Here is a 226408-nt window from a genome sequence, read left to right on the forward strand (position 1 = left end):
GCGCCGGCCCCTGATTGGCCATCAGAAGGAAGGACGGAGCCCTGTGACGACGCATGGCGGTGATCGGCCTGCATCCCCGACGGTCAGAACGCGCAAGCCGCGTTCCTCGCGCACCGGGCGGGCGACGATGGCGGACGTGGCGGAACGGGTGGGCGTCAGTGCCATCACCGTGTCGCGCGCCTTCAAGCGGCCGGAGCTGGTCGGGCCGGATCTTCGCCAGCGCATCCTCGACACCGCCCAGTCGATGGGCTACGTGCCGAACCAGGCGGCCAGTGCGCTGGCCTCGGCGCGGTCGATGACGGTGGCCGTGCTGATCCCGTCGATGACCAACATGGTGTTTGTGGAGACGCTGGCCGGCATCCACGACATGCTGCTGCCGCGCGGCTACCGCGCCCTGATCGGCGTCACCCACTATTCGCCGGAGGAGGAGGAGCGGTTGATCCGCACCTACCTGCAGTTCCAGCCCGACGGCATCCTGCTGACCGGCACCGACCATACCCAGGTTGCCCGCACCTATCTGTCGGCGCTGAGCAGCCCGACCGTGCACATGATGGAACTGCTGGACGATCCCGACAGCCTCAGCGTCGGCTGTTCGCAGGAGGAGGGCGGCCGGCTGATGACCACCCACCTGCTGGAGCGCGGCTACCGCCGGATCGGCTTCGTCGCGGTTCAGCTCGACCCCCGCACGCTGTCCCGCCTGGACGGCTACCGCCACGCGCTGGAGGAGGCCGGGCTGTATGACGAGAAGCGGGTGTGGCGCCTGCCCGACCCGTCCTCCATCCATCTGGGTGCTGCGATGATCGACCGGCTGATGGCCGAGAACAGCGATTGCGACGCCGTCTTCTTCTGCAACGACGATCTGGCGCAGGGCGCGCTGTTCCAGTGCCAGCGCCGCGGCATCCGGGTGCCGGACCAGCTCGCCATCGCCGGCTTCAACGACCTTCCGGCGTCGGCCTGGACCACCCCGACCCTGACCACCATCGCCACGCCCCGCTATGCCATCGGCCGCCACGCCGCCGCCATGCTGCTGGACCTGATGGACGGCAAGGAGCCGCCGCGGCGCCGCGTCGACCTGGGCCTGACCTTCATCGCGCGGGAGAGCACCTGAGCAGGGGCCGCGCGCGGGCCCCTGCCCCGGTGGCGGCCTACGCCGCCCGCACCGTGGCGATGAAGGTCCCGACCTCCCGGCGCAGCCGCTCGGCCTCGCTGGCCAGTTCCTGCGAGGTGCCGCGGACGCGGCCGGCGGCGTCGCCGGTCTCGTGAACGGCGGTGCTGACACCGGCGATGTTGCTCGACACCTCTTCGGTGCCCTGGGCGGCCTGGGTGACGCTGCTGGCGATCTCCCGGGTGGCGGCGGCCTGCTCCTCGATGGCGGCGGCGATGGCGGTGGTGATCTCGCTCATGCGGCCGATGGTCCGGCCGATGCCGCCGATCGCCTTCTGGGCGCCGCCGGTCGTCTGCTGGATCTCCTGCACCTTGGCCTGGATCTCGTCGGTCGCCCGCGCGGTCTGGGTGGCCAGCGCCTTCACCTCGCTCGCCACGACCGCGAAACCCTTGCCGGCCTCGCCGGCCCGCGCCGCCTCGATGGTGGCGTTGAGCGCCAGCAGGTTGGTCTGGGCGGCGATGCCGCTGATCAGTTCCACCACCGCGCCGATCTGCTCGGCGGCGGTCACCAGTTCGCGCATGGTGCGGTCGGCGCCGTCGGCGTCGGCCACCGCCTGGGTGGCGATGCGGGTGGAGTTCTCCACCTGCTGGCCGATCTCGGCGATGGAGGCCGACAGCTCCTCCGTCGCGGTGGCGACGGTCTGCACGTTGGCCGACGCCTGTTCCGACGCGCTGGCGACCAGCAGCGAGCGCTCGCTCGCCTCCTGCGCGGTGGCGGTCAGCGCGGTGGCGGCGTCGCGCATGCCGGTTGCGGCGTTGGCGACGGTGTCGACGATGCCCTTCACCGTGCTTTCGAAGGTATCGGCCATCTGCAGCATGGTCTGGCGGCGGTGTTCGGCGGCCTTGCGCTCGCTCTCCTCCTGCGCCTTGCGCATCCGCTCCATCTCCAGCGCGTTGGTCTTGAAGACATCGAGCGAGCGGGCGAGCGCGCCGATCTCGTCCCGGCGGCCGGCGTCGGTGACGGCGACGCTCAGGTCGCCCTGGGCCAGCCGCCCCATCGCCTTGGTGATGGCGCCCAGCGGCCGGGTGATGGCGCGCGAGATCGCCCAGGCCAGCAGCAGGCCCAGCAGAACCGCCACGACCGTCACCGCGGTGCCGCGCGACTCGGCCGCCGCGACCTCGGTGGCGGCGGTGCGTTCCAACTGCGTCAGGAAGCTGGCGGATTGCTCGCGGATCAGGCCGATCTTGTCGTTGATCTGCTTGCCGGCCTTCCCCAGAGTTTCGCTGTTCAGCGACTGCAGCTGCTCGCTCAGCGCCGCAATGCGTTCGATCCCGGCGCCATAGGCCGGAAGCTTGGAGAGGGCCTGGGACAGCTTGGTCTTCACCGCTCCCTCGGCCATCCCGCTGCGCAGCGCCTCGGCCTTCGCCGTCACCTCGGCCAGATCCTTGCGGATGCGGACCAGATCCTCTGCCTTGGTCTCCGACACGAAGCGGGCGACCAGCACACGGACCAGCAGGAACTGCTCGCTGACCTCGGCGGCCTTCACCGTGCGGTCCAGGTCGCCGCCATCCCTTTCCGCCTTGACGGTGTCGCTCAGCGTGCGACGGATGTCGGCGCCCATCGTGTTAACCACCGACGCCACGATGGAATCGCGCTCCGTCCGCGCGGCGACCAGCTTTTCGAAGCCGCCGGCCAGAGCCTGCTGCAGGGTGGCGATCTCCTGCGCCGCTTGTCGGTCGGCGTCCTTGGTCATCCGCGTGGTGGCGGCCTCCACCTTCTTTCGGAACTTCTCCAAATCCGAGCGGAAGCGGTCGGCCACCGCGGCTGACCCGGTGGAGAGGAACTCCTCGGCCCCGCCCAGGGCGTCGGAAATGTGCGTGTCGGCCTCCGCCACCGTCATGGCGACATGCGACTGGGCGGCATAGCGGCGGAGCGCATCGTCGCTCGACTGCAGGCCGGTCCAGGACACCGCCCCGAGCCCGACCAGAAGAGCCAGCGTGACGCCGAACCCGGTGTAGATCTTGGTCGCCGTATGCAGGTTGGCAAAGGCTCCGGCTTTGGTGGGCTGGCTCTGGCTGGTGGCGTTCATGATGGTGACCCCGGCTTCCACTGGCGATGGAGCGGTCTTTGGTTAGGCCGCTGATTGGTCAGTCACGTTACAAGAACAATGCCAAAGGACCATTAACGGCCGGGTTGCTTTTCTACCCTACGAAATCCCCCTAAGCGCCGGCTCTGCCGTCTGCGACCTTCGCAGTTTGCGAAAACTCCTGATATTGCTTTGCAATTTGCATGTCTCATCGCTTCGCGACTGCGAAGTTCATGCCTTTAGTTATAGAACTGCCCTCCATTCACTTCGATCACCTGCCCGGTGATGTAGCCGGCCAACCGGTTGGAGGCCAGGAACAGGTAGGCGCCGACGCAATCCTGCGCCGTGCCCAGCCGTTTCAGCGGGATGCGCGCCGCCGTCTGGGTCAATTTGTCCGGGGTCGAGTAGCGCTGGTGGAAGTCGGTGTCGATGGTGCCGGGGGACACGGCGTTGACGCGGATGCCGTACGGCGCCAGCTCCGTCGCCAGCGAGCGGGCGAGGCCGGCCTGGAAGGCCTTGGCCGCGCTGTAGAGCGACGACCCCGCGCTGCCCCCGGTCCGTCCGGAGATGGAGCCGGTGTTGACGATGGCGCCCTTCGACGCGATCAGCGCCGGCAGCGCCGTCCGGCTGGCGACGACGGCGGAGGCGGCGTTCAGGTCGAACTGCCGCTGCAGGAAGTCGTCGTCGATCTCGCCCAGCGCCACCCGGCCCAGCATGGTGCCGGCATTGTTCACCAGCACGTCCAGCCCGCCAAGCCGGTCCACCGCGCTTTCCACCACCCGGCGGACCTCCGCCTTGTCGGCGAAGTCGCCGGCCAGCGGGATCACCCCCGCCTCCATCCCCGCCGCCGCAGCCTCCAGCGCCGCCCCGTCGCGGCCATGGATGGCGACGCGGGCGCCGAGCTGGGCGAACGCCGCCGCCACCGCAGCACCGATGCCGCGGCTGCTGCCGGTCACCAGAACCCGCTTGCCGCGGAATTCCTGCGCCAGCAGGTCGGCGGGCCAATCGGCAAAATCGGTCGCGGTCATGAACGCGTGCTCCCCTGGTGGCAGGCCGCCCCGTCCCATGTTCGGAATCGAAAGACGGCCTGATTGTTCGTGTTCCAATCCGATCATAGGGGGCGGCGCTTCCCCCGTCAATCCGGGGTCCGGCGGCTGGTCCAGCGATAGGGGGGCGATTGTTGTTTCCAGGCGAATAGTGTTGTCGGAACTGCTGGATTTATCCGGCGGCGGCAGACGGTTAACTCTGTGTTCACGGCCGACGCTCCCCGGCGCCGACCGGACATCAACCTCCAGCCCCGCCCCGCGCCCGGTGACGAATCCCCCGTCGCCGGGCGCATCCCCCGGCAGGGCAGTCTTCGCATAAGGACATCGTCATGTTCACGCAGAAGTTCGCCACCGTTGCCGTCGCCGCCACTCTATCGCTGTCGGCCCTGACCTTTGCCGCCGGTTCGGCGAATGCCGCGCAGGATGCCGGTTTCGATAGCCTGCTGGCCTCCACCTCCGCCGCCGTCGCCCAGGCCGATGCCCTGACCGCCGAGCGCACCGAGCGCGACGCCGCCCGCACCGCCCTGTCGGTCGCCCGTTCGCTCGCCGCCCAGGGCGACGCCAAGGGTGCCAGCGCCTACCTGAACTTCGCCCGCGCCAAGCTCGGCCTCGGCAGCACGGTTCAGGACAGCGTCGTCGGCCTGTCCGCCTCGGGCGACTCCGCCGTCCGCAGCGATGCCGTCCGCGGCAACGCCATCGCCTCGCACAGCTCCTACCGGTAACCCTTTACCGGTAACGCGTACCTGACTTTCCGAATCTGCCGCGGACGTCCGCCGCACAGCCTCAGCGGCGGCGCCGCGCGGCGATCGGGCCCCTCATCCGCTCTTCCGCCCTTTCGCTAGAATCCTGTCGAAGACGGCCGGCCTTCGGGCTATGTAGGCGGGATGAACACCGATCCAGACCACACCGGCCAAGACCACGCCGGCCAAGAGTTCGAGATTTTCCTGGTGGCCGCCCCCGGCCTGGAATCCGTGCTGTGCGCGGAGGCCGCCGACCGCGGCTTCGCGAACCCCAGCGCGGTGAAGGGCGGCGTGACGGTCACCGGCGGCTGGCCGGAGGTCTGGCGGGCCAACCTGGAACTGCGCGGCGCCACCCGCGTGCTGGCACGCATCGCCTCCTTCCGCGCCTTCCATCTGGCGCAGCTGGACAAGCGGGCACGCCGCGTCCCCTGGGCGCAAATCCTGCGCGCCGACGTGCCGGTGCGGGTCGAGGCCTCCTGCAAGGGCTCGCGCATCTACCACGCCGGCGCCGCCGCCCAGCGCATCGAACGCGCCATCGCCGAGGAGCTGGGCGCCCCCATCGTCAAGGCCGCCCCCAAGCCGACCGGCAAGAAGGCCGCCAAGGATATGGAGGCAGAGGCGGAGGACACCCGCCCCCTGGAGATCGCCGTCCAGATCAAGGCGCGCATCGACGACGACCTCTGCACCATCAGCGTCGACAGTTCCGGCGAGTCGCTGCACAAGCGCGGCCACAAGGAGGCGGTCAACAAGGCGCCGATGCGCGAGACGCTGGCCGCCCTGTTCCTGCGCCAGTGCGGCTTTGACGGGCGCGAGCCTGTCCCCGTGGTGGATCCCATGTGCGGCTCCGGCACCTTCGTGATCGAGGCGGCCGAGATCGCCGCCGGCCTGAAGCCCGGCCGCTCCCGCAGCTTCGCCTTCGAACAGCTCGCCAACTTCGATCCCGCCGTCTGGCGGAGCCTGCGCGGCGACGGCACGGCCACCGCGCCCGCCGTCCGCTTTTACGGCAGCGACCGCGACGCCGGCGCCGTCGCCATGAGCCGCGCCAACGCCGAGCGCGCCGGCGTCTCCGCCTGGACCGACTTCGCCCACCACGCCATCAGCGACCTGACTCCGCCGGAGGGTCCCCCCGGCCTCGTCATCGTCAACCCGCCCTACGGCGCCCGCATCGGCGAGGGCAAGTCCCTGATCCCGCTCTACCACGCCATGGGCCAGACCCTGAAGACGCGCTTCGCCGGCTGGCGGGTGGGCATCGTCACCAACGAAGCCGCTTTGGCGAAGGCGACGGAGCTTCCCTTTATGGAAGGTGGGGTGTCGGTGTCGAACGGGGGGATCAGGGTGACGCTGTATCGGACGGGGGTGTTGGGATAGCCTCCCCCTCTCGGTTTCATCCCGGCGAAGGCGCCCAGGCAGGCACGCCCATGACCACCCCGAATACGCCCTTCAAATATCAACAGCCGTACGGACAAAAGCAAAAAGCCTCGCGAATCTGCGAGACTACAGCTTTCCGAAGTAAATCTGGTGAAAATGGCGTCCCCGACGGGAGTCGAACCCGTGTCGCCGCCGTGAAAGGGCGGTGTCCTAGGCCTCTAGACGACGGGGACGTTGACTTTCAAACACGCTCCAAAAAACGCATCCAACCGGTGGATGGCGTCCCCTAGGGGATTCGAACCCCTGTTACCGCCGTGAGAGGGCGGTGTCCTAGGCCTCTAGACGAAGGGGACGTCTGGTCCCGATGTATGCAGCGGCGGTGGAGGCTGCCACCGGCCGCTCGACCCAACCTTGGAAGGTTGGCGTCCCCTAGGGGATTCGAACCCCTGTTACCGCCGTGAGAGGGCGGTGTCCTAGGCCTCTAGACGAAGGGGACGTCATCGGCGTGGGCGGCTTTCTATCGAAGGCCGGACCGCCGATCAAGCCTTTTCTTGGAGTTGGCGCAAAATACCCAGCAACCCGTCAACCGCCGCCGCCGGCGTGTCGAACGCCGTCACGAAGCGCGCCGTGCCGTCGTCCCAACGATAGAAGCCGTAGCCGGCCGCTTCCAGCGCCTCGGCATACGCCGCCGGCAGGCGGACGAACAGCTCGTTGGCCTCCACCGGGTGGGCCAGCTCGACGCCGGGAAGCGACGTCAGGCCGGCGGCCAGACGGTCGGCCATGGCGTTGGCGTGGGCGGCGAGGGTCAGCCACAGATCGTCCGTCAGCCAGGCGTCGAGCTGCGCCGACAGGAAGCGCATCTTCGACACCAGATGGCCGCCGCGCTTGCGGCCGAAGCCGAAATCCTCGGCCATCGCCGGGTTGAAGAACACCACCGCCTCGGCGGCGAGGCAGCCGCCCTTGGTGCCGCCCAGCGTCAGCACGTCGACCCCGGCCCGCCACGTCACGTCGGCGGGGGCGCAGCCCAGCCGGGCGATGGCGTTGGCGAAGCGGGCGCCGTCCATATGCACGGCCATGCCGTTGGAATGGGCGGCCTCGACCAGCGCCTCGACCTCCGCCGGGGTATAGACGGTGCCGGCCTCCGTCGCCTGGGTCAGGCTGAGGGCGGCGGGCTGGACGCGGTGGACGACGCCGACGCCGGCCCGGGCGATGTGGCGCGACACCGCATCGGGCGTCAGCTTGCCATGCTCGCCGGCCAGCGGGACCAGCTTGGCGCCGCTGGTGAAGAATTCCGGCGCGCCGCACTCGTCGATGGCGATGTGCGCCTCGTCATGGCACAGCACGGCGCCATAGGGCGGCACCAGCGCCGACAGCGCCAGCGAGTTGGCCGCCGTGCCGGTGGCGACGGGGAAGACCGCGACCTCGGTCTCGAAGATCGCGCACAGCCGCTCGGTCACCCGCGCGGTCCAGGGATCGTTGCCGTAGGGCGACGCGGTGCCGGACGACGATGCTGCCAGCGCCGTCATCACCTGCGGGGCGGCGCCGGCGACGTTGTCGCTGCGGAAGTCATACATGATCGGGACCCTTGTTCTTCAGGGAGCAGCTTTACCGGCGGTGATGGTGGCGGTGACGGCGCCGTTGCGCGGGTCCATCAGATAGAGGCGGTCCGGCCCCTGCGGCAGGGTCACCTTGAACAGGACGCGGTTGCCCACCACCACGATCTCGCCGATGCGGGAACCGGCCGGGACGTCCAGCGTCACCTCGGCGGCGGTCTCGGCCGGAACGGGCGCGGGCGCGATGGCGGTCAGGGAGGCGCGGTTGGGGTCCGACATCCGCTTGTACAGCTCCACCCCCAGAAAGGTGAAGCCGGCGACGATCAGAACGCCCATGATGACGACGAGTGCCTTGAGGATCTGCACGGTTTGGGGTCCACTCCCGGACGATTGAAACAGGACGCGACACGCACGCCCGATGGCCGCCAAAACACCCGCCGAAATGCCAGACGACATGTCCGACGAGTTCTTCGATCCGGAGGACGGCGGTTCGCCCGCCGGAACCGCCGGGCCGCTGGCCTACACGGTTCCCGACGAGGCGGCCGGCCAACGGCTGGACAAGGCGCTGGCCGCCGGTCTGCCGGACCTGTCGCGGTCGCGCGTGCAGGCCCTGCTGGAGCAGGGCTGCGTGCGCGGCGACGGGCGGACGATAACGGACCCGTCCCTGAGGGTCAAACCCGGCCAGACCTTCGAGGTGGAGGTGCCGGGGGCGGAGGCCGCCGAACCGGTGGCGCAGGACATCCCGCTCGACGTGGTGTACGAGGACGCCGACGTGCTGGTGATCGACAAGCCGGCCGGCCTCGTCGTGCATCCCGCCGCCGGCAACCCCGACGGCACGCTGGTCAACGCCCTGCTCGCCCATTGCGGCGACAGCCTGTCCGGCATCGGCGGGGTGCGGCGGCCGGGCATCGTCCACCGGCTGGACAAGGACACCAGCGGCCTGATGGTGGTCGCCAAGAACGACCGCGCCCATCACGGCCTGTCCGAGCAATTCTCCGACCGCACGCTCAGCCGCACCTATCTGGCGCTGGTCTGGGGCGTGCCCAACCCGACGCAGGGACGGATCGAGGGCAACATCGGCCGCAGCAGCGCCGACCGAAAGAAGATGGCGGTGGTGACCGGCGGCGGGAAGCACGCCGCCACCAAGTACCGCGTGGTGAAGAGCTTCGGCATGGCGGCCTCGCTGGTGGAATGCGTGCTGGAGACCGGGCGCACCCACCAGATCCGCGTCCACCTGACCCACATCGGCCACCCGCTGGTCGGCGACCCGCTCTATGGCCGCGGGCGGTCGGGACGGCCGGGGGCAAATTCGCCTCGCTGCTGCCGGAACCGGTGCGGGGCAGTCTTGTTGGATTTCCGCGTCAGGCGCTGCATGCCGCGGCCCTGACCTTCCGTCATCCGGTCAATGGCGAGATTGTGACGTTCCGCTCCCCAATCCCGGCGGATATTCATGAACTAATTGTCACCTTGGAGACGGTTTAAAACGGTACACCGGGAAATCTTTCTTGGTTAGACTCCCGGTCAATGGCGAGGTTCCGCCGCCCGCTCATTGTGAGGGGCCTTTGGAACCCGCGCTGAAGAACGGCAGTGTGCGCATGAATTCATGTCTGCGCCCACCGGCCGTCAAAGAGGGGTTTAGAACCATGGCGACGGCGTCCAACCTTCCGGCGATCGGGTCCGAAAGCAATCTGTCCCGCTATCTCCAGGAGATCCGCAAGTTCCCGATGCTGGAGCCGGAGCGGGAATACATGCTGGCCAAGCGGTGGCAGCAGCATGAGGATTCCGGCGCCGCCCACCAGCTCGTCACCAGCCACCTGCGGCTGGTCGCCAAGATCGCCATGGGCTACCGCGGCTACGGCCTGCCTCTGTCGGAACTGATCTCCGAAGGCAATGTCGGCATGATGCAGGCGGTCAAGCGCTTCGATCCCGACCGCGGTTTCCGGCTGGCGACCTACGCCATGTGGTGGATTCGCGCGGCGATCCAGGAATACATCCTGCACAGCTGGTCGCTGGTGAAGATGGGCACCACCGCCGCCCAGAAGAAGCTGTTCTTCAACCTGCGCCGGCTGAAGGGCCAGATGCAGGCCATCGAGGAGGGCGACCTGTCGCCCGAGCAGGTCCACGCCATCGCCACCAAGCTGGACGTGCCGGAACAGGACGTCGTCAACATGAACCGGCGCCTCGCCAGCCCCGACCATTCGCTGAACGCGCCCCTGCGGGCGGAGAGCGAGGGCGAATGGCAGGATTTCTTGGTCGACGAGACCGCCAGCCAGGAAATCACGCTGGCCGATCGCGAGGAGCTGGGCAAGCGCCGCAAGCTGCTGGCCAATGCCATGACCGCGCTGAACGAGCGCGAACGCGACATCCTGACCGAACGCCGCCTGCGCGAGACGCCGACGACGCTGGAGGACCTGTCGCAGAAATACGGCATCAGCCGCGAGCGCGTCCGCCAGATCGAGGTCCGCGCCTTCGAAAAGCTGCAGAAGGCGATCAAGACCGCCGCGGTGGAACAGAAGATGGAGACGGAGGCGTAAGGGGAAAGCCCCTTACGCCTTCACATACACCCAGGCTTCCGCCCCCGATTTCAGCCGGACCATGACGCGCCGGTAATCGGCGACCTCGTAGGAATCGGCGGCCGCCAGCTCCGCCGCGGTGATCTCGAACAGGGTGCCGGCGACCTCGTCGGCCGGATCGCCGCTTTCGCTGACCACGGGGTGGAAGCGCTTGCCGCTGGTGCGGATCACCTCCGGGTCGGTGATCTCCAGCATATCGCAACGGTATCCCGGCATGGCGTCCGCCCGCCCGGCAAGCAACCGGCCGAAGGACGCCAGCTGCACATTCTCCTGCTGCAGGGTGCCGTAGGAGAACAGAAGGACCTTATCGTCAGCCATCGACATCCCTCCTTGCCTCGGCACCGACCCGCAGCAGGTTGCCGTCCGGGTCGATGTGGGCGAACTCGCGCAGGCCATAGGGCGTCTCGGACACCGCCGTCAGCCGGCCGCCCACCCCGGCGGCCTGCCACGCCGCATGCAGCGCGTCGGCATCGCTGACATAGAGATAGCAGGCGACGACCGAGCGTTCCGGGTCCAGGTCGGGAACCCGCGCCAGATGCAGGCTCACCCCACCCCAATCGAGGAACCCATAGACGGGATCCTCGGCGGCCTCATCGTAAGCCGTCACCTTGAAGCCGAGGCTCCAGTAGTGGGCGAGTGCCGCCCGCACATCCCGCACCGGCAGGATCGGCGCCACCCGCTCGAACCGAACGGTCATTGCATCCTCACAACCGGATCGAGCCTTCGAGATACAGCACCGCCTGCCCGCCGATCTTCACCCGGTCGCCGGCCAGCTCGCACAGCAGGTCGCCGCCGCGGGCCGAGACCTGACGCGCCGTCAGCACGGTCTTGCCCAGCCGCTCCGCCCAATAGGGGGTCAGCATGCAGTGGGTAGAGCCGGTGACCGGATCCTCCGGAATCCCCTGGGCCGGGGCGAACAGGCGCGACACGAAATCGACGCCGCCCTCTCCCGGCGCCGTGACGCAGACGGCGAACAGATCCAGCTTCGACAGCAGCGCCATGTCCGGCGCCAGCGCCCGCACCGCCTCGGCCGACTCGTACACCACCAGATAGTCGCGCCCGCTCAACACCGCCGCCGGAGCCGGGCCGCCCAGCGCCGCCAGCAGGTTGGGGTCGGGGCGCTCCGCCGGACTGGCCGGGCGGCAGGGGAAATCCAGCGTGTAGCGGTCGCCGTCGCGGGTGACCGTCAGCGTGCCGGCCTGCCGGGTGGCGAAATCCATATGGGCGCGGCCGGGCTCCAGGATCGTGGAGATGACGAAGGCGGTCGCCAGCGTGGCATGGCCGCACAGGTCGACCTCCACCGCCGGGGTGAACCAGCGCAGCTCGAAGCCATCTCCTGCACGGATGAAGAAGGCGGTTTCCGCCAGGTTGTTCTCCGCCGCGATGGCCTGCAGCTGCGCGTCGGGCAGCCAGGACTCCAGCGGCACGACCGCCGCCGGATTGCCGGCGAAGACGCGGTCGGTGAAGGCATCGACCTGATAGATGGGCAGGCGCATGGCTTTCCCGGTCATGGTAGGGATTCCTTACGTCTTGGGGGAATTCGATTCGGAGAAAACGGGCGGTCAGCCCGCCTGCACCAGCGAGGCGAAGCGGGCGAGGTCGACGTTGCCGCCGGTGACGACGATGCCGACGCGCTTGCCGCGCACATCCAGCTTGCCGGACAGCACCGCGGCGGCGGCAAGGCAGCCGGTCGGCTCCACCAGCATCTTCATGCGGCTGGCGAAGAAACGCATGGCGTCGACCAGCTGGTCGTCGGTGACGGTGTCGATGTCGTCGACCAGCCGCTGCATCACCGGGAAGGTCAGCTGGCCGACCGCGCGGCTCTGGGCGCCGTCGGCGATGGTCTTCGGCGGTTCGATGCGGACGATGTTGCCGCTGCGCAGGCTCTGCTGGGCGTCGTTGCCGGCCTCCGGCTCGATGCCGATGACGCGGCAGCCGGGGTTCAGCGTCTTCGCCGCCACCGCACAGCCGGCCAGCAGCCCGCCGCCGCTGGTCGGCACGACCAGCAGGTCCAGCGGCGCGCCGCCCCCGGCCAGAACCTCCTCAATCAGTTCCTTGGCGACGGTGCCCTGGCCGGCCATCACATGCGGGTGGTCGAAGGGCGGGACATAGGTACCGCCCCGCTCCTCCAGCACGCGGGCGACGGCGGCGTCGGGCGGCTCGGCATAGCGATCGTACAGCACCACGTCGGCGCCATAGCCGCGGGTCGCCGCCAGCTTGGCCGCCGGGGCGTCCTGCGGCATGACGATGGTCGCCTTCACCCGCAGCATCGACGCCGCCAGCGCGATGGCCTGGGCATGGTTGCCGGACGAATAGGCGACGACCCCGACCGCGCGCTGCAGCGGCGTGAAGCGGGCGATGGCGTTGTAGGCGCCACGGATCTTGAAGGCGCCGGTGCGCTGGAAATTCTCGCACTTGAACAGCAGCTCGCCGCCGGTCAGCGCGTCGGCGGTGCGGCTGGTCAGCACCGGCGTGCGGTGGGCGACGCCGGCGATCCGCTCCGCCGCACCCGCCACGTCGGCGTAGGAGATGGCGAGGCCCGCAGTGTCGATCCTGCTGTCGTCCCCGGTGCTTGTCATCATGTCGGGCATGGCGGCGATACTCCCCCTTGTCCTATTCCTGGGGCTTATTCCAGATCGGTGAACAGAAAGGCCTGATCGTGCCGCTTCAGCCCGGCCTGCTCGTAGAAGCTGACGGCCTTGGGTGCGGACAGCAGCAGGCACATGGTGCCCGGCCCCATCGCGTCGCGGGTGCGGCGCATCAGCTCCTTGCCGATGCCGCGCCCCTGCAGAGCGCGGTCGACGGCGAGATCGGACAGGTAGCAGCAATAGACGAAGTCGGTGATCGACCGGGCGACGCCGACCAGCCGGCCGTCGGCCCTTGCGGTGACGATCAGGCCGGCGTTGCGCAGCATCGCCTCCACCCGCGGGCGGTCGCCCACGGGCCGGCGTTCGGCCAGCCCGGAGCGTTCCAGGACGTCGATGAAATCGTCCGCGGTCAGGTCCGGTTCGACCGCGTACTGGATTTGAACGGATCGCTCCTGAACGGATTGGTCGGCCATCGTCTCATCCCCGCCAGAACGGCTTCGACACTTCCTGCTCCACCTCGGACCGACTGACGCCGATGTCCTTCAGCAGATGGTCGTCGAGCCCCATCAGTGCACGACGTTGTTTGCGCCGTTCCATCGCGGAAAACAACACGTCGAGCAACCGCCAGAGGGGGCGCGAGGCGACACGGGTGACGCGGTCGGCGGCCGGGACGGCGCCCGGGGCTGCCGTGAAAGTGCCGGAACTGCGGGTCACGTCGGTGTGGCGCATCGGATCCTCCATAATCTGGCGCACATCGCTCGAACAATCGAGACAATCAGGATTATGGAGACGTAATCGGCGGGGTCAAATGGAACATTGTCACCATTACATTTCCGATGTCGGATGTATCTTTTCGGCCACAGGCGGGAACGCCTCCCGCCTCGGGCTGGAAAAACCTTGGGATACGAAGGAGTCCACCGCTCCGCTGCGGAATGGTTCGCTCCTTCGGATCGTCTGCATGACAAGCCAGGGCCGGCGTGCTGGATTGTCACGGTCACATTGTCCCATTCGCCGACCACCCGAACAGGCGCCTACCGCTTTGCCGCCATCCGGACGGCGAGGAGGAGCGCCACGGCGATCAGCCCGGCCGCGGCGGCGAAGCTGGTCCGCGTTCCCGCCGCGATGGCATCCGGCGCGGCGGCGGCGACCTCCGCCCCCACTCCCAGCGCGAACACCGCCCCCATCACCGAGGCGCCGGTGACAAGCCCCAGATTGCGCGACAGGTTCAGCACCCCCGACACCACGCCGCGCCGGTCCTTCTCCACATCGGCCATCACCGCCGTGTTGTTGGCGGTCTGGAACAGGGCATAGCCGGCGGTGAGAACGACCAGCGGACCGACATACCCGGCCGCGCCAAGCGCCGCCGGCAGCAGCGCCAGCAGCACGCATCCGACCGCCGCCGCCGCCAGCCCCAGGATCGTCATGCGCGGTGCGCCGAACCGGTCGACGAACCGGCCGGCCGGCACGCCGGTCATCGCCGACACCAGCGGTCCGGCCGACATGGCGATCCCGACCGCCGAGCTTTCCAGCCCCAGGGCGCGGGCGAGGTGGAACGGCCCCACCACCAGCGTCGCCATCAGCACGGTCGCGACCAGCATGCTCATCAGCAGCCGGCCGCACAGCGCCCGGTCGCGCAGCATCCCGATCCGCAGCAGCGGCGCTCCCGTCGCCGTCTCCACGGCCCTTTCCACCGCCAGGAAAAGCGCCATCCCGCCCGCCGCCACCAGCAGCAGCGCCATGTCGACCCAGCCCCGTCCGCCCGTCATCGCCAGCGCGTAAGCCCCCAGCGTCAGGGCGAGGATCGCCATGCCGGGCAGGTCGAATCTCTCCCGCCCGGCCCCATGCGCCGCCTTCACCCTGTCCGCCGGCAGGCAACACCGCACCAGCAGGAAGGCGGCGATTCCCGGCGGCACGGTGACGAGGAAGATCGCCGGCCAGCCGAACGCCCCGATCAGCACACCGCCCAGCGCCGGGCCGAGCGCGGTGCCGACCGCTGACATCGTTCCCATCAGCCCCATGGCCCGGCCGATGCGCGCCCTGGGCACCGTGTCGCCGACGAAGGCGGTGGCGAGCGCCATCATCACCGCCGCCCCCAGTCCCTGCACCGCCCTGGCGGCGACCAGCATCCACAGGCCGGACGCCGCACCCGCCACGGCCGACGCCGCCGTGAACAGGGCGATGCCCGCCAGCAGCAGGCGCCGCCGTCCGACCAGATCCCCCAGCCGCCCCACCCCGACGATCAGCGTGGTGATCGACAGCAGATAGGCCAGCACCACCCATTGCACCTCGCGGAACGGCAGCTCGAAAGCCTGGGCCAGTGCCGGCAGCCCGACATTGGCGATGCTGATGCCCAGCGACGACAGCAGCATCGCCAGCGCCAGCCCGGCCAAGCCCCACCGGGCCGTCCCGCCCGCTGCTTCCGCAGTTTCATCCCCCTGCGCGACCGCCTGCCTCATGACACCCCTCCGTTTCTTCAGGACAGGTGCCAAGCTAGGGCGCGGGCGGACATGGCGGAACGCGCAGCGGTCGCACTGTATTCGTGCATAGGACGCCATATCCCGGCAGCACCGGCCGGCAAAAGCCGTGGTACGATCCGGGGCATGACCGCACCCGACCTGAACATGCTCATCACCCTGGACGCCCTTCTGGCGGAGGGCAGCGTCGCCGGTGCCGCGCGCCGGCTGCGCCTCAGCCCGTCGGCGATGAGCCGGGCGCTGGCGCGGCTGCGGGAGGCGACCGGCGACCCGCTGCTGGTGCGGGCCGGGCGCGGCCTCGTCCCCACGCCGCGCGCGCTCGACCTGCGCGACCGCGTGCGCCATCTGGTGCAGGAGGCGGAGGCGGCGCTGCGCCCGGCCGACACCCTGGACGTCGGCCAGCTAACCCGGACCTTCACCCTGCGGACCAGCGACGGCTTCGTGGAAAGCTACGGCGCCGCCCTGCTGACCCGCGTCGCCGGCGAGGCTCCCAACGTCCGCATCCGCTTCCTGGCGAAGCCGGACAAGGACAGCGGCCCCTTGCGCGACGGCTCGGTCGATCTGGAAACCGGGGTCGTCGTCAAGGACAGCGGCCCCGAACTGCGCACCCAATCCCTGTTCCACGACCGCTTCATCGGCGTCGTCCGCCCCGGCCACCCGCTGACCACGGGCGAGATCACCCCCGCCCGCTTCGCCGCCGGACGGCATGTGCTGGTGTCGCGGCGCGGCGACGACCGCGGGCTGGTGGACGAGGCGCTGGAGCGGCTGGGCCTGCGGCGCAGCGTGGTCGCCACGGTCGGCGGCTTCGGCGCGGCGCTGGCGCTGGTGCGCGGCACCGACCTGATCGTCAGCGTGCCCGAACGGCACAGCGAGGGCCTGCGCGCCGGTCTCCACGGCTTCGCCCTGCCCTTCCCGGCCCCGGAAGTCACCGTCTCGCTGATCTGGCACCCGCGGCTGGACGCCGACCCGGCCCACCGCTGGCTGCGCGACTGCGTCAGGGACGTAACCGCCCTCTCCCGCGGCGGGAACGGGAAGCAACCGCGATAAGCGCATATGACCGGCCGCGCCATTGCGCAGCGTCCCACCGGCGCCCTATGCTGATATATCACTTGGATTCATATCGGGAGAACGCCATGCAGCCGCCCTACCTTGCCGCCGAGAAGCGTTACGAGGGCATGAGCTATCGCCGCACCGGCCGCAGCGGGCTCGACCTGCCGGCCATTTCGCTGGGGCTCTGGCAGAATTTCGGCGGCACGGATGTGTTCGCCACTGGGCGCGCCGTGCTGCGGCGGGCCTTCGACCGCGGCGTCACCCATTTCGACCTCGCCAACAATTACGGCCCGCCGCCGGGCTCGGCGGAGGAGAATTTCGGCCGCATCCTCGCCACCGATTTCCGGCCCTACCGCGACCAGATGGTCATCTCTACCAAGGCCGGCTACGAGATGTGGCCCGGCCCCTACGGCAACTGGGGCTCCCGCAAGTATCTGGTCTCCAGCCTGGACCAGAGCCTGAAGCGGATGGGCCTCGATTACGTCGACATCTTCTATTCGCACCGCGTCGATCCGCGCACCCCGCTGGAGGAGACGATGGGCGCGCTCGACCACATCGTCCGCCAGGGCAAGGCGCTGTATGTCGGCATCTCCTCCTACTCGCCGGAGATGACGCGGCGGGCGGCGGGGATCCTGAAGCAGCTGGGCACTCCCTGCCTGATCCACCAGCCCTCCTACTCCATGCTGAACCGCTGGATCGAGGGCGGGTTGCTGGAGGCGCTGGACGATCTCGGCATGGGCTGCATCGCCTTCTCGCCGATGGCCCAGGGCATGCTGACCAACAAGTATCTGGGCGGGCAGTCGAAAGGTGAAATGCCGTCCGACGCCCGCGCCGCCAAGGGCGGCACCCTGCGGGCGCATTTCCTGTCGCCGGAAAACCTCGAGCGCATCCGCGCGCTGGACGCCATCGCCCAGCGGCGCGGCCAGACGCTGGCACAGATGGCCGTCGCCTGGGTCCTGCGCGACCCGCGCGTGACCTCCGCCCTGATCGGCGCCCGCAACGTGGAGCAGCTCGACAACTCGCTCGACGCGCTGAACAACCTGTCCTTCTCGCCGGAGGAACTGGCGGAGATCGACACCCACGCCGTCGCCGACGCCGGCATCAACCTGTGGAGCGCCTCCTCCTCCGCCGAGGCGGGATGATCCCTGCGAAGGAAAACGGCCTGCGGTATTCCCGCAGGCCGTCCCGTTCACCGCATTCGGCTCACTCTGCCTTATCAGTGGCCCGGTACCGCTCCAGCCAGTGGGCGTAGGGCGCCGGCAGAACCCAGGACGGGCGCTCCACCCCCAGCTCCTTGGCGGCGCGGTAGGGATAATGCGGGTCGGCCAGATGGGCGCGGCCGATCATCACCAGATCCAGCTGCCCGTCGGCAACGGTGCGGTTGGCGATCTTCGGCGCGTCGATGCCCCAGGCCGCCGCCACCGGCAGCTCCGCCTCGCGCCGCACCCGCTCGGCGACCGGGGCCAGGAACGGCGAGCCCCAGGGGATGTTGGCGTCGGGGGTGGAAAAGCCGACGCTGACGTTCAGCAGGTCGAGCCCGCCGGCGCGGAAGTTGCGGGCGAGTTCGATCGACTCGGCCAGCGTCTCCTCGTCGCGCCCGTCATACTCGATCACGCCGAAGCGTGCGGTCAGCGGCAGGTTCTCCGGCCACACCTCGCGCACCGCTGCCAGCGTTTCCAGCAGGAAGCGGCTGCGGCCGGCAAGGTCGCCGCCATACCGGTCGGTGCGCTTGTTGGCGTGGACGGAGAAGAAGCTCTGGCCGAGATAGCCGTGGGCGAAATGCAGCTCCAGCCACTTGAAGCCGGCATCGCGGGCGCGCACGGCGGCGGCCACGAAATCGGCGCGGACGCGGGCGATGTCGTCCAGCGTCATCGCCTTCGGCACCTTCGGCAGATAGGCGCCGAACGGCACGGCCGACGGAGAAATCGTCTCCCAGCCGCGCGGGTCCCCGTCGGCGATGTGGTCGTCGCCTTCCCAGGGGCGGTTGGCGCTGGCCTTGCGGCCGGCATGGCCGATCTGGATGCCGGGAACGGCACCGGCCGCGGCGATGGAGGCGGCGATGCGCGCCATCCCCTCCGCCTGGGTGTCGTTCCACAGGCCGGTGCAGCCCGGCGTGATGCGGCCTTCCGGCGACACCGCCGTCGCCTCGACGATCACCAGACCGGCGCCGCCGCGGGCAAGGCCGGGATAATGGACGAGGTGCCAGTCGTTGATGACGCCGTCGACGGCGCTGTACTGGCACATCGGCGGAACCGCGATGCGGTTGCGCAGGGTGACGTCCTTCAGCGTGAAGGGCGTGAACAGGGCGGACATGCGAATTCCCGTCTCGATCTTGTCGAAGGCGGCAGGGAATCGGCCCTTGGCCTCCCCTGCCGCCGGTCCGGGTGATTTATGTCCCGCCCTGGCTTCAGCCAACCCGCCCGGCCGCCAAACGCCCCAATATTGCCGCATGGCTGCGGATACCGTTGCGCAGGCATTTCAGCTCGAACTTCTCGTTCGGCGAATGGATGCGGTCGTCGTCCAGCCCGAAGCCGACCAGAATGGTGTCCAGCCCCAGATGCTCGCGGAACCAGCCGACGATGGGGATCGACCCGCCGCCGCCGATCAGCACGCCGTCGCGGCCCGTCGCCTCCTTCAGCCCGCCGCGCACCGCCTGCATCCACGGCGTGTCCGTCGGCACCTCGATGCCCGGCGACGAGCTGAAGCGGCGGAAGCTGACCGTGCAGTCGGCCGGCAGCCGTTCCTCGAAGAAGCGTTGGACCGATGCCTCGATGGCCGCCGGGTCCTGGCCGGGCACCAGACGGCAGCTCAGCTTGCAGGACGCCTTGGCCGGGATGACCGTCTTCGATCCCTCGCCGGTGTAGCCGCCCCAGACGCCGTTGATGTCGCAGGTCGGCCGGGTCCAGATGCGTTCCAGCAGGGTCCGCCCCGCCTCGCCATGGCTGCGGGTCAGGCCGAGCGCGCCCAGGAACTGCGCCTCGTCCAGCGGCAGGCCGCGGATCTGCGCCAGCAGCTCGTCCGGCAGCTCGCGCACGCCGTCATAGAAGCCGTCGAAGCGCACCCGCCCGTCGGCGTCGTGGATCTGGCCCAGGATGCCGGCCAGCACATTCAGCGGGTTGGGCACGGCGCCGCCGAACAGGCCGGAATGCAGGTCGTGGCTCGGGCCGGTGACGGTGGCTTCCAGATAGAGCAGGCCGCGCAGCCGCGTGGTGATCGCCGGGGTGTCGACGTCCCAGGCGTTGGTGTCGGTGACGAGGCAGAAGTCGGCCTGCAGTTCCGCCGCATGCTCCTTCAGGAAGCGCGGCAGCGACGGGCTGCCGGTCTCCTCCTCGCCCTCCAGCAGCACGGTGGCGCGGATGGGGATGGAGCCGTGGACGGCATGCCAGGCCTCGAAGGCTTCCATGAAGGTCATGGTCTGGCCCTTGTCGTCGGCGGCCCCGCGGGCGACGACGCGGCGCCCCCGCTCGGCCTCGACGATCACCGGGTCGAAGGGCGGGCTGTTCCACAGCTCCATCGGATCGGCGGGCTGCACGTCGTAATGGCCGTAATAGAGCACATGCGGCGTCTCCACCCCCTCCGGCCCCGGCCCTGGTCCCGGATGATGGGCGACCAGGATGGGATGGCCGGGAGTGTCGTGGATGGTGACGGCGAAGCCCATCGCCGCCAGCCTGTCGGAGCACCATCGCGCGGCGCGGCGGACCTCGCCGGCATAGGCGGGATCGGTGCTGACCGAGGGAATGCGCAGCAGCTCGCAGAGCCGGCCGACCGACTCCTCGAAGGACTCGTCCACCTTGCGCAGAACGGCATCGACAGGAAGCATGATGGTCTCTTGTTGTTGATTGTAGACGCGTGCGAGTGCCCTCTCCCGCCCCGGGAGAGGGAAAATCCTACCCCCCAAGACCCGCCAGCAGCTTGCCCAAAACCGGCTGCCCCACGACCGCGCCGAGCGCGAAGCCGGCGATCAGGCCGATCACCAGCCCGATGACCCCGGCCCCCATCCCGCCGCGCCCGGACTGCGCGCGCTCCGCCTGCCGGGCGCCGTTGCCGCCGCCGCTCGGCTCGTCCGCCTCGTCGATGGAGGACGCCCGGCGCGCGCTGTAGGAGGTGTCGGTCGCCTCGTGCCAGGAACGGATGCGCTCCAGCGCCGGCTTCAGCTGCGCGTCGTCGGGTGCTTTGCCGCGGCCGTGGATAATCTCCCAGCCCAGTGCCGCGAAGCGGGCGGTGGTCCGCCCCTCCGGCGTGAAGATCGCCGCCGGCATGCGGCGGTAGGTGGCCTTCACCACATCCACGTCATAGGGGAAGGCGGTGCGGAACATCAGGTCGGGGAACTCGCTGCGAAGCTGGTTCAGCGATTCGCGCCCGACCTCGTCGTTGGTGATCGACAGCATCAGGATGCCGGCCAGCGTCAGGTTGGGGTTCAGCCCGTTCTGGATATGCTCAACCACCTGCAGGGTGCGCCGCAGCCCGTCCAGGGCGTAGCGGCCGGGGAACACCGGCACCACCAGCCGGTCGGACGCCGCCAGCGCCCCGGCGGCCAGATGGCCGAGAGCCGGCGGGCAGTCGATGACGACATAGTCCGGCGGGTTGCGCGAGAAATGCAGCGCCTTGCGCAGGCCGCGCTGCGAGCCGCCGCGGCTGTCCAGCGCATGTTCCAGCGAATAGAGCTTGCGCGCGCCGACGATCATCGACAGCCCGTCGAAGGCGGTCGGGGTGATGGCGTCCTCGACGAAGGTCTCCTGCCGCAGCAGGTCGTTGATGCCGACCTTGGCCTTGTCGCGCAGCAGGAAGTTGCTGGTGGCGCTGCTCTGCGGATCGAAATCGATCAGGACGACGCTCTTGCCCAGGGCCGCCAGCGCAAGCGCGAGGTTCACCGACGTGGTCGTCTTACCGACGCCGCCCTTCTGGTTGTACACCGACAAAATGGTCGGCTGACGGGTCTCCGGCGTGTCGAAGACGTCTTCGTGACTGGTCATGTCCATTCCGCTTCGCCGTTTCTGCGGCAATCTTCCCCCGGCCCGGCTTCCCGGCCCCGGACGCGCGGGCGCACTATAAGCGGTGGGGTCGCAACTCTCCACACACCTTTGGGGACAGGCGCGGCAGGCGCCAGACCGGCGCAGGCGCCCCCTTGCCGCATTCCTGCACAACCGATGCGCAAAGTTTCGGGTCGCCCCGAGAGGCCGCTCAGGTCCACATGGTGACAAACAATCCCGTGGGAGGACAATAGGATGACCACCGAACTTCAGCACCTGATCGGCGGCAAGCTGGTTTCCGGAACGTCGGGGCGGTTCGCCGACGTCTACTCCCCGATGACCGGCGAGGTGCGCGCCCGCGTGCCGCTGGCGAGCGTGGAGGAGATGCGCGCCGCGGTGGAGAACGCCAAGGAGGCGCAGCGCGGCTGGGCCGCCACCAACCCGCAGCGCCGCGCCCGCGTGCTGATGCGCTTCCTCGACCTCGTCCAGCGCGACTATGACGAGCTGGCGCTGCTGCTGTCGCTGGAGCATGGCAAGACCATCGTCGACGCCAAGGGCGACATCCAGCGCGGTCTTGAGGTGGTGGAGTTCGCCTGCGGCATCCCGCACCTGCTGAAGGGCGAGTTCACCGACGGCGCCGGTCCCGGCATCGACATCTATTCGATGCGCCAGCCTCTGGGCGTCGTCGCCGGCATCACGCCGTTCAACTTCCCCGCCATGATCCCGATGTGGAAGTTCGCCCCGGCCATCGCCTGCGGCAACGCCTTCATCCTGAAGCCGTCGGAGCGCACGCCGGGCGTGCCGGTCAAGCTGGCCGAGCTGATGCTGGAGGCCGGCCTGCCGGCGGGCGTCCTCAACGTCGTCCACGGCGACAAGGTGGCGGTGGACGCCATCCTGGACGACCGCGACATCAAGGCGGTGGGCTTCGTCGGCTCCACCCCGATCGCCGAATACATCTACAACCGCGGCTGTGCTGCCGGTAAGCGCGTGCAGTGCTTCGGCGGCGCCAAGAACCATGCGCTGGTGATGCCCGACGCCGACCTCGACCAGGCGACCGACGCGCTGATCGGCGCCGGCTATGGTGCCGCGGGCGAGCGCTGCATGGCGATCTCCGTCGTCGTGCCGGTGGGGAAGAAGACCGCCGACGCCCTGATGGAGCGGCTGATCCCGCGGGTGGAAAGCCTGAAGGTCGGCCCGTCCACCGACAGCAGCGCCGATTTCGGCCCGCTGGTGACGCGCGAGCATCTGGAGCGCGTGAAGTCCTACGTCGATATCGGCGTCAAGGAAGGCGCGAAGCTGGCGGTCGACGGCCGCGAGTTCAAGATGCAGGGCTACGAGAACGGCTTCTACATGGGCGGCTGCCTGTTCGACGAGGTGAAGCCGGACATGCGCATCTACAAGGAGGAGATCTTCGGCCCGGTCCTCTCCGTCGTCCGTGCCGACTCCTATGAGGAGGCGCTGGCCCTGCCGAACGACCATGAGTACGGCAACGGTGTGGCCATCTTCACCCGCGACGGCGACGCCGCCCGCGACTTCGCGTCCCGCGTCGATGTCGGCATGGTCGGCATCAACGTTCCGATCCCGGTTCCGCTCGCCTACTACACCTTCGGCGGCTGGAAGCGCTCGGGCTTCGGCGACCTGAACCAGCACGGCCCCGACGCGGTGCGCTTCTACACCAAGACCAAGACCGTCACCTCCCGCTGGCCCTCGGGCGTCAAGGAAGGCGCCAGCTTCGTCATTCCGACCATGGAGTGATGGGTTAACATATCCCCCATCCCCGGGCGCGAGCTTCGCTCGCGCCCGGGGATGGGGGTGATTTGGAGGAAGGTGACGCATGTCCTTTGATCTGACCGAAGACCAGGTCGCCATCCGCGACATGGCGCTGTCCTTCGCCCGCGACGAGTTGGCGCCGAACGCCGTCGAGTGGGACCAGAAGAAGCATTTCCCCGTCGACACGCTGCGCGCCGCCGGCGAACTCGGCATGGGCGGCATCTATGTGTCGGAGGACCATGGCGGCTCGGCCTTGAGCCGCTTCGATGCCGTGGTGATCTTCGAGGCGCTGAGCCAGGGCTGCCCGACCATCGCCTCCTACATCTCCATCCACAACATGGTGGCGGGGATGGTGGACAATTTCGGCAATGCCGAGCAGAAGGCCCATTGGCTGCCCAAGCTCTGCACCATGGAATGGCTCGCCAGCTATTGCCTGACCGAGGCCAACGCCGGTTCCGACGCCGCGGCCTTGCGTACCAGGGCGGTGCGCGACGGCGACAGCTACATCCTGAACGGCGCCAAGCAGTTCATTTCCGGCGCCGGCAGCTCCGACCTCTACCTCGTCATGGCCCGCACCGGCGAGGACGGCCCCGGCGGCATCAGCGCCTTCCTGGTGCCCAAGGACACCCCCGGCCTGTCCTTCGGCGCCAACGAGCACAAGATGGGCTGGAACGCCCAGCCGACCCGCGCCGTCATCATGGAGGACGCCCGCATCCCCGCATCCGCCCTGCTGGGCCAGGAGGGGATGGGCTTCAAGTTCGCCATGAAGGGTCTGGACGGCGGCCGCATCAACATCGCCGCCTGCTCCATCGGCGGCGCCCAGGCGGCGCTCGACAAGGCGCTGACCTACATGAGCGAGCGCAAGGCCTTCGGCCAGTCGCTCGACCGCTTCCAGGCGCTGCAGTTCCGCATCGCCGACATGGCGACGGAGCTTGAGGCCGCCCGCACCTTCGTCCACCGCGCCGCCTCGGCGCTCGATGCGAAGAGCAAGGATGCGACGCGCCTCTGCGCCATGGCGAAGCGCTTTGCCACCGACACCGGCTTCGAGGTGGCGAACAACGCGCTCCAGCTGTTCGGCGGCTACGGCTATCTGGCGGACTATGGCGTGGAGAAGATCGTCCGCGACCTGCGGGTGCACCAGATCCTGGAAGGCACCAACGAGATCATGCGCCTGATCGTCTCGCGCAGCGAGATCGGGCGGATGGCGTAACGACGCTTGTTTCCCTCTCCCGCCCCGGGAGAGGGAAGGGGCCCATGCGGAGCATGGGAAGGGTGAGGGGCAGCGCGAGAATCCTGAACCGCATGGTTTCTTGTGCTCCCCCTCACCCTCCCCGCCTCCGGCGGGTCCCCTCCCTCCCGGGGCGGGAGAGGGCGATATAAAAACCAAAGCAACGGGAGACGCGACGATGGCGGTGATCGGTTTCATCGGATTGGGCAACATGGGCGGCCCGATGGCCGCGAACCTCGTGAAGGCGGGGCATCAGGTGGTGGGCTACGACCTGTCCACCGCCGCGATCGACGCGGCCAAGGCGGCCGGCGTCACCATCGGCGAGTCCCCGGCGGCAATCGCCGCCGCGGCGGAAGTGGTCATCACCATGCTGCCGGGCAGCAAGCATGTTCTGGGCGTCTATGACGGCGACAAGGGCATCGTCGCGGTGGCCCGGCCGGGCACGCTGCTGATCGACTGCTCTACCATCGACGTCGACTCCGCCCGCAAGGCGCATGCGCTGGCCGCGGCCAAGGGTGCGGCCTCGCTCGACGCGCCGGTTTCGGGTGGCGTCGGCGGTGCGGCGGCCGGCACGCTCACCTTCATGGCCGGCGGCGAGGCCGACGCCTTCGAGCGCGCCCGCCCGATCCTGGAGGCCATGGGCAAGAAGATCGTCCATTGCGGCGGGGCCGGGGCCGGTCAGGCGGCGAAGATCTGCAACAACATGCTCCTCGGCATCTCGATGATCGGCGTCTGCGAAGCCTTCGTCCTGGCGGAGAAGCTCGGCCTGTCGCATCAGGCGCTGTTCGACGTGTCCTCCACCTCGTCGGGCCAGTGCTGGTCGCTGACCAGCTATTGCCCGGTCCCCGGCCCGGTCCCGACCAGCCCGGCCAACCGCGATTACCAGCCCGGTTTCGCGGCGGCGCTGATGCTGAAGGACCTGAAGCTGGCCCAGGAAGCGGCGCAGAGCGCCGGCGCCCCCACCCCGCTGGGTGCGGCGGCCGCACAGCTCTACGCCATGATGAACGCGCAAGGCGAAGGCGGCACCGACTTCTCCGGCATCATCCGCATGCTGCGCGGCGAAGGGTAAATCAACCGGCTGGCGGCGGGGGCAGGAAGAGCGCCTGCTCCCGCCGGACCAGATCGGCGATGTAGTCGGCGGTCATGGATATCCGCGCCAGCGACCGCAGATCCTCGTGCACGATCAGCCAGAAGGACCGGGTGATCGTCAGCTCTTCCGGCAGGACCGGCACCAGATCCGGTTCGCCCTGGGCGATGAAGGCCGGCAGCATGCACAGGCCGGCCCCGGCCTGCGTCGCCTTCAGCTGGGCGACGAGGCTGCTGCTCTTGATGCGCGGCGCCACCTCCCCGATGGTCTCGACATAGTCCAGTTCGGGGGCGAAGATCAGGTCGTCGATGTAGCCGATGAAGGACTGGCCGCGCAGGTCGGCGCGGCTGCGGATCGGTGGCCGGGCGTCCAGATAGGCGGCGGTTCCGTACAGGCCCAGCCGGTAATCGGTCAGCTTGCGGGCGTAAAGCCGCCCTTCCTGCGGGCGCGACAGGCTGATGGCGATGTCGGCTTCGCGCTTGGACAGGCTGAAGACGCGCGGCATGGCGACCAGCTGCACCTCCAGCTCCGGGTGCCGCTCGCACAGGCTCCCGATGCGCGGCGCCAGGAAACAGCTGCCGAAGCCGTCCGGCGCCCCGATCCGCACCGCGCCGGCAAGCGCCAGATCGCCGTCGGCCACCATGCCCTGGGCGAGGAAGGCCGCACTCTCCATCACCTCGGCGGTCTGTTTCAGCCGCTCGCCCTGGGCGGTAAGGGTAAAGCCGCTGGGGCGCCGTTCGAACAGGGTGACGCGCAGCGCATCCTCCAGCGCCGAGATGCGGCGGCTGACCGTGGTGTGGTCGGCGCGCAGCCGCTGAGCCGCCGTGGTCAGCGTGCCGGCGCGGGCAACCGCCAGGAAGAATCGCAGGTCGTTCCAGTTGAAGTCGGCCATGTCCCCCGGCGCCGCCGTCCGTTCTCTCTGGTGAAGCAGGGGCCGAACTGTCCCATCAACCCGCCCGCCTGACAAGGGCGCCAACCCTCCCCTGCGACAACGCCGCACCCCGGCGGATGGGAAATGCCGAAAGAGCCTGCCCCGAAGAGGTACCGCATCTACCGGGGACCGCCCCCATTTCGCGTGGACGAAGCGCCCGCCTGTTGCGTTTATCTGTTGGGGGATGCGGCGTTCCTGACGACTGCGAAGAACGAAAGGACGGGCGATGCCGGGTGAGGGCCGGACGGTGAAACGAAGCGGATCGGCGATGGAAAGGATCGCGGCGGCGGCGCTCGCCGTCCTTGTCGCGGCTGCGGCACATCCGGCCGCCGCGGAACCGCTGCTATCCGCGCCGGAGGCCGAGGCCCCCATCTCCTCCCCCTGCCCTCCCCCGCCCCATCCGCGCCCGGTCCGGCGGCAGTCCCGGTGACGGTTCAGGCCCCGGCCACGCCCCAGACCGACGCCTTCGACTGCTGGCTTCTGGACCCGGACCGGCTGGAACAGGCGGCCGACCGCGGACTGTGCGGCGATGCCTTCGCCCGCGCGCCGGAGATCGCCGCCCTGCCCGACGCGCCTCCCCTGCCCGCCCTGACGCCGCCGCGCAAGCCCAAGGCCCCGGACCGGCGGGTCCGGGCGTCCAGCCGCGGCTCCAGCCACAGCGAAACCCATGCGATGGGGACATCGGCCGCGCGGGCTTCCCGCACCGGCGGCGGTGGTAACGGAAACGGTGACTTCTTCACCAGCTTCCAGCGCGATTTCCGCGCGCTGACCGACCTGCTGGGCGGCGGTTCGTCACCGCGCCGCGGTGGCGACGGCGGCCCCGGTTCCCACACGTCGCACCGGAACTGAGGCCGCTTTACGACGCGTCGCCGTCCGGCTCCGTACCGATATCTTCCGCCTCAACGTCGATGGTGACGCCGGTGCGGCCCGGCCGGCCATGCTCATGGTCCGGATCGATGCCGTGGTCGCGCCGCAGCTCGTCCCGGACCTCCGCCATGCGGGCGCGCAGCCGGGCATATTCGGCCAGAAGCTGGCGCCGCCGGTCGTTCGGCGTCACGTCCTTCGGCGGGCGCAGCGAACGCTTGAAGTCGATCAGCTGGCGACGGGTGACGTCGGGACGAACCAGCCCCTGCGCCTTCGCGCGCTCCAGCTCGTCCGGGGTCATGGTGACGATCTGGTAGGCGACGCTTTCCGCCCCCGGCAGCACGTCCAGCGACAGCCGGCCGGTGTCCACCGCCTCCGCCACCGCACGGAAGCGGAAGGCGGTCTCGACCGAGAAGGGCATGTCGCTCTCGATCATCGCCTCGAACTCGCCATGGGGCAAAATCTCCTTGGCGCGGTTCAGATAGCGGCCGATCGACAGGAACTCCTTGCGGCTGCGGTTCCAGTGGTACCGGATTTCCTGGGCGAATTCCTGCCGGGTGTGGCAGGGCACGATGGCGTCGCTGATGTCGGACGCCCGCCGGTCGGCCTTGGACGGTGCCACCGCCGTGCTCCGGGCCGGCGCCGAGGGCGCCGCCGCGGGTTGGGCGGCGGGCGGGGAGCGGACTTGCCCTGCTCCGCCACCTTCTTCATGAAGGATTTCACGTTGGCCATATTCACATCCCCCGGGTTCAGATCCCCAGCTCGTGCCGGATGAAGTACCAGGCACCCAGGCATTCGTCGGCGCCGTTCACGGCCCCCACATCGACGATGGAGCAGCCGATGTCGTCGACCCGGTGCATGTCCTCAATGTCCGGCACCTCGTGCGGAACCAGCCGGCCGACACGGCCCAACTCCAGCTTGGCCTCCCGCAGGCTGACGGACCGGCGCTTGACCCGGTTCAGCAGGAAGGCGGCGGGACGGCCGTAATCGCGCAGGAACTCCATCCAGGGGATGACGCTCATCTTGTCGAAACGCCCGACGCCGGTCGGCACCAGCACGAGGTCGGCGCGGCGCAGCAGGATCTTGGTCGCTTCGGGATAGAGTTCCACCGACGGGGGCGTGTCGATGAAGACCACGTCGTAGCGGCCGGGGTCGATCTGGGCGAGCGCCGAGTCGATCTCCTCCAGCGTGCCTTCGTAATGGTCGATGGCGGCGACGTCGTGCGGACGGCGCAGCTCATGCCACTGGCCCAGCGTGCGCTGCGGATCGAAATCCAGCGTCGCCACCCGCATGCCGTCCTTGGCCGCCGCCACCGCGGTGTTCTTGCAGCTGGTGGTCTTTCCGGTGCCGCCCTTGGGCGCGCTGTAGACCACCCAGCGGGCGGGCTTCTGCGCAGCCATCTGTACCGGCTCGGTGGCGCTTTGGCCTGCCTGCCTGCCGGTTGATTTACCTGCCTGTTTGCCTGCAGATTTCCGTGTGGCGACGGCGGTCGGATCGGCCATCTGTTCCCCCTGCAACGCGTGATGGCCTTCTTATTAGCGGATCGTCCGCCGGGTCGAAAGGGCAAAGGCGGCACCTGGACCATGGAAATAGAGGGATTTCTGTACCGCAAATCCATTACCGGTAACGCTTTCCGGACCGGATCCGTTACCGGTAACGCTTCCGCCGCGAAACGCACGCCCTCCCGCATTGCGCCGGCGAAATATTCTGTCACCACTTTCGGCGTTTCCGCATCGCCCCGGCGTCGCTAAAATGTTTCGCACTCCACGAAATCGGACAGGGTATCGCCTTTGCGCGAGCGTCGGGGGCATGGGCTGGGGATCGGATCGGTGATGCGGGGATCGGGTGTGAAGAACGAAACGGCGGGCCAGGCTGCGGACCGTCGGAATGGACGTGTCCAGAGCGGGCTGAGGCAAGCTTTGCGTCGCACCACCGCATTGGCGGGGGCCGCGCGCCTGACCGTCCTCACCGCCATGCTCGCGTTCGCCCTGCCCCTGCCCGCCCTCGCCAATCCCGAAGGCGGCGTGGTCACCGACGGCAGCGCCACCATCCAGTCCACCGGCCCCGGCCGGCTCGACATCATCCAGTCCAGCTCGAAGGCGGTCATCGACTGGCAGCGCTTCGGCATCGGCGAGCACGAGCACACCAACTTCCAGCAGCCCGACGCCAACGCCATCACGCTGAACCGCGTCACCGGCCCCGACCCGTCCGCCATCCTGGGCCGGCTGACCGCCAACGGGCAGGTCTGGCTCGTCAACCCCAACGGCATCCTGTTCGGGCCGAACGCCCGCGTCGATGTCGGCGGGCTGATCGCCACCACCCACGACATCCGCAACGACGACTTCATGGCCGGCCGCCACAGTTTCGAAGGCCGCGCCGGCTCCACCGCCACGGTGGAGAATGAAGGCACCATCACGGTCGCCCAGGCCGGGCTGGCGGCGCTGGTCGCCCCCGGCGTCGCCAACCGCGGCACCATCCAGGCCCGCATGGGCGAGGTGACGCTGGCGTCCGGCCGCCGCTTCGTCGTCGACCTGTTCGGCGACCAGAAGATCAACATCGCCCTCGACTCCCAATCCGACGCCAAGACCGACGCGCGCCCCGTGGGGGCCGACGGCAAGCCGGTGGACGCGCTGGTCAGCAACAGCGGCACGATCTTCGCCGACGGCGGCCGGGTGCAGATGACCGCATCCGCCGCCAAGGGGCTGGTCGACCGCGTCGTCAACATGTCCGGCACCGTCCAGGCCCGGCGGGTGGAACAGCAGGGCGGCGACATCGTCCTGCTTGGCGACGGCGGCGAGGTGGAGGTGTCGGGCACGCTGGATGCCAGCGGCAGCGGCGCCGGCCAGACCGGCGGCTCCGTCACCGTGTCCGGCAACCGCACGGCGCTGGCGGCATCGGCGCGCGTCACCGCCTCCGGTCCCGCCGGGGGAGGGGAGGTGATGATCGGCGGCGACGTGCAGGGCGGCAAGGCATCCGCCGCCACGCTGGCCGGCTACAACATCCGCCCGGCGCGCAAGCCGGTTCCGCCCTCCAGCGAAACAGTGGTGGCGCAGGGGGCGACCATCGCCGCCGACGCCACCCAGAGCGGGAAGGGCGGCAAGGTCGTGGTGTGGGCCGACGGCAGCACCCGCTTCGACGGCACCGCCTCCGCCCGCGGCGGCGCAGCGAGCGGCGACGGCGGCTTCGTCGAGACGTCCGGCAAGCTGTCCCTGCAGGTGCGCGGCCGGGTCGATGCCGGGGCGGCGGCAGGGAGGGGCGGGTCCTGGCTGCTCGACCCGACCAACATCACGGTGGCGTCGAGCGGCGGGACCATCAGCGCCGGCACGATCGAGGCATCGCTGGATACCGGCACCGCCGTCACGCTGCAGACCGAGAGTGCCGGCAGCGAGGACGGCGACATCATCGTTGCCCAGGCCATCACCAAATCGTCCGGCGGCGACGCCTCCCTGACGCTGCAGGCCCACCGCAACATCGTCGTCACCGAGAACATCACATCCACCAGCGGCGCCCTGAACCTGACGCTGAATGCCGCGACCGGCGCAGGCAACGGCGTGGTGTGGGTGACCGGGCAGGACCAGACGAAGACCGTCAGCATCGCCACGAACGGCGGCAGTTTCATCGTCGGCGGCGGTTCCGACCCGACGACGAAGCCGGCCACCGGCCTTTCCGGCGTCTATACTCCGGTTAGTGAGCAGGTTGGCGTCCAGTTCACTTATGCCACAGTCACCACCGGGGCCGGCTCGATCCTGGTCAACGGTGCCGGCGGTGAAAACGACAAGGAGGGGAACCACGGCATCGCCCTCTACAACAGCCGCCTGGAAACGACGACCGGCTCGCTTACGTTGAGCGGGAAGGGCGGCAATGGCATGTACCACGGCAACAACAACGGCGTGCTGATCTCCAACTCCACGCTGGCGACGGCGGGTGGCGCGGTCAACGTTACCGGTGTGGAAGGTGGTGGCGAAAGTTCCGTCGGAAGCGACGCGGTGCGCATCGAAGGCACATCGCGCATCGCCGTGCTCGGCAACGGACCGATCAGCATCACGGCCGGCCAGTATTCCGACGGCGACATCGTGCTGAGCGGCGCGCAGATCACCACCGACGCCGCCGCCATCACCCTGAATTCCGGCGGCAACCTGCTGCTGAGCGAGGGCACGGGCCTCTATTCCGATGGCGCCGTGACCCTCAAATCGGCGAGCGGAACCTATCTGACGGACAGCACCATCGTGACCGGCGGTTCGCCCGTGACGATCAGCAGCAACAGCTCCGGCTCCGGGGGAGCGATCAATCTGACCACCAGCCGCATCGCCACGTCCGGCGGCGCCATCACGCTGGGGGGCGGCACCGATCCTGCCCAATATGCAGCCAAAGGCGGTTCGGAGAACTACGCCGGCGTGACGATCGCCGGCAGCACGGTCGACTCCAACGGCGGCAACATTTCCATCCGTGGCGAAGGTGCCAACTCCGACAGCGAAGGCCATGGCGTGTCGATCACCGGCGATTCGACGATCGACTCCGGCACGGGGACCATCGCCATTCACGGCAAGGCGGTTTCCTACTCCGGCTGGAACGCCGGCGTATTGATCGCGTCCGATCCCAACGCCAGTTCCCCCAGCAGCGGCCCGACCATTCGGTCGACCTCGTCCGCCGCCGACGCCATTTCGATCAGCGGCGACGCCAGCGAGGTCGATGCCGAAGAAGCCTGGGGTGTCAAGATCCAGGGTACGGCGACACTCACCTCGTCCGGCGGCGTCGCCATCACCGGCAAGGGCGGGACATCGGCCGTCACATATGATGTCGCCGGGATCGGCCTGGATGCCGAAACGGACGGCGAGATCCGGATCGTGGCCGCCGCCGGGGAGGTCTCCCTGCAGGGCACCGCCGGGACCGCCGGGACCGGCGGGATGGCGCTGGACCTGTACCGCAACGGCAACGTGGTGATCAGCAGCACGCCGGCACCGCCGCCGCCGCCCCCACCACCACCTCCTCCTCCGCCGCCTCCGCCGCCGCCGGTGATTCCGCCGGTGACGCCCACGGAGCCGGAGGTCCCGACCACGCCCACCACCCCTCCGACCCCGACAACGCCGACCGTTCCCACCACGCCCGGAACCGGCGATGGGAGCGGCGGCACCGGCACACCGTCCACCGGCACGGATAGCTCCGGAACGGGCACGGGCAGCACCGGGACCGGATCGACGGGCGGTACGACGGACACCGCCTCTTCGAACACGCCGTCGACCACCACACCCTCGTCGGACGCTCAGTCCGCCGCGGCCGGGAACGGGTCCGTGCAGACGGTGCTGCAGACGGTGGCGCAGATCGCCGCGAACCCGACGACCACGGCCAGCACCACCACGACGTCCGCGACGCCCCGAAGCACCACGACAACGACGGCCGGCAACTCGGCGACCGGATCGGCGATCGAATCGGCGGCCAACGCCTCGGCCGGCGCGGCCGCCCCGCAGACCTTCCTGTCGACGCTGGAACAGGGCACGGCCAATCAGGGCACGGACACCCAAGACGGGGCGGGGCAGGGCACCCAATCCTCCGGGGCCGCCCAGCCGGGCGGAAGCGGCCCGACCTCTCCGCCGCCCCCGCCGCCCGCTCCGGCGACGGTGGTCCTGGCGTCCGGACGGTCCGTAACCTTCACGGCGGAGGCAACGCAGGCCTACTCCTCCGGCGCCACCCTGTCGCAGCCGGGGCCCCAGCTGCTCGCCTCGCCCCAGGTCCAGGCGGCGGCCGGCACCATCATCCAGGCGGCCGGCGGTGGCGGCAGCGGCATGGTGCAGGCGGTGACGGCGTTGGCGACCGGCGGCATGTCGCTGCCGGAACAGCGGGCCGTGCTGGCCAGCGTCCCGGTCCCCACCCTGATCGGCGGCTTGGCCGCCAGCGGCGACCCGGTGGCGGCGCGCGTCGGCGGCATCCTGCAGAACAGCGCGGCCGGCCAGTCCGGCGGCTATGCCCAGGTCCGCGCCGCGGTGACCCAGGCGAACCTGCCGCCGGAGGTCGCCCGCACCTATCTCGCCATGGTGCAGCGGGTGGAGCGCGAACAGCGCACCCAGGCCTTCTCCGGCGCGCTCCGTCAGCTGGTGGCGAACCCGGCGGCGGCGGACATGTTCGGCCGGCCGACCGCCGCCTCCGCGGCGCCCAGCCTGCAGCAGGCGCGTGGCGGCCGCACCCGCGGCGGCACCATGACCCTGCGCGGCATCGTCGCCGACAGCGCCAATCTGGCCGAGGCGCGGGTGAACGGCCGCTGGGTCTTCATCGACGAGCAGGGGCAGTTCCGCACCAGCATCCCGGTGGAGCCGGGGGCGACCGAAGCCACGCTGACCATGACCGACGAAGCGGGCAAGACGACCGAGCAGCGCATCGCCATCGAGGCCGCCGCCGCGTCCCCCGATCCGGCCGCCCCGCCCAAGCCGCGCAAGATCGCCCTGATGATTGCGGTCGACAGCTACCGCGACACCGGCATCCCGGCGCTGTCCACGCCCGACGCCGACATCAAGGCGGTGGGCAAGGCGCTGAACGACCATCTCGGCTACGAGACGCGGGTGCTGCGCAACCCGACCAAGGCGCAGATCGGCGAAGCCCTGCGCAAGCTCGGCCGCGAGGTGGGCGAGCAGGATCAGGTGATGGTCTATTACGCCGGCCACGGCTATGAGCTGGCGGAGACCGGTGCCGGCTATTGGCTGCCGGCCGACGCGGAGACGACCAGCGCCCGCAACTGGGTGTCGAACAACGACATCGGCCGCTTCCTCAGCCGCATGCCGGCCAAGCATGTGATGCTGGTGTCGGACAGCTGCTATTCCGGCGCCTTCACCAAGGAACAGAAGGTCGATGCCGCCCGCATCGCCAACGAGCAGGAGATCCGCCAGCGCCGGTCGGTGATGGCGCTGTCGTCGGGCGGCGACGAACCGGTGGCCGACGGCGAGGTGAACTCCCCCTTCGCCGCCGCGCTGAAGAAGCGGGTGCTGGCGCTGCCGAAGGACAGCAACGGCTTCGCGCTGTACCAGCAGGTCCGCCAGGACGTGACCAGCGAGGCGCCGCAGACCCCGCAATACGGCGTGATCCGCACCGCCGGCTACGACGAAGGCGGCGACTTCCTGCTGGACCTGCCCGACCGCGCGATGAACTGAGGCGGGGAGGGGAGGTGTTGCTGCGGATGCCCCCTCCCCATCCCTCCCCCACCTTCGGTGGGAGAGGGGGTTAGAACGCTTGTCGGCGTAAATCAGTCGCGAAGCGGCGGAGTTCCCTCTCCCGCGAGAGCGGGGAGGGTTAGGGAGGGGGCACCCGCAACCACTCCCCCAATTTCCACTGGCGCATAGTTTCAAAAGAAACTATATGAGCGACAAATGGTCGCGCCCGGCTCCACGCCGGCCGCATCCCCCGGATAAGGGAGCAGCCCGCATGACGCCCTCCGCCTTCACCTACCGGTCCGGCTTCGGCAACGAGTTCGCGACGGAGGCGCTGCCCGGCGCGCTGCCCGTCGGCCGCAACTCGCCGCAGCGCCCGCCCTACGGCCTCTATGCCGAACAGATCAGCGGAACCGCCTTCACCGCTCCCCGCGCGCACAACCGCCGCTCCTGGCTCTACCGCATCCGTCCGGCGGTGGTGCACGAGCCGTTCCGGCCACTGGAGTCCGGCCGCCTGACCAGCCGCTTCGACGATGTGCCGGCCCCGCCGACGCAGCTGCGCTGGAATCCGCCGCCGATGCCGGAGGCGCCGACCGATTTCGTCGCCGGGCTCGTCACCATGGGCGGCAACGGCGGGCCGCAGGCGCAGACCGGCTGCGGCATCCATCTCTACGCCGCCAACCGGTCGATGGAGGGGCGCTTCTTCTACGATGCCGACGGCGAGCTGCTGATCGTGCCGCAGCAGGGCCGCCTGCGCCTGTTCACCGAACTGGGCGTGCTGGAGGTCGAACCGCAGGAGATCGCGCTGATCCCCCGCGGCCTGCGCTTCCGCGTCGAGCTGCCGGACGGCACGGCGCGCGGCTATGTCTGCGAGAATTTCGGCGCGCCGTTCCGCCTGCCGGACCTCGGCCCCATCGGCTCCAACGGGCTGGCCAACCCGCGCGACTTCCTGACGCCCGATGCCTGGTACGAGGATGTCGAGGGCGCCTTCGAACTGGTGGCGAAGTTCGACGGCGCCCTGTGGAGCGCGCCCATCGGCCACTCGCCGCTGGACGTGGTGGCGTGGCACGGCAACCATGCGCCCTGCAAATACGACCTGCGCCGCTTCAACACCATCGGCTCGATCAGCTTCGACCATCCGGACCCGTCGATCTTCCTGGTGCTGCAATCGCCCAGCGACACGCCCGGCGTCGACAGCATCGACTTCGTCATCTTTCCGCCGCGCTGGCTGGTGCAGGAGGACACCTTCCGTCCGCCCTGGTTCCACCGTAACGTCGCCAGCGAGTTCATGGGCCTGATCCATGGCGTCTACGACGCCAAGGAGGAGGGGTTCCTGCCCGGCGGGGCGAGCCTGCACAACTGCATGAGCGGCCACGGGCCGGATGCGGAGACCTTCGCCAAGGCCACCGCCGCCGACACGACCCGGCCGCAGCGGGTCGGCGACACCATGGCCTTCATGTTCGAAACGCGCGCCGTCATCCGTCCGACGCGGCACGCACTGGAAACTGCGCAGCTTCAGCACGATTATTACCGCTGCTGGCAGGGGCTGGCGAAGCGCTTCGACCCGAGCCGCCCGTAAGCGGGCAGGGCGGGGGCACCCGCCGGCCCCGACCACGCGACATTTTGTCTCGACGGCACGCGCGCGGCCTTTCACACTGCACGCGTGCCGATCCGCGAAGCGCAGGGGAGGGGCCGATGGGGGCCGCTATGGGCAAAGAGATGGAATCCCGGTCGCTGCTCGACCGCATGATCGACCGGCTGACCGTGCAGCGCAACGCGCTGGCCTGGGCCGAGCGCGCCGTCGCCGGCCGCGACGGCATGGTGCTGGAGGTGGGGCTGGGCAAGGGCCGCACCTTCGACCATCTGCGCCACCTGTTCCCGCCGCGCGACATCCTGGTCTTCGACATGTGGGTCCGCGTGCCGCCGGACCTGACGCCCGACGAGGACCGCCTGTTCGTCGGCGATTTCCAGGAAACCATGCCGGCGGCGGCCGAACGGTTCGGCCGCTGCGCCCGGCTGGCCCATGCCGATTTCGGCAGCACCGACCGCAGCCACGACGCCCGCCAGGCGGCATGGCTGGCGCCGCTGATCGACGGGCTGATGCTGCCGGGCGGCGTCGTGCTGTCCGACCGGCCGCTGGAGCGCCCCAACTGGACCCCGCTTCCCCTGCCGGCGGACGAACGCTGGTCCTACCATGCATGGCGGGTGGAAGGCTGAGCGGAGCGGCGCCCATGAAGGGGGCGGGCATGCCGGGGGAAGGCGCGGGGCCGGCAGTGGAAAACGGCCCGGCCGACGCCAATCTTCTGTCCCTTCCGCCCCAGCGGACCCCGGCACCGGTGCCGGGCTCCGTTCGGGCGGACGACGGTCGCGACGCTGAAGGCCATTGATGGACCGCAATATTTTTCAGTTCATTTGGAAGCACAGCGGCCGACAGCAGATCCTGCTCGCCCTGTTGACCATCGCATCCTTCCCGGTGCTCTACGCATCGCTGGAACTGCCGAAGATCATCATCAACCGGGCCTTGTCCGATCCCCAGCCGGAACGCGAGATCCTGGGCGTCACGATGGGGCCGGTGACCTACCTGCTGGTGCTGTGCTTCACCTTCCTGGCGCTGGTGCTGGCCAACGGCGCCTTCAAGATGCGCATCAACACCTTCAAGGGGGTGGTCGGCGAACGGCAGGTGCGGCGCCTGCGCTTCATGCTGCTCGACCGCATGCTGCGCTTCCCGCTGCCGCATTTCTCCAAGGTCAGCCAGGGAGAGCTGATCTCCACCGTCGCCTCGGAAACCGAACCGCTGGCGGGATTCATCGGCGATTCCTTCGCCCAGCCGCTCTACCAGGGCGGCACGATGCTGACGATCCTGCTGTTCCTGTTCATCCAGCAGCCGACCATCGGGCTGGTGTCGATCGCGCTGATCCCGGTGCAGGCCTACATCATCCCCAAGCTGCAGATCAAAGTGAAGATGCTGGGGAAGGAGCGGGTGCGCAAGGTCCGGCAGCTGTCCGAGCGCATCGGCGAAAGCGTGGAGAATGTCCGCGAGGTCCGCGTCAACGGCACCATCCGCTACGTCCTGGCCGAATTCTCCCAATATCTCGGCAGCATCTACTGGATCAGGCTGGAGATCTACAAGCGCAAGTATTTCGTCAAGTTCCTGAACAACTTCATCAACCAGATCACGCCCTTCTTCCTGTTCTCCATCGGCGGTTATCTGGTCCTGCAGGGCGACCTGACCATCGGCGCGCTGGTGGCGGCGCTGTCGGCCTTCAAGGACCTGACCGCCCCCTGGAAGGAACTGCTCGACTATTACCAGAACATGATCGACGCCCAGATCAAGTACGAGCAGATCGCCGACCAGTTCTCCCCGCCCTTCCTGTTCGAATGGGCCGCGCCGACGCCCGCCACGCCCACCGACCTGAAGGCGCCGCTGCGGCTGGAGGCGGTGACCTGGGCCAACGAGTACGGCGACCGCATGCTGCAACGGCTGTCGCTGGAGGTGCCGCCGGGCGCGCTGGTCGGCATCGCCGGCACCAACGCGCTGGCGCTTCGCCGTCTGGCCGAGGTGCTGGTGCGCCTGTCGCCGCCGACCTCCGGCCGGATCACCATCGGCGACCAGACGCTGGACCAGCTGCCGCTCGACCTGCTGGGGCGCCGCATGGCCTATGCCAGCCCGGAACCGCGCATGTTCACCGGCAGCATGATGCAGAACATCACCTACGGCCTGCGCCATCGCCCGCCGCCCGACGATCCGGAGACGATGAGCCCCGCCCGCCGCCGCGAGATCGTGGAGGCGGAGGCGTCCGGCAACTCCGCCGACAGCATGGAGGGCATCTGGACCGACTTCGCCATGATCGGCGCCACCGACTGGGCCAGCCTGCGCCCCTGGTTCATGCAGTGTCTGGCGGCGACCGGCGGCGAGAGTGCGGTCTACCAGCGCGGCCTGCGCGAGGTGTTCGATCCCGACGACTATCCCTTCGTCGCCCAGCCGCTGCTGCGCGCCCGCCACTGGCTGCGCGACGCCATCACCGAGCGCGGCATGGACACGCTGCTGGCCCGCTTCGACCGCGACCGCTTCAACCCCTATGCCAGCCTGGCGGAGAACATGCTGTTCGGCCTGCCGGACGGCAAGCGGCTGACCGTCGCCCGCATGGTCTGCGACCCCACCATCCGTGCCCTGATGGAGGCGCACGGGCTGTGGGACTCCGCGGTTCGCATCGGCCGGCGCTTCGCCATGCGGGTGGTGAGCGTCTATCGCGACAGCGCCGACGGCGACGTCATGATCATGCGCTACCCGCACATCGACGACTCCCTGTTCGAGGAGCTGGTGGAGGCGGTCACCCGCCTGAAGCGCCGGTCGGAGCGGCCCCAACGCCGCCACCAGGAGGCGGACACGCTGCTGTTCGCCACCATGTTCCTGATGATCGTGCCCAAGCGCGACGGCATGGACTTCGCCCCGCCGCCGGAGCGCGAGGCGATCATGGCGATCCGCCGCCGCCTGCTGGACGACATGCCGCATGAGCTGCGCGACAAGGTCGCGGTCTTCGACCCGGATCTCTACCACCCGCGCCTGAACGTGATGGACAATCTGCTGTTCGGCCGCATCACCACCGAGGATCCCCGCGCCATCACCCAGCTGCGGTCCCTGGTGGACGAGGCGCTGGAGCGGACCGACGCGCGCGCCTTCGTGCTGATCCTGGTGGCGCTGGGCGAGGTCGGCATCGGCGGCTCGCTGCTGCCGATCAGCGTGCGCCAGCGGGTGCAGCTGATCCGCGGCCTGATGAAGAAGCCCGACATCTTCGTCATCTATCAGGCGCTGAACAGCTACGACCCGGAGGAACGGCTGCGCATCTTCCTGCGCATGAAGGAACTGCTGCCGACCATGACGATGATCGTGCTGGAGGAGCGGATCACCGACAACCCGGCCTTCGACGCGCTCTACGACCTGGAGGACGGCCGGCTGGTCCGGCGCGGCCAGAACGGCGGCGACGCCGACGACGACACCATGCCCGGCGATGCAGAGGGTACCGACGAGCCGGCGCTTCGCCTGCTGTCCCGCTCCCCCGTCTTCTCCGACCTGCCGGAAACGGTGCTGCGCCGCATGCTGGCGGCATCGGAATGGCGGGCGGTATCGGCCGGCGACTTCATCTACCGCAGCGGCGAGCAGTCGGAATACGTCTTCGTCCTGGCGGAGGGCGAGGCGGAGCTGGTGCGGCTGATGCCCGACAACCAGCCGCCGCTGCACATCGCCTACATCAAGCCGCCGGAGGTGATCGGCGAGGTGGAGCTTCTGGCCGGCGTCCGCCGCTTCTCCACCATCCGGGCGCGCACCGACCTGCGTCTGCTGCGGCTGGACGGTGCGGCGATGCTGCGGCTTCTGCCCTCGGTCCCGGACCTGCCGATGCGGGTGATCCAGCAGATCGGCAAACGCCTGACCAGCGAGGGACCGGCCGGTTCGACGCCGACGCCCTCGGATGCTCAAGTCCCTCTCCCGCCCCGGGAGAGGGAAGGGACCCATGCGGAGCATGGGAAGGGTGAGGGTGAGGCAAAAGGCGATGATCCATGTCCACATTGCCCCTCACCCTCCCCACGCCTTCGGCGTGGGTTCCCTCCCTCTCCCGGGGCGGGAGAGGGCATTCCTCCTGGAGAGCTGAACGATGCTGAAGGTGGAGGGCCTGACGATCCGCTTCCGCAATGCGCCGGTCGACCGTCCGGTCGTCGACGGCGTCGGCTTCTCGGTCGGGGCGGGGCAGAGCGTCGCGCTGGTCGGCGAATCCGGATCCGGCAAGACGCTGACCTGCCGCAGCATCCTGAGCATCCTGCCGCGCGGGGCGGAGGTGACCGGCGGCTCCATCCTGTTCGGCCGGGGGCCGGAGGCGGTCGACCTGCTGCGCCTGTCGCGGTCGGGCCTGCGCGACATCCGCGGCAGCCGCATCTCGATGATCTTCCAGGAACCGATGAGCGCGCTGTCGCCGCTCCACAGCATCGGCGACCAGACGATGGAGGTGCTGCGGCTGCACGGCCACTGCAACCGCCGGAGCGCCCGCGACCAGTGCCTCGCCATGTTCGACCGGGTCGGCTTCCCCGATCCGCTGCGCGCCTTCCGCTCCTTCCCGTTCCAGCTGTCGGGCGGCCTGCGCCAGCGGGCGATGATCGCCATGGCGATGGTGGCGCGCCCGCAGCTGCTGATCGCCGACGAACCCACCACGGCGCTGGACGTCACGCTGCAGGCCCAGGTGCTGGCGCTCATCAAGGAACTGCAGGCCGAGACCGGCATGGCGGTGCTGCTGGTCACCCATGACCTGGGGGTGGTCGCCAACATGGCCGACGCCGTGGTGGTGATGCGCGCCGGCCGGGTGATGGAGTCCGGGTGCTGTGCCGACGTGCTGGGCCGGCCGCTGCACGGCTACACCCGCAAGCTGATGGCCGCCGCCCCCTCCATCCCCGAGATGACCTGCGCGCTTCCCGCCACGGGCGCGGAGGACGCCATCCTGGAGTTCCACGGCGTCGCCAAGACCTACGAGCGCGGCTCCACCCGGGTGAGGGCGCTGGACGGCATCGACCTGTCCGTGCGGCGGGGGGAGACGCTGGCCATCGTCGGCGAGTCAGGATCAGGCAAGACGACGATGGCGCGCCTTGCCATGTTGGCGGAGCGGCCGGACCCCGGCGGCCGCCTGCTGTTCCGGCCGTCCGCCGGGGAACCGCCGCTCGATCTCCTATCCGCCGCGGGGCCGGAGCTGACCGCCTACCGCCGCCGTGCCCAGATGGTGTTCCAGGATCCCTATGCCTCCCTCAGCCCCCGCATGAGCGTCGGCGAGATCATCGCGGAGCCGCTGGCGATCCACGGCGTCTGCGGCCGCGGCGAGGGGCGCGAGCGGGTGCGGGCGCTGATGGCGCAGGTCGGGCTCGATCCCGCCTGGGCCAGCCGCTATCCCCACGCCTTCTCCGGCGGCCAGCGCCAGCGCATCGGCATCGCCCGCGCGCTCGCCCTCGATCCCCAACTGCTGATCTGCGACGAACCGACCTCGGCGCTCGACGTGTCAGTGCAGGCGCAGGTTCTCGACCTCTTGGAATCGATCAAGCGGCGGCTCGGCCTCAGCCTGATGTTCATCTCGCACGATCTGGCGGTGGTGGCGCGGCTGGCCGACCGGGTGGCGGTGATGCGCGCCGGCCGGGTGATGGAGCAGGCGCCGCCCGCCGTCCTGTTCTCCGCCCCGCTGCACCCCTACACCCGCGCGCTGATCGCCGCCTCGCCCGAACCGGACGTCAGCCGCCCGATCGACGTCGCCACCGTGGCGCTGGGTGCCGGCGCCCCCGACCTGTGGCCCGAACCCTTCCGCCCCACCCCCGACGGCGCCCCGCCCCCGCTGGTGGAAGCCGCACCCGGCCATTTCGTGAGGGGCCATTTCGCGAGGCGGGCGGCATGATCAAGCGCTTTCCCATCACCGGAGACTCTCATCCTCTCCCCCCGGGGAGAGGGGGGCCCCGCCGCTTTGCGGCGGGGTGGGTGAGGGGACGCGCGGCGGTCCTTTCACAAAATTCCTGCAATGCATCCCCCTCACCCTGACCCTCTCCCCGGGGGGAGAGGGAAAAAGCCCGCGGGATTACGAGCACTCATTCTCCCCCTTCTCCTCCTCCTCACCACCCCCGCCGCCGCCTTCACCCCGCAGGAACCGGCGCTCCTGCGCGACGAGGTCACCTACGGCCTGCTGCCCCCCGTCCGCCAGCGCATGCCGGAGGAGCCGCTGATCGTCGATCCGACGGCGAAGGGCCGCGACCTCGGACGGTCCGGCGGCTGGATCCGCACCTTCATCACCCAGCGGCGCAACAGCCGCATCGCCGTGCTCTACGGCTATGCCCGGCTGGTCGGCTACAACGAGAAGCGCGAGCTGGTCCCCGACATCCTGAAGGACGTGACCGTCGTCGACGGCCGCGACTTCACCCTGACCCTGCGGGCCGGCCACCGCTGGTCCGACGGCGCCCCCTTCACCAGCGACGACATCCGCTACTGGTGGGAGGACATCGCCAACAATCCCATGCTGTCGCCGTCCGGCCCGCCGCGCTTCATGCTGGTGGACGGCAAGCCGCCGGAGGTCAGCTTCCCCGACGCGGTCACCGTCCGCTTCCGCTGGGAGGAGCCGAACCCCTATTTCCTTCCCACGCTGGCCGCCGCCCGGCCGCCCTTCATCTACCGGCCGGCCCATTACCTGAAGCGCTTCCACGCCCGCTACACCACCGAGGCGGAGCTGGCGCCGCTGATCGCCAAGTACAAGGTCCGCAACTGGGCGGCCCTGCACAACGCCCGTGACGACATGTTCCGGATGGAAAACCCGGACGAACCGACCCTCCAGCCCTGGATGGCGATGTCGAAGGGCACCGGCAGCCATCTGCTGTTCCAGCGCAACCCCTATTACCACCGCTTCGACACGCGCGGCATGCAGCTCCCCTACACCGACGGGCTGGACGTGACGGTGATGGCCGGCGGGCTGATCCCGGCGCAGGTCGCCACCGGCAAGGCCGACCTGCAGGCCGAAGGGCTGACCTTCTCCCAGGTGCCGGTGCTGGTGGCGGGGGAGGCGGCCGGCAACTACCGCACCCTGCTGTGGCCGGAGGGCAAGGCGGCGGAGATCGCGCTCTATCCCAACCTGAACTACAACGACCCGGTCTGGCGCCCCCTGCTGCGCGATCCCCGCTTCCGCCGCGCCCTGTCGATGGGGATCGACCGGCGGATCATCAACCGCTCTCTCTTCTTCGGGCTGGCGCGGGAAAGCGGCGTGGACGTGCTGCCGGGAAGCCCGCTCTACAAGCCGGAACGCACCGGCGTCTGGACCGGCTACGACCCCCGCCAGGCCGCGGCGCTGCTCGACGGGATCGGGCTGAAGCGCAAGCGCGGCGAGCTGTACCGCGAGCTGCCCGACGGCCGCCCGCTGGAGGTCATCGTCGAATCGGCGGGCGAGAAGCCGGAGGTGGCCGACGCGCTGCAGATCATCGCGGAGACCTGGCGCGACATCGGCGTCCGGCTGCTGGTGCGCACGGTGGACCGCGACGTGCTGCGCAACCGCGTCTATGCCGGCCAGACGATGATGGCGGTGTGGGGCGGCTGGGACAACGGCGTCCCCGATCCCGACAGCAGTCCGGAGGAGCTGGCCCCGATGACCCAGGAGAATTTCAGCTGGCCGAAATGGGGGCAGCATTACCAGACCTCCGGCAGCGCCGGCGAACCCATCGACATGCCGGTCGCGCAGGAGCTGATGGACTTCGCCCGCCGCTGGCGCCACACCACCGACGAGACCGAACGGCGCGCCCTGTGGTCGGCGATGCTCGACATCCATGCCGACCAGATCTTCGCCATCGGCGTGGTGTCGAAGACGCCGCAGCCCATCGCCGTCGCCAACCGTCTGCGCAACGTCCCGGACAAGGGGCTGTGGCTGTGGGATCCCGGCGCCTATCTCGGCATCTACCGGCCCGACGAGTTCTATTTCGCCGACGCCCGCCCGGCCGATCCGGAGCCGGCCGGCATCCACCGCAGGGGGAATGACCGCCCATGCTGCGTTTCATCCTGCACCGGCTGCTGGTGATGATCCCGACGCTGTTCGTGGTGTCGATGCTGATCTTCATCGTCATCAACCTGCCGCCCGGCGACTATCTGTCCAACCAGATCGCGGAGCTGCGCGCCACCGGCCAGGAGGCCGGGCTGGCGAAGGCGGAGTTCCTGCGGCGCGAATATGCGCTCGACCGCCCGCTGCCCGAGCAATATCTGGTCTGGATCGGCGTCTGGCCGGGACCGAACGGCTTCAACGGCCTGCTGCAGGGCGACCTCGGCTGGTCGTTCGAGTTCAACAAGCCGGTGGCGGAGGTGGTGGGCGAGACCCTGTGGTTCACCGTCATCCTCAACGTCGCCGCGGTGCTGTTCGTCTATCTGGTCTCCTTTCCGCTGGGGGCGCTGGCGGCGATCCGCGCCAACAGCTGGGTCGATTACCTCGCCGCCACCATCGGCTATATCGGGCTGGCGACGCCCAACTTCCTGCTGGCGCTGATCCTGCTTTATTACGGCCAGAAATGGCTGGGCCTGCCCATCGGCGGGCTGGTGGACGCCCAGTACGAGAACCAGCCGATGAGCTGGGCCAAGGCCGGCTCGATCCTGCAGCACCTGATCGTCCCCACCATCGTCATCGGCCTGGCCGGCACCGCCGCCATGGTGCGTCGCCTGCGCGCCAATTTGCTGGACGAGTTGGGCAAGCCCTATGTCGTCACCGCCAAGGCCAAGGGCGTGCCGCCGCTGCGCCGGCTGACACGCTATCCGCTGCGCATGGCGCTGAACCCCTTCGTCTCCGACATCGGCTCGCTGCTGCCCTCGCTGGTTTCGGGTTCGGTGCTGATCTCCGTCGTGCTGAGCCTGCCCACCATCGGGCCGGCCCTGCTGGAGGCGCTGCGGGCGCAGGACATCTTCCTGTCGGGCTTCATCCTGATGTTCATCTCGCTGCTGGTGCTGGTCGGCATGCTGATCTCCGACATCGCGCTGGCGCTGCTCGATCCCCGCATCCGGCTGGGCAAGGGAAGGAAGGCCCAGTCATGAAAGAGCCGAGCATTGAAGGCGGCGGCAGGGAAGGCGGGGCTGTGAAAGGCGGCTGGGACCATTACGTCGACAGCCGGCCCTATCCCGATCCGGCCGCACCGGACGGGCCGGCGACCCGCTTCGATCCGGGCGCCTCGACCGGGCGGCTGATGCTGCGGCGCTTCCTGCGCCACCGGCTGGCGGTGCTGGGGGCGCTGTTCCTGGGGCTGTCCTATCTCAGCCTGCCCTTCGTCGATTTCCTGGTTCCCTACGGCGCCAACGAACGCGACGTGGAGCATCTCTACGCCCCGCCGCAGGGCATCCACCTGTTCCACGAGGGGCAGTTCATCGGCCCCTTCGTCTACCCGACCACCGGACAGCCCGACCTGAAGGACTATCGCTGGCGCTACGAGGCGGACGAGAGCCGGCCGATGCCGCTGGAGTTCTTCTGCCCCGGCAAGCCCTACCGCTTCCTGGGGCTGGTGGAGATGCGGATGCGGCTGGTCTGCCCGCCGCCGGGGGCGACGCTGCATCTGCTCGGCACCGACCGGCTAGGCCGGGACATGCTGTCGCGGCTCGCCATCGGGGCGCAGCTGTCGCTGACCGTCGGGCTGCTGGGCATCGCCGTGTCCTTCGTCATCGGCATCACGCTGGGTGGCATGGCCGGCTATTTCGGCGGCTGGATCGACGCCGGGGTGCAGCGCCTGTCGGAGATCCTGAAATCCCTGCCGGAGCTGCCGCTGTGGCTGGCGCTGTCCGCCGCCGTGCCGGCGCAATGGAGCCCGGTGACGGTGTTCCTGTGCATCTCCGTCATCCTCGGCCTGCTGGACTGGCCGTCGCTGGCCCGCGCCGTGCGCTCCCGCTTCCTGGCGCTGCGCGAGGAGGATTTCGTCATGGCGGCGGAGCTGATGGGCGCCAGCCCGGCCCGCATCATCCGCCGCCACCTGCTGCCCAACTTCGCCAGCCACCTGCTGGCCAGCGCCACCCTGTCGATCCCGGCGATGATCCTGGGCGAGACGGCGCTGTCCTTCCTGGGGCTGGGGCTGCGCCCGCCGGCGACCAGCTGGGGGTGATGCTGAACGACGCCCAGAACTTGATGGCCGTGGAAACCTATCCATGGGTGTCATTGCCGATGCTGCCGGTGATCCTGGTAGTCTTGTCCTTCAACTTCTTCGGCGACGGACTCCGCGACGCCCTGGATCCCTATCATGGCGATTGAACGCTTTTCCCGGCAGGCTCTACCAAACGTGAGCTTGGCTGTAATTCATATATCACAGCGCATAGGTGGGTTGTCGTCCCTCGGCCGGAAGTCGGCTTGATGCGCGGCACAATCCATGTGAGGGGTTCTATCCAGGCTGGAGCGCCGCTGCCGGCACCTGGACCAGACGCGCAACCACCGGGGCCAAGCCGGTCCTCAGACGAGCATAGTGAATTGTTCTGCTACGGCTTTTCGGTTCCGACTCCTTGCTGAAGCGGAGTGTCCGAGCATGCACCAGCCCCTGGCCCCCTTTCGGTCCCTCCATCCCGACCGGACACCGCCGCGCATCCTGCTGTACAGCCACGACACCTTCGGGCTCGGGCATCTGCGGCGGTCGCGGACGATTGCCCAAGCCCTGGTATCGGCCTTTCCCGACGCCTCGGCGCTGATCCTCACCGGCTCGCCGGTCGCCGGCCGCTTCGATTTCCCGGAGCGGGTCGACCATGTGCGCCTGCCGGGCGTGGTGAAGCAGCCGGACGGCGGCTACACCGCCCGCAACCTCGGCCTGCCGATCGAGGAGACCACCGCCATCCGGGCGGAGATCATCCGCGCCACCGCCCGCGCCTTCCGCCCGACGCTCGCCATCGTCGACAAGGAGCCGACCGGCCTGCACGGCGAATTCCTGCCGGCGCTGGAGGAGATGCGGGCCACCGGCAACACCCGCGTGGTGCTGGGCCTGCGCGACGTGCTGGACGCGCCCGAGGCGCTGCAGCCGGAATGGGAGCGCAAGGAGGCGGTCGCCGCCATCGAGCGCTATTACGACCAGCTCTGGGTCTACGGGCTGCCGCAGGTCTACCGCCCGCTCGATGGGCTCGACCTGCCGGCGGAGATCGCCGCGCGGGTGCGCTACACCGGCTATCTGCGGCGGGAGCCGTCGGAGGGCGGCGGCGCCGTCCAGGCCGCGGACAGCCTGATGGCGGCGCCCTATGTGCTGGTGACCCCCGGCGGCGGCGGAGACGGGGCCGCCCTGGTCGACTGGACCATCGCCGCCTATGAGAGCGATCCGGACCTCGCCCCCAATGCCCTGATCGTCTACGGCCCCTTCCTGGAGGATTCCCGCCGCCAGGAATTCGCCGCCCGCATCCGCCGGCTGAAGGGCAGGGTGGAGACCATCAATTTCCATTCCCGCATGGAGGATCTCTATGCCGGCGCGGTCGGCGTGGTGGCGATGGGCGGCTACAACACCTTCTGCGAGATCCTGTCCTTCGACAAGCCGTCGGTGCTGGCCCCGCGCACCCGCCCGCGGCTGGAACAGCGCATCCGGGCGGAGGCGGCGGAGGCGTTGGGCCTGCTGCGCATGCTGGACAGTGACCGCGACGGCAGCGACCCGCGGGCGATGGCTGACGCCATCCGCGCGCTGCCCGCCCAGCCGCCGCCCTCGGCCAGCCCGCTGCCCGGCCTGCTCGGCGGGCTGGACCGCATCGTCGAGCTGACGCGCGAGGTGCTGGAGGCCGAAAAGGCGTCCGACCGGTCAGCCGCCGTCACCCCGATCCGCCGGGCGGCGCAACGTCTGTCCCGCGCGGCGATGGGCAAGCGCGCATGACGTCTGACTTGGTGAAGGACGGCCCTGTGCCGTCCCCCATGGTTTCGAGAGCCGTGCCGTTGAAAATCGCGGTGGTGGTGAAGGGATACCCCCGCCTGTCGGAGACCTTCATCGCGCAGGAGATCCTGGCCCTGCAGGAGCGCGGCGTCGATCTGGCGATCTGGTCGCTGCGCCATCCCACCGATGGCCGCCGCCATGCCCTGCATGACCGCATCACCGCACCGGTCCATTACCTGCCGGAATATCTGCGCGACGAGCCGGGGCGGGTGCTGCGCGCGCTCGGCCGGCTGATCCTCCGCCATCCGGCCGGGCTGGCCAGCACGGCGCTGGGCTGGCTGCGCGACCTGTGGCGCGACCGCACCGCCAACCGGGGCCGCCGCTTCGGGCAGGCGCTGGTGCTGGCGGCGGAGCTGCCGGCGGATGTCCCCTTCGTCTACGTCCATTTCCTGCACACCCCGGCCTCGGTCGGGCGCTATGCCGCGGCGATCCGCGGCATCGGCTGGGGCTTTTCCGCCCATGCCAAGGACATCTGGACCACCCCGGAGTGGGAGAAGCGCGAGAAGCTGGCCGACGCCCGCTTCGGCGTCACCTGCACCGCGGTGGGGGCGGCGCATCTGCGCGGGCTGGCGGCCGATCCAGCGTGCATCGACCTCGTCTATCACGGGCTGGATCTCGGCCGCTTTCCCGCCCCGCCGGACCGCGCGGGCGCCCTGCCGCGCGACGGCTCCGCCCCCGACCGCACTGTGGAGTTCCTGTCGGTCGGCCGGCTGGTGGAGAAGAAGGGATACGACCGGCTGCTCGACGCCCTGGCGACTCTGCCTGACGGCCTGCACTGGCGGCTGGTCCATATCGGCTCCGGCGAGCTGAAGCAGGCCCTGCGTGCCCAGGCCGAGCGGCTCGGCCTGTCCGACCGCATCGAGTGGCGCGGCGCGCAGGACCAGGCGGCGGTGATCGGGGCGCTGCGCCGCGCCGACCTGTTCGTGCTGACCAGCGTGGTGGCCGGCGACGGCGACCGCGACGGCCTGCCCAACGTGCTGATGGAGGCGGCGAGCCAGCGCCTCGCCATCCTGTCCACCGCCGTGTCGGCCATCCCCGAATTCATCGCCGACGGCACCCACGGCCTGCTGACCGACGGCACCCCGCCCGCCATCGCCGCCGCGTTGCAGCGGCTCGCCACCGACCCGGCGCTGCGCCTGCGGCTGGGCGAAGCGGCGCATGACCGCCTGCGCGCCGAGTTCGGCATGACCGCCGGCATCGACCGCCTCGTCCGCCGTCTGGAGGAGGCCGCGGCGTGAGCGCCCCATCCCCGCCGCGCCCATCCCCTCTGCGCATCGCCTTCTACGCCCCGCTGAAGCCGGTCGACCACCCGGTTCCGTCCGGCGACCGCCAGATGGCGCGGCTGATCCTGCGCGCGCTGGAGGCGACCGGCCCGGTGGAGGTGGCGAGCAGCCTGCGCGTCTATGACGGCAGCGGCGACGCCGCCGTCCAGGCCCGTCTGACGGCAGCGGCCGAAGCGGAGTGCGACCGCCTGCTGTCCCTCTACGCCGCTGAACCGGACCGGCGCCCGTCGCTATGGCTGAGCTACCATGTCTATTACAAGGCGCCCGACCTGATCGGACCCGTCATCGCCCGCCGCCTGCGCATCCCCTATGTCGTGGTGGAGGCGACCCGCGCCCGCAAGCGCCTGACCGGCCCCTGGTCAGCCTTCGCCGCCGCCGCCGAAGCGGCCATCGAGGCGGCCGACCTCGTGCTCTGCGTCAGCGCCCGCGACCGGCAGGCGGTGGAAGCCTACGGCCCGCCCGGCCAGCGCGTGGCGATGCTGCCCCCTTCCTCGACCTGCCGCCCTCGGTTGAACGCAGCGGCCCTGCCTCTTCCCCCGCCTGCTGACCGTCGCCATGATGCGGCCGGGTGACAAGCTCGCCTCCTACCGCCTGCTGGCCGAGTCCCTCCACCTTCTGGCCGCCCAGCCCTGGACGCTCGACATCGTCGGCGACGGTCCTGCGGCGGCGGAGGTGTCGTCCCTGTTCGCCCCCTTCGGCCCGCGCGTGACGCTCCACGGCGCCTGCGCGCCTACGGACCTCGCCGCCCATTACCGTGCCGCCGACCTGCTGGTCTGGCCCGGCCTGAACGAGGCCTTCGGCATGGTCTATCTGGAGGCGCAGGCCCACGGCGTCCCGGTGGTCGCCGTCGACAATGCCGGCACCGGAACCGTCATCCGCGACGGCGGCCGCCTGACCGGCCCGGCGCCGCAGGACTTCGCCGCCGCGCTGGCCCGGCTGCTGGCCGATCCGGCAGCCCCGCGCTCCCTCGGCCGGACCGCCCGCGCTTACGTCGAGGCGCATCACGGCCTTCCCGCCGCCGCGGAGCGCCTGCGCGGCCTGCTGACGGCGCTGACCGGGCAGGTGCCGGCATGATCCGTCTGGCCTTCCTGCGCCACGGCATCACCGCCTGGAACCGCGAGGGGCGCATCCAGGGCCGCACCGACATTCCGCTGGACCCGGAGGGCCGCGAGCGCCTGTCCCGCCTGACGCTGCCGGAGGCATGGCGCGACGCCACCCTGCACGCCAGCCCGCTGTCCCGCGCCGTGGAGACCGCGCGCCTGCTGGGCAACGGCCGCCCCGTCCACACCGACCCTCGCCTGATCGAGATGGACTGGGGCGCCTGGGAGGGGCTGCGCGGCCTCGACCTGCGCGCCGACCCCGCCAGCGGCTACCGCGACATCGAGGAGTGGGGCTGGGACTTCCGCCCCCCGGCGGCGAAAGCCCCGCCGACCTCCGCGACCGCCTGACCGACTGGCTGAAATCCCCTCTCCCCCCGGGGAGAGGGTTAGGGTGAGGGGACGCACGGCGAGGATTCTCGTGACAGCCACGCACTGCATCCCCCTCACCCCGACCCTCTCCCCGGGGGGAGAGGGAGAGCCACCTCATCGTCACCCACATCGGCGTGATGCGCGTCGCCCTGGCACTCGCCTGGGGCTGGGACTTCCGCGGTCCGCCGCCGGTTCCCGTGAAGCGCGACCGCCTCTACACCATGACGCTCACCGCAGACGGCACCCTCCGCCCCGCCGGCAACCGCGAGGGGGAGCGCCTGTCGTGAAGCTCATGATCGTCGTCACCCACCTGCTGGGCACCGGCCATCTCAGCCGCGCGCTCGCCCTGGCCGAGGCGTTCTCCGCCCGCGGCTGGAGCGTCGATGTCGTCAGCGGCGGGCGTCCGGCCCCCCATCTCGGCAGCGGCGGCGCCACCCTGCACCAGCTGCCGCCGCTGGCGAGCGACGGCGCCGATTTCGCCACCCTGCTGACCGCCGACGGGCGCCCCGCCGATGCCGAAACCTTCGCCGCGCGGCGGGCGATGCTGACCGGCCTGCTCGACGCGCTGCGCCCCGACATCCTGGTGACCGAACTCTTCCCCTTCGGCCGCCGCGCGCTGGCCGCGGAGTTCGACGCCCTGCTGCAGCATGCCCGCGGCCTGCCGGCCCCGCCGCTGACGCTCGCCTCCGTCCGCGACATCCTGGCCCCGCCCTCCAAGCCGGCGCGGGTGGCGGAGACGGAACGCCGGCTGCTCGGCTTCTACGACGGCGTGCTGGTCCATTCCGACCCGGCCGTGGTGCCGCTGGAGGACAGCTGGCCGCTGACCCCGGCGATGCGTCCGCTGCTGCGCTACACCGGCTTCGTCGTCCCGCCGCCGGCCACCGACGACAACGGTACGGAGGGGCAGGGTGAAATCCTGGTCACCGCCGGCGGCGGCCCGGTCGGGCGTCCCGTCTTCGAGGCCGCCGCCCTTTGCGCCGCCTCCGCCGCCCTGCCGCAGCGCTGGCGCCTGCTGGTGGCGAAGGGCGACGCGGCGCTGGCCGACCGGCTGCGCGCCATGGCCCCGCCCGACCGCCTGCTGGTGGAGCCGGTCCGTCCCGACTTCCGCGCCCTGCTGGGCCGCGCCGCCGTCAGCGTCGGCCGCTGCGGCTACAACACGGCACTCGACTGCCTGACGGTGGGGGTGCCCAGCGTCTTCTGCCCGTTCGAGGACGGCAAGGAGGTCGAGCAGACCATCCGCGCCGCCATCCTGGCCCGCCGCCCCGGCATCGCCCTGCTGCGCGAGGCAGACCTCACCCCCGACAGCCTTGCCGGCGCGCTGCAGTCCGTGCTGGGCGTGCGCATCCCGCCGCTCGACCCGGCATCGCTGGCCGGGGCGGCACGCAGCGTGGACATCGTCGAGGCCATGCTGGCGGAGAAGAGATCATGAGCGATTGGAGCGCGGTTGAAGAGGAGTTGGCCCGCTGGACGGATCTCGGCCGGCGCTGCGCCGTCTGGCTGCGCGACGACGACGCGGTGGCGGCCGGCCCCCAGCTCGACCGGCTGCTGAACCGCTGCGCGCGGTCCGGCATCCCGCTCGGCCTTGCGGTCATCCCGGCCGATGCCGAGCGCTCGCTCGCCGAGGCGCTGTCGGACCAGCCGCATGCTACCGTTCTGGTCCATGGCTGGGCCCACGCCGACCACGCCGCCCCCGGGGCCAAGAAATGCGAATTCGGGCCGGAGCGCCCCGCCGATGTCCGGCAGGCGGAGGCCGAACGCGGCCTGTCCGTCCTGCGCGGCCTGTTCGGCGACCGGCTTTTCCCGCTGTTCGTCCCGCCCTGGAACCGGATGGCCGCCGACATGCCCGACCGGCTGGCCGCCGCCGGCTACCGCGCCGTCTCCGCCTTCGGCACCCCGCCGCGGGAACGGGGCGGCATCGCCTGGGTCAACACCCACCTCGACCTGATCGACTGGCGCGGCAGCCGCTCCGCCGTGCCGCTCGACGCCCTGCTCGACACGCTGTGCCGCGAACTGCGCGAGCGGCGGGAGGGCCGGCGCGACCCGCATGAGCCCATCGGCCTGCTGACGCACCACCGGGTCCATGACGAAGCCATCTGGGGCCTGCTGGACCGCCTGCTCGACCGGCTGGCCGGCCATCCGGCACTGGACTGGCCGGCTGTCGGCAGCCTTGCCATGACCACAGGACGGTGAACGGGTCCTTCACGCCGCGGGCAGGTAGGGCGGCTTGGTGAACTGCGCCGGTGAGAGCGTGAAGATCTCATAGCCGGTTTCGGTGACGCCGACGCTGTGCTCGAACTGTGCGGAGAGGCTTCGGTCCCGGCTGACGGCCGTCCACCCGTCGCTGAGGATCTTCACATCCGGCCGGCCTGCATTGACCATCGGTTCGACCGTCAGGAACATCCCCGGCCGCAGTTCCGCTCCCTCCCCAGGCCGGCCGTAATTCAGCACGTCCGGCGCGTCGTGGTAGATGCGGCCCAAGCCATGCCCGCAGAAATCCCGAACGACGGTGAAGCGCTCCGCCTCCACGCAGCGCTGCATGGCGAAGCCGATGTCTCCCACCGTCGCACCGGGTCGGATGGCCTCGATGCCGCGCATCATCGCTTCGTACGTCACGTCGATGAGGCGCTTGGCGCGCAGGCCGAGCGTGCCGACCCCATACATGCGGCTGCTGTCGCCATGCCAGCCGTCGACGATCACCGCCAGGTCGATGTTGAGGATATCGCCCTCCGCCAACCTGCGGTCGCCGGGTATGCCGTGGCAGACGACATGGTTGACCGAGATGCAGGTCGCATGGGAATAGCCGCGATAGCCCAGCGAGGCAGGCGTCCCCCCGTGGTCGACGATGTACTCGTGGCAGAGGCGGTCAAGCTCCGCCGTGGTGATCCCTACCCTGACATGCCCGGTGATCATGTCCAACGTCGATGCGGCCAGCCGACCGGCGGCACGCATCCCGGCGAAATCCTCCGGAGCGTGGAGCTTTATGCTTCTGTGTTCGGTCGCTTCGGTCATTGGCTGTCCTGGATCACGGGGGAGGGGGCATCGGCGTCCTGCGGCGACCGCCTGACGGCCTTCGGCATGCCGGCGATCGGCATCCCGGCATGAAGGTCGGCGATCATCTGCCCGACGAAGGACGGCAGGGGAGCCCCCTGGAGAGGTGAGGGCGGAGAATGGCGATCGGCGCGTCGAAGATCAGGAACTTGGCCCGTGCCAGCGGCTCATCGCCGACCGTCCCGTCTCCGCAGGCCGCGACGCAGGCCTGGAAGGCGCTGTCGAACTCGTCCTCCAGATCCTGCAGCATCTTCCGCAGCGGTTCCGGGGGCGGACTGTCCTCGAACAGGGCGACCGGCTCATTCAGGAGAAGGAAGCGGGCGCGATGTTCGTTCTCCCTGCACCAGGGAACGATGGCCATGGCCGCCTCGCATGGACGGCCATCGCGCAGCAGAGGGGCCAGGGTCCCGACGAAAGATGCGTAGGCCGTATTCCAGGCCGTGCCGAGGACGGCCGACCGGGATTCGAAGCGATGATAGATCGACCCGGTCGGCGCTCCCACCCGTCGGGCGATCGCCTGCATCGTTGCGGCGGCGGGGCCGCCTTCCGCGACCAGAACCATCGCTGCGTCGATGAAGTCGTTCTCGAAAAACGTGCCGTTCTGACCATGCCAATTAGAATACACGTTTTAGAATGAGCTGTCTATTTGATTTCGCGCCGTCCGCCCGAAGGAGGCCCGAAAACGCAATGGGGCCGACCCGCGCCCTTGGCGACGCGGATCGGCCCCATACTGCAGTGCTGTCCTCGCGGGAGAGCTTACGCCGCGTGCTCGGTGATGTAGCCCATGGCGCTGCCGATGCTGGTGTTGCCGTGGGTCAGGTTCAGCAGGAAGTTCTCCGTTCCTTCGTTGCCGGAATTGTCGCCGTGGATCTGGACGGTGACGGTCTTGGTGGTCTCGCCCGGCTGGAAGGTCAGGCTGCCGCTGGCGGCGGTGTAGTCGGACCCGGCCTTGGCCGTACCGTCCCCGGTCGAATAGTCGATGGTGGTCGGGGCGGTGACCGCGTTGGCCAGCTGCACGGTGAAGACCGCCTCGTCGCTACCCGCCACGGTGGCGGAGCTGCCGGAGGCCGGGGCCAGACCCGCCTTGATGATGTTCATCTTGGTCGAGTCGACGGTCTTGTAGTCGTCCTTCAGCAGGCCGCCCACGTCATGCGATTCCGGCGTCCAGGCCCAGTAGGTCCAGCTCATGCCCTTGTCGCCGGCGGCGATTTCGCTCTTGCCGTCCAGGTTCCAGTCGCCGTTCAGGTACTTGACGAAGGCGTTGGCCCAGGTCTGCTCGGCGCCGCTGGTCATCAGGCCGCCGAACTCGCCGATCAGCACCGGCGCGATGTTGTTCTTGTAGATGTAGCCCCACATGCTGTCGTACTGAGCCGGCAGATTGTTGGGGAAGTTGGAGTCCTGCAGCCAGCTGAAGTTGCCGACGCTGTGGCCGTAGGCGTGCGGCGAATAGACCAGCTTGTTCGGAACGTCGAACTCGATCGGACGGTCCTTCACGCCGGCCAGCGTGCTGCTCCACTCGGTGCCCTCGACCAGCATCAGCCAGTCCTTGTTCACGGACTGGATGGCGTTGCCGATGCGCTCGGCGGCAGAGGCCCAGTCGGTGGCGGGGTCGCCGCCCCAGGTCGCGGACACGCTCGGCTCGTTGTGCAGGTCGGCGCCGATCACCGCCTCGTTGCCGGCATAATGCTTGGCCAGCATCTTCCAGTTCTCGATCACCTTCGATTCCGGGTTCCGGTCGGTGTACCACAGCCCGTGTTCGTTGGTGCCGGCGCCGCCGTCGTTGCGGTGGTGGTCGAGGATCACCTTCATGCCGACCTTGCCGGCATAATCGATGACCTTGTCATAGACCTCCAGCCGGGTCAGGCCCTTCAGGTCCGGGTTCTTCGAATAGTCGATGCCGTTGGTGACGGCGTCGCTGGAGAACATGTCGTCGGCCCAGGTCAGGCGGATGACGTTGAAGCCCAGGCCCTTCATGCTGTCGATGTGGCCCTGATAGCTGTCGGCCCACAGACCCGAGGGAACGTAGTTGTAGCCCTCGCCGCCGAACCAGTTGACGCCGGTCAGGCGGACGGTGTTGCCGCTTTCGTCGACGATCTGGTTGCCCTTGGTGCTGAGGAAGCCGTCGATCGAACCGCTGCTCTGCACCATGCCCGGATCGGCGACGGTGACGTTGCCGACCTTGACCGACGGCGTGCCGCCGGTGGAGCCGCCCGTGTTGCCGCCGGCGCTGCCGCCCTTGCCGCTGTCGGTGCCGCTGTCGGTGCCGCCGCCGGAGTTGCCGGCATCGCCGCCGGCGTCGCCGGTGGTGCCGCCGAAGTGGCTGGCGTCGAGCTTCGCAGTCAGGGTGGCATTCCAGTAGAGGTCGCTGGTGGCGCCGAGATCGGCACCGTCGGCCTCACGCTGGACCGACACCACGTCGTCGGTCGCCGCGACGGCCTTGCCGTCGACGCTGACGCTGTGGACGTACAGGTTACGGTCGGCACCGTCGACGATGCCGTCATTCTCGTACTTCACCTGCACCGCATGGGCCGCGCCCTGGGCCAGATCGGCGGTGAACTTGAATTCCTTGGCCTCGGCGCTGTCGGCGATGCCCTTGCCGATCTCCTTGCCGTCGACCATCACGGTGAAATGGGCGCCTTCGCCGCCGGCGGCGCTGCCGGCCGCAGTCACGGCGATGACGTTCTGCGCGGTGCCGGCGGCCGGACCGGTGACGGGGGCGGCCGGGGCGGCGCTCTGCGGCGCGGCGTAGTAGCTGGCGGGGGTGCTGAAGGTCAGCGCGCCGTCCCACCACATGGCTTCCTGGCCGGCCTGGGTCGGCGCCGGGGCGGCGTCGTCATGACGCTCATAGATGGCGTCGGTCGGCTGCAGCGTGTGGCCGTTCACCTCGATCGACTGAACGTAGAGATCGCGATCGGCGCCGGTCGCGGTGTCGTTGTCGTAAACGACCTGGATCTTGTGCGCCGTGTTGGCCGCAAGGTTGGCGGAGAAGCTGTAGGCCTTCGACGAGGCGGTCGCCGCACTGGCCGACCCGACCTCCTGACCATCCACCAGCAGCTTGAAATTCGGCGCGACGCTGTCCGCGGACTGGCCGTAGGCGTTGACGACGATCTTGCTCGGCGTGGTGGTCGTGCTCATGACTTCGATCCTATGTCCGTTGCGTTGAAGCCATGCTGGCGTTCCAATGGTTAACGAAACCTTTCCAAATCCGGTTAAGTTTTCTCGAACCTTGTGGCAAATTTGGCTCAGCCGGTCACAGGGTCGTTCAAGGGGGAAGTGCTATGTTCATCAACTATATCCCATCATGGTCACAGGCGTCGCCGGATCATCAATAGTCTTCCTTTTGCTGACTTAATAATGACTTTGAAGGCCAAAATCACGGTGAGAAAATCTCGAAAGACATAGATCCGGCTACTCGGAAGATCAAGCCGAATTCGGCATCATAGTTTCGCTAACCCACTCTCATGAGAACGATAATTACAAAATATACTTTCCTAGCTGGGCGCATGACCGATCATTTTTCAATCCGCGGAACTACAGCCTTAGAGGTACCCCAGAGTCGAGACAGACCCTTTTCGCACGCAAAAAGGTTAAAGTTCGTGATCGCACGACAGCGCTCATCGCCATCGTTAAGAGTTTCTTTAATGGATTACAGTCCTATCAGCGCTCGTAGCCGGGCAGTGACGATCATCACTCCGCCGTCGCCGGCCATGCTCTATGATGCAGGGGATCGACCACCCCCGTAAGGAACTCCACCATGGCGACCGGCGCGCATGCAGCCTTCCTGAAAAGCGTCAAGGATGCCGCCCAGTCGCGGATCAGGACCGGCGTCTTCGCCGACGCGGCGGCCTCGAAGACGGAGATCGAGCAGGTCGGCCAGACCATCGCCGCCAAGTATCGCGGCGTCATCTCCGCCGCGCCGATCAAGAGCGAGGAGCGGGCAACCCAGAAGGTGGGCATGGATTATGACGGCGACTGGCACTCCATCAAGGATCTGGCCCGGATGACCATCGTCGTGCCGACGCTGTCCGACTGCCGCGGGGTGCTGGCCGACCTGAAGCGCGCCTTCACCGCTTCACAGGGGCGCGGCCTGATCCAGGTGAAGGAGGTTGGCGCCGACGCCGATCCCTGCGGCTATTCCTCCACCACCGTCTTCGTGCGCACCTCCAACGGCCGCCCGGCGGAAATCCAGATCAACGTGCCGGAGATCATCTACGCCAAACAGTCGGAGGACAGCGTGCGCCGCATCCTCGGGCCGCAATGGTTCATGAACATCAAGATGAAGTACCAGCTTGACGGCGGGCTGGGGCACGCCCTGTACGAAATCTACCGCGTCGCCCCGGGCTCCAGCCGCGGCCTGGCCGCCGCGGCGCTCAGCAAGAGCTATTACGCCTTCTTCCGCCAGCGCATCCCCAGCCCCGGCGGCGCCTCCGGCCTGCGCAAGGCGCTGCTGGACCTCTGCGTGCACAAGCATTGAGGGGGCAGGGCAGGGGGAGTCGGTCAGCGCGCCTCGACCATGCCGATGAACTGGGCAAGCTCCGGGGTGGAGGGCCGGTCGAACAGCTCGGCCGGCGGTCCCTGTTCGATGATGCGGCCGCCATGCATGAAGACCAGCCGGTCGCAGACCTCGCGGGCGAAGCGCATCTCGTGCGTCACCAGGATCAGCGTCATGCCCTCTTCCGCCAGCTGGCGGACGACAGACAGAACCTCCTGCACCAGTTCGGGGTCGAGCGCCGAGGTGATCTCGTCGCACAGCAGCACCTTGGGCGCCATCGCCAGCGACCGCGCGATGGCGACGCGCTGCTGCTGGCCGCCCGACAGCTGGGACGGGTAGGCGTCGAACTTGTTGCCCAGCCCGACCTTCGCCAGCGCCGCTTCGGCCGCGGCGCGGGTGGCGGCCTTGTCCTGCTTCTTCACCACCTTCAGCGCCAGCATGACGTTCTGGCCGGCGGTCAGGTGGGGGAACAGGTTGAACTGCTGGAACACCATGCCGACCTTCAGGCGCAGCGCCCGCAGGTCGATCTGGCCGGGATCGACGCATTCGCCGTCCACCTCGATAACGCCGCCGTCGATGCGCTCCAGCCCGTTGATGCTGCGCAGCAGGGTGCTCTTGCCCGAACCGCTGCGGCCGATCATGGCGACGACCTGCCCCTCCTGCACCGCCATGTCGACGCCCTTCAGCACCTCCACCGGGCCGAAGGATTTGCGGATGCCGGACAGCTTCACGAGAGGCCGGCCGGTGGCGGGCCCACCGGCGGGGGATGCCTTAACGGGCGACATTCAGCTTCCTTTCCAGCGCCTTGGCCGACAGCGACAGCGGGTAGCACAGGGCGAAATAGATCAGCCCGACCAGCCCATAGACCAGGAAGGGCTGGAAGGTGGCGTTGGTGATCATGGTTCCGGCCTTCGTCACCTCGACGAAGCCGATGATGGAGGTCACCGCCGTGCCCTTCACCACCTGCACCGAGAATCCGACGGTCGGCGGCACGGCGATGCGCAGCGCCTGGGGCAGGATGACGTGGCGCATCTGCTCCCCGAAATTCATGGCGAGGCTGGCGGATGCCTCCCACTGGCCCTTCGGCACCGCCTCGACGCAGCCGCGCCAGATCTCGGCGAGATAGGCGGCGGTGAACAGCGTCAGCCCGACCGCCGCGGCGGTCCAGGCCGAGGTCTCGATGCCGATCAGCGGCAGGGCGAAGAAGACGATGAACAGCTGCATCAGCAGCGGCGTGCCCTGGAAGACCTCGATGAACAGCCGGGCCGCGATGCGCAGCGGCGGCAGCGGCGACACGCGGGCGACCAGCAGCAGCAGCCCGGCCACCCCGCCGGAAACGAAGGCGATCAGCGACAGCAGCACCGTCCAGCGCGCCGCCAGCAGCAGGTTGGACAGGATGTCCCACAGGGTGAAGTTAAGCACGCGACACCCCCTTGGCGAACATCCGCTGCCCCATCAGGGCGAAGACCCAGCGCAACCCCACCGCCAGCGCCAGATACAGCGCGGTCGCCAGGAAATAGACCTCGAAGGGCCGGAAATTGCGGGACTGGATGAAGTTGGCGGCGAAGCTCAGCTCCTCCGCCGCGATCTGCGAGCAGACCGACGATCCCAGCATGACGATGACGATCTGGCTGGTCAGCGCCGGCCAGATCTTCGCCATCGCCGGGCCGAGCACGACATAGCGGAAGATCTGCGGCCCGGTCATGCCCAGGCTGGCCCCGGCCTCGATCTGGCCCTTGGGCGTCGCCTCGATGCCGGCGCGGATGATCTCGGTCGAATAGGCGCCGAGATTGATGACCATCGCCAGCACCGCCGCCTGCCATTCCGCCAGCCGGATGCCCAGCGACGGCAGCCCGAAGAAGATGAAGAACAGCTGCACCAGGAAGGGCGTGTTGCGGATCAGCTCGACATAGGCGCCGACGACGAGCGCCAGCGGCTTGACGGTCGATGTCCGCGCCGCCGCCCCGCCGATGCCGAGCGCCACCCCCAGCACCGTGCTGACCGCGGTCAGCCCGACGGTCGTCACCACCCCGTCCACCAGCACGGGCGTGTAGTCCAACAGGGACGAGAAATCGAAACTGTAGGCCATGGAAGATGTCCCGTGCCGCTGACTCCCTCTCCCGCCCCGGGAGAGGGAAGGGGCCCAAGCGCAGCTTGGGAAGGGTGAGGGGTAATCCAAGGATAAGGGGATCCATGTCCGGATCGCCCCTCACCCTCCCCGCCTTCGGCGGGTCCCCTCCCTCTCCCGGGGCGGGAGAGGGCGAACTACCTCACAGATCCTTCGGCAGCGGCGCGTGCAGCCACTTCTTGGCGATGTCGTTCAGCGAGCCGTCGTCCTTCGCCTTGGCGATGATGGCGTTGACCTTCTCCAGCAGCGGCCCCTCGTTCTTGTTCAGCCCGACGAAGCAGGGGGAGTTCTTGATCAGGAATTTCAGGATCGGCTGGCGCGGCGGGTTGCGCTCGAAGATGGCGGCGGCCACCACGTTGCCGGTGGCGACCAGCTGCACCTGACCCGACAGGAAGGCGGAGATGGTGCCGTTGTTGTCCTCGTAACGGCGGACGGTGACCTTGTCGGTGACGATCTTCGACAGCTCGATGTCCTCGACCGAGCCGCGGGTGACGCCGACGGTCTTGCCTTCCAGATCCTCCGGCTTCTCGGCCTTGATGTCGTCGGGGCCGAAGATGCCGTTGTAGAAGGGGGCGTAGGCGGTGGAGAAGTCGATGACCTTCTCGCGCTCCGCATTCTTGCCCAGGCTGGAGATCACCAGATCGACCTTGCCGGTGGTCAGGTAGGGGATGCGGTTGGTGCTGGTCACCGGCACCAGCTCCACCTTGGCGCCCATCTCCTTGGCGATCAGGGTGGCGGTGTCGATGTCGTAGCCGACCGGCTTCAGGTCGGTGCCGACCGAACCGAAGGGCGGGAAGTCCTGCGGGACGGCGACGCGCAGCACCTTTTCCTTGGCGATGCGCTCCAGCGCGTCGGCTTTTGCATGGGTCGGGGCGAGACCGCCGGCCAGAACCGCCGTGGCAAGGCCGAGAGCACCCAGAATCTTCGCGAACCGCATGGCACCTGATCTCCAAACCGAAGGACGATGGGACTTCCCATTTCAAACCATGTGCCACTTTCGCCATACGAATTCGGGTGTGGGCCAAAGGGCGGCAATGTTACGGTTATACCGCCTCCGGCGGTTTCCGTTACAATCGTAACGTCGCTCAGGTTGCAGACCCCCTGCTCATTTTTTCCGCACATACTGACTTTGCGAGGCGTTCAGCCCATGAAACAGGCAAGCCAGTCCACAGCCGCCGCCACTGCCGCCACCGCTGCCGCCACCGAGCCGTCGCTGACCGCCCGCATCCGCGACCGCTACGGCGACCTCAGCCCGCTGGAGCGGCAGCTCGCCGACGTGATCCTCGCCTGTCCGGGCGAGCTGTCGGGCTATTCGGCGACCGAGCTGGCGGGACGGGCGGGCGTGTCGAAGATGACGGTGTCGCGGCTGGTCCGCCGGCTCGGCTATGCCGGCTTCGAGGAGGCGCGGCTTGCCGCCCGGCGCGGCGGCGACTGGGGCTCGCCGCTGTTCCTGCTGCCCCCCGGCGGCCCGGCGCCGGCATCGGCCCCACCCTCCGACGGCGATCCGGCGCCGCTGGATGCGCATTTCCGGCGCAGCGCGGAGGCACTCGCCGCCACCGCCCGCCAGACCGACCCGGCGATGCTGGCGCAGGCGGCGCGGGCGCTTGCCGACGCGCGGCGGATCTGGGTCTGCGGCGCCCGCAACAGCGCCTTCCTGGCCGGCTATGCCCGCTGGCAGTTCATCCAGGTGCGGGCAGAGGTGCATCAGATGGTCGCGGCCGGCGAGACGATGGCGGAAACGCTGGCCGACCTCGGCCCGGACGATCTGCTGTTCCTGGTCGGCATCCGCCGCCGCCCGCCCGCCATCGTCCGGCTGCTGCGCGCCTTGCGGGAGCGCGGTATCCCCACCATCCTGATCGCCGACAGCCACTCCGCCCTGGAGGCCCCGCCGCCGCCGCTGACCTTCCGTTGCGAGACGCGCAGCCTCGCCGCACTGGACACCCATGTCGCGGCGATGGCGGTGATCCACGCGCTCGCCGCCGAACTGATCCCCCTGACCGGCGAGGCCGGCCGCGCCCGCATCGGCGCCATCGAGGATTTGCACGAGCGGCTGGGGGAGCTGTGAGGGAGAGGAGCCCCCGGCAGTATCGGAACCGGTCGAACGCCGCACGTGCGTCACCACGCCGTCACACCGCTCGTCTACGCATCCGAACATCCAAGACAAGCAAGTCCTGTGGTCTCGCGGTCACCGGGGACGGTATCGATGCGGCGCATCCATCATCCTAAACCCGGCTTCTCCTCCTGAAGATAAGAAACAGAAGAAACACCTGACCAGAGAATGAAGCGGCAAAAACTATAATATTAACAATTGGGTAGACATATGGGAAATTTTTGTAAGGATCCTCCCTGAGGAAATGCGCGAGAAAATCCTTAATATTCTCTGACTTTTTTATTATATCGAGAAGACTCACAGCTTCCGCTTTAGAATATCCACCTTCAATTTCAGGACTTTCTTTGCCATCCACGCACTTGTACCGGCCAAGCTCGGCGGCTTTCTGGGTGAATTCCGATCCTGGCAGCACCGCCTGGAAGCCGGGCAGCCCCTGCACCGGTTTGATGCACCAGTCGGCGATGTGCGGCCGAAACCATCCAAGCCGGTTTTCGTCGGCCCCCGGCCAAGGCAGAGCCCAGTGGCTGTCATGTTTGCAGACCGCTGAACGCGCCTCATTGACACATAGGAACTGGCTTTCGGGGGCACGCAGGTCGAAAAATCGCAGGGTTGCCGTGGCCGTCGATCCGAGCAATGCCACGGCGGCGAGCAGGTAACCGATGGTCACCCGCGATTGACGCCTTATGCGGGCGGTCGGTACGGCGGCGAGCATGGGATGGTCCGCAAGCACACTCAGGGCATCCGCGAGACGGCATTCTCGCTGCCACCAGACGATGACGAGCAGCGTCATGATCGGCGGTCCCGCCAGAATGCCGTAACCGATGTTGATGTAATCCGCCGCGTTGACCACCATCGGGTTGGCGAAGCCGAAAATCCCGTAGCCCAGAAAGCCGATGATCGACAGCACGGCGCGGATTGCAGCCGGCAGCAGATTGAAACTGGGAGCTCGCAACCATAACCAGAGCAGCCCACCGAAGACAATCGTGGCGACGCACCAGGTCGTCGCCGACTTCCGCCCCTGTTCGACACGGTTCAGCACATGTTCGACCGGCAGGTGGAGAAGGGCATACTGCACAACGTCGCGACGGGCAGGCTTGGGCATGATCCTCTCTCGGTTCCTGGGCGGGTTGTCAATCGAACCGCCGGTCACCCTGCGGTCATTCACGGGGAAGGACGAAATTGCGGGAAAGCGGTAGTCGGCATGCTGACGATCCGATGTGGAATAGAGGGATGTGCGAGGTCTACCCACAACCCTACACGCCAGAGCATACACACTATCTTTTTTTGGGATCCTCCCTCCAAAGGTGATATGCCGCATCTTCTTGCTCTCATTGGCTGATGAAGATTGACAGACACCAATTATCACAGGAAAGATCGTTCGGTGGTATAGTTATGAGTGGAGAAGATCATGCCTCCTTCACCAAACCACCTACTCAACGACGCCCGTTTGATTTCGGCTTACGCAGCCACGCATGGGCTTCTGAGACAAACAAAGCTGCTGGATGCCATCACTGCGGCCAATGATGCGCTTTCACGCAGTACCTGGAGCATTGATATCGAGAACAGGTTGCTCACAGCGATCGACGAGGTTTCTCATTCCATGAAGCCGATGTCCATCGAGGCTCTCGAATCCAAGCAACCTGGAAGGACAGTGTTTATCGGAAAAATAGGTGCTTTCTTTATTATAACATTTACAATCTACATACTAGTGACAGTTATAACTTTGACATCGACATTCAATCAGATGAGGAATTCATATGATTATTTAGACAATTTCTTCAAAACGGATATATTCAAATCATTTGAAGAATACGATACATACATGAAGAAAATTGTGAATGGAAAAGCGACTGACCGATCCATTGAAGCCGACAAAAATCCTTCAAGAAAGTACAAGGAATTAGAGGCATCGTTGCTTGTCGAGCTCCCAATCGCATCGTACCACCTGAAAAACTATGATGGTTCTGTGTTTGGGTCGCTCATCTCCCCATTAAAAAAGGCTGAGGAATTTTTCCGATTTAATTCGGATAATTTCCCTAAAAGCCAATCGGTTGCCATGGCATCACAGGCAAATCCAGACAGTCCCGCTTCTCCAATTATTCCGGCGGTTGTTGAGAAACCGACACCCAGCCCACCTGATTCATCCGATGCGATGGAAAATGCGAGTGCCTTTTATCAATCCACTCTCCAGATTCGCCGAACTCTACAAGAAAAAATCTCCATACTTGGCAGCTCTATTTTGCCAATGCTTTACGGATTGTTGGGAGCCTCTGTGTTCCTGATGAGATCTTTTCTGGGGGACAATTATGTTGATGCATGGCGTCAAGCATCGACTGCGGCCTTGATTCTTCGAATTGGCCTCGGCGGAATTTCGGGGCTTGCAATTGGGTGGTTCACGCTGACTCCGGATGCAAGCAAGCTCTCGACCACCCCCTTCGCCGTCGCATTCATCGCCGGTTTCAGCATCGAGCTTCTGTTTTCCCTGCTTGACCGGTTCATCATTGCGTTGGGGCCGCAAAAGCCGGGTTGATAATTCCGAGTGTATCGTCAGCCGTCCTAAGTAGCCGGTAACACTTCAGCAATATGAAGAGCAACAGGAAGCCATCATGATAAAGAATAGGATGCTTGGGTTCGCTCTTGCGTTGGCGATTGCCGTCGGAACCGACGTCGCCCGAGCCGAGCAGGGCGGCTTTCCCATCGGCCCGTTCAACGTCCCGCATACCGTGCAGGGCATTCCGGTCATCTTCCCGGCATCCGGCGTCCTCTTCTTCCAGAACACACCGGACGGGCTGACGATTCAAGCAAAGGTGAAGATCAGCCTGGAAGACCTACAGAGCAAATTTGGTGCGATCATCGACACGATTCCTTTGCCGAAAGACAACTGCGCGCGTTTCGCGGGTGACAACATGGTCGCGCGCATCTGGGGCAAGACGATGGCTGCCGAGGGCAATTCGATTGTTCTGACCGCCAAGGGAGATGTCGATATCTGGGATTGCCGCGAAAATCCGGTTCCAAATAGCAAGATGGAGTGGGTTGTCGAAGACGTCGGGTTCGGCATCAAGACCAAGGTACCGAAAGTCGTCGTTTGGCCCGGCAACCCGATCAAAAACAAGTTGGCGACGCAACCGGTAACCATTCGGCAAACCGCAAAGATCGACGTGATTTCTGCGACCAGTTTGCGGCTGGTTCCGGCAAAGCCGGAAGTTATGCTTGGAGGGCAATATGCTTTCATCACCAGGTGGCTTCTCGACGTGTTCGGCATCAATCTCAACGACAAAGCCAAGCAGATGCTCGACAAGGCGATTTCCCCGGATACGCTGACCGCCGCCATTCCCGAAAACATCCGCAAGTTCAATCCGACCATCGACCAAGCGTCCTTTGGGACGGACAATGGGCATGCGGCCGTGTTCGCCCAGATGACCGTCAGGGTGAAGGCCGCCCAGGCGATGGACATCCTCAAGCAGTTTCCGGGTGCTGCTCCATGATCTCCGGTCCAGATGAGGCGCACGAGCACGAGTTGCGGGAATCGCGTCGAGCGAATCCGATCTCCGCAGCAAGGCACCGGCATGCTCTGCTCACGCGGAGTTCGACCGTCCTCTGGTGGCTTGACTGACGACCGGCCACGGTGCCGGCGCCTTCTCTCGCCGCCTGTAGGCGCAGCTGACGATGGAACACCATGCCGCCCGGTGTTTCACCCTGTTTCATCCGCCGCCCCCTGCCGAGCCGCCTTGCTTTCCGGCTGTGATGGCGACACCTTGGTATGGCACGCGAACGGTCGTCAGGCGCCACCCGAACGGTTGCCCGCCCCGGCTGTTTCCTTGCTGACCAGTCACCCCGCCGTCCTCCCAAGGTGGCAGCCGCTTGTGCCGGCGCACCGGACGGCCCAGCCAAAGAGGACGGCCCCCGCGGCCGGAACCATATGCGCCGTCATCGCCGCGCCAAGATCGTCGCCACCGTTGGACCGGCCAGCAATTCGCCCGAGATGCTGAAGACCCTGTTCCTGGCCGGTGTCGACACCTTCCGGCTGAATTTCAGCCACGGCACCCACGACGACCACGCCAAGGTCCACCGCGCCATCCGCGAGCTGGAGGCGGAGGTCGGCCGCCCCATCGGCATCCTGCAGGACCTGCAGGGGCCGAAGATCCGCGTCGGCACCATCCGCGACGGCAAGATCGCCGTCACCGCCGGCGAATCGATCCGCTTCGTCCTGCAGGGCAGCGACGGCGACAAGCGCGCCATCCCGCTGCCGCACCCGGAGATCTTCGCCGCCATCATGCCGGGCCACCACCTGCTGATCGACGACGGCCGCGTCCGCGTGCAGGTGACCGAACTGGGCGACGACTGGATCGAGGCCCAGGTGATCGTCGGCGGCACCATCTCCAACCGCAAGGGCGTCAACCTGCCGGGCACCATCCTGGACCTGTCGCCCCTCACATCCAAGGACCGCGCCGACCTCGCCTTCGGGCTGGAGCTGGGGGTCGATTGGGTCGCCATGTCCTTCGTGCAGAAGCCGGGCGACATCATCGAGGGCCGCAGCCTGATCGGCGACCGCGCCGGCATCATGGCCAAGATCGAGAAGCCGCAGGCGCTGGAGCGGATCGACGACATCATCCGCCTGTCCGATGCGGTGATGGTGGCGCGCGGCGACCTCGGCGTCGAAATCCCGCACGAGGACGTCCCCGGCCGCCAGAAGGAGCTGGTGCGCGCCTGCCGTCTGGCGGTGAAGCCGGTGATCGTCGCCACGCAGATGCTCGATTCCATGGTCTCCGCCCCCACCCCGACGCGGGCGGAGGCGTCGGACGTGGCGACCGCCATCTATGACGGCGCCGACGCGGTGATGCTGTCGGCCGAATCGGCGTCGGGCCAGTATCCGGTCGAAGCGGTGACGATGATGGACCGCATCATCCGCTCCACCGAGCAGCACAAGCTCTACCATTCGCTGATCCAGGCGACCCATCCGGGCGAGGAGCACAGCCCGCCCCACGCGGTGGCCGCCGCCGCCGCCGATCTGGCCGACACCCTGCGCTCCTCGGCCATCGTCGCCTTCACCTCCAGCGGCACCACCGCGGCGCGCATCGCCCGCAAGCGGCCGGAGGTGCCGATCCTGGCGATCACCCCGGACACCGCGGTGTCGCGCCGCCTCTGCCTGCTGTGGGGTGCGCACAGCGTGCTGTCCGACGACATCCGCACCTACGAAGAGATGGTCGACCGCGCCATCGCCACCGCGCGGGCGGAGGAGTTCGCCGGCAGGACCGGCACCATGGTGGTCGTCGCCGGCATCCCCTTCGCCCAGGCCGGCACCACCAACAACCTGCGCGTCATCCAGATGGACGCCAAGCCCTGAGGACGAACAGGCCCTGAGGACGAAGCGGAGCGGTGGCCTCGCCGCCGCTCCGCTCCCTTCTACCGGTCCATCTTGGTCGACAGCACGATGGACGACATCGTCCGCTCGACCCCCGGCAGCCGGCCGATGGCGTCGAGCGCCGCGTCCATCGCGTCATGGGTTTCGGTGCCGACGGTGGCGCACAGGTCGTACTGGCCGCTGATGCTGTGCAGCCGGATCACCTCCGGCATCTTGCGCAGGGCATGCACGGCGCGGTCGGCCAGCTTGGCGTTCACGCTGATCATCACCAGGGCCGACACGCCGCGCCGCGGCGCCGGATCGCCCAGCTTCACGGTATAGCCGGCGATCACCCCCTGCCGCTCCAGCCGGGCGATGCGGTCCTGCACGGTGGACCGCGACAGCCCCAGCGCCCGGCCCAGCGCCGCCGTGCTGGTGCGGGCGTTCACCGTCAACAGGTCGATCAGCCGGCGGTCGATGTCGTCCATGGAAGTCCGTCACAGGGGGCAGGGCGCTTGTAAAGCCCTCTCCCGCCCCGGGAGAGGGAGGGGACCCACGAAGTGGGGAGGGTGAGGGGTAGGGCAAGGAACCCGAAGCGCATGGCTTCGTGCCTCCCCCTCACCCTTCCCATCGCTTCGCGACGGGCCCCTTCCCTCTCCCGGGGCGGGAGAGGGAGTTAACTGCAACCGCCCCCCTTACCCCTCGCAGCCCGCCTGATAGCGCTCCATCGCCGCGCGGATGTCGTCGGGGATCGGCACCGCGGCGAAATCGTCAAGCGAGGTGGTGACCAGCGTCAGGCTGCCCGACAGCCGGACCTGCCCCTCATGCTCGCCGTTGATGCGCAGCTTGACGGAGCTGCGGCCGAGCCGCTCCAGCAGGACGCCCAGCGTCAGGGTGTCGCCCATGCGGCTGGGAATCACGAAATCGCATTCGGCATGCACGATCGGCAGCCCCAGCCGCCGCTGCAGGATCATCGTTGCGTAATCGATGTCCAGGCCCTGGGTGAACCAGTCCTCCACCGTCCCGTTGAACATGTCGAAATAGACCGGGAAATAGACGATCCCGGCGGGGTCGCAGTGGGAAAAGCGAATGGGCCGCTGCATCCGGAAGCAGCCCGGCGGCAGAGGCCGGGGGCCGGGGTTCTCGTCTGGGCGGCGCGACCGCTCGCGGTACTCGTGCATCTCTCGATCAATCCTTGTTCCGCACAGGCTCCGGACATATGGGGTGGCCGGGCCGTTGCGGTAGCCGCGTCTCTTCCGGCGGCAAACAGTTGTGTCTATCCCAAACAATCCGGGAAAAGTACCTTTCGTTCAACGGCTTCCTGCAGGAATAAGGGAAAGCCGCAATAATCGCTCCGTTCGCTGTTGCGGAAATGCTGCAGTGCAATCGCTGCGATGACGGAATTCGGCGGCTGCTCCCTCCGCCCGAAATTTGTCCCTGATACCGCGGTTTTTAGGGCAAACATCACACAAAGATCCCGCGCTTCCTCGCCATCCTCCGCGCACATCCGGGTTCAGGCCCAAAACGGACATCAGGCCCGACAGGTCCGCAAGGAGCCATCGGGCACATCAGGCGAGGACACCGAACCGATGGCCACATCCGCTTCCAAGATCGTCGTGAACGCCCAGGGCAAGGCCGCCGCCGGCGTGAACGCCCATTTCACCCTGCTGGTCGACGGCCAGAAAGTGGGCGAGGGCACCGTGGGCACGACGGCGAAGGATTTCGTCTTCACGCCCGTGCTGACCAGCGACGTCGCGCACAAGGTGCAGATCAAGTACGACAACGACGCCGTCATCAACGGCCAGGACCGCAGCCTGACCGTCAACAGCATCAGCATCGGCGGCAAGACGATCGCCCCGACCGCCGGCATCGTCAGCTACGACAAGGGCGCGCTCGACGGCAAGGACGTCGTCGCCGGCCAGTCGAACATGTGGTGGAACGGCACGCTGGTCGTCAATGCCGACAAGAGCTATTTCCCCGCCGCTCCGGCCTCCACCCCTGCCGCAGGCACCGGGGCCAAGGACACCATCGTGGTGAACGCATCCGGCACCCCGGCCGGCGGCGTGAACGCCCATTTCAAGGTGCTGGTCGACGGCAAGCAGATCGGCGAGGGCACCGCCGGCACCACCGCCAGGGATTTCACCTTCACCACCGACGCCGCCGACCGCGTGGCGCACAAGGTGCAGATCCAGTACGACAACGATGCGATGGTCAACGGTCAGGACCGCAGCCTGTTCGTCAACAGCATCTCCATCAACGGCCACAGCTATGCCCCGACCGGCAGCGCCGTCACCTATGACAGGGGCGCGCTGGACGGCAAGGACGTGATCGCCGGCCAGAAGGGGATGTGGTGGAACGGCACGCTGGTGGTGAACGCCCCGGCCTCCGACTTCCCGGGCACGACCACCAACCCGACGCCCACGCCGACGCCCACGCCGACTCCCACGCCGACCCCGACGCCCACCCCCACGGTGCCGTCGCCGACAGAACCCGGCTTCTACGTGGCGAAGAACGGCAACGACAGCTGGTCGGGCAAGCTGGCCGCTCCGAATGCCGCCGGCACCGACGGCCCCTTCGCCAGCCTGGCGAAAGCACAGGCCGCGATGCGCGCCGATCCCAACATCGACACCACCTATGTGCGCGGCGGCGACTATTACCTGCAGAATGTCGTCTGGCTGGACTCCAAGGATTCCGGCGTGACCTTCTCCGGCTACGGCAATGAGAAGGCGGTGATCCACGGCAGTGCCCAGGCCTCCGTATCGTTCGGGCTCGGCGGCGCCAAGAACGTGACCATCGAAGGGCTGACCTTCACCGACGGCGTGGCGAGCGGCCACTATGTCTACGCCGACAACGCCGCCGGCCTGACGTTCGCCAACAACACCGTCACCGGCGGCGGCTATGGCATCACGGTGCAGAACAGCGCCAACAGCAAGGTCGTCGGCAACCAGTTCGACCGCACCGGCGCCGAGGCGATCTTCGTCAAGGCCGGCTCCAACGCCACCCTGGTCTCCGACAACCTGATCAGGAACCCGAACGCCGCCGACCGCGGCGACGCCGGCATCTGGGTCAACGGCAGCTCCGACGTCAAGATCACCCACAACCAGATCGAAAACTCGCCGGAGAAGGCCATCGCCGTCGGCTCGGTGCAGACGGACGGCAGCGACGCGACCTACCGCGCGACCATCGCCTTCAACAAGGTCATCAACGCCAACCTGGAATCGAACGACGGCGGCGGCATCTACCTGATCAACCGCCAGCAGGACCTGACCAGCCACAGCATCGTCAACAACGACGTGTCCGGCACCACCGCGACCAACCCGTCGGGCGACGTGGCGAGCTGGGGCATCTATCTCGACGACTGGACCAGCGGCGCCACGGTGAAGGGCAACGTCGTCCACGACAACATCGGCGGCGTGTTCCTGCATGGCGGCTGGAACAACACGGTCACCGAGAACGTGATCGCCGGCAACAGCGGCGCCCAGATCGGCCTGCAGCAGCCGGTCGCCTGGGGCGGCTGGAAGGGCAAGGAGATGAGCGGCAACGACATTTCCGGCAACGTCGTGGACGTCAACGAGGGCATGGCCGTCCACATCTACGGCCCGGCCGGGGTCGGCAACATCCACGACAACTTCTACAGCAACCTGGATGCGTCCAAGGATCTGTTCGACGTCTGGCCGCAGGTGATGGCCGGCGGCGGCAAGGGCAATCTGGCGGAGTGGCATGCCGCCGGCTACGACAAGGGCTCGGTGATCCTGAATCCGGGCTTCGTCAATCCGGGCGCGGACGATTTCACCCTGTCGGCGAACTCGCCGGTCTATGGGCTGGGCTTCGACCACATCGCCTACGGCGATATCGGCCTGCTGGGCTGATCCTCTCCTCTTCCCCGCCGCGGGTCCTAGAACCGGCGGCGGGGGGACGGATCCGGCCGGAACCTTGGGGTAGGCAGGACGTTAAAGCTCTTGAAAAGTCACCCGGCCTGAAGCCGGAGGGATCTTGAAGTCAAGACTCCGCACCCCAACCTGTCACTTCGTCATGCCGCACCCACCTTGAAGTAAGGGAAACGGGAGCCGTCCTGTGAAACACATCGGATGTCTCGTCACCGAACCGTCTTCGACACGGTCGGCATGCCGCAGGCTTGCTCGGCGCTCCGCCGAGGTTCGGCCAATTCAAGAGGAAACCATGGAACGTCGTGAATTCTGGATGCAGGACCCGGATCTGAAGGCCGCCTACGAGGCGCTCGGCCCGAATTTCCGCCGCGAGGTGGAGATGGCGCAGCAGCGCCGCAACCAGCGCCCCGTGCAGGGCGCCGCCATCGCCGCCCGCACCGGCCGCTCCGCTCCCAAAAGCCATTCGGTCAGCGTCGTCCGCCGCTGACGGTCTCCCCCCACGGGAATTTTCGCTCCGCGCCCGGCCCCGCCCGGCCGGCCCGCGCTACCACGCGCTTGCGCGGTCCAGCCGTCCGATGTCCTCGGCATCCAGGCGCAGTTTCGCCGCGGCGATCAGGTCGCCCATCTGTTCGGGCTTCGTCGCGCTCGCGATGGGCGCGGTCAGGCCGGGACGCGCGATCAGCCAGGCAATCGCCACCTGCGACGGCGTCGCCCCATGGCGGCCGGCGACCTCGTCCAGCGCCGCCAGGATGGCCCGGCCGCGGTCGTTCAGGTACTTCGACACCACGCCGTTGCCGCGGGCGCTCTTGCCGGCATCCCCGGCCGACCGGTATTTGCCGGTCAGGAAACCGGCGGCCAGCGAATAGTAGTTGATGACGCCCAGCCCGTTCTCCCGGCAAATCCCCTCCAGCTCCGCCTCGTAGCCCTCGCGGCTGTAGAGGTTGTATTCCGGCTGCAGGGTCTCGTAGCGGGGCAGGCCGGTGCGGGCGCTGACCTCCAGCGCCTCGCGCAGGCGGGATGCCGTCAGGTTGGAGGCGCCGATGGCGCGGACCTTGCCCTGGTCGATCAGCTCCTTGTAGGCGCCCAGCGTGTCCTCGAACGGGGTCGCGGGATCGTCCCAGTGGGACTGGTAGAGGTCGATGCGGTCGGTCTGCAGCCGGCGCAGCGAATCCTCCACCGCCGTGCGGATCCAGGCGGGGGACAGCCCCTTCTTGCCCGGCCCCATCTCCGACCCGACCTTGGTCGCCAGCACGATGCGGTCGCGGTTGCCGCGGCTCTTCATCCAGTTGCCGATGATGGTCTCGGACTCGCCGCCCGTGTTGCCGGGCGCCCAGGCCGAATAGACGTCGGCGGTGTCGACGAAGTTGAAGCCGGCATCGACGAAGGCGTCGAGCAGCCGGAAGGAGGTCGCCTCGTCGGCGGTCCAGCCGAACACGTTGCCGCCGAAGCAGAGCGGGGACACCGTCAGGCCGCTTTGCCCAAGTTGACATCGATCCATTGCATCGTCTCCTTTGAAGATCGCCGGTCAGGCGGCAGGCCGCCCACGGAATTCGGTCAGGTAGAACAGCAGGCCCAGCGCCGGAAAGGCGAAGCCGATCCAGGTCACCGGCTCCCACCCGCCGACGGCGAAGGCGTAGCCGGCCAGCGCCGATCCCGCCGCCCCGCCCAGGAAGAAGATCGCCATATAGATGGCATTCATCCGGCTGCGAGTCTCCGCCCCCAGCGAATAGATGGCGCGCTGCCCCAGCACCATGTTCATCTGCACGCCCATGTCGAGCAGCAGCCCGGCCAGCACCAGCAGCGCGATGGAGCCCTCTCCCGCTCTCGCCACGAAGAAGGACAGCGCCGCCATCGCCAGCGCGACGCCGGTGGCCGGCCGGGTCCAGCCGCGGTCGGCGATCCGCCCGGCGATGGGCGCCACCAGGGCGCCCGCCGCCCCCGACAGGGCGAACAGCGCAATCCCACGCTGGCTGAGATGGAAGGGCGCCCCTGCCAGCAGCAGCGGCACGGCGGTCCAATAGAGGCTGAAGGCGGCGAACATCATGGTCTGGTAGACGGTCCGCCGCTGCAGCACCGGCGTGCGCACCAGCAGCCGCCCGAGCGAGCCGATCAGCGCGCCATAGCCCGACCGGCTCGTCGGCCGCCGTTGCGGCAGCACCCGCCACAGCAGGACGGCGAACCCCACCATCACAACCGCCGACAGGCCGAACACCGCCCGCCAGCCGAAACTGTCGGCGATCAGGCTCGACACCGGGCGGGCCAGCAGGATGCCCAGCAGCAGGCCGCTCATCACATTGCCCACCACCTGCCCGCGCGAGGCCTCCGGCGCCATGTGGGCGGCGAGCGGCACCAGCATCTGCACGGCGACGGAGGTGACGCCGATCAGGAAGGCCGCCGCCAGGAACAGCGAGGCGGTGGGGGCGACCGCCGCCACCAGCAGCGCCGCCACCGTGCTGGACAGCGTCACCACCACCAGCCGGCGGTTCTCCAGCAGGTCGCCCAGCGGCACCAGCAGCAGCAGCCCGGCGCCATAGCCGACCTGGGTCAGGGTGACGACGAGGCTGGCGGTCTCCGGCGACAGCCCGACCGCCGGGCCGATCAGCCCGACCAGCGGCTGGGCATAATAGATGTTGGCGACCACCACCCCGCAGGCCAGCGCCATCAGCACAACGAGCGAGCGGGACAGGGCCGGATGGGCGGCGTCCATGGAAGAGGCGCCGGGGGAAGCGGTGGGCGGCATCGCGCGGTCCTGTAGGGTCATGACTGCTGGGGAGCGAAACGGAAACAGCGGCCACCCTATGTCGGCACCCGCAGCCGGCGCATCCGCGAATTGCGCATCGGCGACCTGCGCCGCCCTACTCACTCCATCTCGGCGCACAGCGCGAAGAGCCAGTCGCGGAAAGGCGCCAGCCCGGGATCGTCGCGGCGGAAGGCGCGATGGACCAGATACCAGGAATGGACCATCGGCACCGCCAGCCCGAAGGGCGCGGCGAGGCGCCCGGCGGCGATGTCGTCCAGGATATAGAGCCGCGGCGCCAGCGCCACCCCGACGCCGTCGATGGCCGCCTGCAGCGTCATGGCATAGCTGCCGAAGGACAGCCCTTTCGAAGATGGGCCCTTCGACGTCCCCTCCGCCACCCCGGCGGCGGCGAGCCAGCGCGGCCAGTCCTCCGCCCAGTGGGAGACGTGCAGCAGGGTGGCGGCGGCCAGATCCGCCGGCTTGCGCAACTCCGCCGCCAGCCGCGGCGCGCAGACCGGCTGCAGGCTGGAGGAGAACAGCCGCTCCGCCTCGTAGCCCGGCCATTGGCCGTCGCCCAGCAGGACGGCGCAGGTCCAATCGTCGTTCATCGGCGCGCCGGCCCCGCCGGTGGCGATCCGCACCTCGATCTTCGGATGAGCGAGGTGGAAGCTGGACAGGCGCGGGATCAGCCAGCGCACCGCCACCGTCGCTCCCATGCCCACCGTCAGCACCGGCCCGGCCCGCATCGCCGACACCTGCTCCACTCGTCGTGCAATGCCGTCGAACGCCTCCGTCAATGCCGGCTGCAGCGCCCGGCCGCGTTCGGTCAGCACCAGCGCGTTCGCCCTTCGGTCGAACAGGGCGAAGCCCAGCCGCTCCTCCAGCAGCTTGACCATCCGGCTGATCGCCGCCTGGGAGACATGCAGTTCCGCCGCCGCGGCGGTGAAGCTGCCATGGCGGGCCGCCGCCTCGAAGGCGCGCAGGCCGTTCAGCGAAGGCAGGCGACGCATCGGTCCATCCTTACTTGACCCCAACTTTTCCTGGGGCTGAGCATCGAACAATGCCGTTTGCCGCGCAACCGCGCGCGTGCGAAATTTTCAGCCTGATCTCCGACATTTGGGCTGATTCATGCTGACGCTTCCGCTGATGGTGGGGCTTGGCCTTACCGTTCTCGTGACCTCGTTTCTGTCGGGCCTGTTCGGCATGGCCGGCGGTATGGTGCTGATGGGCCTGCTGCTGATTCTGCTGCCGGTGCCCTCGGCCATGCTGCTGCACGGCGTGACACAGTTCGCATCCAACGGCTGGCGGGCATGGCTGTGGCGGCACCATGTGGTCTGGCCGGTCATCCTGCGATTCGCGCTGGGCGGATCCGGGGCCGGCCTGCTGTTCGCCCTGGTCGGCGCCGTTCCCGACCGGGCGGTGTCGCTGCTGATTCTGGGGCTGACGCCCTTCCTTGCGCTGGCGGTGCCCGTGCGCTGGGCCCTGAACGCCCAGAAGCCGCTGCATGGCGTGCTGGGCGGCTTCCTGTGCATGGGGGTGCAGCTGGTCGCCGGCATCTCCGGCCCGCTGCTGGACGTCTTCTTCATCCGCAGCGCCATGACCCGGCAGAGTGTGGTCGCCACCAAGGCGGCGATCCAGTCGGTCGGCCATCTGGTGAAGATCGCTTACTTCGCTCCGCTGGTCGCCGGTGGTGCGGATGGGACGGTGGAATCGACGGTGATCCTGATGTCGGTCGCCATGGCGCTGCTGGGCACGAATCTCTCCCGCCGCGTGCTGGACCGCATGAGCGACGCGCAATTCCGCCTGTGGAGCCGCTATCTGGTGATGGGCACCGCCAGTGTCTATCTGGGGCAGGGGCTGTTCCTGCTGGCCGCTCACTGACGAAAAGCCATTTCAAATCATAATTTTAGCCTTCACCCCATTCGCTATCCTTACCGCCTGGGGGCTGGATCCGGCCCTCCCGAATCCGACCGGCCCGCTTCCCGATCCTTACGGCTTGGGGGCGGGCTTCCTTACATCCTGGGGGCTCCCGAACCGTTGGAAATCCTTACATGTCCCTGGGGACGACTCCGAAGATCCGCAGAATCGGCTGATCCTTACCTTTCGGGGGCCTGGATCCGGCTTTGAGTGCCCCCAAGCCGTAAGGATGGCGCTTGCCTACAGACCCCCGGACAGCAAAAATGGCCGAACGCCCCCAGGGAGTAAGGATGGAGAGGATCCCCACCCGGCAGTTTCGGGACTCGAGTCGGACCGATTCGGGCGATGTAAGGATGCAGGAAGGGGCGTCGGGTCGAGATTCGCACTCCGGAAGCCACGGCAGATCCGGCACTTAGCGGGCGCTTGGCTCTCCCTTTCCCTTTTAAGAGGATTCGTCGGCGCGAAAAGCCAAGGGAGTCCGCGAGTCGCATCGAATCTTCCTTACAGGGTGGGGGAAACAGCCTTACCGGGTGGGGGCGAGTCGCACACCCCCCGGGGCGTAAGGGTTCCGCCCCCAGGATGTAAGGATGAACGGGATTCTGCGGCGCGACCCTTTCCTTACTTGTTTTTCGGGTAAGGATTGATTTAGCCTCGCTCGATTTCGGCGGAGGACGGCGATGGCGGGGACGGGGCGCAGGAAGGCGCGCGGCGCGGTGGCGGAGGAGTCCGTCCCGTCGGACGCGGCTGCGCCCGTCACGGCCGGATCCGCCAGGGACTCGGCCAAGGCCGCCCCCGGCCTCGTCGTGCTGGGGCCGGAGGATCTGGCCGGCGGTGCGGTGATCGACGGCGACGGTGCGGCGGCCACCCTGCCGGCGGTTGGGCCGGAATCGGCCGCGCCGGTCGCCGGACTGACCGCCCGTGTCGCCAGCGCCACCTTCGAGCGCGACGGCTACAAGCATCTGATCAAGGCGGCGGAGGCGGTCTACAGCTATCCGGCCAACGGCACGCGCCTGTCGCTGCCGGCGCAGAAGATGCTGAACTTCATGATCCATCTCGCCGGCAGCCAGAATTTCGCCAACAAGCTCTACCGCCTGCCCAAGCGCGTGGTGCGCGGCAACCACAAGGGCAACGAGCGGATCTTCGACGCGCTGAAGGAAATCTTCGATTCCAGCCTGGTGGTCATCGGCCCCTTCCGCGGCCGCCGGTCGCGCGCCGAGCTGCGCATCCTCTCCAGCTATGTTCGGCCGGAGGAGGAGGAGGACAGCGACGCCGCCGACATCCATTTCCAGTTCACCGACGCCTTCCTGGAAATCCAGCGCTCGTCCCAGCTCTGGGCCAAGCTGTCCGGCCCGGCGATGGTCAAGGTCACCAGCACCTACGCGCTGAAGCTGTACGAGATCGGTATGCAGCGCTACCAGATGGACTATCCGTCGCTGGAACTGGACATCGACACGCTGCGCAAGCTGATGAATGTGCCGGAGGGCGCCTACAAGGATTTCGGCATCCTGCGCACCCGCACCATCGACCGCGCGATTGCCGAGGTGAACCAGCTCGCCCCCTTCCGCGTCAGCATGCCGGAAGACAAGATGAAGCGGAAAGGCCGCAAGATCGAGGCGGTGACGCTCGATTTTCACGCCAAGGACGAGGAGGAGGCGGCCGAGACCTACCTGGAGCGCGAACGCCACAGCGCCGGCCGCCGCGCCCGCCGCATCGGCAAGGTCGACACCGTCGCCCCCGCCGATCCGGTGGAGGCCGGCCTCGCCGATCTCGGCCCGCTGCCTGACGCCGACGACGTGACGGCGCTGTGGGCCGCCGTCCTGCACGCCCTGAAGGGCAAGGTCCCCGCCCCGCTGCTGGCCGAACTGGAGCCGGACCGGGTGGAGGAAGCCCCCCAGGGCGGCCGCCGCCTCGTCCTGAAGGCCAGGAACGCCGCCGTCGCCGACACCGCCCGCATGAACCACTGGCCGAGCCTGAAGTCGGCCCTGTCCTCGCTCACCGCCGGGATGATCGAGGACGTGGCCTTCGAGGTGGCGGCCCGCAAGGCGAAGGCGGCGAAGGTGGCCTCCCCGAGACGTAAGGATTGGGGGCTTTTCCATCGGATCTCATCACGCACCTCTCTCAGTCGGCATTCCGCCTCGCTATTCCCCTGACAGGAACGACCCGCAATGCCCGTTCGCTACTACCCCATCATTCTGGAGCGAGGCTCCGAAGGTCTCCACGCGACCTTCCCCGACCTTCCCGGCCTGATCGCCTTCGGTGAAACCAAGGTAGCCGTTACCGCCAACGCCGAGGCCGGCCTTGCCCTGCACATCGCCGGCATGATCGAGGACGGCGCCGACATCCCGGAGCCCTCCGACATCGATCAACTCCCCGCGGATCCCGAGGTCGAGGAGGCCGGCCGGCTGTTGGTGCGCGGCGAACTGCCCGGCCGCTCCGTGCGCGTCAACGTGACGTTCGACGAGTCCCTGCTCGCCGCCATCGACGCCGAGGCCAAGCGCCGCGACACATCCCGCGCCGGCTTTCTCGCCGCCGCCGCCCGCCGGGAGATTGCCCAGCAGGCGGGCGACCGCTAAGCCCTCGCTCTCCGTGAGGGGCGGATGATTGATTCGCGGACAGCCGTGACGCCGGCTCGCCGATAGCCTCTGCTATTCAGCCGCCGCCGGTGGACGGCCGGGCCGGCGGGGGCGGTACCGGGCGGCGAACAGCAGCGGGTCGCGGCTGAAGGCACGGCAGACGATGCCGAGCATCGCCGGCACGGCAGTGGCGCCGGTGCGCCAGTTCGACCAGGTGTTGACGTGCACCCCCACCAGATCGGCCGCCTCCTGATTGGACAAGTCGTGGCGATCCTGCCAAGCGATCAGTTCGGGCTGGCCGAAAGGGCGTTGCTGTTCGGCCAGCAGGGCCAAATGCATGCTGTCGATGGCCAGATCCTCGTCACCGTTCCACTCCACCGTGGTGGCGTCGATCAGGCGGGCGGAGGCGAAGACGGTGGGGTCGCGCAGCTGGTGGAAATAGGGGTGTCCGGACTCCAGCCAGCCGGTCAGGTCGACGCGGTCGGCGCGGCCGTCGTCCCAGGTCAGCGCCAGGACGGCGCCCGCGCCCGGCGCCACCGCGGCGAGCCGCGGGATTGGGCGGGGGCCTTGCGGCAGGACGGGCGGGATCATGGGCGCGCCTCCTTTCAGGCGAAGGGGATGTTGGGGTTCCAGGCGTTCCATTCGCTCACCAGCCGGTCCTTGTTTGTGGCGGCCCAGGTCTGGACATCCTTGCGGATGGCGGTGGGCAGGTCGCCGGCGATGACTTCGAAGGTCTCGATTGAGACCAGGGCTTCGAAATCGGTGCCCTTGACGTGGAAATGCGGGGGAAGGTGGTCGTTGCCGAAGACCCGGATGGTCGCCTTTCCGATTGTCGCCAGCTTCCCCATCGTGCCCCCATCGGTGACGGCTAAATCTGCCCCAATTATTGGATGCAGGAAACACAAAATTTGTGTGAGATCGCGTGACGAGATGCCACCGTGACCAGTTGGTGGGCGGATCGGGGATCTGGCGGGGGAGGTGGGAAGCAACCGAGCGAGCGACGCGGAACTGGGCGTTCCAAGCGGTTGCCGCGGCCAGTGATGCAAACGCGTGGAGAGATGAACAGGCAAATGTCTTGAAAGCGGTTTTGCAAACGCGTGCAACGGCGTGTAGGCACGTTTCCTGAATGTGACTGGCAAGCACGTGCAAAGACGAATAGGCAAATATCCTGAAAACGATGATGCAAACGCACGGAACGGGGTGCAGGCAAATTTCCTGAAAGTGACTTTCAAACGTCCGCAACGACGCACAGGCAAATTTGCCGAAAACGATGATGCAAACCCACGGAATGACGTATAGGCAAATCACACAGTTGTTATCGACGTTATCCGCGTTAATAACGGAGACAAACATAGGAAATCATAGGAACTGTGCGCCGACTGGCGCCGGAATGAAACCGCTGAACCGTCGGCGGACAATAGGTTTCATAGGAAATAGGAAAATCCATTACGTCTACCCGAGGTAATCGGCGCAAAATATTACGCCTTCCCTTCACTATCATCTTGTCAGATGGCTGGCGACCGCGCAATGATGAGGGCATGCACCGCATGGGACCGTGGGGGGAAGGTTAGGGCCAACCCCCACGGCCTCCATGAAGCGCATCGTTAATTACTGAAAGGCACTCCTATGAAGAGCACCTCCCGCCTGCCGATCTTGGACCGCGAGCGTCTGGAAATCTGGACGCTCTGGGTCCGCCTGATCGGAGGCATCCTGGTCATCATCCGCGCGCTGCGCGGCTGATGATCACTCTGGCGATCGGGTGGTGACACACCTGATCGCCAGCACGATCACTATGCGGCGAACGGCCGGATCCCGCAAGGGATCCGGCCGTCGTCGTTTCAGAATCACCGCGGCGATTGGAGCCGGGTACAACCGGCATCTGGCCGCAATCCAGGGCACTCGACACAAGATGTTGGGTAGCCGCCCTGTCAGGATTTCGCATAGCTTCCACCGGCACGCGAAGGCGTAATGGAACAGGGACTTACTCCCAATACAACCCGAACAGGCTGGACGTCATGGAAAGCTAGGAGTTTAACCAGCTGCGCGCAGTGACCAGCCCCAGCGCAACGACCCAACGCATCGCAGGCAGCGGATTTTGCATAAAATCCCCCAGGAAAGGACAATCATCCTATACCCTCTCCGTATCCGTCCAACCATCCTGCGGAGCCAGGCCATGCCCCTCGACAGCCGTACCCTCGCCGACGACCATTTCCCCCTCTGGGCCGAAGAACCGCCGGTGCCCGCCGACGGCTCTCTGGTTCCCGGTTCGCAATTTCATGAAGAACAATGGATCATGGCCGCCGGCATGCTGGCGCGCGGCAGCAGCTTCCTCTATGTCGCCCGCGCCATGGGATGCAGCCGCACCACCCTGTGGCGGGCCTATTACGGATCCAGGGATTTCCGTCACAGGGTCTGGTGGGAACGGCAGGCCCTGAAGCGGGAGGCCGATTTGCGCCTCTCCTCGCTGCGCATCCTGGTCGTCGAGCAGATCGAACGGCTGGTCTCCTCCGGCGATCCGTCGACCGTGCGCTGGCTGGCCGACCGGCTCGGCTTTCTCGACGGACTCGGAGACGAGCCGGTCCAGCGGCCGGTCGAGCGGCCGGCCCGGCAATCGGAAACCCGGCAATCGGAACCCCGGCAGCCGGCGGACTCCGCGACCCCCCAGCCGCCCCCGTTCGCGGACGCTTCCGCCGTCATCGTCCCCGAACTGGACGACGACATCCCCGGCGCCTTGCGCGAGCGCAGGCCGCCAGAACCGGAAGCCATCGCCGCCATCCTCGCCCGTCCGGAATCGGAGGGACCGAAAGGCGTCTATCCCTGGACCTTCAATCCCGACGACCCCTATCCCAACCTCGGCTCCGCGCTGGAACGGCAGGGCGGAAAGGCCGCCTTCGGTCGCCTGTGAGGGGGCCTTGAGGACGGAATGGAACAGCAGCCGGAAAACGTTCCATGCTGTTCCATCCCCCAGGAGGTAAGGATCGGCGGAGTTTCCCCACCGATCCCCCCTGATCGTCAGCCCTGCTTGGCCTTCAGCGCCGCCAGACGGTCCGACAGGCTGCTGGCGGTGGCCTTGCCCGACGCGGCGGCCAGTGCTGCGGCGATGTTGGGGTCTTCCTTCTCGGGGGCCGACGGGCGCAGCAGCTTGGCCTTGGCGTTCGCCGCCTCGGCGGCGGCCAGATCCTTGGCGGCCGTGTCCTGCATCGCCTTCAGCGCGACCGACAGGCCGCTGGTGGCGCCGGCAAGGCCGGCGGCCTGGCGGGCGGCTTCGGCCTGACGCTCGGCCATGGCGCGCTGCTGGTCGGCGCGGCCCATATCGCGCTGGGCGCGGGTCAGCTCGGCGCGGGCGGCCTTCAGCTTGGCGCCGGCCTCGGCATAGTTCTTTTCCAGCATCTCCAGGAACTCGCGGGCCTCCACCGCGTCGCGGACCTCGCGGTCGATCTCCGGGGCCATCTCCTCCAGCATGGCGACGATGGTCTCCAGGCTCTTTTCCAGGCCGGCCTTGCGGGCGGGGTCGGTCTCGGCGTCGATCTGGCGCTGCAGATGCTCGGCCGCCGCCATGCGCTGGGTCGACAGGGCCTTGATCTCGTCGGCCTCGCGCTGCTCGCGGTCATAGATGGCGCGGGCTTCCGCCACCTGCCGGCCCAGCCCGTCCAGATGCTGCTCCATGGTCCGCAGCTCCGCCTCGGTCGCGGACTTCGGATCCCAGCGCACCAGCGCCTCCATGGCGCCCTGGACGGCCTGGTCGGTCTTGACACCCATAAGGTTGCGGATGAAGGCAAGCATGGCGTGAATCCTGTCGATGAGGGTTGTTGGAGGCGCCCCGGAAGGCGTCTCGCTTGCACAGATGGGGAGGGGACGATCCCGCGACCAGACCCCTTATCCTTACCGCTCGGGGGCCTGCCTATCCGGCCATGGCGGCGGCGTTGATCAGCGCCACCCCCAGCTGGACCCCGACCAGGGCCGCCGCCGACGCGACGTTGCCGGATTCGATCTGGCCGCGCAGGTCGCGGATCAGCAGGGTCGCGACGGCGAAGGCGACCAGCTGGAGGATCACCGCCACCACGCCCCACAGAACGATGTCGAGCACGACGCTGCTGGTCGCCAGCGTCGCCGCCAGCGGAATGGCGATCGCCACGATGGAGCCGGCCAGCGTCAGGCCGCCGGCGGCATTCCCTTCCGCCACCAGCCGGCGTTCGTTGAAGGGGGTGATGCGGGTGTAGACGGCGACGCCGACCGCCAGCAGCGCCAGCGTGACGGCGAGCTGGACCAGCAGCACCGGAAGCCCGGTGCCGAGCGCGGTCAGGATGGAACCGAAGGTGCTTTCCATGGGGCCGGCACTCTTGTCGTGTGGGTTAGGACAGGGAAAGGGAGGCGGGGTTCACGTCGATGCCGGCAGCGATCTCGACCGAGGCGCGGCCGGACAGCTCCACCGCCTCCACCAGGATGTATTCCATGGTGGGGGCGGGGGCCGCGGCGCCGGTGGGGGCGCCGTACAGCATGGACTGGCTGACCACCGTCTCGGTCCCGCGCACGGTCTGGCGCGACTCGCTGAGGGTGAAGGGCTGGATGCGGCTGGCGCCCGGCTGCCAGACGCGGGAATAGAGCTTGCCGTCCTTGGTCTGGAACTCCGGCCAGCCGATCATCCCCTCCGCATCGTCCAGCCAGAAGCCCCACTCGCCCTCGTCCGACGGGGTGACGCTGTCGATGGGGGTGAAGTAGCGGCACTCGTCCGGCTGCCCGTCGGGGCCGAGATGGATCTGGAAGAACCCCCCGGTCTTTCCGGGACCGCCCGGCAGATGCAGCCGGTAGACGGTCGCCGGACCGGAGGTGACGGTGCCGACCGCCTCGATCGACACCAGCCGGTCGCTGCCGGTGTCCGGCGCCTTCACCTTGGTGGCACTCTCCGCCAGCAGGAAGGGGGTGGGGTCGATGGTGACCGCCATGCCCAGCCGGAACAGCGACGGGCTGTAGGCCTTGCCGCCGAGCTTCTGGTTCACGTAGTTGCCGAGCGTTCCGAACAGGGGCACGTCCGATCCTCCCTTGGAGACTGGGCCATTGGAGACAGGGCTGGGTTTCGGGGCATCCATCCGGCGCCGGGCCCGCCACAGCAGGAACAGCACCGCCACGCCGAGCAGCAGGATGCCCCACCACCAGAATCCGCGGCCGGAGCCCTGGGACGGTTGTGTCGCCTGTGCGGCGCTGCTGCTGTCCACCGAACTGGCGGAATCGGCTCGGGCCAGTTCCGCCGGCACGTCGGGCGGCAGCTGTCCCGCCTCGCGCGGGGTGCCGGCCTGGGCGGCCACCGACTGGTCGAGCTGGTCCAGCTTGCCGCGCAGCTCCGCATTGTCGCGGGCCAGCCGGTCGGCCTCCTGCCGCCATTCGCGATAGCCGGGGTCGTCGGCGTTGTTGTGGAAGAAGGCGGCATGGCCCGGCCGGGTCAGCGTGTCGAGCATGAACCACAGGAACAGCCCGTCCCAGATGCCGAAGCGGCGCGGCGCGCTGTAGGCATAGGGCGGCGGGTTCCAGCCATATTGGCCATAGGGATTGGCCGGCGCCGGGCGCGTGGACGGGGTGCGGTAGGACGATCCCCCCGATCCCCAGCCCCACCCCCAGCCCGATCCGCCGGAACTGCTGGAGTTGCCGGTGCGCCCCTGGGTGGAGGCGGCGGGCGGCGGTGCGGCCGGCGGCGTGCGGTCGGCCTCCTGGCGGGCGCGGTAGCGGTTCAGCGCGTCGGCCGAACCCTGCTGGCTGAAGGTCCTGTCACCGGCCGATGTCGGCGGGGCGGCGACCGAGGGGGCGCTGTTCCCCGGCCGGGCATAGCCGCCGCTGGAACTGGAGGAGCCGCCGGAGAACCAGCCGCCGCCGCTGCTTCCGGTCGAGGGCGTGCGCGGGGCGGACGGGCGGGAATAACCGCTGCTGCTGCCGACGGACGGGGTGCGCGACGGCCGGGAGTAGCCGCCCGAAGACGAGGACCGGCTGCTGCGGGAGCCGGCACGGGCCTGGGCCTCGTCCGGAACGAAGGCCACGGAGACCGCCGCGGTGGCGGCGATGGCGAGCGGAGCAGGGGCCGCCGGGACGGTCAGGACGGCGCCGACGGGGACCGCCAGCGGCTGCACCGTCATCAGAAGGGCGACGGCGGCGGCGCGCCATCGCTGTTTCCAGAGGTCCGGCGGCCGGCTGGGACACCGGGGCTTCGCGGTCTGCGTCATCCATCCTCTCGCGCGTCATCTGGAGCCGGTTCAACCGGCCCTCCCGGCGATTCGTCGCGCGAGCGTAGGCAGATACGCGACGGCGCTCAAGGGGCTAACGGTCGTAACCTTTCGGCCAGGGCCGAAGCGTCACGAGACGGCGGTCGCCGCCTGCTTGTCCCGTTCCGGCTCGGCCTGCGGCGGACGGACGGTGGGCGGACCGCCGGCGGCGGTGACGAGGCGGTCGCTGGCGGCCTCCAGCCGGTCCTCCAGATCGCGCATCGCCTCGGCGCGCGGACGGCCGGGAAGGATCGGCGGCAGGAACTCCACCACCACGGTGCCGGGGCGCTTCAGGAAGCTGTGGCGCGGCCAATAGAGGCCGGCGTTCAGCGCCATCGGCACGATGGGGATCCCCAGGCTCTCATAGAGCACGCCCACGCCGATCCGGTAGGGGCGGTAGGTGCCGGGAGCGACGCGGGTTCCCTGCGGGAAGATCACGATGGGCCGGCCTTCGTCGCGCACCGGGCGGGAATTGCGGATCAGCGACTTGATCGCCGCCCCGCCGGCGCCGCGGTCGACCGGGATCATCTTCGCCTTGGCGGCGTACCAGCCCCAGATCGGGATCCACATCAGCTCGCGCTTCAGGATGATCGCCGGATCCTTCACCAGAAGGTGGAGCTTCATCGTCTCCCAGGCCGACTGGTGCTTGGCCGCCAGCAGGAAGGGACCGTCGGGCAGGTTCTCGCGCCCGCGCACCTCGTAGCGGATGCCGACCAGCGTGCGCTCCAGCCAGCCGACGGTGCTGAGATACCATTTCACGACCGCGACCATCTGTGGACGCGGCAGCAGCAGCATCCACAGCAGGGCGAAGCACATCAGCGCGGTCCAGAGATGGAACGCGATGTTGAAGGCGAGGGACCGGATCCAGATCATGGCCGGCAACTTGTCAGGTCTTCGCCGACTTCTCAAGTATTCCGCGCTGTTGCGGCGATGGTTCCGCGGCGCGGGGCGGGGTGGACTCCGTCCGCCGCCGGGTGCATTGTCCCGGGCGCGGAGGGGTGTCGTGACTGTGGTGGGACCGTGATTCGTTTCGAGAATGTCGGCTTGCGGTACGGCACGGAGGCGGAGGTGCTGCGCGACATCAGCTTCACCCTGCTGCCGGGATCCTTCCATTTCCTGACCGGCGCCAGCGGGGCGGGCAAATCGTCGCTGCTGAAGCTGATGTATCTGGCCCACCGGCCGTCGCGCGGACTGGTCACCCTGTTCGGCCGCGACATGGCGATGGTGACCCGCCGCGAGTTGCCGGAGCTGCGCCGCCAGATCGGCGTGGTGTTCCAGGACTTCGCGCTGCTCGACCATCTGTCGGCGCTGGACAATGTGGCGCTGCCGCTGCGCATGTCCGGCACGCCGGAGGCCGACGTGGTCGCCCACTGCACCGAGATCCTGCGCTGGGTGGGGCTGGGCAACCACCTGCATGCCAAGCCGTCCACCCTGTCGGGCGGGCAGAAGCAGCGGGTCGCCATCGCCCGTTCGGTCATCAACCGGCCGCGGCTTCTGCTGGCCGATGAGCCGACCGGCAACGTCGACGATGGCATCGGCATGCGCCTGCTCTATCTGTTCGAGGAATTGTATAAGCTGGGAACCACCGTGGTGATCGCCACCCACAACGAGGCGCTGATCCGCCGCTTCGACCATCCGCGCCTGCATCTCGACAATGGCCGGCTGATGGTGCTGCCCGCGCGCGGAAACCGGGTTCATGATGGCCGCACCGGCGAGTTGCGGTCCCACGATCCGCGGGGAGTAGCGGCATGGCGCTTCGTCCGGTCCGGCCCCGCTCCGACCTGCCGCTGGCGGTCGATCCCTCCTCGCGCTTCCTCGGCTGGATCACCGCGCTGATGGCTTTCCTGGCGGTGCTGGCGCTGGCCGGCGCCATGCTGGTGTCGGACATGGCGCAGCGTTGGGACAGCGGCTTGGCCGGCGGACTGACCGTGCAGGTGGCGCCGATGCCGGGCGCGCCGGTCGCGTCGCTGGACGAGCGGGTGGAGGCGGCGGTGACCGTCCTGCGCGCCTTCCCCGGCATCCGGTCGGCCAGCGTGCTGGGCGGGGGCGAGATCGCCCGGCTGCTGGAGCCCTGGCTCGGATCCGGGGCGTCGGACCCGCTGCTGCCGATGCCGCGGCTGATCGACGTCGCCGCCGACGGACCGGTCGACATCGCCGCCCTGCGGCTTCGCCTGGCGTCGGCGGCGCCGGGGGCGACGCTGGACGACCATGCGGTGTGGTTGGCCGACCTGCGGTCCTTCGCCGGGGCGGTGCGGCTGGCGGCGCTGGGCGTGGTGCTGCTGATCGGGGCGGCGGCGGTGATGACGGTGGTCTTCGCCGTGCGCACCGGCCTTGCCATCCACCGTCCGGTGGTGGAACTGCTGCACCTGATGGGCGCCACCGACCGCTATGTCTCCCGCCAGTTCGAACGGCATGTGGTGTCCTTGAGCCTGCGCGGCGGCGCCATCGGCTTGCTGCTGGCCGGCGGCACGCTGTACGGGCTGTACCGGGCGTCCCAGGGGCTGCGGGCCAGCCTGCTGTCCGACCTGTCGCTGCAGCCCTGGCAGTGGGCGGTGCTGCTTCTGGTGCCGGGGATGCTGGCCCTGCTGGCGCTGGCGACCGCGCGCTGGACCGTGCTGCGCACGCTGGAATCCATGCCGTGAGCCGGGGGCGCCATGAGATCCCTGCACCGGCGGCGCGGCGGAACGCTGGCGCGGGCGGCGGCCTTTCTGCTTACCGGCTTCCTGGTGGCAGCCGTCCTCTGGCTGGGCGGTCTGGTCTGGTACGCCGCCGACGTGCCGCGCGCGGCCCCCGTCGGGGCCGAGGCGGAACGGCGGACGGACGCCATCGTCGTGCTGACCGGCGGCAGCAACCGGCTCGGCGTCGGGCTGGAACTGCTGGCCGCCGGACGGGCGAAGAGGCTGTTCGTCTCCGGCGTCTATGACGGGGTGGAGGTGCAGGAGCTGCTGAAGCTGTCCCGCCGCTCCCCGACCGAGATGGAATGCTGCATCACGCTGGGCTACTCGGCGGACAGCACCATCGGCAACGCTTATGAGACGGCGGACTGGATGCGCGACCAGGGGTTCCGGTCGCTGCGTCTGGTGACCGCCAACTACCACATGCGCCGCAGCCTTATGGAGCTGTCGATGGCGATGCCCGACGTGGAGCTGGTCCCCCATCCCGTCGTCGCCCCCACCGTCCATCTGGACGAATGGTGGGCGTGGCCCGGCACCGCGAACCTGCTGGTCAACGAATACAACAAGCTGCTGGTGGTGGGCCTGCGCTGGATGGTTCATCGGGCGGTCAGGGGCTGACGGCCCGGCTTGAAAAGAGAATGAGAATGACTTGCAATTAGCTCCGGACAGGGGTAGGGTCCGGTTCAGGGTTCACGCCCGGACATCGCCGACCGCAACGTCCGTCCAGCAAGAAAGACACGCCATGCACGACAGCGCCGTCTCCGCTCCCGCCTCCTTCATCGCCGCGTCCCTGCCGGTGGTCGAATCCGCCCGTCTGATGTCGGGCAGCCGCGAGATCGTGATCCAGCACGCCGGGCAGAGCTATCGCCTGCGCGTGACCCGCGCCAACAAGCTGATCCTCACCAAGTAAAAAACACCTTCAAAGAACCTTCCGGGAAAACGCCATCGGGAATGGGCGCCGGCCATATGGCCCGGCGCCCATTCTTTTTGGCGGATGGCGGCTCAGGCCCGGCCCTGCACTTCGTACCCGGCATCCTCGATGGCTTGGCGAACGGTCGATTCGTCGGCGTTGCCCTCGACGGTCACTTGGCCTTCCTTCAGGTCTACCAGCGCGCGTTCGACCGACGGCAGCGCTTCCACCGCCTTGGTCACGGTCTGGGCGCAGTGGCCGCAGGACATTCCGGATACCTTCAACGTCAGCATGGCTCTTCTCCCTTGGCGGTGCGACGGCGCACGTGGTTGCGACAGGCTGCGCCTTCCAGCCACTGGAAGGTCAAGCTGCATTCCGCAGGTCCGCTCAACCGCCTTGCGGTCCGAATTTCTCGCATTGCCGGTCTTTCGTCTACGAATCGAGACATAGTCTTTTTAGGTAGACAGAGCTCGTCGCAAAAATCTCGATATTGAGACTTTCTTCTGGCAGCGGCTTTTGTGTGCAACGCACAAAATCAGCCTTATCAAAGGTTTCCGCTGTCATTATCCGGCCGTGCAATCTTGGCACGAGCCTTGCTACCTCGGTTGCACTCCGCCCTTCGGGGCCTGCCGCCAAGAGAAAGCGCCCCGATGCCGCTGGTCACCGCAACCTCCCTTCTGCCCGCCCCGGCGCGCCGCGTGTGGCCGCTGGTCCGGTGGGACGGGGCGTTGGGCGATTGGTATCCCGGCGCCGTCTCGATGAGCGTGGAGGGGGTGGGGAAGGGCGCGCTCCGGCGTCTGCGGCTCTACGACGGCGCGCCGGTCGTCCACCGGCTGGAGCATGTCAGCCACATCGACGATGCCTACACCTATGCGGTGGTCGAGGGACCTTATCCGGTCGCCGACCTGCTGGCGCAGATCCGCCTGCGCGCCGATGGGGAAGGGCAGGCGGCCCTGGATTGGACCGCCACCTTCCGTCCGCTCTCCTCCCACCCGAACCAGGGCGCGGAGGCGGATGCGGAGCGTTTCGTCCGCGACCTCTACGACGCCGGCATGGCCCGGCTACGCACTCTGCTTCAGCCGTGAATCCCGAAAACACAGCCGTGACGGTCACCGTCCGACAAGAATAACCGAGGGAGCATCGTCCAAATGAGTTTCCTGATCTGCGTGGGAGCGCTCGCGTTCCTGATGCTGGTCGCCTATCGGGGCTTCAGCGTCATCCTCTTCGCGCCCATCGCGGCGATGGGGGCCGTGCTGCTGACCGACCCGTCCGCCGTCCCACCGATCTTCACCGGCCTGTTCATGGACAAAATGGTCGGCTTCGTGAAGCTGTACTTTCCGGTCTTCCTGCTGGGCGCGGTGTTCGGCAAGGTGATCGAGCTGTCCGGCTTCTCCAAGTCGATCGTCTCGGCCGTCATCAAGCTGGTCGGGCGCGAGCGTGCGGTGACCTCCATCGTGCTGGTCTGCCTGCTGCTGACCTATGGCGGCGTGTCGCTGTTCGTGGTGGTCTTCGCCGTCTATCCCTTCGCGGCGGAGATGTTCCGGCAGAGCGACATCCCCAAGCGCCTGATCCCCGGCGTGATCGCGCTCGGCGCCTTCACCGTCACCATGGACGCGCTGCCGGGCACGCCGCAAATCCAGAACATCATCCCCACCACCTTCTTTAAGACCGATGCCTATGCCGCGCCCTGGCTGGGTGTGATCGGCTCGATCTTCATCCTGGCGCTGGGGCTGCTCTATCTGGAATGGCGGGTGCGTTCGGCCATCGCGCGGGGCGAGGGCTATGGCAGCGGCCACAGCAACGAACCGGAGCCGGTGGCCTCGGAAGCGCTGCCGAACCCGATCCTGGCCCTGTCGCCGCTGGTTGCCGTCGGCGTGCTGAACAAGCTGTTCACCATGGCCATCCCCGGCATCTACGGCACCACCAGCGAGGTGGCGCTGACACCCGGCGCCAAGCCGCTGGTGACGCAGGTCTCCTCCGTCGCCGGCATCTGGGCGGTGGAAGGGGCCCTGCTCTGCGGCATCCTGATGGTGCTGGCCTTCGCCTGGAAGCCGGTGTCGCAGCGCTTCGCAGACGGGACCAAGGCCGCCATCGGCGGGTCGCTGCTGGCCGCCATGAACACGGCGTCGGAGTACGGCTTCGGCGCGGTCATCGCGGCGCTGCCGGGCTTCCTGGTCATCCGCGATGCGCTCGCCGCCATTCCCAACCCGCTGGTGAACGAGGCGGTGACCGTCACCGCGCTGGCCGGCATCACCGGCTCGGCGTCGGGCGGCATGAGCATCGCGTTGGCGGCGATGGCCGACCAGTTCATCGCGGCCGCCAACGCCGCCGGCATCCCGATGGAGGTGCTGCACCGCGTCGCCTCCATGGCCAGCGGCGGCATGGACACCTTGCCGCACAACGGCGCCGTCATCACCTTGCTGGGCGTCACCGGGCTGACGCACCGGCAGTCCTACGGCGACATCTTCGCCGTCACCTGCATCAAGACGCTGGCGGTCTTCTTCGTGATCGCCGTCTATTACCTGACCGGGATCGTCTGATCATGAAGAACAAACTTGTTTCCCTGGAAGAGGCCGTCGCGCGCATTCCCGACGGCGCTTCCCTGCTGATCGGCGGCTTCATGGCCGTCGGCGGCCCCAACCGGCTGGTGGACGAATTGATCCGCCAGGGCAAGCGCGACCTGACCATCATCGCCAACGACACCGCCCGGCCCAACAACGGCCTGGGCAAGCTGGTGGTGGAGAAGCTGGTGCGCCGCGTCGTCACCAGCCACATCGGCCTGAACCCCGAGACGCAGAAGCAGATGATCGCCGGCGACATCGAGGTGGAACTGGTGCCGCAGGGCACGCTGGCCGAGCGCATCCGCGCCGGCGGCGTCGGTCTGGGCGGTGTCCTGACCCCGACCGGCGTCGGCACCACCGTGGAGGAGGGCAAGCGCACGGTCGAGATCGACGGCGTGACCTATCTGCTGGAGACGCCGATCAAGGCTGACTTCGCTCTGGTCGCCGCCAAGCAGGCCGACCTCTACGGCAACCTGACCTACGCGCTGACCGCCCGCAACTTCAACCCGCTGATGGCAATGGCCGGCGCCACCGTGATCGCCGAGGCGGAGGACATCCTGCCCGTCGGCTGCATCCCGCCCGATGCGGTGATGACGCCGTCGGTGCTGGTCGACCACATCGTCACCGCCACGCCGCGCTGACCGGGGAGTATCGAGCCATGGATGAAAAGACCCTGATCGCCAAGCGCGTCGCGCTGGAGCTGATGGACGGCGACCTCGTCAACCTGGGCATCGGCCTGCCGACCCTGGTCGCCCGCTATGTCCCCGCCGGACGCCATGTGTTCTTCCAGTCGGAGAACGGCATCCTCGGCATGTCCGGCCCGATCACCGGGGCGGAGAACCACGACCTGACCGATGCCGGCGGCTCGCCGATCTCGGCCCTGCCGGGGGCGGCGTCCTTCGACAGCGCCTTCTCCTTCGGGCTGATCCGCGGCGGCCATCTGGACGTCACCGTGCTGGGCGGCCTGCAGGTGGACCGCGAAGGGCGTCTCGCCAACTGGATGGTGCCGGGCAAGATGGTGCCGGGCATGGGCGGGGCGATGGATCTGGTCACCGGCGCCCGCCGCGTGATCGTCGCCATGCAGCACAGCGCCAAGGGCGAGGCGAAGATCGTCGAGCGTTGCGCCCTGCCGCTGACCTCGGTCCGCCGCGTCGACCTGGTGGTGACCGACCTTGCCGTCATCGAGCCGACCGACGCCGGCCTCGTCTTGAAGGAAACCGCCCCCGGTGTCACCGTGGAGCAGGTGATCGCCAACACCGGGTGCGAACTGATCGTCGCTCCGGATCTCCGTCCCATGCCGCTCTAAGGGTAAAGAACAATGACCAATCTGAAGGGGAAGGCCGCGCTCGTCACTGGGTCCACCAGCGGGATCGGCCTTGGAATCGCACGGCAGCTTGCGGGCCAGGGTGCCGACCTGATGCTGAACGGCTTCGGCGACGCCGCCTACATCGCCGAACTGTGCCAGTCGCTGTCCACGGAGTTCGGCGTGCGCGTCGCCCACAACGGCGCCGACATGTCGAAGCCGGAGGAGATCGAGGCGATGGTCGCCGCCACCGAGGCGGCCTATGGCCGGTTGGACGTGCTGGTCAACAATGCCGGCATCCAGCATGTGGCGCCGGTCGACGCCTTCCCGGTGGAGCGCTGGGATGCGGTGATCGCCATCAACCTGTCGGCCGTCTTCCACGGCACCCGTGCCGCCCTGCCGGGCATGAAGAAGCGCGGCTGGGGCCGGGTCATCAACATCGCCTCGGTGCACGGGCTGGTGGCGTCGGTCAACAAGTCGGCCTATGTCGCCGCCAAGCACGGCGTGATCGGCCTGACCAAGGTGACGGCGCTGGAACTGGCGGAGACCGACATCACCTGCAACGCCATCTGCCCGGGCTGGGTGCTGACGCCGCTGGTGCAGAAGCAGATCGACGCGCTGGCCGCCTCGCGCAACCTGTCGGTGGAGGAGGCCGGACGCGAGCTGCTGAGCGAGAAGCAGCCGTCGAAGTCCTTCGTCACCCCGGAACAGCTGGGTGAGCTGGCGGTGTTCCTCTGCTCGGAAGCGGCCGGCAACATGCGGGGAGCCGCGCTGACCATGGACGGCGGCTGGACCGCCCAGTAAGGCGGCCGTCCGGATGGCTCGGCAGGGGGTGGGCCGAAGGGTCTGCCCCCTTCCCGGAAGTCCGCGCTGTCTCAACTCTCGCTGGTGGCGGGGACCGTGTCGAAGGGGGTCGCGATGAAGGGGCGGCCCTGGCCATGGCCGGCACGGGCGTGCCCGCGCTCGGTCGCGGCCTGCCGGAAATAGCCGACCACGAAGACGCGCAGTGCGTTCGCCAGCGATACGCCGGCCTGGGAGGAGCGGCGGCCCTGCTGCTCCATCCGGTCGCGGACATCCCCGCACAGCTCTTCCACCGTCAGATCCTCACGCTGGCTGATCTCGTCGAGACCTTCCCAGTAGGACGGTTCCAGCCGGATGGAAACATCGCGTCCGGACAATTTCAGCGTGCGGGGGACCAGCGAAGCGACACCCACGGATTGACCAGTGCGAGACCTGTTGTTCCCGTCGCTCGACATGCTCTTAAATCCTCGTCCTGCCCGTGCGATTGCCCCCAACGCGCGCTCACTATAACGCGACTACAACCGGGTTTGGGAACAAAACTTTGGGCATGTAAGGAATCTCCCTAGGGAGCCCGTTCGGGATCTCCGGCCATGTCCTTGAGCAAAGCCAGATCATTGATGACGATAAAACCTTTGGCATATGTCACTGCGCCGGTCCTGCGCAGGGCGCCGAGGCACTTGTTCACCATTTCGCGGGTCACGCCCAACATGTTGGCGAGTGCTTCCTGCGACAGGGGCAGGGTCAGGCGCAGGCCGGCCGGGGTCGGCTGCCCATAGCTGTCGGACAGCAGCAGCAACCTGCGGGCGAGCCGGCGCGGGACATCGTGGAAGACGGCGTCCTCGATGTTCTCGGACACCCAGCGCAGCCGGTCGCACAGCACGATCATCATGCGGGTGCACAGGTGCGGGTGACGTTCCAGGAAGGGGATGAAGTCGGCGCGGTCGACGCGGTAAAGCTCAACCGGGCGCAGGGCGACGGCGGCGGCGGTGCGTTCCCGGCCGTCGATCAGGCCGATCTCTCCCAGGACGTCGCCGGCCTCCAGGATGTTCAGCAGCATGGTCTTGCCATCCGCCGAGGATGTGCGGATGGCGATCTGGCCCTTCAGCACGGCAAATAGGCTGTCGCCGGGGTCGCCCTTGTCGAAGATGACGCGGTCGGCATCGAAGCGGACGATGCGCCCCAACTCCAGCATTTCCGCCATTTGCCCGGCGTCGAGTTCTCCGAGCAGGCGGTTGCGCCTCAGCACCGCCGCCACATCCATGGGCGCGTTCATCCATCCGTCCCGGCACCGTTTCACACCGGGATGGCGGCGACCGCCACCCCGGCGCGATCAGTCTACCGGAAACGCACCTACATCGCGAGGGGTGCCGCGTCGCGCACGGCACGTTCCCACAGGACGGTCCGTTCGAAATGGAAACGGGCTTCCGGCGCCGCATCGTCGCCGGTCGGACGGCCCAGGCGCCGCGCCATGCTGCGCAGCATCGCCTTGGCATCGTCGCGCTTCTGGTCGAAGCGGCCCTGCGGCAGCCAGCTTCGGAACGCCGCCAGCTCGTCCGCCGGCAGGCCGATGTCGCCGCCTAGCCGCAGCATCCGACCATAGCCGCGCTCGCGGTAGGGCAGTTCCTTGGCGATGGATTCCAGGCGCAGCGCCGTGCCGGCGGTCAGCACCCGGTCGGCCGTCGCGTCGGACAGGGTGCGGCGGATGTTGACCATCGCCTCCGACAGGGCGGTATAACCCAGTTCGGCCGGGCCGTGGATCACCGCCACCTCGTCGTCATCCTCCAGCCGGCCGTCGCGGAAGGCCTCGAAGATGGCGCCGACGCCGATCATGCCGAAGGGATACAGCTCCGCCGCGCGCAGCGCCCCCATGCTGGAGGCGCCGAACACCGGGATGCCGGCATGGATGGCGTAGAGGATTTCCTTGTGCCAGACCGACGGCACGCTTTCGAAGAAGCCGTCGACGATGCCGATGGCCGCCGGCTTCTCCGCGCACAGCCGCAGCACGTCGCCCTGGGCGACCGGCGGCAGGTAGGTGGCGTCCAGCTCCCGCTCCGCATCCTCGCGCGGCAGGGTGGGGCCGAGGAAGACATAGACGCCGCTCATGCCGCCTTCTCCATGGCTTGGGCGCCGAGCACGCGCAGGCCGCGTTCGCCCAGCAGGTAATCGGGGGATTCGTCGGCACCCTCCAGCCCCGGCACGACGACGCGGACGACGGGGATGCCGAATTCGGGCTTTGTCAGGTCGACCGCCACCGCCTCCTCGATGCCGACGGCGCGCAGCCGGTCGAGCTGGTGGGCGAGGTCGGCCTCGATGGTGGGGGCGGTGCTGGTCGGGCAGTGGCGGAAGGACCGCCGGCCGGCACCCTCCACGATCATTGCCGTCCAGCGGGCATGGTGGGCGGGGTCGAGGTGGCGTTCATATTCGGCGCGGGGCATGTCGTCGCGGGCGCCGGCGATGAAGGTGAGACGGCTCTGCGCCGCCTCGGTCAGAGCGCGGGACAGGGCGATCTCGCGCGCCACATGGCAGCCCATGCCGGTGGCCGGGCGGATGGAGTGCTGGGGCAGCTCCTCGCGCTCGACGATGCGGCAGAGGAAGGCGGGCAGGCCGACGTCGCTGGTGGTCTCCCACACGCCGACGGCGACGCCCGCCGCCTCGAACCGGTCGATCAGCGAGCGGCAGACCGGATCGTCGATGCTGTCCAGGTCGATGCGGGTGGCCGCCTGGGCACCCGCGTCCTGCAGGCGCCACAGGGTGGTCGCGTCGCGCTCCACCAGTTCGGTGACGGCGTGGCTGATCGCCTCCACCTTGTGGTTGCCCGACGCCAGCCCGTTGGAGCCGGCCAGGAAGGCGCCGTGGCCGGGGGCCATCGGCACGGTGAAATTCAGGTGGACCATCTCGAACGGAACCCATTTCGGGCCGCCGTTCAGCAGGTCCTGCCCCTCGATCCACAGGATGGGGCTGTTGGGGTTGAAGCTGCCGGTCGACAGCCGGGGCAGGCGGTCGACGTCCACCACCGGGTGGGTCCAGCGCAGCTCCTCGAAGCTGGCGAACTTCAGCGGCAGGGTGATGCGTTCGGCGTGATAGCTCTCGATCGATTCCATGACCCCCGACGCCTTGGCGGCGGCGAGCGTCACCCCCTTGCCCTGCGACACCGAGATGGAGCGCGAGTTCGGCCGCGTGACCATCACCACCGGAATGCCGACGGCATCCAGACCGGTGACATTGGCGACCCGGGTGATCCCCATGATCGGCAGGAACGGGGTGACCCGAGCCAGGGTCTGTTCGGGCGCCATGACCCGGTGGGTGCCGACCGTGTGGGCCTTCACCGCATCCGAAACGGAGGCTTTGACATCGAGCAGATCGAAAGGCATCGCGGCTTGTCCGGGGCGTGGGAAAATCGAGAGGGCGCGTCCCGTTCCCGGGTCCGTGGCCGGTCAGCACCTGAAGCGGTGCTGGTGGCCACGGTCCGAAGAACCGGAACCGGGAACCCGATCAGGCGCCCGGAGCGATCATGGTGCGGGCGGCTTCATGATCCGCGGTTTCGAAGCCGGCACGGTCGCCGGAGCGGACATGGGTGCGGGCGGTGGCGATGGCCGCGTCGGCGATTTCCGTAACACCATGAGCGGTCACGGCATAGAGACGACCGTCGGCGCCACGGATCATCGAAGCCTGGGAGATCGACATGTTCATGAGAATGTCCTTCAAGTGTGTGGCTTATGGACAAACTCTTCACATGCGAAGGGATGCTCGGCTGTGAAAAACTTCACAGTGCTTGAGGTGAGGCAGATGTAGAGATCACGAGCGATGACATCATTCCGTTCGGTATTGGGAGCCGCCTATGCATTTTCAAAGAAAGTCCATATCCGAAGCGGCGTATGGCACCGATCTGCGAAGCCTGATGGTTTGGCCGTCGGTGGTGTCACGGACAATTCCTCTCACGGATCGGCGCGCAAAACTGCGTCTGGAAATGGCGATCTGGAGCGGGCTGGACGAGATAGCGAAAAAGGAAGAGCGGCCTGTCCGCGACCTTTGCCAAGAGGTCGATTCTTCCCGACCGGCTACCATGCCGTTGACCAACGCGATCCGCAGTTATGTGCTCGATTATTTCCGGCAGTCCGAAATCCGTTGAAGGCATCATGGAACCAAGTGGGAGGTCACCCTTTGGTTCCGGAACGCCAAGCCCTCGCCAGCCAATATCCTGGCGCATCTGTCGGCGATTCGGGCTAATGACAGATTCCGTGCATTTCGCTCTGCAAGCTCCAAAGCCTGTCGCGAACCTTCGTCGCCGTCATTCATTGCGAAAGTCACTTCCGCGTGCAGCGCGTCCGCCTTTGCGAGATATCCAATCCTGCCCGATGCTGACGCCAAGCCTTTGACAAGCGCTGCTTGCGTTCTTGCCTGCTCCCGATCCCCGATCAAGAGGTGTGTCTCGGCCAGCCAAAGATGCACCTGGCTGATATAGGCATTGACCCGTTCTTGTTCGGCGATTGCCAATGCTTGCTCGAAGAGCGTCAACCCATTGTCGACTTTGCCGATCAGGGCGTTTGCATAAGCAACTGCTCCCAACAGAAATGGTTTATGCAGCTTTGAGTGTGTAGAATTGCAGATATCAAGTGCCGTTTCAAGGTAAGCGATTGACTTCTTTGGCGCATCCAACAGCAGATATGCCCACCCTATGTGTTCGTAAGCATAGAGTTTAGAAAAATTATGATTGCTTGCGTCTGCAGCTTCAACGGCATCAATGGCCGTGCTGATCGCTTCGCTTTCAAAACCAATTTCGGCACAGTTCCGCGCAAGGTTAGCACAAACTCCAACTTTTCCAACCACGGCAAGCCCGAACCGTTCATGAAGGCAATGTTGGGTTAGCATTTCGCGTGCAGACTGTAGTGCGCTGTATCCTTCCAGATACAGCCCCTTCTCCGCCAATATGCCACCTAGCCGCCCGAGAAGCTGGATCTGTGTTCTACGATCAAAGCTTCCATCGTTGGCCGCCAGACCTTCACGAATGAAATGAACCGCTTTGTCTATATTGCCATTGGACCATTCCACCGCCGCAAGCATAGACGACGCACGCGCATAGCGTCGTGGATCTTCTACGGAAAGAGACAATTTCCGAGCTTCGTCCAACAACTGGCCAGTGTCGGTGAAGCCGCGCGGCATTCTGGCTCGTGACAGCGAGATGGACGTGTCGATTCGTTGAAGCGGCTTGCGTGGCGTGTCCGGGCAGCGGGTCAGTGCATCCAGGGCGTTCCGGTAATGCCGGCTCGCATCCTCCAGCCGGGACCGCAACTCCGCCCGCACGCCGGCGCGGCGGCCGAACAGGTGGGCGACCGGCCAGTTCTCCGCCATGAAGGCGTGGTGGGCCAGCAGGTCCAGGCGGTTCGGCAGGTCGTGGTCGCGGCGGTGGCGCAGCGCCTCCAGCACGCGGGCGTGCAGTGCCCGGCGGTCGGACTTGGTCAGGGTGGCGTAGGCGACCTCCTGGATCAGCGCGTGCTTGAAGGAATATTCCAGGTTGGGCAGCAGGCGGGTGCGCAGCACGAAGCCGGCGCGCTCAAGATAGGCCAGACAGTCCGCCAGCTTCGTCATCGGCAGGCCGGTCAGGGCCTGGAGCAGTCCGACGTCGAAGGTCGTGCCGATCACCGCCGCGTTCATCAGCAGCCGGCGCCGTTCCAGCGTCATCAGGTCCATGCGCTCGGCCAGCAGGGCGTGCAGAGTGCGCGGCAGCTTGTGGACCACCAGCGGATCGATCAGCCGGTAGGCGCCCGGCGCGCCTTCGATGGCGTTGGTGGCCTCCAGCGTGCGCAGGACCTCCTCCAGGTAGAGCGGAACGCCCTGGCAGCGGGCGGCGACCTGGGCCTTCAGTTCCACCAGCGACCAGTCCGGCCCCAGCCAGTGGGCGAGGAAGCTCTGCACCTGTTCCGCCGACAGCATGCCCAGTTCCATGCGCCGGCCGCCCGGCCGGCCGTTCCAGCCCTGCTCCTTCGACTCCGGCCCCAGCGGCGGCGGCCGCCGGGTGGCGAGCAGCAGCAGCCGTGACCCGGATCCCGGCAGCGCTTCGGCCAACCGTTCGAGCAGCCGCACCATCACCGGACGCGCCCAATGGGCATCCTCGACCAGGACCAGCAGCGGCCGGCCGACGACGCCGTCCATCGCCTCGCCGCCGGGGTGGGCGCCGTCGCAGTGGCGGGGCGGGGCAGCCAGTTCAAATGTCGCTCCCACCAGCCCCTCGATCCCCAGCGACAGGCGCTGTGCCGCGTCCAGGCCGCTCCACAGCGGGTCCAGGCCCGGCCGGCCGAACAGGGCGCGCACCGCATCGCCGGCCAGCGCGCCGGATCGGCGCCCGGCCGCCTCGCAGACCCAGTCGATGCCCTGCTCGCAGGCGCAGCCGGCCACCTGTTCCGCCAGGCTCAGCGCCACCGCTTCCAGATCGTCCGGGTCGGCCAGCCGGCGGATCGGCATCTGCGGCCATTGCAGCAGGGTCCAGCGCCGGCTGCGCGGGTCGCGCAGGAACTCTCCCACCAAGCGAGACTTGCCGATCCCGGCCTCCCCCTGCAGCAGGAGCTGGACCGGGGTCCCGCCTTCCACCGCGTCGGCCATGCCGAACAGGGCCGCCACCTCCCGCTCCCGGCCGACACAGGGGGCGGTGGTGGCGGACAGGAGGTCGGTGGCGGTGCGGCGGACGGCGCGCGCCCCGTCGAGCAGGAAGGCCGGCATCGGCTCCACCTCCTCCGACAAACGGAGGCTTCCCATCGGGCGCACCGCGACGCCGACCGGGATCAGGTCCAGCGTGTCGCGGGTGAGCTGGGCGGTGTCGGAGGCGGCGCGCTGCTGCAGCTTGGCCGCCATATGCACGCATTCGCCGACCGCGCGGTAATCGGTCCACAGGCCGTTGGTCACCACATGGGCCACCGCGTCGCCGGAGCTGATGCCGATGCGGATGTGGAAGATCGGGCGGCCCTGCTCGTCGCGGGTGGCGCTGAGGATGTCCTGGGCGGCCAGACAGGCGCGCAGGGCGTGGTCCTCCTTGGCGCCGGGGGCGCCGAAGGTCGCCAGGAAGCCGTCGCCCAGCATCTGGGTCACCGTGCCCTCGAAGCGCGGCACCGCCTCCGTCACGCGGTTCAGGATGGACAGCAGCAGGTCGTCGGCGTCTTCCGGGTCGCGGCCGGCCACCATGGCGGAGGAGCGGACGATGTCGACGAACATCGCCGTCACCACCTTGCGTTCGCGCGGCTTATCGGCAGACAGGCGCGATGCATCCTGTCCGGGACCGTCGTCGGTCGCTCTGCTCCACATGGCGTCCGCCATGCCCGCCCCCTCGCGGAATTCGCGTCGGCATATTAGAGCATGCATTTCGAATTTTGCGAACATCCGAGCGATGCATTGCCCCAAGATTTTCGCGTGGGCGGAAAGGTCGCATATCCCTGTATGCGATCTTGCGCAAAAAAGCGCCGCGACTTGCGCGGCGCCTTGATTGTTACTTGTGGTGAATGTCCGTTGTACCTGACTCGGATGGATGACGGCGGCGGACGGTCCTCCGCTCACCGGCGGACGGCGATGTTCTCCACCTGGGTCACGTCGCGCACGGCGCCGCGGTCGGCGCTGGTGGTCAGGGCGGCATAGGCGCGGAGCGCCGGGGAGACCACGCGGTCGCGGCTGGCCGGCTTCCAGGCATCGACGCCCTTGGCGTTCATCGCGTCGCGGCGGCGCTGCATCTCCTGGTCGTCGACGGCGAGGCGGATGATGCGGTTGGGGATGTCGATCTCGATGCGGTCGCCGTCCTGCACGAGGCCGATGGCGCCGCCCTGCGCCGCCTCCGGCGAGACGTGGCCGATCGACAGGCCCGAGGTGCCGCCGGAGAAGCGGCCGTCGGTGACCAGCGCGCAGGCCTTGCCCAGCCCCTTCGACTTCAGGTAGCTGGTCGGGTACAGCATTTCCTGCATGCCGGGGCCGCCGCGCGGACCCTCGTAGCGGATGACCACCACCTCGCCCGCCTTCACCACGTCGCCCAGGATGCCGGCGACCGCGTCGTCCTGGCTTTCGAAGACGCGGGCCGGGCCGGCGAAGACGAGGTTGGAGGCGTCGACGCCCGCCGTCTTCACGATGCAGCCGTTCTCCGCGATGTTGCCGTACAGCACGGCCAGCCCGCCGTCCTGGCTGAAGGCGGTCTCGGCCTTGCGGATGACGCCCTTCTCGCGGTCGAGGTCCAGGTCCGGCCAGCGGCGCTCCTGGCTGAAGGGCACGACGGTCGGGATGCCGCCGGGGGCGGCGCGGTACAGGGTGTGGACGGCCTGGTCCTGGGTGCGCATCACGTCCCAGCGGTCCAGCGCCTCGCCCAGCGTCGGGGCGTGGACGGTCGGCGCCTCGCGGTTCAGCAGGCCGGCGCGGTCCAGTTCGCCCAGGATGCCGAAGATGCCGCCGGCACGGTGCACGTCCTCGATATGGACGTCGGACACCGCCGGGGCGACCTTGCAGACGTTGGGGACGCGGCGCGACAGCCGGTCGATGTCGGCCATGGTGAAGTCGATGCCGCCTTCCTGCGCCGCGGCCAGGATGTGCAGCACGGTGTTGGTCGAGCCGCCCATGGCGATGTCCAGCGTCATCGCGTTCTCGAACGCCGCCTTGCTGGCGATGCTGCGCGGCAGGGCGGTGGCGTCCTCCTCCTGGTACCAGCGGCGGCAGAGGTCGACGGCGAGGCGGCCGGCGGCGAGGAACAGCTCCTTGCGGTCGGCATGGGTCGCCAGGATGGTGCCGTTGCCGGGCAGCGACAGGCCCAGCGCCTCGGTCAGGCAGTTCATCGAGTTGGCGGTGAACATGCCGGAGCATGAGCCGCAGGTCGGGCAGGCCCCGCGCTCCATCTCCGCCGCCTCCTCGTCGGAGACGGTTGGGTCGGCGGCGGCGACCATGGCGTCGATCAGGTCGACCGACTTGACCTTGCCGCGCCACTTGACCTTGCCGGCCTCCATCGGGCCGCCGGAGACGAAGACCGCCGGGATGTTCAGCCGCATGGCGGCCATCAGCATGCCGGGGGTGATCTTGTCGCAGTTGGAGATGCAGACCAGCGCGTCGGCGCAGTGGGCGTTCGCCATGTATTCCACCGCGTCGGCGATCAGCTCGCGCGAGGGCAGGCTGTAGAGCATGCCGCCATGGCCCATAGCGATGCCGTCGTCCACCGCGATCGTGTTGAACTCCTTCGCCACGCCGCCGGCCTTCTCGATCTCGCGCGCCACCAGCTGACCCAGATCCTTCAGGTGGACGTGGCCGGGGACGAACTGGGTGAAGGAGTTGGCGACGGCGATGATCGGCTTGCCGAAATCGCCGTCCTTCATGCCGGTCGCCCGCCACAGGCCGCGCGCGCCCGCCATGTTGCGGCCGTGGGTGGAGGTGCGGGAACGGTAGTGCGGCATGGATCGGTCCTCAGCTGGTCGATTTGGGCGAGTTGGCGAAAGGAATGGAACGAAACGGGTGGGCACCTTAGCAATCTCCTGTCGCCCGCGCCAGAGGCGCGATCCTGTAGTAGACGCCAGAGGCGCGACAGCGGCGTTGCCCTGCCATGCACGCCGTGAGGACACATCTTGGAGACCGGGGCGACGGAGGGCGTGGAGGATTGCTTGGGTCGGGGGCGCCCGGACCGACCGGCTCCGTTACGCCGCCATGTGCGACATCGCCCGGCAGCTTTCGGCGCAGCGGCGGCACATGTCGGCGCAGCGCTTCATCATCGGGTCGTCGGCCATGCGGTCGCAGTCTTCGGCGCAGGCGGCGCAGATCTCGGCACAGGCGCCGCAGGTGAGGTGATGGAAGCGCGAGCCGCGGATCATGAAGTCGGCGCTGGTGCGGCAGATGTCGGCGCAGTCCAGCAGCAGGCGGATATGCCCGGCCTGCGCATGCGCACCGCCCTTGCCCAGGCAGTGCGCCACGGTTTCCAGGCAGATCGCATGGCAGTCGGTGCAGTTGCGGATGCAGTCGTCCATCGACGGCATGGCGGACATGACAAGTCCTCCGGAGAAGGTTGCAGGATAGACCTGTCAACCGCCCCCGGCTCCGCAGGGTTCCGTAACGGGGTTAAGCTCAGCCGGGCGATGCGGTCTTGCCGTTGTCCTTCTTCGCGGCACGCGGGGGCTTGGTCGGAGGAGCCTTGGCGGGCGAAGCCTTGGGGGCGGCCTCCTCCGACGGGGCGGCCTTCGACTTCGCAGGAGCCTTGGCGGAGGTCTTCGCCTTGGGCGGCGCGGCGGGGACGGACTTGGCGTCCGCCGGGGCCTTCGCGACCTCCGACAGGGATTCGGCGGCGGCGCGGGTGCTCTTGCCCGGGGACTTGGAGGTGGCGGTCTTCTTGCGCGACCCGGCGACCTTGCCGGTCGGCTCCAGCGCGCCGGCACCGCGGATTTCCGCTTCGGCCTGGGCCCAATGGTCGGAGTCGCGGCCGTGCGGGTGGCCCTCGCTTTCCCACAGCTCATGGGCACGGCGTCGGATACGCTCCTGGATATCGTCGGTATCGGCCATCGAGTCCCCCATTTGTCTGCGCGGCGGGTCTGCCATACCGTATTTTGTGGCAGCGACCCGTCAACGTTGCAAAGCCACTCGTGCGAGGCACCACCAAAGAGGCGGAGACTCCCGACTCCGCCGTTCCATGAGGGCAACACCGTGGAATCGGAGTGGTTCCCGAAGGGAACAGGAGATGGTTTCAAGGCGAACGGGAGACGGTTCCCAACCGGCGGATTCCATGCCACAAGGCGCCCGCCGACCTGAACCGTGAGCGCGCGAACCATGACGCCTGCACCCTCCGCCGCCCGTCCGTCCCTGCTCGACCGTGTCGCGGCGGCGCCCTGGTGGCTGCTGTGCGCCGGGCTGGCCGCGGCGATGGCGCTGTCGATCCTGCTGGTGGGGTTTCGGCTGCCCTACTGGGTGCACTCGGACCAGGATCTGGTGCTGGCCTATCATGGGCTGCTGTTCGGCGACGGCCTGCCGCAGGAGTATTTCGACCATCCCGGCTACGGCTATTTCCTGGTGATCGACCTCTGGTACCGGCTGCTGCATGCGCTTGGATTCCTGCCGGTCGCCACCCTGTCGGCCCTGCCGCCGGGCAGCGACGTGGCGGCGACGCAAGCCGTTTGGCAGTCGCTGATCCAGGCCGGGCGGGCGCTGTCGATCCTGCTGACCGCCGCCTTCGCCGTCAGCTACACCACCCTGCTGCGCGGGCTGGTGGGGGACCGGCGGGTGGCGCTGCTGGCCGGCATCCTGCTGGCCTTCGGCGTCGGTCTGACGGCGCAGGGGCGGCAGATGCGCACCGACCTGCTGTCGGCCGGCTTCGTCGTGCTGGGGCTGCTGCTGGTCCTGCGCGCGGTGCGGCCGGCGGAGGGCGGGCGGTGTGGCGGCGCGTCCCTGCTGCAGCTGGCGCTCGGCGGGCTGCTGGTCGGGCTGGCCATGGTGACCAAGGTGCAGGCGGTGTTCCTGGCGATGGGGCTGCCGGTGGCGGCGATCCTGTTCGGGCGGCGGGCGGAGCCTGACGGCGCGCCGGGCAAATCCTGGGGTCTGGCGGCGCTGGTCGGGCTGCTGGCGGCCGCGGCGGCAGTGCCGGCCTTCGGGCTGATCCAGGCCGGGCTGGCCGGCTGGGGGCGGGCGATCTATCCCTACACGCCCGTTGGTGGCGGGCTGTCGGGCGGCGGATATCAGAGCATCGTCGCCGGTTGGGTGCTGGTCGGCATCCTGGTCCATGCGGTGGTCCACCGGGTGCCGGTAGCCCGCGCGGTGGCCGGGGCGGCGGCGGTGCTGCTGGGGCTGGCGGTCGGGCTGCTGGCGCTCGACATCCGCTGGAACGAGCAGAACGCCATCGCCGTGGCGAACTTCGTCGAGCACATGTTCGTCTTCTCCTCCTGGCGGCATGGCGCCGCGCTGAACGGTCAGGGGAGCGTGGTGGGGGAGGGGACGCTGGCGCTGCTGCTGGCCGGCATCGGCCGCACGCTGGCGATCCGCACCATCGTCCTGCACCCCGACAACATCCCGCAGACCATCATCGTGGAGTGGTTCGCCATCGCCGGGGCGGTGGTGCTGTGGCGGCGCGGGCAGAGGCTGGCCGCGGTGCAGGCGCTGTTCCTGCTGCTGGTGGCCTGGGGGCTGGAGGCGCTGTTCTCGCTGCGCGGCTTCCAGCGCGCCTATGCCGCCTACACCGACCCGCTGGCGATCCTGTCGGCGGCCTGGGTGCTGGCGCGGATGCCGGGGCTGCTGGAGAGGACGAAGCCGCGGCGCTGGATCCTGGGGGGCGTGGCGCTGGTGGTGGTCGCGGCCCATGCCTGGCCGATCATCGAGACCCGCCGCCTGCCCAACCCGGTGACCCATTGCGAGTGGATCCCGATCTACATGCCCAAGGTGGCGCCCTTCCCCTTCTGCCGTTAGGCGCCTCCCATTTCCCGCGCCCGATCCAAAGCCTCGATCACGCCGGCGCTGTCGATGTCGGCGAAGTCGGGGCGGTGGTGGATCAGCACGCGCGGGCCGGTGCTGTGGATCGGGTTGGAGGCGTCGGAGAAGACGACCACGGTGGGACAGCCGACCGCGGCGATCAGGTGGGTCGGGCCGGTGTCGTTGCCGACCGCCCCCCAGGCCCGGCGGGCCAGCCCGCCCAGTTCCGGCACGCCGGTGCGGTCGGTCAGGTCGACCGCCTGCGGGCAATAGTCCGCGATGGAGCGGGCGAGGTCGCGCTCGATCCCGGTGCCGATCACCGCCGGCACGATGCCGCGCTCCGTCAGCGCCGCCGCCACCTCGGCATAGCGGCGGACCGGCCAGCGCTTGTCCGGCCGTCCGGGGGAGGAGCCGGGGACCAGCAGGGCGAACCGCTCCGGCAGACCGAACTTGGAGATGTCGGCGTCGAGCCAGGACAGGTCCGGCGTCTCGTCCGGCACGATGCCGAAGGGGGCGAGCTGGCGGACATAGCGCTCGCGCACCGGCACCTTGCGCCGCCCCTCGTAGCGGTCGGGGTGGGAGGCGCCGCTGGCGGTGCCCGACCATTCCGGCCAGGGACCGGGGAACAGCAGCCGGTGGTACAGGTCGGTGCGCGTCTGCGCCTGGAGGTCGTAGACCCGGTCGAAGCGGTGGGCGCGCAGCGTCTTGCGGATCGCCAGATAGGCCGACAGCGAGCGGTCGCGCGGGTCCTCCAGCACCTCGTCGAACAGGCCGCTCATCCGGGCGAGCGGGGCGAGGGAGGGGAGGGTCAGCAGCGTCACCCGGTCGCCGGCATGGTGGCGGCGGATGGCGGCGAAGGCGGTCTGGGCCAGGAAGAAGTCGCCGAAGGCGCCCAGCTTGATGACCAGGATGCGGAGCGGACGCGTGCTCATCGTGTCTTTTCCCCGATACGGGCTGCCAGCCGCAGCATCAGCGCGGCGGCAAGGAACCCCGACATCCACCAGGGCTGCCAGATGCCGTAGGCGGTGCTGCCCATCGCCAGCGCCGCGGCGAACAGCGCCAGCGCGAAGGGCTGGGCGCGGTTGTTGAGCCGCGCGGTGGCGGCCAGCAGCATCAGCAGCACGGCCAGCGCCAGCGCCGCCCCCACCGCCCCCGTCTCCAGCCAGACCTGGAGGAAGGCATTGTGCGGGTGCAGCGGCAGCAGGCTGTCGCCGATGGGCGAGAACTCCGACACCTCTCCTTCCGGCGGCAGGGAGCGCGAGGCGTCGATGCCCTGGCCGAAGACCGGCGTGCGCAGCGCCCGCTCCGCCGCATGGCCCCAGATCTCCACCCGGTGCTGGGCCGAGCGGAACAGCAGCGGGGAATGGTCGAGGTCGAGCGGGCCGGAGAACAGCAGGGCGGCGGGCAGCACCAGCAGGAAGGCGGCGGTCACCGCGGCGGCGAACAGCCGGCGGGTCCAGCGGGCGGATGCGCGGGCGGCGGCCAGCGTCGCCAGCCCGGCAGCAATGCCCAGCATGGCCGAGCGGCTGGTCAGCGGCAGGCAAGCCAGCGCGTAGCCCACCGGAACCAGCAGGGCCAGCGCCCGGCGGCCGAAGCGGTCCATCGCCAGGGCGGCCGGCCAGACCAGCAGGCAGAGCAGCGCCGCCGTCCGCTTCGGCACATTGCCGTTCAGCAGGTTGGGCAGCTGGTCGTCGGGGACGCCGTTCCACCAGCGGTTCAGCGGAAAGTCCAGCGCCGCCTCCGCCGCGAACAGCAGCCCGCCGGCCAGCCCGCCGGCCAGGAACAGCCCGGCCAGCCGCCGCACCTCCGCCGCCGGCAGCCCGGCTATCCAGGCGCCGCCGGCCAGCGCGCCGAGCGCGATGTAGCCGATCTCCCCCACCGTCGCCGCCGCGCGGTCGGACGGGCTCCACAGGGCGGAGGCCAGCGTCAGCGCCAGGAAGGCGGCGACCGCGGCGACCGCAGGAGTCAGCCGCAGGATGCGCTTGAATGCACCCTGCCGCGCCAGACCGGCCAGCGACAGCAGCAGCACGAGGATCGCCCACACCGGCAGCCCGCGCGGGGCGACGGCGGCCAAGGGTCCCAGCAGCAGGGCGGCGGCCCCGGCCAGCACCCGCAGCACGACATCGATCCCGCCCGTGGCTGGGATCGGGGCGGGGCGGGACGTGGCGAGGTCCGGGGAGTTGGCGCGCATGGACTCGGACGGCATGGACTCGGCGGGGATCAGCGGAAACCGGCGGGGACTTAACCGCACTCCCGCCGCGAAAGCAACGGCGCGCGGTCCGCCATGGAAGGGCGTGGGGTTGAACGTTTGAAACACCATGAAACAGGGGTGAGGGTGGTGTTCCACTGTTTCACTGGCCGGCGGAGTGGTGCCAAGGCGGTGCCGGACTGAACGTTTGAAACGCCGTGAAACAGGATTTCGGGGGGTGTTCCATTGTTTCATCCCGTGGCGGAGCCGTGTGAAGGGGGTGCATGGCGGCGCCTTTCCACCAGCTTGCAGGACGCCAATCCTATCATGGGTGCCGGCCGGCGGGAAAAGGATGGGTGAAAAATGCGCGTTCCACCCTCTCGCGAGACGGGAGAGGGCGAAGCGCGGCGGGACCTTTCCGTGCTGCGGGTTGACGGATACGCTCCAGTCCGCGGGAACCCGTTCGGAGGAGTGGCAAAGATGCTGGGAACCGGAGAAGAGGCAGCGGACAACTACTGCGTCCGCGTGATGAGCCGGGCCGAACTCGATCTGGCCGTCGATTGGGCGCGGGCGGAGGGCTGGAATCCCGGTCTGCAGGATGCCGGCGCCTTCCATGCCGTCGATCCGGCGGGCTTCCTGGTCGGGCTGCTCGACGGGCGGCCGGTGGCCTCGCTGTCGGTCGTGCGGTATCCGGGACGCTTCGGCTTCCTCGGCTTCTACATCGTGCGGCCGGAGGCGCGCGGGCGGGGCTATGGCTGGCGGCTGTGGCAGGCGGGGCTGCGCCATCTGGAGGGCTGCACCGTCGGCCTCGACGGCGTGGTCGCCCAGCAGGAGAATTACCGCAAATCCGGCTTCGCCCTGTCCCACCGCAACATCCGCTTCGGCGGCACCCTGCCGGACGGCGAAGCCGGGCCGGACGATGGAGCGGGCGGAACCACCCTGGTGGACGCGCGGACGGTGCCCTTCGACCGGCTGACGGCACTGGATGCGGAGCTGTTCCCGGCCCCGCGCCCCGGCTTCCTCGCCAACTGGATCGCTCTTCCCGGCGCAACGGCGCTGGCGGCGGTGAGCGGTGGCGAGGTGACGGGCTTCGGGGTGATCCGTCCCTGTCACAGCGGTTTCAAGATCGGTCCGCTCTACGCCGCCGATGCCGGGGTGGCGCGGGATCTGGTGCTGGCGCTGGGCCGTGCGGCCGGCGCCGGGCCGGTGTTCCTCGACGTGCCGGAACCGAACGGGGCGGGCGTGCGGATGGCGGAGGAATTGGGGCTGTCGCCGCAGTTCGAGACGGCGCGGATGTATCTGGGGCCGGCGCCGCTGACGGATCTGGGGCGGGTGTTCGGGATCACCAGCTTCGAGCTGGGGTGAGGGGACGCGGCGGCCGGCGCCGTCGTTCGGCCCGGCCGGCAACCGCTACAGCTTGAGCAGATCGAGGGCCGCGCGCACGCGGGGGCGGATGTCCCAGGCCGGCTGCGGCTCCGTGATGCCGATGGCGACCTGCCGCAACGGTTCGGCCACGACCATGGACAGGATGAGATCGGCCGCCATGACCGGATCCTCCAGAGTAAGGACGCCGCGTGACCGGTGGCGCGAGAGCCAGTCGGCCAGCATGCCGCGCGACCGTTCGATGCCGTTGCGGCCATAGATCGCCAGAACGTCTTCGCGCGCCGGCAGGTCGTTGACAAGGAGCCGGAAGAGACCGACGGCCTCCGCCGTCAGAACCCGCTCCGCGATCAGCACCAGAATAGTCTCAAGGATGCGGATCGCTTCACCGCGCTCCGCAGCGTCGGCTTCGAAGGCGGGCGGCAGGGCGTCGGTCCAGTTGCCGACGATCAGCCCTATCAGGTCTTCGCGGTTCGCAGCGAACCGATACACGGTTTTCTTGGCGACCCCCGCCCGCTGCGCCACCGCCTCCATCGTCATGGCCGGATAGCCGTGGGTCAGGATCACCTGGGTTGCGGCCTCGGCCACTTTTCCACGCAGCAGGTCTTCCGACAGCGGCGGACGGCCTCGGGGCTTCTGCGGTTGGTGGGTGGCTTCCGACACGGAAAACTCCGTTTGACAAATCTCGCTTCCTGACATACGCCCTATTTAGGAAACGATCAACGTTTCCTAAATAGGGGATCCCCAAACAGGAGATCCCCAACCAGGAGATCAACGTCATGATCGAGAATGCGAAACTTCCCACCGATCCCGCCCGAGCGGGCATCGCGTACATCGACGACCTGCTGCAGCCGGCACCGATCCGCCTCGAAACCGGCATCAGCCGCCTGGAGAGCGGCGCGCTCGTCGTGGCCGTGCGGACCGACCTTCACGGCTGCAAGGGACGGATGCTCGACTGGTGGTTCAAGCAGTTCGACACCACCCAGCATCTGAACTGGTGGCATCCGCTCGACCATGTCGAGCACCGCGGCTGGGACCAGCACTGGCGGAAGGGAGAGAGCTACGTCGGCGCGACCATCCGTGCGGTGGAGGCGCTGGGCGATGTTCCGCCGGTTTCCGCGGTCATCAAATTCCATGATCCGGCGGAGATCTTTGCCCCGGATGCCTACCGCAAGGCCATGGCGGACGGGCAGGTTTCGGCCGCGGTCTACGCCCGTATCGGGTTCGGCGAGGATGTGGTGCTGGACGCGAACGGCGACCCGACGGACGGGCAGATGGTGCATGTGGCGCGCGACACCAGCTATGGCGCGGTGCTGAGAAGCCGCTTCATTCTCGGCCAGAACACGAGCGCGACCGGGCATGAGCTTCCCGACGCCATCGGCTTCGGACTGCTCCAGCACTGCTATACCGAGTTCAGTTACCTCTCCAAGGTGCTGCCCTCGCTTTACTGGGGCGACAGGGCGAACCGCGAGGACGTGCCGCTCCTGTGGTGAGGGCCTCGGGGCCCGCTTCCTTCCGGTGGTGGGCCTCATGCTCCGCCCGGTCCGCAAGGCGGCGCCGGCCTGCGTTTCCTGCGGTCCCCGCGGAGAAAAACGCTCTAGCGGGCCATGACCTTCACCATCAGGAGTTCGTCGATATAGACCCCATCCACTTTCAGCGCCCGCGGTTCCGTACCGAACGCTTCGAAGCCCAGGCGTTTGTAAAAGCCGATGGCCCGCCCGTTGGTCGCCGCGACGGAGAGGTGGATTTGCTCCACATGCTCCGCGGCATGGGCGAGCAGGGCGGTCATGACCGCATCGGCCAGACCGCTGCCCCGCCGGTTTGCGCGGACATAGACGCCCCAGAGCATGCCCTTGTGCCGCAACTTGGCCTGGGTGGGAATCAGCAGCCCGGCGGTGGCGTCGAGCCGCCCGTCGACAAAGCCGCCGGCGATGTAACCGTCCGCGATCCTGTCGGCGAAGCTGGACAGGGGACGGAGGCTTTCCTCGGCATGGCTGGAACCGAACGCCTCCGGATGCCGTTGCAGGGCTTCGAGGCGGAGCGAGCGGTATTCCTCCGCATCGTCCGGCAGGAGCCGTCTCACCACCGTCATTCCAGCCGGTTCTCCAGCCAGTTCTCCACGGCCAGCCCCCGGACCCGCTGAAACTCGCGCGTGTTCGCCGTCACCAGGGTGGCGCCGAGCGTGCGGGCATGGGCGGCGATCAGCAAATCGTTGCCGCCGATGGGATGGCCGGCCGACTCCAACTCCGCCCGGATGATGCCGTACTCGGTATCGGCCGGCGGTTCGAGCGGAAGCACGGCGACGTCGGCCAGCAACGCCTCGACCCGCTGCGACAGCTTGGCCGACGCCTTCTTCGCGGCGCCGTACCGCAGTTCCGCGGCCACAACGATGCTGGTGCAGACCGCATCCTCGCCGACACGCCGCACATGACCGGCCACCGGGCCGGCCGGATTCCGGATCAGGTCGCTCATGGCGTTGGTGTCGAGCAGGTAGCGCATCAGAAGATGTCCTTCGGCGCGACCGGCTCATCGTCGATGTCGGGGAATTCCTCCTCCAGCGGCTCCCAGCTCTCGAGCAGCGCCAGAAGCCCCTTCCTGCGGATCGGTTCGATGATCAGCCGGTCGCCGTCGCGGCTGATGAAGACGGACTCGCCGGGAAGCTCGAATTCGGCGGGAATGCGGACGGCCTGGCTGCGGTTGTTGCGGAACAGGCGGACTTGCCGGCGCTGCGGCGTCGCGGGCTGTGGCATGGTCGGGCCTCCCGATGCATATACATGATGTATATGCCGAGAGTCGCCTGCCGGTCAATCGGCCGCATGGCGCAGAGGGGGATCGCCTCACCCCGCCGCCGTCTTCTCCAGCGAGCGGATGATGTGTTCGGCCAGCAGGTCCACCGCCTTGGGCAGGGGGCCGGGCTGGCGGTAGAGGGCGGTTTCGATGTCCGGCAGGTCGGGCAGATCGTGTTCGGCGTTCACGATGTGGAAGCCGGGGGCCAGCATGTCCTTCGGCAGGATGGTCACGCCCAGCCCGGCCGTCACCGCCGCCTTGATGCCGGCGAGGCTGGGGCTGGTGTAGGCCATGCGCCAGGGGCGGCCGCGGGCGTCCAGCGCGTCGATGGCGCGCTTGCGGTGGATGTCCGGCGGCGGGGCCAGCACCAGCGGGACCGGGGCGCCCGCGTCGAGGATCAGGCGGTCCGACGCCACCCAGAACAGCGGCTCGCGCCAGACCTTGACGCCGCCGGCCGGACCCTGCGGTTCCCGCTTGCACAGCACGAGGTCGTATTCGCCGCGGGAGAAGCGGTCGAGCAGGTTGACGGTGAAGTCGCACTGCACCTCCAGCGCCACCTGGGGATGGGCGCGGGAGAAGCGCCACAGCACGTCGGGCAGATGGGCGGTGGCGAAATCCTCCGGCGTGCCCAGGCGCACCACGCCGCCCACCTCCGGCTCCATCAGCAGGGCGCAGGCCTCGCCCGCCATGTCCAGCAGGCGGCGGGCGTAGGTCAGCAGCACCTCGCCGTCGGGGGTCAGGTCCAGGCCGCGCCCCTCGCGCAGGAACAGCCGCTTGCCCAGCCCGTCCTCCAGCCGCTTGATCTGCAGGCTGATGGTGGACTGGGTGCGGCCCAGCCGCTCCGACGCCCGGGTGAAGCCGCCGCTGTCCACGATGGTCACGAAGGTGCGCAACAGGTCGAGGTCGAACGGCGGCAGGGGAGCGGGCATGGCGGATCTATGGGTGGGCGGCTGCATGGTCGTGGTTCCGGCGGGGCCGGTCAGGACAGCACCGCCCGGCTCACCGCGAGGTAGAGTGGAATACCGACGAGGATGTTGAAAGGAAATGTGATGCCCAGCGACAGCGGAAGCGACAGCCCCGGCTCCGCCGTCGGCAGGGCGTGGCGCAGCGCCGCCGGCACCGCGATGTAGGAGGCGCTGGCGCACAGCGTCACCAGCAGGGCGGCGTCGCCGAGGCCCAGCCCCAGGGCGGAGGCGGCGGCAAGACCGATGCCGGCGCCGATCAGCGGCATGACGATGCCGAAGGCGATCAGCCGCGGGCTGAGCGAAACCGCTTCCCGCAGCCGGGAGGTGGCGAGATAGCCCATCTCCAGCAGGAACAGGCACAGCACGCCGTCCCAGGGGGCGATGAACAGGCCGTGCAGGCTCTGCAGGCCGGGCTTGCCGATCACGAGGCCGACCAGCAGCGAACCGGCCAGCAGCAGGACGGAGCCGTTGAAGGCCGCCTCGCGGATCGCGTCCTTGATCGACCCGCCCCGGGCCGGCTCGCCGCCGGACCCGCCGAGCGGAACCGACATGGTGCCGCCATTGCCGCCCGCCGCGACGCCGGACACCATGCCGGCGGCGCCCGCCAGCAGCAGGCCGCTGACGATGGCCGGGGCTTCCATGATCGCCAGCGCCGCGACCATGTGGCCGCCGAAGGTGACGCCCTGGCTTTCCAGCAGCTTGGTGGCGGTGACGAAGGTGACGAGGCTGACCGAACCGTAATGGGCGGCGATGGCGGCGGAGTTGACCTGATCCAGCCCGACCACCGAGCGCAGCAGGCCGAAGCCCAGGATCGGCATCAGCAGGCTGATCACGGCGGCCGTCAGCAGCAGCGGCAGCACGGCGCCCACATCGGCGCCGGCCAGCGCCACGCCGCCCTTCAGGCCGATGGCGACCAGGAGGTAGGCGGCAAGCGCCTTGCCGAACCCCTCCGGGAATGGAATGCGCGCCCCGGTCAGCGCGATGGCGGCGCCAAGGCCGAAGAACAGAATCGGTGCGGACAGCAGCGCGTCCATAATGGATCATCCCTCGTCAATATCGTCAGCGCGGGCCATGCCGCACTGCGGTAGCCCAGGACCGGACGCTAACGGGGGATGATCCTCAAGGGAAATTGATAGTTTTCGGCGTGTCCATTGATTTTCTCAATGGCAGGCGGAGGGCCTCACGCCAGCAGATCGTCCTGCCGGTTGCGGCGCATCCACATGGCGGCGTAGCTGCACAGCGGGACGATCTTCAGACCGTCGGCGCGGGCGGCCTCCATCACGCCTTCCATCAGGCGGCCGGCGGCGCCGGTGCCGCGCAGCGACGGCGGGGCCTCGACATAGGAGATGACCAGCGTCTGGCCGTTGCGGCGGTAGTCGGCGAAGACCGTCTGGCTGCCGACCGCCAGTTCGAACCGGCTCATGGCGCGGTTGTCGGTGACCGCCTGTCCCATGCTGTACGCTCCTTCGGTTGCGGGGGCTTTCGACCTTTAACAGTGGGATGCGGCGGACAGGACGGCAGCCCCCTTTTTCGTGGACGCAACGTCACCCGCCCTGCCAGCCGCAGGCGGACAGCGCATCCCGCATGTGGACCGGGGCCGGGGCGACGGCGCTGACGGGGGCATATTCGAAGGCCATGCGGAAGGCGACGGAGCGGGCCAGCAGATGCAGGTTGCCGGGGGGCAGGCGTTCGGGGCCGTAGAAGGGCTCCCCCACCAGCGGGCAGCCGATGGCGGCGCAATGGACGCGGATCTGGTGGGTGCGGCCGGTGCGCGGGCGAAGCTCCAGCCAGGAACGGCCGTTTCCGGTGCCCAGGACGCGGTAGTCGGTGACCGCCGGCTGGCCGGCCGGGTCGGGCAGGATGGTCCAGGAGGAGCGCGCCGCACCCGGCTCGATCCGCTTCAGCAGCGGCAGGTCGATGACGCCGGACTCCGCCGCCGGGATGCCGTCGGCCACCGCCCAGTAGGTCTTCTCCACATGGCCGGCGGCGAACATCTGGCCGAGGCGCTTCAGCGCCCAGGGGGTGCGGCCCAGGATCAGGCAGCCGGCGGTGTCGCGGTCCAGCCGGTGGGCGAGCTTCGGCGGCTCCCCGTCCGGCTCGCCGAGGAAGGGCAGGTACAGTTCCAGATGGTCGGTGATGCGTCCGGCCTTGTGGACGGCCAGACCGGCCGGCTTGTCGATGACGAAGCACAGCTCGTCCTGATGGAGCACGCGGGCGCGCAGCGAGTCGGGTGTCATGGCCGGCACCATGGCCGCCGCCGTGCCGTTCGCGCAAGCGCCGCGAACCGCATGTCATACGGACAGCGGGGCGGCGCAGCGGTTGTCCGGACCCGTGCCGAAACAGGCAGCGGCACGGTGTCGCGCCTTTGATTTTCCGTCCTTTTACAAGCGTTACTGCCTATGAGAAAGGTCCGGGGCGGCTTCGGACCTTGCGGATAAAGATCGGTCTGAACGAGGACATTCGGCCGGTTTTCTTTTGATTTCGGCCGCCGGGACTAGCCTTTTGCCCGGTCTCGGAAGGTTTGTTGCGCAGTGGCGGAAGGCGTGGCAGAAAGCCCGGGACCACGGTCGTGCTTCCGCCGGCTCCGCTTGCGGTTGGGCGCTGCCGTGGGACCATGGATTTGACTTCGCCTCAACCACAAGAGACGTCCAATGCGGAAACCCGTGCGCAAGGTGGTGTTCCCGGTCGCCGGTCTCGGCACGCGCTTCCTGCCGGCCACCAAGGCCATCCCGAAAGAGATGCTGCCCCTGGTCGACCGCCCCCTGCTGCAGCACGCCGTCGAAGAGGCGCGCGCCGCCGGCATCGAGGATTTCGTTTTCGTCACCGGCCGTTCCAAGCGCGCCATCGAAGACCATTTCGACGCCGACACCGAACTGAACCGCACGCTCGAGGAGCGCGGCAAGATCGACGCGCTGGAGGAGGTCCGCCACAGCGAGATCGCCCCCGGCCGCTGCTTCTACACCCGCCAGCAGGTTCCGCTGGGCCTCGGCCACGCCGTCTGGTGCGCCCGCGCCCTGATCGGCAACGACCCGTTCGCCATCGTGCTGCCCGACGACTTCGTCCAGGGCAAGACCCCCTGCCTGAAGCAGATGGTCGAGGCGTACGAGGAGGTCGGCGGCAACATCGTCGCCGTCGTCGACGTGCCGCGCGAACGCACCAGCAGCTATGGCATCCTGGACGTCGAGAAGGACGACGGCCGTCTGGCCACCGTCCGCGGCCTGGTCGAGAAGCCCAAGCCGGCCGAAGCGCCGTCGACCCTGTCGATCATCGGCCGCTACATCCTGCAGCCGGAGATCTTCGATCATCTGGAGAAGCAGCAGCGCGGCGCCGGCAACGAGATCCAGCTGACCGACGCCATGGCCAAGCTGATCGGCAGCCAGCCCTTCCACGGCCTGCGCTTCGAAGGCACCCGCTACGACTGCGGCGACAAGGTCGGCTTCATCGAGGCGACGCTTGCCCACGCGCTGAACCGGCCGGACATGGCCGACAAGGTGCGCGAGATGCTGCGCAAATATTGCTGACCGACGGGCAGCATCCCTGATGCCGCGCCCGCCCCGTCCCCTGACCCGGACGGCGGCGGGCACGCGCGTTTGGACCGCGATTTCAAAAAGAGCCGGCCGCCCCGAAAGGCCGGACATGAGGAACGCCCCGGTTCAGGGCATCCCAGAGACAGACAGCATTCCTTTTGAGGACATGAGGGGGACGCGATGCGCATAGCGATGATCGGCACGGGCTATGTCGGCCTGGTCTCCGGCGCCTGCTTTTCGGAATTCGGCGTGCACGTCACCTGCGTCGACAAGGACGCGGGCAAGATCGAGCGGCTGAAGAACGGCGAGATTCCGATCTACGAGCCCGGCCTGGACGACCTCGTCGCCCGCAACGTCGCCGCCGGCCGCCTGTCCTTCACCATGGACCTGAAAGAGGCGATGCAGGGCGTCGACGCCGTGTTCATCGCGGTGGGCACCCCGTCGCGCCGCGGCGACGGCCATGCCGACCTGTCCTACGTCTATGGCGCCGCCGAAGAGATCGCCCAGCATCTCGACCACTACACGGTGGTGGTGACCAAGTCGACCGTGCCGGTCGGGACGGGCCGCGAGGTGGAGGCGATCATCCGCCGCGTGCGGCCCGACGCCGAGTTCGACGTCGCCTCCAACCCGGAATTCCTGCGCGAAGGCTCGGCCATCGGCGACTTCATGCGGCCGGACCGCGTCGTCATCGGCGCCACGTCGGACCGCGCGGGCGAGGTGATGCGCCGGCTCTACCGGCCGCTCTACCTGATCGAGACGCCGATCGTGGTGACCTCGCTGGAGACGGCGGAGCTGACCAAATACGCCGCCAACACCTTCCTGGCCGCCAAGATCACCTTCATCAACGAGATCGCCGACCTGTGCGAGAAGGTCGGCGCCAACGTCCATGACGTGGCGCGCGGCATCGGGCTGGACGGCCGCATCGGCAAGAAGTTCCTGCACCCCGGCCCGGGCTACGGCGGGTCCTGCTTCCCGAAGGACACGCTGGCGCTGGTCCGCACCGCCCAGCAGGTCGGCAGCCCGCTGCGCATCATCGAGACGGTGGTGGACATCAACGACAAGCGCAAGAAGCAGATGGCCGAGCGCATCATCGCCGCCTGCGGCGGGTCGGTGGACGGCAAGACCGTCGCGGTGCTGGGCGTCGCCTTCAAGCCGAACACCGACGACATGCGCGACAGCCCGTCGCTGGACATCATCCCGGCGCTGCAGGCGGCGGGCGCCCATGTGCGCGCCTTCGATCCGGCGGCGATGCATGAGGCCGAGAAGCTGCTGCCCGGCGTGGAATGGGCCAAGAACGCCTACGGCACCTTGGAAGGGGCCGATTGCGTCGCTATTCTCACGGAGTGGAACGAATTCCGCGCGCTCGACCTGCGTCGGGTGAAGTCGATGCTGAAGCGGCCGGTGATGATCGATCTGCGCAACATCTACAACCCCGAAGACATGGCGAAGGCCGGCTTCACCTACAGTTCCATCGGCCGGCCGACGCCGGCTGCTGGCGCGGACCGCGGTTAAGGTCCCGAGACGGCGTCCAACAGAGGACTAACGAGACGATGAGCGAAGCCCATACCTTCCACCCCACGGTGCTGCGCGAGTACGACATCCGCGGCATCGTCGGCAAGACGCTGACTCCCGCCGACGCCCGCGCGGTCGGCCGCTCCTTCGGCACCGTGGTGGTGCGCAAGGGCGGCAAGACGGTCTGCGTCGGCTATGACGGCCGTCTGTCCTCGCCGGAACTGGAGGAGGCGCTGGTCGAGGGGCTGGTTTCCACCGGCCTGCATGTCCTGCGCATCGGGCTCGGCCCCACGCCGATGCTGTATTTCGCCACCCGCGACCGCGACGCGGCGGCCGGCATCATGATCACCGGCTCGCACAACCCGCCGGACTACAACGGCATCAAGATGATGCTGGGCAAGGGTCCGGTCTATGGCCAGCAGATCCTCGACCTCGGCACCATGGCGGCCAAGGCCGACTGGGAGCAGGGCCAGGGCTCGTCGGAGAAGATCGACGTCCAGGACGAGTATGTCGCCCGCCTGCTGAAGGACTATGACGGCACGCGCGACCTGAAGATCGCCTGGGACGCCGGCAATGGCGCGTCGGGCGAGATCCTGCGCCGCCTGACCGCCAAGCTGCCGGGCACGCATGTCCTGCTGTTCGACGAGATCGACGGCAACTTCCCCAACCACCATCCGGATCCGACGGTGGAGGCCAACCTCGTCGACCTGAAGAAGGCGGTGGCGGAGCATGGCTGCGACATCGGCATCGGCTTCGACGGCGACGGCGACCGCATCGGCGCCATCGACCACAAGGGCCGCGTGGTGTGGGGCGACCAGCTGGTGGCGCTTTATGCAGCCGACGTGCTGAAGAGCCATCCGGGCGCCACCATCATCGCCGACGTCAAGGCCAGCCAGGCCCTGTTCGACGAGATCGCCAAGCATGGCGGCAACCCGCTGATGTGGAAGACCGGCCATTCGCTGCTGAAGGCCAAGATGGCGGAGACCGGGTCGCCGCTGGCCGGCGAGATGTCGGGCCACATCTTCTTCGCCGACAAGTGGTACGGCTTCGACGACGCGCTGTATTGCGGCGTCCGTCTGGTCGGGCTGGTCAGCAAGCTGAACACCACGCTGGCCGAGCTGCGCGACGGCCTGCCGGACATGGTCAACACGCCGGAGACCCGCTTCCAGATCGACGAGGAACGCAAGTTCGCCGTGGTCGAGGAGGTCAAGGGCCGCGTCAAGGCGTCGGGCGCCAAGGTCAACGACATCGACGGCGTCCGCGTGACGACCGACGACGGCTGGTGGCTGCTGCGCGCGTCCAACACCCAGGACGTGCTGGTGGCGCGTGCGGAGTCCTACAGCCAGGAAGGGCTGGAGCGGCTGAAGGGCGCGCTGATCGAGCAGCTGGTGGCTTCGGGGCTGTCGGCGCCGTCGTTTGAAGGCGGCGGGTCGGCGCACTGAGGTTTGGGGGGCGTCGGCTGACGGTGCCCCCACCCTAATCCTCCCCCGCTGGGCGGGGGAGGGGATTGATGCTTGTTCGGGAGAGGGGCGGCAGTCCCTCCCCGCCCAGCGGGGAGGCTAGGTGGGGGTCTAACGCCCCCCTCACCGAAAACTCGCCAAATGCCGCCTGAACCGCGCCAGACTCCAGGCGAAGAACAGCGCGCCGATCCCCGCGGTCGCCGCGAACCTGGGCCACACCACGTCGAACCCCGCCCCGCGGAACAGGATCGCCTGGGCAAACGCTACGAAATGGGTGGAGGGTGACAGCTGCATCGCCGTCTGCAGCCATTCCGGCTCGCTTTCCAGCGGGGTGAAGCCGCCGGACAGCATGTTCATCGGCAGCACGATCAGGATGAACAGCAGGCCCAGCTGCGGCATCGAGCGCGCCACCGTGCCGAGGAAGATGCCGAGTGCGGTTGCAAAGAACAGATACAGCGCCGTCCCCGCCAGGAACAGCGGCACCGATCCGGCCAGCGGCACCGACAGCAACCCGCGCAGCACCGCATAAAGCGCCACCAGCGTCAGCACCAAAATCACCGAACCGTTGGCCAGCACCTTGGCGGCCATGATCTCGGCCGGGCGCACCGGCATCACCAGCAGATGTTCCAGCGTGCCGTGTTCGCGCTCGCGGATCAGGGCGGCGCCGGCCAGCAGCACCGCCAGCATGGTGATGTTGCTGACCACCGACATGGTGCCGGTGAACCACTTCGTATCCAGCGCCTCGTTGTAGGCGACGCGGACCTGCAGGCTGACCGGGGCGGCGCTGCCGTCGGCCTCGCGGCGGACAAAGCGGCCGACCTCGTCCTCGACGATGCCCTGGATGGTCCCGGCGCCGATGCCGGCCTGCATCATCGCGGTGGCGTCGATCAGCAGCTGGATCGCCGGGCTGCGGCCGGCCAGCACGTCGGCCTGGAAGTTCGGCGGGATGTCGAGGACGAAGGTGTAGCGGGCGGAATCCATCGCCGGATCGACCTCGGCATGGCCGATCATCACCGGCCTCTGGAACTCCGGCGCGTGGAAGCTGGAGGCCAGCCGCTGCGACAGGGTCGAGCGGTCCTCGTCCACGATGGCGATGGCGGCGTTGTGCAGCTCGTGCGAGATGCCGGTGGCCTGGGTATAGACGGAGACGGTGAAGGAATAGACGACGAAGCCCAGCATGAAGACGTCGCGCAGCAGGCTGATCCACTCCTTGCGCGCCAATGTCAGGCTGTTGCGGAGGAAGCGCATCATGGCTCAGCGCTCCTGTTTCGGCAGGAAGGCGACGCCCAGCGCCAGGAAGACGGGGATGAAGGAGGCGGTCGCCAGGATGAAGGGCAGAAGGTCGGGCAGGGCGAGGCCCTTGGTGAAGGCGCCGACCGACACCTTCAGGAAATGGGTGGTCGGGAACAGCGTGCCGAACAGCCACGCCCCGCCTTCCAGCGTTGCCACCGGCTGCAGCATGCCGGAGAACTGGGTGGCCGGCAGCATGGTGACGATGGCGGTGCCGAACACCGCCGCCGTCTGTGTCGCGGTGAAGACGGAGATCAGCAGCCCCAGCGCCGTGGTCGCCACCACATAGACCAGCCCGCCCAGCAGCAGCCCGAACAGGCTGCCCTTCACCGGCACGCCGAACAGGGTGACGGCCATGGCGACCATCAGCAGCAGGTTGAAGGCGGCCAGCCCGATATAAGGCAACTGCTTGCCCAGCAGGAATTCCAACCGCGTCACCGGGGTGACGTAGAGGTTGGTGATGGATCCCAACTCCTTCTCCCGCACCACGCCAAGTGCTGCGAGGATGGCGGGGATGAAGACCAGCAGCAGGCCGATGGTGCTGGGGACCATGGCGTCGAGGCTGCGGAAGGCCTGGTTGTACCGGTAACGCATCTCCACGGTGGCGGCCGGGGCGGGGAGGGTGACGCCGGACGCGGTGGCGGCATCCTGGAGGAAGCGCTGGTGCAGGCCGGAGATATAGCCCTGGATGGTCTCCGCCCGGAAGGGCATGGCGCCGTCGATGCGCACCGCCACCTCCGGGATGCGGCCGCGGCGCAGGTCACGGCCGAAGCCTTCGGGGATCTCGATGGTCAGGGAGGCTTCTCCCCGTTGCAGGCGGAGCGCCAGATCGCGGGCGTCGATGGCCGGCGGGGTGGGGCGGAAGCTGCGCGAGCCGTCGAACTGCTCGATATAGGTGCGGCTTTCCGGCGAGCGGTCGTGGTCGAGGACGGCGAACGTCAGGTTCTCCACATCCATGGTGATGCCGAAGCCGAAGACCAGCATCAGCAGCACCGTGCCGAGCAGGGCGACGGTCAGGCGGACGGGATCGCGGCGCAGTTCGAGGGTTTCACGCCAAGCGTAGGCGAGCAGGCGGCGGCGGGAGAGGGGGAGCTTCCCTCTCCCGCCCCGGGAGAGGGAAGGGGCCCATGCGGAGCATGGGAAGGGTGAGGGGTAGTGCAAGGAACCATGCGCTTCTGGATTCTTGCCTCATCCCTCACCCTCCCCACGCCTGCGGCGTGGGTCCCCTCCCTCTCCCGGGGCGGGAGAGGGCGATGCTCTTCTGTTTGCTCATCCTCCGCCTGTTCCATAAACCCGATGAACGCGTCGTCCAGGCTGTCGGCCTGCTGCTGGCGGCGCAGCTCGTCGGGCGGGCCGGCGGCGATGACGCGGCCGGCGTTCATGAAGGCCACCCGGTCGCAGCGCGCCGCCTCGTTCATGAAATGGGTGGAGACGAAGATCGTCACCCCCTGCTCGCGCGACAGCGCGATCAGGTAGCGCCAGAACTGGTCGCGCGCCACCGGATCGACGCCGGAGGTCGGCTCGTCGAGGATCAGCAGTTCCGGACCGTGCAGGATGGCGACGGCCAAGGACAGCCGCTGCCGCACGCCCAAGGGCAATCGGTCGGCCACCGCGTCGATGTAGGGCGACAGGCCGAAGCGTTCCACCAGCGCCGCCAGCCGGGTGTCGGCGTCGGGAAGGTCGAACAGGCGGGCGTGCAGGTCGAGGTTCTGGCGCACCGTCAGCTCGCCATAGAGCGAGAAGGCCTGCGCCATGTAGCCGACACGGCGGCGGCTCTCCAGATCGGTGGCGTCCACCGGCTTGCCGAACAGCCGCGCCTCGCCGGCGCTGGCGGGCAGCAGGCCAGTCAGCATCTTCATCGTGGTGGTCTTGCCGCAGCCGTTGGAGCCAAGGAAGCCGAAGATCTCGCCGCGACCGATGCGGAAGCTGATGTCCGACACCGCGGTGAAGTCGCCGAAGCGGCGGGTCAGGCCGATCGCTTCGATGGCGGGTTCGGCGCCGTCTGGTTCCGGGGGGCGGGGCGGGACGGTCAGGCGTTGGTGGCCGCGCCGGGCCTCCTCCGGCAGCAGGGCGACGAAGGCCTCCTCCAGGTCGGTGGCGCCGGTGCGCGCCTTCACCGCGGCGGGGGTGTCGTGGGCGAGCAGGCGGCCGGCATTCATCATGACGACCTGATCGAACCGCTCCGCCTCGTCCATGTAGGAGGTGGCGACCAGCACCGTCATGCCGGGGCGGCCGGCGCGGATGCGGGCGATCAGGTCCCAGAATTGCCGGCGGGAGAGCGGATCGACGCCGGTTGTCGGCTCGTCGAGGATCAGCAGGTCGGGGTCGTGCAGCAGGGCGCAGCACAGGCCGAGCTTCTGCTTCATGCCGCCGGACAGCTTGCCGGCCGGGCGGTCGGGGAAGGGGGCGAGGCCGGTCGACTCCAAGAGGTCGGCAATGCGGCGGCGGCGCTCGGCGGCGTCGAGGCCGAAGAGGCGGCCGAAGAACTGGAGATTCTCGGCGACGCTGAGGTCGGCATAGAGGTTGCGGCCCAGCCCCTGCGGCATGTAGGCGATGCGCGGCTGGAGGGCGGCGCGGCCGTGCCGGTCGGCGACGTCGGTGCCGAGCACGCGGACGCTGCCCTGCTGGATGCGCTTGGCGGTGGAGATCAGGCCGAGCAGGGTCGATTTGCCGACGCCGTCCGGGCCGATGACCGCGACGCTGACGCCGGCGGGGATGTCGAGCGAGGCGTCCTCCAGCGCCACCGTCCCGCCATAGCGGTGCCGCACCCCGGACAGCGAGACGGCTGGGCTCATGATTTTGTGCCCTGGGAGGGAGAATCCTCCCGCGTCAGTTTCGATTCCAGCCAGTCCGGCCAGACCGCGGTGTCGTCCAGCTTCACATAGGCCATGCCGGTCAGGCCGGTCTTCACCCGCTCGATGTAGCGGGTCACCAGCGCTTCCGGCACGCGGGCCTTGACGCGGAACATCATGCGGTCGCGTTCGGACTTGGTCTCCACCTGTTTGGGCGTGAACTGGGCGCGCGGGGCGACGAAGGTGACGGCGGCGGGAATCGCGGTGTCGGGAACGGCGTCCAGCAGGATGCGGGCCTCGGCGCCGAGCGCCAGCGTTCCGGCGGTGTCGGTGGGCAGGAAGAAGGTCATGTAGACGTTCGACAGATCCAGCAGCGTCGCCGCCTTGCCGCCGGCCGCCAGCACCTCGCCGGGTTCGGACAGGCGGTAGAGCACGCGGGACTTGCGCGGCGCCCTCAGCACGCCGTCGGCGACCAGATCGGCCAGACGGTCGACGTCGCCGGCCGCGGCGGCGATGGCCTCCTCGGCGCTGGCGAGGTGGCTCTTGGCGGCCTCCAGCGCGGCATCGGCGGTGCGGCGGCTGTTGCGGGCCTGATCGACGCGCTGTTCGGAGACATGGCCCTTGCCGAACAGGACCAGCGCCCGCTCCATCTCCTTGGCGGCGAAATCGGCCTCGCTGGCGCGCTGGGCGACCAGGGCGGTCGCTTCCTCGCGGGCGCGGCGGGTCTGGCGCAGCTGGGCTTCGGCGGAGCGGAGCTGCGCCTCCAGGTCGCGGGTGTCGAGCGTGGCGATGACGGCGCCGGCCTCCACCAGATCGCCCTCCTCGACCGGGATGGTCAGGACGCGGGCGGCGTATTTGGTGGCGACGTCGATCTCGTTCGCCTCGATCCGGCCGTTGCCGGAAGCGAAGCCGGCGGGCAGGCGGTTGCCCTGCATCACCCGCCAGCCATAGGCGGCCCCGGCGCCGAGCAGCGCCAGCAGAACCACGGCGATCAGGAGACGCTTGATGCTCATGGCTGGGTTCCTTTCCCGGCTTCTCCGTCGGTGCCGAGCGTGCCCATCACGCCGGCCAGGATGCGTTCGCGCGCCGCGTCGTCGGGGGCGGCGTCCAGCGTGCGGCGCAGGGCCAGCAGCGCCTCGGCATAATGGTTGTGCCAGTCGCGGCCGGCGAGGTCGGCGGGGGCGAGGCGCGGATGGCGGTCGGCCGGCGCCAGCGGGCGCGGGGCGGCGAGGTCGACGCGGTCGTCCAGCGCCGGCTGGGCGATGCGCTCCGCCGACCAGCCCTTGTCGATCAGGGCTTGGCGGATCGACGCGCGGGCGGCCTCCTCGCCATGGACCAGGAACAGGCCGTGGCCGACGCCGTGCCGGGCAGCGACCCAGTCCAGCAGGGTGGAGCGGTCGGCATGGCCGGAATAGACGTCGATGGAGCGCACCTTCGCCTTGATGGCGATCTCCTCGCCATGGATGCGGACGCGGGGCGTGCCCTCCTGCAACAGGCGGCCCAGCGTGCCGGGGGCCTGATAGCCGACCAGCAGCACGGTGTCCTGCGGGCGCCATAGGCGGTTCTTCAGGTGGTGGCGGATGCGGCCGGCATCGCACATGCCGCTGGCCGCCATGATGATGGCGCCTCCGGCAATGCTGTTCAGGCGCTGGCTTTCCGGCACGCCGCGGACATGGTGGAAGTTGGCGCGGGTGAAGGGATCGCCGTCGGTCTCCAGATCGTCGAGATGGCGGCGGAAGACGCCGGTCACCGCGTCGGCGAGCGGCGAGTCGAGGAAGACGTCCACCGCCGGCAGCTGGCCGCCGTCGAACAGGCAGTCGAGGTCGTAGAGCAGCTCCTGCGTGCGCTCCACTGCGAAGACCGGGATCAGCAGGACGCCGCCGGCCGCCAGCGCCGTGGCGACTTCCGACCGCAGCACTGCCTGCCGGCCGGCCTCGTCCAGGTCGGTGCGGTCGCGGTCGCCGTAGGTGGTCTCCAGCACCATCCAGTCCGGCCGCTCCGGCCCGTCGGCATCGGCGTGGAAGCTCTTGCCGCCGGGGCCGAGGTCGCCGGAGAACAGGATACGGGTGGGCTCTGCGGTGCCGTTTGTTGCTTCCACTTCGATGGAGGCGGAGCCCAGGATGTGGCCGGCCTGCCAGAAGCGGGCGCGCAGGCCGGGCAGGATCTCGGTCCAGCGGTCGTATTCGACGCGGCGCAGCCGGCGCAGGCTGCGGATGGCGTCGTCCTGGGTGTAGATCGCCTGGACGGGCGGACGGCCGCGCTGGCGGTTGCGGCGGTTCAGCCGCTCCACCTCGCCCTCCTGGATGTAGCCGCTGTCGGGCAGCATGTATTCCAGCAGGTCCACCGTGCCGCCGGTGGCGTAGATGCGGCCGCGGAAGCCGAGCCTAGTCAGTTTGGGCAGCAGGCCGGAATGGTCGATGTGGGCGTGGGTCAGCAGGACGGCCTTGATCGCGGCGGGATCGAAGGGGAAGGGGCGGTAGTTCAGTTCCCGGATCGTCTTGGTGCCCTGGAACATGCCGCAATCGATCAGCACGTCGCCCGCAGGCGTGGACAGGCGGAAGCAGGAACCGGTCACCGTTCCGGCGGCGCCATGGAAGGTCAGCGACAGGGACATTGGATCGGCTCCTTGATCTGGTCAGTTCACCCCACCCGCACCCCGCTGTTCTCCGCGGCATGGGCCTGGGCGAAGGTGAAGTCGGCGTTGGTGCTGGCGTGGATGCGGTAGAGCGGCTCGCCGCGGCGCACCCGCTCGCCCACCTTGCGCAGCAGGTCGATGCCGGCGCCCTTGTCGGTGGGCGCGCCGGCCAGCCGCGCGATGCGGGCGAGGCGGTAGCAGTCGAGCGACGACACCACCCCATCGGCGGGCGACGCGACCTCCGCCACCAGGGAGCCCAGCGTCGCCACCGCAGGCGGCGGGCCCTGCAGGGCGATGATGCGTTCCATGGCGGCGAGTGCGGCGCCCGACTCCAGAAGCTCGCGCGCCCGGCGGGTGCCGCTGCCGCCGCGGACGGCGGGGTCGAATTCCAGGATGCGGCCGGCCAGCAGCAGGGCGCGCTCCTTCAGGTCGGAGGGGGATGCCGGGTCGTTGCGCAGGACGGCCATCACGTCGCGCGCCTCCAGCACCGGGCCGATGCCGCGCCCGACCGGCTGCGAGCCGTCGGTGATCGCCACCTCCAGCGTCAGGCCGAGGCGGTCGCCGACATGCTCGAACAGCTTGCGCAGGCGCACCGCCTCGCCCGCCGTGCGGATCTTGGCGCTGGGGCCGACGGGGATGTCGATCAGCAGATGGGTGGAGCCGGCCGCCACCTTCTTCGACAGGATGGAGGCGACCAGCTGTTCGCGGGTGTCGATGGCAAGCGGCCGTTCGACCGAGATCAGGATGTCGTCGGCCGGTGACAGCCGGACATGGCCGCCCCAGACCAGGCAGCCCTTGGCCTCGCGCACCAGGGCCTGCATGCGCTCCATCGGCACGTCGACATTCGCCAGCACCTCCATGGTGTCGGCGGTGCCGGCGGGCGACGTGATGGCGCGCGACGAGGTCTTCGGAATCGGCAGGCCATGGGCGGCGACGATCGGCACCACGATCATCGAGGTGCGGTTGCCGGGGATGCCGCCGATGCAGTGCTTGTCGGCGACGGTGCCCAAATCCTGCCAATGCAGCCGGGTGCCGGCGGCGATCATGGCGCGGGTCAGGCCCAGCACCTCCGCCGTCGTCATGAAGCTGGCGCAGGCGATCAGGAAGGCGGCGATCTCGATCTTTGAATAGCGCTGGTCGGTGATGTCGCGGATGATGGCGGCCAGCTGGTCGTCGCTCAGCGCCGCACCCCCGACCTTGGCGCGCACCAGCTCGAAGCTCTCCGGCGGGGTGGGGGGCACGAGATGGACGGCGGAGCCTTCGGCCAGACCGAGTTGGCGGAAGGCGGGGTCGGACAGGCCGATCTCGTCGGGGCCGACGATGGCGGGGTCGTCGACGATGTTCAGCACGGCCAGCAGGGAACGGCCGTCGTTCCGCACCTCCACCCGGCCCAGACCGAGGAAATCCTCGACATGGTACCGGGCGCAGTGCCGGTTGAGGAAGGCGACGTTCTCCCGGACGGTGTCTATCGCCAGATGTCGAAGCGTCAGCATGGGGACAGTCTACGACAGACCGCGCCCAATAGAGACGCCCAGCCTGCGCGTCAGCCATACCGGTCTTCGCGCGCGCCATTTGATCCGGATCATTGGCGAAACGGCGGGGATGTGTGCAAGAGAGGCGCAGCGATATTGCTGCTGCCGCAGCTCCGGCACGGCCGGGCGGTGCTTACTCCTGCCGGCCCATCAGCCCTTCCAGCTTGGCGAAATCCACATACTGCGCCGGCCGGTCCTTCAGCAGGTCCGGGGCGGCCAGGGCATTCTCCCGCGCGCATTCGGCGACATAGCGGGCCAAGAGGTCGCGCATGACCTCGGCCAAAGGCGTCTGCCGCTGGCGTGCGTAATTCTTGGCGACATCTTTGATTCGGCGATCAACGCGCAAAGAGATCGTCGCCTTCTTTGGATGAAACGGATCTCCGATCATGACGATCCTCCACCAGTCTTGCCGATCCTCGTTATTTGGATATGCCGGATCGGCGGTGGATACAAGGATCGTCGGGAAGACGGGCGATAAAACTTGGGGATGATAACTTGTGGATTTGTGTGGATAAAAATTCCACCGGTTTTCTTCTCCACAGAATCTGTGGATAGATGTGTGCGCAATCCCCGAACAGAATCATCCGCACCCTTCCGGCCGGCCTGTCCGGCCTGTGGATGACTGGGTTTGCTTATTTTTTAGGCATGGCAGGCATGCCGGGGGAACCCGGTCCGCCGACCAGCCGCAGGCGTCCGGCGGGGGACAAGTCGGGCAGGATGGACAGGACGGTTTCCTCCGTCAGTTCGCCCATCTGGCGGCGCTTGGCGCGGGCCGCCTCGGTCGCGGCGCGCAGGGAGTCGTAATCGACGGGATCGGCCTGCAGCAGGGCGCGCACCCGCTGCCCGGCCTCGCGGTATTCCTGGGTCAGCGCGTCATAGCGCGGGCGCAGCGGCTCGAAGGCGGCGCGCAGGCGCTGCGCGTCGGCATCCGACAGGTCGGGGGCCATCCGCTCGACGAAGCGGTCCGGCATCGGCTGGTGCGGGGACTGGTGGAACGGCGGGGGAGACTGGCGGACGGTGGCGACCAGCATCGCGCCCAGGAACAGGTTCAGCGCCAGCGAGGCCAGCGCCAGCGTGCGCAGGCCCGGCTGCCGCAGGAATTGGCGGGACGCGGCGGAACCGCTCATCGGGACTCTCCGTCGAACAGCGTGATGACCTCATCATGCAGCAGGGCCAGCTCCTGGCCGCGCGGCGCCTGGGGAGCCGGTGCCGGCAGCGTGCCGGCGAGCCAGCCGCCGGTGAGCCAGCCCAGCGCCAGCAGGGCGGCGCAGAAGCCCGCCGCCGTCCGCCGCGGCATCCGCCCCAGCAACAGCAGCACCAGCCCGTCCTGCGGCACGGCGCGGGCGGTGGCGCCGGCCGCCGCCAGCAGGCGGCCGATGCGGGCGTCCACCACCACGGGCGGGCTGCCGGCCAGCAGCCGGTCGAAGGCCAGCGCCTCGTCCGCCGCCGCCCGCAAGGTGGGGGAGCGGGCAAGCGCGGCCTCCGCCCCGGCGCGCAGCTCGGGCGGCCAGCGTTCCGGGGAGGCGCCGTATTCGTCCAGATGGCGGAGGAACTGGTCGTCGGTCATGGCATCCTCCTTCACGGTTCCCCTCCGGCGGCGAGCGCGCTCTTCAGCGCGGAGCGGGCGCGGGCGAGCAGCGAGGCGAAGGCGCTCTCACCCATGGCCAGCACCTCGGCGGCCTGCCGCAGGCTGAGCCCCTCCTGGTGGAACAGCACCACGGCGGCGCGCTGGCGGTCGGGCAAGGCGGCCAGCGCCCGGTTGACGCGCTCCGCCGTCTGGCGTTCGGCGATGCGGGTGAGCGCGTCGGGCGACTCGTCGGGCGGATCGCCGGCCTCCTCCAGCGGCGACCAGCCGGGACGGCGGCCGCGGTCGATGGCGAGGTTCATGACGATGCGGTAGAGCCAGGTGGTGAAGGCGGCGCGCCCGCCGTCCCAACGCCCGGCATGCTGCCAGACCCGCAGGAAGGCCTCCTGCGCGATCTCGTCGGCGTCGGACGGGTTGCCGGTCATCCGCTGGGCCAGCGCCACGGCGCGGCGCATGTGGCGGGCGGCCAGCCGGTCGAAAGCCGCGGCATCGCCGCCGGCCACGCGGGCCATCAACTCGTCGTCCGTGTCGCTGGCCTCGATCACCGGGGGTCCGCTCATGCCGTGGGCGAGAACTATGCCCAAGAGCGCGAGGGGGTGCCAGCACGGAGAAATCCCCCTCTCCCGCCCCGGGAGAGGGAAGGGGCCCGCCGCGAAGCGGTGGGAAGGGTGAGGGGGCATCCAAGGAATCATGCGGTTCGGGATTCTTGGGCCACCCCTCACCCTCCCCACTTCGTGGGTCCCCTCCCTCTCCCGGGGCGGGAGAGGGCGTTCATCCCAGAGGAGCAACGCACCCATCGCCGCCCCCTATTCCGCCGGGGCGGCGATGGCGGTGCGGCGGTTGCGCCGCATCGCCAGCCGTTCAAGCGTCAGATAGACCACCGGCGTGGTGTAGAGCGTCAGCATCTGGCTCACCAGCAGGCCGCCGATGATGGCAACGCCCAGCGGGCGGCGGATCTCGCCGCCGGTGCCATAGTCGAAGGCCAGCGGCACCGCGCCCAGCAGCGCCGTGACCGTCGTCATCATGATCGGGCGGAAGCGGACCAGCCCCGCTTCGCGGATCGCCTCCAAGGGCGACAGGCCGCGCTCGCGCTCCGCCTCCAGGGCGAAGTCGATCATCATGATGGCGTTCTTCTTGACGATGCCGATCAAGAGGATGATGCCGATCAGCGCCACGATCGACAAATCGTGGCCGGTCAGGATCAGCGCGATCAGCGCCCCCAGCCCGGCCGACGGCAGGGTCGACAGGATGGTCAGCGGGTGGATCAGGCTCTCGTACAGCACCCCCAGCACGATGTAGATGGTGATGAGCGCCGCCAGGATCAGCAGCGGCTGGCTGGAGGAGGATTGCTGGAAGGCGCGCGCGTCGCCCTGGAAGCCGGCGCGGATGCCGGCCGGCATGCCGATGTCCTCCGCAGCGCGCTGGATCACCTCGGTCGCTTGGCTTAACGAGACGCCGGGGGCGAGGTCGAAGGTCAGGTTGGCGACCGGGAAGCCGCCCTGGTGCTGGATGCTGGACGCCTGGTTGCCGATGACGACGCGCGCCACCGCCGACAGCGGCACCATGCCGTCGCGGCCCGGCACGTAGACGCGCTTCAGGTCGTCGGGGCCGAGCGCGTCGCGGGGATCGACCTCCAGCACCACCTTGTGCTGGTTCTGCGCCAGATACATGGTGGAGACCTGACGCTGGCCGAAGGCGTCGTACAGCGTCGCCTCCAGCGCGCTGAGCGACACCCCCAGGCGGGATGCGGTGTCGCGGTCGACGATCACGTTGGCCTGGATGCCCCCGTTCTGGCGGTCGTTGGCGACGTCCACCAGCTCCGGCAGGGTGCGCATCTTCTCCACCAGCTTGGGCGCCCATTCGTTCAGCGCGTTGATGTCCGGGTCCTGCAGGCTGTAGCGGTACTGGCTGCGGCCCTGGAAGCCGCCGACACGGATGTCCTGCACCGGCATCAGGAACAGCTGCACCCCCGGCACCCGGCCGGCGCGCATGCGCAGCCGCTGGGTGACGGTCGCCAGATCCTCGCGCTCCGCCTTCGGCTTGAGCGCGATGTAGATCTGGCCGGAATAGCTGCCGCCCGGCCCGCCGCCACCGATGGTGCCGCCGACGCTGGCGACCGCCGGGTCGCCGGCCACCGCCTCCTGCAATGCCCGCTGGCGCGTCACCATGGCCTGGAAGGAGATGTCCGGCGGCGGGTCGCTGAAGCCCATCAGCAGCCCGGTGTCCTGCTGCGGCACGAAGCCCTTCGGCACCTGCCCGTAGAGCCAGACGCTGACGCCGATGATGGCGAAGGTCGCCGCCAGCATGGTGCGGCGATGGGCCAGCACCCAGTCCAGCCCGTCGGCATAGAGCCCGAACAGCCGGTCGCCGATCCAGGCGAGCGCGCGGGCGATCCGTCCGGGAGGCTTGCGCTCCGATTCCGGCTGCAGCAGGTGGGCGCACATCATCGGGGTCAGGGTCAGCGACACCACCGCCGAGACCGCGATTGCGACCGACAGCACCACCGCGAACTCGCGGAACAGCCGGCCCTGGATGCCGCCCATGAACAGGATGGGGATGAAGACCGCGACCAGCGACAGGCTGATCGACACCACGGTGAAGGCGACCTGCCGGGCGCCCTTCACCGCCGCCTCCAGCGGCCTGGCGCCCTTTTCGATGTGGCGGACGATGTTCTCGATGACGACGATGGCGTCGTCCACCACGAAGCCGACCGAGATGGTCAGCGCCATGAGCGAAAAATTGTCCAGGCTGTAGCCGACGATCCACATCACCCCGAAGGTGCCGGCCAGCGACAGCGGCACCGAGGCCGCCGGGATGAGGGTGGCCCACAGGCGGCGCAGGAACAGCGCCATCACCATCACCACCAGCGCCACGGTGATCGCCAGCGTCTTCTGCACGTCGTCGATGGAGGCGCGGATGGTCGGCGTGCGGTCGGTGCGCACCGACAGGCTCACCCCCGGCGGCATCCAGCCGCGCAGGGTCGGCAGTTCGGCGTTCACCCGGTCCACCGTGTCGACCACGTTGGAGCCCGGCTGCTTCTGGATGTTGATGAGGACCGCGCGCTGGCCGTCCTGCCAGGCGGCGGTGCGGCTGTTCTCCGGCGCCTCGATCACCTCGGCGACGTCGCCGAGGCGGATGGTGGCGCCGTTCTTCTCGGTCACGATCAGCCGGCGGTAGGCATCGGCGCCGAACAGCTGGTCGCTGGCGCCGATCGACCAGGATTCATGGGTGCCGTCGAAGCTGCCCTTCGGGCCATTGGCGTTGGCGCGCGAGATGGCGCTGCGGATCGTCTCCAGGCTGACGCCCATGTTGGCGGCTGCGGTGGCATTCACCCGCACGCGCACCGCCGTCTTCTCCGCCCCGTTGATGGAGACCTGGGCCACCCCCTCGATCTGGCTCAGGCGCTGGCCGATGATGCTGTCGGCCAGATTGTAGAGTTCCGAGGGTGCCAGCGTGGTGGAGGTCATGGCCAGCGTCATCACCGGCGCGTCGGCCGGGTTGATGCGCCGCATCTTCGGCGGGCTGGGCAGATCGGCCGGAAGGTCGCCGCCGGCTGCGTTGATCGCCGCCTGGACGTCGCGCGACGCCGCCTCCACGTCGCGGTTCAGGTCGAACTGCACGACGACGGAGGTGCTGCCGAGCCTGCTGTTCGACGTCATCTCGGTGATGCCGGCGATGCGGGACAGCCGCCGTTCCAGCGGTGTGGCGACGGAGGCCGCCATCGTCTCCGGGCTGGCGCCGGGAAGCGACGCGGTGACGACGATGGTCGGGAATTCCACCTGCGGCAGCGGCGCCACCGGCAGGAAGCGGTAGGCGACCATGCCGAGGATCATCAGCCCGATCATCAGCAGCGAGGTGCCGACCGGCCGTGCGATGAAGGGGGCGGAGAGCGACAGCTTGGCGGTCGACAGCTTGGGGGAGGCCATGGCCGGCTACTCCGCCGCCGCACGGCCGGGCGCCCGGTCGTTGCCGGGCAGAGCCGCCGCCTTGCCCCCCGGCCGCAGCCAGCGCCGCAGGCGGGTGCCCAGCCGGTCCATGTAGAGATAGACCACCGGCGTGGTGTAGAGCGTCAGCACCTGGCTCAGCACCAGACCGCCGACGATGGCGATGCCCATCGGCTTGCGCAGTTCCGATCCCGTGCCGTTCTCCAGCGCCAGCGGCAGGGCGCCGAGCAAGGCCGCCATCGTCGTCATCATGATCGGGCGGAAGCGCAGCAGCGACGCCTCGTAGATCGAGCGCTCCGGCGCCATGCCCTGGTGGCGTTCGGCCTCCAGCGCGAAGTCGATCATCATGATGGCGTTCTTCTTGACGATGCCGATCAGCAGAACGATGCCGACCAGCGCGATCAGCGACAGGTCGTGGCCGGTCGCCATCAGCGCCAGAAGCGCGCCGATGCCCGCCGACGGCAGGGTCGACAGGATGGTGACGGGGTGGATCGTGCTCTCGTACAGGATGCCCAGCACGATGTAGACGGCGACCACAGCCGCCAGGATCAGCCAGGGCTGGGTTTCCAGCGAGCTGCGGAACTCGGCGGCCGTGCCGGCGAAGCGGGCGGTCGCGGTGTCGGGCATGCCGATGCTCTCGCGCGCCTGCTGGATCGCCGCCACCGCCGCCCCCAGCGAGACGCCGGGCGCCACGTTGAAGGACAGGGTGACGGACGGGAACTGTCCCTGGTGGGTGATGACCAGCGGCGCGGTCTTGCGCTCCACCGACACCACGGCGCCCAGCGGGACGACGCCGCCCCCATTGGCGCCGTTGCCGGACTTCACATAAATCTTGGACAGCGACGCCGGATCCATCTGGAAGGACGGCTCCACCTCCAGGATCACGCGGTACTGGTTGGTCTGGGTGTAGATGGTGGAGACCTGCCGCTGGCCGAAGGCGTCGTACAGCGTGTCGTCGATGGCCTGCGGCAGCACATTCAGGCGGGATGCCGCATCGCGGTCGATGGTCAGGTAGACCTGCAGCCCGTCCGGCTGCTGGTCGGTCGCCACGTCGGTCAGCTCATGCCTTGCGCGCAGCGCCTCCAGCAGGCGGGGGGTCCAGTTCTCCAGCTCCCGCGGGTCGGCGTCCTGCAGGACATACTGGTACTGGGTGCGGCTGACGCGGCTGTCGATCTGCACATCCTGCACCGCCTGCATGAACAGCGAGACGCCCTTCAGGTCGGAGGTGGCGGCCCGCAGGCGGGCGATGATCTCCTCCGCCGAGGAGGTTCGCTCGTCGCGCGGCTTGAGCGCGATGGTCAGGCTGCCGGTGTTGGTGGTGGCGTTGACCGCGCCGGTGCCGACGAAGCTCGCCACCCCGGCCACGTCGGGGTCGCGCCGCACGATGTCGGCGACCTCGCGCTGGCGCTCCGCCATCGCCTTGACCGAGATGGACGGCGCGGCGTCGGTCACGCCGACGATGACGCCGGTGTCCTGCTGCGGCAGGAAGCCCTTGGGCACCACGGTGTAGAGGTAGAGCGTGGCGGCCAGGGTGGCGATGGTGAAGAGCAGGGTCGCCGGCTGGTGGCGCAGCACGACGCGCAGCGAGGCGGCGTAGCCGTTCAGCAGCGCCTCGAATCCGCGCTCGGTCCAGCGGAAGAAGGCGTTGGGCTTGCTCTCCGTCTCGGGCTTCAGCAGGCGGGCGCACATCATCGGCGTCAGCGTCAGCGAGATCACCGCCGACACCAGCACCGCGATGGACAGCGTGATGGCGAACTCGCGGAACAGCCGGCCGACCACGCCGCCCATGAACAGCAGCGGGATGAACACGGCGATCAGCGACAGGGTCAGCGACACCACGGTGAAGCCGATCTGGCGGGCGCCCTTGAGGGCAGCCGGCAGCGGCTTCTCGCCCTTCTCGATGTAGCGGACGATGTTCTCGATCATCACGATGGCGTCGTCGACGACGAAGCCGGACGCGATGGTCAGCGCCATCAGCGACAGGTTGTCCAGGCTGAAGCCGCACAGCGCCATGATGCCGAAGGTGCCGATCAGCGACAGCGGCAGCGCCGCCGCCGGGATCACCGTCGCCCATGCCTTGCGCAGGAACAGGAAGATCACCAGCACCACCAGCCCGGCGGTCAGCACCAGCGTCTTCTGCACGTCCACCACCGAGGCGCGGATGGTCTCCGTCCGGTCGGTCAGCACCGCCATGTGGATCTGCGGCGGCAGCGTGGCCTGCAGCGAGGGCAGAAGCGCGCGGATGCGGTCCACCGTGTCGATGATGTTGGCGCCGGGCTGGCGCAGCACGTTCAGCAGGACCGCCGGCTTGCCGTCATGCCAGGCGGCCAGCCGGGTGTTCTCCACCGAATCGACCACGGTGCCGATGTCGGACAGTCGCACCGGGCCGCCGTTCTTGTAGGTGACGATGATCGGCCGGTAGGCGGCGGCAGTCTCGATCTGGTCGTTGACGCCGATCGACCAGGACTGGCGCGGGCCGTCGAAGCTGCCCTTCGGCGCATTCACGTTGGCCTGGGTGATGGTGGTCCGCACATCCTCCAGCGTCAGCCCCAGCCCGGCGACGGCGGCCGGGTTGACCTGAACGCGCACGGCGGGGCGCAAGCCTCCCTCGATCCCGACATAGCCGACGCCCTCGACCTGGGACAGCTTCTGCGCCAGCAGCGTGTCGGCGGCGTCGCTGACGGTTTCCAGGCGCAGGGACTCCGAACTCAGCGCCAGCACCATCACCGGCGTGTCGGCCGGGTTCACCTTGTCGTAGACCGGCGGGTTCGGCAGGCCCTTGGGCAGCGTGCCGGACGCGGCGCTGATCGCCGACTGCACGTCCTGGGACGCGGCGTCGATGTCGCGGGAGAGGTCGAACTGCAGGGTGATGACCGACAGCCCGAAGGAGCTGGTCGAGATCATCGAGGAGATGCCGGCGATCTGCCCGAGCTGCCGTTCCAAGGGGGCGGTGACGGAGGACGCCATCACGTCGGGCGCCGCCCCCGGCAGCTGGGTGGTGACGCGCACCGTCGGGAAATCGACCGTCGGCAGCGAGGAGATCGGCAGCGTGCTGTAGCCCAGCAGGCCCAGCAGCACGACCGCCAGCATCAGCAGCCCGGTGGCGACCGGCCGCAGGATGAAGGGGGCGGAGATGTTCATGAGGGCTGCCGACCCTCACGCTGCTGCCGGTCGCGCCGTCGTTCCTCCTGCGGCGCCGGGGCGGTGCCCGGGACCGGTGCCGGTGCCGAGGCGATGGGCTCGACGATGCGGATCTTGGAGCCGGGCTGCAGGCGGTACTGGCCGTCCACCACCACGCGCTCGCCGGGGGTCAGGCCCTCGTCGATGATGGCCTTGTTCTCCTCCTGGCGGGCGACCTTGATCGGGCGCTGCTCCACCGTCAGGTCGTCCTTGATGACGTAGGCGTAGGTGCCCTGCGGCCCGCGCTGCACCACGGTCGAGGGAACGGTGGTGGCGTCGCGGCGGATGGTGGACAGCAGGCGGACATTGACGAACTGGCCGGGCCACAGCTTCTGCGGGTCGTTGGGCATCTCGGCCTTCAGGCGGATGGTGCCGGTGCCGCTGTCGATCAGGTTGTCCACCACGGCGAGAGAGCCGGTGTCGAGCACGCGCCGGCCCTCGCGGTCCTGCACCTCCACCTTGACCGGGCCCTGCGCCTGGGCGGCCAGCACCGCGGGGAGCTGCTTTTCCGGCAGGGTGAAGAGCACGGCGATGGGCTGGATCTGGGTGATGGTGGCGATGCCGCTCTGGTCGCTGGCCCGCACCACGTTGCCCTGGTCGACGTTGCGCAGGCCGATGCGGCCGCTGATGGGGGCCGTGATGGTGGTGTAGTTCAGCTGGACCCGTACCGCCTCGATCGCCGCCTCGTCGGCGCGGATCTGCGCCTCGTACTGGGCGACCAGCGCGCGCTGGGTGTCGACCGTCTGGCGCGACGCGAACTCCTTCAGGTTCATGTTGCGCTCCAGGTCGCGCCGGGCGTTGGCGAGCAGCGCCTCGTCCTGCGCCTTCTTCGCCTCGGCCTGGGCGAGCTGGGCCTGGAGCGCGCGGGAATCGATGGTCGCCAGCAGGTCGCCGGCCTTCACCAGCTGCCCTTCCTGAAGCGAGACGCGCTGCAACTCGCCATCGACGCGGGCGCGCACGGTGACGGTGCTGAAGGCCTGGATAGTGCCGATGCCGTCGAACCAGATCGGCACATCCTCGCGCGCGACGGTGCCGGCCTGCACCGCCACCACGGGGCTGCGGCCGGCGCCGGGGCCGGGAGGGGCGCCGGGAGGACCGGGGGAGGGCCGCCGGGGCCGGCGGATTGCGGGGCCGCAGGGGTCGTCAGCTTGTGTTGAACCGCGTAGCCGACACCACCGACCAGACCGGCGAGAACCACACCGGCGACCACCGGCTTCCAACGAATCGTCATGACTGTCCCGACGCTTGCCGGGACGGCCGCAGGGCCGCCCCGGTCTTTCCGTGTGCCCTTGATACGGGGCGGCGTCGCGGATTCGTCGGAGCGGCGGGAGAATTTTTCGGCGCCGGGGCCGGTCAGCCCATCGTACCTGCCGGGCCGGACGCGGAAGCCAGGGCGGCGCGGGCCATCGCCAGCGCGCCGTCGCGCGAGCGGGCGGCGGCGATGAAGCGGTTCAGGTGGCAGAAGACGGCATCCTCCACCCCGCACACGCGGGCGAGTTCGGCCTCGCGCAAGCCTGCCCACGCCGCGGGCAGCGGAAGCTTCTGGGCGAAACTGCCCGGCTCCGGCGGCATGCAGCCGACCATCCAGGCGTCGCCGCCCTTGTCGGGATAGACGGCGAACAGCACCGGCAGGTCCGCCTCGTGCGCCGGTCCCTGCCAGGGCATGCCGCGGCCAAGCTCCAGGATGCGCGGGTCGGCCGAGCGGGCATGCGCCTCCAGCACGATGTCGCGGGCGGCGATCCGGGCGCGGATCTGTTCGATCCGGCCGTCGAGGACGGCGCCCGCGATCTCCGCCGCGCGGGCGAAGCGCTCGTCCTCGGCCGGCGCCCGGTCGGCCGTGGCGGCGTCCCAGGGCAGGTTCAGGACCTCGACCAGGGACGGCAGCGCCAGCCCGTCCGCGATCCGGGCCGCCCGGTCGAGCGCCTCGTCGCCGAAGCCCGGGACCGGGCGCAGGCCGTTGTCGGCAAGGTCGACGAGGAGGAAGACCTGCTCGTCCATCTCCGCCCAGATCTGTCTGACGACGTCCTCGCCGCCGCGCCCGGCCAGGACGGCGCGCACCGCGTCATGGCCGAAGGCGGCCCACAGCAGGCCCGCCGAGGAATAGGGCGACCCGTCGGCACGGGCCGGGGCGCCGCGCTGGTGATGGTCGAAGCGCCGCCGCGCCGGGTCGAAGACGCCGCCGACGTCCCAGACAATGTCGGCATCCTCGATCACGCGCGGATCGCGGGTGCGCCGCAGCGTGGAGGCGGCCAGCGCCTCCGGCGGCAGGGCGCGGCGCAGGATGGCGTAGCCGAGCACCTCGTCGCAGTGGAACGAGCCGCCATGGGTGACAAGTCGAAGTCCGTCGGTCATGCCGTTTTCACACTTTCCAGGATTCATGCGTCGCGTCCGCCTTCCGGCGGCGCCTTCGAGGTCAGCGGCGGTCGGCCGCGGCACCGGCGTCCAGCGCATCCTCGCCGAGCGTGTGCAGGACGGCGCCGGCCGCCAGGTTCCGCGCCTCGTCTCCGGTCATGGTTCCCATTGGGCCGGTTGCGGTCGCCTCGCCGGCGAAACGGACCGTCACCTCGCGGTGGGCGAAGCGGATGCCCTCCCGGCGGAACAGGGCGTGCAGTTCCTGGAAGACCCGCTTGCGGATCTCCCACTGGTCGCCCGGCCGGGTCATGAACTTGACGCGGAGGATCATCGCCGAATCCTCCATCTGGATGACGCCCTGCGACTTCAGCGGCTGCAGGAATTTCGGGCCCAGTTCCGGATCATCGAGAAGCGTCTGCCCGAGCTGCTTGATGTGCTTGCGGACCTTCTCGACATCGGTGTCGTAGGTGATGCGCAGCGGCAGCTTCATGATGACCCAGTCGCGCGAGTAGTTGGTCAGTTGGTGGATCTCGCCGAAGGGGACGGTGTGCAGCGGACCGCGATGGTGGCGGAGCTGCATCGACCGCACCGAGATCTTTTCCACCGTGCCGCGGATGGTTCCGATCTCGATGTATTCGCCCTTGCGGAAGGCGTCGTCGATCAGGAAGAAGGCGCCGGAGAAGATGTCGCGGATCAGCGTCTGCGCGCCGAAGCCGATGGCGATGCCGACGATGCCGGCCCCGGCGAACAGCGGCGCGATGTTGACCCCGAGATCCATCAGCACGCTGATCAGGACCGTGCCGACGATCGCCAGCAGGATGACGTTGCGCACCAGCGGCAGCAGGGTCGCCAGCCGGCTGGCCGAGCCGTGGCCGCTTCCCTCGTCGCCGGGGACGGTGCTGGGCACCGGACCCTCCTCGGCGATCCGGCGGTCGATCCCGATGCGGACGGCATGGTAGGCGACATAGCCGATCAGGCAGACCGTCATGATGCTGATGAGCCGGCCGGCGGCATCGCCATGCATGCGCGGGACGTTCCACACCGACAGGGTCACCGCCACCCCGGCGGCGGCGGCGAGGATGCCCGCCACCCGCCGGGCCAGCGCCTCGTAGCTGTCGAGGGTCGCGGCGCGCGGGGCGCCGGGGGCATGGCCGTCGCCGCCGTCCGGCGGATCGTCCGCCTCCCCATCCCGGCCTTCATCCAGCGGCCGCCACAGGGTCCGCCGCTGGTGGAACAGCCATTCGGTCGCATAGGTGACGGCGGCGTAGACGGCGAGGATCACCCCGGCGACGGCGTAGGCGCCGAGCAGCAGCGGCAGCTCCGTCGGCCAGCCGAGGATGAGGCGTTTGACCAGCGCCGCCCAGGCATAGGCGAAATAAACCACCACCGCCGGAAACCACAGGCGCAGGGCCAGCCGTTCGAGCGGGGCGACCGTCGCGGGCGGACGCCCGGACAGGAAGGCGCGCTCCACCGTCCGCCGGTTGACGTAGAGCGCGCCGAGCGTCGCCAGCGCGGTCAGCAGGCCGCACAGCGCGAGCAGCACCGCATGCGGGTCGTAGGGCATTCCCAGCGCCTCCAGCCAGACGGTGCCGGTCATCAGGGCGATGCCGACGGCGCCGCCGGCCGTCAGGTCGCGCCGCATCCGGCGGATGGCCGGAGCCAGCCCGTCGTCCGCCGCGGCACCGGGAGGCAGCGCCAGCCGCCAGAACAGCGCGATGCCCCAGACCAGCAGATAGGCGGCGCCGGCGAGGATCACGGTCTTCTCGGTCATCGGCGCCGGATCGGGGATCAGCGCGGTGGCGATGGCGAAGCCGATCAGGGTGGCGAGGATCATGCCGGCGAGTGTCAGCAACGCGCGGGCCACCAGATGGGGAAAGCGGGCCGCCAGCGCCGAACCGCCCGGCCGCGGTTCGGACGGGCGCGGCAGAAGGCGCCGGGCGACCGGCCGCTCGAAGACGAGATGCTGCGCCACATGGCCGATAGCCATCACGGCGAGGATCAGGCCGATGATCCGCAGGAAATGGCCGGGCTCCCCGGTCGGGCTCCGGGCGGTCAGGGTCGTCGCGATGGCCGACGGGATCTCGGGCGTGGCGCGCAGCCGCTTGGCGAGCTTGCCGCGGAACCCGGCCATGCGGTCCTGCCCCTCGCTGAGCATCAGCATCATCATGCCGTCGGGCGTGCCCGCGGCGGCGGGCGGCGCCTGTGCGGCTGGTGCCTGCGTCGATGGGGTTTGGGCCGACGCCGCGGCGGCGGGAAGGGCCAGCAGCAGGAGCAGCGCGGCGGCCCGGAGCCGGACCGGCCACCGGAAACGCCAGGGGAAGGCGCGGGCGAAGAACGTGGCGGTCGGCATGGATGGCATCGCGAAGCTGGCGTCGGTCTCGGCCAGAGTAGCGCAGATCGCGCGGCCGTGAAGCGTCTCTCCTGCCCTCCCGCGGCCGGACCTGCGCCATATGCCGTCTTGACCTGCCCGGCTTCGGCACGCCATTATGATGCATCATACAGCAAAAGTGGCCTTTGGCGGCGGGCAGACGATGAGCGGGTTCGACCTCACCCTTCTCGATCATGACAATCTCGGCAGCACGATCTATCAGAAGCTGTGCGAGGCGCTGATGAAGGGCGCGTTCAAGCCGAACGACCGCCTGCGCATCCGCGATCTGGCCGAACGGCTGGGGACCAGCGTCACCCCGGTGCGCGACGCCATCCTGCGTCTGGTGCAGGATCAAGCCCTGGTTCTGCGCTCGCCGCGCGACATCCGCGTGCCGATGCTGACCCGCACCGCCTATCTGGAGATCCGCGACATCCGCGTCAGCCTGGAGGGGATGGCGGCAGCGCGTGCCGCGGAGAGGGTGACACCGGTCCAGATCGCTGCGCTGGAAAGCCTGCTGGCGCGCAACGAGGACGCGATGGCCGCCGGCAACACCGCGCTGGCCACCGAACTCAACCAGATCTTCCATTTCAAACTGTCGGAGATCGCGGACATGCCGGTGCTCGGCGACATCCTGCGGCGCCTGTGGCTGCAGATGGGACCGCTGATCGCCGACGTCTATGGCGGGGCCGGGCGCACGATGATCGACCATCACTACCCGCTGATAGACGCCATCCGCCGCAAGGATGGACCGGCCGCCGCCATCGCCATCCAGGCCGACATCCTGCTGGCCAGCGGTCCGATCCTGGAGCGGATCGACGCGGCCACCGCCCCGGCCGCGGGCCGGAAGGCGCTCGTCTCCTGAAGCCGGTCAATCCATGACGATGATGCATCAAACATTGAACTCCTCGAACGATACGGAGAGGTCGGCCATGACACCCGGCGATGTTCTGACCACCGTCGCGCCGCCGATCTCCCCGGAGGAGGCCGGCGCCATGATGCGGCGGTGTTTCGGCGTGACCGGCACCGTGCGGGCCTTGAGCAGCGAACGCGACCGCAACTTCCACATCGCCGCCGCCGAGGGGCAGGGCTATGTGCTGAAGTTCACCAATCCGGCGGAGCCGCCGCTCGTCACCAGCTTTCAGACCGGGGCGATGCAGCATGTGGCGGCGCGCGATCCGTCCCTGCCGGTGCCGCGGGTGGTGCCGGCGCTGGACGGGGAATCCCAGGCGACGGTCCGGGTCGACGGACAGACCATGGTGCTGCGGCTGCTGACCTATCTGGAGGGCACGCCGCTCCACGCCGCACCCGCCTCGCCGGGGCAGATGCGGGCGCTGGGCACGGTGCTGGCCCGGCTCGATCTGGCGCTGGCCGACTACGGGCATCCCGGCTCGGAGCGCGACCTGCTGTGGGACATCACGCGCACCGCCGGCGTCGCCGACCGGCTGCATTACCTGCCCGACGGTCCGCGCCGCCGGATGGTGGAGCGCTTCGTCGCCCGCTTCGCCGAGCGGGTGGCGCCGCGGCTGCCCGCCCTGCGGCATCAGGTGATCCACAACGACCTCAACCCGCACAACGCGGTGGTCGATCCGGTCGGGCATGAGACGGTCACCGGGATCATCGATTTCGGCGACGCGCTGAAGGCGCCGCTGGTCAACGATCTGGCGACGGCGCTGGCCTACCACGTCACCAGCGGTGAGACGCCCTTCGGATCGCTGGTCGAGATGACCCGCGCCTACAACGCCGTGCTGCCGCTGACACCGGAGGAGGTGGACCTGCTGCCCGATCTGGTGGCGGCCCGGCTGGCCCTGACCATCGCCATCACCGGCTGGCGGGCGGCCGAATATCCGGACAACGCCACCTACATCCTGCGGAATTCCGAACGCGCCTTCGCCGGGCTGGAGAAGCTGACCGGCGACGAGGCCGACACCGCGCACCGCCTGCTCCATCTCGCCTGCCAGAGAGTGTGACCCGTCATGACCATGATCAACGCCTACGCGCCCGACTCCGCCGGTTCCCTACCGGAGCGCGAGCGCGCCCTGATCGCCCGCCGCGAGACGCTGCTCGGCCCGGCCTACCGGCTGTTCTACGCCGACCCGATCCATGTGGTGCGGGGGGAGGGCTCCTACCTCTATGACGCCGACGGCAACCGCTATCTGGACGCCTACAACAACGTCGCCTCGGTCGGGCATTCGCGGCCGGAGGTGGTGGAGGCGATGGCGAAGCAGGCGGCGGTGCTGAACACCCACACGCGCTACCTGACCGACGGCATCCTCGACTTCGCCGAAGCCTTCCTGGCGGAGTTCCCGGCCGAACTGTCGCACCTGATGCTGACCTGCACCGGCAGCGAGGCCAACGACCTGGCGCTGCGCGTCGCCCGCGTCCACACCGGCGGCACCGGCGTCGTCATCGCCCACAACGCCTATCACGGCGTCACCTCGGCGCTGGCGGAGATGTCGCCGTCGCTGGGCAGTGCGGTGAAGCTGGGCGACCATGTCCGCGTGGTGCCGGCGCCCGACGGCTACCGCATCCCGGAGGCGGAGGTCGGCGCCGCCTTCGCCCGTTCGGTGGAGGCGGCCATCGCCGACCTGCGCGAGAAGGGGATCGCCCCGGCGGCGCTGCTGGTCGACACCATCTTCTCCAGCAGCGGCGTCTTCACCGATCCGGCCGGCTTCCTCGCCCCGGCGGTGGAGGCGATGCGCAAGGCCGGCGGCCTCTTCATCGCCGACGAGGTGCAGCCCGGCTTCGGCCGGCTCGGCACCCACATGTGGGGCTTCGCCCGCCATGGGCTGGTGCCCGACATCGTGACGGTCGGCAAGCCGATGGGCAATGGCCACCCGGTGGCGGGTGCGGTGTTCCGGCCGGAGGTGATCGAGGCGTTCGGCCGGAGCCAGCGCTATTTCAACACCTTCGGCGGCAACCCGGTGTCCTGCGCCGTGGCGCATGCCGTGCTGCGCGTCATCAAGACGGAACGCCTGCAGGAGAACGCCCTGACGGTCGGCACCCAGATGATCGACGGCATCCGCGCGCTGGCCGCCAAGCACGACCTGATCGGCGACGTGCGCGGCAGCGGCCTGTTCATCGGCGTCGAGATGGTGCGCGACCGCAAGCTGAAGACGCCGGCGCCGGAGGAGACGGCCCGCGTGGTCAACGACATGCGCCGGCGCCGGGTGCTGATCAGCGCCACCGGGCAGGAGGGGCACATCCTGAAGATCCGCCCGCCGCTGGTGTTCTCCGCCGCCGACGCCACGCTGTTCCTCGCCACGCTGGACGAGGTGCTGGCGGGGCTGTGACGGACGCGGCCGGGCCGGTCAGTTGGAGGCGGGATAGAGCGGAAGCAGGGTCTGCTGGCGGCGCTGGTAGCTGATCAGCTCCCAGGCCGTCAGCGGTCTGGCGCCGTGGGCGCGGCAGGCGTCGGCGACCTCGAACATCAGGGCCTGCTGGTGGAACAGGGTGGCGTAGGCGTCGGCCAGCCGGAATTCCGGGTCCCACATGTGGATGGCCTCGGCGCCCGCCCCGTTCACCTCGATGATGCGGAAATCCTCGCCCACCGCCAGCCGCTCCACCGAGGCGAAGCGCACGTCGAAGCGGCCGAAATGGAAGCCCGGCATCTGGTCGGCGATCTCGTCGAAGCGCGCGGTCAGCGTCGCGGTGACATGGCCGCAGGCATCCTTGTAGAGCCCGCCGACCCGGCTGCTGCCGACCAGCGACAGCCGCACCGTCCGGCCCGCCTCCGGCACCTCGTCCAGCCGGCCGGCCAGCGCCTCGTGATGCAGGTCGGCCTTCCAGGAGGCGCGCGGGTCGGCGGCGATCAGCTCGCGCAGGGTGGAGCGGCCGTCGCCCACCACATGGGGGTAATAGCGGAAGGTCATGGAGAAAATGCGGCCGTGCCGCTCGCCCGGCTTGCGGACATAGAAGATGCCGGCCTCGCCCGCGTAATCCACATGCTCCTGCAGGATCACCCGCGCCTCGGCCGGAAAGCCGGCGAGATAGGCGCACAGGTCGGCGGAATCGCGCACCAGCCGCACGCCGATGCCGCGCCAGCCGATGTCCGGCTTGGCGACCAGCGGGAAGGACAGGCCGGCGCCGGACGCCAGCAGGTCGAGCGCTGCCGGGGTCAGCGACGGCCGGTTGACCAGCGCCACGGAGCGCGCGGCCCACTGCCGCGCCGCCGGACCGATCAGGTCCATGCAGGCGATCTTCGATTCGCCCAGCAGCCCGCCGGCCTCGATGGACGGGTTGGCGGCGGTCGGCAGGGTGAGGCTGCGGTGGCGGATGCCCAGCGCGAACCACTGGACCACCAGCGGGATGTAGAACAGCAGCGGCGGGATGCGCTCCGCCCAGCCGATGGTGGGGGCGCCGGCCGGCACCACCGGCAGGCCGGGCAGGTCGATGGCCCGCGGGGTCGGATTGCAGCGCAGTGCGTCGCGCAGGCCGCGGGGCAGCAGCGGTTCGACCCCGGCCCGGACGCGGGCGAACAGCGCGCCGACGATGGACTGGGCGCGCCGGGTGCGCAGAAGCACCAGCAGGGCGGCGCAGCCGATGCCGATCACCTGCACCTGCACCGCCGCCGCCTCCAGCGACGAGGTCATCAGCGTCAGCAGCAGCCCGACATGCACCCCCGCCGTCACCAGCGTGATGACGATGAAGCGCAGGAACGGCACCCGCATCACGCCGCAGGCGAAGTAGGTCGGGAACAGGACGCCGGGAACGATCCGGCAAGTCACCAGCGTCGGCAGCAGGTTCTTCTGCAATGCCGTGCGGCAGCGCTCAAGCATTGGTCCTTCGGTCCGCCGCCGGATCCAACTGACCCGCAGCGACAACAGCCCCAGGGCGTAAATGAAAAGGTCGCCGATGACGATCCCGCACAGCAGCGTGAGGGCGGTAACGCCGATGCTGACCGTACCGACGCTGACCAGACTGGCCCCCACCGCAATTGCAACGTCTTCGTGCAACAGCGTAAGCAAAGCAAGGCCCAGCAACAGAGGGAAACCGGCGAAGGCGGTTATTGGTTGCAATGCAGCAAACACGGGCGGGATGTCCGATGGATAGGTGGCGGCCAGGGTGCCATCGGCAAAATTGCATAGGTAATCGTAAGCATCACGTTAAAACTTTTGTAGAACCGCACGACATAGTGACTGTTCATCTGTGCCCATATCGATCTGTTATGACTAGGATAGAAAATATGTGTTTGCAGCTATGGCGACTGCACGGCACAGTGCGGTTCAATCGATGACCGGCCATCGGTAACCGGCGGGCCAACCGCCACACGACACGAGCAGGAGACGCACCGTGCAGAGCATCCAGTGGGACGACGCCTTCCTCCTTGAATCCCAGCTGACCGAGGATGAGAAGCTGGTGCGCGACAGCGCCCGCGCCTACTGCCAGGACAGGCTGCAGCCCCGCGTCATCTCCGCCTTCCGCGACGAGCGGTTCGACCGCGAGATCATGACCGAGATGGGCGAGCTGGGCCTGCTGGGTCCGACCATCCCGGAGGAATATGGCGGGCCGGGCGTCAGCCACGTCGCCTACGGCCTCGTCGCCCGCGAGGTGGAGCGGGTGGACAGCGGCTATCGCTCCGCCATGTCGGTGCAGTCGTCGCTGGTCATGCACCCGATCTACGCCTATGGCAGCGAGGAGCAGAAGAAGAAGTGGCTGCCGCGTCTGGCCACCGGCGAGCTGGTCGGCTGCTTCGGCCTGACCGAGCCGGACCACGGCTCCGATCCCGGCGGCATGAAGACCCGCGCCACCAAGGTCGACGGCGGCTATCTGCTGTCGGGCTCCAAGATGTGGATTACCAACTCGCCCATCGCCGACCTCGCCGTCGTCTGGGCGAAGTCGGACGCCCATGACAACAAGATCAAGGGCTTCGTGGTGGAGCGCGGGACCAAGGGCTTCTCCACGCCCAAGATCGAGGGCAAGCTGTCGCTGCGCGCGTCGGTCACCGGCGAGATCGTGCTGGACGAGGCCTTCGTCCCCGACGAGAACCTGCTGCCCAACGCGACGGGGCTGGGCGGTCCGTTCGGCTGCCTGAACAAGGCGCGCTACGGCATCGCCTGGGGCGTGCTGGGTGCCGCCGAGTTCTGCTGGCACGCCGCCCGCCAGTACACGCTGGACCGCAAGCAGTTCGGCCGTCCGCTGGCCCAGACCCAGCTGGTCCAGAAGAAGCTGGCCGACATGATGACGGAGATCACGCTGGGCCTGCAAGCCTGTCTGCGTGTCGGCCGCATGATGGACGACGGCAGCTGGTCGCCGGAGGCGATCTCGCTGATCAAGCGCAACAACTGCGGCAAGGCGCTCGACATCGCCCGCGTCGCCCGCGACATGCATGGCGGCAACGGCATCTCCGAGGAATTCCAGGTCATCCGCCACATGGTGAACCTGGAGACGGTGAACACCTACGAGGGCACCCATGACGTCCACGCCCTGATCCTGGGCCGGGCGCAGACGGGCCTCCAGGCGTTCTTCTGAGCGGAAAGTCCATCCCCTTTCCCGCCTCTCGCGCCAACGCATGCGTTGCCGGCGGCATCGGGCGGATCGCAGATCCGTCCGGTGCCGGGGAGAGGAAGGGAGCCATCGTGATGCGGCGAACTTGCGGGGACCTTACGGGAATCGGTGTGGTTGCGGATTCCCGGAGCAAGCCCCTCTTCTCCGCTGACCCCGGCTTCTTTTGTCCCGAGGCGGGAATTTTTCAGCCGTGTGCCGGGCGCTCCAGAAGGCTCGGCCGGTTCGTCCCGAAAGCTAATTCAGAATTGGGGTGATTGTCGGCTCGGTATATAGACAATCCACTCCCTTTTCTTCCGCTGTCGTCTGTCAAGGCTGAGGTACTCTTTCCAATTCGGCGCATGCCGATTTGGGAGGAATTTCCATGGCAACCTGGACTCCTGATCCCAGTTTCTACCCCTCGCCACGCATGGCGATGCAGGCTCCTTCGGAACGGCTGGCCTATGTGGCGATGCTGAATGTCGGAGGGGGGCCGGATGCGCTGGGGGTGGTCGATGTCGATCCATCCTCGGCCAGCTACGGCCGGCTCCTCCGGCGGGTCGACATGCCGAATGTCGGCGACGAGCTGCACCATTTCGGCTGGAACGCCTGCAGTTCCGCCCTGTGCCCCTACGCCCCGCATCCGCATGTCGAGCGGCGATACCTGATCGTGCCCGGGCTGCGGTCGTCGCGCATCCACATCCTTGACACCAAGCCGGATCCGGCCAACCCCAGGATCGTCAAGGTCATCGAGCCGGAGGAGCTTGCAGCGCGCGCCAATTATTCCCGCCCGCACACGCTGCATTGCGGACCGGAGGGCATCTATGTCAGCGCGCTCGGCAACGGGAAAGGCGATGGCGGCGGGCCGGGCGGCGTCTTCCTGATGGACCACGAAACCTTCGAGGTGCTCGGCCAGTGGGAGATCGACCGCGGCCCGCAGTTCCTGGCCTATGATGTCTGGTGGCATCTCGGCCAGGACACGCTGATCACCAGCGAATGGGGCACGCCCGACATGATCGAGGACGGGCTGAACCCCGAACTGCTGCTCGGCGCGAAATACGGCCATCAGGTCCATTTCTGGGATCTGCGCAACCGGCGGCACCGGCAGACCATCGATCTGGGGCCGGAATACCAGCTGGCGCTGGAACTGCGGCCGGCCCACGACCCGACCAGGGCTCATGGGTTCATGAATGCCGTGGTCAACCTGTCGGACCTGTCCTCGTCGATCTGGCTCTGGTATCGCGAGTCCGGCGGGAACGGTGATGGCCGGTGGGCCATGCGGAAGGTGATCGACATCCCGGCCGAACCGGCGGACCCGGATCTGCTGCCGCCGATGCTCAAGGGCTTCAAGGCGGTGCCGCCGCTCGTCACCGACATCGATCTGTCGCTGGACGACCGCTGGCTCTACGTGTCCTGCTGGGGCACGGGGGAGATGCGGCGGTACGACGTCTCCGATCCGTTCCAGCCCAGGCTGACAAGTTCGGTGCGGTTGGGAGGGATCGTCGGGCGCAACGGTCATCCCGGCGGCGATGCCGATGGCGGCGCCCTCAACGGTGGTCCGCAGATGGTCGAGGTCAGCCGCGACGGCAAGCGGGTCTACTTCACCAACTCGCTGTACCGGAGCTGGGACGACCAGTTCTATCCGGACGGAATCAAGAGCTGGATGGTCAAGCTCGATGCCGACCCGGATGGTGGCCTGACCATCGACGAGCGGTTCTTCCTGCGCTTCGACGACGAGTTCCGCGGTCACCAGATCCGGCTGGAAGGCGGCGACGCCTCTTCGGATTCCTACTGCTATCCATGACCGCGATCGGATTCTAAGGGACGCCTCTCCATGGATGACCCTTGGCAATGGCTGGCGCTTGCCGGGCTCGGCGCCTTCCATGGCATCAACCCGGCGATGGGATGGCTCTTCGCCGTGGCGCTGGGTCTTCAGGAGGGCCGGCGGGACGCCGTCATCAGGGCCCTGCCCCCCATCGCGCTGGGCCATGCCCTGTCGGTGCTGGTGGTGGTGGCGGGCTTCGCCATCCTGCAGCTGGTCGTTACGACGGCCCCGCTGAGGCTGGCCACGCCCGCCCTCCTGATTGGTTTCGGCCTCTACCGGCTGGTGCGCGGATACCGCCACCGGCTGCGGGTCGGCATGCGCACCGGCTTTGCCGGGTTGACGCTCTGGTCCTTCCTGATGGCGTCGGCCCACGGGGCCGGGCTGATGATCCTGCCCCTGCTGCTGGGCATGCTGGCGCCGGCGCAGCTGATGGCGCTGTCCCTGTGCGGACCGGGGGCGGAGATGACCGGCCCGGTCGCCGCACTGGGATCGGCGGCGGCCGGGCTGGCGGTGGTTCTGGTGCATATGGCGGCGATGCTGGCGGTGATCGCCGTCATCGGGCTGGTGGTCTTCGAAACCGTCGGGCTCGGCATCCTGCGCCGCGGCTGGGTGAATTTCGATCTGCTGTGGGCGGGCGCCCTGATCGGCACCGGAGCGGGGTTCCTGCTGCTGGGGTGAGCCCCGCCGTCAGGGCACTCACGCCGCCCTCACATCCCCCGTCGCCTGCTGGCGCACCTCCGTCAGGAAGCGCTCGACCTCGGCCGCCAGCGTACGGGTCTGGCCGGACAGGCCGCGGGCGGCGTCCTGAACGCCCAGCGCGGTGCTGCCGGCGCTCTCCGCCGTGTGGGCCAGGGCGGCAATGGTCGCCGACACGTCCTGGGTGCCCAGCGCCGCCATCTCCACCGCCCGCGCGATCTCCTGGGTGGCGGAGTTCTGTTCCTGCACCGACTGGGTGATGGTGCCGGAAATCCCGTCGATCTCGGTGATGGTGCTGCCGATGGCGCCGATGGCGTCGGCGGCCTCGCGGGTCACCGACTGCATGGCGTTCACCTGGGCCGCGATCTCGTCGGTGGCCTTGGCGGTCTGGTCGGCCAGCCCCTTCACCTCGGTCGCCACGACTGCAAAGCCTTTTCCGGCCTCCCCGGCGCGGGCGGCCTCGATGGTGGCGTTGAGCGCCAGCAGGTTGGTCTGCTTGGCGATGGCGTGGATCAGCCCGACCACCTGGCCGATGCGTTCGGCATTGGCGATCAGCCCCTGGACGGTGGCGTTGGTGCGGTCGGCATGCGACACCGCTTCCCCGGCGATGCGGGCGGAATGGCCGACCTGCTCGGAGATGCCGCCGATGGAGCTTGCCAGTTCGGTCGCCGCCGCCGCGGCGGAGCGGACGTTGGACTGGATGTCGTCGGATTCGCGGGCGACGTTGCGGGTCTGGCTCGACGCCTCGCCCACCACCACGGCCATGCGGTCGGCGCTGTCGGCCATGCCGGCGGCCGAGTCGGCAATGCCCTCCACCAGCCGCTTCACCGTTCCCTGGAAGCGGTCGGCGAGGTCGAGCAGGGCTGCGCGCTTGGCCTCCTCCGCCTTGGCGTCTGCTTCCGCCTGGGCCGCGTGCATGCGCTCGATGGCGCGGGCGTTGTCGCGGAAGACGGTGACCGAGCCGGCCATGGCGCCGATCTCGTCGGAGCGGCCGGTGCCGGGCACCTCGACGCTGGTATCTCCGCCGGCGAGCTTCGCCATCGCCGCCGACATGGCGCGCAGCGGGCGGATGACGATCCGGCCGAGCAGGACATTCAGCAGGGCGATCTGAACCACCAGCGCGATCAGGCAGATGGCGATCTGGTTGCGCATCTGGGTGGCGATGGCGTCGATCTGCTGCTCCAGGCTCCAGGCGATCTGCAGGGCGCCGACCAGCCGGTTGCTCTTGCCGGTTACCACCGGCACCGTCACCACGATGTGGCCCTTGGCCGAGCGGGTCTGCGCCCCCTTGCCGGCCAGCACCGCCTCGATCAGGTCCTGGTCGGCCTTCAGGTCGTATTTGGTGAAGCGCTGGTTGGAGAAGTCGGCGAGCGTGCCGGCCGCGGTCGCGGCGCGCAGCGAGGCCAGCTGCACCTCGCCGCTGTCGGCCAGCGGCATGAACTCCGTCTCGATGGAGGCGCCGTCGCCGGCGACGAAGCTGGTCTTGGTGGCATTCGCCAGCATGTCCGTCTTGACACGGGCGTCATGCGTCGCCAGCCGAACCGCGTCGTCATACTGCATCTTGGCCTGCAGCCCCATGATGACGATGAAGCCGCCGACGATGGCGGCGACAAAGGCCGCCGTCACCTTGCGCCCGACGCTCCAGAACCGCCGCGGCCGGGATGCGGCCGCCTTGTCCACTGCCATGCTCTTGCCCCTTCCCATGCCGCCTTCGCTCATCCCCGGCCGCCGGCCATGAAGGCACGGCGTCTCAACCGCCGGCAGGGCCGGCGTTCACTGTCGAAGTGTCAACGAATTGCAATATTTAAATGGTATTGTAACAGAGAGTCATGGCCGTGCGCCATGATCTTCTTCTCTGACTTTCGGATGATTGCCGGACGTTAAGGCAATCCCTAAGTCTTGCCGCCGACATGCGGAAGTAAAGATCTTGCCGCCAACTTGTTAAATGTCGTTAACATGCTACCGGATTTATCGCCGGCTTGGTATTGGGTCTTTCCCTGAGGATTTTATCCTGGAGTGGTCCAGCCCATCGGGGGAGTGGACCACTCCAGGACAATCCTTCTCAGCCGCGGGCCGGATTGCGCTCCCGCCAGCCGAAGGGCCCCGCGGTCTCATAGAGCCACGGATACTGGTTGACCATGCGGCGCGCGATGGCGATGCGGTGGGCGGTCAGCGTGATGACGGCGATCACCACCGTGTGGACGATGAAGCCCCACAGCGACAGCAGCTGCTCGCCGAACAGCCCCCAGGCCAGGAAGCGGTCGCCCACCCCCAGCAGCAGCGAATAGGCCAGCACGTTCGACACCGGCTTCCACCCCTCTGCCAGCGTCTGGCCGGTCAGCACGCCGCAGCCGCCGAACACCAGAACCGTCAGGAACAGGAACACCGGAAGCGAAGAGCCAAGGATCGTCTCCATCTCAGTGACCCCTTCCAGATAAGCCGCGCGAACCTCCGGGTCGGCCAGAAGCTGCGCCCCGGTCCCCGTCATCGTGATCTTCCCCGTCACCATCACATAGGCCCGGTGCGCCAGCTTCAGCGCGTGGAACGCGTTCTGCTCCACCATGAACACCGTCATCTTCTGCTCCCGGTTGATCTCCTCGATCACCTGGAAGATCTGCTTCACGATCAGCGGCGCCAGACCAAGCGACGGCTCGTCCAGCAGCAGCAGCCGCGGCTGGCTCATCAGCGCGCGCCCGATCGCCAGCATCTGCTGCTCGCCGCCCGACATCGTGCCGGCGCGCTGGTTGATGCGCTCCTTCAGGCGCGGGAACAGCGTCAGCACCCGCTCAAGCTCGCGCTCGAAGCTGCCGGGCTGCGCGACGATGGAGCCCATCTGCAGGTTCTCAAGCACCGTCATGCGCGGGAAGATGCGACGGCCTTCCGGGCTTTGCGCGATGCCGCGCCGCACGATCTCGTGGGTCGGCAGGTCGGTGATGTCCTCGCCCTCGAAGAACACCCGGCCCTGGCGGGCGCGGGGGCTGCCGCAGATCGTCATCAGCAGCGTCGACTTGCCCGCCCCGTTGGCGCCGATCAGCGAGACGATCTCGCCGGCGCCGATCTCGATGTCGATGCCCTTCAGCGCCTCGATGGCGCCGTAGAAGGTGTGGACGCCCGATACCTTCAACATGGCTCAGGCTCCCTTCTGGCCGGCGGTGGGGGAGATGTGCAGGTCGGCCGCCACCTCCGGCGGCAGCGCCTCGTCCTCGTCCTCACCCAGATAGGCGCGGATCACCGCCGGGTCGTTCTTCACATGCTCAGGCGTGCCGTCGGAGATCTTCCGGCCATAGTCCAGCACCACCACATGGTCGGAAATGCGCATCACCACGCTCATGTCATGCTCGATCAGCAGAACGCCGGTCCGGTGACCCTGCGGCGTCTGCACATCGCGGATGAAGGTCAGGATCTCGGCCAGCTCCGCCGACTCGCGCGGGTTCAGGCCGGCCGCCGGCTCGTCCAGGCACAGCAGCACCGGCTCGGTGCACATGGCACGCGCGATCTCCAGCCGGCGCTGGGCACCGTAGGGCAGGTTGCCGGCCTCCCAGTCGGCGAACTCGGTCAGGCGCACCCGCTCCAGCCAGTATTTCGCCAGCTCCACCGCCTCATGCTCCGCCTTGCGGTAGCCGGGCAGGCCGAGCAGGCCGCCGATGGCGAAGGTCGAGGCCCGCATCAGCTTGTTGTGCTGGGCGACGATCAGGTTCTCCAGAACGCTCATGCCGCCGAACAGCCGGATGTTCTGGAAGGTGCGCGCCACGCCGGCCAGCTGGGCGATGCGGTAGCCCGGCATCCGCTCCAGCAGGAACTCCTTGCCCGTGGGGTGGCGCAGGGTCAGCCGCCCGACGGTGGGGGTGTAGAAGCCGGTGACGCAGTTGAACAGCGTCGTCTTGCCGGCGCCGTTCGGGCCGATCAGCGCGGTGATCTCGCCCGCCCGCGCCTCGAACGACACGTCGTTGTTCGCCACCAGGCCGCCGAAGCGCATGGTCAGGTGTTCGACCGTCAGAAGCGGCTTGTCAGTCATCACGGCGCTCATTTCGCGGCTCCCGTCGCGGCGGGGTTGCGGCCGCCATGCAGGAGGATGGTCGGGTCGCGGTGGGCCAGCAGGCCGCGCGGACGCCACAGCATGATCACCACCATGCCGGCGCCGAAGGCCAGCATGCGGTAGTCGGCCAACTCGCGGAACGCTTCGGGCAGGCCGATCACCAGCAGCGTGGCGACCACCACGCCGATCTGGCTGCCCATGCCGCCCAGCACCACGATGGCGAGGATGATCGCCGACTCGATGAAGGTGAAGCTCTCCGGGCTGATGAAGCCCTGGCGCGTGGCGAAGAAGGAGCCGGCGAAGCCGCCGAACATCGCCGCGATGGCAAAGGCCGCCAGCTTCATGTTGGTGCGGTTGATGCCGAGCGAGGCGCAGGCGATGTCGTCCTCGCGCAGGGCCTCCCACGCCCGGCCCAGCGGCAGCTTGCGCACGCGCAGCGTGAACAGGTTCACCACCAGCGCGAGCGCCAGGATGAGGTAGTAGAGGAAGATGATGCGGTGCAGCGGCGAGAATTCCAGCCCGAACATCTCGTGGAAGGCGGCCATGCCCTCGGCCGGGCTGCGCGAGAAGTCGGCGATGCCGAAGAAGCTCGGCCGCGGAATGCCGGAGATGCCGTTGGGGCCGCCGGTGAACTGGTACCAGTTGACCAGGATGATGCGGATGATCTCGCCGAAGCCGAGCGTCACGATGGCGAAATAGTCGCCGCGCAGACGCAGCACCGGGAAGCCCAGCAGCACGCCGGAGATGGCGGCGAGCACGCCCGCCAGCGGCAGGCAGACCCAGAAGCTGAGCCCGAAGTAATGGGCCAGCAGCGCGTAGCTGTAGGCACCCACCGCATAGAAGGCGACATAGCCGAGGTCGAGCAAGCCGGCCAGCCCGACGACGATGTTCAGGCCCCAGCCCAGCATGATGTAGGTCAGCAGCAGGATGCCGATGTCCAGGATCATGCGGTCGGCCAGCGGGGTCAGCGGCAGGACGGCGGCGAAGGCCACGGCGACCGGGCCGATGTAGCGGCTGGCGTGCTGCACCTTGGCGGCGATGCGGTCCATGCGCTTGTCGCGGTCGGCCTGGGACAGCTTGGAGCGGCCGGTGGCGACCGTCATGGCGGCGCGGATGGCGATGACGCCGCCGCCCAGCACCAGCACCAGGCGCAGCACCTGGGTCGGCATCGGCAGCAGCAGCCCGACGCCGGCGCAGAGCAGCGCCAGGATCAGCACCGGCAGCGCCATGCCCTGACGGATCAGCCCGAGCCCGAGGCGGCCCAAAAAGACCAGCGCGATGGAGGCGACGACCTCCTCCGGCCGGGCCTCGATGCCCAGCCCGGTGGGGCGGTCCACCGTGCGCAGGCCGACCAGCGGCACGGTCAGCAGCAGGGCCACGAAGGCGGCGAGGCCGGCGTCCTTGATGGTGGCGGCCCAGTCGACGCCGCGGGCAGCGCCGCCCGCGGTGGACGAGACGGTGTTGGAGTGCATGGTCATGGCGCTTACACCTTCTCGATCTCGGGCCGGCCGAGCAGGCCGGTGGGCCGGAAGATCAGGACGAGGACGAGGATGGAGAAGGTTGCGACGTCCTTCCATTCGGAGCCGACATAGCCGGACCAGAAGGCCTCGATCAGGCCGATGACCACGCCGCCGAGCATGGCGCCGGGCAGCGAGCCCACCCCGCCGAGCACGGCGGCGGTGAAGCTTTTCACCCCGGCCAGGAAGCCGATGTAGAAGTCGATGACGCCATAGATCAGCAGCACCATCATGCCGGCGACGGCGGCGAGTGCCGCACCCATGACGAAGGTCAGGGAGATGACGCGGTCGACATTGACGCCGAGCAGGCCGGCCATCTTCTTGTCCTGCTCGCAGGCGCGCTGGGCACGTCCCAGCGAGGTGCGGTTGATCAGCATGGTGAAGCCGACCATCAGGATCAGGGTGATGACGATGGTGGCGAGGCGGACGTAGCTGACGGAGACGGCGCCGTCCATCAGGGTGAGGTTGCCGGGCAGGATGGGCTGCAGCGGCTTGGAGCGGGCGCCCTGGAGGAGTTGGATGTAGTTCTGCAGGAAGATCGACATGCCGATGGCGGAGATCAGCGGCGCCAGCCGGGGCGAGGAGCGCAAAGGCCGGTAGGCGATGCGCTCGACCGTCCAGCCATAGACGCTGGTGAACAGCATGGAGGCGAGCAGCATGACCAGCAGGGCCAGCGGCACCCAGGTGATGCCGAGCGCGCCGATGGCCAGGAAGGTGATCAGCGCCACGAAGGAGCCGATCATGTAAATCTCGCCATGGGCGAAGTTGATCATCCCGATGATGCCGTACACCATCGTGTAGCCGATCGCGATCAGGCCGTAGATCGCCCCAAGCGACAAGCCGTTGATCAATTGCTGTATGAAATAGTCCATCAGGCGCTCTTCTCCCACTCTCCCAGATCACCGAATAGGCAGGCACTCGAAACTTGGTACTCGAAACCTGGATTGAGCCGTGTGCGGCGGCGGAGTTCCGATCCGGATGAACGGGGGAGAACATCCAGGACCGAGGCAGGGGACGCTTGGAACCCCGCCGCCGCACCCGGTTCTTGCCGAAGCCCCGCCGGATGCGGGATCCGGCGGGGCTTCGGTCAAAGGCGGTATGGGGGACCGCTGCGGATCCGCAGGCGGCGGGCCGGACTACGACCGGCGGCCGTCCGGACGAGCGGCGACGCGATCCAGACGCGCGACAATGTCATCCGGGCGCGCGACAATGTCGCTGGGGCGCGGTCCCGCACCCGGGCGGCATTCCGTCGTTCGACCATGGTCAACAGCTCCCACTTGCGCGGCACGGCTTGCGGCCGTGGCGTCCCCACCGGCATCGCTGCCGGACAAACCTGGTGTGAATCGGCCGGATCGGACGGAACGACCGCCCAGCCCGGCTCAGTCGGCGAAAGGCGCCGAGCCTTACCCTGTTCTATTCTGTTCTTGGCCTCTCACCCCGGCACTTGGGTGCCGGTGGCGGATGCTACCCTTTTTCTTGTCACAGACAGGTAAAGCAACTTGATCCGTAGGCGCAACACTCTCTTTCCGGCGGCGGAAAAAAACAACATTCCTCGCGCTCCCGCCGCCGATTTCAGAATGAAATTTCCGCAAGCCCCGATTCGGCAAAATTCCGTTCAGTTCTTTGTCAACAGCTGTTCACATATTCAGCCGATGACCCCGCGGGGGTCGGTGAAGGGCTGCCCCAGGGCGTCGGCGACCGCCGCGTAGGTCAAATGCCCGGCATGGACGTTCAGTCCCTCCAGCAGATGCGGATCCTCGGCCAGCGCGCGCTTCCACCCCTTGCCGGCCAGCGCCTGGACGAAGGGCAGGGTGGCATGGTTCAGCGCCTCGGTGCTGGTGCGGGCGACGGCGCCCGGCATGTTGGCGACGCAGTAATGGACCACCCCGTCCACCACATAGGTCGGGTCGGAATGGGTGGTGGCGCGGCTGGTCTCGAAACAGCCGCCCTGGTCGATGGCGACGTCCACCAGAACCGATCCGCGGCGCATGCCGGCCAACTGGTCGCGGCGCACCAGCTTCGGCGCCGCCGCACCCGGCACCAGCACGGCGCCGATCACCAGATCGCTGTCGGCGACCAGCCGGTCGAGCGTGTCGGCCGAGGCGTAGACGGTCTTTAGCCGCGGCCCGAACAGGTCGTCGAGCTGGGCCAGCCGGGGCATGGAGCGGTCGGCGATGGTCACGTCGGCGCCCAACCCCATCGCCATGCGGGCGGCGTTGGCGCCGACCACGCCGCCGCCGATGACCAGCACCTTGCCGGGCAGCACGCCGGGCACGCCGCCCAGCAGGATGCCGGAGCCGCCGTTGCTCTTCTGCAAGGCGACGGCGCCGACCTGGATCGCCATGCGGCCGGCGATCTCCGACATCGGCGCCAGCAGCGGCAGCCGGCCGGCGCGGTCGGTGACCGTCTCGTAGGCGATGGCGGTGCAGCCGCTCTCCATCAGCAGCCGGGCCTGTTCGGGGTCGGGGGCGAGGTGCAGATAGGTGAACAGCACCTGATCCGGCCGCAGCCTGCGACATTCCGCCGGCTGCGGTTCCTTCACCTTCACGATAAGGTCGGCCTTCGCGAACACCTCCTCGGCGGTGTCGGCGATCTCGGCGCCCGCCGCGCGGTAGGCCTCGTCGGAAAAGCCGATCTCGGCGCCGGCGCCGCTCTGCACCAGCAGGGCATGGCCGTCAGCCGCCAGTTCGCGGACCGAGGCGGGCGTCAGGCCGACCCGGTACTCGTGGTTCTTGATCTCCTTGGGAACGCCGATGCGCGTGACCATGCGGGACTCGACCATACGAGATCTCCTCGATCCGATCCTTCGCCCAAGCGATACGGCCGAAATCCCCGGGTATCGGGTGAAACCATCGGTTGGGCTGATTGTCTTATAAAAGTCACTATAAGGCTGTCGAACGGGGTGAATCTCTGCAAAGCCTTGCATGAATCCCCCATAGTGTGGTGGAGCTTTCGCAGAATCCTCCACGTCTTCGAACAAAGTTGCATGCACGCCCTGGATGCCCTGGACCACAAGATCCTGCGCCTTCTCCGCAAGGACGGCCGGATGAGCAACGCCAAGCTGGCGGCGGAGGTCGGGCTGTCGCCGTCGGCCTGCCTGCGCCGCCTGCACATGCTGGAGCATTCCGGCGTGATCCGCGGCTATACCGCCATCATCGAGACGGCGGACGAGGAGCGGTCGGTCACCGTCATCGTCCAGATCACGCTGGAACGCCAGACGGAAGAGTATCTGCGCCGCTTCGATGCCGCCGTCCGTCGCTGTCCGGAGGTGCGGGAATGCTATCTGCTGTCGGGCAGTTCGGATTACCTGCTGCGGGTGGTGGCGCAGGACCCGGCCGATTACGACCGCATCTACAAGGATTCGCTGTCGCGCCTGCCCGGTGTCCAGCGCATCCAGTCCAGCTTCGCCATCCGCAGCGTCGTGCGCCCCGGCAGCCTGCCGGCGCTGGAGGACTCCGCCGACTGATCCCCTGTGGTCAGCCGAACAGGTCCAGTTCCGGGTCGGGCGCGGTTTCCGGGTGGGTCAGGTCGGTGCAGCCGATGCCGATCAGGCGGAAGGCGCGGCCGTCCACCTCGCGCTCCAAGAGGGCGATGCCGGCGGCCAGGATCGCCTCGGCCGAGCGGGTCGGCTCCACCCGGCGGGAGCGGGTCAGCTGCTGGAAATCCCTGGTCTTCAGCTTCAGCACCACGCTGCGGCCCAGCAGCCCCTCGCGCTCCAGCCGGCGGGCGACCTTGTCGGCCAGCGGGCGCAGCTCCTGCGCCAGGGCAGGCAGGGTGGTGACGTCCCAGTCGAAGGTTTCCTCCGACGAGATGCTCTTGCTCGGCGACTCAGGGTGCACGCGGCGGGAATCCTCGCCGCGGGCATAGTTGAACAGCACCCGCCCCATGGCGCCGTAGCGCTTGACCAGCCAATGCTCGTCCTTGTCCTGCAGGTCGCCGACGCGGGTGATGCCGTCGGCGAACAGCTTGCGCTCCAGCGCCGGGCCGACGCCCCACAGGATGGTGACCCGCTTGGGCGCCAGGAAGCCCGCCGCCTCCGCCCGGCCGAGCGCCGAGAAGCCGCGCGGCTTGTCGAGGTCCGAGGCGATCTTCGCCAGCAGCTTGTTGTAGCTGAGCCCGATGGAGGCGGTGATGCGCAGCTCGCTCTCGAAGCGGCGGACGATCTCCACCAGCGCCTGGGCCGGGCTGATGCTGAGCCGCTCCTCGACGCCGGTCAGGTCGAGATAGGCTTCGTCGATGCTGATCGGCTCCACCAGGGGGGTGAAGGCCTCCATGATCGCGCGGGCCTGATGGCCGACCTCTTTGTATTTGGCGATGTTGGGACGGATGATGGTGGCGTCGGGGCAGCGGTCCAGCGCCTCCCGGATCGTCATGGCGGAGCGCACGCCCGACATCCGCGCGACATAGCAGCAGGCGGCCACCACCCCGCGATGGTCGTCGCCGCCGACGATCACCGGCCGGCTGGCCAGCTCCGGCCGGTCGCGCTTCTCCACGGTGGCGTAGAAGCTGTCGCAGTCGATGTGGCCGATGGACAGGCTGTGCAGCTCCGCATGGCGGAACAGCCGCCGGCTGCCGCATTTCGGGCAGCGCGTTACGTCACCCGGCAGGGCGGCGGCGCAATCGCGGCAGACGCAGTGCGGGGGCGCGGTCATGATTGCGGCAGCTTAGCAAATAGGCCTGCGAACCGCCAGCTTATGCGTACAAAGGAAGAACGGGGGTGGATGGGACAGTCAGCGCGACGACGACTTCGCCCGGTCGCCGGCGGCGATGCGGGACGCGATGGCCTGCAACCCGCCCAGCAACAGCTTTGCCATCGCCCAATGATAGAGCACCGAGCCGGCGAGGACCGCCGGCAGGGCGCTCCACCCGCCGATCCAGCCGGCGAGCAGGGCCACCAGGAGGGAGGCGGCGGCGGAGACGACCAGCGCCACCAGGACGGTCAACCCGTTGGCCCCGTTGATCCGGCCGAGGATCGCCGCCCGCTCCATCGCCGCGGCGCCGAGCAGGACGATCAGCGACAGGGCCAGCGAAAGGCTCAGCAGAAGGGCCATGGACGCACCGCAGGGTCGGTCACGGGAAAGGGGCGCGTCCTCACCGCAGCACATCCCCGCCCACCGCCAGACGGCCGGCGACCACGGCGGCCTGGGTGCGGCTGACCACGTTCAGCTTGCGCAGGATGCTGGAGACGTGGACCTTCACCGTCTGCTCCGACACGTTCAGCTCGCCGGCGATCTGCTTGTTCAGCTTGCCGTCGACGATCATCGTCAGGATGCGCAGCTGCTGCGGCGACAGGGAGGCGAAGCGGCGGGCGGCATCCGCCTCGTCGGCTTCGGACGAGGTGGCGGACAGCGGCGGCGCCCAGGTCTCGCCGGACAGGATGGCGCGGATGGCGTCGGCCATCGCCGGCATCGACAGCGACTTGGGGATGTAGCCCGACGCGCCATAGGCCAAAGCCCGGCGGATGGTGTCGGAGTCCTGAAGCGCCGACAGGATGGCGACCGGCACGGTCGGGTGATGGGCCAGCATCATGAACAGGCCGGCGAAGCCGTGGGTGCCGGGCATGTTGAGGTCGAGAAGCACGAGGTCGATGTCGTCCGGCCGCCGCCCCACCGTCGCCATCACCGAGTCGAGGTCCGGGCATTCGATCACCCGCACCTCCGGCATCGCCTTGCCCAGTGCGTCGCGCAGCGCCGCCTGGACCAGCGGATGGTCGTCGCCGATGACGATGGTCGTTCCGTCTTCGCCCGCTATGTTGTCCTCGCCCATGGCTTGCGCACTCCCCATTCGCGGCCGCCCGGCTTTTGTCCGGTTCCGGCCCTACCGTTCGGCCACCGCGGAGCTTTGCAGCGCCGCCCCGTTCAGGAAGCGGCGCAGCGACGCCGGCTTCACCGGCTTGTAGAGCACGCCGCAGCCGCAACGCTCCGCCTCGGCCCGCACCGCTTCGGACCGGTCGGCGGTCAGCAGCAGCCCCTTGACCGGACGGCCCCACAATTCCCGCAACCGCTCCAGAACCGCAAGCCCCGTCTGCCCGCTGCCGACGTGATAATCCACGCAGACCACATCGGGAAGCACGCCGTCGAAGGGGGCGAGCGCCGCCAGCGCGCCGGACACGTCCGATGCCGTCGCCACCCGGCAGCCCCATTGGCCGAGCAGGGCGCGCAGGCCGGCCAGGATCGGCTCCTCATTGTCGATGCACAGCACCAGCAGCCCGGCCGACAGGGCGGTGGGAACGGTGACGGGGCGGTCCACCGGCGCGGCGCGCGCCCGCTCCATCGGCACCTCCACCGCAAAGCCGGTGCCGCGCCCCACGGTGGAGCGCATGCTGACGGGATGGCCGAGCAGCCGGGCGATGCGGTCGACGATGGCGAGGCCGAGGCCCAGCCCCTTGTCAGTCGGGTCGCCGTTGCCGTCCTCGCCGCCCAGCCGGCGGAACTCCTCGAACACTTCGTGGTGCCTGGATTCGGGAATGCCGGGGCCGGTGTCCCACACCTCGATGCGCAGGCGGTCGCCCAGCACCGGATCGCGGCGGCGCCGGCAGCCCAGCAGCACCCGGCCCTTGGGCGTGTAGCGGATGGCGTTGGACAGGAAATTCTGCAGCACCCGGCGCAACAGCTGCGGGTCAGACCGCACCGCGGCGCGGCAGCCGACCACCTTCAGCGTCAGGCCGCGTTCCTGCGCCAGGGCGGAGAACTCCACCCCCAGCCCGCCCAGCAGCTCGTCGATGGCGAAGCTGCGCAGCTGCACCCGGACATTGCCGGCATCCAGCGAGGAGATGTCGAGCAGCCCGCCCAGCAGCATCTCTGTAGAGCGCAGGGCGGCGGCGGCATTGTCGATCATGCCGCATTCGGACAGCCGCTGCGCCACCGTCGGCAGGGGGACGCGGATGCTTTCCTCCAGCGCCGAGACGAACAGGCGGGCGGCGTTCAGCGGCTGCAGCAGGTCGTGGCTGGCGGCGGCGAGGAAGCGCGTCTTGCTGGCGTTGGCCGCCTCGGCCTCCGCCTTCGCCTGCTGCAGGGCGTCGGTGCGCTCCTGCACCCGGTGCTCCAGGCTTTCGTTGGCTTCGCGCAGGGCCTCGGCGGCGCGGTAGCGCTCGGTCACGTCGGTGTAGGTGGAGACGTAGCCCCCCTCCGGCAGGGGGTTGGCGACGATCTCCAACACCGTGCCGTCGGGGCGGCGGCGCTCGTAGCGGTAGGGCCATTCCTGGGTCGCGGTGTCGCGGTTGGTCAGCAGCGCCTTCATGTCGTGGGCGCTGTATTCGCCGCGCCGCTCGTTGAAGCGGATCAGGTCGGCGAAGGGCACGCCTACCCTCACCATGTCGGCCGGCAGGTCGAGCAGCTCCAGGTAACGGTGGTTCCAGGCGGCGATGCGGTGGTCGGCGTCGATCACGCAGATGCCCTGGCCGATGTTCTCCAACGTCGCCTGCAGCAGCTTGCGGTTGAAGCGCAGTGCCTCCGACGCCTCGTCCAGCATTGCCATGGCGTCGCCGCGCGACAGCGAGCGGCCCTGGAGCGAGGCCGCCATCACCACCCGCGCCGACGCCGCACCGATGGCGCCGGCGATCAGCGTCTCGGTGAAGCGGACGGCGTCGAGGTCGGCCGGGCCGGCCTCGCCCTTGTGGCCGGCGGCATAAGCGTCGAAGGCGGCGTTGCCGCGCTCCGCCCCGACGAAGCGGATGGCGAGCGCCCGCAGGTCGGCCAGCTTGGCGAGCGCCTGGGGAGTGTCGTCGTCGTCCTGGTCGGCGGTGGCGGTGGTGTAGAAGACCGCCTGCGTGCGCTCCACCGCGCTGGGGCGGGCGAGCAGGGATCCGGCGATGAAGGCGATCAGGTTGGCCAGCAGGCTCCACAGGCTGGCGTGGGAGATGGGGTCCAGCCCCTCGATCCCGAACAGCGCCTGCGGGCGCAGCCAGCCGATGCCCCAGGGGCCGACGTCGAACAGGGCGTCGGGCACCGGGACGATGCGGGCCATCGACGGCACCAGCAGGGTGTAGACCCACAGCAGGAAGCCGGCGCCCAGCCCCGCCAGCGCCCCCACCCGGTTGGCCCGCGGCCAGTAGAGCCCGCCGAAGAAGGCCGGCCCGAACTGCGCCACCGCGACGAAGGACAGGAGGCCGATGACGGTCAGCGGGTAATCGCGGTCGACCAGCCGGTGCATCACATAGGCCAGCAGCAGGATGCCCAGCACCGACAGCCGCCGCACCAGCAGCAGCGTGCCGACCATGTCGCGCCGGCCGACGCGGGCGGCGAAGCGGGGGCGGCTGAGCAGCAGCGGCATCACCACGTCGTTGCACAGCATGGTGCTGAGCGACACCGCGGCGACGATGACCATGCCGGTCGCCGCCGACAGGCCGCCGATGAAGGACAGCAGGCTGAAGCCGCTCGCCCCCGCCGCGATCGGCAGGGTTATCATGAAGGTGTCGGGGTTGATGTCGTCGCCGAAGGTGACGAGGCCGGCCACCGCGATGGGGATCATCAGTGCGCTGAGCGCCACCAGATAGGTCGGGTACATCCAGGCGGCGGCGCGCAGATGGCGGGGGTTGTCGTTCTCCACCGTCATCACATGGTACATCTGCGGCAGGCAGAGGAAGGCGATGATCGAGATCGCCGTGTTCGACCACCATGTCGGGTCGGAAAAGCTGGGCGACAGCAGCGGCTCCGCCTGTGGCCGGGCGATCAGGTCGGTGTAGCCGTCGAACATGCCCCAGACGATGAAGGCCGCCACCGCAAGGAAGACGGTCAGCTTCACCAGGCTTTCGAAGGCGATGGCCAGCATCAGGCCGCGGTGATGCTCGCTGGCGTTGATGTGGCGGACGCCGAACAGGATGGTGAACACCGCCATCGACAGCGCCACCGCGAAGGCGGTGTCGCCCCAGATCGGCGGCGGCAGGGCCGCCGGGGCGGCCAGCGAGGGCGCGGTCAGCACGTCGAAGCTGGCGGCGACCGCCTTCAGCTGGAGCGCGATGTAGGGAAGCACGCCGACCAGCGCCGTCAGCGTCACCAGCGCCGCCACCGCCTGGCTCTTGCCATAGCGGGCGCCGATGAAGTCGGCGATGGAGGTGACGTTCTGCGCCTTGGTGATGGCGATGATCTTGGTCAGCACCGGCCTTGCCGCCAGCAGCAGGAACATCGGCGCCAGATAGATCGGCAGGAAATCGAAGCCGCTGGCCGACGCCCGGCCGACCGATCCGTAGAAGCTCCAGCTGGTGTTGTAGATGCACAGCGTCAGCGCATAGAGGATGCCGGCCGCGCGCGGGGAGGACAGCACCAGCGTTCCACCCGCGGTGCGCCGGTCGCCCCACCAGGCGATGGCGAACAGCACCCCCAGATAGGCCGCCGACACGGCCAGGACCAGCCAACTCTGCACGACCGACGGACCTCTCGGGAGGGAAGGGAATGGGCGCGGGACAGGGGACGGAAAAGCCGGCCGACCCTATCCCAACCGGCCCGCCGGCAACAATGTCCGACCGTTCGCGGCTGGAACAATCGGAGGTCTCCGTCGGTTTACTGCGACGCCGTCGCTGGGAAAGCGTCGCGAAAAGCCCAATCTGTGGCAAGATGGATCATCGTGACGGAGCCCGGCCCCTGGTGCCGGACCCGGTGCGTGGCCTGAAACGGAAGACGGACACCCAACAGAATGCTGATAGACGCCTATTTGGGGTTCCGGGTCGGGGACGTGGTCCTGGATCGTGCGGAGCTTGCCGCCGGTACCGCCACCATCAAGGAGATCCACGTCGTCCCGTGCGACTGGGCGCATGGCCTCACCGGCATCGCCGTCATGGAGAATGGCGCCGAGCGCTTCATCGTCCAGCTGAAGAAGGTGCGCCCGACCGAAGAGGTCGAAACCGAAAGCAACGTCCGCCCCCTGCGCCATCGCGCGCGCTGAGCGGAACCATCATGCGCTGAAAACGGCGCCGACAACGGCAAGGCCCGCCGCCCCGGATCGGAGCGGCGGGCCTTCGTCTTTGCGGCGATGACTGCACCGGCCGGTGAGTCGGGGCAGCGTCAGTGGCGAAGCTGGACGCGTCCGCCATTCATGCGCGCGTCGTCGACGCGGGCGATGGCGGGCAGGCCGCGCAGGAAGGCGGCGCCGGTGTCGGTCGCCTCGAACAGGACATGGCCCTGGCGGTCCTGGCCGCGGAAACGGGCCTCGGTCGCCATGCCGGCATTGCGGACGGCGGCCGACAGCTCGGACACGGCCTTCCAGATGCGGGCACGGTGTTCGGCGGCGCTGGAACAGCCGGAGGAATCCGCGACGGCCAGCGTTACGGTAAAGGAATGAAGCTCGATCGCCATGGTGGCACCACGGAACATGAATTTCGGGAATGAAGTACCCGGATCGTTCCGGCCATCGGCCGGATACGGCGCCGGCCCTTGGGATCGAGAAACTCAGTCGTAACGGGGAAGCTTCGACAGGACGATGTCGCTGATGAGGCCGCGGAGCTGGCTGACCGGGAGCTGTTCGACCGGTATGCGGACGGCGCGGGCGTAGGTCTCGCAAACGTGCCAGACATGGTCGGGTTCGACCAGGATGTGCCGGGCGAGATCTTGGTCGTCGGCGTTCGCCCGACCGGGCAACGCCTTTTCACAGGCCAGAGCGGTTTGCACCATGTCGCTGGCCAGACTGTGCAGATTCATGGATGGCACCTTCCCATGTTCGGGAATTGGTTGGGAACACGAACAGATTAAACCTTCGGACCGGTTCCCACAACGGTGCCTATGACGTTCGGCTGTGACAATTGGACGTTCGTGCCACAGCGGGCGCATCGGCAAAGCTGACGGCGGCCGGTCTACCTGCATCAACATAGGTCGGGGCGGTTTATTCCGCCTGTGACCGTTTCGCGGGTCAGACGCGGCAGATTCCGGCGAACTCCTGCTGCAATCCCCTCTTGCGCCGGCAGCGCTTTTGCCCATGGGGTGCTGCCGGCCGCTCCCGGTCCCGCGGAAGCGCAGGGGTCGGGAGCGGCCGCGCCCGGCCGTCAGACGTCCAGCACGGTCCGGCTGTTCTTCGCCACCAGCGCCTGGAAATAGGGCTGCAGCTTGGCGTCGTCGAAGCCGAATGCCTGTTGGAAGCGGATGATCAGGTCGCGTTCGCCCTGCTCCGCCTCGCCGTCGGCCATGGCGCTGTCGATCATGTTCAGCAGGATGCACAGGCGCTGCTGCTCGTTGAGCTTCGGGGCGACCTCGCCCAGGAACGCATCGGGCGGAGTGCTGCGTGCGAATTTGAAGCAGCGGTCCAGTTCCTCCCGCGTGGCGTTCCGGCCGAGGACGGAGAGCAGATGGCCCACCTCCTCCGGATCGATCTCGCCGTCCGATCCCATGCAGTAGATCAGCGACACGACCAGCGCACGGCGCGGGTTCAGCTCCAGCGGAGCGTTGCCCTTGAACATATCGAACAGACCCATGTTCTTACCTCCCCAATGGTCCAGACGCCCGCGCATTTGGGCCCGTGGGGTACTCCGTGCAAGATGGGGGTGGCGCCGTTTTTTCCCCGCGGCCGGCTCCACTGGCCGCAACGCTCGCCATCGGGGCAAACCCTGAGGCGGGCCGCCGTCGAATACCGCGCCGGGCTTGCGGGTTTCATGATAATTTGCGCCTGAAGCATCGGTTCGGCCGCATCGATCGATCCGGATCGCGTGGCGGCGGTAAGGGGGAATTCCGGGAGGATTTGTGGGACGCTTCGTCCGGGGCGCTCTGGTGGTGGTGGTGGTCCTGGCCGCATTGGCCGGCAACGCGGCGCACAGGATCTATTACGATTACCAGGACACGCAGCAGCGCCGCTTCGCCATGGTCCGCGACATGGCCCGGCTGGTGGATGACCATGTCCACCGGACGGTGCGCACTGCCGACATCGCGCTCGACCAGACCGCGGCGATGGTGGCGGAGGCCGGCGGGCCGCAGAAGGTGCGCGACCTGAAGCACTGGACCCGCCTGCGCGAATACGCTGCCCATATCGATGGCGCCGACGCGATCTGGATCTATGACGCCGACGGGCGGGCCGTCCTGGAGTCGGCCAGCTTCCCCAACCGCATCGCCGGCTTTTCCGATCCGGCGGGGCTGGAGGCCCTGCGGAGCGGAGCGCGCCTGCACATCGGCGCCGGGCAGCCCGGCCGCACCGGCAGCCAGCCGCTGGTCTTCCCGGTGTCCCGCCCGCTGCATGACGACGAGGGGCGCTTCGTCGGCGTGGCATCGGCGTCGATCCGGGTCGATACGCTGACCGATTTCTACAACATGCTGGGCTTCGAGTTCGATCCGCTGATCGGCGTCTACCGCCCGAACGGAGAGGTGGTCGCCCGCCGCCCGGCGACCGAGGCGTCGATGGGCCGGTCCATCGCCGGCGGGCTGCTGTTCCAGACCAAGCTGCGGGAGGCGCCGGAGGGGCAGTACCTGTCGCCGTCGGTGCTGGACGGCGTACTGCGCATCGCCGCCTACCGCACGATGCGCGACTATGGGCTGGTGGTGGTGACCGGCATCGACCGCGAGGAGGCGATGGCCGCCTGGCGTACCCGCACCCTGTACACGGTGGCGGAGACCGCCGTCGGGCTGCTGGCGATCCTGGCGATGCTGGCCTGGGGCCTGCGTTACCTGGACCGCGAGCGCAAGGCGCAGGTCGCATTGGCCGAGGCGCGCAGCGCGGTGGAGCGCACCAGCGCCGAACGCGACGAGAGCGCGAGGCTGGCGGCGGCGCTCGACCATGCCCGTGATATGGCGGAGACCGCGCGGCAGGCCGCCGAGGCCGCCAACCGCGCCAAGGGCGAGTTCCTGGCCGGGCTGAGCCACGAGCTGCGCACCCCGCTGAACGCGGTGATCGGTTTCGCCGACCTGATCGCCCGCGAGGCCGAAGGGCCGGTCGGCACGCCGGCCTACCGGCAATACGCCGCCAACGTCCGCGATTCCGGCCAGCATGTGCTGGAGCTTATCAACGAGATCCTCGACCATGCGCGGGCGGAGGCCGGGGCGCTCCGCATCGAGGAGGGGCGCTGCGACCTGGAGGCGGCGGCCGATTTCGCCGTCCGCATGCTGGCCCCGCGGGCCGAGCGCGCCGGCGTGCTGCTGTCGGCGGCGGTGGTGCCGGCTGCGCGGCACCTGCGCGGCGACGAGCGCCGCATCCGCCAGATCCTGCTGAACCTGATCGCCAACGGGGTGAAATACACGCCGTCGGGCGGATCGGTGACCCTGTCGGCCATGGTGGAGGATGGCGTTCCGGTGATCCGCGTCACCGACACCGGCCTCGGCATCCCCGCCGATGATCTCGACCGCGTGCTGGAGCCTTTCGCCCGCGTGGACAGCGCCGCCAACCGCGGCATCGAGGGCGCCGGGCTGGGGCTGCCGCTGACCAAGCGGCTGGTGGAGCTGCATGGCGGCACCCTGGCGCTGCGCAGCACGCTGGGCGTCGGAACCACGGTGACGGTGCGCCTGCCCGCCGCCCGCCTGCTGCCGCCGGAAACCCGGCAGCCGTCCCAGCCGGCGCCGGCACCCGCCGCGATCCCTGCCGCGATCCCTGCCGCGTCTGCCCCGGCCCTGGCCCCGTCTCCTGCCCCGGCGGTGCAGCCTCTGTCGATCCTGCTGGTGGACGACGATCCGACCGTGCGCGACATGGTGGCCGGGCTGCTGCGCGGCTGGGGCCACCGGGTGATCGCGGCGGCCAACGCCAACGAGGCACTGGTGATCCTGGATGGGCCGGAGCCGCTGGACCTGATGCTGAGCGACGTGGTCATGCCGCCGGGCATGGACGGCACGGAGCTGGCGCGGCAGGCCGCCCGCATGCGCCCCGGCCTGCCGGTGCTGCTGGCCTCCGGCTTCGCCGCCCATGCCGTCGGCAACCCCGCCGCCTTCGGACCGGAGGTGGCGATGATCGCCAAGCCCTTCTCCATCGAGGAACTGCGCCGGCAGCTGGCCCGCATCGCCGGCACGCGCGGGACGGCGGGGCCGGCGCAGGCCCAGACTGCTTCCCAGGCATCTCCCCAGACTGCTTCCGTGTCTTCCGTACCGGCGCCCGCGGCACCCGCCCGGCCGGGCCGCCGCGCCTGCTGATCGCCGAGGACCTGTCGATCAACCGCGAACTGCTGGCCGCCCTGTTCCGCGACAGCGGCTATGGGATCGATCTGGTGGCCGACGGCGCAGCGGCGGTGGAGGCGGTGCGGGCCGGCGGCTACGACCTCGTGCTGATGGACGTGCAGATGCCGGGCATGGACGGGCTGGAGGCCAGCCGCGCCATCCGCGCCATGCCGCCGCCCCACGGCGACCTGCCGATCCTGGCGCTGACCGCCGGCTCCTCCGAAGAGGAACGGCGCCAGTGCCGCGAGGCCGGCATGAACGGGCACATCGGCAAGCCCTATGACCGCGAGGTCCTGCTGCGTCAGGTCGCCCGTACGCTCGCGTCCCGGCGCAGCCGGACCGGGGTTGCGTGACCGCCGGTGCGGTCATTCGACATGCCGGATAGGTAGCAGCCCTTGATCGCCGGCCCCTCAGGGCTGTTCGAAGACCTGCGGGAAATGGGCGAGGCGGCGGCCGAACAGGCTTTGCGGCTTGGTCTCCGCCGACGCGGACGCCTGAACCTGAGGCATCGCGGCAGGCATCATCGCGGGCATCGCCGGGGTGGCGGGCAGGGCGCGCGCGGAGGTCGGGCGCGACCGGCGTTCGGATTTGTCGGGCGGGGCGTAGAAGTGAAGGGTCAGCTGGCCGTCGGCTTCCGCCGCATAGGGCAAGCCGGGGGCCGTCCGGCGTTCGGTGCCGGGAAGCACATACTGCTCGCCTTGGTCGGTGCGTTCGATATGCGGCATGACCGGTATCCTGTCTCCACCGCACCGATCCTGCCGTTCCGGCCCTTCCGGGTCAAGGCCGCGCTGCTGCACGAAGGGTTTATCCGTTCGCGTCGTGTTCCCGCCCCCGATTTCCCCGACTTCCGGATGGGGCCGGGCGGGCCGGCCGCCCCCTTATGGCGTCAGCAGGCCGGAAACCAGCAGGTAGGACAGGGCGGCGACGATGCCGGAGGCGGGAATCGTCAGCACCCAGGCCCAGACGATTCGGCCGGCCAAGCTCCAGCGGACCGCCGAGGTGCGGCGGGCGGAGCCGACGCCGACGATGGCGCCGGTGATGGTGTGGGTGGTCGACACCGGAATGCCCAGCCACGTCGCGCCGAACAGGGTGATGGCGCCCGCGGTCTCGGCGCAGAAGCCCTGGTAGGGCCTCAGGTCGGTGATGCGCGAGCCCATGGTGCGGACGATGCGCCAGCCGCCCATCATGGTGCCCAGCCCCATCGCCGCCTGACAGGTGATGATGACCCAGAAGGGCACGTAGAAGGTGTCGCCCAGCATGCCCTGGCTGAACAGCAGGACGGCGATGATGCCCATCGTCTTCTGCGCGTCGTTGCCGCCGTGGCCCAGGCTGTAGAGTGCGGCCGAGACCAGCTGGAGATGGCGGAACTGCCGGTCGACGGTGAAGGGGACGGCCCGGCGCAGCGCCCAGGACACGACCAGCATCAGCAGCAGCGCCAGCAGCAGGCCGATGCCCGGCGACAGCACGATGGCGACCGCCGTCTTGGTGAAGCCGCTGGCGATGATGGCGCCGAAGCCCGCCTTGGCGATGCCGGCCCCGGCGATGCCGCCGACCAGCGCGTGCGAGGAGGAGGACGGCAGCCCGAGATACCAGGTGATGAGGTTCCAGCCGATGGCGCCGATCAGCGCCGCCAGGATCACCGCCGGGTCCATCACCAGCGGGTCGACCAGACCGGTGCCGATGGTGGTGGCGACATGCAGGCCGAAGAACAGGAAGGCGATGAAGTTGAAGAAGGCCGCCCACAGGACGGCGAGCTTCGGCGCCAGCACGCGGGTCGACACCACCGTGGCGATGGAGTTCGCCGCGTCGTGCAGGCCGTTGATGAAGTCGAAGGCGAGCGCCACGAAGACGATGACGATGATCGCCGGCAGACCGAGTTGGAGGGCCTCCATCGCCGCGGCCTCAGACCTGGTCGAGCGTGATGCCCGCGACCAGGTCGCCGACGTCGTCGCAGCGGTCGGTCACCGCCTCCAGCATCTCGTACAGCTCGCGCCGGCCGAGGAAGGCGATCATGTCCGGCTTCTCGGCGATCAGCGACTGCAGGGCGCTGCGCAGCACGTCGTCGGCCTCGTCCTCCAGGTCGGACATGCGGCCGCAGAGATGGTCGATCCGCTCCGCGTTGCGGGCGATGGCGCCCAGCAGCGGCATCAGTTCCAGCATCACGTCGGCCTGCTGGCGGATCAGGGCGACGAAGCGGCGCATCGGCTCGTCGAACGTCTCGATGCCGTAGAGGCCGGCATGGCGCGGCACCTCGTCCATCAGGTCGATGGCGTCGTCCAGCGCGTTGATCAGCGACAGGATGTCCGAGCGGTCGAAGGGGGTGATGAAGGCGCGGTGCAGGTCGCGCCCGGCATCCTTGGCGATGCGGTCGGCGTCCTTCTCCACCCGCTTCAGCGCCGCGATCTTCTGCGCCCGCTCCTCCGGCCCTGCGTCCATCACCGCTTCCAGCGCGGCGGCTGCGGCCACGATATGGCGGGCCTGCTCGACGAACTGTTCGACGAAGCGTTCCTCCTTCGGCATCAGCGAACGGAAAGCGCGCAGCAGCATGGGACGGTGACTCGCGGTGACTGAAGTGATTTGGCGCCGCTCTTAGCACGCTTCGCCGCGCGGTGCAGCGGCGCTGTGTCATGTAACAGTCATGAAACAGTCATTTGGTAGCAAAATCGCCACAGGTTGCGGCCAACGCGCATTTTCTCCGCACTGGACGAACGGCCCGGATTGTCGGCGTGGAGGCGGGCGGGGCCATGGAAAGGCGCAATGCGCCTCCCCAAATCTCCGGCAGGCCCCTTCAAGACCGCAGGTTTGCCCGCATGACGTGCCCATCCCCCTCCGCCGCCTCGCCGTGCCGGCCCTGGCGGCCCTGCTGCTCTCGACGGCGCCGCTGCAGGCGCAGACGGCCTCGCCGCAGGATCCCGCCGGCCGCTGCAGTCCGACCGTCTCGGCCGCGCTCACCACCTGGGACGCCGGTCTGGCGACGGCGGAGCGGTTCGGCGACCGGGCGGTGGCGTTGGCGCGGGAGAAGGGGCGGGAGTATCTGCTGCCGCTGCTGGGCATCGATCCGAAGACGGCGCCGCCCGACGCCAAGAATGGCGGGACGGCTGACGATGTCGGCCGCGCGCTGGAGGAAAGCCGCGACGATCCCAAGCGGCGCGCCGAACTCTGCGCCGCCATCACCCGCGCCGCCGACGAGGCCAAATCCTCTGCCGGCGCCGGGCTGGACGCGCTGAAACGCGCGCTCGACGGCTGGCAGCTGTCGCCGGGCCCGGTCAACCCGCCGGCCGAGCCGGCAAAGCCGGACGGGCTGATCCGCACATGAGGGGATGATTGGGAAGAGGCGGAAGCCTCTTCCCAAGTGACAACCCTTACAGCCAGTCGGGCACGCGCTCGGCCGCCAGCATCTCCTCCACCGTCGGGCGGGGGCGGATGACGGAGAAGCGGTCGCCGTTGACCAGAACCTCCGGCACCAGCGGCCGGGTGTTGTAGGTCGAGGCCATCACCGCGCCATAGGCGCCAGCCGACAGGAAGGCGACGAGGTCGTCGTCGGCCAGCGGCGGCAGCGGGCGCTGCACGGCGAAGGTGTCGCCGCTCTCGCAGACCGGGCCGACCACGTCGTAGGGCTCCGCCGCGACGCCGGCCGCCGGCTCGGCGACGGGAACGATGCCGTGATAGGCGTCGTAGAGCGACGGGCGGATCAGGTCGTTCATCGCCGCGTCGACGATGGCGAAGCGGCGGTGCAGACCCTGCTTCACATAGATGACGCGGCTGACCAGGATGCCGGCGTTGCCGACCAGCGACCGGCCCGGCTCCAGCGTGATGCGGCAGCCGAGGTTGCCGGTGATGGAGCGCACCATCGCGGCATAGTCGGCCAGATCGGGCGGCGCCTCGTTCTTGTAGGTGATGCCGAGCCCGCCGCCGAGGTCGAGGCGCTGGATGTCGTGCCCGTCCTCGCGCAGCTGGTGCAGCAGCGCCGCCACTCGCTCGTAAGCCGCCCGGAAGGGGGCGAGGTCGGTCAGCTGCGAGCCGATATGGACGGCGATGGCGACCGGCTTGATGCCCGGCAGGGCCGCGGCGCGGCGGTAGATCTCGCGCGCGTGGTCGTAGTCGATGCCGAACTTGTTCTCTTTCTTGCCGGTGGCGATCTTGGCGTGGGTCTTGGCGTCGACGTCCGGGTTGACGCGGAAGGCGATGGGAGCCTCCACGCCGAGGCTGGTCGCTACCTCGCTCAGCGCCTCAAGCTCCGGCACCGATTCCACGTTGATCTGGTGGATGCCGGCCTCAAGGGCCGCGCGCAGATCCCCGCGGGTCTTGCCGACGCCGGAGAAGACGATGCGCTCCGCCGGGATGCCGCCGGCCAGCGCGCGCTTCATCTCGCCCACCGACACCACGTCGCCGCCGGCGCCGAGCCGGGACAGGGTGCGGATGACCGCGAGGTTGGAATTCGCCTTCAGCGCATAGCAGACGCCGGCATCCTGGCCGGCGAAGGCGCCGGCATAGGCGTTGTAGTGCGATTCCAGCGCCGCGGTGGAATAGAGGTAGAAGGGGGTGCCCACCTCGCGCGCAACATCCTCCAGCGACACGGATTCGGCGTGCAGCACGCCGTTGCGGTAGGCGAAGACGCTCATGGGCGAGCCGTTAGGTGCACCGGTGCGGGCGGCGTTCATGGGAACTGGACTCCGGAACCGGCCGGCTTACCGGGCTTCGGGTCCAGCGAGGGGTTGGGATAGGTGCGCGGGAAGGGATCGACCTGACCTTCCGGACGCGGGCTGTCGACGACGCTGGGCTTCTTGCCGCATCCGGCGAGCGTCAGCACACCGGCCAGGGCGAGGACGGTCAAAGTAACGCTGCGGTTCACAGGAAACGCTCCCGGGCGGCCTTCACCGCCTCCTGCACGCGGACCGGGGCCGGGCCGCCGAAGCTGGTGCGGCTGTTCAGCGATGCCTCGATGCTCAGCGCCGGATAGACCGCTTCGGTGATGCGCGGCTCGATGGCCTGGAGTTCGGCCAGCGTCAGGTCGGTCAGGCCGACGCGCCGGTCCTCCGCCGCCTTCACGGCGCGGCCGGTGACGTGGTGCGCCTCGCGGAAGGGCATGTCCAGTTCCCGCACCAGCCAGTCGGCGAGGTCGGTGGCGTTCAGGAAGCCGCGGTCGGCCGCCTCGCGCATCGCCGGGACGTTGGGCTGCATGTCGCGCACCATGCCTTCCATGGCGGCGATGCAGAGCGCCAGCGTGTCGTCGGCCTCGAACACCGGTTCCTTGTCTTCCTGCATGTCCTTGGAATAGGCCAGCGGCAGGCCCTTCATGGCGATCAGCAGGCTGTTCAGGCTGCCGATCACCCGGCCGGCCTTGGCACGCACCAGCTCCGCCGCGTCGGGGTTCTTCTTCTGCGGCATGATGGAGGAGCCGGTGGTGAAGGCGTCCGACAGCCGGATGAAGCGGAACTGGGCGGAGCACCAGATCACGATCTCTTCGGCGAAGCGCGACAGGTGCATGGCGCAGATCGACGCCGCCGACAGGTATTCCAGCGCGAAGTCGCGGTCGGACACCGCGTCCAGCGAATTGGCGGTCGGCCGGTTGAAGCCCAGCGCCTCCGCCGTCATGAAGCGGTCGATGGGGTAGGGCGTGCCGGCCAGCGCGGCCGAACCCAGCGGGCATTCGTTCAGCCGGCAGCGGGCGTCGCGGAAGCGGCTGCGGTCGCGCCCGAACATCTCGACATAGGCCAGCAGATGGTGGGCGAAGCTGATGGGCTGCGCCGCCTGCAGGTGGGTGAAGCCGGGCATCACCGTTTCGGTGTGCTGCTCCGCCAGGTCGATCAGGGCGGCCTGCAGCGCGGTCAGGCCGGCGATGGTGCGGTCGATGGCGTCGCGCACCCACAGCTTGAAGTCGGTCGCCACCTGGTCGTTGCGCGAGCGGCCGGTGTGCAGGCGCTTGGCCGGTTCGCCGATCAGTTCGGCCAGCCGGGCCTCCACATTCATGTGGATGTCCTCCAGCTCCACCTTGAAGGTGAAGCTGCCGGCGTCAATCTCTGCCTTTACGCGGTCGAGGCCGTCGATGATGGCGTCGGCGTCGGCCTGGGATATGATGCCCTGCTTGGCCAGCATCGCGGCATGGGCCTTCGACCCGGCGATGTCCTGGTCGGCGAGCCGCTTGTCGAAGCCGATGGAGGCGTTGATCTTCTCCATGATGGCGGCGGGACCGCGCGCGAAGCGCCCGCCCCACATCTGGCTGGCGGCGGGTGCGGAGGCGCCGGTGGGTACGCCGGTTGCGGCGCCGGCGGTGGGGGCGGAGGTCGGCGGGGTCTGATCGGCGCTCATGGGGACGGATACCGGGACATTCGGGTGAAGGGGAGCGAGGAAGCGTGAGTATGCGGACTTTGGCGGCTGTCGCAACGGTTTGTGTGTGCATGGCCGGGGCCGGCCTGTGGTGGAGCGCCGGTGCGGCGCCCAACCCGCCGGAGGTGCTGCGGCTGGGCGCGCCGGACACGCCGTCCGTCATGCCTGCTGCCTCCACCGGCGTCGACAAGCTGGAGAAGTTCAAGGGGGCGGATCCCAAGCCGATGCCGCCGCTGTCCTTCATCGACGCCGAGGGGCGGCGGACCGATCTGGCCGACTTCAAGGACCGGGTGATCCTGCTGAACCTGTGGGCGACCTGGTGCGGGCCTTGCGTCAAGGAGATGCCGTCGCTCGACCGGCTGCAGGCCCAGCTGGGCGGCGATGCCTTCCAGGTGGTGGCGCTGTCGCTGGACCGCGGCGGGCGGGCGGCGGTGGAGCCCTTCTACAAGAAGACGGGGGTGCAGAACCTGACGGTGTTCCTCGACCCGGCGTCGGAGTCGATGAAGGCGCTGTCGCTGCGCGGCCTGCCCACCACCATCCTGGTCGATCCGGAAGGGCGCGAGCTTGGCCGCATCGAAGGAGCGGTGGAGTGGGATGCGCCGGAGGTCGTCGCCTTCCTGCGCCAGTTTTTGGGCCGCGGCGGCGGACCGGCGCGCGACCGCGGCGGGGTGATGAAGACCGGCGGCTGACAGCTGGTGGCTGACGGTCCCGACGCCATGAGGTAGAGTGCAGCGATAACCTTTCGCCCCTTCCGAGCCATGCAATGACGCAGCCCGCAGCAACCGGTCCCAAGCGCTACACCATCGGCCCCGGCGTGGTGATGATGCGGCAGGGCGAGCGTGCCGACCGGGCGTGGCTGATCGAATCCGGCGAGCTGGAGGTGCTGCTGACCACGCCGGACGGCGGCACGCGGCGGCTGGGGGTGGTCGGCAAGGGCGCCGTGGTCGGCGAGATGGCGCTGATCGACGACGGGGAGCGCAGCGCCACCGTGCGCTCGCTGACCGAGGTGTCCTGCGTCGAGGTGACGCGGGAGGCCTTCCGCGGCCTGCTGAAGCGCAGTCCGCCGCTGGCGTCATACCTGCTGCAGAGCCTGATCGCCGCCATCCGCCGCGACTATGGCCTGCCGCCGACCGAGCGGTTCGGCAACGCGGTCGATTTCCGCTCCACCAACTCCTTCCAGAAGGTGGTCGACCGCCGCATGATCCGCGAGGGGCATGTCTTCTTCAACCCCAACGAGCCGGTGAACGCCGCCTACCTGATCCAGTCCGGCCGCGTGGCGCTCCGCCCCGGCCGCGGGACATTGGGCGAGGACATCGCCACCTTCGGGCCGGGCAGCCTGTTCGGCGAGATTTATCTGCTGACCGGCCGCCTGCCCGACGTCACCGCGGTGGCGGTCAGCGGAGGCATCTGCGAGGTGATCGACAAGCGCAGCTTCGAGGATGCGGTGATGGCGATGCCGCCGATCCTCAAGTCGCTGGCGCGGATCTACATCTCGCAGCTGACGAAGGCGAAGGCGGGGTGAAGCCCTTTCCACGGAGTGGTAACCCTCTCCCCCCGGGGAGAGGGCTGGGTGAGGGGCGCGCGTTGCGAGGATCATCAAGCATCGCGCGCTCCTGATCTTTCACAAACTCCACCCTGTGCATCCCCTCACCCCAACCCTCTCCCGGGGGAGAAGGGGATTTGTGCGTGGTCTCGGCGGCTACCGCCTCTCCAGCCCGCGCATGACCAGCGCCCACACCGCCTCGAACGCCGCGGCGGTGTCGGGGGAGGCCCATTCGGCGGCGTGGGCGGGGTTGTGGAAGCGGGCGGTCGCGTCGAACAGGGCGCGGGCCACCGCCGCGGCGTCGCCGGGGGCGAAGCTGCCGTCGGCCATGCCGTCGGCGACGATGCAGGCGAGCTGGCCGCTCAGATGCGCCACATGCTCCGCCACCACGTCCCGGGCTTCGGCGGCGAGCGTCATGTAGGTGGCGAACAGCTCCGGATCGTCGCCGGCCTTGCGGTGCTTGGCCTGGATCAGCGCGTCGAACCAGCGGCGCAGGCGGGCGGGCGCCGGTCCGCTCTCCTCGGCGATGACCGCCAGCGGGTCGGAGACGCGGGCGAGCCAGCGCTCCGTCACCGTGTCGCGCAGGGCGGCCTTGCTGGGGAAATGGCGGTAGACGCTGCCGTGGCTGACGCCCAGCGCGCGGGCGACGTCCACCACCGTGGCCTTGGCGGGACCGTAGCGGCGGAGCACCTCCTCCGCCGCCTCCAGGATGCGGTCCGGAGTCAGCGCCGCCTCAGCCATGGGACACCGCCTCAGCGCCGCTCGCTGTCGAGCATCGCCATCTGTTGCGGGGCGTAACGGTCGCCGGCGGCCGCACCGGGCGGCACCGCCCGTTCGATCGCGGCGAGGTCATCGGGGGTGAGGTCAACGTCCAGGGCTCCCAGCGATTCGGTCAGCCGGTCGCGCCGCCGCGCGCCGACCAGCGGCACAATATCCGAACCGCGCGACAGCACCCAAGCAATCGCGATCTGCGCGACGCTGACCCCCTTCGCCGCGGCGACCCGGCGCAGCTCATCGACCAGCGCGAGGTTGTGGTCCAGGTTCCCGCCCTGGAAGCGCGGGCTGTGGGCGCGGAAGTCGCCCGCGGCGTTGGCGCTGTCCTTCGTCCAATGGCCGCTGATGAGGCCGCGCGACAAGACGCCATAGGCGGTGATGCCGATGCCGAGTTCGCGGCAGGCCGGCAGGATGGCGTCCTCGATCCCGCGGGAAATCAGCGCATATTCGATCTGCAGGTCGCAGATCGGATGGACGGCGGCGGCGCGGCGGATGGTGTCGGCCCCCATCTCCGACAGGCCGATGTGGCGGACATAGCCGGCCTTCACCATGTCGGCGACGGCGCCGATGGTGTCCTCGATCGGCACGTCCGGGTCGAGGCGCGACGGGCGGTAGACGTCGATGTGGTCCAGCCCAAGCCGGGTCAGCGTGTGGGCCAGGAAATTCTTCACCGCCGCCGGCCGGGCGTCGTAGCCGAGCCAGCTGCCGTCCGGCGCGCGCAGGGCGCCGAACTTCACGCTGACCTGGAAGCGGTCGCGCGGGATGCCGCGCAGCGCCTCGCCGATCAGCATCTCGTTGTGGCCCATGCCGTAGAAGTCGCCGGTGTCGAGCAGCGTCACCCCGGCGTCGAGCGCCGCATGGATGGTGGCGATGCTCTCCGCCCGGTCGGCGGGGCCGTACATGCCGGACATGCCCATGCAGCCGAGGCCGAGGGCGGAAACGGTGGGGCCGGATTTGCCGAGTGTGCGCGTGTCCATTTGTCCCTCCATCGATGCGTGATGGAGAGGTTATCGGCTATTGACTGACAGATGTCAATATCTGTCAGTCGAACTTCGTCACAGGTCAGCTGCGGTCGACCACGATCACACGGAAGTCGTTGACGTTGGTGCGGGTCGGGCCGGTGACGACCAAATCGCCCAGCGCCTTGAAGAAGCTGTAGCCGTCGTTGTCGGCGAGGAAGGCCTTGGCATCCAGGCCCATGGCCTCGGCCCGTTCCAGCGTGTCGGGGCGCAGGATGGCGCCGGCATTGTCCTCCGTTCCGTCGATGCCGTCGGTGTCGAAGGCGGCAGCCCAGATGCCGGGATGGCCGTCGAGCGCCACGGCGAGCGCCAGCAGGAATTCGACGTTGCGGCCGCCACGCCCCTGGCCGCGCACCGTCACCGTGGTCTCGCCGCCGGACAGGATCACGGCGGGGACCGGGGCCGGCTGGCCGTGGCGGGCGGCCTGACGGGCGATGCCGGCATGGACCTTGGCGACCTCGCGCGCTTCGCCCTCGATGGCGTCGCCCAGGATGACGGGGGTATAGCCGCGGTCGCGGGCCAGCGCCGCCGCGGCTTCCAGCGCGTCCTGCGGGGTGGCGATGATGGTGGTCTCGGCACCGGCCAGCCGCGGGTCGCCGGGCTTGGGCGTCTCGTCCGCCGCCGCCTCCAGGAAGGCGGCCACGGCCGGCGGCGGGGTGATGCCGTATTTCTTCAGGATGGCGCGGGCGTCGGCGAAGCTGGTGGGGTCGGGCACCGTCGGGCCACTGGCGATCACCGACGGGTCGTCGCCCGGCACGTCGGAGACCAGCAGCGAGACGACGCGCGCCGGGTGGGCCATGGCGGCCAGCCGCCCGCCCTTCACCGCCGACAGATGCTTGCGCACGCAGTTCATCTCGCCGATGTCGGCGCCGCTCTTCAGCAGCGCCTTGGCGACGGCGCGCTTGTCGTCCAGCGTGATGCCGGGCGCCGGCAGGGCCAGCAGGGCCGAGCCGCCGCCGGAGATCAGGCAGAGCACGAGGTCGTCGGCGGTCAGCCCCTGCACCATGTCGACGATGCGCCGCGCCGCCTCCTGCCCGGCAGCGTCGGGCACCGGGTGCGACGCCTGCACCACCTCGATCCGCTCGGTCGGCAGGTCATGGTCGTAGCGGGTGACGACCAGCCCGGTCAGCGGCCCCGGCCAATGGTCCTCCACCGTTTTCGCCATGGCCGCCGCCGCCTTGCCTGCGCCGATGACCACCGTGCGGCCCTTCGGCGGCTGCGGCAGCGCCGCCGGCAGCCGGGTCTCGGCGGTCACTGCGGTGAGCGCCGCCTGGAACAGGTCGTGGAGCAGGGAGTCGGTCGTCATGGCGGTACTCATGGGGCGGTGCTCATGGTCGCGTCGGGAGCGGGGCGGGTAGGATGCACGGGAATGAGGGGTGGGGGAATGGGGCGGGTGGGGTGGGGGTGTTGGAGCGTTGCAGCGTTACACCCCCACCTAACCTCCCCGCTGGGCGGGGGAGGGACTGCCGCCGCTTTCCCGCATCAGCGCTTGTCCCCTCCCCCGCCCAGCTCTCGCACAAAGCTTCGCTTTGTGCTGACGCGGCAGGCGGACCGTAGGTCCGCTGAGAGCGGGGAGGGTTAGGGTGGGGGCAATCGAAGCCGACACCTGATACGAGGCAAGTCCTCACTTCGCCCCAACCTCATGCCCCGCCAGCAGCTCCAGCGCGCGCAGCATGCCGGAATGGTCCCAGGCCGAACCGCCCTGCGCGGCGCAGGCGTTGAACAGCTGCTGGCAGCTGGCGGTGTGCGGCAGCGACAGGTTCAGCGCCTTGGCGCCGCTCAGCGCAAGGTTCAGGTCCTTCTGGTGCAGTTCGATGCGGAAGCCGGGGGTGAAGTTGCGGTTGATCATCCGCTCGCCATGGACCTCCAGAATGCGCGACGAGGCGAAACCACCCATCAGCGCCTGACGGACCTTGGCCGGATCGGCCCCGGCCTTGGAGGCGAACAGCAGCGCCTCGGCCACCGCCTCGATGGTGAGCGCGACGATGATCTGGTTGGCGACCTTGGTGGTCTGGCCGTCGCCGTTGCCGCCGACCAGCGTGACGTTCTTGCCCATCTTCTCGAACAGCGGCTTGACCGTGTCGAAGGCCTCCTGCGGGCCGCCGACCATGATGGTCAGCGAGGCGGCCTTGGCCCCGACCTCGCCGCCCGACACCGGCGCGTCGAGGTAGGCGCAGCCGAGATCGTTGATGCGCTTGGCATATTCCTTGGTCTCGATGGGGGAGATGGAGGACATGTCCACCACGATCTTGCCCGACGACAGGCCGGCGGCGACACCCTTCTCGCCGAACAGCGCGGCACCGACATGGGGCGTGTCCGGCACCATGGTGATGATGACCTCGGCCGCCGCCGCCACCTCCGCGCCGCTCGGGCAGGGGATGGCGCCCTTGTCGGTCAGCTCGGCCGGGACCGGCTTGATGTCGTGGACGTAGAGCGTGTGACCGGCGTCCAGCAGATGCCCCGCCATCGGGGTGCCCATGATGCCGAGACCGATGAATCCGACCTTCATGACGGTAGTCCTTCTCTTTGAATGGGTGGGCCTTGCCTCAGGCGTGCGCCGGTTCGGTCTTGTAGGGGGCGAACCAGCCGAGCCCCTCGTCGGTCGTCGTCTTCGGCTTGTATTCGCAGCCGACCCAGCCGCTGTAGCCGATGGCGTCCAGATGCTTGAACAGGAAGGGATAATTGATCTCGCCGGTGCCGGGCTCGAAGCGGCCGGGGTTGTCGGCCAGCTGGACATGGGCGATGCGGGCGAGGTTGGCCTCGATCGTGCGGGCCAGATCGCCTTCCATGATCTGCATGTGGTAGATGTCGTACTGCACGTACAGATTGTCGGAGCCGACCTTGGCGATCAGGTCCAGCGCCTGTTTCGTGCGGTTCAGGTAGAAGCCGGGGATGTCGCGGGTGTTGATCGGCTCGATCAGCAGCCGGATTCCGGCGCCGGCCAGCGCATCGGCGGCATAGGCGAGGTTGCCGGTCAGCGTGCTTTCGGCCGCGGCGGCGTCGCCGTCCTGCGGCAGGATGCCGACGAGGCAGTTGACCTGTTTGCAGCCCAGCGTGCCGGCATAGTCGATGGCGCGGGCGACGCCGTCGCGGAATTCCTGCACGCGGTCGGGCATGATGGCGATGCCGCGCTCCCCGCCGCCCCAGTTGCCGGCCGGCAGGTTGTGCAGGACCTGGGTCAGCCCGTTCTGGCGCAGCTTCTCGGCCAGCGCATCGGCGGGGAAGTCGTAGGGGAACAGATACTCCACGCCACGGAAGCCGGCATCGGCCGCCGCGGCGAATCGGTCGAGGAAGGGATGCTCGTTGTAGAGCATCGTCAGGTTGGCGGCGAACTGCACCATGGCCGAACTCCCGGTTGCGCGTCTGGGCTGCGCTCTTGGGTTGCGGGATGGCCGCCGCGGATGGAGGGGCGGCCCTTGGGTCGGGAGCTTGACCGCCGTGCAGGCGCTTGAGCCAGTCCGTCGGACGGCTTTTTCATCCAGCGGAAAGCGGGGTTTGCGAACAATCTCGAACGAGGTGCACGGGTCGCCGCGGAACCATGTTGACGCATACGTCACCCTGAACTAGGCTCCGCATCGTCAATCATCCGTATTCCCAGCGCCAGCAGAAGCGCAGTCTTCAAAAGCCGGAGGACCCATCCCGTGAGCCAGCCCGCCGCCCAGCCCTACCCGCATCTGCTGGCCCCGCTCGACCTCGGCTTCACGGTGCTGAAGAACCGGGTGCTGATGGGGTCGATGCACACCGGGCTGGAGGACCGTCGCCGCCATTTCCCGCGGCTGGCCGCCTATTTCGCCGAGCGGGCGCGCGGTGGGGTCGGGCTGATGGTGACCGGCGGATTCTCGCCGAATGTGGAGGGGTGGCTGTCGCCCTTCGGCTCCACCCTGGCGCGGCACGGGGCGGCACGGTCGCATCGGGTCATCACCGACGCCGTGCATGCCGAAGGCGGCAAGATCGCGCTGCAGATCCTGCATGCCGGCCGTTATGCCTACAGCCCGCTGTCGGTGGCGCCCTCGCGCATCAAGTCGCCGATCACCCCCTTCACCCCGCGCGCCCTGACCGCGCGGGGGGTGGAGCGCCAGATCCGTGCCTATGTTCGCTGCGCCGAACTGGCGCGCGAGGCCGGCTATGACGGGGTGGAGGTGATGGGGTCGGAGGGCTACCTCATCAACCAGTTCCTGGTGACCCATACCAACCAGCGCACCGACAAGTGGGGCGGATCCTACGAGAACCGCATGCGCTTCCCGGTGGAGATCGTGTCGCGCATGCGCGAGGCGGTCGGGCGCGACTTCATCATCATCTACCGCCTGTCCATGCTGGACCTGATCCCCGACGGCAGCACATGGGAGGAGGTGGTGCAGCTCGCCCAGGCCATCGAGAAGGCCGGCGCCACCATCATCAACACCGGCATCGGCTGGCACGAGGCGCGGGTGCCGACCATCGCCACCAGCGTCCCGCGCGCCAACTTCGCCTGGGTGACGGGGAAGCTGAAGGACGCGGTGTCGATCCCGCTCTGCACCACCAACCGCATCAACACGCCCGAGGTCGGCGACGCGGTGATCGGCGAGGGGCTGGCCGACATGGTGTCGATGGCGCGGCCCTTCCTGGCCGATCCCGACTTCGTCGCCAAGGCGGCGGCCGGCAGGGCGGAGGCGATCAACACCTGCATCGCCTGCAACCAGGCCTGCCTGGACCATATCTTCTCCGGCAAGACGGCCAGTTGTCTGGTCAACCCGCGCGCCTGCCACGAGACGGAGCTGGTGATCGCCCCCGCCGTCACGCGCAAGCGGGTTGCCGTGGTCGGCGCCGGCCCGGCGGGGCTCGCCTGCGCCACCACCGCGGCGGAGCGCGGGCACGAGGTGCATCTGTTCGATGCGGCCGACGAGATCGGCGGCCAGTTCAACATGGCCAAGCTGATCCCCGGCAAGGAGGAGTTCCACGAGACGCTGCGCTATTTCCGCCACCGGCTGGCGGAGACCGGGGTGGCGCTGCATCTGGGGCGGCGGGTGTCAGCCGATGAGCTGGCCGGCGCCGGGTACGATGCGGTGGTGCTGGCGACCGGCGTGGTGCCGCGCGACCCGAAGATCCCCGGACAGGACCATCCGAAGGTGCTGACCTATGTCGATGTGCTGCGCGGTGCCAAGCCGGTCGGCCGCCGGGTCGCGGTGGTGGGTGCCGGCGGCATCGGCTTCGACGTCAGTGAATTCCTCGCCCATGAGGGGCCGTCGCCCAGCCTGGAGCCGGCGCTGTGGCGCGCCGAATGGGGCGTCGCCGACCCGGCCGAGGCGCGCGGCGGCGTCGCCGGCATCCGCCCCCACCTGACGCCGCCGGCGCGGGAGATCGTGCTGCTCCAGCGCAAGGCGAGCAAGCCCGGCGCTGGCCTGGGCAAGACCACCGGCTGGATCCACCGGGCGCAGCTGAAGATGAAGAACATCCAGGCGCTGTCCGGGGTGAATTACGAGCGCATCGACGACGAGGGGCTGACCATCAGCTTCGGCGAGAAGCGCGAGCGGGTGCAGACGCTGGCGGTCGACAGCATCGTGCTGTGCACCGGGCAGGAGCCGCTGCGCGAGCTTCAGGCCCCGCTGGAGGCCGCGGGCGTTGCCGTCCACCTGATCGGCGGTGCCGATGTCGCGGCCGAACTGGACGCCAAGCGCGCCATCGCCCAGGGGACCAGGCTGGCCGCCGCCCTTTGAGGACGCGCTGCCCGTCACTCCACAGCCATGGCGGGAGTGCGGGCGCCTTTGTCACACCCGTTCGTGACGGAGGATGAGCGAAATTGCTTGCCGCTCTAGCTGATATATTAGTATTCTGATGGCATCGCTCCTGAGGAGGCTGGACGCCATGCCATCTGGCAATCCGCCGGCCAAAACCGGTTCTACCGCTGCCACCCGTCCGGTCAAGCCGGGCAAGGCTGCCCCGCTGCAGATCCGCCCGCCGGCACGGCGCGACGTGCGTCGCGGCCCGACGGCCGCCGACGCCATCCACCGCGACCTGCGGGCGGAGATCGTGTCGCTGAGGCGCAAGCCGGGCGATCCGATCGTCGAGAAGCAGATCGCCGAAGCCTATGGCGTCAGCCGCACGCCGGTGCGAGAGGCGGTGCTGCGGCTGGCGGACGAGGGGCTGATCGAGATTTTCCCACAATCCGGCACTTTCGTCGCCCGCATCCCGCTGGAGGCGCTGCCGGAAGCCGGCGTGATCCGCAAGGTTCTGGAGCGCGCCACCGTGCGTTTCGCCGCGGAGCGCGCCGGCCGCAGCCAGATCGCAGCATTGCGCGCCTGCCTGGAACAGCAGCGAGAGGTCGATGCGGTCGGCGACGCCAACGGCTTCCACCAGGCCGACGAGACCTTCCATGCCCTCATCACCGAGACGGCAGGATATCCCGGATTCTGGGCGATCATCCAGCAGGCCAAGGTCCAGCTCGACCGCTGCCGGCGGCTGACCCTGCCGGTTCCCGGCCGCATGCGCACGGTGATCGCCGAACATGAAGCCATCGTGGAGGCCATCGCCGCCCATGACCCGGACCGGGCCGAACGGAGCCTGATCCTGCATCTGGACAATCTGCAGATCACGGTGGACGACGTGCGCAACGCCGCCCCGCTCTATTTCTCCGGCAGCCTGACCGATACCCCGATGGAAGGAGCGCACTGATGGCCATTCCGAACGATTCCGGCCGCCGCCGCATCGGCGTGATCGGCCTGGGCATGGCCTCGGCTCCCCATGCGCAGAGCCTGATCGACCTGAAGGACCGGGTGGAGGTGGCGGGCTGCTTCAGCCCCTCGGGCGAGCGCCGGGCCGCCTTCGCCGCCCGCCACGGCCTGCCGACGGTCGACCGGATCGAGACTTTGCTGGAGGACCCGGCGCTGTCGGCCGTCCTGCTGCTCACCCCGCCCGACAGCCACGCCGAACTGGTCGCCCGCTGTGCCGCCGCCGGCAAGCATGTGCTGCTGGAAAAGCCGCTGGACGCCACGCCGGAGGGCGCGCGCGCCGTGGTTTCGGCGATGGAGGCGGCCGGGCTGACGCTGGGTGTCGTGCTGCAGCACCGCTTCCGCGCCTCGGTGGAGCGGCTGGCCGGGCTGATGCGCGACGGCGTGCTGGGCCGGCCGCTGTCGGCGGCGGTGTCGGTGCGCTGGTGGCGCGATGCCGCCTATTACGCCCAGCCCGGCCGCGGCATGAAGTCGCGGGACGGCGGCGGGGTGCTGCTGACCCAGGCCATCCACACGCTGGACGCCTTCGTTGGGCTGCTCGGCCTGCCGGAGCGGGTCGCCGGCTTCGCCGCCACCAGCGTGTTGCGCCGGATGGATACGGAAGATGTGGTTGCCGCGGCCCTCAGCTACGGCAACGGCATGCTGGCCACCATCGACGCCACCACCGCCGCCTATCCCGGCTATCCGGAGCGGATCGAGATCGCCGGCACCGGCGGGTCCGCCGTGCTGTCCGGCGACCGGCTGGAGGTGCAGCTGGTCGGCGGCGAGCGCATCCTCGCCGGCCAGGACGGCGCCACGCTGGGCGGCGGGGCCGACCCGATGGCCTTCTCGCACCAGCATCATCGGGCCGTTCTGGCCGATTTCCTCGACGCGCTCGACCAGGGGCGCCGGCCGCGGGTCGACGGGCGGGAGGCGCTGAAGGTGCACCGCCTGATCGACGCAATCCTGGACGCCGCCGCCGGCGGCACTGCCGTGGAGGTTGCCGAACCCTGATCCCGCAGCCCGAATTCCCTCCGCCGGACCGCGCGGTGTGCGGCCTTGCGGAAACAACCGCTTTGGCGTAAAGCGCCAGCACCAGGCCGGGCCCCTCTGGCAACCTCACCGGTTGCGATGTCGGACTGGGAACACAAGGAGCGGCCCGCGCCCCGTGCCCCCGACCGACGCCGCCCGTCGATGCTTCCGCATGACCCGGCCGGTCCGAACAGCCCTCGCGCGGTCTCTCCGACCACATTCATCGTGATGCGAGGACATTCGCTCAAATGACGGAGCTATTCACGACTGAGGCGCTTCTCGCGCTGCTTCAGGTCATCATGATCGACCTGGTGCTGGCCGGCGACAACGCCATCGTCATCGGTCTGGCCGCCGCCGGACTGCCGCGGGAACAGCGCGGCAAGGCGATTCTGATCGGCATTCTGGCCGCCACCGTGCTGCGCATCGCCTTCGCGGCGCTCACCACCCAGCTTCTCCAGATCATCGGCCTTCTGCTGGCCGGCGGCGTGCTGCTGCTGTGGGTCTCCTGGAAGATGTGGCGCGAACTGCGCCAGTCCCATGAGGAGGACCAGGCGGTCGAGGTGCTTGAGGACGACGGCGGAGCCGAGACGGCCGGCCCGCGCAAAACCCTGGGACAGGCGGTCTGGCAGATCGTCGTCGCCGACGTGTCGATGTCGCTGGACAACGTCCTGGCCGTGGCCGGCGCCGCACGCGAGCATCTGGGTGTGCTGGTCATCGGCCTGACCCTGTCGATCGCCCTGATGGGCCTTGCCGCCAGCGTCATCGCCCGCGTGCTCCAGAAGCACCGCTGGCTGGCCTATGTCGGCCTCGCCATCATCTTCTACGTCGCCCTGGACATGATCTACCGAGGCGCTATGGAAGTGTGGCCGCTGGTGAACGGTCACGGCTGACCTGCCAGAGAGGAACTTCGATATGACCGGCCGCCGCGTTTGAGCGAATGGGGGAAGGGCTGCGGCGAGAGCTGGGGCCGAATGTCGCACCCAACCCCCTGCGGCGATCCGTGTACTGGCTGAAACCCGCTTCTGCAGTCACTTTGTCTCTCTCCCCGCCAATCTGATTCAGTTTAAAGTCCAAACGGTAGTTGCCGCCTTGAACTTTCAGGCTTGCACGCAGATTGATATACTAATATCCTAAGTGACGTGAACAGGGCGCCGCCGGGGGCGGCACCGTTGCCAAGCGGAGCGGAAAGAGGATGGAGGCAAGGGCAGGGCCTGTGTCGGCCATGCGCAATTTCCGGCCGCGCGTCGTGCGGTCGCAGCGCTGCGAAAGCCGGTCTCGGCAAAGGGGCCTCATCCACGCTTCGCCTGCCACCGGCCCACGGTTCATCCAGTCACACACAGGCGGCCAACCGGCCACCAGGCAATCCGGAAACACCAGAACAAGAGAGGCCGGCCCGCTCAGGCTCCGGCCCCGTCCTCAGGAGGAGAACCTATGAAGTTTGCTCTGACTTCGGTCCGCACCGCGCTGCTGGCCGCCTGTGCCGTCTGCAGCATGATGGCCGCGCCGATGCTGTCGGCTCCGGCCGCCGCGCGCGACTTCCGCTCCGCCGACATCCACCCGACCGACTACCCGACCGTCGAGGCCGCGCGCTATGTCGGCAAGCTGCTGGCGGAACGCACCAACGGCCGTCTCGGCGTCAAGGTGTTCCCGAACGGCGCCCTCGGCAACGAAAAGGACACCATCGAGCAGCTGAAGATCGGCGCGCTCGAGATGATGCGCATCAACGTGGCGCCGCTGAACAACGTGGTGCCGGAGACGATGGTCACCGCGCTGCCCTTCATCTTCCGCGACACCGGCCACATGCGCCGCGTGCTCGACGGTGCGATCGGCGACGAAATCCTGGCGGCGATGGAAAGCCAGGGCATGGTCGGCCTCGCCTTCTACGACAGCGGCTCGCGCAGCATGTATTCGGCCGCCAAGCCGTACAAGACGCTGGCCGACATGAAGGGCGCCAAGATCCGCGTCCAGCAGTCCGACCTGTTCGTCGCCATGATCCAGGCGCTGGGCGCCAACGCCACGCCGATGCCCTTCGGCGAGGTCTACACCGCGCTCAAGACCGGCATCGTGGACGCGGCCGAGAACAACTATCCGTCTTATGAGTCCTCGCGCCACTTCGAAGCCGCCAAGTACTTCACGCTGACCGAACACGCGATGGCGCCGGAAGTGCTGGTCTTCTCCAAGGTCGCCTGGGACCGCCTGTCGAAGGACGACCAGGCTCTGGTCCGCCAGGCCGCCAAGGAGTCGGTGCCCTACATGCGCAAGCTGTGGGAAGAGCGCGAGCAGAAGTCGAAGGACGTCGTCGTGAAGGCCGGTGCCCAGATCGTCGAAGTCACCAACAAGCAGGAATTCATCGATGCGATGAAGCCTGTCTACGACAAGTTCGCCAACACGCCGAAGCTCCAGAGCCTCGTGCAGCGCGTCCAGGAAACCAAGTAAGCAAGGGGTGAGGCGCGGCGCCGTCCCCGGCGGGACGGTGCCGCCACCCAAGGGGAGCCGCAGCATGGATATCGAGCTGCAAGCAATGGATGTCAGCCCGCCGCACGCAGCCGGCTGGCTGACGCGGATGAACGCGGCGCTGGCCAAGACCGGCATGTATGTCGCCATCATCGGTTTGATGGCGATCGTCGCGGTCGTCTTCTATCAGGTGTTCGGCCGCTATGTGCTGAACAACTCGCCGACATGGGCCGAAAGCCTGGCCATCGTGCTGGTGCTGTACGTCACCCTGATCGGTGCCGCCGTCGGCGTCCGCGATGCCGGCCACATCGGGCTCGAATCCCTGCTGGTGATGCTGTCTGACAGTGCGCGGCGCAAGATGGACATCTTCATCTACGCGCTGGTCGGAATCTTCGGCGGCTGCATGGCCTACAATGGCTGGATTCTCGGCAGTTCCGTCGTCTCCTACACGATCCCGAACCTTCACATCTCCGAAGCCGTGCGTTACGTGCCGCTGGTGCTGTCGGGTGTGCTGATCGTCCTGTTCTCCATCGAGCATATCGTCGCCATCCTGCGCGGCGAGGAGGTAAAGCCGTCATGGAACTGATGATCCTCAGCATCACCTTCTTCGGCTTCCTCATCCTCGGCATCCCGGTCGCCTTCGCCATCGGCCTGTCGGCGCTCTGCACCATCCTCTATGAAGGCCTGCCGGTCGCGGTGGTCTTCCAGCAGATGATGTCGGGCATGAACGTCTTCTCGTTCCTGGCCATTCCGTTCTTCGTCTTCTCGGGCGAACTGATGCTGCACGGCGGCGTCGCCGACAAGATCGTCGCCGCGGCCAAGAGCATGGTCGGCCACATCCGCGGCGGGCTGGGCATGTCCAACGTGGTGGCCTGCACCCTGTTCGGCGGCGTCGCCGGCTCCCCCGTCGCCGACGTGTCGGCCATGGGCGCCGTGATGATCCCGATGATGAAGCGGGAGGGCTACCACGCCGACTATGCGGTCAACGTCACCACCCACGCTGCGCTCGTCGGCGCGCTGATGCCGACCAGCCACAACATGATCATCTACGCGCTGGCCGCCGGCGGAAAGGCGTCCATCGGATCGCTGATCGCCGCGGGCCTGATGCCGGCGCTGCTGCTGATGGTCTGCAACCTGGGCGCCGCCTATTACGTCGCGGTCCGCCGCGGCTATCCGAAGGGCTCCTTCCCCGGCTGGGACATCCTGCTGCACACCTTCGCCGCCGCCCTGCCCGGCATGCTGATCGTCGTCATCATCCTGGCCGGCATCACCAGCGGCGTGTTCACCGCGACCGAATCGGCCTCGGTGGCCGTGATCTACGCGCTGCTGCTGACCACGCTGGTCTACCGCACCCTGAGCCTGGAGAAGTTCCTGGCCGCCGCCGCCAAGACGGTGAAGACCACCGGCGTGGTGCTGCTGCTGATCGGCGTGTCGACGATGTTCCAGTACCTCATGGGGCTCTATGAGGTGGCGGACATGACCGGCGAACTGCTGGCCGGCATCTCGACCAACCCGATCGTCATCTTCCTGCTGATCAACATCATCCTGTTCCTGCTGGGCACCTTCATGGACATGGCCAGCACGATCCTGATCTGCACGCCGATCTTCCTGCCGATCGCCATGACCTACGGCATGGACCCGGTGCAGTTCGGCATCGTGATGCTGATCAACTGCGCGCTCGGCCTGAACACCCCGCCGGTCGGCACCACCCAGTTCATCGGCTGCGCCATCGGCGGCGTGTCGGTTGGCGAGGTGATGCGCTCCATCACGCCCTTCTACGGGGCGCTGTTCGTGGCGCTGCTGCTGGTCACCTATGTTCCCGGCTTCTCGCTGTGGCTGCCGCGTCTGCTGATGAACTGATGCGGGGCAGGGTCCAGGCTCAACTGAACGAATTCTCTCCCGAACGATTTCTCTCCTGGACTGGGCCATCGGCTTCTCGCCGATGGCCCATTTTTTATGAGCCGGCGTCAGGCCGTCAGGTCCAGCACGACACGGCCGCGGATCTGTCCGGCCAGGATGCGCTCGCCCAGCGCCGGCAGGTCGGCGAAGGGATGGACCTCGTACATTGAAGACAGATGGCCGGGGTCGAGGTCGCGGGCCAGCCTTGCCCAGGCCGACGCGCGGCGGTCGGCCGGGGCCATCACCGAATCGATGCCGATCAGCGTCACGCTGCGCAGGATGTGCGGCAGCACCGTGCCGTGCAGGTCGGACGAGCCGGCCAGCCCGCAGGCGGCGACCGCCCCGCCCCACACCGTCTGCGCCAGGGCGTTGACCAGGGTCGGGCCGCCCACTGAATCGACGCCGCCGTCCCAGCGCTCCTTCTGCAGCGGCGGGCCCTTCTCCAGCAGGGTGGCGCGGTCGATGAAGCCGGTGGCGCCCAGGCCGCGCAGATACTCGTGCGTCTCAGGCCGCCCGGTGGAGGCGGTGACGGCATGGCCGCGCTTGGCCAGCAGGGCCACCGCCACCGATCCGACGCCGCCGGCCGCACCGGTGACCAGCACCTCCCGGCCGCCGGGCCGGATCGTGCCCCAGCGTTCCAGCGCATCGACGCACAGCGCCGCGGTGTAACCGGCGGTGCCGATCCCCATCGCCTGTTCGGGCGTGAAGGCGTCGGGCAGGCGGGTCAGCCACTCCGGCTTCACCCGCTGATAGCGGCTGTAGCCGCCCCACTGCGTCTCTGACAGGCCCCAGCCGTTGACCACCACCCGGTCGCCGGCCTTCCAGTCGGCGGAACGCGACTCGACCACCGTCCCGGCGAGGTCGATCCCCGCCACCATCGGCAGCTTGCGGGCGATCTTGGCCTTTCCGGTGACGGCGAGCCCGTCCTTGTAGTTGACCGTGGAGTGGGAGACCTCGACCAGCACATCGTGGTCCGGCAGGTCGGACGGCGAGAGCGTGGTGAAGGAGCCCTTGGGCTTGCCGTTGTCGTCGGCGATGACGAAGGCAGGAAAGGATCGGGAAGGGACATCGGGCGCACTCCGTTGCGCTGCAGGTCTGTTTGAAACGATGCGCCGCATTCCGATATAGGTCAAACAAATTGACCTCAGCCTTTCGGCTCCTTTTCTCCTTCCGAATTGGGGGTAGTTTCACGGTCGCTTACCCCCAGCGGGAAGAAGAGCGGCAAGACGGCGCCACAGGGCGGAGTAGCCGGAGGGCGTCGAAATCGATTGCGGCCGTCCTCTTTCGCCGTTCCGGAGAAATCAGCTCCTCCGGCCGGGGGCGGAAAGTCCCAAGGAATGATCGGCTTATTGGGCGTTGTCGGCCGGTGACGATCCCGTACATCACGGTACGCGCAAAACGATTTCCAACAACTCCCCAGAAAGGGGTTTTCATGCACGGGATCATTCTTGCCGACGCCGGGCTGGCCGACATCGACGCGCTGATCGGCCGCCATGCGCCGGATGTGACGGTGATCCGGGTGGCCGCCGACGAGGACGCCCTCGGCCTGCTCGCCGACGCCCTGGAGACGGGTCCGGCCGCGGTCCACCTGATCGCCCACGGTGCGCCGGGCGTGGTGAAGCTGGGGGCGGTTCCGCTCGACACCAGCGCCCTGTTCGACCGCCGCTGGCCCGATGCGACCGGCACCGAGATCCTGATCCATGCCTGCGACGTCGGCGCCGGGGCGAACGGCCGCCGCTTCGTGGAGCGTCTGGCCGCCGTCACCGGCGCGCGCGTCGCCGCCGCCAGCCATCCGGTCGGCCATGCCGACCAGGGCGGCTCCTGGGACCTCGACGTGGTAACCGGTCCGATCCTGGCGGCCCGTCCCTTCGCGGGCGCCGACGCCTGGCCGCACCGGCTGGCCTACAGCGGCACGCCGACGGCGGGCAACGACACGCTGGTCGGCGACAATGGCGGCAACACGATCAACGGGCTGGCCGGCAACGACAGCATCACCGGCGGCACCGGCAACGACAGCCTGGTCGGCGGGCTCGGCAACGACACGCTGGTCGGCGGCGGCAACAGCGGGCAGTCGGCCGGCGACACCATGAATGGCGGGCTGGGCGCCGACCATTATGTCGGCGGCAGCGGCTTCAACATCGTCACCTACGAGGACGCCACCAGCGGCCTTACGCTGGACCTGACCAACGGCGCCAACAACACCGGCGAGGCGGCCGGCGATACCTTCGTCAACATCCAGCGCTGGATCGGCACGGAATATGCCGACAGCCTGACGGCGGGCGACACGGCTGTCTGGTTCTGGGGCCATGGCGGCAACGACGTCGAGCATGGCGGAGCCGGCAACGACACGCTGGAGGCCGGCGACGGCAACGACACCATCTTCGGCGGCGGCGGCACCGACCTTGTCTATGGCCGCGCCGACAATGACGAACTGCACGGGCAGGCCGGCGACGACACGGTGGCCGGCGGCGGCGGTGCCGACCTGATTTACGGCGATGCCGGCAACGACCTGCTGAAGGGCGACTGGGAGCGCGACACCATCCACGGCGGCGATGGCGACGACACCATCCTGGCCGGCATCGTCACCGCCGGCAGCTACACCCAGACCCAGGCCGACACGATCTATGGCGAGGCCGGCAACGACCGCTACATCGTCGTCAGCCAGTATGACGCCGGCACCGTCAGCTTCGACGGCGGCACCGGCACCGACACGCTGGAGGTGCGGTCCGACAACCTGACCAGCCTCAACGGCTACAACCTGGAATATTACACCGACGTCGCCTCTCCGAAGATCGACATCAGCGGCATGACGCTGACCAGCGTCGAGACGCTGGCACTCACCGGCAGCCAGCGCCACAGCGTGACGATGACGGCGGCCCAGGCCAACGGCTTCACCGGCATCACCGGCGCGGTCGCCGGCGACGCCTTCGCCATCGCCGGGGCGTCGCTGTCGGGCAGCGTCGGCAGCGGCAACGGCGGCGCGCTGCAGGCCGGTCAGGTTCAGGCGGAGACGGTGAACGGCGTCACCCTGGTCCATGTCGGGCTTGACGCCGCCGCCGGCGCCGACGTGACCCTGCGCATCGCCGGCAGCTTCGCCGCGTCGAACATCAGCCTGTCCGGCAACACCATCACGCTGGGTCAGGCCGGGTCCGGCGGCAACACGGGCGGAGGCGATACGGGGGTGGCACTCCCGGCGGCGGGACTCCCGGGGGCGGCTCCACCGGCGGCCTGACGCTGACCGGCACCGATGCCCGCGACTATCTGGCCGGCGGCAGCGGCAACGACATCATCACCGGCAACGGCGGCAACGACTACATGGTCGGCGGCGCCGGCAGCGACAGCTTCGTCTTCAAGCCGGGCGACGGCTGGGATTATGTCGCCGACTTCCAGGCGGGCAGCGGCGGCGACGTGCTGAACGTCGCGGGCTGGGCCGGGCTGACCGACTACACCGCGGTGATGGCCGCCACCACCCAGGAGGGCGCGAACACCATCGTCCGCTTCGACGACAACAACAGCGTCACCCTGGCCAACGTCACCCGCAGCAGCCTGACCGCCGCCAACTTCTCCTTCCTCAACGCCTCTCCGGGTGGAAGCACGGGCGGCGGTTCCAACGGTGGCGGCTCTACCGGCGGCGGAACCGGCCAGACCGTCACCGGCACCTCGGCGGGCGAGTATCTGGCCGGCGGCAGCGGCAACGACACCATCACCGGCAATGGTGGCAACGACTACATGGTCGGCGGCGCCGGGCGGGACACCTTCGTGCAGGGTGCGGCCGATGGTTGGGACTGCATCGGCGATTTCCAGGCCGGCAGCGGCGGCGACGTGATCGACCTGCGCAGCGTCGCCGGCTTCTCCAGCCTGAACGACGTGCTGACCCACTCCGTCCAGAGCGGGGCCGACCTGTCGATCGACATCGGCAGCACCAGCACGATCAAGCTGATGAGCGTCGACCGCAACATGCTGACGGCGGAGAACTTCCTGTTCGCCAATCCGCTCGGCTGAGGCGGCGGCGGGCGCCATCCCTTCGCGGGGCTGGCGCCCGTCCCTTCATTCCCCCTGCCAGCGGTCGCGGAACACCAGATCCTCCAGCGGCAGGCGCTTGCGCCAGCCCTTGGTTTCCAGTTCCGGCGTCGCCTCGAAATGGGTGACGTGGCCGAGGCAGAGATAGGCGATCGGCACGATCCGCTCCGGGATGCCCAGCGCGTCCCGCAGCGCGTCCTCGTGCAGGATGCTGACCCAGCCCACCCCCAGCCCTTCCGCCCGCGCCGCCAGCCACAGATTCTGCACGGCGCAGACACAGCTGTAGAGGTCCATCGCCGGCATGTGGGTGCGGCCCAGCACCACCGGGCCGGAGCGTTCGCGGTCGCAGGTGATGCAGAGGTTCACCGGCGCCTCGCGGATGCCCTCAAGCTTCAGCCGGCTGTAGAGGCTGCGGCGCTCCCCCTCGAACATCGCCTCCGCCTCCTCGTTGGCGCGGGCGAAGTCGGCATGGATGCGCGATTTCACATCCTTGTCGGTGATGACGATGAAGTTCCAGGGCTGCATGAAGCCGACCGACGGCGCATGGTGGGCGGCCAGCAGGATGCGGGTCAGCACCTCGTCCGGCACCGGATCGGGCCGGAACTGCCCGCGCACGTCGCGGCGGGAGAAGATCGCCTTGTAGAGCGCCTCGCGCTCCGCCGCGGTGAAAGCCTCCTCCATACTCACCCCCGCGCGATCAGGTGGAAGAAGGACCCAAGCGCCAGCCCGCGCCGGCTGCCGAGATCGCCCAGGTCGCTGCCGTCCGCCGCCGTCGCATGCAGCAGCGGGGCGTCGTCGCCACGGGACAGCGTCGAGGCATAATGGAACTCGTGCCCCATCAGCGCCGTCCTGGCCCCGCCCAGCGGCCCGTCGGCCAGCAGAGCCGCGCGGCGATAGCCCAGATGCAGCCGCCGCTTGGCGAAGGAGGTGCGCACCCCCAGCAGCCCGGTCATCGGGTGGGTCACGCCGTCGGCATCCTCCAGCGTCTCCCCCATCACCATGTAGCCGCCGCATTCGCCATAGACCGGCACCTGCTCCGCCGCCGCGCGCAGGCCGTCGCGGAAGTTGGCGTTGGCGGCAAGGCGGCCGGCATGCAGCTCCGGATAGCCGCCGGGCAGATAGATGGCGTCCGCATCCATCGGCGGCGCCTCGTCCGCCAGGGGGAGAAGAAGCGCAGCTCCGCACCTGAAGCCTGCCAGCCGGCGGTCAGATGCGGATAGACGAAGGTGAAGGCGGCATCCCGCGCGATGGCGATCCGCTGGCCCAGCGGCGGCAGGGCGGGGGCGTCGCTGCCGCGCCCGGCCAGCGACGGCTTCGCCAGCGCGACCACGCGGTCGAGGTCCACATGCTCGGCGACAAAGCGGCCGAGGGCGGCCAGCCGGTCGGCCAGCCCTTCCGTCTCGTCGGCCTGGACGAGGCCGAGATGGCGTTCGGGTAGGCTGAGGTCGGGTGCACGGGGCAGGGCGCCCAGCAGCGGGATGCCCAGCGCTTCGATGGCGTTGCCGGCCAGCGCGGTGTGGCGCGGGCTGCCGACATTGTTCAGCACGACGCCGCCGATGGTCACGTCGTCGCGGTAGGTGGCGAAGCCCTTCACCAGGGCCGCGGCCGACTGCGACTGGCCCTTGGCGTTGACCACCAGCAGGACCGGCCAGCCGGTGCGCGCCGCGATCTCCGCCGTCGATCCGGTGCCGGTGGCGCCGACGCCGGCCACGCCGTCGAACAGGCCCATCAGCGCTTCGCAGACCAGCAGGTCGGCGCCCTCGGCGGCGCGGGCGGCCAGACCGTCCAGCAGGTCCGGCCCCATCGCCCAGGTGTCGAGATTGACGCTCGGCCGGCCGGTGGCGGCGCGGTGGAAGGCCGGGTCGATGTAGTCCGGCCCCGACTTCACCGCCCCCACCGCCACGCCGCGGGCGCGCAGCGCCGCCAGCAGGCCCAGCGTCAGCGTCGTCTTGCCGGTGCCCGACGCCGGGGCGGCGATGATGAGACCGTTAGCCATGGTGAAGCGCCGCCTGGGCCGGCAGCCATTCCAGCGCCGGGCGCAGCCGCACCACTTCGCCGATGACGATGATGGCGGGCGGTTCCAGCCCGCTCGCCGCCAGATCGGCGACGCAGGTGCCGAGGCTGGTGACGAGGCTCTTCTGGTTGGGGGTCGTCGCCTCCGTCACCACGCCGACCGGGGTGTCGGCGGACAGGCCGCCGGCCATCAGCTCCGCCGCGATGGTCGGCAGCGCCTTCCAGCCCATATAGAGGATCAGCGGCGCCTTGGTGGCGGCCAGCGCCCGCCAGTCCGGCCCGCCGCCCAGCGAATGGCCGGTCGCCAGGATCACCGCCTGGTTGGTGTCGCGGTGGGTCGCCGGGATGCCGGCATAGGCCGGGCCGGCGATGCCGGACGTGATGCCGGGGACGATGCGGAAGGGAATGCCCTGGGCGGCCAGCGCCTGCGCCTCCTCGCCGCCGCGGCCGAAGACGAAGGGGTCGCCGCCCTTCAGGCGCAGGACGCGGTGGCCCTCCTTCGCCAGCTCGATCAGGCGGTTGGTGATGTCGTCCTGGTGGGCGGAGGGACGGCCGCCGCGCTTTCCGGCGAACTCCAGCCTTGCCGACGGGCTGGCGAGCGCCATGATCCGTTCGCCGACCAGCGCGTCATGGACGATGACGTCGGCTTGCCTTAGACCTTGCAGGGCCAGCAGGGTCAGCAGGCCGGGATCGCCGGGGCCGGAACCGGCCAGCCAGACGCTGCCGGGGGCGAAGGGGACCAGGACGCTTTCGGGAATGGACGACTCAAACGACATGAACGCGGACTCAGGGTCGGAGAAGACGGAAGGCGGTGCGGGCGGTGCCGGGGAGGATGCTACACCCTTGCGCCGTGGCTGGACGACGGGAACCTGCGCCACCGCCGCGGCGCGGGCGGCGGCCGAGGCGCTGTTCGGCCGGGAGTTCCCCGATCCGGTGACCGTGACCCTGCCCGGCGGCCAGACCCCGGCCTTCGCCCTGGCGGTGACGCAGCGGGGGGAGGGGACGGACGGCTCCCCGGGCGGCCCCTGGACCGCGGCCGGCGTGGTCAAGGATGCCGGCGACGACCCCGACGTGACCCATGGCGCGCTGGTGCGGGCGCGGGTGTGGCGCGGGGTGCCCGGCAGCGGCGTGACGTTCCGTGCCGGCCCCGGCGTCGGCACCGTGACGCTGCCCGGCCTGCCGCTGCCCGTCGGCGAACCGGCCATCAACCCGGTGCCGCGCAGCATGATCGCGCAGGCGGTGGGGGAGGCGGCGCGTGAGGCCGGCCAGCCCGCCGATCTGGTGGTGGAGATCGGGGTGGAGAATGGCGAGCAGCTCGCCAAGCGCACCATGAACGGGCGGCTCGGCATTCTGGGCGGGCTGTCGATCCTGGGGACGACGGGGATCGTCGTGCCCTATTCCTGCGCGGCCTGGATCGCGTCGATCCAGCGCGGCATCGACGTGGCGCGCGCCGCCGGGCTGACCCATGTCGCGGCCTGCACCGGCGACCTGTCGGAAAAGGCGGTGGTGGCGCGCTATGGCCTGCCGGAACAGGCGCTGCTCGACATGGGCGATTTCGTCGGCGGCACGCTGAAATACCTGCGCCGGCACCCCATTCCGCGCCTGACCCTGTGCGGCGGCTTCGCCAAGTTCGGCAAGCTGGCGCGCGGGCTGATGGACCTGCACAGCAAGCGCAACAGTGTTGATTTCGACTGGCTGGCCGACCGGCTGGCGGAGCTGGGGGCCGGGCCGGAGCTGGTCGCGCAAGCGCGCGGCGCCAACACGGCGGCGCAGGTGCTGGGCATGGCGGACGCCGCCGGCTTGGCCCTGGCCGACCATGTGGCCGAACTCGCCCGCCGTGCCGCGCAGGATGTGCTGGAGGATGCGCCGGTCGCCGTCGATGTGCTGGTCACCGACCGGCAGGGGCGCATCGTGGGGTGTGCTCCCTCTCCCGCCCCGGGAGAGGGAAGGGGCCCAAGCGAAGCTTGGGAAGGGTGAGGGGTTAGGCACGTAGCCATGCGGTTCGGGATTTTTGGAGTCCCCCTCACCCTCCCCGCCGCGGATGCGGCGGGTCCCCCCTCTCCCGGGGCGGGAGAGGGTGATCGTACGCGGGGAAGGGAAACCTCACTCCCCCAGCCCCCGGTAACGGCGCACATGGCTGCCGTCATACAGCGCGCTGCAGCGGAACTCCTCATGGCCCAGCGCCGGACCGACCAGGATCAGCGCGGTGCGCTCCATCGGTGAGGCCGCGACCTGCGCCGCGATGTCGGTCAGCGTGCCGCGCAGTACCCGCTCGTCCGGCCATGTCGCGCGGTAGACCACCGCCGCCGGGCAGTCGGCGCCGTAGAGCGGGGTCAGCCGCTCCACCACCCGGTCGATGACGTGGATCGACAGGTGGATGGCCAGCGTGGCGCCCGAGGCGCCCAGCACCTCCAGCGTCTCGTTCGCCGGCATGGCAGAGGCGCGCCCCTCCGTGCGGGTCAGGATCAGCGTCTGGCTGACCTCCGGCAGGGTCAGTTCGCGCCCCAGTGCTGCCGACGCCGCGGCGAAGGCCGGCACGCCGGGAGTGATGGTGTAGGGGATGCCGAGTTCCCGCAGCGCGCGGGTCTGCTCGCCCAGCGCGCTGTAGACCGACAGGTCGCCGGAATGCAGCCGGGCGACATCCTGGCCGGCGGCATGGGCGGCCCGGAACTCGGCGACGATCTCCTCCAGCGTCAGCGGGGCGGTGTCGATGATCCGGGCATCGGCGGGGGCGTGGGCGATGATCTCCTTCGGCACCAGCGAGCCCGCATAGAGGCAGACCGGGCAGCGCGCGATCAGGTCGCGGCCGCGCAGGGTCAGCAGGTCGGGAGCGCCCGGTCCGGCACCGATGAAATGGACGGTCATGAACGGGTCTCCGAAAGGGCGACTGCGGGCAAAGCAAGTGCGACGGTGGCGCGGGGGGTGGAGCGGCGCGGCAGAAGCAGGCGCGATCCCGGCCCGGCGGCGGCCAGCGCCGCGGCCTCCGCCACCGAAGCCAGCCCAACCGCCGCCAGCACGGTGGAGGAGCGGGTATGGACGCGGTCCTGCGCCGCCAGCATCGCGTCCTCCCCGATGAAGCGCAGCGGCAGGCCGAGCGCGCGGGCGGCCTCCGCCAGACCCGCCTCGTCGGCCTTCATCGCCGGGGCAGCAAGCGCCGCCAGCTGGCGCGCGGCGTCGGGCAGGGCCGCTTCGTCGAAGGCGGCGGCGACCAGACCGGCGATCTCCTCCCAGCCGCAGCCGCGGCGGCAGCCCAGGCCGACGAAGACCGGGCCGAACAGCAGGGAATCCGCCGTCATGCGGTCCATGCGCCCTCCGCAAACGGCTTTTCCGCCCGCCACAGCGTGACCGGCATGGCGGCGCGCCAGCCGCGGAAACCGCCGACCGCCGTGGCGCGGGCCACCGAAATCTGGGTCAGCTCGCCGCCGAGGCGCTTGTGCGCGTCGATCAGCACCGCCTCGCTTTCCAGCGTCACCGCGTTGGCGGCGATCCGGCCGCCGGGGGGCAGGGCGTCCCAGCAGGCCGCCAGCACGCCGTCACCGGTCAGCCCGCCGCCGATGAAGACGGCGTCCGGCCGCTCCAACCCGGCCAGCGCCGCCGGCGCCTTGCCGCGCGCCAGCGTCAGGTCGGGCACGCCGAGTTTGGCGGCGTTGGCGAGGATGCGGGCGATCCGCTCCGGATGGTGTTCGACGGCGACGGCGCGGTTGGCGGGGTCGCGCAGCATCCATTCGATGCCGATGGAGCCCGACCCGGCGCCGACGTCCCACAGCAGCTCGCCCCGGCGTGGCGCCAGGAAGGACAGGGTGACGGCGCGGACCTCGCGCTTGGTGATCTGGCCGTCATGGTCGAACCAGTCGTCGGGCAGGCCGGGCGCCAGCGGCAGGATTCGGGCGCCGGGGGCGGCCACACACTCCAGCGCAATGGTGTTGAGGTCGGCGGTCCGGTCGGCCGTCCAGGCGTCGGCGGTGGCCTCCAGCCGGGATTCGCGTGGGCCGCCCATCGCCTCCAGCACCGTCAGGTGCGAGGCGCCGAAGCCGCGGGCGCGCAGCAGGGCGGCGAGCTTGGCCGGAGTCGTTCCGTCCCAGGAAAGAAGCAACAGCTTCGCATTCGGTTGCAGATGCGGAACGACCTGCTCCAGCGGGCGGCCATGGACGGTCAGGCAGCGGCAGTCCTGCAGGGGCCAACCCATTCGGGAGGCCGCGAGGCTGAAGGCGGAGGCCGCAGGGATCACCGTCGTTTCCGCAGCCGGAACGAGTCGCGACAGCGTGGCGCCGACGCCGTACCAGGACGGATCGCCGCTCGCCAGCACGCAGACCCGCCGGCCGCGCCGGGCCAGCAGGCCGAGGAAGGCGTCGGTCATCGGCGACGGCCAGGGCAGCCGTTCCTGTCCTGCAACGACCGGCACGAGATCGAGATGGCGGCTGCCGCCATAGAGGATGGTGGCACCTTCGACCGCGGCGCGGGCGGCGGGCGACAAACCGTCCCAGCCATCCTCGCCGATGCCGACGACGGTGAGCCAGCGGGCCGTTCCCATGCTATCCATGGCGCCGATCCTGACGGGTGGGGAAGGGGAAATGGTCAAAGTGCTGATGGTCAAAGTGCTGATTCTGGGCGGCACGACGGAGGCGACGGCGCTGGCGAAGCGTCTGGCCGGCCATCCGCATATCGACGCCCGCGTGTCGCTGGCCGGCCGCACGAAGAACCCGGTGCTGCCGCCGCTGCCCACCCGCATTGGCGGCTTCGGCGGGGTGGAGGGCTTGGCCGGCTATCTGCGTGCCGAGGGAATCGGCGCGGTGATCGATGCGACGCATCCCTTCGCGGATCAGATCTCCGCCAATGCCGCCGCGGCCTGCGCGCAAGTCGGCGTGCCGCTGCGTGTGCTGACCCGGCCGGCCTGGACGGCAGGGCCGGGCGACCGCTGGATCGGCGTGCCGGACATGGACGCGGCGGCGCTGGCCTTGCGCGGCCTGGGCGACACCGTGTTCCTGACCATCGGCCGGCAGGAGGTCGCGGCCTTCGAGGCGATGCCGGACAAGCGCTACCTGATCCGCGCCGTCGACCCGCCGGAGCCGATGCCGGCCCTGCCGCGGATGACCCTGCTCCTCGATCGCGGTCCGTTCACCGTGGAGGGCGAACTGGCGCTGATGCGCCGAGAGCGGATTGAGGTGGTGGTGAGCAAGAACAGCGGCGGACGCGCCACCGACGCCAAGCTGGAAGCCGCGCGCCAGCTGGGCCTGCCGGTGGTGATGGTGGAGCGGCCGGCGGGCAATGGCGTGGCGGAGCTGCACGACGTCGATGCGGCGGTGGCGTGGCTGGAGGGGGTGGGTTAAGCCTCTCCCCCGCGCATTCTCCCTCTCCCCCCGGGGAGAGGGTCGGGGTGAGGGGGATGCACCGCGTGACTTCCCGGGAATCCTCGTGGCGCGTCCCCCTCACCCAGCCCTCTCCCCGGGGGGAGAGGGTTACTCGCGGTGGATTGGTCGTGGAACCCATCCTCACCCCCGATAATGCCGGGGCGTATACACCCAGCGCCCGCCGTCCGCCCGCGCGACGAACCGCGTGTGCGAGGCGCCGATGATGACCAGCGTGCGCATGTCGGCCTGTTCTGCCCGCACCTCGCCGAGCGTGGTCACGGTCAGCTCCTCGTCCGGGCGGCCGATTGCGCGGCCCAGCACGATGGGGGTCTCGGGCGCGCGGATGTCGCGGAGGGCGTCGAAGGCGGCGCCAAGCTGCCAGGGTCGGGCCTTGGAGATCGGGTTGTAGAGCGCGATGACGAAATCCGCCTCCGCCGCCAGACGCAGGCGCTTCAGCACCACCTCCCACGGCTTCAGATTGTCGGACAGCGAGATGGCGCAGAAATCATGCCCCAGCGGCGCCCCGGCCCGGGCGGCGGCGGCCTGCATGGCGGACACGCCGGGGTCGACCGACAGAGGCACCGCATGCCAAGCCTCTGGCGCAGCCGGATCGTCCAGCGCCTCGAAGATGGCGGCGGCCATGGCAAAGATGCCGGGATCGCCGCCCGACACCACCGCCACCCGCCGGCCCTGCGCCGCCAAATCCAAGGCGAAGCGGGCGCGGTCCAACTCCACCCGGTTGTCGGAGGCGTGGCGCACCTGATCTCCCGGCGGCACCCGCTCCACATAGGGGAAATAGCCGACGAGGTCGGTCGCCTCGGCCAGATCGCGCCGGGCTTCCGGCGTCAGCCAATCCTCGGGGCCGGGGCCGAGCCCCACAACCTTAAGCCAGCCATTGTTCTCCGGGGCAGTCATCCGCGCTTGCCCTCGCCCGGAATGACGATCTGGGAGAAGTAGGGGGCGACGTCCGGCGCCTCCAGGAACGGCATGAAGCGCTGTTCGTCCATGCTGGCGCGCTCGACGTACCACGCCCGCTCGGCCAGACCGGCGGCGGCGATGGCGCGGCGGACCTTGGGCAGGTTCTGGCCCAGCTTCATCACCACGCAGGCGTCGGCAGCGGTCAGGGCGCGAACCAGCGCCGCCTCGTCCAGCGTGCCGGGGATCACCGACAGCACGTCGTCACGCAGCATCAGCGGGCGCGGCAGCAACGAGGCGCTGCACACCATGCTGGTGACGCCGGGAATGACCTCCGCCCGGAAGCGGCCGGACAGCCGCAGGAACAGATGCATGAAGGAGCCGTAGAAGAACGGATCCCCCTCGTTCAGTGCCGCGACCGAACGGCCGGCGGCGAGATGCTCCGCGATGCGCTCGGCGGACTCGTCGAAGAAGGCTTCGATCTGCCGGCCATAGTCCGGGTGGGTCGGCGGCAGTTCCACCGTCACCGGATAGACCATCGGCAGCTCGATCTGGCCGGGCGTGATGGCTTGGTCGGCGATGCGGCGGGCCTGGCCCCGGGTACCGCGCTTGCAGAAATAGGCGACGACCGGGCAGGCGCCGATGGTGCGCACCGCCTTCAGCGTCATCAGTTCAGGGTCGCCGGGGCCGACGCCGACGCCGAACAGGGTGCCGGGGAAGGGGCTCGCCGCTCATTCGACGTCGCTCGCCAGGGCGTTGACGGCGGCGGCGGCCATGGCGCTGCCGCCGCGCCGGCCGCGGATCGCCAGATAGGGAACGCCGAAGGGGTTCTCGGCCAGCGCCTCCTTGCTTTCCATCGCCCCGACGAAGCCGACGGGGAAACCGAGGATCGCCGCCGGCTTGGGCGCACCCGCGGCCAGCATCTCCAGCAGGTAGAACAGCGCGGTCGGCGCATTGCCGATGGCGACCACCGATCCGCCCAGCCGGTCTCCCCACAAATCGAGCGCCGCGGCGGAGCGGGTGTTGCCGATGCTCTTCGCCAGATCGGGCACGGCGGGGTCGCGGAGCGTGCAGACGACCGCGTTGTCGGCCGGCAGGCGGGCGCGGGTCACGCCATGGGCGACCATCTCGCTGTCGCAAAGGATCGGGGCACCGGCGCGCAGGGCGGCGCGGGCAGCGGCGCCGACGTTGGCGGAGAACAGCAGGTCCTGGGCCGCATCGACCATGCCGCAGGCGTGGATGACGCGCACCGCCACCGGCTTCAGGTCGCCGGGGATGGCGGACAGGTCGGCCTCCGCCCGGATGGTGGCGAAGGACTGGCGGTAGATGGCCGCTCCGTCGCGGATATAGTCGTAGAGCGGCTCAGGCACCGGTGGACTCCTCGGTCAACAGATCCGCGACGCGGGCCACGGCGTCGGCGGGGGACAGGCCGGTGTGCGGGGAATCGTCACCGGGTTTTGCGTTCAGAGCGACGTCATACACCCCGTCGCGTGCGGTCAGGGTGACATCGGCGATGGCGGGGTGGGCGCAGCCCTTGGCGCAGCCCGACACATGCACCATTCGCACATGGTCCAGCAAGGGGCCTGCGCGCTCGGCGATGGCGAGCGCCGTCGCATGGGTGTCGGTGGTGCCGACATCGCAGCCGCCGGCCCCGCTGCAGGCCGTCAGCTTCAGCCGGCGGTCGGTGTGCGACAGGATGGCGCCGTGGGCATGGGCGACGGTTTCGGTGTCGGCGGAGGGGCCGACGAGGATCAGGGCGCGCCAGGGGGTGATGCGGATCTCGGCGCAGGCGGCGGCGAGGGCGGCGAGTGTGGCGGCGGCGAGGCGGCCGAAGGGGAAGGCAACCACTTTCCCGGCTATGCGTCCCTTCTCCCCCCGGGGAGAAGGTTAGGATGAGGGGGTTCGGCGGAGCCGAAGAGATCCATGAGGTGCGACACTTGCCCCCACCCTGACCCTCCCCCGCTGGGCGGGGAGGGGATATCAGGGGGAGAGGCGCTTTCCTATCTCTTCAGTTCCAATTGCCGCGACCAGACCCGCCATGCGGCGTGGCGGCTCCGGCAGCGACGCGCGCAACTCCAGGAAGGCGCGGCCCAAAGCCGACGCCACATCCGCCACGTCCTCCGCCCGGCAGAGCCCCAGCGGTGGGGCCTTCGCCAGTGTCCCGCCGAGCGACACCCGGAACCGCTCGCCGTCCACCGCGTCGAACCGTACGTCCGTGCTGCTGTCCGCCAGATGGCCGATGCCGCCGCCGCAGACCAGCCAGCCGAACTTCGGCGGCAGGCGGTGCAGGGCCGTATCCTCCGCCAGCCGTACGTCGAGCGTACGTGCCGCCGCCCGTACGTCCATCGGCGCGGTGGGATCCAGCCCGGCGGTGGGGGAGCACAGGACGTTGCGCACCGCCTCGCTCGCCGCATCGGCGGAGACATAACCCATCCCGCGCAGGGCGTCGGTCACCGGCTCCAGCCCGTCGGCGGCGATGCCGCGCAGTTGCAGGTTGCCGCGGTGGCTGAGGTCGATCAGGCCATTGCCGTAGCGCTCGCCCAGCTCGGCGATGCGGCGGGCGTGCGCGGCGGGCAGCACGCCGGCCGGAACGCGGACGCGCAGCAGGAACCCGTCGCCGACCTGCATAGGCGCCAGCACGCCGGGGCAGGTGCCGCGGCGTCTCGGCTGGTTGGCGACAGGGTTCGTCATACCGTGATCTCCCGGAGGCGTCGCAGATCCTCCGCGGTGGAATTGCGGCGGGGATGCCACAGGCCGCGGTCGAGCGCCTCGCTCATGCGCGCCAGAATGTGCCGGGCAGCCGCCGGGTTGGCATGCGACAGGAAGTCCCACACCTCCGCATCCTCGACATACGCGTCGAACAGCTGGTCGAAATGGGCGGGGCGTACGGCGTCGGTGGTGGCGGCGAAGGCGAACAGCGTGTCAACGCTGGCCGCCAGTTCCGCCGCCCCGCGATAGCCGTGGCGCATCATGCCCTGGATCCAGCGCGGGTTGGCCGCCCGGCCGCGCAGGGTGCGGGCGATCTCCTCCGCCAGCGTGCGGACGGCGAGCTTGTCCGGATCGGCGCTGTCGAGATGGTAGAGCGCCGGTTCGGAGTCCTCCAGCGCGGCCGCCGCGGCGAAGCCGCCCTCGAACTGCATGAAGCCATCGGTGGACAGCACGTCATGCTCGCGCTGGTCCTGGTGGTGGACCAGGGCGTCGGCTCCTCCCACCCGGCGGCGGAACAATGCCGGCAGCGGCACGCCCTCCAGCCCGGCGCCATAGGCGTGGCAGCCGCCCTCCAGATAGGCGGCGCCGAAATCGGCCCGCGCAGTCCAGTCGCCGCGCGCGATCATGCCGGACAGCGCGGTGCCGTAGATGCCGGGGGCAGCGCCGAAGATGCGGGCGGTGGCCCAGCGGCGGGCGTCCACCGCGTCGGTGCCGGCAGCGGCGAGGCGTTGCTCCTCGGCCCTTGCGGTGGCGGCCAGCGGGTTGGTGTCGTCGGGCTCGTCCAGCCCGGCGACGGCACGCACCGCCTGGTCGAACAGGGCGATCTGCTGCGGGAAGACGTCGCGGAACAGGCCGGAGATGCGCAGAGTCACATCCACCCGCGGCCGGCCCAGCACGCCGGCCGGCATGATCTCGTACCCCGTGACGCGGCCGGACCCGTTCTCCCAGATCGGGCGGACGCCGAGCAGGGCCAGCGCCTGGGCCAGCTCGTCGCCGCCGGTGCGCATGGCCGGGGTGCCCCAGCAATCCACCACCAGCCGCTGCGGCCAATCGCCATGGTCCTGTAGATAGCGGGTGATGAGCGCGTCCGCCGCCTGCCAGCCGAGCGTCCAGGCGGTCGGCGTCGGCACGCCGCGCGGGTCGAGCGCATAGAGGTTGCGCCCGGTCGGCAGCGTGTCCGCCCGCCCGCGCGCCGGCGAGCCGCCGGGGCCGGGGCGGACGAAGCGCCCGTCCAGCCCGTCGAGCAGCGCCCGCATCTCCGCCTCGCCGCAGGCATCGACGGCAGCGGCGACCATGGCCGGATCGGCGGAGCGCGCGACGGCGGCATTCAGGCGGTTGCGGCGCTCGCCGGTGGGGCTATGGCCGAAGACATGCAGGCCGTCCCGGATCTGCAATTCCTTGATATCGCAGAGATGGGCGTCCAGCCGCGACAGGATGGCGTCGGGATCGTCGTCGGGGCGCAGGTTGCAATCGGCGGCGACGCCGGACTTCCAGGCGAGGTCGAGAATCGTTTCGCGCAGCATGCCCAGCCGCCGCGGATCGAGTCCGGTCGCCTGCGAATACTCGTCGATGGCCGTTTCCAGCGCGGCGAGTTCACCGTAGAGGCCGGACTCCACCGGCGGCGGGGTCAGATGGCCGATCAGCACGGCACCCAGGCGGCGGCGGGCCTGCACTCCCTCGCCGGGGTTGTTGACGATGAAGGGATAGAGGGTCGGCAGGGCGCCGCCGACGATCTCCGGCCAGCAGTCCGCCGACAGCGCCACCGCCTTGCCCGGCAGCCATTCCAGCGTGCCGTGGGCGCCGATCTGCACCAGGGCATGGATGCCGATGACATGGCGAAGCCACAGGTAAAAGGCGAGATAGCCGTGGCTGGGGGGCGTGTCGGGGTCGTGATGCTGGGCGGTGGTCAGGGGGCCGTGGCCGCGGCTGGGCTGCACCGCCACCACGGCATTGCCGCAGGGCAGGACGCGGAAGGCGAAGGCGCCGTCGCGGCAGGAGGGGTCGGCCTCGGGCTCCCCCCAGGTCGCGGCGATGCGGGCGCGCAGCTCCGGTGGGGCAAGGCGGTGGTAGTCGGCCAGCGACAGGGTCGGGGTGGGAGCGGCGGTGAGCGTCGCCATCAACTCGGCGCCGCTGTCCGGGATTGCGGACAGGCCGTAGCCTTCGGCTGACAGGCGGTTCAGCATCGCCACGGTGCTGGCCGGGCTGTCGAGGCCGACCGCATGGCCGATGCCGCCGCCGGGGCCGGGATAGTCGGACAGCACCAGCGCCAGCCGCCGCTCCGCCCGCGGGGTGCGCGACAGGCGGACCCAGCTTGCCGCGAGGTCGGCGGTGAAGGCCACCCGGTCGGGGATCGGGCGCAGGGCCGGGGCGGCGAATTGCAGGTCGGGGTCGGGCTCTCCCGCCGTCTTGAAGGCGATGGCGCGGGCGATGATGCGGCCGTCCATCTCCGGCAGCACGACGTTCATCGCGAGGTCGGACGGCGCAAGCCCGCGCGACGACGCCTGCCAGCCGGCCTCCGGCGTGGTGGAGAGGATGGCCTGCAGAACCGGGCTGCCGTTGGCCTCCAGGGGGAGCCGTCGTCTCGGGCGGCGGAGAAGGCGGTGGTGTTGACGACCACGGCGGCGTTCTGGGCGGTTAGGCTGGCGCGCATCCAGGCGGCGCAGTCCGGCTCCTTCAGGCTGGCGACGAACAGCGGCCGGGGCGCGAGGCCGCGCGCGGCCAGCGCGTCGCACAGGGCATGGACCGGGGCGAGGTCGCCGGCCAGCAGGTGGGAGCGGTAGAAGACCACCGCCGCCACCGGGGCGTCGGGGATGGTGGCGCCGCTCCAGCCGTCATAGGCACCGAAGCGGGGGACCGGGGCCGGGTCCTCATGCGGCAGGGGCGTGCCGGCCAGCGTCGCAGCACAGGCCAGCAGATGGCCGATGTTGGCCGGGCCGCCTTCGGTGAAATAGCGCCAGAGGCGGTCGGCGGCGTCCGGGGGTACGGTGCCGTAGGCGGTGAGATTCGGGTCGGGCTGCGCCTCGCCGGACAGGACGGCGAGCTGGATGTTGCGCTCGCGGCAGAGGGCGGACAGGCGGTCGAGGCCATAGCGCCAGTAACCGCTGCCGCCGAGCAGGCGCAGGACCACCAGTTTCGCCTTGGCAACGATGCTGTCGGCGTAGAGGTCCACCGACAACGGATGGCAGAGACGGTTCAGGTTGGCGAGGCGGAGGCTGGGCAAGCGGTCGCGCCCGGCCCGCCACGCGGCGGCGAGCGCGGTCAGGTCGCTGTCGGAGAAGGACAGCATGACGAGGTCGGCCGGCGTCTGCCCCAGGTCTTCCGCCTGGGGGCCGGCGTCCAGTTCGTCCTGGCGGGCGGCGAGCAGGTGCATGGTTCGATGTCCAGCGGCGGCGGTGCCCCTCCCTCCCGGGCTTACGCCCGGGTCCCTCCCTCCCCGCTTCGCAGGAGAGGGTGGATTTGCTATGCGGCGGCAGTTCCCTCTCCCACGATCGGACCGGCCTTTGGCCGGCCGAGGGTGGGGGAGGGTTAGGGAGGGGGCAAACGCCGCGACACCCTAACTCTTATCCAACAACCGCCCGCGTCACCGCATCACGGTCCAACCCCGTCTCGCCGATCACCACCAGACGGCTGCGGCGCTCCTCGCCGGGCTTCCACAGGCGGTCGTAGTGGGTCTGGATGCGGGTGCCGACACCCTGGACCAGAAGGCGCATCGGCTTGCCGGGCACGTCGATGAAGCCCTTCAGGCGCAGCACGCCATGCAGGCCGGCGACCTGTTCCAGCGTCATCGCCAGACGGGCGGGATCGGGCTGCGGCGGCAGCTCCACCACGAAGCTGGTGAAGTCGTCGTGGTCGTGGCCCTCTTCCTCATCATGGTGGCTGGGGCGGTTGGCGAGGTCGTCCTCCACCGCCGCGCCGACGCCGAGCAGAACCAGCGGATCGACGGCGCCCTGCGAGGCGCGGACCAGCTTGGCGTCGCGGCCGACCGTGTGGGACAGGGCGCCGCGGATCAGGTCCTCGACGCGGGCGAGATCGCCGTCGGCCAGCAGATCGGTCTTGTTGACGATGATCAGGTCGGCGCAGAGCAGCTGGTCCTCGAACACCTCTTCGATCGGCGTTTCATGATCGACGGTGCCGGCGGCGTCGCGCTGGGCCTCCAGCGCCGCGGGATCGGGGGCGAATCGGCCCTCCGCCGCGGCGGCGGCATCCACCACGGCGATGACGCCGTCGACCGTGACGCGGGTCTTGATCGCCGGCCAGTGGAAGGCCTGGACCAGCGGCTTGGGCAGGGCGAGGCCGCTGGTCTCGATCACGATATGCTCGGGCGGCTCCGGCCGGGCCAGCAGCTTCTCGATGGCCGGGACGAAGTCGTCGGCGACGGTGCAGCACAGGCAGCCGTTCGCCAGCTCGATTACGTCGTCTTCGGTGCAGGTCGGGTTGCCGCAGGCGCGCAGGATGTCGCCGTCGATGCCGACATCGCCGAACTCGTTGATGATCAGCGCCAGCCGGCGGCCGTCGGCCTTTTCCAGCAGGCCGCGGATCAGCGTGGTCTTGCCGGCGCCGAGGAAGCCGGTGATGACGGTCGCCGGAACCTTGCCGGCGGCCGTCTTGGAGAGTGCGGACATGGGACGTGGCTCCTTAACGCGCGCCGGGCTGGACCCGAAGGGCCGGGCGATGCTCGGCCTCGCCGGCCAGCCCGTTCATCAGCCAGCCGCAGGCGGCACCCAGGATCGCCCAGAACAGGGCGGCGCTGCCGAGCGAGGCGGTGACGAACCGGGCGGCCAGTTCCGGCGGGACGGCGCCCTCGGCGCTTTCCGGGTGGGGCGCGCCGATCAGATGGGGCAAGGCGGCGGCCAGGACGGCGGCGGCGATGACGAGGCGGTTGCGGGCGAAGGCGAGCGCGGCCATGCCGACGCCGGCCCCGGCCGCCGCGGCCAGCCACCAGAGCTGGCGCAGCTCCAGATCGGCCCCGGCCATGCCCGGCAGCTCCGGCGGCAGGCCGAAGGACGGCGCCAGCGACACCGCGACGAAGCCGCCGGCACCCCACACCAGCCCGCGCCGCGCATCGACCGGTCGGCCGGCCAGCAGAATCGCCGCCGACAGCAGCAGCGCATAGGCCACGCCGGTCAGCAGGTTGGAGACGATGGTCAGGCCGGTGCGCCGCATCGCCTCGTCCAGCGTGGTGGGCACGCCTTCGCCGACCTCGCGCACCGGGCCATGCTGGTGGGCCGTCTCGGAGGCAGAGGCGGAGGCGGGTGCGGAAGCGGCAGGCGGGGTCACCACCTCGTACTTCTCGGCTTCAAGGATCAGCGGGACGGTCGTCGCCTGCTGAACGACGGAAGCGGCCGTGCCGGAGAGCACGCCCGCGACCAGGGCGGCTGTGAACAGCCGCCGGATCAGATCCATGACCCTGGCTTAGTGGCAGGGGAACGCGAAGGAGTGACGGGCGTCGTGCGCCGCGTCGTGGATCTGCTGCGGCTGGGCGAAGCCGACGCCGTACAGCAGGAAGCTGCCCAGCAGGATCGCGGCGAAGGCGGCGACCGCGGTCTGGGCGGCGCTGCGGGTCGCGGAACCGGCGGCAGCGTGGAAGGAACGGGTGGTCATGGAAGGCAATCCTTGCTGTCCCGCCACACCCGGCGGGGTTGGGAAAGGGTGAAACATCCGCCGGCAGGTTTCCTGGCTCGCGGGTCGTCGCATCGCCGTCCGCCTTCCCGGCCCGGAAGCCAGTGGCATGATGGACGGGACGCTCGCCGCACACAGTTGCGGGGGCAGCCACGGCATTGGATCCGGCATGACCGGGATCCGCACCGCATTCCCTATTATCCCCGCCGCCCGTCAGGACGGGCAGGGCACCGTCGGACGGCCACCATCGCAGTGCCGCGCCGATTTGGCAAGCCCGCAATAAGGCGTCTGCCGCACGGACGATCTTGCATGCCGACACTTTGGATGCTGTCATGTTTGCCGGACAGAGTGTCCGCAAATCCGACACTTTCCGGGATGAGGGTCCGCAGCGGGAAGGAGGTGGGACGAGGCGAAACCGGCGGAGAAACAATGGGTCCACGGATACGGACGAAGCGAACCCCGCCCTGGCACGCTTCGTGCGTACAACAATCGGTGAAACGTCCCGCCGCATGGCGGCCCCCGGGTGAGGCCCGGAAATAAGCAAAGGGCTCTAAGCCCGACATAAGGACGAACGGGAGGAGAATTCGCGACCGATGAACGCCGCACCGAACGACGACATCATCCTGGAAGCGCGCAACCTGACGAAGGAGTTCAAGGGCTTCGTGGCGGTGAAGGAGGTGAACCTCCAGGTTCGCCGCGGCACCATCCACGCGCTGATCGGCCCGAACGGCGCCGGCAAGAGCACGGTGTTCAACCTGCTGACCAAGTTCCTGACGCCCACGCGCGGCCAGATCCTCTACAAGGGCCGGGACATCACCCGCACCAAGCCGGCCGACATCGCGCTGATGGGGCTGGTCCGCTCCTTCCAGATCTCGGCGGTCTTCCCGCATCTCAGCGTGCTGGAGAATGTCCGGGTGGCGCTGCAGCGCCCGCTCGGCACCAGCTTCCACTTCTGGAAGTCCGAATCGACGCTCTACGACCTGCATGACCGGGCGCTGGAGCTGATCGAGGCGGTCAACCTCTCCCCCTGGGCCAACCATCTGGCCGCCGAGCTGCCCTATGGCCGCAAGCGCGCGCTGGAGATCGCCACCACGCTCGCGCTCGACCCGGAGGTCATGCTGCTGGACGAGCCGCTGGCCGGCATGGGCCATGAGGACATCGAGGGCACCGCCGCCCTCATCAAGCGCGTCGCCGCCGACCGCACCGTGCTGATGGTGGAGCATAACCTGTCGGTCGTCGCCCACCTGTCGGACACCATCACCGTGCTCCGCCGCGGCGAGATCCTGGCGGAGGGACCCTACGAGGTCGTCTCCAAGAACCCGCAGGTGATGGAAGCTTATATGGGGACCGGACATGCCTGACGGGATGCAGACGAAGACTGCGATGCTGGAGATCGCCGACCTGCACGGCTTCTACGGCGAAAGCCATGTGCTGCACGGCGTCAACCTGGAGGTGCGGCAGGGCGAGGTGGTGACGCTGCTGGGCCGCAACGGCGCCGGCAAGACCTCGACCATGCGCGCGATCATGGGGATCATGGGCAAGCGCACCGGCTCCATCCGCTTCCAGGGGCAGGAGCTGATCGGCATGGCCCAGCACCGCATCCCGCGGCTCGGCATCGGCTATGTGCCGGAGGAGCGCGGCATCTTCTCCAGCCTCAGCGTGGACGAGAACCTGACGCTGCCGCCGGTGGTGAAGGACGGCGGGATGACGATCCCGCAGATCTACGACCTGTTCCCCAACCTGAAGGGGCGCGGCTCGACCCAGGGCACGCGCCTGTCGGGCGGCGAGCAGCAGATGCTGGCGATCGCCCGCATCCTGCGCACCGGCGCCACCATGATCCTGCTGGACGAGCCGACCGAGGGTCTCGCCCCGGTCATCATCGAGCAGATCGGTGTCGCGGTGCGGGCGCTGAAGGCGCGCGGCTTCACCATCGTGCTGGTGGAACAGAACTTCCGCTTCGCCGCCACCATCGCCGACCGCCATTACGTGATGGAGGAGGGCCATGTGGTGGACATGATCCCCAACGACCAGCTCAACGCCAACATGGACAAGCTCCACACCTATCTCGGCGTGTAGCCCGTCCAGCCTTCCGATCCGTCCCGGCATCGACGCCGCCCTGCCCGTTCCTGGGGCCGGGGCGGCGAACCGCCGGGGATTTGCCCGAATATGGCTCCGGCTTCCCGCGACGGGGACCGGCCGACAATAAATCCAAGAGGGAGAGACCTTCCGATGCGCACGCTTCTTCTCGCCGGCACCGCCCTGCTGACGCTGGCCGGGACCGCGATTCCGGCCGCCGCCCAGGTGTCGGACAACGTCATCCGCATCGGCGTGATGAACGACCGGTCGGGCATCTACGCCGATCTGGCCGGCGAGGGGTCCGCCATCGCCGCGCGGATGGCGGCGGAGGAGTTCGGCGGCAAGGTCGCCGGCGCCGCCATCGAGATCGCCGTCGCCGACCACCAGAACAAGGCCGACATCGCCGCGTCGAAGGCGCGCGAGTGGGTGGACACCGGCGGCGTCGACGTGATCGCCGACGTGCCGAACTCCGCCGCCGCGCTGGCGGTGCAGGGCATCACCAAGGACAAGAAGCGCATCTTCCTGATGTCCGGGCCGGGTGCGACGGCGCTGACCGGCGCGCAGTGCAGCCCCTACGGCTTCCACTGGACCTACGACAACTACGCCATGGCCGCCGGCACCGGCCGCGCCCTGTACGAGCAGGGCAAGAAGAAGTGGTTCTTCGTGACCGCCGACTACGCCTTCGGCCAGTCGCTGGAGGAGGAGACCTCCAAGATGGTGAAGTCGCTGGGCGGCACCGTCGCCGGCGCGGTCCGCCATCCGCTGGGCACCGCCGACTTCTCCTCCTTCCTGCTGCAGGCGCAGGGGTCGGGGGCCGACGTGATCGGGCTGGCGAACGCCGGCGGCGACACCATCAACGCGGTCAAGCAGGCGGCTGAGTTCGGCATCACCCAGTCGGGCCAGAGCCTGGCCGGCCTGCTGCTGTTCATCACCGACGTGAATGCGCTGGGGCTGCAGTCGGCCCAGGGCCTGATGCTGACCACCGGCTTCTACTGGGACATGGACGACCAGACCCGCGAGTGGTCGAAGAAGTTCGAGGCCAAGGCCGGCAAGAAGCCGACCATGGTGCAGGCCGGCGTCTATTCGGCGGTGAAGCACTATCTGAAGGCGGTCGAGGCGGCGAAGACCGACGACGCCGACAAGGTGTCCGCCAAGATGCGCGAGACGCCGGTCGAGGACATGTTCGCCAAGAAGGGCAAGATCGCCGCCAACGGCCGCATGTTCCACGACATGTATCTGGTCCAGGTGAAGGCCCCGGCCGAATCGAAGGCGCCCTGGGACTATTACAAGGTCGTCAAGACCATCCCGGCCGACACGGCGTTCATGGACCCCAAGCAGAGCGGCTGTGCGCTGGTGAAGTGAGGGGGCGTATTGCCCCCTCCCCATCCCTCCCCGCTTCGCGGGAGAGGGGCTGGACGCTTGTCGGCGTGAAGGTCAGCAAAGCGGCAGCGGAGTTCCCTCTCCCGCGATCGGACCGGCCTTTGGCCGGCCGAGAGCGGGGAGGGGTAGGGAGGGGGCAACGGTCGCAATCACTCAATCAAAACAAAAAACCAACAACCACGAACCGGGAGAGACGCGGATATGTTCAGCCTGCTGGGAGTTCCGCCCCAAGTCCTGTTCGGGCAGCTTCTGCTCGGCCTGATCAATGGTTCCTTCTATGCGCTGCTCAGCCTTGGGCTGGCGGTGATCTTCGGCATGTTGAACGTCATCAACTTCGCCCACGGCGCGCTCTACATGGTCGGCGCCTTCGTGGCGTGGCTGCTGCTGACCTCTCTCGGGCTCGGCTACTGGTGGGCGCTGGTGCTGGCGCCGCTGGCGGTCGGGCTGCTGGGCATCGCGCTGGAGAAGTCGATGCTGTCGCGGCTGTACAAGCTGGACCATCTCTACGGCCTGCTGCTGACCTTCGGCCTCGCGCTGATCCTGGAAGGCGCCTTCCGCCACCAGTATGGCGTGTCGGGCCAGCCCTATCCGATCCCCGACGCGCTGAAGGGCGGGCAGAACCTGGGCTTCATGTTCCTGCCGAACTATCGCGCCTGGGTGGTCGTCGCCTCCCTCACCGTCTGCTTCGGCACCTGGTACGCCATCGAGCGGACCAAGCTGGGCGCCTATCTGCGCGCGGCGACCGAGAACCCGACCCTGGTCCAGGCCTTCGGCATCAACGTGCCGGTGATGGTGTCGCTGACCTACGGCTTCGGCGTGGCGCTGGCCGGGCTGGCCGGCGTGCTGGCGGCGCCGATCTATCAGGTGTCGCCGCTGATGGGCTCCAACCTCATCATCATCGTCTTCGCCGTGGTGGTGATCGGCGGCATGGGATCGATCCTGGGCGCCATCGTCACCGGGCTGGGGCTGGGGCTGCTGGAGGGACTGACCAAGGTCTTCTATCCGGAGGCGTCCAACATCGTCGTGTTCGTCGTGATGGCGATCGTTCTTCTCATCAAGCCCGCGGGCCTCTTCGGACGGGAGCGCTGATCCATGACCGTCGCCAGCAACTCCACCACCATCGCCATGCGCGGGTCCTCCCGCGGCACCGGCACCGTCCTGATCGCCGGCGCCCTGCTGCTGATCGCCGTCGCCGCCCCCTTCGTGCTGTATCCCGTCTTCCTGATGAAGGTGCTGTGCTTCGCGCTGTTCGCCTGCGCCTTCAACCTGCTGATCGGCTATGCCGGGCTGCTCAGCTTCGGCCATGCCGCCTTCTTCGGCGGGGCGGCCTACATCTCCGCCCACACGGTGAAGGTCTGGGGCTGGGCGCCGGAGTTCGGGCTGCTCGCCGCCACCGCGGTGGCGGGAGCGATGGGTCTGGTCTTCGGCCTGATCGCCATCCGCCGGCAGGGCATCTATTTTGCCATGATCACCTTGGCGCTGAGCCAGATGATCTTCTTCCTGGCGCTGCAGCTGCCCTTCACCCATGGCGAGGACGGCATCCAGGGCGTGCCGCGCGGCGTGCTGTTCGGGCTGTTCGACCTGAACCAGCCGCTGACCATGTACTACACCGTGCTGGCGATCTTCGTCGGCGGCTTCGCCCTGATCTGGCGCACGGTGCATTCGCCCTTCGGGCAGGTTCTGAAGGCGATCCGCGAGAACGAGCCGCGCGCGGTGTCGCTCGGCTACCGCACGGACCGCTACAAGCTGGTCGCCTTCGTGCTGTCGGCCTCGCTGGCCGGGCTTGCCGGCGGGACCAAGGCCATCGTGTTCCAGCTTGCCTCGCTGACCGACGTGACGTGGCAGATGTCGGGCGAGGTGGTGCTGATGACGCTGCTGGGCGGCATGGGCACGCTGCTGGGGCCGGTGGTCGGCGCGGCGCTGGTCGTCACGCTGGAGAGCTATCTGGCGGCGACCAGCCTGCCGGTGCCGGTCGTCATCGGCTGCATCTTCGTCGTCTGCGTCCTGGTTTTCCGCCGCGGCATCGTCGGCGAACTGTTGCACCGGCTGCCCAAGCGGGGGCGTTGAGCCGCCGTCCCGGACCCGATCCGCAAACTCCCCCAGGGGGGACCGCAAGGTCCCCCTCTTTTCCCTTCCGCACCCGCTAGGGTGGTGTTTCCGGACGAGGGGAAAGATATAGCGGAGGATGTAGGGAACAGGTCCGTATTGCCTTTTTAAAAACTACTCTGTTTGCGCGTGCCGCCACACCCAACTCTGCCGAACGGGCGCGGATCGACCCCGCGTTTCCGGCCGTCCCCCTATGCCTTCCCTTTAATCCGACGGATGGGCTACTATGTTGACCTCTGATATTGTTGGCAAAATGCGCTGCGATGCAGCAGGCCCGAAGGCAGGAACTGCCGGGGGCCTCGACACCGGGACAACAAGAATCGGTCCTGTCTGGGAGGGTGAGGTGGGCGACACCGTCGATTTCGAAGCGCTGCGCCAGCGCGCGGTGCACTCCCTGTTCGAGCACCTGGAATCCATGTGCGTCGGTGCCGTCGCGGTCGATCACAACGGCCGCATCGCCTGGATGGACGAGAAGTACAAGGCGCTGCTGGGCGTCCCCGGCGACCCGCGCGGCCGGCAGGTGGAGGATGTCATCCCCAACAGCCAGCTGCGCCGGGTGATCGAGAGCGGCCAGCCCCAGCCGCTGGACATCATGGAGTTCGACGACCGGTCCTTCGTGGTGACGCGGATGCCGCTGTTCGGCACCGACGGCTCGATCATCGGCGCCATCGGCTTCGTGCTGTTCGACCGTGCCGAGTATCTGCGCCCGCTGGTCCGCAAATACGAGAAGATGCAGGAGGAGCTGGCCCGCACCCAGCAGGAGCTGGCGCATGAGCGCCGGGCCAAATACTCGTTCTCGCAGTTCCTGGGCGCCAGCGAATCGATCCGCGAGATCAAGCGGCTGGGCCGCCGCGCCGCCCAGATGGACAGCACCGTCCTGCTGCTGGGCGAGACCGGCACGGGGAAGGAGTTGCTGGCCCAGGCCATCCATTCCGCCAGCCCGCGGGCGGCCAAGCCCTTCGTCGGCGTCAATGTCGCCGCCATCCCGGAAACCCTGCTGGAGGCGGAGTTCTTCGGCGTTGCCCCCGGCGCCTACACCGGCGCCGACCGCCGCCACCGCGAGGGCAAGTTCCAGCTGGCCAACGGCGGCACCCTGTTCCTGGACGAGATCGGCGACATGCCGCTGCCGGTGCAGGCCAAGCTTCTGCGCGTCCTGCAGGAGCGGGAGATCGAACCGCTGGGCTCCAACAAGGTGGTGCGGGTCGATGTCCGCATCATTGCCGCCACCAGCCGCGACCTGCACGCCCTGGTGCGCGAGAAGCAGTTCCGCGCCGACCTCTATTACCGGCTGAACGTGGTGCCGATCACCCTGCCGCCGCTGCGCGACCGGCCGGAGGACATCGAGAGCATCGCCGACCGCATCCTGGAACAGCTGGCGATCCAGCAGGGCACGCCGCCGCGCGAACTGCTGGAGTCGGCGGTGCAGGTGCTGCGCGACTATGACTGGCCCGGCAACGTCCGCGAGCTTTACAACACGCTGGAGAGGGTGGTGGCGCTGACCGACGCGCCGATCCTGACCGCGCCGCACATCCGCAGCGTGCTGCCCGGCACCCAGCATCCGGCCGGCGCCTCGGCCCTGCCGCTGGCGGCTGGCGCCCGGCCGCTGCAGGAGGTGCTGCACGCCGCCGAGCGCCACGCCATCGCCGCGGCGCTGGAGGAGGCCAACGGCGTCAAGGCGCGAGCCGCGAAGCTGCTGGGCATTTCGCGCGCGTCGCTGTACGAACGCATGGTGACGCTGGGGCTGGGGGCGACGCAGTAGGGGCCGGCGCCGCCCCGCTGCTGTAATTTCGTACTGCGGAATACTGTTTCATTGACGCGCTGCCCGGCCGCTGGCAGGATCGCCCCCGCGTTTCATGCGGGAGGATCGGGTCATGCGCAGGCGGGAAGAGGCTCTGGTCGTCGACGATCTGGCGGACGACGAGAAGGACCCGCGCTTCGTCACCGCGCTGGCCCGCGGGCTGGAGCTGCTGCGCGCCTTCCGCCGCAACGAGTCGATGCTGGGCAACCTGGAACTGGCGCAGCGCACCGGCCTGCCCAAGCCGACGGTGTCGCGGTTGACCTACACGCTGGCCAAGCTGGGATACCTCGCCTACGACCAGAACACCGGCAAATACCGGCTCGGCACCTCGGTGCTGGCGCTGGGCTATGCCAGCCTGTCCGGCATGGGCATCCGGCAGGTCGCCCGCCCGCTGATGCAGGAACTGGCCGAGCAGACCGGGCTGGCGGTGGCGCTGGGCGGGCGCGACCGGCTGAGCATGATCTATCTGGAATGCTGCAAGGCGGCCGGCCCGATCACCCTGTCGCTCGACGTCGGCTCCCACATCAAGCTGTCGACCACCAGCATGGGCCGCGCCTATCTGGCTGCCCTGCCGGAGGAGGAGCGCGCGCCGCTGATGGCGAAGCTGGAGGAGCATGAGGGGGAGGGCTGGCCCGAGATCCGCGACGGCATCCTCCAGTCCATCGAGGACTATCGGACCCATGGCTTTTGTCGCTCCATCGGCGCCTGGAAGTCGGAAGTGCACGCCATCGGCGTCCCCTTCGTGCCGCGCGACGGCTCGCAGGTGCTGGCCTTCAACTGCGGCGGGCCGGGTTTCCTGGTCGACCCGCAGAAGCTGGAGGAGGAGTTCGCGCCGCGGCTGGTGGCGATGGTCCGGCGGATCGACGCGACGCTGTTCAACGGGTGAGAGCGTGGGGAGGCGAGGGGGTGCAACGCCGCCCTTGCCAGCATTGTCCCGTCCCAGCTAACTGTTCGGACGACCGACGGACACCCCGGATCCCATGCTCGACAGCTTCCTGCTTGCCTTCACCGCCCTGTTCTCCATCGTCAATCCGCTGGCGATGGCGCTGATCTTCAGTCAGGTCACGGCGGACAGCAGCCCGCGCGACCGGGCGCGGCTGGCCGGGTTGGTCAGCCTCTATTCGGCCATCGTCATGCTGACGGCGCTGTGGGCCGGCGCCTATGTGCTGAACTTTTTCGGCGTGTCGATGGCCGCCCTGCGGATCGCCGGCGGTTTCGTCGTCGCCGAACGGGCCTGGGCGCTGCTGACCGCGCCGGAACGGCACGAGGCGCGCAAGCAGGAACAGGCGGCCGGTGACGGCGATGGGCTGGCGGAGTCGGCCTTCTTCCCGATGACGATTCCCTTCACCACCGGGCCGGGCACGATTTCGGTCGCCATCGCGCTCGGCTCCACCCGACCGACGCGGGGCGACGGGCTGATCGAGTTCTTCCTCGGCATGTCGGGCGCGGCGCTGGCGATCGCGGCACTGATCTGGCTGTCCTACCGCTCCGCCGACCGCATCGTCGCCTTCCTGGGTCCGACGCGGGTGCGGGTGCTGACGCGGCTGTTCGCCTTCCTGCTGTTCTGCGTCGGCGTCCAGATCCTGTTGACCGGTGTTCTGGACGCCTTCCCGCTGCTGTCGCAGAAGGGCTGAAAGTCTCCCTCTCCCGCCCCGGGAGAGGGAAGGGGCCCATGCCGGAGCATGGGAAGGGTGAGGGGTATTCCGAGGAACCATGCGCTTCTGGATTCTTGGATCACCCCTCACCCTCCCCACTTCGTGGGTCCCCTCCCTCTCCCGGGGCGGGAGAGGGCATCATCAACCCTTCGGACGCAGGTCCTGCACGCGCTTGGCCTTGCCGATGGACCGCGCGATGCCGCCGGGTTCGACCACCTCGACACGGGTGCTGATGCCGATCAGCGACTTGATCGAGTGCTGCAGGTGCTTGGCGTGGCCGTCCCATTCCGACGGGTGGATGTCGTCATGCATCTCCACCCGGACGGCGAGGTTGTCCATGTGGCCGTCGCGGCTGACCACCAGCTCGTAATGCGGGGCGAGAGCCGGGATCTTGCAGATCAGCTCCTCGACCTGGGTCGGGAAGACGTTCACGCCGCGGATGATGAGCATGTCGTCGGAGCGGCCGGTGATCTTGTCCATCCGCCGCATGCCGCGCGCCGTCGGCGGCAGCAGCCGGGTCAGGTCGCGGGTGCGGTAGCGGATGACCGGCATGCCCTGCTTGGTCAGGGTGGTGAAGACCAGCTCGCCGTAGGATCCGTCGGGCAGCACCTCTCCCGTATCGGGGTCGATGATCTCGGGATAGAAATGGTCCTCCCAGATCACCGGGCCGTCCTTGGTCTCCACGCATTCCGACGCGACGCCCGGCCCCATCACCTCCGACAGGCCGTAGATGTCCACCGCGTGGATGTTGAAGGTGCGCTCGATCTCCTCGCGCAGGGCGCCGGTCCAGGGCTCGGCGCCGAAGATGCCGACGCGCAGGCTGGTGCCGCGCGGGTCGATGCCCTGGCGGCGCATCTCGTCGGCGATGTTCAGCATGTAGGACGGCGTGACCATGATGATGGTCGGCTTGAAGTCCTGGATCAGTTGCACCTGCTTCTCGGTCTGGCCGCCCGACATCGGCACCACGGCGCAGCCCAGCCGCTCCGCCCCGTAATGGGCGCCGAGGCCACCGGTGAACAGGCCGTAGCCATAGGCGATGTGCACGATGTCGTTGCGCGTGCCGCCGGCCGCCCGGATGGAGCGGGCGACGACCTCCGACCACACGTCGATGTCGCCCTTGGTGTAGCCGACCACCGTCGGCCGCCCGGTGGTGCCGCTGGAGGCATGGACGCGCACGATGTCCTCCATCGGCACGGCGAACATGCCGTAGGGGTAGGCGCGGCGCAGGTCGTCCTTCACGGTGAAGGGAAACAGCGCCAGATCCTTCAGGTCCTTGAAGTCGTCGGGATGGACGCCCTTCGCCTCGCACTTGGCGCGGAAGGACTCGACGTTGGCGTAGGAGTGACGCAGCGACCATGCCAGCCGCTCCGTCTGCATCGCCGTGATCTCGTCGCGGCTGGCGAACTCGTAGCGGTCCATGCCGGCCTTGGTCTGGTTCACGCCGCTGTCGGTCATGATGGACATGGTGCGCTTCTCCCCTTCGTGCTGATGCCCGGCGCTTGGCGGCCGGTGATGCCCTTTTTGACGGCGGTTTTCGTTCAGACCCGCTCCACCATCATGGCGATGCCCTGGCCGACGCCGATGCACATGGTGCAGAGCGCGCGGGTCGCCTTGCGGTCCTCAAGCTCCATCACCGCGCTGGCGACCAGACGGGTGCCGCTGGCGCCCAGCGGGTGGCCGAGCGCAATGGCGCCGCCGTTGGGGTTCACATGCTCGGCGTCGTCGGGCAGGCCCAGCATGCGCAGCACGGCGAGGCCCTGGGCGGCGAAGGCTTCGTTCAGCTCGACCACGTCGACGTCGCCGATGGTCAGGCCGAGGCGAGCCAGCAGCTTCTGCGTCGCGGGGGCCGGGCCGATGCCCATCACGCGCGGCGGCACGCCGGCCACCGCGGTGCCGACGATGCGGGCGCGCGGGGTCAGGCCATAACGCTTCACCGCGTCCTCGGACGCCACGATCACCGCGGCGGCGCCGTCATTGACGCCCGACGCATTGCCGGCGGTCACGCTGCCACCCTCCTTGCGGAAGGGGGTGGAGAGCTTGGCCAGCGCCTCCAGCGTCGTGTCGGGGCGCAGATGCTCGTCGGCGGCGACGATGGTCGGCTCGCCCTTGCGGCGGGGAATGGAGACCGGGACGATCTCGCGGGCGAGACGGCCGGACTCCTGGGCGCGGCCGGCGCGCTGCTGGCTGCGGACGGCAAAGGCGTCCTGGTCGGCGCGGGAAATGGCGTAGTCGGCGGCGACGTTCTCCGCCGTCTCCGGCATGCTGTCGATGCCGAACCTTGCCTTCATCAGCGGATTGACGAAGCGCCAGCCGATGGTGGTGTCGAAGATCTCCGCCTGCCGGGAGAAGGCGCTGTCGGACTTGCCCATGACGAAGGGGGCGCGGGTCATGCTCTCCACCCCGCCGGCGACGATCAGATCGGCCTCGCCCGCCTTGATGGCGCGGGCGGCCATGCCGATGCTGTCCATGCCGGAGCCGCAGAGGCGGTTGACCGTGGTGCCGGGCACCATTTCGGGCAATCCCGCCAGCAGCGCCGCCATGCGGGCGACGTTGCGGTTGTCCTCGCCGGCCTGGTTGGCGCAGCCGAGGATCACGTCGTCCACGGCGGACCATTCGACGCCGGGGTTGCGCTCCATCAGCGCTTTCAGCGGAACCGCCGCGAGGTCGTCCGGGCGCACCGGGGCCAGCCCGCCGCCGTAACGGCCGAAGGGGGTGCGGACGGCATCGCAGATGTAGGCTTCACGCATGGTTCGCTCCGAAAACAAACAGATGGGGATCGCGGGTGCGACCGCCAGGGGCGGTCACGTCGCCTGGATCACTCGACCGGGATCACGGTCCCCGCGATGCGCGCCGATTGGCCGCGGAACAGGCCGACCACCGTGCCGTCCTGGTTGGTGACGGTGACGTCGTAGACGCCGGAGCGGCCGCGCTTGTGCACCTCGCGGCATTCGGCGGTCAGCACGTCGCCCAGCTTGGCCGGCGCCGGGAAGGTGATGGAGCAGCCCGCCGCCACCGTCACCTCGTTCGCGGCGTTGCAGGCATAGGCGAAGGCGGTGTCGGCCAGCGTGAAGGTCATGCCGCCATGGCCAATGTCGTGGCCGTTCACCATGTCCTTGCGGACGGTCATCGCCATTCGGGCATAACCGGGGGCGATCTCCAGCAGTTCGATGCCATGGGCCTGGGCGCAATGATCGCGCTCGTACATGCCGCGGCCGACCGCTTCGGCGAGGGACTGGGGATCGGTGGTCATGCGGGCATGTCCTTGTTTCCCCCTCTCCCCCCGGGGAGAGGGTTGGGGTGAGGGGGATGCGCGGCGTGGAGTCGGTGGTGGCGTTGGAGTGTCCGCTGCTTGCGGAGCCACGCTGTGCGCCCCCTCACCCTGACCCTCTCCCCGGGGGGAGAGGGGATTTGGGCGATTTGGGCGGCGGCGATCCTTCGGCGCAGAAGCGCCGACGCGCGGTAGCGGTCTTCGCCGTAGGTGCGGGCCAGGGCGTCGAGCACGGCCAGCACATGGGGCAGGCCGATGCGGTCGGCCCAGGCGAGCGGACCCAGCGGGTAGTTCACCCCCTTGGTCATGGCGATGTCGATGTCGGCGGCGCTGGCGACGCCCTGCATCGCCGCGTCCGCCGCCTCGTTGGCGAGCATGGCGACGGTGCGCATCACCACCAGACCGGGGGCGTCGTCGATCACCGACACCGCCTTGCCCAGCGCCTGGAACAGCCCGGCGGCGGCGGCGACCGCCTCAAGCGGCGTGCCGTCGGCGGGGGCCAGCGCCACGCGGGTCGCCTTGGCGTAGTCCAGCGCAAGGTCGAACAGCACCAGCGGGGCGATGCCGTCCTCGGCGGCACGGGCGGTGGCGGTGCGGCCGTCGGTCAGGGCCAGTGTGACGCCGTCCACCAGCAGCAGCCCGGGGCCGTGCGCTTCCTCCACCGCGATGCCGGCCTCGCGCAGCAGCCCGACCAGCGCCGCGGCGGGGCCGAGATCGCCCTGCAAGACAACCCGCCGCGGCTTGGCGGCCGGTTCGGCGCTGCGCGGCGCGGGCTTGGCGACACCGGGGCTGTGGTCGTAGAAGCCGCGGCCGGTCTTGCGGCCGAGACGCCCGGCCTCCACCAGCTCCTGCTGGATCAGCGAGGGCTGGAAGCGCGGGTCGCCGAAATAGGCGGCGTGGACGGAGCGGGTGACGGCGAAGTTCACGTCGTGGCCGATCAGGTCCATCAGCTCGAACGGCCCCATGCGGAAGCCGCCGGCCTCGCGCGCGACGGCGTCGATGGTGGCGGGATCGGCCGCCTGCTCCTGCACCAGCCGCAGCCCCTCGGCGTAGAAGGGGCGGGCGACCCGGTTGACGATGAAGCCGGGGGTGGAGCGGCAGCGCACCGGGCTCTTGCCCCAGGCCTTGGCCGTGTCGAACAGCGTGTCGAGTACCATGGCGTCGGTGGCGAGGCCGCTGACGATCTCCACCAGCGCCATCAAGGGGGCCGGGTTGAAGAAATGCAGGCCCGCCAGCCGTTCCGGCCGCTGCACCCCGGCGCCGATGGCGGTGACCGACAGCGACGAGGTGTTGGTGGCGAGGATCGCGTCATGCCCGACGATGCCCTCAAGCTCCGCGAACAGGCGGCGCTTGACGTCGAGGTCCTCCACGATCGCCTCCACCACCAGACCGGCGGGGGCGAGGTCGGACAGGGCCTTCACGGCGCGCAGCCGGTCCACCGTGGCGTCGCGTTCCGCCGCGGTGCGCTTGCCCTTCTCGACCAGCGCGGTCAGCGCCCTGGCGATGGAGTCCACGGCAGCCTCGGCGGCGCCGGGGCGGGTGTCGACCAGCAGGACCGGGTGGCCGGCCTGGGCCGCGACCTGGGCGATGCCCTGGCCCATGGCGCCGGCCCCGACCACCGCGACGGTGACGGAGGGATCGAGCGCCGCCATCACCGCCCCTCGAACTTCGGCGCGCGCTTGGCGACGAAGGCGGCGACGCCCTCGCGGTAATCCTGCGTGCGGCCGGCCTCGCGCTGGAGGTCGCGCTCCAGGTCGAGCTGGCTGTCCAGGTCGTTGTCCAGCGAGACGTTCAACGCCCGCTTGATGAGCGCAAGGCC

The 226408-nt window shown here is 69.0% G+C and carries 194 protein-coding genes, 3 tRNA genes, 8 pseudogenes and 1 riboswitch (1 of these 206 running past the window's edge); of the genes and pseudogenes, 85 read left to right on the top strand and 120 right to left on the bottom strand.

What is annotated here, in order from left to right:
- The first annotated feature begins 43 nt into the window (after window positions 1-43).
- Entirely contained in the window at window positions 44-1108 is a 1065-nt protein-coding gene (gene gntR / locus AB8P05_RS27250) for an HTH-type transcriptional regulator GntR (protein WP_472761219.1), read from the top strand.
- A gap of 37 nt (window positions 1109-1145) precedes the next feature.
- Here the strand turns inward: gntR and AB8P05_RS27255 are convergent, their stop codons facing one another.
- Both AB8P05_RS27255 and AB8P05_RS27260 read right to left on the bottom strand, forming a co-directional pair.
- A complete protein-coding gene (locus tag AB8P05_RS27255) occupies window positions 1146-3194 on the bottom strand; it encodes a methyl-accepting chemotaxis protein (protein WP_472761220.1) in 2049 nt (682 codons plus the stop codon).
- 236 nt (window positions 3195-3430) lie between these two features.
- A complete protein-coding gene (locus tag AB8P05_RS27260; RefSeq protein ID WP_472761221.1) occupies window positions 3431-4219 on the bottom strand; it encodes an SDR family NAD(P)-dependent oxidoreductase in 789 nt (262 codons plus the stop codon).
- Window positions 4220-4566: 347 nt separating this feature from the next.
- Here AB8P05_RS27260 and AB8P05_RS27265 point away from each other — a divergent pair, with 347 nt between their 5' ends.
- Entirely contained in the window at window positions 4567-4959 is a 393-nt protein-coding gene (locus AB8P05_RS27265; RefSeq protein WP_472761222.1) for a hypothetical protein, read from the top strand.
- Window positions 4960-5121: 162 nt separating this feature from the next.
- Window positions 5122-6345, top strand: a complete 1224-nt coding sequence (locus tag AB8P05_RS27270) for a THUMP domain-containing class I SAM-dependent RNA methyltransferase (RefSeq protein WP_472761223.1) — start codon at window positions 5122-5124, stop codon at window positions 6343-6345.
- Window positions 6346-6502: 157 nt separating this feature from the next.
- On the opposite strand, the gene AB8P05_RS27275 is transcribed toward AB8P05_RS27270, so the two are convergent.
- The 5 genes from AB8P05_RS27275 to AB8P05_RS27295 all read right to left on the bottom strand — a co-directional run bounded on the left by AB8P05_RS27275 (window position 6503) and on the right by AB8P05_RS27295 (window position 8264).
- Window positions 6503-6578: transfer RNA gene (locus tag AB8P05_RS27275), tRNA-Glu, on the bottom strand.
- Between the two features lie 44 nt (window positions 6579-6622).
- Window positions 6623-6698: transfer RNA gene (locus AB8P05_RS27280), tRNA-Glu, on the bottom strand.
- 67 nt (window positions 6699-6765) lie between these two features.
- Window positions 6766-6841 (bottom strand) — tRNA-Glu (locus AB8P05_RS27285).
- 43 nt (window positions 6842-6884) lie between these two features.
- Window positions 6885-7919: a threonine aldolase family protein gene (locus tag AB8P05_RS27290; RefSeq protein ID WP_472761224.1), complete on the bottom strand. Its 1035-nt coding sequence runs from the start codon at window positions 7917-7919 to the stop codon at window positions 6885-6887.
- 18 nt (window positions 7920-7937) lie between these two features.
- On the bottom strand, window positions 7938-8264 hold the full coding sequence (locus tag AB8P05_RS27295) for a hypothetical protein (RefSeq protein ID WP_472761225.1): 327 nt from the start codon (window positions 8262-8264) through the stop codon (window positions 7938-7940).
- A gap of 76 nt (window positions 8265-8340) precedes the next feature.
- On the opposite strand from AB8P05_RS27295, the pseudogene AB8P05_RS27300 reads away from it, so the two are divergent.
- A pseudogene (locus tag AB8P05_RS27300) lies at window positions 8341-9380 on the top strand (RluA family pseudouridine synthase).
- Between the two features lie 161 nt (window positions 9381-9541).
- Window positions 9542-10432: an RNA polymerase sigma factor RpoH gene (gene rpoH / locus AB8P05_RS27305; RefSeq protein ID WP_472761226.1), complete on the top strand. Its 891-nt coding sequence runs from the start codon at window positions 9542-9544 to the stop codon at window positions 10430-10432.
- Between the two features lie 12 nt (window positions 10433-10444).
- Here rpoH and AB8P05_RS27310 read toward each other — a convergent pair whose 3' ends face one another.
- The 7 genes from AB8P05_RS27310 to AB8P05_RS27340 form a co-directional block, all read right to left on the bottom strand.
- On the bottom strand, window positions 10445-10789 hold the full coding sequence (locus tag AB8P05_RS27310) for a gamma-glutamylcyclotransferase family protein (protein ID WP_472761227.1): 345 nt from the start codon (window positions 10787-10789) through the stop codon (window positions 10445-10447).
- Window positions 10782-11168 (bottom strand): bleomycin resistance protein, encoded by a 387-nt coding sequence (locus tag AB8P05_RS27315; RefSeq protein ID WP_472761228.1) that lies wholly within the window; start codon window positions 11166-11168, stop codon window positions 10782-10784. Before AB8P05_RS27315 ends, AB8P05_RS27310 begins: the two co-directional genes overlap by 8 nt.
- 7 nt (window positions 11169-11175) lie before the next feature.
- A complete protein-coding gene (locus AB8P05_RS27320; protein WP_472761623.1) occupies window positions 11176-11967 on the bottom strand; it encodes a PhzF family phenazine biosynthesis protein in 792 nt (263 codons plus the stop codon).
- Window positions 11968-12033: 66 nt separating this feature from the next.
- Window positions 12034-13062 (bottom strand): threo-3-hydroxy-L-aspartate ammonia-lyase, encoded by a 1029-nt coding sequence (locus tag AB8P05_RS27325; RefSeq protein ID WP_472761229.1) that lies wholly within the window; start codon window positions 13060-13062, stop codon window positions 12034-12036.
- A 35-nt stretch (window positions 13063-13097) separates the two neighbouring features.
- Window positions 13098-13532, bottom strand: coding sequence for a GNAT family N-acetyltransferase (locus tag AB8P05_RS27330; RefSeq protein ID WP_472761230.1), 435 nt, complete (start codon window positions 13530-13532; stop codon window positions 13098-13100).
- Window positions 13533-13536: 4 nt separating this feature from the next.
- Window positions 13537-13788 carry a DUF1127 domain-containing protein gene (locus AB8P05_RS27335; protein ID WP_472761231.1) on the bottom strand — a complete coding sequence of 84 codons (252 nt, stop codon included), beginning with the start codon at window positions 13786-13788 and terminating at the stop codon, window positions 13537-13539.
- Between the two features lie 302 nt (window positions 13789-14090).
- Entirely contained in the window at window positions 14091-15515 is a 1425-nt protein-coding gene (locus AB8P05_RS27340) for an MFS transporter (RefSeq protein ID WP_472761232.1), read from the bottom strand.
- Between the two features lie 144 nt (window positions 15516-15659).
- On the opposite strand from AB8P05_RS27340, the gene AB8P05_RS27345 reads away from it, so the two are divergent.
- Window positions 15660-16580 (top strand): LysR family transcriptional regulator, encoded by a 921-nt coding sequence (locus AB8P05_RS27345; RefSeq protein WP_472761233.1) that lies wholly within the window; start codon window positions 15660-15662, stop codon window positions 16578-16580.
- Between the two features lie 86 nt (window positions 16581-16666).
- Entirely contained in the window at window positions 16667-17725 is a 1059-nt protein-coding gene (gene mgrA / locus AB8P05_RS27350; RefSeq protein ID WP_472761234.1) for an L-glyceraldehyde 3-phosphate reductase, read from the top strand.
- A gap of 61 nt (window positions 17726-17786) precedes the next feature.
- On the opposite strand, the gene AB8P05_RS27355 is transcribed toward mgrA, so the two are convergent.
- From AB8P05_RS27355 to AB8P05_RS27365, 3 genes are all read right to left on the bottom strand, one after another.
- Window positions 17787-18896, bottom strand: coding sequence for an NADH:flavin oxidoreductase/NADH oxidase (locus AB8P05_RS27355; RefSeq protein WP_472761235.1), 1110 nt, complete (start codon window positions 18894-18896; stop codon window positions 17787-17789).
- Window positions 18897-18990: 94 nt separating this feature from the next.
- Window positions 18991-20403, bottom strand: coding sequence for a M20/M25/M40 family metallo-hydrolase (locus AB8P05_RS27360; RefSeq protein ID WP_472761236.1), 1413 nt, complete (start codon window positions 20401-20403; stop codon window positions 18991-18993).
- Between the two features lie 67 nt (window positions 20404-20470).
- The gene (locus AB8P05_RS27365; protein ID WP_472761237.1) at window positions 20471-21556 is read right to left on the bottom strand and encodes a ParA family protein; all 1086 of its coding nucleotides are present in this window, start codon (window positions 21554-21556) and stop codon (window positions 20471-20473) included.
- Window positions 21557-21808: 252 nt separating this feature from the next.
- On the opposite strand from AB8P05_RS27365, the gene AB8P05_RS27370 reads away from it, so the two are divergent.
- The 3 genes from AB8P05_RS27370 (at window position 21809) to mmsB (ending at window position 25620) form a co-directional block, all read left to right on the top strand.
- Complete coding sequence (locus tag AB8P05_RS27370; RefSeq protein WP_472761238.1) at window positions 21809-23308, top strand: CoA-acylating methylmalonate-semialdehyde dehydrogenase; 1500 nt, start codon at window positions 21809-21811, stop codon at window positions 23306-23308.
- A gap of 79 nt (window positions 23309-23387) precedes the next feature.
- Entirely contained in the window at window positions 23388-24533 is a 1146-nt protein-coding gene (locus AB8P05_RS27375) for an isobutyryl-CoA dehydrogenase (protein ID WP_472761239.1), read from the top strand.
- 196 nt (window positions 24534-24729) lie between these two features.
- The gene (mmsB, locus tag AB8P05_RS27380) at window positions 24730-25620 is read left to right on the top strand and encodes a 3-hydroxyisobutyrate dehydrogenase (protein WP_472761240.1); all 891 of its coding nucleotides are present in this window, start codon (window positions 24730-24732) and stop codon (window positions 25618-25620) included.
- 1 nt (window position 25621) lies between these two features.
- Here the strand turns inward: mmsB and AB8P05_RS27385 are convergent, their stop codons facing one another.
- Entirely contained in the window at window positions 25622-26530 is a 909-nt protein-coding gene (locus tag AB8P05_RS27385; protein WP_472761241.1) for a LysR family transcriptional regulator, read from the bottom strand.
- A gap of 465 nt (window positions 26531-26995) precedes the next feature.
- Here AB8P05_RS27385 and AB8P05_RS27390 point away from each other — a divergent pair, with 465 nt between their 5' ends.
- Window positions 26996-27418, top strand: a complete 423-nt coding sequence (locus AB8P05_RS27390) for a hypothetical protein (protein ID WP_472761242.1) — start codon at window positions 26996-26998, stop codon at window positions 27416-27418.
- A gap of 7 nt (window positions 27419-27425) precedes the next feature.
- Here the strand turns inward: AB8P05_RS27390 and AB8P05_RS27395 are convergent, their stop codons facing one another.
- Both AB8P05_RS27395 and AB8P05_RS27400 read right to left on the bottom strand, forming a co-directional pair.
- Entirely contained in the window at window positions 27426-28055 is a 630-nt protein-coding gene (locus tag AB8P05_RS27395) for a DUF3102 domain-containing protein (RefSeq protein ID WP_472761243.1), read from the bottom strand.
- Window positions 28056-28182: 127 nt separating this feature from the next.
- Complete coding sequence (locus AB8P05_RS27400) at window positions 28183-28833, bottom strand: ParA family protein (RefSeq protein ID WP_472761244.1); 651 nt, start codon at window positions 28831-28833, stop codon at window positions 28183-28185.
- 519 nt (window positions 28834-29352) lie between these two features.
- Between AB8P05_RS27400 and AB8P05_RS27405 the strand changes: the two genes are divergently transcribed.
- From AB8P05_RS27405 to AB8P05_RS27475, 15 genes and pseudogenes are all read left to right on the top strand, one after another.
- Window positions 29353-34569 carry a two-partner secretion domain-containing protein gene (locus tag AB8P05_RS27405; RefSeq protein WP_472761245.1) on the top strand — a complete coding sequence of 1739 codons (5217 nt, stop codon included), beginning with the start codon at window positions 29353-29355 and terminating at the stop codon, window positions 34567-34569.
- A 271-nt stretch (window positions 34570-34840) separates the two neighbouring features.
- Window positions 34841-36145 (top strand): homogentisate 1,2-dioxygenase, encoded by a 1305-nt coding sequence (gene hmgA / locus AB8P05_RS27410; RefSeq protein ID WP_472761246.1) that lies wholly within the window; start codon window positions 34841-34843, stop codon window positions 36143-36145.
- Between the two features lie 140 nt (window positions 36146-36285).
- On the top strand, window positions 36286-36783 hold the full coding sequence (locus AB8P05_RS27415) for a class I SAM-dependent methyltransferase (protein WP_472761247.1): 498 nt from the start codon (window positions 36286-36288) through the stop codon (window positions 36781-36783).
- Window positions 36784-37129: 346 nt separating this feature from the next.
- A pseudogene (locus AB8P05_RS27420) lies at window positions 37130-39928 on the top strand (ABC transporter transmembrane domain-containing protein); the annotation flags it as partial.
- Between the two features lie 289 nt (window positions 39929-40217).
- The gene (locus AB8P05_RS27425) at window positions 40218-41987 is read left to right on the top strand and encodes an ABC transporter ATP-binding protein (RefSeq protein ID WP_472761248.1); all 1770 of its coding nucleotides are present in this window, start codon (window positions 40218-40220) and stop codon (window positions 41985-41987) included.
- A 120-nt stretch (window positions 41988-42107) separates the two neighbouring features.
- Window positions 42108-44138 (top strand): ABC transporter substrate-binding protein, encoded by a 2031-nt coding sequence (locus tag AB8P05_RS27430; RefSeq protein ID WP_472761249.1) that lies wholly within the window; start codon window positions 42108-42110, stop codon window positions 44136-44138.
- Window positions 44105-45136, top strand: a complete 1032-nt coding sequence (locus tag AB8P05_RS27435) for an ABC transporter permease (protein ID WP_455175562.1) — start codon at window positions 44105-44107, stop codon at window positions 45134-45136. Before AB8P05_RS27430 ends, AB8P05_RS27435 begins: the two co-directional genes overlap by 34 nt.
- Window positions 45133-46334: pseudogene (locus AB8P05_RS27440) on the top strand (ABC transporter permease). Before AB8P05_RS27435 ends, AB8P05_RS27440 begins: the two are co-directional and overlap by 4 nt.
- 268 nt (window positions 46335-46602) lie before the next feature.
- Window positions 46603-47916, top strand: coding sequence for a glycosyltransferase family protein (locus AB8P05_RS27445; protein WP_455175563.1), 1314 nt, complete (start codon window positions 46603-46605; stop codon window positions 47914-47916).
- A gap of 38 nt (window positions 47917-47954) precedes the next feature.
- Window positions 47955-49211 (top strand): glycosyltransferase family 4 protein, encoded by a 1257-nt coding sequence (locus tag AB8P05_RS27450; protein ID WP_472761250.1) that lies wholly within the window; start codon window positions 47955-47957, stop codon window positions 49209-49211.
- Complete coding sequence (locus tag AB8P05_RS27455) at window positions 49208-49828, top strand: hypothetical protein (RefSeq protein ID WP_472761251.1); 621 nt, start codon at window positions 49208-49210, stop codon at window positions 49826-49828. The genes AB8P05_RS27450 and AB8P05_RS27455 overlap by 4 nt, the downstream gene beginning before the upstream one ends.
- A complete protein-coding gene (locus tag AB8P05_RS27460; protein ID WP_472761252.1) occupies window positions 49812-50330 on the top strand; it encodes a glycosyltransferase family 4 protein in 519 nt (172 codons plus the stop codon). The genes AB8P05_RS27455 and AB8P05_RS27460 overlap by 17 nt, the downstream gene beginning before the upstream one ends.
- Window positions 50327-51012, top strand: a pseudogene (locus tag AB8P05_RS27465) (histidine phosphatase family protein). Before AB8P05_RS27460 ends, AB8P05_RS27465 begins: the two are co-directional and overlap by 4 nt.
- Window positions 51009-52154 carry a glycosyltransferase family protein gene (locus AB8P05_RS27470; RefSeq protein WP_472761253.1) on the top strand — a complete coding sequence of 382 codons (1146 nt, stop codon included), beginning with the start codon at window positions 51009-51011 and terminating at the stop codon, window positions 52152-52154. Before AB8P05_RS27465 ends, AB8P05_RS27470 begins: the two are co-directional and overlap by 4 nt.
- Window positions 52151-52915 (top strand): polysaccharide deacetylase family protein, encoded by a 765-nt coding sequence (locus AB8P05_RS27475; RefSeq protein ID WP_472761254.1) that lies wholly within the window; start codon window positions 52151-52153, stop codon window positions 52913-52915. The genes AB8P05_RS27470 and AB8P05_RS27475 overlap by 4 nt, the downstream gene beginning before the upstream one ends.
- Window positions 52916-52924: 9 nt before the next feature.
- Here AB8P05_RS27475 and map read toward each other — a convergent pair whose 3' ends face one another.
- From map to AB8P05_RS27490, 3 genes are all read right to left on the bottom strand, one after another.
- On the bottom strand, window positions 52925-53734 hold the full coding sequence (gene map, locus AB8P05_RS27480; protein WP_455175568.1) for a type I methionyl aminopeptidase: 810 nt from the start codon (window positions 53732-53734) through the stop codon (window positions 52925-52927).
- Window positions 53735-53837: 103 nt separating this feature from the next.
- Entirely contained in the window at window positions 53838-54335 is a 498-nt protein-coding gene (locus AB8P05_RS27485) for a TetR/AcrR family transcriptional regulator (RefSeq protein WP_472761255.1), read from the bottom strand.
- Between the two features lie 194 nt (window positions 54336-54529).
- Window positions 54530-56908, bottom strand: coding sequence for a cellulase family glycosylhydrolase (locus AB8P05_RS27490; protein ID WP_472761256.1), 2379 nt, complete (start codon window positions 56906-56908; stop codon window positions 54530-54532).
- A 619-nt stretch (window positions 56909-57527) separates the two neighbouring features.
- Here AB8P05_RS27490 and AB8P05_RS27495 point away from each other — a divergent pair.
- On the top strand, window positions 57528-58247 hold the full coding sequence (locus tag AB8P05_RS27495; protein ID WP_472761257.1) for a nucleotidyltransferase family protein: 720 nt from the start codon (window positions 57528-57530) through the stop codon (window positions 58245-58247).
- 23 nt (window positions 58248-58270) lie between these two features.
- Here AB8P05_RS27495 and AB8P05_RS27500 read toward each other — a convergent pair whose 3' ends face one another.
- The 4 genes from AB8P05_RS27500 to AB8P05_RS27515 form a co-directional block, all read right to left on the bottom strand.
- Window positions 58271-59050: an amino acid ABC transporter ATP-binding protein gene (locus AB8P05_RS27500; protein WP_472761258.1), complete on the bottom strand. Its 780-nt coding sequence runs from the start codon at window positions 59048-59050 to the stop codon at window positions 58271-58273.
- Window positions 59037-59687 (bottom strand): amino acid ABC transporter permease, encoded by a 651-nt coding sequence (locus tag AB8P05_RS27505; protein WP_472761259.1) that lies wholly within the window; start codon window positions 59685-59687, stop codon window positions 59037-59039. Before AB8P05_RS27505 ends, AB8P05_RS27500 begins: the two co-directional genes overlap by 14 nt.
- Complete coding sequence (locus tag AB8P05_RS27510; RefSeq protein ID WP_472761260.1) at window positions 59680-60354, bottom strand: amino acid ABC transporter permease; 675 nt, start codon at window positions 60352-60354, stop codon at window positions 59680-59682. The genes AB8P05_RS27505 and AB8P05_RS27510 overlap by 8 nt, the downstream gene beginning before the upstream one ends.
- Before the next feature lie 181 nt (window positions 60355-60535).
- Complete coding sequence (locus AB8P05_RS27515; protein WP_472761261.1) at window positions 60536-61330, bottom strand: transporter substrate-binding domain-containing protein; 795 nt, start codon at window positions 61328-61330, stop codon at window positions 60536-60538.
- 210 nt (window positions 61331-61540) lie between these two features.
- On the opposite strand from AB8P05_RS27515, the gene AB8P05_RS27520 reads away from it, so the two are divergent.
- Entirely contained in the window at window positions 61541-62458 is a 918-nt protein-coding gene (locus tag AB8P05_RS27520) for a MurR/RpiR family transcriptional regulator (RefSeq protein ID WP_472761262.1), read from the top strand.
- Between the two features lie 157 nt (window positions 62459-62615).
- Here AB8P05_RS27520 and AB8P05_RS27525 read toward each other — a convergent pair whose 3' ends face one another.
- Complete coding sequence (locus AB8P05_RS27525) at window positions 62616-63605, bottom strand: hypothetical protein (protein WP_472761263.1); 990 nt, start codon at window positions 63603-63605, stop codon at window positions 62616-62618.
- A 294-nt stretch (window positions 63606-63899) separates the two neighbouring features.
- On the opposite strand from AB8P05_RS27525, the gene AB8P05_RS27530 reads away from it, so the two are divergent.
- The 3 genes from AB8P05_RS27530 to pyk all read left to right on the top strand — a co-directional run bounded on the left by AB8P05_RS27530 (window position 63900) and on the right by pyk (window position 67847).
- Entirely contained in the window at window positions 63900-65033 is a 1134-nt protein-coding gene (locus tag AB8P05_RS27530) for a hypothetical protein (protein ID WP_472761264.1), read from the top strand.
- Between the two features lie 91 nt (window positions 65034-65124).
- Window positions 65125-65988 (top strand): hypothetical protein, encoded by an 864-nt coding sequence (locus tag AB8P05_RS27535; RefSeq protein WP_472761265.1) that lies wholly within the window; start codon window positions 65125-65127, stop codon window positions 65986-65988.
- A 434-nt stretch (window positions 65989-66422) separates the two neighbouring features.
- Entirely contained in the window at window positions 66423-67847 is a 1425-nt protein-coding gene (pyk, locus tag AB8P05_RS27540) for a pyruvate kinase (RefSeq protein WP_472761266.1), read from the top strand.
- Between the two features lie 59 nt (window positions 67848-67906).
- On the opposite strand, the gene AB8P05_RS27545 is transcribed toward pyk, so the two are convergent.
- Both AB8P05_RS27545 and AB8P05_RS27550 read right to left on the bottom strand, forming a co-directional pair.
- Window positions 67907-68332: an Lrp/AsnC family transcriptional regulator gene (locus AB8P05_RS27545; protein ID WP_472761267.1), complete on the bottom strand. Its 426-nt coding sequence runs from the start codon at window positions 68330-68332 to the stop codon at window positions 67907-67909.
- A gap of 207 nt (window positions 68333-68539) precedes the next feature.
- Window positions 68540-68947 carry an acyl-CoA thioesterase gene (locus tag AB8P05_RS27550; protein ID WP_014189365.1) on the bottom strand — a complete coding sequence of 136 codons (408 nt, stop codon included), beginning with the start codon at window positions 68945-68947 and terminating at the stop codon, window positions 68540-68542.
- 486 nt (window positions 68948-69433) lie between these two features.
- Between AB8P05_RS27550 and AB8P05_RS27555 the strand changes: the two genes are divergently transcribed.
- Together AB8P05_RS27555 and AB8P05_RS27560 are read left to right on the top strand one after the other, a co-directional pair.
- Entirely contained in the window at window positions 69434-71713 is a 2280-nt protein-coding gene (locus AB8P05_RS27555) for a carbohydrate-binding domain-containing protein (protein ID WP_472761268.1), read from the top strand.
- A gap of 310 nt (window positions 71714-72023) precedes the next feature.
- Complete coding sequence (locus AB8P05_RS27560; RefSeq protein ID WP_472761269.1) at window positions 72024-72218, top strand: hypothetical protein; 195 nt, start codon at window positions 72024-72026, stop codon at window positions 72216-72218.
- Between the two features lie 57 nt (window positions 72219-72275).
- Here the strand turns inward: AB8P05_RS27560 and AB8P05_RS27565 are convergent, their stop codons facing one another.
- The 3 genes from AB8P05_RS27565 to AB8P05_RS27575 all read right to left on the bottom strand — a co-directional run bounded on the left by AB8P05_RS27565 (window position 72276) and on the right by AB8P05_RS27575 (window position 75481).
- Window positions 72276-73229, bottom strand: coding sequence for an aldo/keto reductase (locus tag AB8P05_RS27565; protein ID WP_472761270.1), 954 nt, complete (start codon window positions 73227-73229; stop codon window positions 72276-72278).
- A gap of 27 nt (window positions 73230-73256) precedes the next feature.
- Window positions 73257-74471, bottom strand: coding sequence for an MFS transporter (locus tag AB8P05_RS27570; protein WP_472761271.1), 1215 nt, complete (start codon window positions 74469-74471; stop codon window positions 73257-73259).
- A gap of 119 nt (window positions 74472-74590) precedes the next feature.
- The gene (locus AB8P05_RS27575; RefSeq protein ID WP_472761272.1) at window positions 74591-75481 is read right to left on the bottom strand and encodes a LysR substrate-binding domain-containing protein; all 891 of its coding nucleotides are present in this window, start codon (window positions 75479-75481) and stop codon (window positions 74591-74593) included.
- Between the two features lie 118 nt (window positions 75482-75599).
- Between AB8P05_RS27575 and AB8P05_RS27580 the strand changes: the two genes are divergently transcribed.
- From AB8P05_RS27580 to AB8P05_RS27590, 3 genes are all read left to right on the top strand, one after another.
- Window positions 75600-76352, top strand: coding sequence for a TSUP family transporter (locus tag AB8P05_RS27580; protein ID WP_472761273.1), 753 nt, complete (start codon window positions 75600-75602; stop codon window positions 76350-76352).
- Between the two features lie 713 nt (window positions 76353-77065).
- Complete coding sequence (locus AB8P05_RS27585) at window positions 77066-78538, top strand: replication initiation protein (RefSeq protein ID WP_472761274.1); 1473 nt, start codon at window positions 77066-77068, stop codon at window positions 78536-78538.
- 15 nt (window positions 78539-78553) lie between these two features.
- Window positions 78554-78961, top strand: a complete 408-nt coding sequence (locus tag AB8P05_RS27590; RefSeq protein WP_472761275.1) for a type II toxin-antitoxin system HicB family antitoxin — start codon at window positions 78554-78556, stop codon at window positions 78959-78961.
- 72 nt (window positions 78962-79033) lie between these two features.
- Here the strand turns inward: AB8P05_RS27590 and AB8P05_RS27595 are convergent, their stop codons facing one another.
- Both AB8P05_RS27595 and AB8P05_RS27600 read right to left on the bottom strand, forming a co-directional pair.
- A complete protein-coding gene (locus AB8P05_RS27595; protein ID WP_472761276.1) occupies window positions 79034-79552 on the bottom strand; it encodes a DUF2442 domain-containing protein in 519 nt (172 codons plus the stop codon).
- Window positions 79553-79566: 14 nt separating this feature from the next.
- Entirely contained in the window at window positions 79567-79809 is a 243-nt protein-coding gene (locus AB8P05_RS27600; RefSeq protein ID WP_472761277.1) for a DUF4160 domain-containing protein, read from the bottom strand.
- 1325 nt (window positions 79810-81134) lie between these two features.
- Here AB8P05_RS27600 and AB8P05_RS27605 point away from each other — a divergent pair.
- Complete coding sequence (locus AB8P05_RS27605; RefSeq protein ID WP_472761278.1) at window positions 81135-81866, top strand: hypothetical protein; 732 nt, start codon at window positions 81135-81137, stop codon at window positions 81864-81866.
- A gap of 107 nt (window positions 81867-81973) precedes the next feature.
- Here AB8P05_RS27605 and AB8P05_RS27610 read toward each other — a convergent pair whose 3' ends face one another.
- The 4 genes from AB8P05_RS27610 to AB8P05_RS27625 all read right to left on the bottom strand — a co-directional run bounded on the left by AB8P05_RS27610 (window position 81974) and on the right by AB8P05_RS27625 (window position 86082).
- Window positions 81974-82744 carry a hypothetical protein gene (locus AB8P05_RS27610; RefSeq protein ID WP_472761279.1) on the bottom strand — a complete coding sequence of 257 codons (771 nt, stop codon included), beginning with the start codon at window positions 82742-82744 and terminating at the stop codon, window positions 81974-81976.
- Between the two features lie 118 nt (window positions 82745-82862).
- A complete protein-coding gene (locus tag AB8P05_RS27615) occupies window positions 82863-83288 on the bottom strand; it encodes a DUF350 domain-containing protein (protein ID WP_472761280.1) in 426 nt (141 codons plus the stop codon).
- Between the two features lie 25 nt (window positions 83289-83313).
- Window positions 83314-85170 (bottom strand): DUF2491 family protein, encoded by a 1857-nt coding sequence (locus AB8P05_RS27620; protein ID WP_472761281.1) that lies wholly within the window; start codon window positions 85168-85170, stop codon window positions 83314-83316.
- Between the two features lie 129 nt (window positions 85171-85299).
- Window positions 85300-86082: a lysophospholipid acyltransferase family protein gene (locus AB8P05_RS27625; RefSeq protein WP_472761282.1), complete on the bottom strand. Its 783-nt coding sequence runs from the start codon at window positions 86080-86082 to the stop codon at window positions 85300-85302.
- Between the two features lie 147 nt (window positions 86083-86229).
- Here AB8P05_RS27625 and ftsE point away from each other — a divergent pair, with 147 nt between their 5' ends.
- The 4 genes from ftsE to hemP all read left to right on the top strand — a co-directional run bounded on the left by ftsE (window position 86230) and on the right by hemP (window position 88794).
- Window positions 86230-87045, top strand: coding sequence for a cell division ATP-binding protein FtsE (gene ftsE, locus AB8P05_RS27630; RefSeq protein WP_472761283.1), 816 nt, complete (start codon window positions 86230-86232; stop codon window positions 87043-87045).
- The gene (locus AB8P05_RS27635) at window positions 86958-87851 is read left to right on the top strand and encodes a cell division protein FtsX (protein WP_472761284.1); all 894 of its coding nucleotides are present in this window, start codon (window positions 86958-86960) and stop codon (window positions 87849-87851) included. The genes ftsE and AB8P05_RS27635 overlap by 88 nt, the downstream gene beginning before the upstream one ends.
- A 12-nt stretch (window positions 87852-87863) precedes the next feature.
- Window positions 87864-88502: a YdcF family protein gene (locus AB8P05_RS27640; RefSeq protein WP_472761285.1), complete on the top strand. Its 639-nt coding sequence runs from the start codon at window positions 87864-87866 to the stop codon at window positions 88500-88502.
- Between the two features lie 124 nt (window positions 88503-88626).
- Entirely contained in the window at window positions 88627-88794 is a 168-nt protein-coding gene (gene hemP / locus AB8P05_RS27645) for a hemin uptake protein HemP (RefSeq protein WP_085091948.1), read from the top strand.
- Between the two features lie 92 nt (window positions 88795-88886).
- Here hemP and AB8P05_RS27650 read toward each other — a convergent pair whose 3' ends face one another.
- Window positions 88887-89087 (bottom strand): heavy-metal-associated domain-containing protein, encoded by a 201-nt coding sequence (locus AB8P05_RS27650; protein ID WP_472761286.1) that lies wholly within the window; start codon window positions 89085-89087, stop codon window positions 88887-88889.
- 357 nt (window positions 89088-89444) lie between these two features.
- On the opposite strand from AB8P05_RS27650, the gene AB8P05_RS27655 reads away from it, so the two are divergent.
- The 5 genes from AB8P05_RS27655 (at window position 89445) to AB8P05_RS27675 (ending at window position 93462) form a co-directional block, all read left to right on the top strand.
- Entirely contained in the window at window positions 89445-89879 is a 435-nt protein-coding gene (locus AB8P05_RS27655; RefSeq protein WP_472761287.1) for an SRPBCC family protein, read from the top strand.
- Between the two features lie 63 nt (window positions 89880-89942).
- A complete protein-coding gene (locus tag AB8P05_RS27660) occupies window positions 89943-91334 on the top strand; it encodes a GntP family permease (RefSeq protein WP_455175600.1) in 1392 nt (463 codons plus the stop codon).
- A 2-nt stretch (window positions 91335-91336) separates the two neighbouring features.
- Entirely contained in the window at window positions 91337-91996 is a 660-nt protein-coding gene (locus AB8P05_RS27665; RefSeq protein ID WP_472761288.1) for a CoA transferase subunit A, read from the top strand.
- Window positions 91997-92013: 17 nt separating this feature from the next.
- A complete protein-coding gene (locus AB8P05_RS27670; protein WP_310115032.1) occupies window positions 92014-92661 on the top strand; it encodes a 3-oxoacid CoA-transferase subunit B in 648 nt (215 codons plus the stop codon).
- A gap of 12 nt (window positions 92662-92673) precedes the next feature.
- On the top strand, window positions 92674-93462 hold the full coding sequence (locus tag AB8P05_RS27675) for a 3-hydroxybutyrate dehydrogenase (RefSeq protein ID WP_472761289.1): 789 nt from the start codon (window positions 92674-92676) through the stop codon (window positions 93460-93462).
- 71 nt (window positions 93463-93533) lie between these two features.
- On the opposite strand, the gene AB8P05_RS27680 is transcribed toward AB8P05_RS27675, so the two are convergent.
- From AB8P05_RS27680 to AB8P05_RS27700, 5 genes are all read right to left on the bottom strand, one after another.
- Window positions 93534-93914 (bottom strand): ribbon-helix-helix domain-containing protein, encoded by a 381-nt coding sequence (locus AB8P05_RS27680; RefSeq protein WP_455175604.1) that lies wholly within the window; start codon window positions 93912-93914, stop codon window positions 93534-93536.
- Window positions 93915-94021: 107 nt separating this feature from the next.
- Window positions 94022-94732, bottom strand: coding sequence for a Crp/Fnr family transcriptional regulator (locus tag AB8P05_RS27685; RefSeq protein WP_472761290.1), 711 nt, complete (start codon window positions 94730-94732; stop codon window positions 94022-94024).
- Between the two features lie 77 nt (window positions 94733-94809).
- Window positions 94810-95562, bottom strand: coding sequence for a TfuA-like protein (locus tag AB8P05_RS27690; protein WP_455175606.1), 753 nt, complete (start codon window positions 95560-95562; stop codon window positions 94810-94812).
- Complete coding sequence (locus tag AB8P05_RS27695; protein WP_472761291.1) at window positions 95559-96830, bottom strand: YcaO-like family protein; 1272 nt, start codon at window positions 96828-96830, stop codon at window positions 95559-95561. Before AB8P05_RS27695 ends, AB8P05_RS27690 begins: the two co-directional genes overlap by 4 nt.
- A gap of 121 nt (window positions 96831-96951) precedes the next feature.
- Window positions 96952-97149, bottom strand: coding sequence for a hypothetical protein (locus AB8P05_RS27700; protein ID WP_111070057.1), 198 nt, complete (start codon window positions 97147-97149; stop codon window positions 96952-96954).
- Window positions 97150-97297: 148 nt separating this feature from the next.
- On the opposite strand from AB8P05_RS27700, the gene AB8P05_RS27705 reads away from it, so the two are divergent.
- Window positions 97298-97588: a ribbon-helix-helix domain-containing protein gene (locus tag AB8P05_RS27705; RefSeq protein WP_472761292.1), complete on the top strand. Its 291-nt coding sequence runs from the start codon at window positions 97298-97300 to the stop codon at window positions 97586-97588.
- Window positions 97589-97593: 5 nt separating this feature from the next.
- Here the strand turns inward: AB8P05_RS27705 and AB8P05_RS27710 are convergent, their stop codons facing one another.
- The 4 genes from AB8P05_RS27710 to AB8P05_RS27725 form a co-directional block, all read right to left on the bottom strand.
- Complete coding sequence (locus AB8P05_RS27710) at window positions 97594-100764, bottom strand: ATP-binding protein (RefSeq protein WP_472761293.1); 3171 nt, start codon at window positions 100762-100764, stop codon at window positions 97594-97596.
- A 233-nt stretch (window positions 100765-100997) separates the two neighbouring features.
- Window positions 100998-102863 carry a dihydroxy-acid dehydratase gene (gene ilvD / locus AB8P05_RS27715; RefSeq protein ID WP_472761294.1) on the bottom strand — a complete coding sequence of 622 codons (1866 nt, stop codon included), beginning with the start codon at window positions 102861-102863 and terminating at the stop codon, window positions 100998-101000.
- A gap of 237 nt (window positions 102864-103100) precedes the next feature.
- On the bottom strand, window positions 103101-103445 hold the full coding sequence (locus AB8P05_RS27720) for a four-helix bundle copper-binding protein (RefSeq protein WP_472761295.1): 345 nt from the start codon (window positions 103443-103445) through the stop codon (window positions 103101-103103).
- Window positions 103446-103524: 79 nt separating this feature from the next.
- On the bottom strand, window positions 103525-103956 hold the full coding sequence (locus AB8P05_RS27725) for a DUF2934 domain-containing protein (protein ID WP_472761296.1): 432 nt from the start codon (window positions 103954-103956) through the stop codon (window positions 103525-103527).
- Window positions 103957-104220: 264 nt separating this feature from the next.
- Here AB8P05_RS27725 and AB8P05_RS27730 point away from each other — a divergent pair, with 264 nt between their 5' ends.
- Entirely contained in the window at window positions 104221-105846 is a 1626-nt protein-coding gene (locus AB8P05_RS27730) for a hypothetical protein (RefSeq protein ID WP_472761297.1), read from the top strand.
- On the opposite strand, the gene AB8P05_RS27735 is transcribed toward AB8P05_RS27730, so the two are convergent.
- Window positions 105843-106781, bottom strand: coding sequence for a glycosyltransferase family 9 protein (locus tag AB8P05_RS27735; protein WP_472761298.1), 939 nt, complete (start codon window positions 106779-106781; stop codon window positions 105843-105845). The genes AB8P05_RS27730 and AB8P05_RS27735 overlap by 4 nt on opposite strands.
- The gene (locus AB8P05_RS27740) at window positions 106778-108055 is read right to left on the bottom strand and encodes an O-antigen ligase family protein (RefSeq protein WP_472761299.1); all 1278 of its coding nucleotides are present in this window, start codon (window positions 108053-108055) and stop codon (window positions 106778-106780) included. The genes AB8P05_RS27735 and AB8P05_RS27740 overlap by 4 nt, the downstream gene beginning before the upstream one ends.
- 462 nt (window positions 108056-108517) lie before the next feature.
- Between AB8P05_RS27740 and AB8P05_RS27745 the strand changes: the two genes are divergently transcribed.
- Window positions 108518-109402 carry a GNAT family N-acetyltransferase gene (locus tag AB8P05_RS27745; protein ID WP_472761300.1) on the top strand — a complete coding sequence of 295 codons (885 nt, stop codon included), beginning with the start codon at window positions 108518-108520 and terminating at the stop codon, window positions 109400-109402.
- A gap of 45 nt (window positions 109403-109447) precedes the next feature.
- On the opposite strand, the gene AB8P05_RS27750 is transcribed toward AB8P05_RS27745, so the two are convergent.
- Window positions 109448-110080 carry a TetR/AcrR family transcriptional regulator gene (locus AB8P05_RS27750; RefSeq protein WP_472761301.1) on the bottom strand — a complete coding sequence of 211 codons (633 nt, stop codon included), beginning with the start codon at window positions 110078-110080 and terminating at the stop codon, window positions 109448-109450.
- A 116-nt stretch (window positions 110081-110196) separates the two neighbouring features.
- Between AB8P05_RS27750 and AB8P05_RS27755 the strand changes: the two genes are divergently transcribed.
- Entirely contained in the window at window positions 110197-110910 is a 714-nt protein-coding gene (locus tag AB8P05_RS27755; RefSeq protein WP_472761302.1) for a DAPG hydrolase family protein, read from the top strand.
- A gap of 104 nt (window positions 110911-111014) precedes the next feature.
- On the opposite strand, the gene AB8P05_RS27760 is transcribed toward AB8P05_RS27755, so the two are convergent.
- From AB8P05_RS27760 to AB8P05_RS27790, 7 genes are all read right to left on the bottom strand, one after another.
- Window positions 111015-111509, bottom strand: coding sequence for a GNAT family N-acetyltransferase (locus AB8P05_RS27760; RefSeq protein ID WP_472761303.1), 495 nt, complete (start codon window positions 111507-111509; stop codon window positions 111015-111017).
- The gene (locus AB8P05_RS27765) at window positions 111506-111916 is read right to left on the bottom strand and encodes a PIN domain-containing protein (RefSeq protein WP_472761304.1); all 411 of its coding nucleotides are present in this window, start codon (window positions 111914-111916) and stop codon (window positions 111506-111508) included. Before AB8P05_RS27765 ends, AB8P05_RS27760 begins: the two co-directional genes overlap by 4 nt.
- Window positions 111916-112167 (bottom strand): antitoxin, encoded by a 252-nt coding sequence (locus AB8P05_RS27770; protein WP_472761305.1) that lies wholly within the window; start codon window positions 112165-112167, stop codon window positions 111916-111918. The genes AB8P05_RS27765 and AB8P05_RS27770 overlap by 1 nt, the downstream gene beginning before the upstream one ends.
- An 87-nt stretch (window positions 112168-112254) precedes the next feature.
- On the bottom strand, window positions 112255-113133 hold the full coding sequence (locus AB8P05_RS27775) for a LysR substrate-binding domain-containing protein (RefSeq protein ID WP_472761306.1): 879 nt from the start codon (window positions 113131-113133) through the stop codon (window positions 112255-112257).
- 50 nt (window positions 113134-113183) lie between these two features.
- Window positions 113184-114203, bottom strand: coding sequence for a sodium-dependent bicarbonate transport family permease (locus AB8P05_RS27780; RefSeq protein WP_472761307.1), 1020 nt, complete (start codon window positions 114201-114203; stop codon window positions 113184-113186).
- Between the two features lie 146 nt (window positions 114204-114349).
- Complete coding sequence (locus AB8P05_RS27785; RefSeq protein WP_455175623.1) at window positions 114350-114622, bottom strand: GNAT family N-acetyltransferase; 273 nt, start codon at window positions 114620-114622, stop codon at window positions 114350-114352.
- A 91-nt stretch (window positions 114623-114713) separates the two neighbouring features.
- Entirely contained in the window at window positions 114714-115406 is a 693-nt protein-coding gene (locus AB8P05_RS27790; protein WP_472761308.1) for an RluA family pseudouridine synthase, read from the bottom strand.
- Between the two features lie 414 nt (window positions 115407-115820).
- Between AB8P05_RS27790 and galU the strand changes: the two genes are divergently transcribed.
- From galU to pgmG, 3 genes are all read left to right on the top strand, one after another.
- Entirely contained in the window at window positions 115821-116690 is an 870-nt protein-coding gene (gene galU / locus AB8P05_RS27795) for a UTP--glucose-1-phosphate uridylyltransferase GalU (protein WP_455175625.1), read from the top strand.
- Window positions 116691-116876: 186 nt separating this feature from the next.
- Window positions 116877-118208, top strand: coding sequence for a UDP-glucose dehydrogenase family protein (locus tag AB8P05_RS27800; protein WP_455175626.1), 1332 nt, complete (start codon window positions 116877-116879; stop codon window positions 118206-118208).
- Between the two features lie 38 nt (window positions 118209-118246).
- Window positions 118247-119650 (top strand): phosphoglucomutase/phosphomannomutase PgmG, encoded by a 1404-nt coding sequence (gene pgmG, locus AB8P05_RS27805; protein WP_472761309.1) that lies wholly within the window; start codon window positions 118247-118249, stop codon window positions 119648-119650.
- A 141-nt stretch (window positions 119651-119791) separates the two neighbouring features.
- Here the strand turns inward: pgmG and AB8P05_RS27810 are convergent, their stop codons facing one another.
- The 14 genes and pseudogenes from AB8P05_RS27810 to AB8P05_RS27875 form a co-directional block, all read right to left on the bottom strand.
- Window positions 119792-120919: an ABC transporter permease gene (locus AB8P05_RS27810; protein ID WP_472761310.1), complete on the bottom strand. Its 1128-nt coding sequence runs from the start codon at window positions 120917-120919 to the stop codon at window positions 119792-119794.
- Window positions 120920-120922: 3 nt separating this feature from the next.
- Window positions 120923-123753 (bottom strand): annotated as a pseudogene (gene rbbA, locus AB8P05_RS27815) (ribosome-associated ATPase/putative transporter RbbA).
- Complete coding sequence (locus AB8P05_RS27820) at window positions 123750-124763, bottom strand: HlyD family secretion protein (protein ID WP_472761311.1); 1014 nt, start codon at window positions 124761-124763, stop codon at window positions 123750-123752. The pseudogene rbbA and the gene AB8P05_RS27820 overlap by 4 nt, the downstream one beginning before the upstream one ends.
- Window positions 124760-126364: an MBL fold metallo-hydrolase gene (locus AB8P05_RS27825; protein ID WP_472761312.1), complete on the bottom strand. Its 1605-nt coding sequence runs from the start codon at window positions 126362-126364 to the stop codon at window positions 124760-124762. The genes AB8P05_RS27820 and AB8P05_RS27825 overlap by 4 nt, the downstream gene beginning before the upstream one ends.
- A gap of 26 nt (window positions 126365-126390) precedes the next feature.
- Window positions 126391-127878, bottom strand: a complete 1488-nt coding sequence (locus AB8P05_RS27830) for a thymidine phosphorylase family protein (protein ID WP_472761313.1) — start codon at window positions 127876-127878, stop codon at window positions 126391-126393.
- A gap of 172 nt (window positions 127879-128050) precedes the next feature.
- A complete protein-coding gene (locus AB8P05_RS27835; protein WP_472761314.1) occupies window positions 128051-128305 on the bottom strand; it encodes a hypothetical protein in 255 nt (84 codons plus the stop codon).
- Window positions 128306-128549: 244 nt separating this feature from the next.
- Window positions 128550-129044: a periplasmic heavy metal sensor gene (locus AB8P05_RS27840; protein ID WP_472761315.1), complete on the bottom strand. Its 495-nt coding sequence runs from the start codon at window positions 129042-129044 to the stop codon at window positions 128550-128552.
- Entirely contained in the window at window positions 129041-129484 is a 444-nt protein-coding gene (locus tag AB8P05_RS27845) for a hypothetical protein (protein ID WP_472761316.1), read from the bottom strand. Before AB8P05_RS27845 ends, AB8P05_RS27840 begins: the two co-directional genes overlap by 4 nt.
- An 11-nt stretch (window positions 129485-129495) precedes the next feature.
- Window positions 129496-130062 (bottom strand): RNA polymerase sigma factor, encoded by a 567-nt coding sequence (locus AB8P05_RS27850; RefSeq protein ID WP_472761317.1) that lies wholly within the window; start codon window positions 130060-130062, stop codon window positions 129496-129498.
- Window positions 130063-130308: 246 nt separating this feature from the next.
- On the bottom strand, window positions 130309-133428 hold the full coding sequence (locus AB8P05_RS27855) for an efflux RND transporter permease subunit (RefSeq protein ID WP_472761318.1): 3120 nt from the start codon (window positions 133426-133428) through the stop codon (window positions 130309-130311).
- A 6-nt stretch (window positions 133429-133434) separates the two neighbouring features.
- Window positions 133435-136587 carry a multidrug efflux RND transporter permease subunit gene (locus tag AB8P05_RS27860; RefSeq protein ID WP_472761319.1) on the bottom strand — a complete coding sequence of 1051 codons (3153 nt, stop codon included), beginning with the start codon at window positions 136585-136587 and terminating at the stop codon, window positions 133435-133437.
- The gene (locus tag AB8P05_RS27865; protein ID WP_472761320.1) at window positions 136584-137675 is read right to left on the bottom strand and encodes an efflux RND transporter periplasmic adaptor subunit; all 1092 of its coding nucleotides are present in this window, start codon (window positions 137673-137675) and stop codon (window positions 136584-136586) included. Before AB8P05_RS27865 ends, AB8P05_RS27860 begins: the two co-directional genes overlap by 4 nt.
- Window positions 137676-137979: 304 nt before the next feature.
- Window positions 137980-138978, bottom strand: a complete 999-nt coding sequence (locus AB8P05_RS27870; RefSeq protein ID WP_472761321.1) for an MYG1 family protein — start codon at window positions 138976-138978, stop codon at window positions 137980-137982.
- Between the two features lie 61 nt (window positions 138979-139039).
- Window positions 139040-141328 carry a mechanosensitive ion channel family protein gene (locus AB8P05_RS27875; RefSeq protein WP_472761322.1) on the bottom strand — a complete coding sequence of 763 codons (2289 nt, stop codon included), beginning with the start codon at window positions 141326-141328 and terminating at the stop codon, window positions 139040-139042.
- A 181-nt stretch (window positions 141329-141509) separates the two neighbouring features.
- Here AB8P05_RS27875 and AB8P05_RS27880 point away from each other — a divergent pair, with 181 nt between their 5' ends.
- From AB8P05_RS27880 to AB8P05_RS27890, 3 genes are all read left to right on the top strand, one after another.
- A complete protein-coding gene (locus AB8P05_RS27880) occupies window positions 141510-142208 on the top strand; it encodes a GntR family transcriptional regulator (protein WP_472761323.1) in 699 nt (232 codons plus the stop codon).
- A gap of 67 nt (window positions 142209-142275) precedes the next feature.
- The gene (locus AB8P05_RS27885) at window positions 142276-143313 is read left to right on the top strand and encodes a phosphotransferase (protein ID WP_472761324.1); all 1038 of its coding nucleotides are present in this window, start codon (window positions 142276-142278) and stop codon (window positions 143311-143313) included.
- A gap of 6 nt (window positions 143314-143319) precedes the next feature.
- Window positions 143320-144636 (top strand): aspartate aminotransferase family protein, encoded by a 1317-nt coding sequence (locus AB8P05_RS27890; protein WP_472761325.1) that lies wholly within the window; start codon window positions 143320-143322, stop codon window positions 144634-144636.
- Window positions 144637-144654: 18 nt separating this feature from the next.
- Here AB8P05_RS27890 and AB8P05_RS27895 read toward each other — a convergent pair whose 3' ends face one another.
- A complete protein-coding gene (locus AB8P05_RS27895; RefSeq protein ID WP_455175645.1) occupies window positions 144655-146274 on the bottom strand; it encodes a DedA family protein in 1620 nt (539 codons plus the stop codon).
- 361 nt (window positions 146275-146635) lie between these two features.
- On the opposite strand from AB8P05_RS27895, the gene AB8P05_RS27900 reads away from it, so the two are divergent.
- The 3 genes from AB8P05_RS27900 to AB8P05_RS27910 all read left to right on the top strand — a co-directional run bounded on the left by AB8P05_RS27900 (window position 146636) and on the right by AB8P05_RS27910 (window position 150329).
- Window positions 146636-147814 carry an acyl-CoA dehydrogenase gene (locus AB8P05_RS27900; protein WP_455175646.1) on the top strand — a complete coding sequence of 393 codons (1179 nt, stop codon included), beginning with the start codon at window positions 146636-146638 and terminating at the stop codon, window positions 147812-147814.
- Between the two features lie 397 nt (window positions 147815-148211).
- Window positions 148212-149630: a selenium-binding family protein gene (locus AB8P05_RS27905; protein ID WP_472761326.1), complete on the top strand. Its 1419-nt coding sequence runs from the start codon at window positions 148212-148214 to the stop codon at window positions 149628-149630.
- A 30-nt stretch (window positions 149631-149660) separates the two neighbouring features.
- A complete protein-coding gene (locus AB8P05_RS27910) occupies window positions 149661-150329 on the top strand; it encodes a hypothetical protein (RefSeq protein WP_472761327.1) in 669 nt (222 codons plus the stop codon).
- Between the two features lie 18 nt (window positions 150330-150347).
- Here AB8P05_RS27910 and AB8P05_RS27915 read toward each other — a convergent pair whose 3' ends face one another.
- The 7 genes and pseudogenes from AB8P05_RS27915 to ald all read right to left on the bottom strand — a co-directional run bounded on the left by AB8P05_RS27915 (window position 150348) and on the right by ald (window position 158667).
- A complete protein-coding gene (locus tag AB8P05_RS27915) occupies window positions 150348-152033 on the bottom strand; it encodes a methyl-accepting chemotaxis protein (RefSeq protein WP_472761328.1) in 1686 nt (561 codons plus the stop codon).
- Between the two features lie 376 nt (window positions 152034-152409).
- Window positions 152410-152763, bottom strand: coding sequence for a DUF6867 family protein (locus AB8P05_RS27920; protein WP_472761624.1), 354 nt, complete (start codon window positions 152761-152763; stop codon window positions 152410-152412).
- A 9-nt stretch (window positions 152764-152772) separates the two neighbouring features.
- Window positions 152773-153474 (bottom strand): annotated as a pseudogene (locus AB8P05_RS27925) (ABC transporter ATP-binding protein); the annotation flags it as partial.
- Between the two features lie 3 nt (window positions 153475-153477).
- Window positions 153478-154362, bottom strand: coding sequence for an ABC transporter ATP-binding protein (locus tag AB8P05_RS27930; RefSeq protein WP_472761329.1), 885 nt, complete (start codon window positions 154360-154362; stop codon window positions 153478-153480).
- Window positions 154363-154370: 8 nt separating this feature from the next.
- Window positions 154371-155861 carry a high-affinity branched-chain amino acid ABC transporter permease LivM gene (livM, locus tag AB8P05_RS27935; protein ID WP_455175653.1) on the bottom strand — a complete coding sequence of 497 codons (1491 nt, stop codon included), beginning with the start codon at window positions 155859-155861 and terminating at the stop codon, window positions 154371-154373.
- A gap of 5 nt (window positions 155862-155866) precedes the next feature.
- The gene (locus tag AB8P05_RS27940) at window positions 155867-156772 is read right to left on the bottom strand and encodes an ABC transporter permease subunit (protein ID WP_472761330.1); all 906 of its coding nucleotides are present in this window, start codon (window positions 156770-156772) and stop codon (window positions 155867-155869) included.
- A 773-nt stretch (window positions 156773-157545) separates the two neighbouring features.
- Window positions 157546-158667: an alanine dehydrogenase gene (gene ald, locus AB8P05_RS27945; protein WP_472761625.1), complete on the bottom strand. Its 1122-nt coding sequence runs from the start codon at window positions 158665-158667 to the stop codon at window positions 157546-157548.
- 219 nt (window positions 158668-158886) lie between these two features.
- Here ald and AB8P05_RS27950 point away from each other — a divergent pair, with 219 nt between their 5' ends.
- Window positions 158887-159366, top strand: coding sequence for an Lrp/AsnC family transcriptional regulator (locus AB8P05_RS27950; RefSeq protein ID WP_472761331.1), 480 nt, complete (start codon window positions 158887-158889; stop codon window positions 159364-159366).
- A 10-nt stretch (window positions 159367-159376) separates the two neighbouring features.
- Here AB8P05_RS27950 and AB8P05_RS27955 read toward each other — a convergent pair whose 3' ends face one another.
- From AB8P05_RS27955 to AB8P05_RS27970, 4 genes are all read right to left on the bottom strand, one after another.
- Window positions 159377-160552, bottom strand: a complete 1176-nt coding sequence (locus AB8P05_RS27955) for a DNA polymerase IV (protein WP_455175655.1) — start codon at window positions 160550-160552, stop codon at window positions 159377-159379.
- Window positions 160553-160630: 78 nt separating this feature from the next.
- A complete protein-coding gene (locus AB8P05_RS27960; RefSeq protein ID WP_472761332.1) occupies window positions 160631-160951 on the bottom strand; it encodes a hypothetical protein in 321 nt (106 codons plus the stop codon).
- A gap of 40 nt (window positions 160952-160991) precedes the next feature.
- The gene (locus AB8P05_RS27965) at window positions 160992-161666 is read right to left on the bottom strand and encodes a LuxR C-terminal-related transcriptional regulator (RefSeq protein ID WP_472761333.1); all 675 of its coding nucleotides are present in this window, start codon (window positions 161664-161666) and stop codon (window positions 160992-160994) included.
- A 51-nt stretch (window positions 161667-161717) separates the two neighbouring features.
- A complete protein-coding gene (locus tag AB8P05_RS27970) occupies window positions 161718-165260 on the bottom strand; it encodes a hybrid sensor histidine kinase/response regulator (protein ID WP_472761334.1) in 3543 nt (1180 codons plus the stop codon).
- Window positions 165261-165530: 270 nt separating this feature from the next.
- On the opposite strand from AB8P05_RS27970, the gene AB8P05_RS27975 reads away from it, so the two are divergent.
- Complete coding sequence (locus AB8P05_RS27975; RefSeq protein WP_111070105.1) at window positions 165531-165779, top strand: hypothetical protein; 249 nt, start codon at window positions 165531-165533, stop codon at window positions 165777-165779.
- 119 nt (window positions 165780-165898) lie between these two features.
- Here AB8P05_RS27975 and AB8P05_RS27980 read toward each other — a convergent pair whose 3' ends face one another.
- The 3 genes from AB8P05_RS27980 to AB8P05_RS27990 all read right to left on the bottom strand — a co-directional run bounded on the left by AB8P05_RS27980 (window position 165899) and on the right by AB8P05_RS27990 (window position 167298).
- Window positions 165899-166189, bottom strand: coding sequence for a hypothetical protein (locus AB8P05_RS27980; RefSeq protein WP_472761335.1), 291 nt, complete (start codon window positions 166187-166189; stop codon window positions 165899-165901).
- Window positions 166190-166282: 93 nt separating this feature from the next.
- Entirely contained in the window at window positions 166283-166531 is a 249-nt protein-coding gene (locus AB8P05_RS27985) for a hypothetical protein (protein ID WP_455175659.1), read from the bottom strand.
- Window positions 166532-166872: 341 nt separating this feature from the next.
- Window positions 166873-167298 (bottom strand): tellurite resistance TerB family protein, encoded by a 426-nt coding sequence (locus tag AB8P05_RS27990; RefSeq protein WP_472761336.1) that lies wholly within the window; start codon window positions 167296-167298, stop codon window positions 166873-166875.
- Between the two features lie 265 nt (window positions 167299-167563).
- On the opposite strand from AB8P05_RS27990, the gene AB8P05_RS27995 reads away from it, so the two are divergent.
- Both AB8P05_RS27995 and AB8P05_RS28000 read left to right on the top strand, forming a co-directional pair.
- Complete coding sequence (locus AB8P05_RS27995) at window positions 167564-169927, top strand: hybrid sensor histidine kinase/response regulator (protein ID WP_472761337.1); 2364 nt, start codon at window positions 167564-167566, stop codon at window positions 169925-169927.
- A 41-nt stretch (window positions 169928-169968) separates the two neighbouring features.
- The gene (locus AB8P05_RS28000) at window positions 169969-170304 is read left to right on the top strand and encodes a response regulator (protein WP_472761626.1); all 336 of its coding nucleotides are present in this window, start codon (window positions 169969-169971) and stop codon (window positions 170302-170304) included.
- Between the two features lie 57 nt (window positions 170305-170361).
- Here AB8P05_RS28000 and AB8P05_RS28005 read toward each other — a convergent pair whose 3' ends face one another.
- The 3 genes from AB8P05_RS28005 to AB8P05_RS28015 all read right to left on the bottom strand — a co-directional run bounded on the left by AB8P05_RS28005 (window position 170362) and on the right by AB8P05_RS28015 (window position 172498).
- Window positions 170362-170676 (bottom strand): hypothetical protein, encoded by a 315-nt coding sequence (locus AB8P05_RS28005; protein WP_455175662.1) that lies wholly within the window; start codon window positions 170674-170676, stop codon window positions 170362-170364.
- Window positions 170677-170829: 153 nt separating this feature from the next.
- The gene (locus tag AB8P05_RS28010) at window positions 170830-171843 is read right to left on the bottom strand and encodes an inorganic phosphate transporter (RefSeq protein WP_472761338.1); all 1014 of its coding nucleotides are present in this window, start codon (window positions 171841-171843) and stop codon (window positions 170830-170832) included.
- Window positions 171844-171853: 10 nt separating this feature from the next.
- A complete protein-coding gene (locus AB8P05_RS28015; RefSeq protein ID WP_455175664.1) occupies window positions 171854-172498 on the bottom strand; it encodes a DUF47 domain-containing protein in 645 nt (214 codons plus the stop codon).
- A 268-nt stretch (window positions 172499-172766) separates the two neighbouring features.
- On the opposite strand from AB8P05_RS28015, the gene AB8P05_RS28020 reads away from it, so the two are divergent.
- The gene (locus AB8P05_RS28020) at window positions 172767-173267 is read left to right on the top strand and encodes a hypothetical protein (RefSeq protein WP_472761339.1); all 501 of its coding nucleotides are present in this window, start codon (window positions 172767-172769) and stop codon (window positions 173265-173267) included.
- A gap of 46 nt (window positions 173268-173313) precedes the next feature.
- Here the strand turns inward: AB8P05_RS28020 and lysA are convergent, their stop codons facing one another.
- The 3 genes from lysA to argH are packed head-to-tail and all read right to left on the bottom strand — an operon-like array spanning window position 173314 to window position 176260.
- Complete coding sequence (gene lysA, locus AB8P05_RS28025; RefSeq protein WP_472761627.1) at window positions 173314-174573, bottom strand: diaminopimelate decarboxylase; 1260 nt, start codon at window positions 174571-174573, stop codon at window positions 173314-173316.
- Window positions 174574-174608: 35 nt separating this feature from the next.
- On the bottom strand, window positions 174609-174803 hold the full coding sequence (locus tag AB8P05_RS28030) for a hypothetical protein (RefSeq protein ID WP_472761340.1): 195 nt from the start codon (window positions 174801-174803) through the stop codon (window positions 174609-174611).
- Window positions 174800-176260, bottom strand: a complete 1461-nt coding sequence (gene argH, locus AB8P05_RS28035) for an argininosuccinate lyase (RefSeq protein WP_472761341.1) — start codon at window positions 176258-176260, stop codon at window positions 174800-174802. Before argH ends, AB8P05_RS28030 begins: the two co-directional genes overlap by 4 nt.
- An 89-nt stretch (window positions 176261-176349) precedes the next feature.
- Here argH and AB8P05_RS28040 point away from each other — a divergent pair, with 89 nt between their 5' ends.
- Together AB8P05_RS28040 and AB8P05_RS28045 are read left to right on the top strand one after the other, a co-directional pair.
- Window positions 176350-176967 (top strand): TlpA family protein disulfide reductase, encoded by a 618-nt coding sequence (locus AB8P05_RS28040; RefSeq protein ID WP_472761342.1) that lies wholly within the window; start codon window positions 176350-176352, stop codon window positions 176965-176967.
- A gap of 74 nt (window positions 176968-177041) precedes the next feature.
- Window positions 177042-177800: a cyclic nucleotide-binding domain-containing protein gene (locus AB8P05_RS28045; RefSeq protein WP_472761343.1), complete on the top strand. Its 759-nt coding sequence runs from the start codon at window positions 177042-177044 to the stop codon at window positions 177798-177800.
- A 177-nt stretch (window positions 177801-177977) separates the two neighbouring features.
- Here AB8P05_RS28045 and AB8P05_RS28050 read toward each other — a convergent pair whose 3' ends face one another.
- From AB8P05_RS28050 to hyi, 5 genes are all read right to left on the bottom strand, one after another.
- Window positions 177978-178562 (bottom strand): TetR/AcrR family transcriptional regulator, encoded by a 585-nt coding sequence (locus AB8P05_RS28050; RefSeq protein WP_472761344.1) that lies wholly within the window; start codon window positions 178560-178562, stop codon window positions 177978-177980.
- Window positions 178563-178573: 11 nt separating this feature from the next.
- Window positions 178574-179572 (bottom strand): aldo/keto reductase, encoded by a 999-nt coding sequence (locus tag AB8P05_RS28055; protein WP_472761345.1) that lies wholly within the window; start codon window positions 179570-179572, stop codon window positions 178574-178576.
- Between the two features lie 85 nt (window positions 179573-179657).
- Window positions 179658-180920 (bottom strand): glycerate kinase type-2 family protein, encoded by a 1263-nt coding sequence (locus AB8P05_RS28060; protein WP_472761346.1) that lies wholly within the window; start codon window positions 180918-180920, stop codon window positions 179658-179660.
- A gap of 318 nt (window positions 180921-181238) precedes the next feature.
- Entirely contained in the window at window positions 181239-182123 is an 885-nt protein-coding gene (glxR, locus tag AB8P05_RS28065) for a 2-hydroxy-3-oxopropionate reductase (RefSeq protein ID WP_455175205.1), read from the bottom strand.
- 37 nt (window positions 182124-182160) lie between these two features.
- On the bottom strand, window positions 182161-182955 hold the full coding sequence (gene hyi / locus AB8P05_RS28070) for a hydroxypyruvate isomerase (protein WP_472761347.1): 795 nt from the start codon (window positions 182953-182955) through the stop codon (window positions 182161-182163).
- 300 nt (window positions 182956-183255) lie between these two features.
- Here hyi and AB8P05_RS28075 point away from each other — a divergent pair, with 300 nt between their 5' ends.
- The 7 genes from AB8P05_RS28075 (at window position 183256) to AB8P05_RS28105 (ending at window position 191643) form a co-directional block, all read left to right on the top strand.
- Entirely contained in the window at window positions 183256-185307 is a 2052-nt protein-coding gene (locus AB8P05_RS28075) for an oxidoreductase (protein ID WP_472761348.1), read from the top strand.
- A 148-nt stretch (window positions 185308-185455) separates the two neighbouring features.
- Window positions 185456-186262, top strand: a complete 807-nt coding sequence (locus tag AB8P05_RS28080) for a GntR family transcriptional regulator (RefSeq protein WP_455175208.1) — start codon at window positions 185456-185458, stop codon at window positions 186260-186262.
- Complete coding sequence (locus AB8P05_RS28085; RefSeq protein ID WP_472761349.1) at window positions 186262-187311, top strand: Gfo/Idh/MocA family protein; 1050 nt, start codon at window positions 186262-186264, stop codon at window positions 187309-187311. The genes AB8P05_RS28080 and AB8P05_RS28085 overlap by 1 nt, the downstream gene beginning before the upstream one ends.
- Before the next feature lie 266 nt (window positions 187312-187577).
- On the top strand, window positions 187578-188219 hold the full coding sequence (locus AB8P05_RS28090; protein WP_455175210.1) for a TerC family protein: 642 nt from the start codon (window positions 187578-187580) through the stop codon (window positions 188217-188219).
- A gap of 541 nt (window positions 188220-188760) precedes the next feature.
- The gene (locus tag AB8P05_RS28095; protein ID WP_455175211.1) at window positions 188761-189765 is read left to right on the top strand and encodes a TRAP transporter substrate-binding protein; all 1005 of its coding nucleotides are present in this window, start codon (window positions 188761-188763) and stop codon (window positions 189763-189765) included.
- Window positions 189766-189829: 64 nt separating this feature from the next.
- Complete coding sequence (locus tag AB8P05_RS28100) at window positions 189830-190369, top strand: TRAP transporter small permease (RefSeq protein WP_455175212.1); 540 nt, start codon at window positions 189830-189832, stop codon at window positions 190367-190369.
- Window positions 190360-191643, top strand: a complete 1284-nt coding sequence (locus AB8P05_RS28105) for a TRAP transporter large permease (protein WP_472761350.1) — start codon at window positions 190360-190362, stop codon at window positions 191641-191643. Before AB8P05_RS28100 ends, AB8P05_RS28105 begins: the two co-directional genes overlap by 10 nt.
- A 107-nt stretch (window positions 191644-191750) precedes the next feature.
- Here the strand turns inward: AB8P05_RS28105 and AB8P05_RS28110 are convergent, their stop codons facing one another.
- Window positions 191751-192800 carry an MDR family oxidoreductase gene (locus AB8P05_RS28110; RefSeq protein ID WP_472761628.1) on the bottom strand — a complete coding sequence of 350 codons (1050 nt, stop codon included), beginning with the start codon at window positions 192798-192800 and terminating at the stop codon, window positions 191751-191753.
- A gap of 314 nt (window positions 192801-193114) precedes the next feature.
- Between AB8P05_RS28110 and AB8P05_RS28115 the strand changes: the two genes are divergently transcribed.
- Entirely contained in the window at window positions 193115-194914 is a 1800-nt protein-coding gene (locus AB8P05_RS28115) for a DUF4347 domain-containing protein (protein WP_472761351.1), read from the top strand.
- Window positions 194915-194997: 83 nt separating this feature from the next.
- Window positions 194998-195684 carry a hypothetical protein gene (locus AB8P05_RS28120; protein WP_472761352.1) on the top strand — a complete coding sequence of 229 codons (687 nt, stop codon included), beginning with the start codon at window positions 194998-195000 and terminating at the stop codon, window positions 195682-195684.
- Window positions 195685-195729: 45 nt separating this feature from the next.
- On the opposite strand, the gene bluB is transcribed toward AB8P05_RS28120, so the two are convergent.
- The 3 genes and pseudogenes from bluB to cobA form a co-directional block, all read right to left on the bottom strand.
- Window positions 195730-196383: a 5,6-dimethylbenzimidazole synthase gene (gene bluB / locus AB8P05_RS28125; protein WP_472761353.1), complete on the bottom strand. Its 654-nt coding sequence runs from the start codon at window positions 196381-196383 to the stop codon at window positions 195730-195732.
- Between the two features lie 2 nt (window positions 196384-196385).
- Window positions 196386-197698 (bottom strand): annotated as a pseudogene (locus AB8P05_RS28130) (cobyrinate a,c-diamide synthase).
- Entirely contained in the window at window positions 197691-198491 is an 801-nt protein-coding gene (gene cobA, locus AB8P05_RS28135) for a uroporphyrinogen-III C-methyltransferase (RefSeq protein WP_455175218.1), read from the bottom strand. The pseudogene AB8P05_RS28130 and the gene cobA overlap by 8 nt, the downstream one beginning before the upstream one ends.
- Between cobA and AB8P05_RS28140 the strand changes: the two genes are divergently transcribed.
- A complete protein-coding gene (locus AB8P05_RS28140) occupies window positions 198472-199692 on the top strand; it encodes a cobalt-precorrin-5B (C(1))-methyltransferase (protein WP_472761354.1) in 1221 nt (406 codons plus the stop codon). The two genes, cobA and AB8P05_RS28140, sit on opposite strands and share 20 nt — an antisense overlap.
- Before the next feature lie 126 nt (window positions 199693-199818).
- Here AB8P05_RS28140 and cobM read toward each other — a convergent pair whose 3' ends face one another.
- From cobM to cbiE, 3 genes are read right to left on the bottom strand one after another with little or no spacing between them, the layout of a single operon-like run.
- Window positions 199819-200580 (bottom strand): precorrin-4 C(11)-methyltransferase, encoded by a 762-nt coding sequence (gene cobM / locus AB8P05_RS28145; RefSeq protein WP_472761355.1) that lies wholly within the window; start codon window positions 200578-200580, stop codon window positions 199819-199821.
- The gene (locus AB8P05_RS28150) at window positions 200577-201020 is read right to left on the bottom strand and encodes a cobalamin biosynthesis protein (RefSeq protein ID WP_472761356.1); all 444 of its coding nucleotides are present in this window, start codon (window positions 201018-201020) and stop codon (window positions 200577-200579) included. The genes cobM and AB8P05_RS28150 overlap by 4 nt, the downstream gene beginning before the upstream one ends.
- Entirely contained in the window at window positions 201008-202246 is a 1239-nt protein-coding gene (gene cbiE, locus AB8P05_RS28155; protein ID WP_472761629.1) for a precorrin-6y C5,15-methyltransferase (decarboxylating) subunit CbiE, read from the bottom strand. Before cbiE ends, AB8P05_RS28150 begins: the two co-directional genes overlap by 13 nt.
- Before the next feature lie 55 nt (window positions 202247-202301).
- Here cbiE and AB8P05_RS28160 point away from each other — a divergent pair, with 55 nt between their 5' ends.
- Window positions 202302-203042, top strand: a complete 741-nt coding sequence (locus tag AB8P05_RS28160) for a cobalt-precorrin-6A reductase (protein ID WP_472761630.1) — start codon at window positions 202302-202304, stop codon at window positions 203040-203042.
- 162 nt (window positions 203043-203204) lie between these two features.
- Here the strand turns inward: AB8P05_RS28160 and cobJ are convergent, their stop codons facing one another.
- From cobJ to AB8P05_RS28205, 9 genes and pseudogenes are all read right to left on the bottom strand, one after another.
- Entirely contained in the window at window positions 203205-203978 is a 774-nt protein-coding gene (cobJ, locus tag AB8P05_RS28165; protein WP_472761357.1) for a precorrin-3B C(17)-methyltransferase, read from the bottom strand.
- Window positions 203975-204646: a precorrin-2 C(20)-methyltransferase gene (locus AB8P05_RS28170; RefSeq protein ID WP_472761358.1), complete on the bottom strand. Its 672-nt coding sequence runs from the start codon at window positions 204644-204646 to the stop codon at window positions 203975-203977. The genes cobJ and AB8P05_RS28170 overlap by 4 nt, the downstream gene beginning before the upstream one ends.
- A 63-nt stretch (window positions 204647-204709) precedes the next feature.
- Window positions 204710-205348, bottom strand: coding sequence for a precorrin-8X methylmutase (locus AB8P05_RS28175; RefSeq protein WP_472761359.1), 639 nt, complete (start codon window positions 205346-205348; stop codon window positions 204710-204712).
- Window positions 205341-205826, bottom strand: coding sequence for a hypothetical protein (locus tag AB8P05_RS28180; RefSeq protein ID WP_472761361.1), 486 nt, complete (start codon window positions 205824-205826; stop codon window positions 205341-205343). Before AB8P05_RS28180 ends, AB8P05_RS28175 begins: the two co-directional genes overlap by 8 nt.
- 132 nt (window positions 205827-205958) lie before the next feature.
- Complete coding sequence (locus AB8P05_RS28185; RefSeq protein WP_472761362.1) at window positions 205959-206669, bottom strand: hypothetical protein; 711 nt, start codon at window positions 206667-206669, stop codon at window positions 205959-205961.
- Window positions 206666-210057, bottom strand: a pseudogene (gene cobN, locus AB8P05_RS28190) (cobaltochelatase subunit CobN). Before cobN ends, AB8P05_RS28185 begins: the two are co-directional and overlap by 4 nt.
- 190 nt (window positions 210058-210247) lie before the next feature.
- Entirely contained in the window at window positions 210248-211309 is a 1062-nt protein-coding gene (cobW, locus tag AB8P05_RS28195; protein ID WP_472761363.1) for a cobalamin biosynthesis protein CobW, read from the bottom strand.
- Window positions 211310-211322: 13 nt separating this feature from the next.
- Window positions 211323-212090 (bottom strand): CbtA family protein, encoded by a 768-nt coding sequence (locus AB8P05_RS28200; RefSeq protein ID WP_472761364.1) that lies wholly within the window; start codon window positions 212088-212090, stop codon window positions 211323-211325.
- Between the two features lie 9 nt (window positions 212091-212099).
- Window positions 212100-212288: a CbtB domain-containing protein gene (locus tag AB8P05_RS28205; RefSeq protein ID WP_455175229.1), complete on the bottom strand. Its 189-nt coding sequence runs from the start codon at window positions 212286-212288 to the stop codon at window positions 212100-212102.
- Window positions 212289-212333: 45 nt separating this feature from the next.
- Window positions 212334-212556: riboswitch (cobalamin riboswitch) on the bottom strand.
- 343 nt (window positions 212557-212899) lie between these two features.
- Between AB8P05_RS28205 and AB8P05_RS28210 the strand changes: the two genes are divergently transcribed.
- The 8 genes from AB8P05_RS28210 to AB8P05_RS28245 all read left to right on the top strand — a co-directional run bounded on the left by AB8P05_RS28210 (window position 212900) and on the right by AB8P05_RS28245 (window position 221300).
- Window positions 212900-213667 carry an ABC transporter ATP-binding protein gene (locus AB8P05_RS28210; RefSeq protein ID WP_109084420.1) on the top strand — a complete coding sequence of 256 codons (768 nt, stop codon included), beginning with the start codon at window positions 212900-212902 and terminating at the stop codon, window positions 213665-213667.
- Window positions 213660-214382, top strand: a complete 723-nt coding sequence (locus AB8P05_RS28215) for an ABC transporter ATP-binding protein (protein WP_455175231.1) — start codon at window positions 213660-213662, stop codon at window positions 214380-214382. Before AB8P05_RS28210 ends, AB8P05_RS28215 begins: the two co-directional genes overlap by 8 nt.
- Before the next feature lie 153 nt (window positions 214383-214535).
- Window positions 214536-215744 carry an ABC transporter substrate-binding protein gene (locus tag AB8P05_RS28220; RefSeq protein ID WP_472761365.1) on the top strand — a complete coding sequence of 403 codons (1209 nt, stop codon included), beginning with the start codon at window positions 214536-214538 and terminating at the stop codon, window positions 215742-215744.
- A 219-nt stretch (window positions 215745-215963) separates the two neighbouring features.
- A complete protein-coding gene (locus tag AB8P05_RS28225) occupies window positions 215964-216851 on the top strand; it encodes a branched-chain amino acid ABC transporter permease (protein WP_472761366.1) in 888 nt (295 codons plus the stop codon).
- 36 nt (window positions 216852-216887) lie between these two features.
- Window positions 216888-217829: a branched-chain amino acid ABC transporter permease gene (locus AB8P05_RS28230; RefSeq protein WP_472761631.1), complete on the top strand. Its 942-nt coding sequence runs from the start codon at window positions 216888-216890 to the stop codon at window positions 217827-217829.
- Window positions 217830-218211: 382 nt separating this feature from the next.
- A complete protein-coding gene (locus tag AB8P05_RS28235; protein ID WP_472761367.1) occupies window positions 218212-219627 on the top strand; it encodes a sigma-54 interaction domain-containing protein in 1416 nt (471 codons plus the stop codon).
- A 112-nt stretch (window positions 219628-219739) separates the two neighbouring features.
- On the top strand, window positions 219740-220552 hold the full coding sequence (locus AB8P05_RS28240) for an IclR family transcriptional regulator (protein WP_472761368.1): 813 nt from the start codon (window positions 219740-219742) through the stop codon (window positions 220550-220552).
- A 94-nt stretch (window positions 220553-220646) separates the two neighbouring features.
- Window positions 220647-221300 (top strand): MarC family protein, encoded by a 654-nt coding sequence (locus AB8P05_RS28245; protein ID WP_108548995.1) that lies wholly within the window; start codon window positions 220647-220649, stop codon window positions 221298-221300.
- A gap of 162 nt (window positions 221301-221462) precedes the next feature.
- On the opposite strand, the gene paaK is transcribed toward AB8P05_RS28245, so the two are convergent.
- The 5 genes from paaK to paaG form a co-directional block, all read right to left on the bottom strand.
- Window positions 221463-222785 (bottom strand): phenylacetate--CoA ligase PaaK, encoded by a 1323-nt coding sequence (paaK, locus tag AB8P05_RS28250; RefSeq protein ID WP_472761369.1) that lies wholly within the window; start codon window positions 222783-222785, stop codon window positions 221463-221465.
- Between the two features lie 74 nt (window positions 222786-222859).
- Complete coding sequence (pcaF, locus tag AB8P05_RS28255) at window positions 222860-224068, bottom strand: 3-oxoadipyl-CoA thiolase (protein ID WP_472761370.1); 1209 nt, start codon at window positions 224066-224068, stop codon at window positions 222860-222862.
- A gap of 68 nt (window positions 224069-224136) precedes the next feature.
- On the bottom strand, window positions 224137-224571 hold the full coding sequence (gene paaI, locus AB8P05_RS28260) for a hydroxyphenylacetyl-CoA thioesterase PaaI (RefSeq protein WP_472761371.1): 435 nt from the start codon (window positions 224569-224571) through the stop codon (window positions 224137-224139).
- The gene (gene paaH, locus AB8P05_RS28265) at window positions 224568-226241 is read right to left on the bottom strand and encodes a 3-hydroxyacyl-CoA dehydrogenase PaaH (protein ID WP_472761372.1); all 1674 of its coding nucleotides are present in this window, start codon (window positions 226239-226241) and stop codon (window positions 224568-224570) included. Before paaH ends, paaI begins: the two co-directional genes overlap by 4 nt.
- Window positions 226241-226408, bottom strand: the 3' end of a protein-coding gene (paaG, locus tag AB8P05_RS28270) for a 2-(1,2-epoxy-1,2-dihydrophenyl)acetyl-CoA isomerase PaaG (RefSeq protein WP_472761373.1). 642 nt of this gene lie beyond the right edge of the window; the window shows 168 of its 810 coding nt (coding positions 643-810); its start codon lies off the right edge, out of view; it ends in the stop codon at window positions 226241-226243. Before paaG ends, paaH begins: the two co-directional genes overlap by 1 nt.

It is taken from the genome of Azospirillum sp. VT-I1 (genome assembly GCF_055698305.1).

Excerpts from the sequence above, each read along its gene's own strand:
- AB8P05_RS27255 (WP_472761220.1), bottom strand. The coding sequence starts at position 3,194 with ATGAACGCCACCAGCCAGAGCCAGCCCACCAAAGCCGGAGCCTTTGCC.
- AB8P05_RS27260 (WP_472761221.1), bottom strand. The coding sequence starts at position 4,219 with ATGACCGCGACCGATTTTGCCGATTGGCCCGCCGACCTGCTGGCGCAG.
- AB8P05_RS27265 (WP_472761222.1), top strand. The coding sequence starts at position 4,567 with ATGTTCACGCAGAAGTTCGCCACCGTTGCCGTCGCCGCCACTCTATCG.
- AB8P05_RS27270 (WP_472761223.1), top strand. The coding sequence starts at position 5,122 with ATGAACACCGATCCAGACCACACCGGCCAAGACCACGCCGGCCAAGAG.
- AB8P05_RS27290 (WP_472761224.1), bottom strand. The coding sequence starts at position 7,919 with ATGTATGACTTCCGCAGCGACAACGTCGCCGGCGCCGCCCCGCAGGTG.
- rpoH (WP_472761226.1), top strand. The coding sequence starts at position 9,542 with ATGGCGACGGCGTCCAACCTTCCGGCGATCGGGTCCGAAAGCAATCTG.
- AB8P05_RS27310 (WP_472761227.1), bottom strand. The coding sequence starts at position 10,789 with ATGGCTGACGATAAGGTCCTTCTGTTCTCCTACGGCACCCTGCAGCAG.
- AB8P05_RS27315 (WP_472761228.1), bottom strand. The coding sequence starts at position 11,168 with ATGACCGTTCGGTTCGAGCGGGTGGCGCCGATCCTGCCGGTGCGGGAT.
- AB8P05_RS27320 (WP_472761623.1), bottom strand. The coding sequence starts at position 11,967 with ATGCGCCTGCCCATCTATCAGGTCGATGCCTTCACCGACCGCGTCTTC.
- AB8P05_RS27325 (WP_472761229.1), bottom strand. The coding sequence starts at position 13,062 with ATGCCCGACATGATGACAAGCACCGGGGACGACAGCAGGATCGACACT.
- AB8P05_RS27330 (WP_472761230.1), bottom strand. The coding sequence starts at position 13,532 with ATGGCCGACCAATCCGTTCAGGAGCGATCCGTTCAAATCCAGTACGCG.
- AB8P05_RS27335 (WP_472761231.1), bottom strand. The coding sequence starts at position 13,788 with ATGCGCCACACCGACGTGACCCGCAGTTCCGGCACTTTCACGGCAGCC.
- AB8P05_RS27340 (WP_472761232.1), bottom strand. The coding sequence starts at position 15,515 with ATGAGGCAGGCGGTCGCGCAGGGGGATGAAACTGCGGAAGCAGCGGGC.
- AB8P05_RS27345 (WP_472761233.1), top strand. The coding sequence starts at position 15,660 with ATGACCGCACCCGACCTGAACATGCTCATCACCCTGGACGCCCTTCTG.
- mgrA (WP_472761234.1), top strand. The coding sequence starts at position 16,667 with ATGCAGCCGCCCTACCTTGCCGCCGAGAAGCGTTACGAGGGCATGAGC.
- AB8P05_RS27355 (WP_472761235.1), bottom strand. The coding sequence starts at position 18,896 with ATGTCCGCCCTGTTCACGCCCTTCACGCTGAAGGACGTCACCCTGCGC.
- AB8P05_RS27360 (WP_472761236.1), bottom strand. The coding sequence starts at position 20,403 with ATGCTTCCTGTCGATGCCGTTCTGCGCAAGGTGGACGAGTCCTTCGAG.
- AB8P05_RS27365 (WP_472761237.1), bottom strand. The coding sequence starts at position 21,556 with ATGACCAGTCACGAAGACGTCTTCGACACGCCGGAGACCCGTCAGCCG.
- AB8P05_RS27370 (WP_472761238.1), top strand. The coding sequence starts at position 21,809 with ATGACCACCGAACTTCAGCACCTGATCGGCGGCAAGCTGGTTTCCGGA.
- AB8P05_RS27375 (WP_472761239.1), top strand. The coding sequence starts at position 23,388 with ATGTCCTTTGATCTGACCGAAGACCAGGTCGCCATCCGCGACATGGCG.
- mmsB (WP_472761240.1), top strand. The coding sequence starts at position 24,730 with ATGGCGGTGATCGGTTTCATCGGATTGGGCAACATGGGCGGCCCGATG.
- AB8P05_RS27385 (WP_472761241.1), bottom strand. The coding sequence starts at position 26,530 with ATGGCCGACTTCAACTGGAACGACCTGCGATTCTTCCTGGCGGTTGCC.
- AB8P05_RS27400 (WP_472761244.1), bottom strand. The coding sequence starts at position 28,833 with ATGGCTGCGCAGAAGCCCGCCCGCTGGGTGGTCTACAGCGCGCCCAAG.
- hmgA (WP_472761246.1), top strand. The coding sequence starts at position 34,841 with ATGACGCCCTCCGCCTTCACCTACCGGTCCGGCTTCGGCAACGAGTTC.
- AB8P05_RS27415 (WP_472761247.1), top strand. The coding sequence starts at position 36,286 with ATGGAATCCCGGTCGCTGCTCGACCGCATGATCGACCGGCTGACCGTG.
- AB8P05_RS27425 (WP_472761248.1), top strand. The coding sequence starts at position 40,218 with ATGCTGAAGGTGGAGGGCCTGACGATCCGCTTCCGCAATGCGCCGGTC.
- AB8P05_RS27430 (WP_472761249.1), top strand. The coding sequence starts at position 42,108 with ATGCATCCCCCTCACCCTGACCCTCTCCCCGGGGGGAGAGGGAAAAAG.
- AB8P05_RS27435 (WP_455175562.1), top strand. The coding sequence starts at position 44,105 with ATGCTGCGTTTCATCCTGCACCGGCTGCTGGTGATGATCCCGACGCTG.
- AB8P05_RS27445 (WP_455175563.1), top strand. The coding sequence starts at position 46,603 with ATGCACCAGCCCCTGGCCCCCTTTCGGTCCCTCCATCCCGACCGGACA.
- AB8P05_RS27450 (WP_472761250.1), top strand. The coding sequence starts at position 47,955 with ATGGTTTCGAGAGCCGTGCCGTTGAAAATCGCGGTGGTGGTGAAGGGA.
- AB8P05_RS27460 (WP_472761252.1), top strand. The coding sequence starts at position 49,812 with ATGATGCGGCCGGGTGACAAGCTCGCCTCCTACCGCCTGCTGGCCGAG.
- AB8P05_RS27475 (WP_472761254.1), top strand. The coding sequence starts at position 52,151 with ATGAGCGATTGGAGCGCGGTTGAAGAGGAGTTGGCCCGCTGGACGGAT.
- map (WP_455175568.1), bottom strand. The coding sequence starts at position 53,734 with ATGACCGAAGCGACCGAACACAGAAGCATAAAGCTCCACGCTCCGGAG.
- AB8P05_RS27485 (WP_472761255.1), bottom strand. The coding sequence starts at position 54,335 with ATGGTTCTGGTCGCGGAAGGCGGCCCCGCCGCCGCAACGATGCAGGCG.
- AB8P05_RS27490 (WP_472761256.1), bottom strand. The coding sequence starts at position 56,908 with ATGAGCACGACCACCACGCCGAGCAAGATCGTCGTCAACGCCTACGGC.
- AB8P05_RS27495 (WP_472761257.1), top strand. The coding sequence starts at position 57,528 with ATGGCGACCGGCGCGCATGCAGCCTTCCTGAAAAGCGTCAAGGATGCC.
- AB8P05_RS27500 (WP_472761258.1), bottom strand. The coding sequence starts at position 59,050 with ATGTCGCCCGTTAAGGCATCCCCCGCCGGTGGGCCCGCCACCGGCCGG.
- AB8P05_RS27510 (WP_472761260.1), bottom strand. The coding sequence starts at position 60,354 with ATGGCCTACAGTTTCGATTTCTCGTCCCTGTTGGACTACACGCCCGTG.
- AB8P05_RS27515 (WP_472761261.1), bottom strand. The coding sequence starts at position 61,330 with ATGCGGTTCGCGAAGATTCTGGGTGCTCTCGGCCTTGCCACGGCGGTT.
- AB8P05_RS27520 (WP_472761262.1), top strand. The coding sequence starts at position 61,541 with ATGAAACAGGCAAGCCAGTCCACAGCCGCCGCCACTGCCGCCACCGCT.
- AB8P05_RS27525 (WP_472761263.1), bottom strand. The coding sequence starts at position 63,605 with ATGCCCAAGCCTGCCCGTCGCGACGTTGTGCAGTATGCCCTTCTCCAC.
- AB8P05_RS27535 (WP_472761265.1), top strand. The coding sequence starts at position 65,125 with ATGCTTGGGTTCGCTCTTGCGTTGGCGATTGCCGTCGGAACCGACGTC.
- pyk (WP_472761266.1), top strand. The coding sequence starts at position 66,423 with ATGCGCCGTCATCGCCGCGCCAAGATCGTCGCCACCGTTGGACCGGCC.
- AB8P05_RS27545 (WP_472761267.1), bottom strand. The coding sequence starts at position 68,332 with ATGGACGACATCGACCGCCGGCTGATCGACCTGTTGACGGTGAACGCC.
- AB8P05_RS27550 (WP_014189365.1), bottom strand. The coding sequence starts at position 68,947 with ATGCAGCGGCCCATTCGCTTTTCCCACTGCGACCCCGCCGGGATCGTC.
- AB8P05_RS27555 (WP_472761268.1), top strand. The coding sequence starts at position 69,434 with ATGGCCACATCCGCTTCCAAGATCGTCGTGAACGCCCAGGGCAAGGCC.
- AB8P05_RS27560 (WP_472761269.1), top strand. The coding sequence starts at position 72,024 with ATGGAACGTCGTGAATTCTGGATGCAGGACCCGGATCTGAAGGCCGCC.
- AB8P05_RS27565 (WP_472761270.1), bottom strand. The coding sequence starts at position 73,229 with ATGGATCGATGTCAACTTGGGCAAAGCGGCCTGACGGTGTCCCCGCTC.
- AB8P05_RS27570 (WP_472761271.1), bottom strand. The coding sequence starts at position 74,471 with ATGCCGCCCACCGCTTCCCCCGGCGCCTCTTCCATGGACGCCGCCCAT.
- AB8P05_RS27575 (WP_472761272.1), bottom strand. The coding sequence starts at position 75,481 with ATGCGTCGCCTGCCTTCGCTGAACGGCCTGCGCGCCTTCGAGGCGGCG.
- AB8P05_RS27580 (WP_472761273.1), top strand. The coding sequence starts at position 75,600 with ATGCTGACGCTTCCGCTGATGGTGGGGCTTGGCCTTACCGTTCTCGTG.
- AB8P05_RS27585 (WP_472761274.1), top strand. The coding sequence starts at position 77,066 with ATGGCGGGGACGGGGCGCAGGAAGGCGCGCGGCGCGGTGGCGGAGGAG.
- AB8P05_RS27590 (WP_472761275.1), top strand. The coding sequence starts at position 78,554 with ATGCCCGTTCGCTACTACCCCATCATTCTGGAGCGAGGCTCCGAAGGT.
- AB8P05_RS27595 (WP_472761276.1), bottom strand. The coding sequence starts at position 79,552 with ATGATCCCGCCCGTCCTGCCGCAAGGCCCCCGCCCAATCCCGCGGCTC.
- AB8P05_RS27600 (WP_472761277.1), bottom strand. The coding sequence starts at position 79,809 with ATGGGGAAGCTGGCGACAATCGGAAAGGCGACCATCCGGGTCTTCGGC.
- AB8P05_RS27605 (WP_472761278.1), top strand. The coding sequence starts at position 81,135 with ATGCCCCTCGACAGCCGTACCCTCGCCGACGACCATTTCCCCCTCTGG.
- AB8P05_RS27610 (WP_472761279.1), bottom strand. The coding sequence starts at position 82,744 with ATGCTTGCCTTCATCCGCAACCTTATGGGTGTCAAGACCGACCAGGCC.
- AB8P05_RS27615 (WP_472761280.1), bottom strand. The coding sequence starts at position 83,288 with ATGGAAAGCACCTTCGGTTCCATCCTGACCGCGCTCGGCACCGGGCTT.
- AB8P05_RS27620 (WP_472761281.1), bottom strand. The coding sequence starts at position 85,170 with ATGACGCAGACCGCGAAGCCCCGGTGTCCCAGCCGGCCGCCGGACCTC.
- AB8P05_RS27625 (WP_472761282.1), bottom strand. The coding sequence starts at position 86,082 with ATGATCTGGATCCGGTCCCTCGCCTTCAACATCGCGTTCCATCTCTGG.
- AB8P05_RS27635 (WP_472761284.1), top strand. The coding sequence starts at position 86,958 with ATGGCGCTTCGTCCGGTCCGGCCCCGCTCCGACCTGCCGCTGGCGGTC.
- AB8P05_RS27640 (WP_472761285.1), top strand. The coding sequence starts at position 87,864 with ATGAGATCCCTGCACCGGCGGCGCGGCGGAACGCTGGCGCGGGCGGCG.
- hemP (WP_085091948.1), top strand. The coding sequence starts at position 88,627 with ATGCACGACAGCGCCGTCTCCGCTCCCGCCTCCTTCATCGCCGCGTCC.
- AB8P05_RS27650 (WP_472761286.1), bottom strand. The coding sequence starts at position 89,087 with ATGCTGACGTTGAAGGTATCCGGAATGTCCTGCGGCCACTGCGCCCAG.
- AB8P05_RS27655 (WP_472761287.1), top strand. The coding sequence starts at position 89,445 with ATGCCGCTGGTCACCGCAACCTCCCTTCTGCCCGCCCCGGCGCGCCGC.
- AB8P05_RS27660 (WP_455175600.1), top strand. The coding sequence starts at position 89,943 with ATGAGTTTCCTGATCTGCGTGGGAGCGCTCGCGTTCCTGATGCTGGTC.
- AB8P05_RS27665 (WP_472761288.1), top strand. The coding sequence starts at position 91,337 with ATGAAGAACAAACTTGTTTCCCTGGAAGAGGCCGTCGCGCGCATTCCC.
- AB8P05_RS27670 (WP_310115032.1), top strand. The coding sequence starts at position 92,014 with ATGGATGAAAAGACCCTGATCGCCAAGCGCGTCGCGCTGGAGCTGATG.
- AB8P05_RS27675 (WP_472761289.1), top strand. The coding sequence starts at position 92,674 with ATGACCAATCTGAAGGGGAAGGCCGCGCTCGTCACTGGGTCCACCAGC.
- AB8P05_RS27680 (WP_455175604.1), bottom strand. The coding sequence starts at position 93,914 with ATGTCGAGCGACGGGAACAACAGGTCTCGCACTGGTCAATCCGTGGGT.
- AB8P05_RS27685 (WP_472761290.1), bottom strand. The coding sequence starts at position 94,732 with ATGAACGCGCCCATGGATGTGGCGGCGGTGCTGAGGCGCAACCGCCTG.
- AB8P05_RS27690 (WP_455175606.1), bottom strand. The coding sequence starts at position 95,562 with ATGAGCGGCGTCTATGTCTTCCTCGGCCCCACCCTGCCGCGCGAGGAT.
- AB8P05_RS27695 (WP_472761291.1), bottom strand. The coding sequence starts at position 96,830 with ATGCCTTTCGATCTGCTCGATGTCAAAGCCTCCGTTTCGGATGCGGTG.
- AB8P05_RS27700 (WP_111070057.1), bottom strand. The coding sequence starts at position 97,149 with ATGAACATGTCGATCTCCCAGGCTTCGATGATCCGTGGCGCCGACGGT.
- AB8P05_RS27705 (WP_472761292.1), top strand. The coding sequence starts at position 97,298 with ATGCATTTTCAAAGAAAGTCCATATCCGAAGCGGCGTATGGCACCGAT.
- AB8P05_RS27710 (WP_472761293.1), bottom strand. The coding sequence starts at position 100,764 with ATGGCGGACGCCATGTGGAGCAGAGCGACCGACGACGGTCCCGGACAG.
- ilvD (WP_472761294.1), bottom strand. The coding sequence starts at position 102,863 with ATGCCGCACTACCGTTCCCGCACCTCCACCCACGGCCGCAACATGGCG.
- AB8P05_RS27720 (WP_472761295.1), bottom strand. The coding sequence starts at position 103,445 with ATGTCCGCCATGCCGTCGATGGACGACTGCATCCGCAACTGCACCGAC.
- AB8P05_RS27725 (WP_472761296.1), bottom strand. The coding sequence starts at position 103,956 with ATGGCCGATACCGACGATATCCAGGAGCGTATCCGACGCCGTGCCCAT.
- AB8P05_RS27730 (WP_472761297.1), top strand. The coding sequence starts at position 104,221 with ATGACGCCTGCACCCTCCGCCGCCCGTCCGTCCCTGCTCGACCGTGTC.
- AB8P05_RS27735 (WP_472761298.1), bottom strand. The coding sequence starts at position 106,781 with ATGAGCACGCGTCCGCTCCGCATCCTGGTCATCAAGCTGGGCGCCTTC.
- AB8P05_RS27740 (WP_472761299.1), bottom strand. The coding sequence starts at position 108,055 with ATGCCGTCCGAGTCCATGCGCGCCAACTCCCCGGACCTCGCCACGTCC.
- AB8P05_RS27745 (WP_472761300.1), top strand. The coding sequence starts at position 108,518 with ATGCTGGGAACCGGAGAAGAGGCAGCGGACAACTACTGCGTCCGCGTG.
- AB8P05_RS27755 (WP_472761302.1), top strand. The coding sequence starts at position 110,197 with ATGATCGAGAATGCGAAACTTCCCACCGATCCCGCCCGAGCGGGCATC.
- AB8P05_RS27760 (WP_472761303.1), bottom strand. The coding sequence starts at position 111,509 with ATGACGGTGGTGAGACGGCTCCTGCCGGACGATGCGGAGGAATACCGC.
- AB8P05_RS27765 (WP_472761304.1), bottom strand. The coding sequence starts at position 111,916 with ATGCGCTACCTGCTCGACACCAACGCCATGAGCGACCTGATCCGGAAT.
- AB8P05_RS27770 (WP_472761305.1), bottom strand. The coding sequence starts at position 112,167 with ATGCCACAGCCCGCGACGCCGCAGCGCCGGCAAGTCCGCCTGTTCCGC.
- AB8P05_RS27775 (WP_472761306.1), bottom strand. The coding sequence starts at position 113,133 with ATGCCCGCTCCCCTGCCGCCGTTCGACCTCGACCTGTTGCGCACCTTC.
- AB8P05_RS27780 (WP_472761307.1), bottom strand. The coding sequence starts at position 114,203 with ATGGACGCGCTGCTGTCCGCACCGATTCTGTTCTTCGGCCTTGGCGCC.
- AB8P05_RS27785 (WP_455175623.1), bottom strand. The coding sequence starts at position 114,622 with ATGGGACAGGCGGTCACCGACAACCGCGCCATGAGCCGGTTCGAACTG.
- AB8P05_RS27790 (WP_472761308.1), bottom strand. The coding sequence starts at position 115,406 with ATGACACCCGACTCGCTGCGCGCCCGCGTGCTCCATCAGGACGAGCTG.
- galU (WP_455175625.1), top strand. The coding sequence starts at position 115,821 with ATGCGGAAACCCGTGCGCAAGGTGGTGTTCCCGGTCGCCGGTCTCGGC.
- AB8P05_RS27800 (WP_455175626.1), top strand. The coding sequence starts at position 116,877 with ATGCGCATAGCGATGATCGGCACGGGCTATGTCGGCCTGGTCTCCGGC.
- pgmG (WP_472761309.1), top strand. The coding sequence starts at position 118,247 with ATGAGCGAAGCCCATACCTTCCACCCCACGGTGCTGCGCGAGTACGAC.
- AB8P05_RS27810 (WP_472761310.1), bottom strand. The coding sequence starts at position 120,919 with ATGATGCGCTTCCTCCGCAACAGCCTGACATTGGCGCGCAAGGAGTGG.
- AB8P05_RS27820 (WP_472761311.1), bottom strand. The coding sequence starts at position 124,763 with ATGAGCATCAAGCGTCTCCTGATCGCCGTGGTTCTGCTGGCGCTGCTC.
- AB8P05_RS27825 (WP_472761312.1), bottom strand. The coding sequence starts at position 126,364 with ATGTCCCTGTCGCTGACCTTCCATGGCGCCGCCGGAACGGTGACCGGT.
- AB8P05_RS27830 (WP_472761313.1), bottom strand. The coding sequence starts at position 127,878 with ATGCTGACGCTTCGACATCTGGCGATAGACACCGTCCGGGAGAACGTC.
- AB8P05_RS27835 (WP_472761314.1), bottom strand. The coding sequence starts at position 128,305 with ATGATCGGAGATCCGTTTCATCCAAAGAAGGCGACGATCTCTTTGCGC.
- AB8P05_RS27840 (WP_472761315.1), bottom strand. The coding sequence starts at position 129,044 with ATGAGCGGTTCCGCCGCGTCCCGCCAATTCCTGCGGCAGCCGGGCCTG.
- AB8P05_RS27845 (WP_472761316.1), bottom strand. The coding sequence starts at position 129,484 with ATGACCGACGACCAGTTCCTCCGCCATCTGGACGAATACGGCGCCTCC.
- AB8P05_RS27850 (WP_472761317.1), bottom strand. The coding sequence starts at position 130,062 with ATGAGCGGACCCCCGGTGATCGAGGCCAGCGACACGGACGACGAGTTG.
- AB8P05_RS27855 (WP_472761318.1), bottom strand. The coding sequence starts at position 133,428 with ATGGCCTCCCCCAAGCTGTCGACCGCCAAGCTGTCGCTCTCCGCCCCC.
- AB8P05_RS27860 (WP_472761319.1), bottom strand. The coding sequence starts at position 136,587 with ATGAACATCTCCGCCCCCTTCATCCTGCGGCCGGTCGCCACCGGGCTG.
- AB8P05_RS27870 (WP_472761321.1), bottom strand. The coding sequence starts at position 138,978 with ATGACCGACGGACTTCGACTTGTCACCCATGGCGGCTCGTTCCACTGC.
- AB8P05_RS27875 (WP_472761322.1), bottom strand. The coding sequence starts at position 141,328 with ATGCCGACCGCCACGTTCTTCGCCCGCGCCTTCCCCTGGCGTTTCCGG.
- AB8P05_RS27880 (WP_472761323.1), top strand. The coding sequence starts at position 141,510 with ATGAGCGGGTTCGACCTCACCCTTCTCGATCATGACAATCTCGGCAGC.
- AB8P05_RS27885 (WP_472761324.1), top strand. The coding sequence starts at position 142,276 with ATGACACCCGGCGATGTTCTGACCACCGTCGCGCCGCCGATCTCCCCG.
- AB8P05_RS27890 (WP_472761325.1), top strand. The coding sequence starts at position 143,320 with ATGACCATGATCAACGCCTACGCGCCCGACTCCGCCGGTTCCCTACCG.
- AB8P05_RS27905 (WP_472761326.1), top strand. The coding sequence starts at position 148,212 with ATGGCAACCTGGACTCCTGATCCCAGTTTCTACCCCTCGCCACGCATG.
- AB8P05_RS27910 (WP_472761327.1), top strand. The coding sequence starts at position 149,661 with ATGGATGACCCTTGGCAATGGCTGGCGCTTGCCGGGCTCGGCGCCTTC.
- AB8P05_RS27915 (WP_472761328.1), bottom strand. The coding sequence starts at position 152,033 with ATGGCAGTGGACAAGGCGGCCGCATCCCGGCCGCGGCGGTTCTGGAGC.
- AB8P05_RS27920 (WP_472761624.1), bottom strand. The coding sequence starts at position 152,763 with ATGGAGACGATCCTTGGCTCTTCGCTTCCGGTGTTCCTGTTCCTGACG.
- AB8P05_RS27930 (WP_472761329.1), bottom strand. The coding sequence starts at position 154,362 with ATGACTGACAAGCCGCTTCTGACGGTCGAACACCTGACCATGCGCTTC.
- livM (WP_455175653.1), bottom strand. The coding sequence starts at position 155,861 with ATGACCATGCACTCCAACACCGTCTCGTCCACCGCGGGCGGCGCTGCC.
- AB8P05_RS27940 (WP_472761330.1), bottom strand. The coding sequence starts at position 156,772 with ATGGACTATTTCATACAGCAATTGATCAACGGCTTGTCGCTTGGGGCG.
- ald (WP_472761625.1), bottom strand. The coding sequence starts at position 158,667 with ATGGTCACGCGCATCGGCGTTCCCAAGGAGATCAAGAACCACGAGTAC.
- AB8P05_RS27950 (WP_472761331.1), top strand. The coding sequence starts at position 158,887 with ATGCACGCCCTGGATGCCCTGGACCACAAGATCCTGCGCCTTCTCCGC.
- AB8P05_RS27955 (WP_455175655.1), bottom strand. The coding sequence starts at position 160,552 with ATGACCGCGCCCCCGCACTGCGTCTGCCGCGATTGCGCCGCCGCCCTG.
- AB8P05_RS27960 (WP_472761332.1), bottom strand. The coding sequence starts at position 160,951 with ATGGCCCTTCTGCTGAGCCTTTCGCTGGCCCTGTCGCTGATCGTCCTG.
- AB8P05_RS27965 (WP_472761333.1), bottom strand. The coding sequence starts at position 161,666 with ATGGGCGAGGACAACATAGCGGGCGAAGACGGAACGACCATCGTCATC.
- AB8P05_RS27975 (WP_111070105.1), top strand. The coding sequence starts at position 165,531 with ATGCTGATAGACGCCTATTTGGGGTTCCGGGTCGGGGACGTGGTCCTG.
- AB8P05_RS27980 (WP_472761335.1), bottom strand. The coding sequence starts at position 166,189 with ATGGCGATCGAGCTTCATTCCTTTACCGTAACGCTGGCCGTCGCGGAT.
- AB8P05_RS27985 (WP_455175659.1), bottom strand. The coding sequence starts at position 166,531 with ATGAATCTGCACAGTCTGGCCAGCGACATGGTGCAAACCGCTCTGGCC.
- AB8P05_RS27990 (WP_472761336.1), bottom strand. The coding sequence starts at position 167,298 with ATGGGTCTGTTCGATATGTTCAAGGGCAACGCTCCGCTGGAGCTGAAC.
- AB8P05_RS28005 (WP_455175662.1), bottom strand. The coding sequence starts at position 170,676 with ATGCCGCATATCGAACGCACCGACCAAGGCGAGCAGTATGTGCTTCCC.
- AB8P05_RS28010 (WP_472761338.1), bottom strand. The coding sequence starts at position 171,843 with ATGGAGGCCCTCCAACTCGGTCTGCCGGCGATCATCGTCATCGTCTTC.
- AB8P05_RS28015 (WP_455175664.1), bottom strand. The coding sequence starts at position 172,498 with ATGCTGCTGCGCGCTTTCCGTTCGCTGATGCCGAAGGAGGAACGCTTC.
- lysA (WP_472761627.1), bottom strand. The coding sequence starts at position 174,573 with ATGAGCGTCTTCGCCTACCGCAACGGCGTGCTGCACGCCGAATCCGTG.
- argH (WP_472761341.1), bottom strand. The coding sequence starts at position 176,260 with ATGAGCGCCGATCAGACCCCGCCGACCTCCGCCCCCACCGCCGGCGCC.
- AB8P05_RS28040 (WP_472761342.1), top strand. The coding sequence starts at position 176,350 with ATGGCCGGGGCCGGCCTGTGGTGGAGCGCCGGTGCGGCGCCCAACCCG.
- AB8P05_RS28045 (WP_472761343.1), top strand. The coding sequence starts at position 177,042 with ATGACGCAGCCCGCAGCAACCGGTCCCAAGCGCTACACCATCGGCCCC.
- AB8P05_RS28050 (WP_472761344.1), bottom strand. The coding sequence starts at position 178,562 with ATGGCTGAGGCGGCGCTGACTCCGGACCGCATCCTGGAGGCGGCGGAG.
- AB8P05_RS28055 (WP_472761345.1), bottom strand. The coding sequence starts at position 179,572 with ATGGACACGCGCACACTCGGCAAATCCGGCCCCACCGTTTCCGCCCTC.
- AB8P05_RS28060 (WP_472761346.1), bottom strand. The coding sequence starts at position 180,920 with ATGACGACCGACTCCCTGCTCCACGACCTGTTCCAGGCGGCGCTCACC.
- glxR (WP_455175205.1), bottom strand. The coding sequence starts at position 182,123 with ATGAAGGTCGGATTCATCGGTCTCGGCATCATGGGCACCCCGATGGCG.
- hyi (WP_472761347.1), bottom strand. The coding sequence starts at position 182,955 with ATGGTGCAGTTCGCCGCCAACCTGACGATGCTCTACAACGAGCATCCC.
- AB8P05_RS28080 (WP_455175208.1), top strand. The coding sequence starts at position 185,456 with ATGCCATCTGGCAATCCGCCGGCCAAAACCGGTTCTACCGCTGCCACC.
- AB8P05_RS28085 (WP_472761349.1), top strand. The coding sequence starts at position 186,262 with ATGGCCATTCCGAACGATTCCGGCCGCCGCCGCATCGGCGTGATCGGC.
- AB8P05_RS28090 (WP_455175210.1), top strand. The coding sequence starts at position 187,578 with ATGACGGAGCTATTCACGACTGAGGCGCTTCTCGCGCTGCTTCAGGTC.
- AB8P05_RS28095 (WP_455175211.1), top strand. The coding sequence starts at position 188,761 with ATGAAGTTTGCTCTGACTTCGGTCCGCACCGCGCTGCTGGCCGCCTGT.
- AB8P05_RS28100 (WP_455175212.1), top strand. The coding sequence starts at position 189,830 with ATGGATATCGAGCTGCAAGCAATGGATGTCAGCCCGCCGCACGCAGCC.
- AB8P05_RS28105 (WP_472761350.1), top strand. The coding sequence starts at position 190,360 with ATGGAACTGATGATCCTCAGCATCACCTTCTTCGGCTTCCTCATCCTC.
- AB8P05_RS28110 (WP_472761628.1), bottom strand. The coding sequence starts at position 192,800 with ATGCGGCGCATCGTTTCAAACAGACCTGCAGCGCAACGGAGTGCGCCC.
- AB8P05_RS28115 (WP_472761351.1), top strand. The coding sequence starts at position 193,115 with ATGCACGGGATCATTCTTGCCGACGCCGGGCTGGCCGACATCGACGCG.
- AB8P05_RS28120 (WP_472761352.1), top strand. The coding sequence starts at position 194,998 with ATGGTCGGCGGCGCCGGCAGCGACAGCTTCGTCTTCAAGCCGGGCGAC.
- bluB (WP_472761353.1), bottom strand. The coding sequence starts at position 196,383 with ATGGAGGAGGCTTTCACCGCGGCGGAGCGCGAGGCGCTCTACAAGGCG.
- AB8P05_RS28140 (WP_472761354.1), top strand. The coding sequence starts at position 198,472 with ATGGACGACTCAAACGACATGAACGCGGACTCAGGGTCGGAGAAGACG.
- cobA (WP_455175218.1), bottom strand. The coding sequence starts at position 198,491 with ATGTCGTTTGAGTCGTCCATTCCCGAAAGCGTCCTGGTCCCCTTCGCC.
- cobM (WP_472761355.1), bottom strand. The coding sequence starts at position 200,580 with ATGACCGTCCATTTCATCGGTGCCGGACCGGGCGCTCCCGACCTGCTG.
- AB8P05_RS28150 (WP_472761356.1), bottom strand. The coding sequence starts at position 201,020 with ATGGACCGCATGACGGCGGATTCCCTGCTGTTCGGCCCGGTCTTCGTC.
- cbiE (WP_472761629.1), bottom strand. The coding sequence starts at position 202,246 with ATGGGAACGGCCCGCTGGCTCACCGTCGTCGGCATCGGCGAGGATGGC.
- AB8P05_RS28160 (WP_472761630.1), top strand. The coding sequence starts at position 202,302 with ATGGTCAAAGTGCTGATTCTGGGCGGCACGACGGAGGCGACGGCGCTG.
- cobJ (WP_472761357.1), bottom strand. The coding sequence starts at position 203,978 with ATGACTGCCCCGGAGAACAATGGCTGGCTTAAGGTTGTGGGGCTCGGC.
- AB8P05_RS28170 (WP_472761358.1), bottom strand. The coding sequence starts at position 204,646 with ATGACGCTGAAGGCGGTGCGCACCATCGGCGCCTGCCCGGTCGTCGCC.
- AB8P05_RS28185 (WP_472761362.1), bottom strand. The coding sequence starts at position 206,669 with ATGACGAACCCTGTCGCCAACCAGCCGAGACGCCGCGGCACCTGCCCC.
- cobW (WP_472761363.1), bottom strand. The coding sequence starts at position 211,309 with ATGTCCGCACTCTCCAAGACGGCCGCCGGCAAGGTTCCGGCGACCGTC.
- AB8P05_RS28200 (WP_472761364.1), bottom strand. The coding sequence starts at position 212,090 with ATGGATCTGATCCGGCGGCTGTTCACAGCCGCCCTGGTCGCGGGCGTG.
- AB8P05_RS28205 (WP_455175229.1), bottom strand. The coding sequence starts at position 212,288 with ATGACCACCCGTTCCTTCCACGCTGCCGCCGGTTCCGCGACCCGCAGC.
- AB8P05_RS28210 (WP_109084420.1), top strand. The coding sequence starts at position 212,900 with ATGAACGCCGCACCGAACGACGACATCATCCTGGAAGCGCGCAACCTG.
- AB8P05_RS28215 (WP_455175231.1), top strand. The coding sequence starts at position 213,660 with ATGCCTGACGGGATGCAGACGAAGACTGCGATGCTGGAGATCGCCGAC.
- AB8P05_RS28220 (WP_472761365.1), top strand. The coding sequence starts at position 214,536 with ATGCGCACGCTTCTTCTCGCCGGCACCGCCCTGCTGACGCTGGCCGGG.
- AB8P05_RS28225 (WP_472761366.1), top strand. The coding sequence starts at position 215,964 with ATGTTCAGCCTGCTGGGAGTTCCGCCCCAAGTCCTGTTCGGGCAGCTT.
- AB8P05_RS28230 (WP_472761631.1), top strand. The coding sequence starts at position 216,888 with ATGCGCGGGTCCTCCCGCGGCACCGGCACCGTCCTGATCGCCGGCGCC.
- AB8P05_RS28240 (WP_472761368.1), top strand. The coding sequence starts at position 219,740 with ATGCGCAGGCGGGAAGAGGCTCTGGTCGTCGACGATCTGGCGGACGAC.
- AB8P05_RS28245 (WP_108548995.1), top strand. The coding sequence starts at position 220,647 with ATGCTCGACAGCTTCCTGCTTGCCTTCACCGCCCTGTTCTCCATCGTC.
- paaK (WP_472761369.1), bottom strand. The coding sequence starts at position 222,785 with ATGTCCATCATGACCGACAGCGGCGTGAACCAGACCAAGGCCGGCATG.
- pcaF (WP_472761370.1), bottom strand. The coding sequence starts at position 224,068 with ATGCGTGAAGCCTACATCTGCGATGCCGTCCGCACCCCCTTCGGCCGT.
- paaI (WP_472761371.1), bottom strand. The coding sequence starts at position 224,571 with ATGACCACCGATCCCCAGTCCCTCGCCGAAGCGGTCGGCCGCGGCATG.
- paaH (WP_472761372.1), bottom strand. The coding sequence starts at position 226,241 with ATGGCGGCGCTCGATCCCTCCGTCACCGTCGCGGTGGTCGGGGCCGGC.